149 protein-coding genes and 4 pseudogenes are annotated in these 176995 nt (G+C 65.3%); 47 read left to right on the forward strand and 106 right to left on the reverse strand.

Annotation, left to right across the window (positions count from 1 at the left end; genetic code table 11):
* Positions 1-1190, forward strand: a 1190-nt coding sequence (locus ARC78_RS13140) for a hypothetical protein (RefSeq protein WP_206742680.1), incomplete at its 5' end; no start/stop codon positions are given.
* A gap of 73 nt (positions 1191-1263) precedes the next feature.
* On the opposite strand, the gene ARC78_RS13145 is transcribed toward ARC78_RS13140, so the two are convergent.
* A complete protein-coding gene (locus ARC78_RS13145; RefSeq protein WP_054658349.1) occupies positions 1264-3150 on the reverse strand; it encodes a DUF2075 domain-containing protein in 1887 nt (628 codons plus the stop codon).
* Between the two features lie 26 nt (positions 3151-3176).
* Entirely contained in the window at positions 3177-3527 is a 351-nt protein-coding gene (locus ARC78_RS13150) for a nucleotide pyrophosphohydrolase (RefSeq protein WP_054658351.1), read from the reverse strand.
* A gap of 291 nt (positions 3528-3818) precedes the next feature.
* On the opposite strand from ARC78_RS13150, the gene ARC78_RS13155 reads away from it, so the two are divergent.
* Positions 3819-5690, forward strand: a complete 1872-nt coding sequence (locus ARC78_RS13155; protein ID WP_054658353.1) for a DEAD/DEAH box helicase — start codon at positions 3819-3821, stop codon at positions 5688-5690.
* A 381-nt stretch (positions 5691-6071) separates the two neighbouring features.
* On the opposite strand, the gene ARC78_RS13160 is transcribed toward ARC78_RS13155, so the two are convergent.
* The gene (locus ARC78_RS13160; protein WP_057506467.1) at positions 6072-6605 is read right to left on the reverse strand and encodes a hypothetical protein; all 534 of its coding nucleotides are present in this window, start codon (positions 6603-6605) and stop codon (positions 6072-6074) included.
* Between the two features lie 346 nt (positions 6606-6951).
* On the opposite strand from ARC78_RS13160, the gene ARC78_RS13165 reads away from it, so the two are divergent.
* The 3 genes from ARC78_RS13165 (at position 6952) to ARC78_RS13175 (ending at position 10143) form a co-directional block, all read left to right on the forward strand.
* Positions 6952-9075, forward strand: a complete 2124-nt coding sequence (locus ARC78_RS13165) for a M13 family metallopeptidase (RefSeq protein WP_054658357.1) — start codon at positions 6952-6954, stop codon at positions 9073-9075.
* Between the two features lie 195 nt (positions 9076-9270).
* On the forward strand, positions 9271-9552 hold the full coding sequence (locus tag ARC78_RS13170; RefSeq protein ID WP_054658359.1) for a DUF3247 family protein: 282 nt from the start codon (positions 9271-9273) through the stop codon (positions 9550-9552).
* 231 nt (positions 9553-9783) lie between these two features.
* Entirely contained in the window at positions 9784-10143 is a 360-nt protein-coding gene (locus tag ARC78_RS13175; protein WP_054658361.1) for a BON domain-containing protein, read from the forward strand.
* 105 nt (positions 10144-10248) lie between these two features.
* Here ARC78_RS13175 and ARC78_RS13180 read toward each other — a convergent pair whose 3' ends face one another.
* A complete protein-coding gene (locus ARC78_RS13180; protein WP_057506468.1) occupies positions 10249-11520 on the reverse strand; it encodes an amino acid permease in 1272 nt (423 codons plus the stop codon).
* A 212-nt stretch (positions 11521-11732) separates the two neighbouring features.
* On the opposite strand from ARC78_RS13180, the gene ARC78_RS13185 reads away from it, so the two are divergent.
* Both ARC78_RS13185 and ARC78_RS13190 read left to right on the forward strand, forming a co-directional pair.
* Positions 11733-13559 carry a DUF885 domain-containing protein gene (locus ARC78_RS13185; RefSeq protein ID WP_057506506.1) on the forward strand — a complete coding sequence of 609 codons (1827 nt, stop codon included), beginning with the start codon at positions 11733-11735 and terminating at the stop codon, positions 13557-13559.
* Positions 13560-13759: 200 nt separating this feature from the next.
* The gene (locus ARC78_RS13190; protein ID WP_057506507.1) at positions 13760-14929 is read left to right on the forward strand and encodes a metallophosphoesterase; all 1170 of its coding nucleotides are present in this window, start codon (positions 13760-13762) and stop codon (positions 14927-14929) included.
* A gap of 20 nt (positions 14930-14949) precedes the next feature.
* Here the strand turns inward: ARC78_RS13190 and ARC78_RS13195 are convergent, their stop codons facing one another.
* From ARC78_RS13195 to ARC78_RS13220, 6 genes are all read right to left on the reverse strand, one after another.
* Entirely contained in the window at positions 14950-15447 is a 498-nt protein-coding gene (locus ARC78_RS13195) for an MgtC/SapB family protein (RefSeq protein WP_054658310.1), read from the reverse strand.
* 230 nt (positions 15448-15677) lie between these two features.
* The gene (gene mtnC, locus ARC78_RS13200; protein WP_054658309.1) at positions 15678-16379 is read right to left on the reverse strand and encodes an acireductone synthase; all 702 of its coding nucleotides are present in this window, start codon (positions 16377-16379) and stop codon (positions 15678-15680) included.
* Positions 16380-16432: 53 nt separating this feature from the next.
* Positions 16433-16987 carry a 1,2-dihydroxy-3-keto-5-methylthiopentene dioxygenase gene (locus ARC78_RS13205; RefSeq protein WP_054658307.1) on the reverse strand — a complete coding sequence of 185 codons (555 nt, stop codon included), beginning with the start codon at positions 16985-16987 and terminating at the stop codon, positions 16433-16435.
* A 74-nt stretch (positions 16988-17061) separates the two neighbouring features.
* Positions 17062-17709: a methylthioribulose 1-phosphate dehydratase gene (locus ARC78_RS13210; RefSeq protein ID WP_054658305.1), complete on the reverse strand. Its 648-nt coding sequence runs from the start codon at positions 17707-17709 to the stop codon at positions 17062-17064.
* 232 nt (positions 17710-17941) lie between these two features.
* Complete coding sequence (locus ARC78_RS13215) at positions 17942-19387, reverse strand: amino acid permease (protein WP_054658303.1); 1446 nt, start codon at positions 19385-19387, stop codon at positions 17942-17944.
* Between the two features lie 78 nt (positions 19388-19465).
* Positions 19466-20935, reverse strand: a complete 1470-nt coding sequence (locus tag ARC78_RS13220; RefSeq protein WP_054658301.1) for an amino acid permease — start codon at positions 20933-20935, stop codon at positions 19466-19468.
* Between the two features lie 187 nt (positions 20936-21122).
* Here ARC78_RS13220 and ARC78_RS13225 point away from each other — a divergent pair, with 187 nt between their 5' ends.
* Complete coding sequence (locus ARC78_RS13225; RefSeq protein ID WP_054658312.1) at positions 21123-21692, forward strand: NUDIX hydrolase; 570 nt, start codon at positions 21123-21125, stop codon at positions 21690-21692.
* Positions 21693-21783: 91 nt separating this feature from the next.
* Here the strand turns inward: ARC78_RS13225 and serA are convergent, their stop codons facing one another.
* Positions 21784-23025, reverse strand: a complete 1242-nt coding sequence (gene serA / locus ARC78_RS13230; protein WP_054658300.1) for a phosphoglycerate dehydrogenase — start codon at positions 23023-23025, stop codon at positions 21784-21786.
* A gap of 205 nt (positions 23026-23230) precedes the next feature.
* On the opposite strand from serA, the gene ARC78_RS13235 reads away from it, so the two are divergent.
* Genes ARC78_RS13235 through ARC78_RS13245 form a run of 3 tightly spaced genes read left to right on the forward strand, consistent with a single transcriptional unit; the run spans position 23231 to position 26809 of the window.
* The gene (locus tag ARC78_RS13235; RefSeq protein ID WP_054658299.1) at positions 23231-24619 is read left to right on the forward strand and encodes an FAD-binding oxidoreductase; all 1389 of its coding nucleotides are present in this window, start codon (positions 23231-23233) and stop codon (positions 24617-24619) included.
* A gap of 49 nt (positions 24620-24668) precedes the next feature.
* Positions 24669-24968 carry a DUF2388 domain-containing protein gene (locus ARC78_RS13240; RefSeq protein WP_054658297.1) on the forward strand — a complete coding sequence of 100 codons (300 nt, stop codon included), beginning with the start codon at positions 24669-24671 and terminating at the stop codon, positions 24966-24968.
* Positions 24968-26809, forward strand: a complete 1842-nt coding sequence (locus tag ARC78_RS13245) for a DUF7844 domain-containing protein (RefSeq protein WP_057506469.1) — start codon at positions 24968-24970, stop codon at positions 26807-26809. Before ARC78_RS13240 ends, ARC78_RS13245 begins: the two co-directional genes overlap by 1 nt.
* A 116-nt stretch (positions 26810-26925) precedes the next feature.
* On the opposite strand, the gene yeiP is transcribed toward ARC78_RS13245, so the two are convergent.
* The 5 genes from yeiP to ARC78_RS13270 form a co-directional block, all read right to left on the reverse strand.
* Complete coding sequence (gene yeiP / locus ARC78_RS13250) at positions 26926-27492, reverse strand: elongation factor P-like protein YeiP (protein WP_054659816.1); 567 nt, start codon at positions 27490-27492, stop codon at positions 26926-26928.
* A 71-nt stretch (positions 27493-27563) separates the two neighbouring features.
* The gene (locus ARC78_RS13255) at positions 27564-28334 is read right to left on the reverse strand and encodes an SDR family NAD(P)-dependent oxidoreductase (protein WP_057506470.1); all 771 of its coding nucleotides are present in this window, start codon (positions 28332-28334) and stop codon (positions 27564-27566) included.
* A 63-nt stretch (positions 28335-28397) separates the two neighbouring features.
* A complete protein-coding gene (locus ARC78_RS13260) occupies positions 28398-30950 on the reverse strand; it encodes a sensor domain-containing protein (protein WP_057506471.1) in 2553 nt (850 codons plus the stop codon).
* Positions 30947-31840 carry a hydroxymethylglutaryl-CoA lyase gene (locus ARC78_RS13265; RefSeq protein WP_057506508.1) on the reverse strand — a complete coding sequence of 298 codons (894 nt, stop codon included), beginning with the start codon at positions 31838-31840 and terminating at the stop codon, positions 30947-30949. The genes ARC78_RS13260 and ARC78_RS13265 overlap by 4 nt, the downstream gene beginning before the upstream one ends.
* 47 nt (positions 31841-31887) lie before the next feature.
* A complete protein-coding gene (locus ARC78_RS13270; RefSeq protein WP_057506509.1) occupies positions 31888-32679 on the reverse strand; it encodes an enoyl-CoA hydratase-related protein in 792 nt (263 codons plus the stop codon).
* 126 nt (positions 32680-32805) lie between these two features.
* Between ARC78_RS13270 and ARC78_RS13275 the strand changes: the two genes are divergently transcribed.
* The 9 genes from ARC78_RS13275 to recJ all read left to right on the forward strand — a co-directional run bounded on the left by ARC78_RS13275 (position 32806) and on the right by recJ (position 43990).
* A complete protein-coding gene (locus ARC78_RS13275; RefSeq protein ID WP_054656730.1) occupies positions 32806-33078 on the forward strand; it encodes a FeoA family protein in 273 nt (90 codons plus the stop codon).
* On the forward strand, positions 33075-34937 hold the full coding sequence (gene feoB / locus ARC78_RS13280; RefSeq protein WP_057506472.1) for a ferrous iron transport protein B: 1863 nt from the start codon (positions 33075-33077) through the stop codon (positions 34935-34937). The genes ARC78_RS13275 and feoB overlap by 4 nt, the downstream gene beginning before the upstream one ends.
* Positions 34938-34939: 2 nt before the next feature.
* Positions 34940-35191 (forward strand): DUF6587 family protein, encoded by a 252-nt coding sequence (locus ARC78_RS13285; RefSeq protein ID WP_054656731.1) that lies wholly within the window; start codon positions 34940-34942, stop codon positions 35189-35191.
* A gap of 243 nt (positions 35192-35434) precedes the next feature.
* Positions 35435-36166, forward strand: coding sequence for a 4-hydroxy-tetrahydrodipicolinate reductase (gene dapB, locus ARC78_RS13290; RefSeq protein WP_057506473.1), 732 nt, complete (start codon positions 35435-35437; stop codon positions 36164-36166).
* A gap of 224 nt (positions 36167-36390) precedes the next feature.
* Positions 36391-37515 carry a glutamine-hydrolyzing carbamoyl-phosphate synthase small subunit gene (gene carA / locus ARC78_RS13295; RefSeq protein ID WP_054656732.1) on the forward strand — a complete coding sequence of 375 codons (1125 nt, stop codon included), beginning with the start codon at positions 36391-36393 and terminating at the stop codon, positions 37513-37515.
* 113 nt (positions 37516-37628) lie between these two features.
* Positions 37629-40871: a carbamoyl-phosphate synthase large subunit gene (carB, locus tag ARC78_RS13300; protein ID WP_057506474.1), complete on the forward strand. Its 3243-nt coding sequence runs from the start codon at positions 37629-37631 to the stop codon at positions 40869-40871.
* The gene (gene greA / locus ARC78_RS13305; protein ID WP_054656733.1) at positions 40868-41344 is read left to right on the forward strand and encodes a transcription elongation factor GreA; all 477 of its coding nucleotides are present in this window, start codon (positions 40868-40870) and stop codon (positions 41342-41344) included. Before carB ends, greA begins: the two co-directional genes overlap by 4 nt.
* Before the next feature lie 2 nt (positions 41345-41346).
* Positions 41347-42270, forward strand: a complete 924-nt coding sequence (locus tag ARC78_RS13310) for a hypothetical protein (protein ID WP_057506475.1) — start codon at positions 41347-41349, stop codon at positions 42268-42270.
* On the forward strand, positions 42263-43990 hold the full coding sequence (gene recJ, locus ARC78_RS13315; protein ID WP_057506476.1) for a single-stranded-DNA-specific exonuclease RecJ: 1728 nt from the start codon (positions 42263-42265) through the stop codon (positions 43988-43990). Before ARC78_RS13310 ends, recJ begins: the two co-directional genes overlap by 8 nt.
* Positions 43991-44063: 73 nt before the next feature.
* On the opposite strand, the gene ARC78_RS13320 is transcribed toward recJ, so the two are convergent.
* Together ARC78_RS13320 and ARC78_RS13325 are read right to left on the reverse strand one after the other, a co-directional pair.
* On the reverse strand, positions 44064-45407 hold the full coding sequence (locus ARC78_RS13320; protein ID WP_145974346.1) for a hypothetical protein: 1344 nt from the start codon (positions 45405-45407) through the stop codon (positions 44064-44066).
* 137 nt (positions 45408-45544) lie between these two features.
* Positions 45545-46726, reverse strand: coding sequence for a hypothetical protein (locus ARC78_RS13325; protein WP_054656735.1), 1182 nt, complete (start codon positions 46724-46726; stop codon positions 45545-45547).
* 164 nt (positions 46727-46890) lie between these two features.
* Here ARC78_RS13325 and prfB point away from each other — a divergent pair.
* The 4 genes from prfB (at position 46891) to ARC78_RS13345 (ending at position 53138) form a co-directional block, all read left to right on the forward strand.
* Positions 46891-48016, forward strand: a protein-coding gene (prfB, locus tag ARC78_RS13330) for a peptide chain release factor 2 (protein ID WP_096144979.1) whose coding sequence is annotated in 2 segments (ribosomal slippage) — positions 46891-46965 and positions 46967-48016 — 1125 coding nt in all. Because the reading frame shifts where the segments join, the coding sequence is not laid out codon by codon here.
* Between the two features lie 98 nt (positions 48017-48114).
* Positions 48115-49635, forward strand: coding sequence for a lysine--tRNA ligase (gene lysS / locus ARC78_RS13335; RefSeq protein ID WP_057506477.1), 1521 nt, complete (start codon positions 48115-48117; stop codon positions 49633-49635).
* Between the two features lie 259 nt (positions 49636-49894).
* A complete protein-coding gene (gene rpfG, locus ARC78_RS13340) occupies positions 49895-50956 on the forward strand; it encodes a cyclic di-GMP phosphodiesterase response regulator RpfG (RefSeq protein WP_425478280.1) in 1062 nt (353 codons plus the stop codon).
* A 1-nt stretch (position 50957) separates the two neighbouring features.
* Entirely contained in the window at positions 50958-53138 is a 2181-nt protein-coding gene (locus ARC78_RS13345; protein WP_054656737.1) for a response regulator, read from the forward strand.
* On the opposite strand, the gene ARC78_RS13350 is transcribed toward ARC78_RS13345, so the two are convergent.
* Both ARC78_RS13350 and rpfB read right to left on the reverse strand, forming a co-directional pair.
* On the reverse strand, positions 53139-54005 hold the full coding sequence (locus ARC78_RS13350; protein ID WP_054656738.1) for a crotonase/enoyl-CoA hydratase family protein: 867 nt from the start codon (positions 54003-54005) through the stop codon (positions 53139-53141).
* Positions 54006-54159: 154 nt separating this feature from the next.
* Positions 54160-55842, reverse strand: a complete 1683-nt coding sequence (rpfB, locus tag ARC78_RS13355; RefSeq protein ID WP_057506478.1) for a fatty acyl-CoA ligase RpfB — start codon at positions 55840-55842, stop codon at positions 54160-54162.
* A gap of 87 nt (positions 55843-55929) precedes the next feature.
* Here rpfB and ARC78_RS13360 point away from each other — a divergent pair, with 87 nt between their 5' ends.
* Complete coding sequence (locus ARC78_RS13360; protein ID WP_241772746.1) at positions 55930-56406, forward strand: Cif family virulence factor; 477 nt, start codon at positions 55930-55932, stop codon at positions 56404-56406.
* Between the two features lie 79 nt (positions 56407-56485).
* On the opposite strand, the gene acnA is transcribed toward ARC78_RS13360, so the two are convergent.
* Positions 56486-59251 carry an aconitate hydratase AcnA gene (gene acnA / locus ARC78_RS13365; protein WP_054656739.1) on the reverse strand — a complete coding sequence of 922 codons (2766 nt, stop codon included), beginning with the start codon at positions 59249-59251 and terminating at the stop codon, positions 56486-56488.
* A gap of 274 nt (positions 59252-59525) precedes the next feature.
* Here acnA and ARC78_RS13370 point away from each other — a divergent pair, with 274 nt between their 5' ends.
* Genes ARC78_RS13370 through acnB form a run of 3 tightly spaced genes read left to right on the forward strand, consistent with a single transcriptional unit; the run spans position 59526 to position 62783 of the window.
* Positions 59526-59759 (forward strand): AbrB/MazE/SpoVT family DNA-binding domain-containing protein, encoded by a 234-nt coding sequence (locus ARC78_RS13370; protein ID WP_054656740.1) that lies wholly within the window; start codon positions 59526-59528, stop codon positions 59757-59759.
* Positions 59756-60154, forward strand: coding sequence for a type II toxin-antitoxin system VapC family toxin (locus tag ARC78_RS13375; RefSeq protein WP_054656741.1), 399 nt, complete (start codon positions 59756-59758; stop codon positions 60152-60154). The genes ARC78_RS13370 and ARC78_RS13375 overlap by 4 nt, the downstream gene beginning before the upstream one ends.
* 37 nt (positions 60155-60191) lie before the next feature.
* Positions 60192-62783 carry a bifunctional aconitate hydratase 2/2-methylisocitrate dehydratase gene (gene acnB, locus ARC78_RS13380; RefSeq protein WP_054656742.1) on the forward strand — a complete coding sequence of 864 codons (2592 nt, stop codon included), beginning with the start codon at positions 60192-60194 and terminating at the stop codon, positions 62781-62783.
* 78 nt (positions 62784-62861) lie between these two features.
* Here acnB and ARC78_RS13385 read toward each other — a convergent pair whose 3' ends face one another.
* The 53 genes and pseudogenes from ARC78_RS13385 to ARC78_RS13645 form a co-directional block, all read right to left on the reverse strand.
* Positions 62862-65087: a sensor domain-containing protein gene (locus tag ARC78_RS13385; protein WP_241772747.1), complete on the reverse strand. Its 2226-nt coding sequence runs from the start codon at positions 65085-65087 to the stop codon at positions 62862-62864.
* Between the two features lie 62 nt (positions 65088-65149).
* On the reverse strand, positions 65150-66211 hold the full coding sequence (locus ARC78_RS13390) for a protein-glutamate methylesterase/protein-glutamine glutaminase (RefSeq protein WP_054656743.1): 1062 nt from the start codon (positions 66209-66211) through the stop codon (positions 65150-65152).
* Positions 66208-66813: a chemoreceptor glutamine deamidase CheD gene (cheD, locus tag ARC78_RS13395; RefSeq protein WP_057506480.1), complete on the reverse strand. Its 606-nt coding sequence runs from the start codon at positions 66811-66813 to the stop codon at positions 66208-66210. The genes ARC78_RS13390 and cheD overlap by 4 nt, the downstream gene beginning before the upstream one ends.
* On the reverse strand, positions 66810-67661 hold the full coding sequence (locus ARC78_RS13400) for a CheR family methyltransferase (RefSeq protein WP_057506481.1): 852 nt from the start codon (positions 67659-67661) through the stop codon (positions 66810-66812). Before ARC78_RS13400 ends, cheD begins: the two co-directional genes overlap by 4 nt.
* A 9-nt stretch (positions 67662-67670) precedes the next feature.
* Positions 67671-69839, reverse strand: coding sequence for a methyl-accepting chemotaxis protein (locus tag ARC78_RS13405; RefSeq protein ID WP_054656744.1), 2169 nt, complete (start codon positions 69837-69839; stop codon positions 67671-67673).
* Between the two features lie 116 nt (positions 69840-69955).
* The gene (locus ARC78_RS13410; protein WP_057506482.1) at positions 69956-72334 is read right to left on the reverse strand and encodes a methyl-accepting chemotaxis protein; all 2379 of its coding nucleotides are present in this window, start codon (positions 72332-72334) and stop codon (positions 69956-69958) included.
* Between the two features lie 90 nt (positions 72335-72424).
* Positions 72425-72811, reverse strand: coding sequence for a hypothetical protein (locus tag ARC78_RS13415; protein ID WP_054656745.1), 387 nt, complete (start codon positions 72809-72811; stop codon positions 72425-72427).
* A 116-nt stretch (positions 72812-72927) separates the two neighbouring features.
* Positions 72928-73419 carry a chemotaxis protein CheW gene (locus ARC78_RS13420; protein ID WP_054656746.1) on the reverse strand — a complete coding sequence of 164 codons (492 nt, stop codon included), beginning with the start codon at positions 73417-73419 and terminating at the stop codon, positions 72928-72930.
* Between the two features lie 89 nt (positions 73420-73508).
* Positions 73509-74282, reverse strand: coding sequence for a flagellar brake protein (locus ARC78_RS13425; protein WP_054656747.1), 774 nt, complete (start codon positions 74280-74282; stop codon positions 73509-73511).
* A 156-nt stretch (positions 74283-74438) separates the two neighbouring features.
* Positions 74439-77009 (reverse strand): methyl-accepting chemotaxis protein, encoded by a 2571-nt coding sequence (locus tag ARC78_RS17045; protein ID WP_145974347.1) that lies wholly within the window; start codon positions 77007-77009, stop codon positions 74439-74441.
* 112 nt (positions 77010-77121) lie between these two features.
* Positions 77122-79374 carry a methyl-accepting chemotaxis protein gene (locus ARC78_RS13435; RefSeq protein ID WP_057506484.1) on the reverse strand — a complete coding sequence of 751 codons (2253 nt, stop codon included), beginning with the start codon at positions 79372-79374 and terminating at the stop codon, positions 77122-77124.
* 255 nt (positions 79375-79629) lie between these two features.
* On the reverse strand, positions 79630-81870 hold the full coding sequence (locus ARC78_RS13440) for a methyl-accepting chemotaxis protein (RefSeq protein ID WP_054656751.1): 2241 nt from the start codon (positions 81868-81870) through the stop codon (positions 79630-79632).
* Between the two features lie 236 nt (positions 81871-82106).
* Complete coding sequence (locus ARC78_RS13445; RefSeq protein WP_057506485.1) at positions 82107-83279, reverse strand: OprO/OprP family phosphate-selective porin; 1173 nt, start codon at positions 83277-83279, stop codon at positions 82107-82109.
* Between the two features lie 91 nt (positions 83280-83370).
* Complete coding sequence (locus ARC78_RS13450) at positions 83371-85338, reverse strand: chemotaxis protein CheA (protein WP_054656752.1); 1968 nt, start codon at positions 85336-85338, stop codon at positions 83371-83373.
* Positions 85339-85372: 34 nt separating this feature from the next.
* Complete coding sequence (locus ARC78_RS13455; RefSeq protein ID WP_054656753.1) at positions 85373-85738, reverse strand: response regulator; 366 nt, start codon at positions 85736-85738, stop codon at positions 85373-85375.
* Positions 85735-86043, reverse strand: a complete 309-nt coding sequence (locus ARC78_RS13460; protein ID WP_054656754.1) for an STAS domain-containing protein — start codon at positions 86041-86043, stop codon at positions 85735-85737. Before ARC78_RS13460 ends, ARC78_RS13455 begins: the two co-directional genes overlap by 4 nt.
* Positions 86044-86145: 102 nt before the next feature.
* Positions 86146-86895: pseudogene (locus ARC78_RS13465) on the reverse strand (chemotaxis protein CheW); the annotation flags it as partial.
* A 47-nt stretch (positions 86896-86942) separates the two neighbouring features.
* Entirely contained in the window at positions 86943-87725 is a 783-nt protein-coding gene (locus tag ARC78_RS13470; protein ID WP_054660952.1) for a ParA family protein, read from the reverse strand.
* Positions 87725-88684 (reverse strand): flagellar motor protein MotD, encoded by a 960-nt coding sequence (gene motD, locus ARC78_RS13475; RefSeq protein ID WP_057506486.1) that lies wholly within the window; start codon positions 88682-88684, stop codon positions 87725-87727. Before motD ends, ARC78_RS13470 begins: the two co-directional genes overlap by 1 nt.
* Before the next feature lie 3 nt (positions 88685-88687).
* Positions 88688-89428 carry a flagellar motor protein gene (locus tag ARC78_RS13480; RefSeq protein WP_057506487.1) on the reverse strand — a complete coding sequence of 247 codons (741 nt, stop codon included), beginning with the start codon at positions 89426-89428 and terminating at the stop codon, positions 88688-88690.
* A gap of 44 nt (positions 89429-89472) precedes the next feature.
* A complete protein-coding gene (locus tag ARC78_RS13485; RefSeq protein ID WP_057506488.1) occupies positions 89473-91317 on the reverse strand; it encodes a chemotaxis protein CheA in 1845 nt (614 codons plus the stop codon).
* Between the two features lie 4 nt (positions 91318-91321).
* Positions 91322-91942 carry a protein phosphatase CheZ gene (locus ARC78_RS13490; RefSeq protein WP_057506489.1) on the reverse strand — a complete coding sequence of 207 codons (621 nt, stop codon included), beginning with the start codon at positions 91940-91942 and terminating at the stop codon, positions 91322-91324.
* The gene (cheY, locus tag ARC78_RS13495; RefSeq protein ID WP_054660041.1) at positions 91942-92334 is read right to left on the reverse strand and encodes a chemotaxis response regulator CheY; all 393 of its coding nucleotides are present in this window, start codon (positions 92332-92334) and stop codon (positions 91942-91944) included. The genes ARC78_RS13490 and cheY overlap by 1 nt, the downstream gene beginning before the upstream one ends.
* Positions 92335-92347: 13 nt before the next feature.
* Positions 92348-93094, reverse strand: coding sequence for an RNA polymerase sigma factor FliA (locus tag ARC78_RS13500; protein WP_054660043.1), 747 nt, complete (start codon positions 93092-93094; stop codon positions 92348-92350).
* On the reverse strand, positions 93091-93975 hold the full coding sequence (locus ARC78_RS13505) for a MinD/ParA family ATP-binding protein (RefSeq protein WP_054660045.1): 885 nt from the start codon (positions 93973-93975) through the stop codon (positions 93091-93093). The genes ARC78_RS13500 and ARC78_RS13505 overlap by 4 nt, the downstream gene beginning before the upstream one ends.
* A complete protein-coding gene (flhF, locus tag ARC78_RS13510) occupies positions 93962-95632 on the reverse strand; it encodes a flagellar biosynthesis GTPase FlhF (RefSeq protein WP_057506490.1) in 1671 nt (556 codons plus the stop codon). The genes ARC78_RS13505 and flhF overlap by 14 nt, the downstream gene beginning before the upstream one ends.
* 150 nt (positions 95633-95782) lie before the next feature.
* On the reverse strand, positions 95783-97885 hold the full coding sequence (gene flhA, locus ARC78_RS13515) for a flagellar biosynthesis protein FlhA (RefSeq protein WP_057506491.1): 2103 nt from the start codon (positions 97883-97885) through the stop codon (positions 95783-95785).
* Complete coding sequence (gene flhB, locus ARC78_RS13520; RefSeq protein ID WP_054659593.1) at positions 97882-99012, reverse strand: flagellar biosynthesis protein FlhB; 1131 nt, start codon at positions 99010-99012, stop codon at positions 97882-97884. Before flhB ends, flhA begins: the two co-directional genes overlap by 4 nt.
* A 62-nt stretch (positions 99013-99074) precedes the next feature.
* Positions 99075-101183, reverse strand: a complete 2109-nt coding sequence (locus ARC78_RS13525) for a putative bifunctional diguanylate cyclase/phosphodiesterase (RefSeq protein ID WP_054659595.1) — start codon at positions 101181-101183, stop codon at positions 99075-99077.
* 165 nt (positions 101184-101348) lie between these two features.
* Positions 101349-102140: a flagellar biosynthetic protein FliR gene (fliR, locus tag ARC78_RS13530; RefSeq protein ID WP_057506492.1), complete on the reverse strand. Its 792-nt coding sequence runs from the start codon at positions 102138-102140 to the stop codon at positions 101349-101351.
* A gap of 8 nt (positions 102141-102148) precedes the next feature.
* Positions 102149-102418, reverse strand: a complete 270-nt coding sequence (locus tag ARC78_RS13535; RefSeq protein WP_054659996.1) for a flagellar biosynthetic protein FliQ — start codon at positions 102416-102418, stop codon at positions 102149-102151.
* Between the two features lie 11 nt (positions 102419-102429).
* Positions 102430-103212, reverse strand: a complete 783-nt coding sequence (gene fliP / locus ARC78_RS13540; RefSeq protein ID WP_054659994.1) for a flagellar type III secretion system pore protein FliP — start codon at positions 103210-103212, stop codon at positions 102430-102432.
* Between the two features lie 3 nt (positions 103213-103215).
* The gene (fliO, locus tag ARC78_RS13545) at positions 103216-103632 is read right to left on the reverse strand and encodes a flagellar biosynthetic protein FliO (protein WP_054659992.1); all 417 of its coding nucleotides are present in this window, start codon (positions 103630-103632) and stop codon (positions 103216-103218) included.
* Complete coding sequence (gene fliN / locus ARC78_RS13550; protein ID WP_057506493.1) at positions 103629-103973, reverse strand: flagellar motor switch protein FliN; 345 nt, start codon at positions 103971-103973, stop codon at positions 103629-103631. Before fliN ends, fliO begins: the two co-directional genes overlap by 4 nt.
* A complete protein-coding gene (gene fliM, locus ARC78_RS13555; RefSeq protein WP_054659989.1) occupies positions 103966-104982 on the reverse strand; it encodes a flagellar motor switch protein FliM in 1017 nt (338 codons plus the stop codon). The genes fliN and fliM overlap by 8 nt, the downstream gene beginning before the upstream one ends.
* 9 nt (positions 104983-104991) lie before the next feature.
* On the reverse strand, positions 104992-105504 hold the full coding sequence (locus ARC78_RS13560; protein WP_054659988.1) for a flagellar basal body-associated FliL family protein: 513 nt from the start codon (positions 105502-105504) through the stop codon (positions 104992-104994).
* Positions 105505-105657: 153 nt separating this feature from the next.
* Complete coding sequence (locus ARC78_RS13565; RefSeq protein WP_057506494.1) at positions 105658-106734, reverse strand: flagellar hook-length control protein FliK; 1077 nt, start codon at positions 106732-106734, stop codon at positions 105658-105660.
* Entirely contained in the window at positions 106731-107183 is a 453-nt protein-coding gene (gene fliJ, locus ARC78_RS13570) for a flagellar export protein FliJ (protein ID WP_054660815.1), read from the reverse strand. Before fliJ ends, ARC78_RS13565 begins: the two co-directional genes overlap by 4 nt.
* Complete coding sequence (gene fliI / locus ARC78_RS13575; RefSeq protein WP_057506495.1) at positions 107180-108559, reverse strand: flagellar protein export ATPase FliI; 1380 nt, start codon at positions 108557-108559, stop codon at positions 107180-107182. Before fliI ends, fliJ begins: the two co-directional genes overlap by 4 nt.
* Positions 108556-109194: a FliH/SctL family protein gene (locus tag ARC78_RS13580; protein WP_172675085.1), complete on the reverse strand. Its 639-nt coding sequence runs from the start codon at positions 109192-109194 to the stop codon at positions 108556-108558. Before ARC78_RS13580 ends, fliI begins: the two co-directional genes overlap by 4 nt.
* A complete protein-coding gene (gene fliG / locus ARC78_RS13585; RefSeq protein WP_057506496.1) occupies positions 109191-110177 on the reverse strand; it encodes a flagellar motor switch protein FliG in 987 nt (328 codons plus the stop codon). Before fliG ends, ARC78_RS13580 begins: the two co-directional genes overlap by 4 nt.
* A 10-nt stretch (positions 110178-110187) precedes the next feature.
* On the reverse strand, positions 110188-111831 hold the full coding sequence (gene fliF / locus ARC78_RS13590; RefSeq protein WP_054659229.1) for a flagellar basal-body MS-ring/collar protein FliF: 1644 nt from the start codon (positions 111829-111831) through the stop codon (positions 110188-110190).
* 12 nt (positions 111832-111843) lie between these two features.
* Complete coding sequence (fliE, locus tag ARC78_RS13595; RefSeq protein WP_054659227.1) at positions 111844-112200, reverse strand: flagellar hook-basal body complex protein FliE; 357 nt, start codon at positions 112198-112200, stop codon at positions 111844-111846.
* 205 nt (positions 112201-112405) lie between these two features.
* On the reverse strand, positions 112406-113878 hold the full coding sequence (locus ARC78_RS13600; RefSeq protein WP_054659225.1) for a sigma-54 dependent transcriptional regulator: 1473 nt from the start codon (positions 113876-113878) through the stop codon (positions 112406-112408).
* On the reverse strand, positions 113871-114254 hold the full coding sequence (locus ARC78_RS13605; RefSeq protein WP_054659223.1) for a response regulator: 384 nt from the start codon (positions 114252-114254) through the stop codon (positions 113871-113873). The genes ARC78_RS13600 and ARC78_RS13605 overlap by 8 nt, the downstream gene beginning before the upstream one ends.
* 15 nt (positions 114255-114269) lie before the next feature.
* Positions 114270-115679 (reverse strand): RNA polymerase factor sigma-54, encoded by a 1410-nt coding sequence (gene rpoN, locus ARC78_RS13610; RefSeq protein ID WP_057506497.1) that lies wholly within the window; start codon positions 115677-115679, stop codon positions 114270-114272.
* 256 nt (positions 115680-115935) lie between these two features.
* Positions 115936-116568, reverse strand: coding sequence for a response regulator (locus ARC78_RS13615; RefSeq protein WP_054657822.1), 633 nt, complete (start codon positions 116566-116568; stop codon positions 115936-115938).
* Between the two features lie 68 nt (positions 116569-116636).
* Positions 116637-117206 (reverse strand): PilZ domain-containing protein, encoded by a 570-nt coding sequence (locus tag ARC78_RS13620; RefSeq protein WP_054657804.1) that lies wholly within the window; start codon positions 117204-117206, stop codon positions 116637-116639.
* Positions 117203-117508, reverse strand: coding sequence for a hypothetical protein (locus ARC78_RS13625; RefSeq protein ID WP_054657806.1), 306 nt, complete (start codon positions 117506-117508; stop codon positions 117203-117205). Before ARC78_RS13625 ends, ARC78_RS13620 begins: the two co-directional genes overlap by 4 nt.
* A 7-nt stretch (positions 117509-117515) precedes the next feature.
* Positions 117516-117935: a flagellar export chaperone FliS gene (gene fliS / locus ARC78_RS13630; protein ID WP_054657808.1), complete on the reverse strand. Its 420-nt coding sequence runs from the start codon at positions 117933-117935 to the stop codon at positions 117516-117518.
* Between the two features lie 141 nt (positions 117936-118076).
* A complete protein-coding gene (fliD, locus tag ARC78_RS13635) occupies positions 118077-119429 on the reverse strand; it encodes a flagellar filament capping protein FliD (protein WP_054657810.1) in 1353 nt (450 codons plus the stop codon).
* Positions 119430-119716: 287 nt separating this feature from the next.
* The gene (locus ARC78_RS13640) at positions 119717-120958 is read right to left on the reverse strand and encodes a flagellin (RefSeq protein WP_054657812.1); all 1242 of its coding nucleotides are present in this window, start codon (positions 120956-120958) and stop codon (positions 119717-119719) included.
* 366 nt (positions 120959-121324) lie between these two features.
* A complete protein-coding gene (locus tag ARC78_RS13645; protein ID WP_241772748.1) occupies positions 121325-122506 on the reverse strand; it encodes a flagellin in 1182 nt (393 codons plus the stop codon).
* Here ARC78_RS13645 and ARC78_RS16990 point away from each other — a divergent pair.
* Positions 122409-122633, forward strand: coding sequence for a hypothetical protein (locus tag ARC78_RS16990; RefSeq protein WP_241772749.1), 225 nt, complete (start codon positions 122409-122411; stop codon positions 122631-122633). The genes ARC78_RS13645 and ARC78_RS16990 overlap by 98 nt on opposite strands.
* Positions 122634-122866: 233 nt before the next feature.
* Here the strand turns inward: ARC78_RS16990 and ARC78_RS13650 are convergent, their stop codons facing one another.
* The 14 genes from ARC78_RS13650 to ARC78_RS13715 all read right to left on the reverse strand — a co-directional run bounded on the left by ARC78_RS13650 (position 122867) and on the right by ARC78_RS13715 (position 137760).
* Positions 122867-124042, reverse strand: a complete 1176-nt coding sequence (locus ARC78_RS13650) for a flagellin (protein WP_054657816.1) — start codon at positions 124040-124042, stop codon at positions 122867-122869.
* A 744-nt stretch (positions 124043-124786) separates the two neighbouring features.
* The gene (locus tag ARC78_RS13655; RefSeq protein ID WP_057506498.1) at positions 124787-125992 is read right to left on the reverse strand and encodes a flagellin; all 1206 of its coding nucleotides are present in this window, start codon (positions 125990-125992) and stop codon (positions 124787-124789) included.
* A gap of 67 nt (positions 125993-126059) precedes the next feature.
* Positions 126060-127262: a flagellar hook-associated protein FlgL gene (flgL, locus tag ARC78_RS13660; protein ID WP_054657818.1), complete on the reverse strand. Its 1203-nt coding sequence runs from the start codon at positions 127260-127262 to the stop codon at positions 126060-126062.
* Complete coding sequence (flgK, locus tag ARC78_RS13665; RefSeq protein ID WP_054657820.1) at positions 127259-129139, reverse strand: flagellar hook-associated protein FlgK; 1881 nt, start codon at positions 129137-129139, stop codon at positions 127259-127261. The genes flgL and flgK overlap by 4 nt, the downstream gene beginning before the upstream one ends.
* An 11-nt stretch (positions 129140-129150) precedes the next feature.
* Complete coding sequence (gene flgJ / locus ARC78_RS13670) at positions 129151-130338, reverse strand: flagellar assembly peptidoglycan hydrolase FlgJ (protein ID WP_057506499.1); 1188 nt, start codon at positions 130336-130338, stop codon at positions 129151-129153.
* Between the two features lies 1 nt (position 130339).
* Positions 130340-131461: a flagellar basal body P-ring protein FlgI gene (locus ARC78_RS13675; protein WP_054656970.1), complete on the reverse strand. Its 1122-nt coding sequence runs from the start codon at positions 131459-131461 to the stop codon at positions 130340-130342.
* Positions 131462-131463: 2 nt separating this feature from the next.
* On the reverse strand, positions 131464-132156 hold the full coding sequence (gene flgH, locus ARC78_RS13680; protein ID WP_054656972.1) for a flagellar basal body L-ring protein FlgH: 693 nt from the start codon (positions 132154-132156) through the stop codon (positions 131464-131466).
* A 19-nt stretch (positions 132157-132175) separates the two neighbouring features.
* On the reverse strand, positions 132176-132961 hold the full coding sequence (flgG, locus tag ARC78_RS13685; protein ID WP_054656975.1) for a flagellar basal-body rod protein FlgG: 786 nt from the start codon (positions 132959-132961) through the stop codon (positions 132176-132178).
* A gap of 224 nt (positions 132962-133185) precedes the next feature.
* Positions 133186-133935: a flagellar basal body rod protein FlgF gene (locus tag ARC78_RS13690; protein WP_054656977.1), complete on the reverse strand. Its 750-nt coding sequence runs from the start codon at positions 133933-133935 to the stop codon at positions 133186-133188.
* Positions 133936-133969: 34 nt separating this feature from the next.
* Positions 133970-135193, reverse strand: a complete 1224-nt coding sequence (flgE, locus tag ARC78_RS13695) for a flagellar hook protein FlgE (RefSeq protein ID WP_057506500.1) — start codon at positions 135191-135193, stop codon at positions 133970-133972.
* Between the two features lie 32 nt (positions 135194-135225).
* Positions 135226-135894, reverse strand: coding sequence for a flagellar hook capping FlgD N-terminal domain-containing protein (locus tag ARC78_RS13700; RefSeq protein WP_054656979.1), 669 nt, complete (start codon positions 135892-135894; stop codon positions 135226-135228).
* A 26-nt stretch (positions 135895-135920) separates the two neighbouring features.
* Positions 135921-136328: a flagellar basal body rod protein FlgC gene (gene flgC, locus ARC78_RS13705; RefSeq protein ID WP_057506501.1), complete on the reverse strand. Its 408-nt coding sequence runs from the start codon at positions 136326-136328 to the stop codon at positions 135921-135923.
* A gap of 11 nt (positions 136329-136339) precedes the next feature.
* On the reverse strand, positions 136340-136738 hold the full coding sequence (gene flgB / locus ARC78_RS13710; protein ID WP_054656981.1) for a flagellar basal body rod protein FlgB: 399 nt from the start codon (positions 136736-136738) through the stop codon (positions 136340-136342).
* Positions 136739-136815: 77 nt separating this feature from the next.
* A complete protein-coding gene (locus ARC78_RS13715) occupies positions 136816-137760 on the reverse strand; it encodes a chemotaxis protein (protein ID WP_054656983.1) in 945 nt (314 codons plus the stop codon).
* Between the two features lie 93 nt (positions 137761-137853).
* Between ARC78_RS13715 and flgA the strand changes: the two genes are divergently transcribed.
* The 4 genes from flgA to ARC78_RS13735 all read left to right on the forward strand — a co-directional run bounded on the left by flgA (position 137854) and on the right by ARC78_RS13735 (position 140514).
* The gene (gene flgA / locus ARC78_RS13720; protein WP_054656985.1) at positions 137854-138498 is read left to right on the forward strand and encodes a flagellar basal body P-ring formation chaperone FlgA; all 645 of its coding nucleotides are present in this window, start codon (positions 137854-137856) and stop codon (positions 138496-138498) included.
* A gap of 64 nt (positions 138499-138562) precedes the next feature.
* Complete coding sequence (flgM, locus tag ARC78_RS13725; RefSeq protein ID WP_054656988.1) at positions 138563-138865, forward strand: flagellar biosynthesis anti-sigma factor FlgM; 303 nt, start codon at positions 138563-138565, stop codon at positions 138863-138865.
* Complete coding sequence (locus ARC78_RS13730) at positions 138862-139200, forward strand: flagella protein (RefSeq protein ID WP_054656990.1); 339 nt, start codon at positions 138862-138864, stop codon at positions 139198-139200. Before flgM ends, ARC78_RS13730 begins: the two co-directional genes overlap by 4 nt.
* Positions 139201-139362: 162 nt before the next feature.
* Positions 139363-140514: an ATP-binding protein gene (locus tag ARC78_RS13735; protein WP_083468360.1), complete on the forward strand. Its 1152-nt coding sequence runs from the start codon at positions 139363-139365 to the stop codon at positions 140512-140514.
* Positions 140515-140523: 9 nt separating this feature from the next.
* Here ARC78_RS13735 and ARC78_RS13740 read toward each other — a convergent pair whose 3' ends face one another.
* Positions 140524-142251, reverse strand: a complete 1728-nt coding sequence (locus ARC78_RS13740) for an EAL domain-containing protein (protein ID WP_054656995.1) — start codon at positions 142249-142251, stop codon at positions 140524-140526.
* A gap of 3 nt (positions 142252-142254) precedes the next feature.
* Positions 142255-144255: a PAS domain-containing sensor histidine kinase gene (locus ARC78_RS13745; RefSeq protein ID WP_057506502.1), complete on the reverse strand. Its 2001-nt coding sequence runs from the start codon at positions 144253-144255 to the stop codon at positions 142255-142257.
* 298 nt (positions 144256-144553) lie between these two features.
* Between ARC78_RS13745 and ARC78_RS13750 the strand changes: the two are divergent.
* A pseudogene (locus ARC78_RS13750) lies at positions 144554-146680 on the forward strand (putative bifunctional diguanylate cyclase/phosphodiesterase); the annotation flags it as partial.
* 496 nt (positions 146681-147176) lie between these two features.
* On the opposite strand, the gene ARC78_RS13755 reads toward ARC78_RS13750, so the two are convergent.
* The 5 genes from ARC78_RS13755 to ARC78_RS13775 all read right to left on the reverse strand — a co-directional run bounded on the left by ARC78_RS13755 (position 147177) and on the right by ARC78_RS13775 (position 151180).
* The gene (locus tag ARC78_RS13755; RefSeq protein WP_054656999.1) at positions 147177-148367 is read right to left on the reverse strand and encodes a methyl-accepting chemotaxis protein; all 1191 of its coding nucleotides are present in this window, start codon (positions 148365-148367) and stop codon (positions 147177-147179) included.
* 130 nt (positions 148368-148497) lie between these two features.
* A complete protein-coding gene (hflD, locus tag ARC78_RS13760) occupies positions 148498-149112 on the reverse strand; it encodes a high frequency lysogenization protein HflD (RefSeq protein ID WP_054657001.1) in 615 nt (204 codons plus the stop codon).
* 9 nt (positions 149113-149121) lie between these two features.
* Positions 149122-150243 carry a tRNA 2-thiouridine(34) synthase MnmA gene (mnmA, locus tag ARC78_RS13765; protein ID WP_054657003.1) on the reverse strand — a complete coding sequence of 374 codons (1122 nt, stop codon included), beginning with the start codon at positions 150241-150243 and terminating at the stop codon, positions 149122-149124.
* Positions 150240-150701 (reverse strand): NUDIX hydrolase, encoded by a 462-nt coding sequence (locus tag ARC78_RS13770; RefSeq protein WP_054657005.1) that lies wholly within the window; start codon positions 150699-150701, stop codon positions 150240-150242. Before ARC78_RS13770 ends, mnmA begins: the two co-directional genes overlap by 4 nt.
* Before the next feature lie 2 nt (positions 150702-150703).
* Positions 150704-151180 carry a hypothetical protein gene (locus tag ARC78_RS13775; protein WP_054657007.1) on the reverse strand — a complete coding sequence of 159 codons (477 nt, stop codon included), beginning with the start codon at positions 151178-151180 and terminating at the stop codon, positions 150704-150706.
* A gap of 93 nt (positions 151181-151273) precedes the next feature.
* Here ARC78_RS13775 and clpS point away from each other — a divergent pair, with 93 nt between their 5' ends.
* Complete coding sequence (clpS, locus tag ARC78_RS13780) at positions 151274-151594, forward strand: ATP-dependent Clp protease adapter ClpS (protein ID WP_054657010.1); 321 nt, start codon at positions 151274-151276, stop codon at positions 151592-151594.
* Between the two features lie 131 nt (positions 151595-151725).
* Here the strand turns inward: clpS and ARC78_RS17135 are convergent.
* Both ARC78_RS17135 and ARC78_RS17050 read right to left on the reverse strand, forming a co-directional pair.
* Positions 151726-152016 (reverse strand): annotated as a pseudogene (locus ARC78_RS17135) (aminoglycoside phosphotransferase family protein); the annotation flags it as partial.
* A 61-nt stretch (positions 152017-152077) separates the two neighbouring features.
* Complete coding sequence (locus ARC78_RS17050) at positions 152078-152434, reverse strand: aminoglycoside phosphotransferase family protein (RefSeq protein ID WP_054657014.1); 357 nt, start codon at positions 152432-152434, stop codon at positions 152078-152080.
* Between the two features lie 117 nt (positions 152435-152551).
* On the opposite strand from ARC78_RS17050, the gene clpA reads away from it, so the two are divergent.
* A complete protein-coding gene (clpA, locus tag ARC78_RS13795; protein WP_054657016.1) occupies positions 152552-154831 on the forward strand; it encodes an ATP-dependent Clp protease ATP-binding subunit ClpA in 2280 nt (759 codons plus the stop codon).
* Positions 154832-154973: 142 nt separating this feature from the next.
* Here the strand turns inward: clpA and infA are convergent, their stop codons facing one another.
* From infA to trxB, 5 genes are all read right to left on the reverse strand, one after another.
* Positions 154974-155192, reverse strand: a complete 219-nt coding sequence (infA, locus tag ARC78_RS13800) for a translation initiation factor IF-1 (protein WP_005409596.1) — start codon at positions 155190-155192, stop codon at positions 154974-154976.
* An 86-nt stretch (positions 155193-155278) separates the two neighbouring features.
* Positions 155279-156028 carry a leucyl/phenylalanyl-tRNA--protein transferase gene (gene aat / locus ARC78_RS13805; RefSeq protein WP_054657018.1) on the reverse strand — a complete coding sequence of 250 codons (750 nt, stop codon included), beginning with the start codon at positions 156026-156028 and terminating at the stop codon, positions 155279-155281.
* Positions 156025-157167 (reverse strand): GNAT family N-acetyltransferase, encoded by a 1143-nt coding sequence (locus ARC78_RS13810; RefSeq protein WP_057506503.1) that lies wholly within the window; start codon positions 157165-157167, stop codon positions 156025-156027. Before ARC78_RS13810 ends, aat begins: the two co-directional genes overlap by 4 nt.
* The gene (locus ARC78_RS13815) at positions 157164-158057 is read right to left on the reverse strand and encodes a metallophosphoesterase (protein WP_054658534.1); all 894 of its coding nucleotides are present in this window, start codon (positions 158055-158057) and stop codon (positions 157164-157166) included. The genes ARC78_RS13810 and ARC78_RS13815 overlap by 4 nt, the downstream gene beginning before the upstream one ends.
* Before the next feature lie 22 nt (positions 158058-158079).
* Positions 158080-159048, reverse strand: a complete 969-nt coding sequence (gene trxB / locus ARC78_RS13820; protein ID WP_054658536.1) for a thioredoxin-disulfide reductase — start codon at positions 159046-159048, stop codon at positions 158080-158082.
* Positions 159049-159335: 287 nt separating this feature from the next.
* Here trxB and ARC78_RS13825 point away from each other — a divergent pair, with 287 nt between their 5' ends.
* From ARC78_RS13825 to ARC78_RS13855, 7 genes are all read left to right on the forward strand, one after another.
* Positions 159336-161696: a DNA translocase FtsK gene (locus tag ARC78_RS13825; RefSeq protein WP_057506504.1), complete on the forward strand. Its 2361-nt coding sequence runs from the start codon at positions 159336-159338 to the stop codon at positions 161694-161696.
* A gap of 92 nt (positions 161697-161788) precedes the next feature.
* A complete protein-coding gene (gene lolA, locus ARC78_RS13830; RefSeq protein ID WP_054658538.1) occupies positions 161789-162427 on the forward strand; it encodes an outer membrane lipoprotein periplasmic chaperone LolA in 639 nt (212 codons plus the stop codon).
* Between the two features lie 112 nt (positions 162428-162539).
* Positions 162540-163835 carry a replication-associated recombination protein A gene (locus tag ARC78_RS13835; protein WP_083468446.1) on the forward strand — a complete coding sequence of 432 codons (1296 nt, stop codon included), beginning with the start codon at positions 162540-162542 and terminating at the stop codon, positions 163833-163835.
* 35 nt (positions 163836-163870) lie between these two features.
* Positions 163871-164257, forward strand: a complete 387-nt coding sequence (gene crcB / locus ARC78_RS13840) for a fluoride efflux transporter CrcB (RefSeq protein ID WP_054658542.1) — start codon at positions 163871-163873, stop codon at positions 164255-164257.
* 89 nt (positions 164258-164346) lie between these two features.
* Positions 164347-165414, forward strand: a complete 1068-nt coding sequence (locus ARC78_RS13845) for a glucokinase (RefSeq protein WP_096144981.1) — start codon at positions 164347-164349, stop codon at positions 165412-165414.
* Complete coding sequence (locus ARC78_RS13850) at positions 165411-166418, forward strand: glycosylasparaginase (RefSeq protein WP_057506505.1); 1008 nt, start codon at positions 165411-165413, stop codon at positions 166416-166418. Before ARC78_RS13845 ends, ARC78_RS13850 begins: the two co-directional genes overlap by 4 nt.
* Positions 166415-167155: a copper homeostasis protein CutC gene (locus ARC78_RS13855; RefSeq protein WP_054659356.1), complete on the forward strand. Its 741-nt coding sequence runs from the start codon at positions 166415-166417 to the stop codon at positions 167153-167155. The genes ARC78_RS13850 and ARC78_RS13855 overlap by 4 nt, the downstream gene beginning before the upstream one ends.
* Positions 167156-168113: 958 nt before the next feature.
* On the opposite strand, the gene ARC78_RS13865 is transcribed toward ARC78_RS13855, so the two are convergent.
* From ARC78_RS13865 to ARC78_RS13875, 3 genes are read right to left on the reverse strand one after another with little or no spacing between them, the layout of a single operon-like run.
* On the reverse strand, positions 168114-171107 hold the full coding sequence (locus ARC78_RS13865; RefSeq protein ID WP_054659359.1) for a Tn3 family transposase: 2994 nt from the start codon (positions 171105-171107) through the stop codon (positions 168114-168116).
* A gap of 23 nt (positions 171108-171130) precedes the next feature.
* On the reverse strand, positions 171131-172402 hold the full coding sequence (locus ARC78_RS13870; protein WP_017355000.1) for a site-specific integrase: 1272 nt from the start codon (positions 172400-172402) through the stop codon (positions 171131-171133).
* A complete protein-coding gene (locus ARC78_RS13875; RefSeq protein WP_014159604.1) occupies positions 172399-172812 on the reverse strand; it encodes a MerR family transcriptional regulator in 414 nt (137 codons plus the stop codon). Before ARC78_RS13875 ends, ARC78_RS13870 begins: the two co-directional genes overlap by 4 nt.
* A gap of 105 nt (positions 172813-172917) precedes the next feature.
* On the opposite strand from ARC78_RS13875, the gene ARC78_RS13880 reads away from it, so the two are divergent.
* The 4 genes and pseudogenes from ARC78_RS13880 to ARC78_RS16410 all read left to right on the forward strand — a co-directional run.
* On the forward strand, positions 172918-173535 hold the full coding sequence (locus ARC78_RS13880; RefSeq protein WP_014159605.1) for a cation efflux transmembrane domain-containing protein: 618 nt from the start codon (positions 172918-172920) through the stop codon (positions 173533-173535).
* A 308-nt stretch (positions 173536-173843) separates the two neighbouring features.
* Positions 173844-174164, forward strand: a complete 321-nt coding sequence (locus tag ARC78_RS16795) for a hypothetical protein (protein ID WP_062167471.1) — start codon at positions 173844-173846, stop codon at positions 174162-174164.
* A gap of 556 nt (positions 174165-174720) precedes the next feature.
* Positions 174721-176436, forward strand: coding sequence for a phosphoethanolamine transferase (locus tag ARC78_RS13885; protein WP_055765228.1), 1716 nt, complete (start codon positions 174721-174723; stop codon positions 176434-176436).
* 71 nt (positions 176437-176507) lie between these two features.
* A pseudogene (locus tag ARC78_RS16410) lies at positions 176508-176801 on the forward strand (diacylglycerol kinase); the annotation flags it as partial.
* A gap of 37 nt (positions 176802-176838) precedes the next feature.
* On the opposite strand, the gene ARC78_RS16415 reads toward ARC78_RS16410, so the two are convergent.
* A partial coding sequence (locus ARC78_RS16415) for an integrase core domain-containing protein (RefSeq protein ID WP_145974349.1) occupies positions 176839-176995 on the reverse strand: 157 nt, incomplete at its 5' end.

Consider the following 176995-nt stretch of genomic DNA (forward strand, 5'->3'; position numbering starts at 1 on the left):
TGGTTAATGGGGGGATTACCAGCCCAACGAAAGACGGTGCGCCGGTATCGGACAGTCGAGTGCGAAAGCGGTTCGTTCGGCAACTAAAAACAGCCGCATTGGCCCTTGAAGTGATGTTCCATTGGGCAAAACAGGAAGGAAATTTGTTGAACGCTTTCCTCGCGGGGGAGCGCTGTTGCATGTGGGCATGGGAGGGGGTACGCACGCGAGAGTTGATGAGCTACAGGGCAGCCATGTCGGCGTATGTTGACATCTGCAATTTGCACAACCAAATTTGCCACGCGTACTTCGTCAAATTGCAGCCATACTGCTTTGTCCGTGATGCGGTATCCAGCTATGCAGCCGAGAGTTCTTTGGTAGCTAACAAGGTGTTCGAACAGATCGGCTTGCTAGCTGAGGTTGGGGTGCTTCAGTTTCAACGTGCGCTAGGGGCTGATGATCCTGCTGCGGTAAACAATGCGGGTGTAGTGGCCGATGCAGTTGTGGCGCTGATCCAGAACAACCCGAGCTCCGGTTCCCCGCGTTTCGATGGGCACGCCATTGAGATTTCGCTAGCTTTGTTTCTGCTGCTCTCGACGGGGAAAGAAGGTGCAGCCAAGGCGTGGCTCTCGGAAATTGGCCACAGGTTGGTCTACAGTTTTCGTCGGTCCAAGGGATTCCCGATCGCGTCGGATTCGCTGGATGACCTCGTCGAATTCGACGCCGGACAATTGGACGAGGCCAAGGTGCAGAAGCTCCGTCACCTGAGCACACTCGTTCCGACCGTCCTGTACTGGTGTGCAATTTTTGGGCACAAGGAGCTGTACCACCTACTGCAATCCCTCCAGTCTGATGTGTTCGAAGACGTCTGCTTACAGTTGTGGTATCCGGATGAGGAGACGGATGCTTCTCTATACCGTGGGCCGGCGCAACGCGAATCCGGTACCACCGAAGCTCCCATCGTCTTCCCAGCTACCATCACAGAATTGGTACAGGCGAATCGGGACTTACTGGCGCAGAATACGGTGCCTGATCTTTCGTTCGCGTCTGCGGTCCGTCACGGATTTTTTGGTTTGGTGCTGATGGCATGCCGGCACTTTCGAACGCCGTTTCCTCCGCAGTTCTGGACGGCTTTCCTACTGCGTGGCCAAGATGCCGGAGCGACCGCAGAGCAGGCCGCTTCGGAGGAGAAGAGGGTCGGATCTGGATGACATTGCGACGAACTATTTCCCCTATTTTAAGTGGTGCTCCGAAGCGCGCGCTTGACCGAAAGCCGTCATTTCGCTACAGCACGACCGGTGCCAGTGGTTTGATGGCCTTTGATAGGTGCGCCTGCAGTTCCGGATCGGTGCAGTACACATAGCATCCCTTCATTCCTCTGGTCATCAGGGTGCGATAGGTGTTGCGGATGATCCGGTCCAGCCGCTTCCGAGTTTCTTCTCTGTCGCTCTGCACCATTTTTTTGTAGCCGCGAATCGAACGGTCCTGCTTCGAGCGGCCTGACGGGTCGGTTTGCACGGTGTGGTTCTGGAAAACCATGTCCGGGCCGATGATGACCCCGACATAATCCAGCTCGAGACCCTGGCAGGTGTGGATGCATCCCACCTCGTCGATGGACTCCGGGGCGATCAGCCAGAGGCTGCCGTCCTTGTCCAGATTCCACTGCCGCTGGTAGCCGAATTCCGGAATAACGATGTCGTAGGCCTCGGGCTTCTTCTTGCTCTCCCAGTCCCAGCAGTAGCCGGCAACGACGCGCGACCGGTTGTTGTGCCGGTTCTTCTCGGCGATCAGGGCATGCAGCTCGGTGGGGGAGTCGATGACCCGGAAATCGAAGTCGCCATGATCCAGCGAGGTGTTCGCGGTCTCGCGGATGCCCAAGGTGTTGTCGATCCATGCCAGATAGCCATCCGATCCGCTGCAGCGGAATTGCGATGCCAGTTCCAGCTCGGTGACGGAGGCGCCAAGCTCGTTGGCCCAGTGGCGGATTTCGTCGGAGTGGCCGATATCGGCCAAGGTGACCATCTGGTCATCATCGACAAACAGGATCGTGCATTTGGCGCTTTGTATCAGCTCCTTGACTTGGTTCTCGCCGAGGTTGCCGTACAGCCCGGAGTGCCGGTTCAGGCGATGCGCTTCGTCGACAACCAGTGCGTCGAAGGTGTCCGGGGCTGTCTCGATGAAGCCGCCGGAGCCGCTGAAGAGATTGCCGATCTCCACCTGCTTGAAGTTCCCGCGCAGCCTTTCCTTGTAGACCGCGCGGGGGGCTGCGTTCTTGGAGACGTATTTGGCAAGCAGGCCGAGTCTGGTCAGTTCCACGAGAAGGTTGATGGCAACCACTGATTTGCCGGTGCCGGGGCCGCCTTTGACGAGGACAACCTGTTTGGCGTCGGACGAAGCGGTACGGGCTGCCGCCAGTGCGGTTTCATAGACAAGCTTCTGCTCGTCGATGAGGATGAACTCGCGGCTGCCACGAAGCATTTTGACGAGACTGTCGGCCAGCATCTTGGAAGGGCGGATGCGCCCGTTCTCGATGCGGTAGAGAAGCTCGGCATTGTCGCCACGTTTGACATGCTGCTTGATGAAGCTCCGCAGCCTTTCCCGCTCCGTGTTTCCTTTCAGGAAGATCGGCGCCTTCTCGATGTAGGGAGCGTAATGGGGATGGGTGATGATGCCGTCATCGGTGTAGTTGTGCAGGTAGGCACAGGCCTTCAGGGAAACATCTCCCTCATGCACGGCCTCATTGAAGCCTTCAAGAAGCGCGGCGTAGGACCATGCCTGGTAGCAGGGGTGGGGGCCTTCGCTCTCTCGCGGGCCGCCGCGCTGGGCGACAACGATTCCGTCTTTGACCGAAAGCTTGGACGACGACCACTGCTTCAGCTCCACGATGATGAGGTGGGGTGTGCCGTCGGCCGTGCTTCCGGAGATAAGGAAGTCGATACGTTTGGAGGTCTGGGGGATGCCGAATTCGACGCCGATGCCTGTGTCGTCGGGAATTCCGTCATCCCGAAGGACCGAGGCCATCTCTTGCAGGGAGGAACGCCAGGCTCTGAGCTCAGCGTCGGGCGCATAGCGGCCGGTCTTGTCCAGATAGGTGCGGGCGATCTGGTACTCGATGCCGCGGTTTTCGATGTCCTTGATGAAACCGGATTTGTTGGCTTGATAAACGATCAACGCGCCTCCCCCTAAGGTCTGGTTGATTACAGCTTGTTGTACTTGTCGCTTTTTCCCCGTGCTGCGTCAGCTGGATACTTCAGCGCATTGAGTTCCAATTTTTTCCATGCTGCCTGGACCGGATCGATGCCCAGTTTGTCGGACAGCTGCAGCAGATAAAGAAGTACATCGGCCACTTCTTCGGTGACTTGACCGAGTTGGGCGCCGGAGAGATTCCTGCTCTGTTCTTCTGTCAGCCACTGGAAGGGCTCCAGTAGTTCGGCCGCTTCGACAGAGAGTGCGGCGGCCAGATTCTTGGGAGAGTGGAACTGTCCCCAGTCGCGGGCCTGCGCAAATTCGCGAAGTGCCTGCTGCAATGACTGTATCTCGGTATTCATAGGTAATGCCTGACGTTGTGCTGCCATCTTAAACCAGTAGTGATGAGACACCTGCCGGTGGTTGGGGATTTCAAGCGGGAGGCAGCGATATTTCGATGGCCCCGGAAGAACACAGTTTGATTTTCAGGGCTGATCCCCTCCAAACGCTGCAACCGCCACCGCAGCCACCGCCACCTTGCGGGCCCGGGGTTTCGCCGGTTCGGCGTCCGCCCATCAGATCCATGCCTGCGAGGATGAGCTGACCGGTCGGTAATTGCGTATAACTGGCGGCGCGTCCTTGGAAGGAACCTTATGGCCCGTCTATTTCCCCAGTTTTCCGCATGCCGGTTTGATACGCCGGGCGAGCGCCGCCTGGCCGAGCGCCTGCAGCGCAAGCTGGAAGACGACTATCTGGTGTGGTGCAACGTGCCGGTGGGGCCGAAGGCGGTCTATCCGGATTTCATCGTGCTACATCCCAGTCGGGGCCTGCTGGTGCTGGAGGTCAAGGATTGGCGGGTGGAAACGGTACAGGCCATGGATCGCACGCAGGCGCAGATCCATGTCGGCGGCGGCATCAAGAAAGTGGTGAATCCGCAGCTGCAGGCGCGGCAGTATGTGCTCAGCGTAACCAGCTTGCTGGAAAAAGACCCCGCCTTGAAGCAGGCCGCCAACACGCCTTATGCCGGCAGGCTCTGCATGCCATACGGCTGGGGTGCAGTGCTTACCCGCATCACGCGCAAGCAGTTCAACGAGGCCGGCTGGGGCGAGGTGCTGGACCCGCAGCGGGTCATCTGTTCGGATGAAATGACCGAGAGCGTGGAGGCGGAGGATTTCCAGCAGCGGCTTTGGGACATGTTCACCCAGGTGTTCCACTGCCAGTTGAGCCTGCCGCAGATTGACCGGGTACGCGGGCATCTGTTTCCCGAGCTGCGTGTCAATCACATGCCGGGTCAGTTCGGCCTGTTTTCCCCCGAGCAGGATGTGTTGCCTGATCTGATGAAGGTGATGGACCTGCAGCAGGAGCAGTTGGCCCGTTCGCTGGGAGAAGGCCACCGGGTGATCCATGGGGTGGCGGGCAGCGGCAAGACCATGATTCTGGCCTATCGCAGTCTGCATATCGCGCAGGCGGTACCCAAGCCTGTGCTGATACTCTGCTTCAACCGTTCACTGGCCGCGCGATTGCGGCAGATCATCAACGAGCGGGGTGGTGGGGGGCGGGTGGTGGTGCATCACTTCCATGGCTGGTGCGGGGAGATGCTCACCAGCTACCACCTGTCCAAGCCGGCTTATGGGATGGATTTCGACACGCGCAACGAGCAGATGGTGTCCACGCTTATAAATGGAGTGGAGCAGGGGCGTGTGCCACGTTCGCAGTACGCGGCGATTCTGATCGATGAGGGGCACGACTTTGAGCCGGACTGGTTCCAGCTGGTGGTGCAGATGCTCGATCCGGCATCCGATTCGTTGCTGGTGCTGTATGACGATGCGCAGTCGATCTATCGCCCGGGGCCGAAACGGCGTGCTTTCAGTTTTTCCAGTGTCGGTATCCGGGCGCAGGGGCGCACCACCATCCTTCGCCTGAATTACCGCAACACCGCGCAGGTGCTGGCAGTGGCGCGGGCCTTCGCACAGGAGCTGCTCAATGCGCGGGATGCCGATGAGGATGGTGTGCCGCAGGTGTTGCCGGAAAGTGCAGGGCGCCATGGACCATATCCGGAGTTGCGCCAATGCGCTCACACTGGTGAGGAAATGCGTGAGCTGGTGTTGGCGTTGCAGCAGGCGGCCGAAGAAAGGAAAAGCTGGTCGGACATGGCGGTGATCTACCGCACCAATTATCAGGCCAAGGCGTTGGAGCAGATTCTGCAACGGGCCGCGATTCCCTTCACCTCGGCGCTCAGTACCCAAGGGCGCGATGCGCTGTTTGCCAGCGGCGACACGGTGAAGCTGGTGAGCATGCATTCCAGCAAAGGCCTTGAGTTTCCGCTGGTGCTGATTCCTGGCCTCGGCCAGTTGCCATTGCATAACGCCGAGCCGGCGGAAGAGGCGCGGCTGCTGTATGTGGCGATGACCCGTGCACTGGAGCGGCTGATTTTGCTCAGTGATCGCCCTTCCGATTTCAGCCAGCGGCTGGCGACGGCGATCACCCATGCACGCGGTGCGCTTGAGGGGGCGCTGGTTGGATAACGTGTACCGGCTTGCCTTCTGATCGAAGGTCCAAGCACGCGCTGCAACCGCTACCGTCGCCGCATGGCCTCCTACACATGGGAAGGTGGGCAGAGCCGGCCATGCTTGCCCGCACGCAAGGGGCCGGGGGAATCGGCTCCGCCATTATTTCCAGGAAAGTTCTGTTGAAAAAGACGCTGTGGACCACTGTCGCCGGATGTGTTGGTTGAAGACGTGGTGCAGGTAGAGAACACCTGGAAGGAGCGGCTGCAGACGCGCGCGCCCAATGGTTTGAACGACAATTAGATCGCCGCAACGCAAAGCCCCGCATGACAGGGCTCTGGGTTTTTTAATCCGGTTGCATTGAGGCTGGGGCCGTCGAGAACGGGCCGGCACTTTGCCTCAGTCGTGGGTGAGCGGCTGCATGCCTTCGTGATCGAAGGTTGCCTGGTAGGTGTTGATCGCGGCCACCAGTTCCGGCATGCCTTCGGCCGAGGCGGGGTTTTCGCGCAGGTGCGCGCCGGCAGTGAGCATCCGGGTGATCAGCACATGCAGGGCGGCATCGGGCTCGGGGGCCAGTTTGCAGTGGGCGAACATGTACTGGACGTTGCTGTCGATCACATCGGCGAGGGCGGCGGCGTCGGCGGCCTGCAGCCGCGCGTCATGGAAAGCGGGCAGGTTCTTCAGTACCTCGGCATGGATGCGGCCCATGGCGGTACGCAGCGGCTCGTCGGTTTGCCAGCGCTGGCCTTCGGCCAGTACCGGGGCGGGGGCGGATGCGGCGGCATGGGCGTGGCTGGAGCTGGCGGGCGCTGCGGTGCTTGCTTCAGCGGCGGTGTCGGCGGCCGGGGCGTGATCATTGCCGGCGGTACAGGCGGTCACGGCAAGGGCCAGCGCAAGGGCGGTGGCGGGGACATGGAGGGAGCGCATCTTCATGGTCGTGGCATCGGTTCAGGCGTACCCCAACCGTAGCAAGCAGGCATCGCCCGCGAGGTGACATGTATCAAGGTGGAGCGGGGGGCTACCGTTCTTGTGACAGTGGGAAGGTTGCGACTGATGGTCCAAGGCCACCCGGTGCCGCTGCATAGGGGAGTTGGGCCGGGCGGTCGCGACTGATGGCCCGAGGCCACCCGGCGTCGCTCCTGCAGGGAGCGTGGGGCGTGGTTTGTGTCGCTGCAGCATGGCCTCCGGCACATGGGCTTGTGGGCAAAGCTGGCTATGCTTGCCTGCACGCGAGGGGCCGGGGGAATCGGCTCCGCCACCCTTTACCAGGAGAGTTCTGTTGAAAAAGACGCTGTTGACCACCGCCACCTTGCTGGCCCTGGGGATTGCCGGTTCGGCGTCCGCCGGCCAGGACCACGCCTGCGTGGATGACGCATGCACGGTGCAAACCCTGTTTGCCGCCACCGAGGCCGGCAGTGCCACCGCAGGCGCCAGCATCGCCGCGCCGCGCATGGGCAACTGGGGCATCGACACGGCCGGCATGGACACCAGTGCCAAGCCGGGCGATGACTATTTCGCCTACGTCAACGGCAACTGGGCCAAGAACACCCCGATCCCGTCGGACAAGTCCAGCTTTGGCGCGTTCCTGGCGCTGCGCGACCTGTCCGAGGCGCGCGTGCACCAGCTGCTGGAAGGCTATGCGCTGGGCAACCCGGCCACCGATGGCGACAGCGCCAAGATCGCCGCGCTGTACCGTGGCTTCCTGGACGAGGCCGCCGCCGAAAAGGCCGGCGCTGAACCGCTGAAGCCGATGCTGGCCGAGATCCGCGCGGCCAAGGACAAGTCGGCCATCGCCGCGCTGATGGGTCGCAGCAATGCCGGTTTCGGCGCCACGCTGTTCGGCCTTGGCGTCTCCGACGACCAGCGCGACCCGGAGCATTACACGCTGTATATGGGCCAGTCCGGCCTGGGCCTGGGCGACCGCCAGATGTATCTGGACGAGAAGTTCGCCCCGCAGCGCGCGCGCTATGTGGCCTATATCGAGCAGCTGCTGACCCTGGCCGGCTGGGACAAGCCGGCTGACGCGGCGGCGAAGATCATGGCGATGGAAACCGAGGTGGCCAAGGGCCACTGGACCCGCGCCGAGAGCCGTGACCGCGACAAGACCTACAACCGGCTGACCCGCGCCGAGCTGGCCGCGCAGGCGCCGCAGGTGGACTGGAACGTGCTGTTCGACGCTGCCGGTGTTGGCCAAGCCGAGAGCGTGGTGCTGCGCCAGAACACCGCCATTCCGGCGCTGGCCAAGGTGTTTGCCGCCACCGACCTGGACACGCTCAAGGCGTGGCTGGCGTTCCACACCACCGATGACGCGGCCGGTCTGCTGTCGAAGAACTTCGTCGATGCCGAGTACGAGTTCCGCGCCAAGTTCCTGTCCGGCCAGCCGGAGCCCAAGCCGCGCTGGAAGAACGCGGTCAGCTACAGCGAAGGCATCATGGGCGAGGCCATCGGCCGCGATTTCGTCAAGCTGTACTTCCCGGCCGATGCCAAGGCCAAGATGGACGCGCTGGTTTCCAACGTGAAGCTGGCGATGGGCGCGCGCCTGGACACGCTGGCCTGGATGAGCCCGGCCACCAAGGCCGAGGCCCACGCCAAGCTCAAGGGCTTCGGCCTGAAGATCGGCCACCCGGAACAGTGGCGCGACTACAGCGCGCTGGAAGTGCGCAACGGCGACATCGTCGGCAACGCGCTGCGCGCCCGTGCCTTCGAGTGGGATTACCGCCGCGCCCGCCTGGGCCAGAAGGTCGACAAGAACGAGTGGGGCATGACCCCGCAGACGGTCAATGCGTACTACAACTCGGTCAAGAACGAGATCGTGTTTCCGGCCGCGATCCTGCAGCCGCCGTTCTTCGATCCGTCCGCCGACCCGGCGGTGAACTACGGTGGCATCGGCGGCGTGATCGGCCACGAGATCATCCACGGTTTCGACGACCAGGGCCGCAAGTCCGACGGGGCCGGCGTGCTGCGTGACTGGTGGACCGCCGAAGACGCGGCCAAGTTCGAGGCGCAGGCCGCCAAGCTGGGCGCGCAGTACGAGGCGTTCGAGTTCCCGCAGCTGCCGGGCATGAAGATCAACGCCCGCGTGGCGATGGGCGAGAACATCGGCGATCTGGGTGGCCTGACCATCGCGCTGGAAGCCTACCGCCGCTCGCTGGACGGCAAGCCGGCGCCGGTGATTGACGGCTTCACTGGCGAGCAGCGCTTCTTCATGGGCTGGGCGCAGGTATGGCGCACGCTGTGGCGCGACGACGCACTGCGCCAGCAGCTGGTCAACGGCACGCATTCGCCGGGCCACATCCGCGCTTTCGCCCCGCTGCGCAACATCGATGCGTGGTACGACGCGTTCAACGTGAAGGCCGGCGACAAGCAGTACATCGCCCCGGAAGACCGCGTGCGCATCTGGTAATCGACAGGTGTGAGTGTTGCAACAGCAAGGGCCCTTCGGGGCCCTTGCTGTTGGTGGCCCCTCTTTAAACGACCATCGCGAAGGCGCGTAGCCCGGCGTCTTCACCCCGGTTTTCCCGCGCGCAGGCCAGTGTGGGCCTCCCATTAACACACGGAGCATCGGTGCGGCCCCGGCCGCCAGGATGAAAGAATCACTATGAGCAAGATTGCACCCCGGGTACATACCGACCAGGCCACCATCGAGCGCCTGAAGGATCTGCAGGCCGCGCTGGATGCTGAGCTGGTGGTGGAGCTGCACCTGCGCGGGGGCGCGACACTGACCGGGACGGTGGTCGAGCGCCCGTCGATACTGCAGTTCCTGGATGAAGGCGGCAATGAAGGCACCAACGGCGTGCTGCCGCTGGATACCGGCGGAAAAAGCGTGCAGCGGGTCTGGCTGGACGAGGTGGAGCATTTCCAGCGGCTGGGGACGTGCTGATCGCCCCGCGGGTTCTTCCCATGGCGTGCCGGTGGATGCCTGCTGTCGGGCCCGGTTGCACGGCGATGGCGGAACGGCAGCTGCAGCGGAGCGGGACCGGTCCCTTTGCTGAATCCGCATACATCAATGTCAGGCGGACATGAGCGCTACGGCTTCGGCAAAGGCATGGCATTAACCCCGGCGGTGCGAGGCTGCACCCGGAGCGTTCCTGCTCCATCCGAGGAAAATCCAATGAACCGGGCGAAAACGAGTCGATGGCTGTTGTTGGCGCTGTTGCCGCTGGGCGTCAGCACCGCCTTTGCCGGCGAGGACAAGAATCCGCCGACGGAACATGACAAGACCCACGCGGAATCGCATCAGCCGGGCAGTGATACCTGGATCACCACCAAGGTGAAGGCCGACCTGTTGGCGACGGAAAACGTGCCGGGGTTGGAGATCACGGTCGAAACGGTCAATGGCACGGTGATGCTCAGCGGCACGGTGAACCACCAGAGCGAGAAGGATCGCGCCATTGCGGTGGCACGCGGCATCAAGGGCGTCAAACAGGTCGATGCCGACAAGCTGCGCGTAGTGGCCAAACCGGAACGCTAGCAGGCACGGAACATCCAATGACAGCAGCGGCCGCGATGCCGCTGTTGCCAGCGTCACCCGAAACGGCACTGCATGGGCGGTGCCGTTTTCTGTTGCGGATCGGGCTCAGCCCTTGCGGCGCAGCCAGAAGTAGATCGGCAGGCCGGCGATGACCAGCACGCCGCCCCAGGCCAGCGCTTCGCTGCCGACGCCGACGATGGCGTAGCCGCTGAAGGCCAGTGCGCCGGCGGCGGCGATCCGCGAGCCGGTGCCGGTACCGCGCCACAGCCAGGCGGCCGAGCCGGCCAGGTAGGGCAGCAGGGTGGCGGCGGTGGACAGCAGCACCGAGAACTTGAACAGGTCCACCAGCGAGCGGTTGTAGTTGCAGATCACCAGCACGGTGGCCAGCAGGCAGCTGATGATGACGCCGAAGGCCGGTGCGCCGCGGCGGTTCTCGCGGGCGAAGGCGCGCGGCAGCACGCCGTCGCGGGCGGCGGCCATCGGCAGCTGGGCCGAGAGCAGGGTCCAGCCGTTGAGCGCACCGACGCAGGAGATGGCCATTACCACGGCCAGCAACATGCCGGCGGTCGGGCCCCACAGCGCGGCGGCGGCATCGGCCATCGGCGCGCCGGAGTGGGCCAGCACATCGGCCGGCAGCAGGCCGATCACGGTGGTGCAGGCCAGCACGGTGGCGATACCGGCGATGGCGGTGCCGGCCACGGTGGCGCGGGCCACGGTGCGCGGGGCGTCATCGACCGAGTCGGCCGGCACGGTGGCCGCTTCCAGGCCGATCATCGCCCACAGGGTCAGGGCGACGGTGGCGCCGGCCACGGCGCCCAGCGACTGCCCGCTGGGGTTGAAAGGCACGTAATGGCCGGTGTCGACAAACCACAGCGCCACCAGCCCGAACAGCAGCAGCGGCACCACTTTCAGCACGGTGGTCAGTAGCTGCAGGCGGCCGGCCTCGCGCACGCCCAGCAGGTTGACCCCAGCGCACAGCCACAGCGCGACCAGCCCGCAGGCCGCCGCCCGTACCGGGGTGGCGGTCAGGGCGGGGAAGATGGCGCCGACGCTGCCGGCGAAGGCCACGGCGATGGCGGCGATGGCGCACCACATCGAGATCCAGTAGCTCCAGGCCACCATGAAGCCGGGCAGCTCGCCGAAGGCGTTGCGGGCGAACACGTAGGGGCCGCCGGTCTGCGGCCAGCGTTTGGCCAGCCGGGCGAAGGTGACGGCCAGCAGCAGCGCGCCGCACAGGGTGATGGCCCAGCCGATCAGGGTGGCGGCGCCATACGGGGCCAGGGTGGCGGGCAGCAGGAAGGTGCCCGAGCCGATCATGCTGCCGACCACCAGCGCGGTGGCGGACCAGAAGCCCAGGGGGCGGCGAGAGTTAGTCATAGGAATACGGCAACGGCATGGGCCACTCCGGCGCAGCCAGGGGCGGCGGACGGGCGGGAGAAGAAGGAGCGGCGGCCGCCAGGGCCGGAACGCGGAGGGGGCGAATTATGACGGTTCAGCGCCCGGGCCGCGACGGGCCGGCCCGGCGTGACCTTTGGCCCTTTCCTGGGGAGCGTTCTGGATCGACGCTGGCCACCTCGTCCACCGTATGGATACCCCCGATGAACTTCCGCCCTCTGGCGTATGCCGTCTCACTGTCGCTGGCCACCGCGCTGACGGCGTGCTCGCCGTCTTCGCCGCCGGCCGCGGGCGATGCCACCACCCAGGCGCCGCAGGCCGACAAGGCCGCGCAGCTGAACCAGCTGTATGCCGACTACTGGGAAGGCGTGCTCAAACTGAACCCGCTGCAGGCCACGTTCCAGGGCGACAACCGCTACAACGACCAGCTGCCGAACTTCGCCTCGGCCGAGTTCCGCCAGCAGAGCCATGATTTCAGCACCGAGTGGCTGGGCAAGGTGGAGAAGCTCGGCGATGCCGGGCTGTCCGGGCAGGACCTGCTCAGCTACCGGATCTTCGTCGAGGAGCAGAAGCAGTCGCTGGAAGGGGAGAAGTTCCCGACCTGGATGATGCCGGTCAACCAGATGGGCTCGACCGTGAGCTATGCGGTGATGCTGGGTTCGGGCCAGGTGGCGCAGCCGTTCAAGACGGTGAAGGACTACGACAACTGGCTGGCGCGTGCCGGCCGCATCCCGCTGGTGCTGGAGACCGAAATCGGCAACATGCGCGAGGGCATGAAGGCCGGCGTGGTGCAGCCGCGCGTGCTGATGGAAAAGGTGGTGCCGCAATTCGACGAGATCCTCACCGCCAAGCCCGAGGACAGCCAGTTCTGGGGGCCGATCAAGGCCATGCCGGCCGATTTCCCCCAGGCCGACAAGGACCGCCTGACCGCGGCCTACCGCACGCTGATCGCCGATCAGCTGATGCCGGCGATCAAAAAGCAGCGTGACTTCATCGCCAACGAGTACCTGCCGGCCACCCGCGACACCGTGGGCCTGGATGCACTGCCCGAGGGCAAGGCGTGGTACGCCTTCAACGCCAAGGAGAGCACCACCACCGCGCAGACGCCGGAGCAGATCCACGCCATCGGCCTGTCCGAAGTGGCGCGCATCCATGCCGAGATCAACCAGGTGATGGCGCAGGTGGGCTTCAAGGGCTCGCTGCAGGACTTCTTCAAGTTCATGCAGAACGACAAGCAGTTCGAGTTCAAGTCCGAGCAGGCGCTGCTGGAGCACTACCGCGGGCTGGAAGCCAAGGTCAACGCCAACGTCGGCAAGCTGTTCTCGCTCACGCCCAAGGCCGGCTTCGAGATCCGTCCGGTGGAGGCGTTCCGTGCCAAGTCGGCGGCCGGTGGGTCGTACATGACGCCGAGCGAGGACGGTACCCGTCCGGGCATTTTCTACGTCAACACCTATGATCTGCCCACGCGCAAGACCTGGGACGCCGAAGACCTGTTCCTGCACGAGGCCATTCCCGGCCACCACTTCCAGCTGGCGTTGCAGCAGGAACTGAAGGACGTGCCGGCGTTCCGCCGCTTCGGCGGTGAGACCGCCTTCATCGAGGGCTGGGGCCTGTATGCCGAAAGCCTGGGCAAGGATCTGGGTGTGTATACCGATCCGTACAGCTACTTCGGCCGCCTGCAGGGCGAGCTGTGGCGCGCGGTGCGGCTGGTGGTCGATACCGGCCTGCATTCGAAGAACTGGAGCCGCCAGCAGGTGCTGGACTACATGTTCGCCAACTCCTCGGTGAGCGAGCCGGACGCAATTGCCGAAGCCGAGCGTTATATCGCCTGGCCGGGCCAGGCGCTGGCCTACAAGACCGGCGAGCTGAAGATCCAAGAGCTGCGCAAACGTGCCGAGCAGAAGCTGGGCGACAAGTTCGACATCCGCCAGTTCCATGCTGAAGTGCTGAAGGACGGCTCGGTGCCGCTGGATGTGCTGGACGAGAAGATCAATACGTGGATTGCTGAAAAGTCCAAGTAATCTGCGGTGGAGTGACCTGGCAAGGGCATCGCCAAGGCGGTGCCCTTGCCGTTTGTGGCGCACCGGCACGCGCGGCGACGGAGTGTTCCAGTCACGCCGGCGCCGATGGCATCGCGCCATGGCACAGTGCTGCGCTGTTTCCCCTTCCCCTGTGAGGGTGCGTACCGGTCGTTGCCGGATGCGTGCCCCTGTTACCGATGATGACCCTGATTGTTTCCCTGATCCTGCCGTTGATGGCGCTGTGGCTGTGGTGGCCCGTGCACTTCCTGTCCCAGCGCCAGCGGCGCTGGCATATCGGCCCCAGCCTAGCCCTGGCGCTGCTGGGGCTGGCGTTTGCCACGCTGTGGCGGCTGGATGTGTTCGCCTACGCGGTGGAGGCATGGATCCAGCTGGTGTTCGGCTGGGTGCTGGTGATGTTCATCCTGCTGCTGGTGTTCCTGCTGCTGCGCGAGGCCGGCTGGCTGCTGACGCGGCTGTTCCCACGCCAGGCTGCGCTGGCCACGCTGTGGCATGGGCGTGGGCTGAACCAGGGCGCGGCGGCGGTGATCGTGCTGCTGGCGACACTGGGCATCGGCAATGGATTGAAGCCGCCGGCGGTGCAGGAGCGCGAACTGGTGGTGCCGAACCTGCCGGTGGAGATGGACGGGCTGCGGGTGGCGGTGCTGGCCGATCTGCATATCAGCCCGGTCAAGCGCGGCTGGCGCACCGAGCGCATCGTGGCGGCGACGCTGGCGGTCAAGCCCGACCTGATCGTGCTGCCCGGTGACATGGTCGATGGCGAAGTGGAGGACACCGCGCCATTTGTCACCGCGCTGGCCGATCTGCAGGCGCCCTATGGCGTGTGGCTGGCGCCGGGCAACCACGAGTACTACCACGGCTATGCGCGCTGGATGGCGCACTTCCGGCAGATGGGCCTGGGCGTGCTGGAGAACCAGACCGCGACGCTGGACATCCATGGCCGGACGCTGGCGCTGTCGGGCGTGGGGGATCTGGCCGCGCTGCGGGCCTCGCCCTACATGCACGGCGGATTGGCGCCGGATCTGCCGGCGGTGGTGGCCGCGGCCCGTGGCAGTGATGTGCACGTGCTGTTGGCCCACCAGCCCAAGCAGGCGCGCGCCGCGGCGGCAACCGGCGCGGTGGATCTGCAGATCTCCGGACATACCCACGGCGGCCACATGCCCGGCTTCGATCGCTGGGTCGTGGCACCGTTCAACCACGGCTACGTGCGTGGCGAGTACCGGGTGCAGGACATGACCCTGTTCGTCAGCAGCGGCGCGGGGCAGTGGGACGGTTTCAGTGCGCGGCTGGGCGTGCCGTCGCGGATCGAGGTGCTGGTGCTGCGGCGCGCGGCGCAGGCCCGCGCGCACTGAGCCGAGCGCTGGGACTGCCGTCAGCTGTCGCTGGTGTTGTCCGGGTCCATGCTGTCGGGCATCAGTTTCGGAATCGTGCTGACCACCGCCAGCGCCGCCACGGTGGTGGCCACGGCCACCATCTGCATGCCCATGCCGGCGGCCATGCCGATGGCGGCGGTCATCCAGATGCCGGCGGCGGTGGTCAGGCCCTGTACGCGTTCTTCCTTGTCCAGCTTGAGGATGGCGCCGGCGCCAAGAAAGCCGATGCCCGAGACAATGCCCTGCATCACCCGGGTGACATCGCCGGTGGAAGCGCCGGCCTGCAGCGGCGCCAGCACAAACAGCGCCGAACCCAGGCTGACCAGGATATGGGTCTTCAGCCCGGCCGCACGGCCCTTGCTTTCGCGCTCCAGCCCCAGCGCGCCACCGAGCACGATGGCGGTGAGCAGGCGCGAGACGATGACCGTCAACGTGCCCAGGTCCGGAATGGCGAATTCGGCGCCCAGTGCCTGGCCGATCTGTGAAGCGATACCCATCTGCGTGTTCCTGCCGGAAGTGCCGGCCGCGATGGTGCCATGGTCGCCGCGAAGAGGGTTTCATCACAGCGCCGGCGTGGCGCCGGCCGGGGCTGGCGTTGCCAACGAATCGAAGCGGTGCGGGCCAGTGCCGGTTGGCGGGCCGTCTTGTGCGGCAAAACTCGGCGGTTCTGTTGACGGGAAAAGGAAACGGCCCCGAAGGGGCCGTTTTCCGTCGTATCACTGCCGGTTCAGAGCGTGATCTGCTGGAAATTCTCGACCCGGGTGTGGCCGTGGGTGGCGTCGCCGGTGCGCGGCATCGGGTAGTCGGACAGGCGGTCCAGCAGCACGGTCTGCAGACCGGCCTCGCGGGCGGCATCCAGTTCCTCGACGATATCCGACAGGAACAGGATGTCCTTCGGTTCAATGCCGATCGCCTCGGCGATACGGGCATAGCTGGCGGTTTCGCGCTTGCCGCCGATCTCGGTGTCGAAATTGCCGGAGAACAGGCCGTTGAGGTCGCCGGCATCGGAGAAGCCGAAGAACAGTTTCTGCGCCGGCACCGAGCCGGAGGAATAGACGTACAGCGGCAGCCCGGCAGCCTGCCAGCCGCGCAGCACCGCGGCCACTTCCGGATACAGGTGGGCGGTGTAGTCGCCGTTGCGGTAGCCGACCTCCCAGATCATGCCCTGCAGCGCCTTGAGCGCGGTGTGCTTGCGGTCCTGGTCGATCCAGCCCTGCAGGGTTTCAGCGATGACCTCGTCCTGGCAGGCGCCGGCTGCGATTTCGGTGGCCACCGCGTCGAGCCAGCGACGCACATCCGGCTGCTGGCCGTGTTCGCGGACGAAGCCGGGCAGGGCGGCGCGGGCGTAGGGGAACAGCACTTCCTTGACGAAGGAGATGCTCGAGGTGGTGCCCTCGATGTCGGTGAGGATGGCGCGTGGCTGGGACATGCGGAAAGTCTTCAAGGCAGGGGCGGCGGCCACGCAGCGGTGACCGCGCGGGATCAGGCGGCGCTGGCTTCGTAACGCGGGAAGCGCTGGGCGATGTCGGTGCCGGTGAAATGGCCGACCCAGCCGTCCGGCTCGGTGAAGAAGCGGATCGCGGCGAAGCTGGGCTCCTCGCCCATATCGAACCAGTGGGTGACGCCGTCTGGAACCGAGATCAGATCGTCCTTGACACACTCCACCTCGTAGACCTTGTCACCCACGTGCAGGGTGAACAGGCCCGAGCCGGCGACGAAGAAACGCACTTCGTCTTCCTTGTGGTAGTGCTCGTCAAGGAACTTGGCGCGGATCTCGGCGCGGTTGGGGTTGTCCGGTGCGATCGAGGCCACGTCCACGCTCTTGAAGCCGTGCGCGGCGACCAGACGGTCGATGTCCTCGCGGTAGGCGGCGAACACTTCCTCCTGGCTGGCGCCCGGGGTGACCGGGTGTTTGGCCTGCCAGCGTTCGAAGGTGACACCGATCTTCTCCAGTTCGGCGGCGATGACCGCGCCGTCGCGGCTGTCCAGCAGCGGGGTGTCCGGGGTGGTGTCGTTGAAAATGCGCAGTCGGCTCATGGCGATGGACTCGACGGGGGGAGGGGGAGCGTAGCAGGCACGTGCCGGTGCGGCGGCGTGCCGTGCGGAAGAGATCAGGCGTTGCCGCGCAGTTTGCGCAGCTCCAGTTCGCAGTGCAGCAGGAACTCGAAGGCTTCCAGATGGCGGCGTGCCTCGGCCATATCGCGGCCCCACGCATACAGTCCGTGGCCGTCGATCAGGTAGCCCCACATCGGCCCCTTGTCGAGTTCGGCTTCCACCTGCGCGGCCAGCACGTCCATGTCCTGGGTGTTGGGAAACACCTTCAGGTCGACGGTGGTTTCGTGGGTGGAGTTGCCGTGCAGGGCCTTGAGCAGCTCGTACCCGTCCAGGCGGATATGGCCTTGAGGGGCGAACAGGCGCGAGGCGATGGTCTGCACCGGCGAGTGGGTATGCAGCACGCAGCCCACGTCCGCGAAACGGGCGTAGAGCTGGGTGTGCAGCAGGGTTTCGGCCGAGGGCCGCAGCGGCCGGCCGACGGCCTTGCCGGCGAAGTCCACGACCATGATGTCGCTCTCGATCAGGCGGCCCTTGTCCTTGCCGGACACGGTGATGGCCGCGTGCTGGTCATCGAGCCGGTGCGAGAAGTTGCTGCTGGTGGCGGGCGTCCAGCCGGCCTGGGCCAGTTCGCGGACGTTGTCGATCAGCAGCTGGGCCAGTTCACTCAGCCGCTGGGTGTCGTAGGGGGCGGAAGGCGCGTTCATGGCCGGCATTCTAGCAACTGCCGGAGCAATCCATTCCTTTATCCGGATGGAACGTATGGGTTTGCCCGGCGCGGGTGCGCAGGCTCAGGCAAGCGGCTGTGCGTCATGCAGGAACGGCAGGCCAGCCATTCTCGCGGCAACGCCGCCGGAGGGGGCGCGCATGGATGGGCGCCATGAAAAAGCCCGGGCGCTGGCGCACCCGGGCGGTATCCATGGCACGGCAGTGACCGGATCAGCCGCCCTTGCCGGTGTTCTCGGCGTGGAGCTTGCTGTGACGGATGCCGTAGAGGAAATAGATGAGGAAACCGGCGGCGGTCCACACGCCCATCAGCATCCAGTTGTGGGCGGTCATGGCGGTGAGCAGGGCGATGCAGCTGATCACGCCCAGGCTGCATACCAGCCATGCCATCGGGATACGGAATGGGCGCGGCAGGTCCGGCTGGGTGCGGCGCAGCACCAGCACGCCGGCGCAGACCGCGGCGAAGGCGATCAGTGTGCCCATCGAGGTCAGCTCGCCGAGGATGTCCAGCGGGAACAGCGCCGCCAGCAGCGCGATGCCGATACCGGTGATGACGGTGTTGATGTGCGGGGTGCGGTACTTGGGGTGGATCCGGGTGAACACCGGCGGCAGCAGGCCGTCGCGGCCCATGATCATGAAGATGCGCGGCTGGCCGATCACCATCACCAACACCACCGAGGCCAAACCGATCAGCGCGCCGACCTCGACGATGATGCGCAGCCAGCTCAGCTGCGGATGCGCGGCCACCGCGGTCACCACCGGCTCAGCGGTGCCCAGCAGCGTGTACGGCACCAGTCCGGTCATCACCGCGGCCATGGCGATGTACAGCACGGTGCACACCACCAGCGACAGCAGCATGCCGATAGGCATGTCGCGCTGCGGCCGGTGCGATTCCTGCGCGGCCACCGAGACGGCCTCGAAGCCGATGTAGGCGAAGAACACCATCGCCGCGCCACGCAGCACGCCCTCGAAACCGTACTTGCCCGGGCCCTCGTTGGCGGGAATGAACGGGGTCCAGTTGGAGGTGTCCACGTATTTCCAGCCGGCGAAGATCACCAGCAGGATCAGGCCGGTCTTGAGGATGACCATGCCCATGTTCATGGCCGAGGATTTGCGGATGCCGACGTAGCACAGCCAGGTCAGCAACAGCACCAGCACGGCGGCCGGGAGGTTGGCGATGGCACCGGTGGGCTTGAGCTGCGCGTCCAGCGGGGCGTTGACCAGCGCGGCCGGCAGGTGGATGTCGAAATGGCTGAGAAAGCTGAGGAAATAGCCGGTCCAGCTGACGGCCACCGCCGAGGCGGAGACGCCGTATTCCAGTACCAGCATCCAGCCGATGAACCAGGCCGACAGCTCGCCGAAAGTCGCGTAGGTATAGGTGTAGGCGCTGCCGGAGACCGGCACCATCGAGGCGAACTCGGCGTAGGCCAGGGCGCAGAACGCGCAGCAGATGGCCGCCAGCAGGAAGGACAGCATGATCGCCGGGCCGGCATGGTTGGCCGCGGCGGTACCGGTGATGACGAAAATGCCGCCGCCGATCACCGCGCCGATGCCCAGTGCGGTCAGACCCCACGGGCCCAGGGTGCGGCGCAGGCTCAGGCCTTCGGCCTCCTTGTGTGCGGCGTGCGGATGCTTGGTGGCCCACAGTTGCTTGAACATGGTTCGGGTCTTCGCTGGTCGGTGCGCGGTGGCCGCGCAAGAAAGCCGGCGCACAGCGCGCCGGTCGTCAGTGGGAAATCAGGCGCGCTTGTTGAGCTTGCTGTGGCGCATGCCGTAGCCCAGGTAGATGGCCACGCCCAGCACGTTCCACAGCACGAACACCAGCCAGTGCGCGGCGAAGGCCATGGCGAACAGGCCCAAGCAGATCAGCGCGCCGGCCGGGGCGATGAACCACACCGCCGGCACGCGGAACGAGCGCGGCATATCCGGTTTGGTCCGGCGCAGCACCAGAATGCCGATGCACACTGTGGCGAACGCCAGCAGGGTGCCCATCGCCACCAGTTCGCCGAGCACGCTCAGCGGCACCAGTCCGGCCAGGGCGGCGGCGATGACGCCGACGATCACCGTGCTCAGGTGCGGGGTGCGGTACTTCGCATGGACCTTGCCGAAGATCGACGGCAGCAGGCCGTCGCGGGAGATGGTGTAGGCCACGCGGGTCTGGCCCATCATCATCACCAGGATCACCGAGGACAGGCCGGCGATGGCGCCGATCTCGACCCAGGTCTTGAGCCAGGTCAGCTTGGCGTAGGTTTCCAGCGCGGTGACCACCGGCTTGTCGGTGCCCAGCTGGGTGTATGGCAACAGGCCGGTCAGCACCGCGCAGACGATGATGTAGATCACCGTGCACACCGCCAGCGAGCCGAGCAGGCCGATCGGCATGTTGCGCTGCGGATCACGGGTTTCGCCTGCGGCGGTGGAGACCGCGTCGAAGCCGATGTAGGCGAAGAACACGATCGAGGCGGCGCGGAACACGCCGGTCCAGCCGAACTCGCCGAAGGTGCCGGTGTTTTCCGGAATGAACGGGGTCCAGTTGGCCGGGTCCACGTACATCGCGCCGAAGCCGACGAACAGGCAGATCACGGTGACCTTGATCGCCACGATGATCGCGTTGACGAAGGTGGACTGGGTGACACCCACGTACAGCAGGCCGGCGATCGCCGCCACGATCAGCACCGCCGGCAGGTTGAACAGTTTGCCGGAGGCGATGAACTGGCCGTCTTCCCAGACCACGGGCGCGGCGGTCAGTGCATCGGGGAAAGGCAGGTTCAAGGTGGTGGTGAGGAAGCTGATCATGTACGCCGACCAGCCCACCGCCACCGAGGCCGAGGCGAACAGGTACTCCAGCACCAGGCACCAGCCGATGAACCAGGCCATGCCTTCGCCCAGGGTGGCGTAGGAATAGGCGCTGCCGGAGACCGGGATCATCGCGGCGAACTCGGCGTAGCACAGGCCAGCGAAGGCGCAGGCCAGCCCGGCCAGCACGAAGGACAGCATGATTGCCGGACCGGCATGGTTGGCCGCGGCCTGGCCGGTGACGACAAAGATGCCGGCGCCGATCACCGCGCCCATGCCCAGCAGGATCAGGTGCCGGGCGGTGAGGGTGCGCTTGAGTGTGGCTTCGCCTTGCAGGCTGCCTTCGACCGGTTCCCCGGCATCGACATGTGCGGCCGGTTCGACCGGCTTGACCCTCAACAGTGTTTTCAGCATTCCGCGTAATTCCCGAGCGATGTGTTGGCCCGAACACCACAGGTGACGGGGCCGTTGTGTTGTGTCTCAAACTGAATGACAGGCAACCGCACTACCTTGCCAAACGCCGCCAGACTCGACAAGCGCAGGTGCAACATGGATGGCGATAATGACCGCCGGAGTGAAACGTCTGGATGTGCTTGCAGTCATGCATGAGCAGGATCAACGGTTGCGGGGGGCGTTGGAGGACTATGCGCGGCGCTGGCCGGAGCAGACGGCCCTCGCGCGGAAATTTGTGGCCCTGCTCGACGCCGGTGGAGTGGACCCGTTCACCCGCCAGCGTCTGGCCGGTCACTTCACCGGCAGCGCGTGGCTGGTCAGTGGCGATGGCCGGCGCGTGCTGTTGACCCATCACCGCAAGCTGCGGCGCTGGCTGCAACCGGGCGGTCATGCCGAGGGCGACCATGACCTGGCGGCGGTGGCGCTGCGCGAGGCGCAGGAGGAGTCGGGGGTGGCCGGGCTGGTGTTGGCCTCGGTGGAAATCCATGACCTGGACCGGCACTGGATTCCCGCGCGCGGCGAGGTGCCGGGGCATTGGCATTACGACGTGCGCTATGTGGTGATGGCGGGTGGTTCGGAGGAATTCCTGGTCAGTGACGAGTCGCTGGCGCTGGCCTGGCGCCCGGTGGCCGAGATCGCCGAAGCGGATGACGAATCGATACGGCGCATGGCGCAGCGGTGGCTGGCGCGGATGCGGGGAGCGTCTTCCGACGGGTGATCCTGGAGCTGTCCGGGCCTCTGGCGCCGTCGTTATGGCGGCCGGAATGTGCGCGGCGGCGGTTGCCGCCACCGCGGGTCCGGTCGTCGGTTCAATAGAGGATGCGGGTGCGCAGCGTGCCCGGGATCGCGGCCAGGTCCTCGCGGATCGCCGCAGCCTGTTCCTCGGTCGCGCTGATGTCGATCACCACGTAGCCGACCTTGGGGTCGGTACGCAGGAACTGGCCGTCGATGTTGAGGTTGTGGCGCGAAAAGATCTCGTTGATCTTGGACAGCACCCCGGGCACGTTGCGGTGGATGTGCAGCAGGCGCAGGCTCTGCTCGTGCTCGGGCAGGGTCACTTCCGGGAAGTTGACCGCCGACAGGGTGGAGCCGTTGTCGCTGTAGCGCACCAGCTTGGCGGCCACCTCGATGCCGATGTTGTCCTGTGCCTCGAGCGTAGAGCCGCCCACATGCGGGGTCAGGATCACATTGTCGTGCGCGGTCAGCGGCGATTCGAACAGGTCGCCATTGCCCTTGGGTTCGACCGGGAACACGTCCACCGCAGCGCCGCCCAGATGGCCCGAGCGCAGCGCGGCGTCCAGCGCGTCGATATCGACCACGGTGCCGCGGGCGGCGTTGATCAGGTGCGCACCGGGCTTCATCCTGGCCAGCTGCGCGGCGCCGATCATCCACTGCGTGGAGGCGTTCTCCGGCACGTGCAGGGTGACCACGTCGGCACGGGCCAGCAGGTCGTCCAGACCGGCGGCCGGATGTGCGTTGCCCAGCGACAGCTTGCTTTCGATGTCGTGGAAGATGACGTGCATGCCCAGCGCCTCGGCCAGCACGCCGACCTGGGTGCCGATGTGGCCGTAGCCGATGATGCCCAGGGTCTTGCCGCGCACCTCGTGGCTGCCGGTGGCCGACTTGGACCAGCCACCGCGGTGGCATTGGGCATTCTTCTGCGGGATGCCACGGGTGAGCATGATCGCTTCGGCGATGACCAGCTCGGCCACCGAACGGGTGTTGGAGTAGGGCGCGTTGAAGACCGGAATGCCGGCCAGTTCGGCCGCTTCCAGATCCACCTGGTTGGTGCCGATGCAGAAACAGCCCACCGCGATCAGGCGCTTGGCATGGGCCAGCACCTCGGCGCTGAGATGGGTGCGCGAGCGGATGCCGATGATGTGCGCCTCGGCGATACGCGCCTTCAGCTCGTCCTCGGGCAGCGACTTGCTGTGCAGCTCGATCTGCGAATAGCCGGCGGCCTTGAAGGTGTCCACGGCGGTCGGACTGACCCCCTCGAGCAACAAAACGCGGATGTCCTGCTTCGGGAACGAGGTCTTCTTGGGCGACATGTCGGGCACGAGGGCAACGGTGGCTGGGCCGTCACTATGCCAGAACCGCACCGCGTTTGGTGCACTGCGCAAGAAGGCAAGGCATTGAAGCTAAAAGGTTTCATGTGAATGTAATTGTCCGCTTGCGGACGTGGCGCCGGTGCGCTGGACGGCGCCCAGCGGGACTGGCACGCTTGCCGGTCTTCACGTCGCCCCAAACACCGTCATGACCGATCCACGTCTGGAATTCCTGTTGCAGTCCTGTCCCCATCTGCGTCTGAAAACCGGGCCGGGCGATCTGGAGCACTACGGGCGCGACTGGACCCGGCGCTGGACACCGGCGCCGCTGGCCATCGCGCTGCCGGGCAATGTCGAGGAAGTGCAGGCGGTCGTGCGCTGGGCGAACACGCACAAGGTGGCGCTGGTGCCCTCCGGCGGCCGTACCGGCCTTTCCGGCGGCGCGGTGGCGGCCAATGGCGAGCTGGTACTGAGCCTGGAGCGGATGAACAAGGCGCTGGCCTTCGATGCGGTGGACCGCACGCTGACCGTGCAGGCCGGCATGCCGCTGGAGGCCCTGCACAACGCCGCCCGCGAACACGGTCTGATCTATCCGGTGGATTTCGCCGCGCGCGGCTCCTGCTCGATCGGCGGCAATATCGCCACCAACGCCGGCGGCATCCGTGTGATCCGCTATGGCAATACCCGCGAGTGGATCGCCGGGCTGAAGGTGGTGGCCGCCAATGGCGAGCTGCTGGAACTCAACAAGGGCTTGATCAAGAACTCCAGCGGTTACGACTTCCGCCAGCTCATGATCGGCTCGGAAGGCACGCTGGGAATCGTGGTCGAGGCGACGGTGAAGCTCACCGATCCGCCGCCGGCGACCAACGTGATGCTGCTGGCACTGCCCTCGTTCGAGGTGCTGATGCAGGTGTTTTCCGCATTCCGCGAGCGGCTGCAGCTGGAGGCGTTCGAGTTCTTCACCGATCTGGCGGTCAAGCACGTCACCGCGCATGGCGCGCAGTATCCGTTCCAGGAGATCCACCCGCATTACGTGGTCACCGAGTACGCCTCGGCCGACGAGGCCGGTGAGGCCGCCGCGCTGGCCGCGTTCGAGCACTGCATGGAGCAGGGCTGGGTGCTGGACGGTGTGATCAGCGCCAGCGAGGCCCAGGCCCAGCAGTTGTGGCGGCTGCGCGAGGGCATCACCGAGGCGGTGGCGCGCTACAAGCCGTACAAAAACGACGTGTCGGTACGGATTTCGGCCATGCCGGCGTTCCTGGCCGAGACCCAGGCGCTGATCAGCGGCGCCTACCCGCACTTCGAGGTGGTGTGGTTCGGCCATATCGGCGACGGCAACCTGCATATCAACGTGCTCAAGCCCGATGACACCTCCGATGCCGAGTTCCTGGCGCAGTGCGAGCAGGTGACCAAACTGCTGGCGCAGGTATTGCATTGCTATGACGGCAGCATCTCGGCCGAACATGGGATCGGTCTGGTCAAGAAGGCGTATCTGTCCAGCACCCGCGACGCCGCCGAGATCGCGCTGATGCGCGCGGTGAAGCGTGCGTTCGATCCCAATGGCCTGATGAATCCGGGCAAGGTGTTCGACCTGTAAGCCGTCTGCGGCTACGCTTGCCGCCTTTCCACCCCACGTTGACCTGCCGATGATCCGCCCGATCCTGTTCTGCGCCTTGTTCACCCTGCCGATGTCGGTGTTCGCTTCCAGTTTTGCCGGCACTTCGGCGGGCTCGGCGACCGGTGCCTCCTCTAACTCTTCGGGCAGCAGCTCCGGCGATGACAAGGTGGTGCTGGATGCCCGCGAAGACGCGGCCGGTTTTGTCGGCAGCGGCGGGGTGATCCGGGGCGCCTATCTGGAAGCGGCACTGTTGCACCTGCGCGAGCGTGATGCGGCCGCCCGCGAGGCCAGCGACATGGCGCTGGCGCGGAAAATCCTGGCGCTGTGATGGCCCGCTGCCGGCTGCCGCCTGCGCGGTGGCTGGCGCTATTGCTGCTGCTCGGCAGCGTCTTCCCGGTCGGGGCGGCGTTGCGGGTTGAAGTTGCGGATACCGGTCTGACACCCGCACAGCGGCAGCTCACCCAGCGATTGCTGGAGGATGTGCTGGGCCGTCTTCCGCACCCATTCAAGCAGCGTTTCGACCTGCCGCTGCAGCTGCGCTGGCGCGACGACTTGCCGGCGCAGGTGCATGGCCGGGCCCGTGGCCATGAGCTGGGGCTGCAGCGCGCACTGCTCGAGCGTATCGACACTGCCGAGACTGCCGATCCGCACGCGTGGCGTGCGGCACAGGCGGCCCTGATCCACGAGCTGGCCCACGCCCTGGACCGTTTGCCTGCAGGGCGCTGGTCGGCACAGCCGCGGTTTCTGGACCTGGCCGGCTGGCAGCGCAAGCCGCTGAAGATGGGCCGAGGCCGCAACGCGTTCGCGCTGCGCAGCCCGGACGCCTATGAGCGGCACAGTCCCGCGGAGTTCTTCGCGGTCAACCTGGAACATGTGCTGCTGGATCCGGATTACGCCTGCCGGCGCCCGGCATTGCAGGCGTGGTACGCCGCCGCGCTCGGGTTGGAGCCGGTCACGGACGGCGCCTGTGCAGGCAGCCTGCCGTTCGTGCGCGCCGGCGAGGAGGAAGGCACCGGTACGCTGCTGGAGCTGGACCCGCAGCGCGTCTATGAGGTGGACTACCTGCTGGCCGAAGGCAACGACGTGCTGATGAGCCGCTGGGGCCACAGCATGCTGCGGCTGGTGGTCTGCGCGCCGGGGCGCCCGCGCGGTCCGGCCTGCCGCATGGATCTGCAGTACCACCTGGTGCTGTCCTTCCGTGCTTTTGTCGGTGATGTGCAGATTTCCAGCTGGCGCGGATTGACCGGTTCCTATCCCTCACGGCTGTTCGTGCTGCCGCTGAACCGGGTGGTGGACGAGTACACCCGGGTGGAGCTGCGCAGCCTGTCCTCCACGCCGTTGCAGCTGCAGCGCGATGAAGTGGCCGCGTTGTTGCGGCAGGCCGCGCGGCTGCACTGGAGCTATGACGGGCGCTACTACTTCATCAGCAACAATTGTGCGGTGGAAACCTGGAAGTTGTTGCACGAGGGCGTTCCGCGCTTTGCTGCCACTCCGCTGTCTTCGATCACCCCGACAGGCCTGCTGAAGAAACTGCGCCGGGCCGGGGCAGCCGTGCCTGCGCCGGCGGGGGATCGCGCCGAAGCGGTTCGCCGCGGTTATTACTTCGAGTCGGCCGCGCCGCACTATGCGCTGGTGTTTGCGCGGCTGCAGGCAAACACCCCGCTTCCGGTGACCAGCGTCGAGGCGTGGCTGGCGCTGCCGGCCCTGCAGCGGCGACGCTGGATCGACACGGCTCCCGGTTCCGATGGCGAGCATGTGGCTGCGCTACTGATGCTGGAACAGGCGGCGTGGCGCCGCAACGAACTGCGCGCGCGCGACCGGCTCAAGCGCGTGCTGCTGTCGGCGCGGGCCGACTCGAGCGCGACGCCGCGTTTCCGCCAGCTGATGGAGCAGGCCGGAGTGCTGCTGGCGCCGGGCACGCTGCCGGTGGCGGGTTACGGGTTGCCCCAGGCACGGGAACTGGCCCCACTGCGGGAGCAGGTCGAGCAGCGGGTTGCGGTAGCCGCCGCGGAGGCCGCCGCGCTGCGACAGGCCTTGCAGGAGCTGTTGCCGGCGACCGAGCGCGCCGAGAACGAGACGACACGGGCCACGCTGGAGGTGCTGCATCAGCGCCTGCGCGTGCTGTACGGGGACGCTGCGTCATCGGAGAGGGGCGGGGAGCCGCGCTGATACGGAAGATGGTTGTGATGTGTCCGGCCGGCAACGCGGGGCTGTGCTTGCGTTCGGGCTGTGACGGTACGGACGGACAGGCGCCGGGCGCCTGTCCGTCACCTGGCACGCCGCGGTCAGTCGGCGCGGCCGCCGAACTCGCCGGTGGTGGTGTTCACCAGGATGCGTTCGCCGTTGGTGATGTACTCCGGCACCATGATCTCGATGCCGGTATTGAGCTTGGCCGGCTTGGGGCGCTTGGTGGCGGTGCCGCCCTTCAGTTCCGGCGGGGTCTCGACCACTTCCAGGGTGACGTGCTGCGGCAGCTGGATTGCCACCGGCTGCTCGTCGATCACCTGCACGTAGATGCCGGTCAGACCTTCGGTGATGTAGCCGGCGTCGTCGCCGATCACGTCCGCGTCCAGCGTGTACGGGGTGTAGTCCTCGTCATCCATGAACACGAAGGCATCGCCATCCATGTAGGAGAAGGTGGACTGGCGCCGCAGCAGTTCCACTTCCGGCAGGTTGTCATCGGCGTCGAAGCTGGCATCGAGCTTGTTGCCGCCCGGCACGCTGTACATGATGAACCGGAAGCGGACGTTGCCGCCGCGGCCCTGCGGCGAGCTGCGCTCGATGTCGCGGATCTGATAGACGCCGTTGTTGTACTCGACGACGTTGCCTTTCTTGATGTCGTTGGCTTTCATGCTTGGAAAGTCGGTTGGGGTTGCGGAAGGGGGAAACGCAAGCGGGCGCCGTGTGGGCGCCCGCGGATGGATCATTTCGGTGCCAGACGCACGGCACCGTCAAGGCGGATGGTCTCACCGTTGAGGTAGGGATTGCCAATGATGTGGCCGACCAGGCCGGCGAAATCTTCCGGCTGGCCCAGGCGCGACGGGAACGGGATGGAGGCGGCCAGCGACTCCTGCACATTGGCCGGCATGCCATCGACCATCGGCGTCCAGAACACGCCCGGTGCGATGGTCATCACGCGGATGCCGAAGCGCGACAGTTCGCGGGCCATCGGCAGGGTCATGCCGACCACGCCGCCCTTGGAGGCGGAGTAGGCAGCCTGGCCGATCTGGCCTTCATAGGCGGCGACCGAGGCGGTATTGATGATCACCCCGCGCTCGCCGGCGGCGTTGGCCTCGTTGTGCTGCATCAGCTCGGCGGCGGCCTTGGCGACGTTGAAGCTGCCAACCAGGTTGACCATCACCGTTGTCTGGAAGTTGGCCAGCGGCATGGCGGCCTCTCGGCCCAGCACGCGGCCGGCACCGAGGATGCCGGCGCAGTTCATCACCACGTTCAGTCCGCCGAGGAACGCTTTGGCGGCACCCAGGTTGGCGGCCACACCGGCCTCGTCGGTGACATTGGTGGTGAAGTAGCGGGCATTGTCGGCGCCCAGCTCGGCGACGGCGGCAGCGCCTTTCTCGTCGTTGAGGTCGAACAGGGCGACCTTGCCGCCGTGGGCGACGAGGAAGCGGGCCACACCCAGGCCGAGGCCGGAGACACCACCGGTGATGACGGCACGAACGGAGGACAGCTGCATTGGAACGATCCTGCGGAAAAGAGCGCCGATTCTAGCCGATGGCCGACCGTGCGCCGAAACCGGTCAGCGCAGCCGGCGGGCGAATTCACGCGGTGACAGGCCGGGGGCGAACAGGAAGCCCTGGCCGATCGGCACCCCCAGTTCGAGCAGGAACTGGCGCTGGGCTTCGGATTCCACCCCTTCGGCGACCAGGCCCAGGCCGAGGCTGCGGGCGATGCCGCAGACCGCCTCGCACACCGCGACATCCGAGCGGTTGCCGGGCACGCCATTGATGAACAGCTGGCTGAGCTTGAGGCCGTGGATGGGCAGATGGCGCAGGTAGTTCAGCGCGCTGTAGCCCTCGCCGAAATCGTCGATGGTCAGCATCACGCCCATCTCGCGCAGCTCGGCGAAGGTATGCAGCGTGGCCGGTGCGTCCTCGATCAGCACGCGTTCGGTGAATTCCAGCTCCAGCGCCGCACCGGGCAGCCGGTATTCGTCCAGTATCTCGCGCAGGCGGCGGGCCAGGTTGTCGCCATTGAACTGGCGGTAGGAGACATTGATGGCGATGCGGACCAGCCCGAGCCCCTCGTCCATCCATTCGCGCACCTGCCGGCAGGCTTCGCGCAGCACCCAGTCGCCGATGCGCACGATGTCACCGGTGGTTTCGGCGTGGCTGATGAAGATGTCCGGGCGCAGCTCGCCCAGTTGACGGTTGCGCCAGCGGATCAGCGCCTCGGCACCGACGATGCGGCCGCCACGCAGATCCACCTGCGGCTGGTACACCAGCCGGAACTCGTTGCGCTCCAGTGCGCGGCGCAGGCGGCGCTCGATCTGCAGGCGGTCACGCTGCTCGCGCGCCAGTTCCGGCGTGAACACCTGCCAGCCGTTGCGGCTGCGGCGCTTGCATTCGTACATGGCCCGGTCGGCGTTCTGGATCAGTTCCTGCGGGCTTTGCCCATCTTCCGGTGCGCGGGCGATGCCGATGCTGGTGGTGACCGCGAATTCGTCCTTGCCCAGCCGGAACAGCGGGGCGAAGGCATCGGTGATGGCCTGCGCCAGCAGTTGCGGATGCTCGGGCACCTCGCGGGCATCGCAGATCACCACGAATTCATCGCCGCCGAAACGCGCCAGCAATCCTTCGGTGCCGATGGCGTTGGCAATGCGGCGGGTCGCTTCGATCAGCAGTTCATCGCCGGCGTTGTGGCCGAGCACGTCGTTGACCGTCTTGAAGCGGTCCAGGTCGATGTACAGCACCGCGACCTGGGCGTGGGAAGGGTTGCCCAGCCGCGCCTTCAGGTCGGCCAGGGCCGCGTCGCGATTCATGATGCCGGTCAACGGATCGGTGCGGGCCTGGGTCTTGAGGGTTTCCTCGGCGTGTTTGCGCTCGGTGATGTCCTGCAGCGTGCCGGCGATGCGGCTGGAGGCCATGTCGCCGGCTTCGATCTCGCCGATCATGCGGATCCACACACTGTGGCCGTCGCCGCGCAGTCCCTGCAGATCCAGTTCGAAGCCGCGCTTGCGCTCGACCTCCCGGTCAAGGGTCTGTTGCAGGCGCAGCCGGTCATCGCTGCCCAGGCACTGCAGCAGCTGCTCCAGTGTGGCCGGCGGCGGCGTGTGGCCGAGAATGCGCTGCGCCTCGCCGGTCAGGTACAGCCGCTGCTGGCCGCGATCCCACTCCCAGCCGCCGATATGCGCCAGCGCCTGGGCGCGATCGAACAGCACATGGTCGCGTTTGAGCTCGGTGACGTCGCTGAACATCGAGAACACGTGGTCGGGCAGGTCGCGCCCGCAGGAAAATACCGGCACCGTGGTGATCGAGATCCAGATCATGCGCCCGCGCGGGCGGTGGTACAGGCCGACGATGGTGCTGGGGATCGTGTGACCATCGCGGAACGCGCGTGACACCGGCCATTGCTCCGTGCGCAGCCGGCGGCCGTGCTCGTCAACAGTGATCCACTCTTCGCCTTCCATCGGAATCTGCGTCGGCGGTTCGGCGCCGAGTCCGAGGATGCGATGGGCCGCCGGATTGGCCGAGATCACCTGGAAGTGCTGATCGAACAGCATCACGCCTTTGTCGATGGATTCGAGCAGCAGCCGGTAGCGCGATTCGGCCTGCCAGCGGCGGCTCAGGTCGCGGGCTACGGCCACGATGCAGGGCTGGCCATCGTTCTGGAACGACGCCGAATGCACCTCCACCGGGAAACGGCTGCCATCGCCGCGCATGTTGGTGACTTCGATCACATAGGTCTGGCCGCGGTTGAGGGTGTCCCAGACCGGTTGCAGGTGATCCTCGGGCAGATCCGGATTCAGCAGTTCGATCGGTTGGCCGACGATCTCCTGGCGGCTGCGGCCGTAGGCCTGGACGCCGGCGGCGTTGACGTCCAGCACCGTGCCGCTGGCGCTGAGGATGCTGACCGGGTCCGGGAACGCATCGAACAGCGCCCGGTAGCGCTGCTGCGCAGACTGGCACTGGGCGGTGGCCTGCAGCAGGGCATCGCGCGCCGCCTCCAGTACCGGCTTCAGTCCGGCCGCCAGCGGCTGGCACAGGGCGTGCTCCAGATCGGCCAGCGCATCGGCAGGGGCGGCGGGATGACCGCCGTCCTCGGGTGCGACGCGCTGGCCGGAGCTGCTCATGTGGCCGCCAATGCTTTTCCTGTCTTGCTGCCTGTATCCCGGCCCAGCCGTTCGCTGAGCCAGCGTCCCGTGGCGGCCAATGCCGGCAGGTCCACGCCGGTCACCATCCCCATTCCGTGCAACATATACACCACATCCTCGCTGGCGACATTGCCGCTGGCGCCCCTGGCGTAGGGACAGCCGCCGGTGCCGGCCACCGCCGCGTCGACCACACGCACGCCTTCTTCCAGGCAGCTGGCGATATTGGCCAGTGCCTGACCGTAGGTGTCGTGGAAGTGCACGGCCAGCGCGGCCATCGGTACCGCAGCGGCGACGGCGCGCAGCATCGCCGCTGCCTTGCGCGGGGTGCCCGCGCCGATGGTGTCGCCCAGCGAGACCTCGTAACAGCCCATCGCGTGCAACTGGCGGGCGACACGGACCACTTCGGCTACTGGTACTTCGCCCTGGTAGGGGCAGCCCAGCACGGTGGAGACGTAGCCGCGGACCTTGATCCCATCGGCTTGGGCCCGGGTCAGGATCGGCGCGAAGCGGCGCATGGACTCGTCGATGCCGGCATTGGTGTTCTTCAGGTTGAACTGCTCGGAGGCGGCGGTGAACACCGCCACTTCTTCCACGCCGACCGCCAGGGCGCGTTCGTAGCCCTGTTCATTGGGGACCAGCACCGGATAGCTGACCCCGGGGCGACGCTGGATACCGGTGAACACGTCGGCCGCGTCAGCCAGCTGCGGCACCCACTTGGGGCTGACAAAGCTGGTGGCCTCGATGCTGCGCAGGCCGGTGGCCGACAGGCGGTTGATCAACTCGATCTTGTCGGCGGTGGCGATGAGCTGTTTTTCGTTCTGCAGGCCATCGCGCGGGCCGACTTCGACAATGCGGACGAAATCGTTCACGCGCACCCCGCGACGGTAGCGGGCAGGGAGATGCTGGAAAGCATGGTTCAGTCCTTCTGCGCCCAACGCGGCGCGCGTTTCTCGAGAAATGCCGATAGCCCTTCGCGACCCTCGTCGGAGGCGCGCAGGGCGGCGATCAGGCCGGCATTGGCGCGATCGAGTGCATCGCGGTCACCGCCGGCCGCGCAGACCTCGCGCACCAGTGACTTTGCCGACGCCGCGGCTGCCGGGCCGGCCTTGCGGAGCAGGTCCAGCTGCGCCTGCACGGCGGCATCAAGCCCGGCAGCGGGGACGACCTGGTGCACCAGGCCGATATCGCGGGCGGTGGTGGCATCAAAATGCTCGCCGGTGGCGAACCAGCGCCGCGCCTGGCGGGGGCCGATGGCGGCGATCACATACGGAGAAATGACGGCCGGCAGCAGTCCGAGACGGCTTTCAGTCAGGCCGAAGCGGACACCGTCCACGGCAATGGCGATATCGCAGCAGGCCACAAGGCCAACGCCGCCACCGAAGCTTGCGCCATGGACGCGGGCGATGGTGGGCTTGGGTAGCTCGTCGAGGGTGCGCATCAGGCGCGCCAGCGCCAGCGAGTCGGTCCGGTTTTCCTCCTGGCTGGCGCTGGCCATGGCGCGCATCCATTGCAGGTCGGCGCCGGCGGAAAACGACGCGCCGCTGCCGGTCAGCACCACCGCGCGCACCTCCGGATCGGCGCCGACGCGCTCCAGCGCGGCGGTCAGGGTGGCGATCAGCCCGGCATCGAAGGCGTTGTGCAGTTCCGGGCGGTTCAGGCACAACGTCGCCACGCCGCGCTCATGCTGCACGAGCAGGGTATCGCTCATCGGGAAATCCATAGCTGACAGGTAATCCTGCGAATCATAGCGGTGTGCCGGCGGGACGCCATGACGCGCCGCGGCGATGCTAGAATTGATAACCATTCTTATCAACTCATTCATAGGCGCCCTTCAGTGACGTTGTCAGATTTGCCACTGCATGCCTCCGCGCAAGTGGAAAGCGTGCATGACCTGCATGCCAATGATGCGATTGCCCGCCGCCTGCGCGAACTGGGCTTCGTCAATGGAGAAGAAGTCCGCATGGTCGCCCGCGGCCCGGTGGGTGGCGAGCCGCTGCTGATCCAGGTGGGTTTCACCCGTTTCGCGCTGCGCCGTTCGGAGGCAAGCCGGGTCCAGCTCAGCGGCGTCGATGCGGCCTCGCAGACCTCTGAAGAGGTGCGCGCATGAGTTCCTCGGCAGCGGTGGCACGGCTGGCGCTGGTCGGCAACCCGAACAGCGGCAAGACCGCACTGTTCAACCAGCTCACCGGCAGTCGGCAGAAGGTGGCCAACTACACCGGTGTGACCGTGGAGCGCAAGGAAGGCCGCATGCGCGGGCCGTCCGGACGTGAATACGCGGTGCTGGATCTGCCCGGCGCCTACAGCCTGCAACCGGCCAGCCTGGACGAGGCGATCACCCGGGACCTGTGTCGGGGGTTCTATCCGGGTGAGGCCGCGCCGGATGCGCTGGTATGCGTGATCGATGCGACCAATCTGCGCCTGCACCTGCGTTTTGCGCTGGAAGTGCGCGAGCTGGGCAAGCCGATGATCGTGGCGCTGAACATGGTCGATGCGGCGCGTCGACGTGGTATCGGAATCGATGTGCCGGCGCTGGAAAAGGCGCTGGGCGTGCCCGTGGTGGAGACCGTGGCGGTCAAGCACAACGGCGCGCGCGCGCTGGTGGAGCGGATCGATACGCTGGTGCCGCAGCTGGCCTCGTTGCCGCCGCCACCTACGGAAGCCGGTATGGATTACCACGCGCAGGTGCGTTCCATCCTGGCTGCGGCGGTCAGCATGCCTGCGCGCACCGCCAAGGTGGACGACACCCTGGATCGCTGGCTGCTGCACCCGGTGTACGGGTTGTTGACCCTGGCCGTGGTGATGTTCCTGATCTTCCAGGCGGTCTATGCGTGGGCCGCGCCGCTGATGGACGGGATCGAGGCGTTTTTCGGCTGGCTCGGTCCTCTGGTGGCCGCTTCGCTGCCAGAGGGGCCGCTGAGCAGCCTGCTGGTGGATGGCATCATCGCCGGTGTCGGTGGTGTGGTGGTGTTCCTGCCGCAGATCCTGATCCTGTTCGCTTTCATCCTGGCGCTGGAGGAATCCGGCTATCTGCCGCGCGCGGCCTTCCTGTTGGACCGCATGATGGCGGCGGCCGGGCTGTCGGGGCGTTCGTTCATCCCGTTGCTGTCCAGCTTCGCCTGTGCGGTACCGGGCATCATGTCCACCCGCTCGATCCAGGATCCGCGTGACCGCCTGGCGACGATTCTGGTCGCGCCGCTGATGACCTGCTCGGCACGGCTGCCGGTGTACGCGCTGCTGATTGGTGCCTTCATCCCGGAAAAGACCGTGGGTGGCATCTTCAACCAGCAGGGGCTGGTGCTTTTCGCGCTGTATGTTGCCGGCATCCTCAGTGCGCTGGCGATGTCGTGGACGATGAAGAAGTTCCGCCGCGACAAGGGGGAACACCCGCTGCTGCTGGAACTGCCGTCCTACCGCGTGCCGCATCCGCGCGATCTGCTGGTCGGGCTGTACGAGCGCGGGATGATCTTCCTCAAGCGCGTCGGCGGCATCATCCTGGCGCTGACCATCCTGCTGTGGTTCCTGCTGTCGTTCCCGGGTGCGCCCGAGAACGCCACGATGCCGGCCATCGATTACAGCTTCGCCGGTCAGCTCGGCCACGCGATGGCGGTGATCTTCGCGCCACTGGGGTTCAACTGGCAGATCTGCATCGCGCTGATTCCGGGCATGGGCGCCCGTGAAGTGGCGGTGTCCTCGCTGGCGACCATCTATGCGCTTTCCGCCGCGGACGATGACGCGGCGATCCAGGCGCTGACCCCGGTGATCAGCGATGGCTGGACCCTGGCTACCGGCCTGTCGCTGATGGTGTGGTTCATCTACGCGCCGATGTGCATTTCGACCCTGGCCACCATCAAGCGCGAGACCAATTCCTGGAAGCAGATGGCCTTCGCCACGGTGTACCTGTTTGCAGCCGCCTATCTGGCGGCGCTGGTGACCTACCAGGTGGCCAAGGCGCTCGGGGCCGGCTGAGCATGGACACCGGCCTGCTGTTGCAATACCTGGTCATCGCGCTGGCGGTGCTGGTCAGCGCGTGGGTGGTGCTGAAGAAGCAGTTTCCGGGGCTGCTGCGCCAGCTGCGTGGCGCACTGGCGCTGTGGCTGGTCAAACGGCACTCGCTCCGGTTGCAGGCCTGGGGCCGGCAATTGGCACCACCGCCCTCCAGTACGTCAGGTGCCTGCGGCGGTTGCGACGGTTGCGGTCCAGGAGAGCCCAAGCAGCATTGAAAAGAAACGCCGGGCCAGCCCGGCGTTTCTTTTGCCCCATCCGTGCCCGGCCAGACCATCCTCCCTCCCGGACTGACGTGGAGGAAGGTCCGTTATCCGTGAGCGGGCGGGGCGCGGTGGTGGTTGGCGTCTGCGAGCAGGGTGCTGGGCACGCACAGTGCGGCGCTGGTGCACGCCGGGATGAATCACTGATGCACCGGTGGTGCTTGTCGGATCCGGCGCCAAGGCGTTAGTTTTCCTGCCATGAACAACACTCCGACTCGTTTGCTGATCCATGGTGCCTCCGGGCGGATGGGTCAGGCCCTGCTGCGTCTTGCGGCAGAAGATTCCCTGTTGCAGGTGGTGGCGGCCGTGGTGCGCAAGCCGCCGGCGCAACGGGTAGTGGACGGCATTCCGCATTTTGCGGCCAGTGAGCTGGCCGGGGTGCCCGCGTTCGATGTGGCCATAGATTTCAGCCTGCCGGAGGGCTTTGATCCGGTTCTGGCGTTGTGTGCGGAGCGCGGCGCAGGCTTCGTATCCGGCACCACCGGCATCAGTGAGCGGCAGCAGGCCGCGCTGACCGCTGCTGCCACCCGCATTCCGCTGGTCTGGGCGACCAATTTCAGTCTGGGCGTGGCGGTGTTGGCCGAGCTGGTCGAGCGTGCGGCATTGGCATTGCCGGGATGGGATTGCGACATCGTCGAGTCCCATCATGTACACAAGAAGGATGCGCCGTCCGGTACCGCGCTGACCCTGGGGGAGGCGGCACAGCATGGGGGCGCCGATCCGCGCTATGCCAGCCTGCGCGCCGGCGACATCATCGGCGAGCATTTCGTCCAGTTCACCGGGCTGGGCGAGCGGGTGGAGCTGGTGCATCGGGCAACCAATCGCGACATTTTTGCCCGGGGCGCGCTTCATGTGGCCGGGCAGCTGGTCCGGCGTGCGCCGGGGCAGTACCGGGTACGGGATCTGGTGGCGCCGCCGGCAAACGCCTGAATGGGGCGAGCGGCACGGGCGCCAGCGGTCCAGGGTCAATCAAACATGACACGGCACCGGCGGGAGACTGGTGCTTGGGGCCCCTTGCCTTTACAATTCCCGCTCGCCGAAACACGTCAGCCGGACCGGTTCCAGACCGCCGTCCGCGCTTTTTTGCAACCGGTTTTTGCCGTGGACGCAGGCGTGGCTTCGGAGTCCCCCTCGGTAGCCAAAGTGAGATTCCCGTGACCCAAGCCGCAATTCTCGTGCTCGAAGACGGCACCGTATTCGAGGGCGAATCCGTAGGCGCGCCCGGCCTGTCCGTGGGTGAGGTGGTGTTCAATACCGCCATGACCGGTTATCAGGAAATGCTGACCGATCCGTCCTATGCACGGCAGATGGTCACCCTGACATATCCGCATATCGGCAACACCGGCATGAACGACCAGGACGACGAGGCCAGCAAGGTCTGGGCCGCCGGTCTGATCGTGCGCGATGTGCCACGTCGTCCGAGCAGCTGGCGCAGCCAGGTGTCGCTGCAGGACTGGCTGCTCCAGCGCGGTGTGGTCGCCATCGCCGGGATTGATACCCGCAAGCTGACCCGCATCCTGCGTGAGCGGGGAGCACAGAATGGCGCGCTGATGGCCGGTGATATCGATGTGGAGAAGGCGCTGGAAGCCGCCCGCAAGTTCCCGGGCCTGAAGGGAATGGATCTGGCCAAGGTGGTGTCCACCGACACGCCGTACAGCTGGAGCGAAGGTCAGCTGGATCTGGACCGCAATGAATTCCAGCGCGTGGCACCGAAGTTCAAGGTGGTGGCATACGACTTCGGCGTGAAGGCCAACATCCTGCGCATGCTGGCCGAGCGTGGCTGCGAGCTCACCGTGGTGCCGGCGCAGACGCCTGCGGCCGACGTGCTGGCGATGGAGCCGGACGGCGTTTTCCTGTCCAACGGCCCGGGTGACCCCGAACCGTGCGATTACGCCATCGCGGCGATCAAGGAGTTCGTGGCCAGGAAGGTTCCGACGTTCGGCATCTGCCTGGGCCACCAGCTGCTGGGTCTGGCCTGTGGTGCCAAGACCATGAAGATGGGCCACGGCCACCACGGCGCGAACCATCCGGTGCAGGATCTGGACAGCGGCAGGGTGATGATCACCTCGCAGAACCACGGCTTTGCCATCGATGAGAGCGTGCTGCCGGCCAATGTCCGTGTCACCCACCGCTCGCTGTTCGACCAGACCATCCAGGGCATCGCATTGACCGATGCGCCGGCGTTCTCCTTCCAGGGCCACCCGGAAGCCTCGCCAGGTCCGCAGGACGTCGCCCCGCTGTTCGACCGTTTCATCACCCTGATGGGTGAGGCCAAGTAATCGCATTGCCGGACCGGTCCGCCGTTCCGGCAATGCCGTAACGGCAGACGCGGCAATCCAGCGCACACGTTCACTCACTGCGGTCACACGCAGCCCCCAATTCGAGTACTGAAATGCCAAAGCGCACCGACCTAAAAACCATCCTGATCATCGGCGCCGGCCCGATCGTCATCGGCCAGGCCTGCGAGTTCGACTACTCCGGCGCGCAGGCGTGCAAGGCGCTGCGCGACGAGGGCTACCGCGTGGTGCTGGTCAACTCGAACCCGGCCACGATCATGACCGACCCGGAGATGGCTGACGCCGTCTACATCGAGCCGATCAACTGGCAGACCGTCGAGAAGATCATCGAGAAGGAGCGCCCCGATGCGCTGCTGCCGACCATGGGCGGACAGACCGCGCTGAACTGCGCGCTGGATTTGGCCGACCACGGCGTGCTGGAGAAGTACAACGTCGAGCTGATCGGCGCCAAGCGCGAAGCCATCCGCATGGCCGAGGACCGCGAACTGTTCCGCGTGGCGATGGGCGAGATCGGACTGGAATGCCCGAAGGCCGCGGTCGCCCACACGCTGGAGGAGGCGCTGGAGATCCAGGCCACGGTCGGCTATCCGACCATCATCCGCCCGTCCTTCACCCTGGGCGGCAGCGGTGGCGGTATCGCCTACAACCGCGAAGAGCTGATCGAGATCGTCGGCCGGGGTCTGGAGCTGTCGCCGACCAGTGAAGTGCTGGTGGAAGAGTCGGTGCTGGGCTGGAAGGAATTCGAGATGGAGGTGGTGCGCGACACCGCCGACAACTGCATCATCGTCTGCTCGATCGAGAACCTCGATCCGATGGGCGTGCACACCGGTGACTCGATCACCGTGGCCCCGGCACAGACCCTGACCGACAAGGAATACCAGCGCCTGCGCGATGCCTCCATCGCGGTGCTGCGCAAGATCGGCGTGGATACCGGCGGCTCCAACGTGCAGTTCGGCATCAGCCCGACTACCGGCCGCGTGGTGGTGATCGAGATGAACCCGCGCGTGTCGCGCTCCTCGGCACTGGCTTCCAAGGCCACCGGCTTCCCGATCGCCAAGGTCGCGGCCAAGCTGGCGGTGGGTTACACCCTGGATGAATTGAAGAACGAGATCACCGGCGGCCTGACCCCGGCCTCGTTCGAGCCATCCATCGACTATGTCGTCACCAAGATTCCGCGTTTTGCGTTTGAAAAGTTCCCGGCCGCCGACGCGCGCCTGACCACCCAGATGAAGTCGGTGGGCGAGGTGATGGCGATGGGCCGCACCTTCAAGGAATCGCTGCAGAAGGCCCTGCGCGGCCTGGAAACCGGCAAGATCGGCCTGGACCCGACCGGCCTGGATCTGGGCAACGCAGAGGACATCACCACGCTCAAGCGTGAGCTCAAGGCTCCGGGCCCGGAACGCCTGTTCTTTGTCGGCGACGCGTTCCGTGCCGGCTTCAGCGTCGAAGAAGTGTTCGCGTTGTCCTATATCGATCCCTGGTTCCTGGACCAGATCGAGGAGATCATCGCCGACGAAAAGCAGGTGCATGCCGAAGGTATCGATGCGCTCGACGCTGCGCGTCTGCGCAAGCTCAAGCGCGCCGGTTTCTCCGATGCGCGTCTGGCCGAGCTGACCGGTACCAACGAGGCGGCGATCCGTGCGCTGCGCCGTGCCCACAAGGTGCGCCCGGTGTACAAGCGCGTGGACTCCTGTGCGGCCGAGTTCGCCACCAGCACCGCGTACCTGTATTCGACCTATGAGGACGAGTGCGAAGCGGCGCCGAGCAACCGCGACAAGATCATGATCCTGGGCGGTGGTCCGAACCGTATCGGCCAGGGCATCGAGTTCGACTACTGCTGCGTGCATGCCGCACTCGCCCTGCGCGAGGACGGTTATGAAACCATCATGGTCAACTGCAACCCGGAAACCGTCTCCACCGACTACGACACCTCCGACCGTCTGTACTTCGAGCCGCTGACGCTGGAAGACGTGCTGGAAATCGTCGAGCTGGAACAGCCCAAGGGCGTGATCGTGCAGTACGGCGGGCAGACCCCGCTGAAGCTGGCGCGTGCGCTGGAAGCCAATGGCGTGCCGGTGATCGGCACCTCGCCGGATTCCATCGATCTGGCCGAAGACCGTGAGCGCTTCCAGCAGCTGGTCGACAAGCTGGGGCTGAAGCAGCCGCCGAACCGCATTGCCCGCAATGCAGAAGATGCGCTGGTGCTGGCGCGCGAGATCGGCTATCCGCTGGTGGTGCGTCCCAGCTACGTGCTGGGCGGCCGGGCGATGGAAATCGTCTATGGCGAATCGGACCTGGCGCGCTATGTCCGCGACGCGGTGAAGGTCTCCAATGACTCGCCCGTGTTGCTGGACCACTTCCTTGATGCGGCGGTGGAAGCCGATGTGGACATCATCTGCGACAGGGGCGGCAACGTCCTGATCGGCGGCGTGATGGAGCACATCGAAGAAGCGGGCGTGCACTCCGGTGACTCGTCCTGCTCGCTGCCGCCGTACTCGCTGTCGGCGCAAACCCAGGCCGAACTGCGTCGCCAGGTCACCGAGCTGGCCAAGGCGCTGAAGGTCGTGGGCCTGATGAACACCCAGTTTGCGATCCAGACCGACGCCGACGGCAACGATGTGATCTACCTGCTGGAGGTCAATCCGCGTGCCTCGCGCACCGTGCCATTCGTGTCCAAGGCCACCGGCATGCCGCTGGCCAAGATCGCCGCCCGCTGCATGGCCGGCAAGACGCTGGTCGAGCAGGGCGCGATCAAGGAAATCGTGCCGGACTACTATTCGGTCAAGGAAGCCATTTTCCCGTTTGCCAAGTTCCAGGGCGTGGATCCGATCCTCGGGCCGGAAATGCGCTCGACCGGTGAAGTCATGGGTGTCGGCCGCAGCTTCAGCGCCGCCTTCGCGCGTGCGCAGGAAGCGGGCAGCATCAAGACCCCGCCGGTCGGCAAGGTGTTCATCTCGGTACGGGATGCCGACAAGCCGCGCGTGATGCCGGCGGTGCAGGGCCTGGTCGAGCGTGGCTACACGCTGGTCGCCACCCGCGGTACCGCGGCATGGCTGCAGCAGCAGGGCTATACCTGCGAGGTGGTCAACAAGGTGGTGGAAGGCCGTCCGCACATCGTGGACAGCATCAAGAACGGCGAGATCGTCTATATCGTCAACACCACCGAAGGCCGCGCGGCGATCACCGACTCGTTCTCGATCCGTCGCGAGGCGCTGCAGCATCGTGTCACGTATTCGACGACGGTTGCCGGTGCCAAGGCGCTGGTGCAATCACTGGAATTCCGCGGTACCGGCCCGGTGTGGTCGCTGCAGGAACTGCACAAGGAGTTGGAAGCATGAGAGCCCCGATCACCCTGAAAGGCGCGCAGCGTCTTCGCGATGAGCTCGATCATCTCAAGTCGGAGAAGCGCCCCAAGGTCATCGCCGCCATTGCCGAAGCCCGTGAGCACGGCGACCTGAAGGAGAATGCCGAGTATCACGCCGCGCGCGAGGAACAGAGCTTCATCGAAGGCCGCATCAAGCTGCTGGAAGGTGAGCTGTCGCACGCCGAAGTCATCGACATCACCAAGCTCAATGCGGGCTCCAAGGTGGTGTTCGGGGCGACGGTGACGCTGGCTGACGTGGAAACCGACGAGGAGAAGCGTTACCAGATCGTGGGCGACCTGGAGGCGGACATCAAACGGGGTCTGATCGCCATTTCCTCGCCGGTGGCGCGGGCAATGATCGGCAAGAACGAAGGCGATTCGATCGTCATCGACGCGCCGGCAGGTCAGCGCGAGTACGAAATCGTCAACGTCGAATACCTCGACTGACGATGGCCAAAGCCACGTTGCTGCTGCCTGCGCGCAGCCGTTTCCCGGCCGGTACGCTGCCGGCACAGGTGGCTGCGGCATTGGGCCGTGCCGAGCGTTCGCCCGGCGCGGCCGGTGAGCTGGCACAACTGCGCCGGCATTTCAGTGCAATCCCGGTGGAGTGGTCGGCAGCGGCGCTGACCCGGGAGGTCGATGCGGGCGATGCTGCCGGTGGTTTCTGGTTGCGCGCCGATCCGGCCAATGTCGTGCCGGATATGCACGGCGCGCGGATGATGGCGGTGGCCGAGACGCTGCGACTGGAACAAGGCGACGTGGATGCTTTGCTGCCCGCGCTGCAGCCGTTGTTTGCCGGATTCGGTTTCCAGCTGGATGCGCCGTCGGCGTCACGCTGGTATCTGCGTCTGCCCGAGGACACGCCATTGCCCGCATTCGCCGCCCCCGAGGCGGTGCTGGGGGATGATCTGTTCGCGCACCTGCCCGACGGCGATCTTGGCCGGCGCTGGCGTGCCTTGCTGACCGAAGCGCAGGTGGTGCTGCACCAGCATCCGTGGAATGAAGCGCGGATCGCGCAGGGCAAACGGGCGGTCAACTCGCTGTGGTTCTGGGGCCCGGGGCGATTGCCCGATTCGGTGCGTACGTCGCACGCGCAGGTGCGCAGTCGCGACGCGTTGTTGCAGGGGCTGGCCAAGGCCGCCGGGGTGCGGCTTGGCGGCGAGCAGGCGGTGGATGCCTTGGTGGATCTGCGCCAGCTGCGCTCCCTGGAGCAGCTGGTCCGTGATGCGATCACTCCCTTGCTGGATGCGATGAAGCGCGGTGAGCTGGGCGAGCTGCTGCTGGACTTTGAGGATGGCGTCCGCTATCGCCTGACACGAGGACAGCGCTGGCACTTCTGGAAGAGGCCGGTCGCGACGCTGGCCGATGAGTGATGTGTTGAAGATCGTCCGGCGTGATCCGGCCCAGGCCGGGCACTGGGGTGACGGCACTCTGCCGCTGTTGCAGCGGCTCTATTCCGCGCGTGGCGCACTGTCTGCCGAGCAGGCGCAGCCGCGTCTGGCCCAGCTGCACGCGCCGGACCTGCTGGGCGGCATGCACAAGGCGGTCGAGTTGCTGGCTGCCGCCATCAGTGGCGACAGGCGCATTCTGGTTGTCGGCGATTTTGATTGTGACGGCGCGACTGCCTGTGCGGTCGGTGTGCGCGGGTTGCGCATGCTCGGTGCGCGCGACGTGGTGCACGCCGTGCCCAATCGCATGCTGCACGGTTACGGGTTGTCGCCATCGCTGGTTGAGGAGCTCGTCGCGCTCAAGCCAGATCTGCTGGTGACCGTCGATCACGGTATCGCCTGTCATGCGGGTGTCCGTGCGGCCAAGGCGCTGGGCTGGCAGGTGCTGGTCACTGACCACCATCTGCCGGGCGAGCAGCTGCCGCCTGCCGATGCCATCGTCGATCCGAACGTGGACGGTGATGCATTCCCGAGCAAGGCATTGGCGGGGGTGGGCGTGATTTTCTATGTGTTGATGGCGCTGCGGCGGCATCTGCGCGAGGCCGGTGCGTTCAAGGCCCAGCCCGAACCGGATCTGTTGACCTTGCTGGATCTGGTCGCGGTGGGTACCGTCGCGGACCTGGTGGTGCTCGATGACAACAATCGTGCCCTGGTTGCCGCTGGCCTGCGTCGCCTGCGCGCCGGCAAGGGAAGTGTCGGCCTGCGTGCACTGATCGACGCCAGTGGCCGGGATCCGCGGCGGCTGACCGCCAGCGACATCGGCTACGCCCTGGGGCCGCGCCTGAATGCGGCCGGCCGTCTGGAAGACATGGCACTTGGCATCGAGCTGTTGCTCACCGAAGACCCGGCGCAGGCGCGACAGATCGCCGCGATGCTGGAAGAGATCAATGCCGAGCGGCGCGCGGTGCAGCAGTTGATGACCGACGATGCCGAGCGTGCAGTGTCCAGGGCCCTGCTCGCGGACGATGGTCAGCGGCCGGTTGCGGCGTGCCTGTTCGATGCCGAGTGGCATCCGGGCGTGGTGGGGCTGGTCGCCTCGAAGATGAAAGACCGGCTGCACCGGCCGGTGATCGCTTTTGCGCCGGCCGAACCGGGGAGCGATGCCCTGCGGGGATCGGCGCGCTCGATCAGCGGCTTCCATATCCGCGATGCGCTGGCAGCGATCAATGCCCGTCATCCCGGCTTGATGGACAAGTTTGGCGGCCACGCCATGGCGGCAGGATTGAGTTTGCCGCTGGCCCATCTGGAGCCCTTCAAGCGCGCCTTCGCGCAGCAGGTGCAAACCACGCTGGACCCGGCCTTGCTGCAACAGCAGCTGCTCAGTGATGGCGAGCTGTCAACCGCGGAGCTGGATTTCGCCCATGCCGAAGCGCTGCGACTGGCGGGTCCCTGGGGGCAGGGCTTTCCTGAGCCCTTGTTTGATGGTGTGTTCGAGGTGCTGGAGTGGCGCGTGCTGAAGGAGCGCCATCTGAAGCTGGTACTGCGCCAGCCGGGTAGCCCGGTACGTCTGAACGCGATCCAGTTCGGCGGTTGGGCCGGCAATGCGCCAAGCCAGCATCTGCATGTCGCCTATCGCCTGGCAAGTGATGACTACCGTGGGGGTCAGGCCATCCAGTTGATGGTCGAGCACGCCCAGCCGGCATGAGTGCCGTGCGTCCCGGCAGGAGCGGAAAAGAAGCCGGCATTGCGCCGGCTTCTGTGTGAACCGCCCGGCCGCGTTACTTGCGCCGTACCAGCAGCCGGTATCCGCCGCTGGCGCGGGAGTCGAAGCTGTGGGCCAGCAGTACATAGCGGCCAGCATCCAGCTCGATCTCCAGTGACGGATCAAGACTGGTGTCGCTGTCATCCTGCTGCGCGACCTCCTCGCCGTCGCGCATCAGGGTGATCAGGCCATCCAGGCCTGAAGTGCCGGTCATGCTGATCACGTACGTGCCCTTGCGCGGAATTTCCAGTGTGTACAGGTCGCGGTTGCCCGGACGCAGCTGCCCCTGGGTTTCGCGGCCGATCGCCAGCTGGGGACGGATCGGACCGTCCGGTGCCGGCGCGGTGGAAGAGGCAAGCTGGAAAATGCCGCCGCGACCGTTCACCGAGCGCACCGAGACGGTGTACTCGCCCGGATCCAGCACCTGCGACAGGCGCGAGTTCACGCCGCCGCCGCCGTCATCGTCGCTCAGGGTGATGTCGCCCCCCTGCACGGTCAGCACGGTGTCCAGCTCGCGGCTGCTGGCATCGAATTGCACGCGGCGGCGATCGGCAAGGTTGAAAGTGAAGCTGCGGGTTTCGTCGGCACTGACGAAACCGCTGGCCATGCCGTCGACCGGCAACGCCGAGCCGTCGGCGAATACCAGCCCTTCGGGGAAGTCGGCCCGTTCCACACCCAGATAGAGCGCGCCGGAGGCCTGCGAGAAGCCGCTGGCGGTCACCGTGTAGCGGCCCGGCTGCAGGGGGGCCACCAGGCGGGAGTTGAGCTGGTTGCCGCCGTCGTCATCTTCCAGGTTGACGCCATTGCCACTCAGTTCCATGCGGCTGTCGAACTCGCTGGATTCCAGGTCCAGGGTGTACAGCCCGGCCTGGTCGACTTCCAGGGTGTAGGTCTTGCTGCCGTTCTCCAGCCAGTCGGTGATGCGACGGCCGGCGGTCAACGGCTTGCCGTCATAGGCTACGATCGGTTTGGCCGATAGCTGGAAGGGACCGAACGCGCGCGAGTCGGCGCCACTGACGGCCACCAGATAGGGGCCGGCCTTGTCGGCGCGCACGCTCAGCGCTGCATTGCCGCGGTCGTCGGATTCGGAGCGCGCCACCAGCACATCACGGTGGAACACCGACAGTGCACCGTTGAGAGCGCCCTGCAGCTTCAGCGAAACCGCTTGGCCGGCGCCCAGCTGCAGCGAAAACAGCTGGCTGCGGGTGCCATCGCTGTAGTTGATCGGACTGGTGGAAGTGATCTCGCCAGACACATCGCCCTTGCTGGCGAGCGGACGGGCGGAGGGGGCCGCGTGGACGGGGGAGCTCATGGCGGTGGCAATGGCCAGAGACAGCAATCCTGCTGCAAATCGCTTCACTTGGACTTCCTTATGGAGAACGTTGGGGAAACGGCGGTGTTCCAGCGGCATCGCCCAGGAGCCCTGGCGGCGCCGGAAATTTTTGACGTGGGGCGGCGACCACCAGCCGGCAGCAGCGCCGGCGGGTCATTGAATCCTCAGTCCACTTCTACTGCGGCAGCAGCATCAGCGGCGGCTGCTGCAGCCTCGGTGGCGGCATCCTTGCGGTTGCTGTTGGCCGGAGTGGTCACATCAGACCCCAAGTCGGTGGTTTCCAGTTCGAAAACACCTTGCTGGTTGCCGAAGCCGGTGACCGCGACGGTGTAGCGACCCGGGCCCAGCGGCAGCGACAGACGGGCATTGGTGCCGTTGCCGCCGTCGTCGTCCTCGGCGTCCACGCCCGGGCCGGTGACATGCAGTACCGAGTCGAAGCCATCGGCGATCGCATCGAACTGGATGTGCCTGGCGCTGTCCAGATTCAGAATGAAGGTGCGGCGGCCGCGCGAATCCATCATCGACTGCGCGGTCTGGCCGACAGTCAGCGCGGTGCCGTCACGTGTGATCAGGCCCTGGTCGGTGGCCGTCATCGCCACGCCGAGCTTGAACGAGCCGGTGCTTCCGTTCAGCGAGGAGGCGGCGATGGTGTAGTCGCCCGGCTCCAGATAGGCGCGGATGCGGGCATTGAGCTGGCCGCCGTTGTCGTCATCCTCCACTTCCACATTGCGGCCGTTCAGACGCAGATAGGAGTCGAACGCGCTGGACTCCATGGTGACGGTGTACAGCCCGGCCTTGGCAACCGTGAGTTTGTATTCCTGCTTGTCGGTGCCGACCAGCCAGTCGGTGATGCGGCTGTCGGCGCCCAGCGGTTTGCCGTCATAGGGCACGACCGTGGCGGTCTTGAGCTTGAACGGACCGAAGCTGCTGGAACTGGCACTGTTGACGGCGATCAGATAGGTGCCGTCCTTGGGCGCGCGGAAGGCCAGGCCGACCGCGCCGGCGGAGTCGTCACCTTCACCTTCGTAGCTGGCGGAGGCGCTGGCGATCATGTTCTGCCCGTCGAACACCGCCAGCTGGCCATTGAGTGCGCCGCCCAGTTCCAGCGCTACCGCCTCACCGTTTTTCAGGGTCATCCTGTAGCCCTGGTGCCGGCTGCCGTCGTTGTAATTCAAACGGCTGGAGGAAGTGATTTCACCGGAGGTCGCATCGCCTACCGCCAGGGTGGGGGCGCTGTCGGCAGCGGCGCCGATACCGAGTTTTTGACATGCGGCCAGAGCCAGCGTCAGGGCGATGGCGGCAAAAATACGGGTGGGGCGGGTTTTCAAGCTGGAGTCCTTGATCATGCAGGCGGTGTCCGTTTCCCGCCGTTGGCGGGTCCATTCATGAATTCTAACGGCACCGCGTGCCGGATCCACGCACCGCGTGAAACGGCGGGCGTGTCCGGCGCTGGCGAGGCCCCGCCGATGGTAGAATTCCCGCCTTGTCTGCCTGTTTGATAGACCGACCCATGATCGAACTGAATCCCATCCGCCAGCGAATCACCGATCTGACCGATCGCGTGGTCTCGCTCAGGGGGTATCTTTGACTACGACGTCAAGAAAGAGCGTCTTGAAGAAGTAACCCGCGAACTGGAAAACCCCGACATCTGGAACAATCCCGAGTACGCCCAGACCCTGGGCCGGGAGCGTTCGATGCTGGACAAGACCGTCAGCGGCATCGCCGCGGTGCTCGATGGCATGACCGATGCCACCGAGTTGCTGGAGCTTGCGGAAAGCGAGCAGGACGAGGACACCGCGCTGTCGGTGGTCGCTGACCTGGACAAGCATCAGGCCCACATCGAGAAGCTGGAGTTCCAGCGCATGTTCTCCGGGCAGATGGACAGCTGCAACGCGTTCGTCGACATCCAGGCGGGCGCGGGCGGTACCGAAGCCCAGGACTGGGCGGAAATCATGCTGCGCATGTACCTGCGCTGGTGCGAGTCGCGCGGTTGGAAGACCGAGCTGATGGAAGTGTCCGGCGGCGACGTGGCTGGCATCAAATCGGCCACGTTCCGGGTCGAAGGCGAGTTCGCCTACGGCTGGTTGAAGACCGAGATCGGCGTGCACCGGCTGGTGCGCAAGTCGCCGTTCGATTCGGACAACCGCCGGCACACCAGTTTCACCTCGGTGTTCGTGTCGCCCGAAGTCGATGACAACATCGAAATCGACATCAACCCCGCCGATCTGCGTACCGACGTGTATCGCTCTTCCGGCGCGGGTGGCCAGCACGTCAACAAGACCGAGTCGGCGGTGCGTATCACCCACATCCCGACCAATACGGTGGTCGCCTGCCAGACCGGTCGCAGCCAGCACCAGAACCGCGACACCGCGATGAAGATGCTGGCCGCCAAGCTCTATGAGCTGGAAGTGCAGAAGCGCAACAGCGAGCGTGACGCACTGGAAGCGACCAAGTCCGACATTGGCTGGGGCAGCCAGATCCGCAATTACGTGCTCGACCAGAGCCGTATCAAGGATCTGCGTACCGGTATCGAGCGGACCGACACCCAGAAGGTGCTGGATGGCGACCTGGATGAGTTCATCGAGGCCAGTCTGAAGTCCGGCCTGGAAGCGGGCGCCAAACGCAACGACGCGTAATCCGGAGTGGCCCGGCATGGGCCCTCCATCGCTGTACAGTGCGGCGACACCCTCTGGTCGTCGCACTTTGTTCTCTCCCCCAAGTGAATACCAAAGCCATGAACGAACAGACTCCGGTAACGCCGCAGCCTCCCGTCGACGAGAACAGCCTCATCGCCGAGCGTCGCGCGAAACTCAAGGCGCTGCGCGGGCAGGGCATCGCGTACCCGAATGATTTCCGCCGCGAGGATTTCGCCGGCGCGCTGCAGGCCGAGTTTGCCGACGCCGAGACCTGGACCTCCGAGGCGCTGGAAGCCTCCGGTCGCACGGTGAAGATGGCCGGTCGCCTGATGGCCAAGCGGGTGATGGGCAAGGCCAGCTTTGCCCAGATCCAGGACGAGAGCGGCCGCATCCAGTTGTTCCTGCAGTCCACCGCGCTGGGCGATGCCTACGCCGCCTTCAAGGGCTGGGACGTGGGCGACATCATTGCCGTGGAAGGTGGCCTGACCCGTACCAAGACCGGCGAGTTGTCGGTCAAGGCCAATAGCATCCGCCTGCTGACAAAATCGCTGCGTCCGTTGCCGGACAAGTGGCATGGCCTGGCCGACGTGGAGCAGCGCTACCGTCAGCGCTACGTGGACCTGATCGTGACCCCGGAGTCGCGCGAGGTCTTCATCAAGCGCTCCAAGATCATCCGTGCGATGCGTGCCTGGCTGGACAGCCGCGACTTCCTGGAAGTCGAGACGCCGATGATGCATTACATCCCCGGCGGCGCCACGGCCAAGCCGTTCACCACCCATCACAACGCGCTGGATCTGGACCTGTACCTGCGTGTGGCGCCGGAGCTGTACCTGAAGCGGCTGGTCGTTGGTGGCCTGGAGCGCGTGTACGAAATCAACCGCAACTTCCGCAACGAAGGCGTCAGCACCCGCCACAACCCGGAATTCACCATGATGGAGCTGTACGAGGCCTACGCCACGTACAACGAAGTGATGGACTTGACCGAAGGGGTGATCCGCGATGTCGCTCAGCAGGTGCTGGGCACCACCATCGTGGAGTGGGACGGAGCGAGCATCGATCTGGGCGCGCCGTTCCGTCGTTGGCGCATGGATGAGGCAGTGCGTCACCACAATCCGGAAATCAGCCTGGCCGATTGCACCGACCATGCGGCACTGCTGCGTCATTGCGAACGCCTCAAGCTCAAGGTCAAGCCGTCATATGGCTGGGGTCGGCTGTTGCTGGAGATCTTCGAGGCGACCGTCGAGCACACCCTGGTCCAACCCACCTTCATCACCGATCATCCGATCGAAGTCTCGCCGCTGGCCCGCGCCAGCGACACCCGCCCCGGCTATACCGACCGCTTCGAGTTGTTCATCAATGGCAAGGAGCTGGCCAACGGCTTCTCCGAATTGAACGATCCCGAGGACCAGGCGGCGCGTTTCCAGGCGCAGGTGGAGGCGAAGGAGGGGGGTGACGACGAGGCCATGCATTACGACTCGGACTATATCCGTGCGCTGGAGTACGGCATGGCGCCGACCGGCGGCCTGGGGATCGGTATCGACCGACTGGTGATGCTGCTGACCGGCCGCAGCTCCATCCGCGACGTGTTGCTGTTCCCCTACATGCGCCCGGAAAACTGAGGCATTCCGCGGCAGGCATGGCGCCTGTCCATGGATATGGTCTAGTGTGACGGCCAGCGATAGCCGCTGGCCGTGCCGCTGGTGCGTATCTGTGATGTGGCATGTTGCACAGTGCGCGGGCCCGGTCGAATATGTTGCAGCGATCAGGCCGCACAGGGGCAGCGCGAAAATGGCGTGTGACATGCAGCAGGTAGCCCGCGATGCTTGCGAGGCTGCTCAACTTCCAGATCACAGCAGTTTCACCGGACACTACAACCACATGGGCTTGGATATCGTCATCGTCGATGACCAGACGTCTGCGCGGACCATGCTTCGGCATGTGATTGAGGACATCGCATCCGAACTGCGGGTGCATGATTTTGCAGACCCGCTCAAAGCGCTGGCCTGGTGTGACACCCATGAGGCCGACCTGTTGCTGCTGGACTACCGCATGCCGGAGCTGGATGGCCTGGAGTTCGCCCGGCGCTTGCGGCGGCTCCCGCACAATCGCGATATACCCATCGTTTTGATTACGGTGGTGGGTGATGAGCCGCTGCGCCAGGCGGCGCTGGAGGCCGGGGTTATCGATTTTCTGGTCAAGCCGATCCGCCCCCGTGAACTGAGGGCGCGTTGCCACAACCTCCTGCAGCTGCGCCAGCAAGGGCAGAGCGTGAAGCAGCGGGCGCTGTCGCTGGAGCAGCGGTTGCTGGCCAGCATGAACGAGGTCGAAGAGCGCGAGCGCGAAACCCTGTCGCGGCTGGCTCGGGCCATCGAATATCGCGATGCCGGTACCAGCGCCTATCTGGAGCGGATGTCGCATGTTGCCGGGCTGATCGCCGAGCAGCTCGGGCTGCCGCCCGAAGAAGCACGCGCCATCGAGATGGCGGCGCCGTTGCATGACATGGGCAAGATCGCCATTCCCGATGCCATCCTGCTCAAGGCCGGCAAGTTGGACGAGGCCGAAATGGCGGTCATGCGACGTCATCCCCGCATCGGCTACGAGCTGCTCAGTGGCAGCAACAGCCGCTTCATCCAGCTGGGAGCCACGATCGCGCTGCGTCACCACGAGCGTTTTGATGGCAGCGGCTATCCTGATGGCCTGGTCGGTGAGGCGATTCCTCTGGAAGCGCGGATCGTGGCGGTGGCCGACGTGTTCGATGCACTGATCTCGCCGCGGCCATACAAGGAGGCGTGGACGATGGATGCAACTCTTGCGTATCTGTACGCCCAGCGTGGGCGTCTGTTCTGCCCGCGCTGTGTCGATGCGTTGCTGCGTGCGCGCGAAGAGCTGGAACAGGTCTGCGCGCAGTATTCGTCCGCGTTCCCGAGACCGGAAGCCTGAGATGCGTGCGGTGTTCGCCGGGCTGAAGCGGCGGCTTTCGCAGCGCACCGATAGCGAGCACGCACAGGCGTTCGTGCGGATCGTGCTGATCGCGCTGATCCTGGCTTATGTGCTGTTGTCATCCCCTAGCTGGGGCTTGCCAGCCGGGCAGCTGCGGCTGGTGGTGACATTGATCCTGATCGCCCAGGGCCTGTCGCTGGTGCTGATGGGCTGGTTGCTGTGGCGTCCGGCGCGTTCGGATCTGCGCCGCATTCTCGGCATGGTCGATGACTATGCGCTGATGTCCATCGCGATGAGTGCGATCGGCGAACCGATGGCCCCCATCTATGTCGTGGTGATGTGGGTCACTGTTGGCAACGGTATGCGCTATGGCAACCGCTATCTGTGGCTTGCAGTGGCCATGGCGACACTCAGTTTCGGGGTGACGCTCACGCTGAGCGACTACTGGCAGCGCAATCTGGGTCTGGGCGTTGGTCTGCTGGTGGGATTGGCGGCAATTCCGCTGTATTTCGCCAGTCTGTTGAAGCAGCTGACCGAGGCGATGGCGGAGGCACGCCGCGCCAGTGATGCCAAAAGCCGGTTCCTGGCCAATATGAGCCATGAGTTCCGCACGCCGCTCAATGGCCTGTCGGGCATGACCGAACTGCTGGCCACCACGCGGCTGGATGATGAGCAGCGCGAGTGTCTGAACACGATCCAGGCATCGGCCAGCAGCCTGCTGGCGCTGGTGGAGGAGGTGCTGGATATCTCGGCGATCGAGGCCGGCAAGCTGCGCGTGGACGCGCGCGATTTCTCTTTGGCCGAGCTGATCCAGTCCATCGGCCTGATTCTCCAGCCTCAAGCGCGTGCCAAGCAGCTGGACTACCGGGTGTTCGTGGAAACCGGCGTACCCGATGGCCTGCACGGCGACGCTGCGCACCTGCGCCAGATCCTGCTCAATCTTGCTGGCAATGCGGTGAAGTTCACCGACAGCGGCAGGGTTGAAATCCGGGTGTCGATGCGGGCGGCAGCGGGCGATCATGCACTGCGGATCCGTTTCGATGTTCTGGATACGGGTATTGGCGTGGCCCCGTCATTGCGCCCGCGCCTGTTCGAGCCGTTCGAGCAGGCGGACGTGTCCCTGGCCCGGCGCTATGAAGGGACCGGGCTGGGAACGGCCATCGCCAAGGGGTTGACGCAGACGTTGGGAGGTGAGATCGGCTACCAGGACAACCCGGGCGGCGGCAGCTGCTTCTGGGTGGAAGTGCCGCTTGTCCCGGCGCAGGCCGGGGACGTCGCGCGTGCGCCGGTCGCGTTGGATAGCCCGGAGGCCATCGCCGAGGCGTTCCCCAATGTCATCTCGTTTTCCGACCCGTTCCGGCGCCATCGGGCACGGGTTCCCAGCCTGCAGGTGCTGGTGGCCGATGACCACGAGGCCAACCGGATGGTGCTGCAGCGCATGCTGCAGAAAGCCGGTCATCGCGTGCAGTGCGTCAACGGTGCCGAGGCGGTCCTTGATCTGCTCGCCGAGTGTGAGTTCGATGTGGTGATTGTCGATCTGCACATGCCCGGCATGAGTGGTCTGGACATGCTCAGGCAGCTGCGTGTGATGCAGGCCGGTGGTGGACCGCGCACCCCGGTCGTGATCCTCAGTGCCGATGTGACCCCGGATGCGATCCAGCGCTGTACGCAGGCTGGTGCGCACACGTTCATGGCCAAGCCGGTGGTAGCGGCCAAACTGCTGGAAACCCTGGCAATCATCGCAGGTGAAGGTGACGCGCGCAGCCCGGCGACCCGCACCGTCATCGAAGCGCCGGTGACCGGCGATGACGTGTTGAACCCGGATGTGCTGGATGAGCTGGCGACGCTGGGCCTGGGCGAAGGCTTCGAGCGCGAGTTCATACGCCAGTGCATGACCGATCTTGTCACCTGCAGCGACGCGGTGGGGGCAGCCAGCGAGCAAGGTGACTGGGAGCGTATGCGCGAGCAGGCCCATGCGGTGAAGGGCGTGGCCGGCAATCTGGGTCTGACCCGGGTGGCAGCGCTGGGCGGCGAGCTGATGGCGATGGCCGACTGGCAGTTGCGCAGTGAAGGCGCACAGTGCCTGCCCCGTCTCCAGGCGGCGCTGCTGGAGGGGCGGCAGGCATTGGATGCGCGCGCGGCACGGCGCACGCACCCCCAGGGTGATGAAACCGCAGGCTGATCAGCGTGCGGTCTGCCCGCTGCGGCGGGTCTGTGCCTTGACCAGGCGGTCCATGGTGCGCAGCGACTTCTCGTCCAGTGCCAGCGCGGCCTCGACCCAGACCTTGGTGATGTCCAGCAATTCCTGGTAGCTGACCGCGTGGGAAATGCCGCGCACGGCATTCATTGCCAGACAGGAATGGGGGATGCGCTGCTGCTGGCGGATCAGGTCGTTGACCGCTTGCTCGCCTTGTCCGCGCGGTACCAGGATGTCGACCACGCCCATGGCGTGCATCTCTTCGGCCGTATAGACGCGGCCTTCCAGAATGATGCGCTCGGCCAGTTGCGGCGATACCCGGCGGCTGAGGAAGTTGTAGGCGCCCATGCCCGGGAACAGCCCGAACAGCACTTCCGGCAGGCCCATGCCGACACCTTCCTCGGCCACGATGGTGTGGCACGACAGGGCCATCTCCAGCCCGCCACCGAGCGCGTCACCCTGCAGCAGGGCGATGGTGCGGAAGTCGCCATTGAGGCCACGGTCGAAACGGTGGACGCCATCGATGCAGCTGCGGGCGTAGCGCAGCAGGCCCTCGGCATCACGGGCCCGGATCAAGGCTGAGAACACATCCAGATCGCCGCCGAGGTTGAAGGCATCGGCATCGGAAGCAAGTACCAGGTGCTGCAGCCGGCGCGGCTCCCCCGGCTGCTTGGCGCTGATGCTGTCCAGGAAGGCGTGCATGTCCGTCATCAGGGGCTTGCGGAAACACGGGCGTACGCCCGGTGCGGCATCGGCGTGCATGTGCAGCCAATGCACGCTGCGGGTGGCATCGCTGCGGGTGCGGACGGTGGCGTAGGAGGGGGTTGCAGGCAGCAGTTCGATCAGGCTCATGGCTTGGTCCTTTGCAAAGGCCCGCTGAAGGGGACGTGGGCGGCGGGCGAAACGCTGGCACGTGGCGATGCTACACGGGCTTTGACAACCGTAAATGCGAAGGGCCCCTCCGTTTCCGGAGAGGCCCTGTCCTGTTCGCTCGATTTCGCCTGGTTCAGGTGCTCGCTGGCGCATCCCGCAATTCGCGGCGCAGGATCTTGCCGACGTTGGTCTTGGGCAGCTCCTTGCGGAACTCGACGATGCGCGGATGCTTGTAGCCGGTCAGGTTGGCGCGGGCGAATTCCTTGACCTGTTCCTCGGTCAGGTTCGGATCCTTCTTGACGATGACCACTTTCACCGCTTCGCCGGACTTCTCGTTGGGCACGCCGACTGCAGCAACCTCCAGCACCCCGGGCATCATGGCGATCACGTCCTCGATCTCGTTCGGATACACGTTGAAGCCGGAGACCAGGATCATGTCCTTCTTGCGATCGACGATATAGAAGAAGCCCTTCTCGTCCATGCGAGCCATGTCACCGGTATGCAGCCAGCCATCGGCATCGATGGCCTGGTCGGTTTCATCCTGGCGATGCCAGTAGCCCTTCATCACCTGCGGGCCGCGAATGCACAGTTCGCCCACTTCGCCGACCTGAACCTGCTGGCCGTCGTCGTTCTTCACGCAGGCGTCGGTGGAGGGGATCGGCAGGCCGATCGAGCCGTTGTATTCCTTCAGATCCAGCGGGTTGATACAGGCGGCCGGCGAGGTCTCGGTCAGGCCGTAGGCCTCGATCAGCGTCACCCCGGTGGTCTTCTTCCAGCGTTCAGCGACCGAACGCTGCACGGCCATGCCGCCGCCGAGCGTGACCTTGAGGCCGGAGAAGTCGACCTCGTCAAACCCGGGGGTGTTGAGCAGGCCGTTGAACAGCGTGTTGACGCCGGTGATGGCGGTGAAGCGGTTGTTCTTGAGCTCTTTGACGAAGCCCTTCATGTCGCGCGGGTTGGTGATCAGGTAGTTCAGCGCGCCGATCTTCATGAAAACCAGGCCGTTCGCCGTCAATGCGAAGATATGGTAGAGGGGCAGCGCGGTGATGATCACTTCCTTGCCCGGCTCCACGCCGGAGCCGCTGATCCATGCCGAGGCCTGCTGCATGTTCGCCACCAGATTGCGGTGGGTGAGCATGGCGCCCTTGGCCACGCCCGTGGTGCCGCCGGTGTACTGCAGGAATGCGATGTCGTCGTGGTCGATGTCCACGGCCGGCAGCCGGTGGCGTTTGCCCAGCGCCAGCGCCTCCTTGAAGCGGATCGCGCCGTGCAGGCGGTAATCCGGGACCATCTTTTTCACGTACTTCAGCACGAAGTTGACTATCGCGCCCTTCGGGAAGCCGAGCAGGTCGCCCAGCCCGGTGGTGATCACCTGCTTGACCGGTGTATCGGCGATCACCTGCTGCACGGTGTCGCCAAAATTGTCCACCACCACCAGCGCCACCACACCGGCGTCGACCAGCTGGTGCTTCAGTTCGCGCGGGGTGTAGAGCGGATTGACGTTCACCACGGTAAGACCGGCGCGCAGGATGCCGAAAGTGGCAATCGGATACTGCAGGCAGTTGGGCATCATCACCGCGACGCGATCACCTTTCTTGAGCTGCAGCTCGCCCAGCAGATAGGCCGCGAACTGGCTGACCAGCGCATCGGTTTCGCCGTAGGTCAGCGTCTTGCCGAAGTTGGAGTAGGCAGGGCGATCACGGAACTTGGCCACAGACGTATCGAATACTGCCGCAACGGAGCGGAACTCGTTGACGTCGATCTCGGCCGGTACACCAGCCGGGTAACTTTGCAGCCAGGGACGTTCCTGATTCATCTTCCCCTCCAGGAAATGGATGTGGTCTAGTTGGACATCGACCGGCCGTCAGCGACACGGGCCGTTGTCGGCAGCATACCGTCCAGAATGGAAAAGGCGAAGGGAGATATGGCCCGAACGGCCCCGAATTACCTGCTTTGTGTCTTGATTTTGCTTTTACTGGCCGCCTGCAAGGCGGCGCCTCCCGAGCAGCGGCTGCGCCAGACGGTTGCCGCAATGCAGGAAGCGGTGGAGCGGGGGGCGCCTGGGGACTTCATGGCGTCCGTTTCGGCCGACTTCGTCGGCAACGAGGGTCTGGACCGCGCAGGGCTGGAGCGGCTGCTCAAGGCACAGCTGCTGCTGAACCACCGGGTGACGGTGCAGACCGGCCCGGTCACGGTGGCGATGGGCGACGACATGCGCACTGCCACGGTGCGTTTCACGGTGCTGATGGTCGGTGGCAGCGGGCGGTTCCTGCCCGAGCGCGGCGAAATGCAGGAGGTGGTCAGCGGCTGGCGCGATGAGGATGGCCGCTGGCAGGTGTATAGCGCTTCGTGGAAGAGGGCAGGTGAGCCGGAGCTTTAAGCCGGGCCGCACCGTGTCGCCCCAGGCCTCATCAGCGCCTGGGCAGGAAGCGCCCGGTCAAGGGCGCTTCCTGCCAAGATCAGGCCGCTTTCTTCGCGGCCAGCTGGCGTAGCACGTATTGCAGCAGACCGCCGTTGCGGAAGTACTCCACCTCCTTGGGCGTCAACAGCAGCACGTTGGCAGTGAACGTGCTGGTACTGCCGTCGGCCCTGGTCGCGGTGACCGTCGCGGTCTTGGCCTTGCCGTCGTCCAGCCCGGTCACATCGAACACCTCCGAGCCATCCAGGCCCAGACTCTGTGCGTTCTGGCCGTCACGGAACTGCAGCGGCAGCACGCCCATGCCGACCAGGTTGGAGCGGTGGATGCGCTCGAAGCTCTCGGCGATCACCGCCTTGACACCCAGCAGGTTGGTGCCCTTGGCCGCCCAGTCGCGCGAGGAGCCGGTGCCGTATTCCTTGCCGGCCAGCACCACCAGCGGCACGCCATCGGCTTTGTACTTCATCGCCGCATCGTAGATCGCCAGTTTCTCGCCGCTCTGGCTGCCCGGGGCGTAATACAGGGTGTTGCCGCCTTCCTCGCCGCCAAACATCAGGTTCTTGATGCGGATGTTGGCGAAGGTGCCGCGGACCATCACATCGTCGTTGCCGCGGCGGCTGCCGTAGCTGTTGAAGTCCACCGGCTGCACGCCGCGCGACTGCAGGAAGCGGCCGGCTGGCGAGTCCTTCTTGATGTTGCCGGCCGGGGAGATGTGGTCGGTGGTGATCGAATCGCCGAACAGGCCCAGCACGCGCGCGCCGTGGATGTCGGCGATGTTGCCGACCTGCATGGTCATGCCATCGAAGTAGGGCGGGTTCTTGATATAGGTGGAGTCCGAATTCCACTGATAGGCCTGGCCTTCCGGCGAGGCGATCTGCGCCCAGCGGCTGTCGCCCTTGAACACGTCGGCGTAGTTCTGCTTGAACATCTCCGGGCCGACGGTGGCGGCGATGGTGTCGCCGATTTCCTTGTTGCTGGGCCAGATGTCGCGCAGGTACACGTCCTTGCCGTCGCTGCCCTTGCCCAGTGGCTGGGTGGTCAGGTCGATGTTGACCGTGCCGGCGATGGCATAGGCGACCACCAGCGGCGGCGAGGCCAGATAGTTGGCCTTCACTTCCGGATGCACGCGGCCTTCAAAGTTGCGGTTGCCCGACAGCACCGAGGCCACCACCAGCTCGTTCTGGCCGATGCCCACGGATACCGCTTCGGGCAGTGGGCCGGAGTTGCCGATGCAGGTGGTGCAGCCATAGCCGACCACGTAGAAGCCGAGTTTCTCCAGATCGGCCAGAACGCCCGCCTTTTCAAGATAGTCGGTGACCACCCGTGAGCCGGGTCCGAGCGAGGTCTTCACCCATGGCTTGGCCTTCAGGCCCAGGCGCGCGGCATTGCGGGCCAGCAGCCCGGCACCGAGCATCACCGCCGGATTGGAGGTGTTGGTGCACGAGGTGATCGCGGCGATCACCACCGAGCCGTCGCACAGCTCGGCGTCCTCATCGTTGATGCGGATCTTCGAGATGGGTTTGGCAGCCAGGTGGGTGGCCTGCGGCTGGGCGCCGCCTTCCTCCTTGAAGTCTTCCACCGCGCAACCGACCCTGGGTTTGCGGTGGGCGATCAGGCCCTTGAGCGCTTCGGCGAAATTGCTGTGCACGTCCTCCAGCAGTACGCGATCCTGCGGACGCTTGGGCCCGGCCAGCGATGGCTTCACCTCGGCCATGTCCAGTTCCAAGGTGGCGCTGTACTGCGCAGGCGCGCTGCCGGCGTCATGCCACAGCCCCTGCGCTTTGGCGTAGGTCTCCACCAGGGCGATCTGTGCCTCGCTGCGGCCGGACAGGCGCAGGTAATTCAACGATTCGGCATCGATCGGGAAAATGCCGCAGGTGGCGCCGTACTCCGGCGCCATGTTGGCGATGGTGGCGCGATCGGCCAGCGGCAGGTGCTGCAGGCCGTCGCCGTAGAACTCGACGAACTTGCCGACCACGCCAAACTTGCGCAGCATCTGGGTAACGGTCAGCACCAGGTCGGTGGCGGTGGCGCCTTCGGGCAGTTTGCCGGTCAGTTTGAAGCCCACCACCTGCGGGATCAGCATCGACGAGGGCTGGCCGAGCATCGCCGCCTCGGCTTCGATGCCGCCCACGCCCCAGCCCAGCACGCCGATGCCGTTGATCATGGTGGTGTGCGAATCGGTGCCGAACACGGTGTCCGGGAATGCCCAGCGGGTGCCGTCGATCTCGCGCTCCATCACCACGCGGGCCAGGTTCTCCAGATTCACCTGGTGGACGATGCCGGTGTTGGGGGGCACCACCTTGAAGTTCTCGAAGGCCTTCTGACCCCAGCGCAGGAAGCTGTAGCGCTCGCGGTTGCGCTCGAATTCGATCTTGCCGTTGAGGTCCAGCGCATCCGGACGGCCGAACACGTCCACCTGCACCGAATGGTCGATGACCAGCTCGGAGGGGATCAGCGGGTTGATCTGCTCGGCGTTGCCGCCCAGCCGGGTCACCGCATCGCGCATGGCGGCAAGGTCGACCACGCATGGCACGCCGGTGAAGTCCTGCAGCACCACACGCGCTGGCATGAAGGCGATTTCGGTGTCCGGTTCCGCCGTCGGCTTCCATGTCGCCACCGCTTCGATGTGCTCCGGCCCTACGGTCTGGCCGCCGTCCTCGTGCCTGAGCAGGTTCTCCAGCAGGATCTTCATCGAATAGGGCAGGTGGGAGATGTCGAACTTCCGGCCGAGCGTGGGCAGGCTGCAGTAGGTGTAACGCTGACCGCCAACCTCCAGCTCGCTGCGGGTGGAGAATGAGTCGTTCATAGGGCTTGCTCCTTGTTGCATGCAGATGGCTTGCCGCGGCAGGGCCGCGCGGGCGTTCCGGGCCGGCGCCCGGTGATGTGAATGCGTACCCGAGTATGGCCGAAGCCGGATTGGGTGGGCGCTGCCAGCCGCCGCAGTCTAGGCAGGGCCATGTTGCGGCCATGTAACGGCGCCCAGCGCGACATCCGGCCGCAACGGACCGGGACGGTAGCGGGTCGATTGGGGTATGCCGGTCAAGGTATGTATAATTCATGCATACTTTGCTGGAGGTCCCATGGAAGCCACCGTAGCTGAACGCGGGCAGATCACCCTGCCCAAGGCGGTACGCGATGCACTGGGCCTGACCAAGGGCACCCAGTTGAAGGTCGAGCTGGACGGCAGCCGCATCATCCTGCGCAAAAGCGTGGACGACGCCATTTCCCGCGCGCGTGGCAAGTTCGCGCTGGACGGATTTGAATCGGCCGAGCAGGCGGTGCGCACCGTCCGCGACGAGACGGACGGCGCATGATCGCCGTCGACTCCCCGGTCCTGATCGAACTGCTCAGCGACGGCCCGCGTGCCGACGCGGTGGAGGCCTGCCTGCGGCAGGCGCTGGTCGGTGGCCGGGTGGTCATCTGCGGGACAACCCTCGCCGAGATCTGCGCCTCGTTGCGTGGCGGTGCCGAGGTGCAGGAAGCGCTGGAGGAAATGGGCGTCCATTTCAACGCGCTGGAAGCCAAATCCGCGCTGCGCGCCGGCGAGATGCACCGCCGCCACCGGCAGCGCAGCGGCGATACCCGCCGCATCGACGATTTCATGGTCGGTGCCCATGCCCTGTTGCAGTGCGACGGGCTGATCACCTGGAACGACACGTTTTACCGCGATTACTTCAAGGGCTTGAAGCTGATCGTGCCGCAAGCCTGATCCCATCCATTCTCAAACCGTACCCCCGGGAGTTGTCATGTTGGAAGCCTACCGCCACCACGTAGCCGAGCGCGCCGCGCTTGGCATCCCGCCGCTGCCGCTGACCGCACAGCAGACGGCCGACGTCATCGAGCTGCTGAAGAACCCGCCCGCCGGCGAGGCCGAGTTCCTGCTGGACCTGATCACCCACCGCGTGCCGGCCGGCGTCGATGATGCCGCCAAGGTCAAGGCCTCGTACCTGGCCGCCGTTGCCTTCGGCACCGAGACCAATGCGCTGATCAGCCGTGCGCGCGCCACCGAACTGCTGGGCACCATGCTTGGCGGTTACAACGTCGCGCCGCTGATCCAGCTGCTGGACGATGCCGAAGTCGGCGCCATTGCCGCCAATGCGCTCAAGCACACCCTGCTGGTGTTCGATGCGTTCCATGACGTGCAGGAAAAGGCAAAGACCGGCAACGCCAACGCCCAGTCCGTGCTGCAGAGCTGGGCCGATGCCGAGTGGTTCACTTCCAAGCCGGAAGTGCCGCAGAGCCTGACCATCACCGTGTTCAAGGTGCCGGGCGAAACCAACACCGACGACCTGTCGCCGGCACCGGACGCCACCACCCGCCCGGACATTCCGCTGCACGCGCTGGCGATGCTGAAGAACAAGCGTCCCGACGCGCCGTTCGTGCCCGAGGAAGACGGCAAGCGCGGCCCGATCCAGGAAATCCTGTCGCTGAAGGAAAAGGGCAACCTGGTCGCCTACGTCGGCGACGTGGTCGGCACCGGTTCCAGCCGCAAGTCCGCCACCAACTCGGTGCTGTGGTTCACCGGTGAAGACATCCCCTTCATCCCGAACAAGCGCTTCGGCGGCGTGTGCCTGGGTTCGAAGATCGCCCCGATCTTCTACAACACCATGGAAGACGCCGGCGCGCTGCCGATCGAGCTGGACGTGTCGCAGATGAACCACGGTGATGTGGTCGAGCTGCGTCCGTACGACGGCAAGGCGCTGAAGAACGGCGAAGTCATCGCCGAGTTCCAGGTCAAGAGCGACGTGCTGTTTGACGAAGTGCGCGCCGGTGGCCGTATTCCGCTGATCATCGGCCGCGGCCTGACCGCCAAGGCGCGTGAAGCGCTGGGCCTGCCGGTCACCGACCTGTTCCGCCAGCCGACCGCACCGGTCGATACCGGCAAGGGCTTCAGCCTGGCGCAGAAGATGGTCGGCCGCGCCTGCGGTCTACCGGAAGGCCAGGGCGTGCGTCCGGGTGCCTACTGCGAACCGAAGATGACCACCGTCGGCTCGCAGGACACCACCGGCCCGATGACCCGTGACGAACTGAAGGACCTGGCCTGCCTGGGCTTCTCGGCCGATCTGGTGATGCAGTCGTTCTGCCACACCGCCGCCTATCCGAAGCCGGTGGACGTGAAGACCCACCACACCCTGCCGGAGTTCATCTCCACCCGTGGCGGCGTCTCGCTGCGTCCGGGCGACGGCATCATCCACTCGTGGTTGAACCGCATGCTGCTGCCCGACACCGTCGGCACCGGTGGCGACTCGCACACCCGTTTCCCGATCGGCATCTCGTTCCCGGCCGGTTCCGGCCTGGTCGCGTTCGCCGCCGCCACCGGTGTGATGCCGCTGGATATGCCCGAGTCGGTGCTGGTCCGCTTCAAGGGCAAGATGCAGCCGGGCGTGACCCTGCGTGATCTGGTCCACGCCATCCCGCTGTACGCGATCAAGCAGGGCCTGCTGACCGTTGCCAAGCAGGGCAAGAAGAACATCTTCTCCGGCCGCATCCTGGAAATCGAAGGCCTGTCGGACCTGAAGATCGAGCAGGCGTTCGAGCTGGCTGACGCCTCGGCCGAGCGTTCGGCCGCCGGTTGCGCGGTCAAGCTGGACAAGGCTCCGATCATCGAATACCTGACCAGCAACATCACCCTGCTGAAGTGGATGATTGCCGAAGGCTATGCCGATGCCCGCACCCTGGCGCGCCGCATCGAGAAGATGGAAGCCTGGCTGGCCGACCCGCAGCTGCTGGAAGCCGATGCCGATGCCGAGTACGCCGCGGTCATCGAGATCGACCTGGCCGAAATCGTCGAGCCGATCGTCTGCTGCCCGAACGATCCGGACGATGCCAAGACCCTGTCGGACGTGGCCGGCGCGCAGATCGACGAAGTGTTCATCGGTTCGTGCATGACCAACATCGGCCACTTCCGTGCCGCGGCCAAGCTGCTGGAAGGCAAGCGCGACATCCCGACCCGTCTGTGGATCGCTCCGCCGACCAAGATGGATGCCGCCGAACTGACCAAGGAAGGCCACTACGGCACCTTCGGCGCCGCCGGTGCCCGCATGGAAATGCCGGGCTGCTCGCTGTGCATGGGCAACCAGGCGCAGATCCGTGAAGGCTCCACGGCGATGTCGACCTCGACCCGCAACTTCCCGAACCGCCTGGGTCGCAACACCAACGTGTACCTGGGTTCGGCCGAGCTGGCCGCGATCTGCTCGCGTCTGGGTCGCATCCCGACCCGTGAGGAGTACATGGAAGCGGCCGGTGTGCTGGCCGGTGCCGGCGATTCGATCTACCGCTACATGAACTTCGACCAGATCCAGGAATACCAGGATGTGGCCGACACCGTCACCTCCTGACACTGACGGTTGAGCAACAGAAGAAAGCCCGGCGATCGCCGGGCTTCCTTTGTTGTGGCTGCGCCGAAAGAGGCGGTATCAGGCCGCTGGCAGGGCGCCTCGGTGGTGTTCCAGCCACGACTCCAGTGCCGGTGCCGGCAGGGCGGGTGAGAACAGGAAGCCCTGCAGCAGGTCGCAACCGTGCGCGGCCAGGAACTGGCGCTGGCACTCGGTTTCTACCCCTTCGGCGACCACCAGTTTGTTCAGGTTCTCGCCGATGCGCAGGATCGACACGATCAGCGAGCGGGCGGTTTCACTGTGTTCGATGTCCTGCACGAAGCTGCGATCGAGCTTGAGCTCGCTGATTGGCAGGCGGTGCAGGTGGCTGAGGCTGGAATAGCCGGTACCGAAATCGTCCAGCGACAGGCAGAAACCCAATGCGTGCAGCGCATCCAGGTTGCGCAGGACGCGCGCATGCGCCGAGAGCATCACGCTTTCGGTCATTTCCAGCACCAGGTCGCCCGCCCCCAGGTGGTATTCCTGCAGCAGCCCGCGCAGCTGGTCCGGCAGCGTGGCGTTGTCGAAATTGCTCGCCGACAGGTTCACCGAGATCCGTGGAACCGGTACGCCACGTTGCCGCCAGTGGCCCAGGTCATCGCAGGCCTGTCGCAGCACCCACAGGCTGAGCTCGTCCATCAGCCCGCATTCCTCGGCCATCGGAATGAACCGGGCCGGCGAGACACTGCCCATATGCGGATGTTCCCAGCGCAGCAGGGCTTCCACGCCGGAGAGCTGCTGGGTACGGCTGCACAGTTGCGGCTGGTAATGCAGCGTGAGCTGGTCACCGCGCAGGGCCTCGCGCAGGGCGGCCTCCATCACCACCCGTTCCTGTGCGACGCGGTTCATGTCCAGGCTGAAGAAACGGAAGCCCGAGCCGCCCTCGTCCTTGGCGCGATACATCGCCAGATCGGCGTGGCGGAGCAGGGTGTCGATGTCGCGACCATCCACCGGATACATCGCTACGCCGATGCTGGCACTGGCGTTGACGGTGATCTGGCCCACGTTCAGTGGCGCGGCGATGGCGCCGAGCAGGCGCTCGCAGATGGCCGCGGTCTGCACCGCACTGCAGCCGGGTACCAGGAGCAGAAATTCATCACCGACCTGCCGGCCGAACAGGGCGGAGGTGCCGACGACGCCGGCCATGCGCTGGGCCACGTCCCGCAGCAGACCATCGCCGGCGGAATGGCCCTGGCTTTCGTTGATGCGCTTGAACCGGTCCAGACCGATGAACAGCGCTGCGACCTGTTGCCCGTTCTGTTCGCAACTGGCGAGCAATTGCTCGGCGCGGGCGGTGAACATCATCCGGTTGGGCAGGCCGGTCAGCGCATCGTAGAACGCCAGCTGGTGTACCCGCGCGCGGGTGTGTTCGCGTTCGAGCGCGAGCGCGCACAGATGCAGGCTCAGTTCGACCAGCGCGCGGTGCCAGGGAGCAGGCTCGCGCGCTTCAAGGTAGTGGAAAGCCAGCGTGCCCAGCACCTGCCCGCTGCTGGAACGGATCGGGTTGGCCCAACAGGCGCGCAAACCGGAGGACAGCAGTTCGCCGGCATGCGCGGCGCACAGGGGATCGGTGGCGATATCGGCGACGATGAGCGGACGGTTGCGCCACGCTGCGACACCGCAGATGCCGCCGCCGACGCCGACCGGTTGCCCATTGAGATAGTCGACCAGCGCCGTGGGGAGGCTGGGTGCGGCGATGATCCGCAACATGTGGTTTGCATCGATCTGGCTGACCGAGGCACGCAGATCGGGTGCCACACGTTCTATCTCGCGGCAGATCAGGCTCATCGTCTCGGCCAGCGAGACTTCGCGCACCAGCGCATCGAGCACTTTGTTCTGCAGCACTTCGTGGGTCTTGGCCGCGGTGATGTCGGTCAGGACATTGATGAAGCAATCGACCGTTCCATCGGCAGCCGGTACCGGTGTGGCGACCACCGACACCCACAGCGGGCTGCCATCACGGCGATAGCCCAGCACATCGGCACGATGCGGCTTTCCGGCAAGGTGATGTGCCCCCAGCTGGCGGATCGTCTCCGCATCGGTGTGTGTGCCCAACAGCAGATGCTGCGGTTGGCGGCCGCAAGCCTCTTCGCGGGTATAGCCGAACATGCGGAAGAAACCGTCGTTGCTGTACTGGATGACGGCATTGCGGTCACACAGCAGGATCGCATTGGCGCTGTGGTCCAGCGCCAGTGCCAGCTGGCGTGCATCCACGGTGGGCGTGGATGGAGCGTTTGAAGCAGGCGTCACTTCCCGCATTGCTGCCATGCGTTCTTCCGTAGGTTGAGTGGAGCTGCTGCGTTGCCGGCCATGGCGTAGGGTGGGGACTGTCAGGACTGGGAAAGCGTGACCAGCCGGCTGGCGATCTGCTCCAGCGGCAGCATCTCCTCCGCTGCGCCCAGACGTACCGCGCTGCCGGGCATCCCCCAGACAACGCTGGTGGCCTCATCCTGCACAAGTGTGGGTGCGCCGGCCTGTTTCAGCTCCAGCAGCCCCCGCGCGCCATCGTCGCCCATCCCCGTAAGAATCGCGCCGATGGCATTGGCACCTGCGGCCAGCGCGACGGAGCGGAACAGGACATCGACTGCCGGTTTATGCCGGTTGACCGGAGCGGAATCATCGATCCGGCAGCGCCAGCGCGCACCGTCGCGGATGATGCGCAGATGCCGTCCGCCCGGTGGAAGATAGGCGTGGCCCGGCAGGATGGCTTCGCCGTCGGTCGCTTCGCGCACCGACATGGCCGAATGCCGGTCCAGGCGTTCGGCGAAGGCCCTGCTGAAACTGGCGGGAATATGCTGTGTTATCACTATCGCCGGTGCGTCGGCAGGCATGCCTTCAAGCACCACCCGCAGCGCTTCGGTTCCACCGGCCGAGGCGCCGATTGCGATCAGCCGGTCGGTGGTGCGAAAACGGGTGGGCGCCGGGACAGTGCTTTGTGCGGACAGGCGACGGTTTCCGGGGTGCGCACCGATTGCCCGCACGCGCGAACGCGCCGCCGCTCTTACCTTTTCGCACAGCTCGTCCGCGTAGCTTTCCAGTCCGCGCGCGACGTCGAGTTTGGGCTTGGCGATGAAATCCACGGCACCCAGCGCCAGCGCCTGCAGGGTGGTGTCGGCACCACGCTCGGTCAGCGAGGAAACCATCACCACCGGCAGCGGATGCAGCCGCATCAGGTTTTCCAGAAATGCCAGTCCATCCATGCGCGGCATTTCCACATCCAGGGTCAACACGTCCGGATTCAGGCGCTTGATCTTCTCGCGGGCGAGCAGCGGGTCGGCGGCGGTGCCGACCACTTCAATGCCAGGATCGCGTGCGAGGATTTCCGACAGGAGCTGGCGCACCAGCGCCGAGTCGTCGACGATCAACACGCGGCAGGGAGGCTGCAGCGTCATTCGAACAACTCCACGCCACCACTGACCGGCGTGCGCGAGAGCTGCGCGCGGACGGCCGATTCGGTTGCGGCAACGGCGGCGGCATCATCATGGGCATGTGGCAGACGTTGCACCACCACCCGGCCGGTGATGGGAAAGAACCAGATCTTGCGCGGATGGATGCCGCACAGATCCTCGGCGATGACCGGAATCTTCTCGGCCAGCAGGTACTGGCGGACGAACTCGGCATTGCGGGTGCCCACCGGGTTGCTGGTGAATCCCTTGAGCACGTTGGCGCCGCCGAAGACCTTGGCTTCCAGCCGCTTGCGGTTGGCGCCGCGCTTGAGCAGATCGTTGATCAGCAGTTCCATCGCATAGCTGCCGTAGCGCGCAGGAGCTCCGTCGCTTACGGTGCCGTCGGGCAGCAGGAAGTGGTTCATGCCGCCAATACCGAGAATGGGATCGCGGATGCAGGCGGCCACGCACGAACCCAGCGTCGTCGTCAGTGCGGTGTCGTCATCGACCACCAGGTATTGGGTAGGCAGCAGTTTGGCGGCAATCGTCTGGAAACGACTGTCGCGGTAGCGCATCACGCCGTCGTCGTGGCGGGTGCTGGACTTCATGCACGGGTTCCTTTCGCGCGCCGGTACAGGGTGCGACCGCACGGCTGGATCAGATCCGCGGCGTGCAGGTAGTTCTCCGAGTGGCCGGTGTACAGCAATCCATCTTCGGCAAGATGCGGCACCAGTCGCGACAGGATCGCCCGCTGCGTCGGCTTGTCGAAATAGATCATCACGTTGCGACAGAACAGCGCCTCGAACGGTCCGCCCACGTCATAGCGCGGGGTCAGCAGATTCAGGGGGCGGAAATCGATCAGTGCGCGCAGCGCCGGCACCACCCGGCATTTGCCTTCATGGGGACCGGTGCCCCGCTGGAAGTAGCGCTTCTTCACTGCAGGCTCCAGCGCGGCGATACGCTCGATCGGATACACGCCCTGCGCGGCGGTCGCCAGCACCTGCGTGTCCACATCCGTTGCGAGGATGCGCACCGGCGGCGTCAGGCTGCCGAACGCCTCGCAGGCGGTGATGGCGATCGAATAGGGTTCCTCACCGGTGGACGCCGCACAGGACCAGATATTCAAGGGTGCGTGAGCGGCGCGTTCGCGCAGCTCGTCGTGCAAACGCTCGAAGTGATGCGGTTCGCGGAAGAACGAGGTGAGGTTGGTGGTCAGTGCGTTGGTGAACGCCTGCCACTCGTCGCCACCGTCCTGTTCGAGCTTGTCCAGATAGTCCTTGAAGTCCCGCAGGCCCAATACGCGCAGACGGCGGGACAGGCGGCCGTACACCATGTCGCGCTTTGCCGGTGCCAGCGCGATGCCGGCCCGCTGGTGGATCAGTTCGCACACGCGACGGAAATCCCGGTCGTCGAACTCGAAATCCCGGCCGGCGCTGGGGGAGTGAAGTGTCGTCATGATCCGGCGTCAGCTGGCCAGTGCGAGGGTGTGGGTGGCGTTCATCCGCGCGGATGGGCCGGCCTCTGCCGTCAAGCGGAATGCGGACACCGCCTCGTCCAGCAGCAGCGCCTGTTCCTCCATCGAGCGCGCGGCGGCGGTGGCTTCCTCCACCAGGGCGGCGTTCTGCTGGGTGGTTTCATCCATCTGCACCACGGTCTGGTTGACCTGCTCGATACCGGCGGACTGTTCCTGCGAGGCGGCGGAGATCTCGGCCATGATGTCGGTCACGCGCTGCACGCTGCTGACAATCTCGCCCATGGTGGCGCCGGCCTGGTGCACCAGCGTCGAGCCTTCGGACACCTTCTCGACGGAATCATCGATCAGCCCCTTGATCTCCTTGGCGGCACCGGCCGAGCGTTGTGCCAGGGTGCGCACTTCACTGGCGACCACGGCGAAACCGCGGCCCTGCTCGCCGGCCCGCGCCGCCTCCACCGCGGCGTTGAGCGCCAGGATGTTGGTCTGGAAGGCGATGCCGTCGATCACCGAGATGATGTCGGCGATGCGCCTGGAGGAGGTCTCGATCCCGCTCATCGTGGTCACCACCTGATGAACCACCTGGCCCCCCTGCGAGGCGACCGACGCGGCGCCGATGGCGAGCTGGTTGGCCTGGCGGGCGTGCTCGGCGTTCTGGCGCACCGTGGAGGTCAGTTCCTCCATCGAAGCGGCGGTTTCTTCCAGATTGGCGGCCTGCTGCTCGGTGCGCTGCGACAGGTCCTGGTTGCCGGTGGCGATCTCCGAGGCGGCCAGGTTGATGCTGGACGCGGCGTTCTGGATGCGGCCGACAATGCCTGCGAGCTGGTCGACGGTGGCATTGGCATCGTCACGTATCCGGGCGAACACGCCATTGAACTTGCCGTCCATGCGTACGGTCAGGTCGCCCTGGGCGATGGCGCGCAGCAGATCCGATATCCGGGTCAGATTGTGGTCGCTGACCTGCATCATGGCGTTGAGGCTTTCCACCATTTCGCGGAAGTCATGTTCGAAGCGGCTTTCGTCGCCACGCTGGCTGAAGTCGCCGGCGGCGGCCGCGCTACCCAGGCGCTTGATCTCGCCATTGATGGCGGCCAGGTTCTGCTTGATCGTCGCCATGGTTTCGGTGATGACACGCTTCTGGCCCGGCAGCAGCGGCATGTCCGGACTCAGGTCGCCAATGGCGTAGCGCTGGGCGATGGCGATGACCTGCATGTTCACGTCGATATGGCTTGCGACCAGCGTGTTGGTCTCGGCGACCATCACCCCGTAGCTGCCCGGGAAGGCACTGGCGTCGATGCGGTGGCCGATGGCGCCGGCATCGTGCTGGCGGGCCATTTCATTCTGGGCATCGATCACCGCGCGCAACTGGTCCTGCATGCGCCGCATGCTGTCTAGCAGCTGGCCAGTCTCATCGCGGGTGGCTGCGGCAATGGTGTTGTCCATGCGGCCCTGGGCGATGGCGTTGGCAACAGCGGTGGCGTTGCGCAGGGGCAGCACGATACGGTTGCCGATGATCCAGCTCAGCGCCACGACCAGCAGCACCAGAAAACCACCCGCCACGGTCATGATCGCGGTGAACCTCAGTGCCTGCGACTGCACATCGTCCATGTACACACCGCTGGAAACGATCCAGTTCCACGGCTTGTACATGCCGGCGTAGGCGAGTTTTTCCACCGGCTCTTCGTGACCGGGTTTGGCCCATGTGTAGCCGACATAGCCACCGCCGCGTTTGGCCGCCTCCACCTGTTCGAAGTAGACGGCCACCCCGTCCTCGCTGCGGAAGTCCTTCATCGGCTTGCCGAGCAGATCCTTGCGGAAAGGATGCATCAGGACCGTGTAATCGGTGGAATAGATGTTGAAGTAGTTGACGTCGCCATCCGAGCGCATGGCCTGCACTGCGGCGATGGCCTGCTCCTGCGCGTCGGCCAGTGGCACGCTGCCGTTCTCGGCGAGCTGGGCATAGTGGTCCAGCACGCCGTAGCTCAGCTCCACCTGCGTGCGCAGCGTGTCCTTGCGTGTTTCATACAGGTCCACGTACTGCATGCGTGCGGCGATCACCGACAGGGCAATGACGCCCAGTACGATCAGTACGGTGAGCAGGTTCAGCTTGCCGCGTACGGAGATGTTGCTGATGTAACTCGACCAGAGACGATAGATATTCATTGACAGGAGGTTGTGGGCAGCAGGGCGTAAGCGGGATACCTGTGTATCGGCGCTGTCAAGGAAAAGTTGAGCGTCATCAAAGCAAAACCCCGGCGTTTGCCGGGGTTTTGGGTGGATCAGAACTCCTGCCAGTCCGAGTCGGCCAGTTCGGCCACTGCGGTTCTGGGGCTGGCGCTGCGGCGCCGTGGCGTGGGTTCCGGGGCAGGGGCCGGCTTGCGCGGCACAGGTTGGGCAGCGGCGATGGTGGACGGCGCGCGGGTCTCCAGCTGGCTTTCCTCCAGCTGGAACACCGACACCACGTCGGCCAGGTGGCCGGCCTGTTCTTCCATCGAGCGTGCCGCAGCGGTGGCTTCTTCCACCAGCGCAGCGTTCTGCTGGGTGGTTTCATCCATCTGCACGACGGTCTGGTTGACCTGCTCGATGCCGGCCGACTGCTCCTGCGAAGCGGCGGAGATCTCGGCCATGATATCGGTCACGCGCTGTACCGAGGCCACGATCTCGCCCATGGTGGAGCCGGCCTTGCGCACCAGAGCCGAACCATCGGAAACCTTGCTTACCGATTCGTCGATCAGCGTCTTGATTTCCTTGGCCGCAGCGGCCGAACGCTGTGCCAGCGTACGCACTTCCGACGCCACGACCGCAAAGCCGCGACCCTGCTCACCGGCACGTGCAGCTTCCACCGCCGCGTTCAGGGCCAGGATATTGGTCTGGAACGCGATGCCGTCGATGACCGAGAGGATCTCGGCGATCTTCTTCGAGGACTGCTCGATCTGGCTCATGGTGGTCACCACCTGGCCGACCACCTCACCGCCTTGCGAGGCGACCGATGCCGCACCGATGGCCAACTGGTTGGCCTGACGGGCCGACTCGGCGTTCTGGCGTACCGTGGAGGTCAGTTCCTCCATCGAGGCGGCGGTTTCTTCCAGATTGGCGGCCTGCTGCTCGGTACGCTGGGACAGGTCGTTGTTGCCGCTGGCAATCTCGGTGGCCGCCGAGTTGATCGAGGCCGACGACTGCTTGATGCGGCTGACGATACCTGACAGCTGCTCGGTGGTGGCATTGGCGTCGTCACGCATGGTGGCGAACACACCCTGGAAATCGCCATGCATGCGAACAGTCAGATCGCCTTGCGACAGGCCCGACAACAAGCTGGAAATCTGCTCCAGGCTGCTGGCGTTGGCATCGAGCAGGCTGTTCAACTGGCTGGCCAGCTGCAGGAAGAAGCCGTCCTTGTCGGTGGTGCCGATACGGCCACTCAGGTCGCCGGCGGCCGCCGCTTCGATCACGCTGGCCACTTCCTTTTCCACCATGGCTTCGGTGGTGCGGTCACGCCACTCCACGACATGACCCACGGCGACGCCATCATTGTCGCGGATGACCGAGACGGTCTGGGCGAAATGGGCATTGCCGAAAGTGAGGTCGCGTTTGATGACACCGGTCTTGTCGAGTGTGCCCAGGACATTGCTGCTGATTTCACCGCCGGGTTCCAGCTCGGTGACGAGCTTGCCCATCAGCGGCGTGGCGGTGTTGTAGTGCGGCAACGCATGGGAAAGGTCTTCCACATAGCGGTCCATGGTTTCCTGCACCGCACGGTTGGCATAGACGATTTCCAGCTTCGGGTTGGTCAGATAGACGCCGGTCGAGGAATAGTCCAGCGCGGTGCGGATGCGCAGGTTCTCATTGGCGATGATCTGATCACGTTCGATCCGTTCGCGCAGGTCGCGTTGCATGCGCTGCATGGCACGCAGCAGGTCGCCGACTTCGTCTGCGCGCCGGGTATCGATAATGCCGTCGAGTTTGCCGTTGGCGATTTCATCGGCGGCGTTCACCGCACTGCGCATCGAGCCGACCAGCGAGCGGGCGAACAGCCACGCCAGCAGCAGGCCGGCACCGATGCCGATCACGACGGTGGCCATGGTCATCGCCGTCGAGGACGTATAGGTGGCGGCGGCTTGCTCACTGGCTGCCTGGGCACTGGCATTCGAGTCGTTTGACAGTGCTCCCAGCGAGGCGGTGGTTTTACGGTGCAGGAGACGCGTATCGCTGACGAAGGTGTCGACGGCATCGTCCGGCAGATCCAGATCCAGCAATTCGGTCACCGAGTCGTAGGACGCTTTGGTGGCGTTCCAGTCGGTGACAAAGGTGTCGAACAGCTTGCGCCGTTCCGGCGTGTCGATCTGTTTGGAATAGCTGGCGATGGTTTCGTCGATCTGTCCGCGCAGCTCGGTGGCGCGGGTTTTTGCATCGGCTTTCACATCGTCACTGGCGCGGACTAGGCCCTGATAGAAAGCGTTGCGGTACTCGCCGACCTTGCTGGACAACTCACCGATGGTGCGCAGGCCAGTCATGCGCCTTTCAACCAGATCGGTGGTGACGTTGTCCAGTGAATTAAGGCCGCGATAGGCGACGATGCCCTGGACCAGCATCAAGAGCAGGACGATGCCGAAGGTGAGCATCAGCTTCGGCATCAATTTGAGGGATTGGATCCACTGCATGAGTGTGAGATCTCCGGTGACAAACGCTGCCGAGGTGGCAGAAAGGCGATGCCGCCAGCCATCGGCATGATGGCTGGCGGGATATGCGGTTTACTTGATGTTTGCCAGCTTCAAGCCCGATGGTGCGGTGACCTCGATCTCGGCGCGTGAGGCGTCGCGCTGGATCTTGCCGATCACGCAGACGGTCTTGCCTTCCAGCGATTCCAGCGGGAAACCAAATTTCCCGCGGTTGGCACCGGCGATGCGGGCGGAGAAGGTGTGGCGCGGGAACGCGCCGCCCATGTGCAGGAACGTCGGCTGGCCTTCGGAACCTTCCGCGTAGCGGGCTTTTTCCACTTTTCCGCAGACCATGCCGTCCTTGCCGGCAAAGCGCGCGGCGTTTTCCGGCGGAATCATCTCCGCGGTGTCGGCGGCGGCATTGAACGAGGCGGTGGCCAGAACAGCAGCCGTGAGCAGCGGGGTCAGATGCTTGTACATCGGTATCTCCGGGATGGCGTGTTGGGGTTCCGCGGGGAGGCGGACATGATGTCGCTATCGGCCGCGAGAGCCGGTGCTTGAGGGATGTGCTTGGAAATGCGATGCAATTCGCAGTTTCAGGCGGACGCTTCTTCCAGGGCGGTGGTCTGGCCGAGGTCGGTGATGTCCAGCAGGGTCTCGATATCCAGCAGGATCAGCATCTTGTCGTCGTGCGTACCGATGCCGGAAATGACCCGTGTGTCGACGGCAGCGCCGAACTCGGGGGTCGGGCGGATCTGGTCGCCGGTCAGCGGAATCACGTCCGAGACGCTGTCCACCACGATGCCGACCACCCGGTCTTCGACGTTGAGCACTATCATCACGGTGAAGGCGTCGTAGCGGGCCTCGTCCAGGCGCAGTTTCAGGCGCAGGTCGATCACCGGGACGATGGTGCCGCGCAGATTGATCACGCCTTTGATGTAGTGGGGGGCATCGGGCACGCGCGTGACCGAATCGTAGCCGCGGATTTCCTGCACTTTCAGGATATCCACGCCGTAGTGCTCGTTGCCGAGAGTGAAGCTGAGGTATTCACCGCCAGTGCTGGCGGCGAGCGTGCGGGTGTCGTTCATGGCGGTTCCTGGTCTTGGCGTCGAGCCGGTGCGGAGCTGGGTACAGCTCCGGTATCGGCGTTTGCCGCCAGGACTTTAGGTCCCGCGCCTCAGAAGTCGCCGTTCAGGCGGGCCTTGCGCTCGCGGTCCACGCGGAAGATGTAGCGCTGGATCATCGCGTCGGCGCCGCGCGGCAGGTCATCAAAGCGCAGTCCGACGCGCAGCTGCTCGCTGCCGTTGGGCTGTTTCTGCAGCCGCTGGTTGCATACGATCAGTGTGACGGGAATGGGCGGCGTGTCGGGCAGCCGGAGTTCGCAGCCGCGATAGCGCTGCTGCAGTTGCAGTGGCACGGTGTCCGCGGGGAACAGCAGGGCGATGCCACCGGCGCTGATATCGACCACCCGCCAGGCGCGTGGTTCCTCATCGCCGGTGATGGGCAGGGTGCAGTGCGGGGAATCGCCAATTGGCGTTTCCAGCCGATAGAAGTCGCGGCGCTGCAGGTGGTGGATCTCGTCCGGTACCTCGACGCGGAACGCGGTCCGGCCGTGCTCCTCGATGCGTTCCAGCTGTGGCAGACGGAAGCGCACGGTGACCTTGTCCACCAGGGCGAAGCACAGCAGGTAGCCCGCATTGGCGGCATCGCGGTTGACTGCCGCCAGCGGGCTGCCGTCGAGCAGCAGGGTGTCGCCGTCCAGCTCCAGCACGGCTGTCGGGAATCCGTTCTCGCGCCCCTCCGGGTGGGCCGTCACCGTGGCGCGCTGGTCGATCAGGGCCTGCAGCAGGAGCTGGATCTGGCGCGGATTGCGGACAATGTATTTGTCGTCGGCATAGAGATTGCCGTCGAAGGAGGGAGTGCTGGCGGTGGTCTGTACAAGCTCGGACATGATCGGGAAGCAAGTAGGCCAAGGGCTGCAGGAGACGCTATCTATAGCGCCAAACTGTGATATCGGCCACTTTTCCCATTGCTTTAGCCCGGTCCGTAACGCGTCCCGGGCCGATCTGCGGCCGTGGAGGTGCCGGGGCACCTCCACGACGGTGCATCAGAACTCGCTCCAGTCCTGGCCGCTTGTGATCGCAGAACGAGGCGCTGATGGGGCTTTCGCGCGCAGCACCGGCCGTGCGCGTGCCGCATCGCTCGGTATTTTGCTCGCAACCTTGGCGACCTTTGCCACGGGAGCTGGCACGGTCGTTGACAGCTGGAACAGCGCAACGGCCTTGCTGAGTGCGTTGGCCTGATCTTCCATCGCGCGGGCGGCGGCGGTGGCTTCTTCCACCAGCGCGGCGTTCTGCTGGGTGGTCTCGTCCATCTGTACCACGGTCTGGTTGACCTGCTCGATGCCGGCCGACTGCTCCTGCGAGGCGGACGAGATCTCGGCCATGATGTCGGTCACACGCTGAACGCTGCCGACGATCTCGTCCATGGTGGCGCCGGCCTGGCGCACCAGTGCGGAGCCTTCGGACACCTTTTCCACGGAGTCGTCGATCAGGCTTTTGATCTCCTTGGCCGCTGCGGCCGAGCGCTGGGCCAAACCACGTACTTCTGAGGCCACCACGGCAAAGCCGCGACCCTGTTCGCCCGCGCGAGCGGCTTCGACCGCGGCGTTCAGTGCCAGGATATTGGTCTGGAAGGCGATGCCGTCGATCACCGAGATGATGTCGGCGATCCTCTTCGACGACTGTTCGATCGCCGTCATGGTGGTGACTACCTGGGTAACCACCTTGCCTCCTTGCGAGGCGACACCATGGGCGCCGATGGCCAACTGGTTGGCCTGACGTGCGTGTTCGGCATTCTGGCGGACGGTGGAGGTCAGCTCCTCCATCGAGGCGGCGGTTTCTTCCAGATTGGCGGCCTGCTGCTCGGTGCGCTGCGACAGATCCTGGTTGCCGCTAGCGATTTCATGGGCGGCAAGATTGATGCCCGATGCTGCGCCCTGGATATCGCCGATGATCGTGGTCAGCTGCGCGATGGTGGTGTTGGCATCGTCACGGATCTGCGCGAACACGCCATGGAAGTCGCCGTGCATGCGCTGGGTCAGATCGCCGCTGGACAACGCTGTCAGTACCCTCGAGACCTGGCCGATGCTGCCGTTGAAGGTTTCCAGCAAGCCATTGAGCTGATCTGAAAGCTGCAGCAGGAACCCTTCCTTGCCTTCCAGTCCGATGCGTTTTGACAGGTCGCCGCGCGCGGCGGCTTCCACGATGTGGCTGACTTCCCGTTCGACCCGAACCTCCTCGGTCCGGTCGGCCCACTCCACGACAAAGCCGAGCAGGGTGCCTTCGGCGTCGCGGACCGGGTTGATGATCTGTCGCAGCACGTGGTCGCCGAGCGAGATCTGTCCACGGTGGGTGCCACGCAGCTCACCCAGTACGTGCCGTTGATGTGCTGGCTTCTTGTGGAAGCTGTCGATATTGGCGCCGATGAGTGTTGTGGTGTTGAATGCAGGCAGGTCGCGGCGGATATCGTGTTCGGCCTTTTCCAGCATCTGGAACAGTGACCGGTTGGCATAGAGGATGTTGAGGTCCGCATCGGAGATCATGATGTTGGTGGTGACATCATCCAGTGCGGTACGGATGCGCAGGTTCTCGGTGGCCAACGCCTGGTCGCGCTCATTGCGCGAGCGCAGCTGCACAACCATGTGGCCGATGTCGGCATGGATCCGCCCAATCTCGTCACACGCTTCAGGCAGGGGACGCACTGAAAGATCGCCTTCGGCAACTGCGCGAACGGCCCTGGATGCGGCGGACAGCGGACCAAGTATCGAGCGGGCGATATACAGGCACGGCAGCAGGGCGGAAAGCATGACCAGCGTGCAGGCAATAATCAGCGCACGGGTGAAGCTCCAGGCGCGGGCTTCAATATCATCGGTGTATTCACCGCTGCCGATGATCCAGCCCCAGCGTTTGTGCAGGCCGACATAGGAGATTTTCTGCACGGCGGCATCGGTGCCGGGCTTGGGCCAGGTGTAATCGAGGAAGCCACCGCCGCTGACGCGGCCCAGACGGGCCATCTCAACGAAGATCTTTTTGCCATCGGCACTTGTCGAGTTGCTGAGGTCTGTGCCGTTCAGTGCCTTCTGGTGGGGGTGCATCAGCATGGTGGGATGCAGGTCATTGACCCAGACGTAATCGCTGCCGTTGGCGCTGCGCAGCGATTCAAGTGCGGACAGGGCCAGGTGCTGCGCTTGGTCTTCACTCAGCTCGCCTGCTTCGGCGCGGTCAGCGTAACGGTTTGCCAACGCCAGCGCCGCTTCCACCCGGGTATGCAGTGTGTTGCGCTCGTTCTGGATCAGCTCGGAGTGGTTGCGCTGTGCGGTGACAACGCACAGCGTGACGATGCCGACAGCCAGTACCGCGAGCATCAGCATGAACTTCTTTTTCAAAGGTAGATTGCGGAACGCACGGAGCAACAGACTTGACTTCATGGCGGATGCACTTGAGTCGAAAGAAGGGGCGGCGGGGAACGTTGGTTCCTCGCGGAACGCTCCCCAGCGCCCTGATATCGGCAGGGCGCCGGGTTTCTGCAGTGATATCCACCGTGCTGGCGTTCTGCGCGCGGTTCTCAGCCACTTTCTTACGCGAGGTTCCTGTCCTGGCTGATCCGGTTGGAGCAAGGCTGGCTGCTGCGGGGTCAGTTCCTTGTTGGTTTCCCGATATCGGTTGCAACGAGGACCATCACGCTCAGCAAAGACCCAAGCCCCCCGTCTGGCGGGGCTACGGTGTCGTTCAGAACTCCTGCCAGTTGCCGGCGTCGATCATTGCCTGCTCTGCGCGCACGGTTTTGCGAAGTGCTGGCTTGATCGGAGCTCTGGTTGTCGCGCGGGATGCTTTTGCCGTCAGCTTGCTACCTGCTGGTGCTATTCCATTCGTGGCATGACGGCTGTCGAGCCGGAACAGCGCGACCGTCTGGCTCAGGGCGCTGGCCTGTTCTTCCATCGCGCGGGCGGCGGCGGTGGCTTCTTCCACCAGCGCGGCGTTCTGCTGGGTGCTTTCATCCATCTGCATCACGGTCTGGCTGACCTGCTCGATGCCGGCCGACTGCTCCTGCGAGGCGGCGGAGATCTCGGCCATGATGTCGGTCACGCGTTGTACGCTGCCGACGATTTCACCCATCGTGGTGCCGGCCTGGTGCACCAGTGCGGAGCCTTCGGACACTTTCTCCACCGAGTCATCGATCAGGGTCTTGATCTCCTTGGCGGCCGCGGCCGAACGCTGTGCCAAGGTGCGCACTTCCGAGGCGACCACGGCGAAACCGCGGCCCTGTTCGCCAGCACGCGCCGCTTCCACCGCGGCGTTGAGCGCCAGGATGTTGGTCTGGAAAGCGATGCCGTCGATCACCGTGATGATGTCGGCGATCTTCTTCGACGACTGCTCGATCGCGGTCATGGTGGTGACCATCTGCAGGGCGACTTCACCCCCCTGGGACGCGATGGTATGCGCGCCGATCGCCAGCTGGTTGGCCTGACGGGCATGCTCGGCGTTCTGGCGGACGGTGGAGGTCAGTTCCTCCATCGAGGCGGCGGTTTCCTCCAGATTGGCGGCCTGCTGCTCGGTACGCTGCGACAGGTCCTGGTTGCCGGTGGCGATCTCGCTGGCGGCGAGGTTGATGCTGCCTGCGGCTCCCTGGATACGGCTGACGATATCGGTCAGTTTTTCCACTGTGATATTGGCGTCGTCGCGCATCTGCGCGAATACCCCTTGGAAATCCCCCTGCATGCGCTGGGTCAGGTCGCCTTCGGCAATGGCCTGCAGCAGCACCGACAGGGAGTGCAGGTTGGCATCGGAGCGGGCCATCAGCTGGTTCAGGTCCGACACCATGTCGCGGAAGCCGAACTGGAAGCGCGATTCGTCGCCGCGTGCGGAGAAATCGCCGCGCACCGCCGCCTGGCTCAAGGTGCCGATCTCGTTGCTGATGGCCAGCAGGTTGGCCTTGACCGTATCCATGGTCTGGGTGAGCACCGCCTTCTCGCCGGGCAAGCGCAGGAAGTTTTCGCTCAGGTCGCCAATGGCATAGCGCCCCATCAGCGCGCTGACCGCGTTGGCCGCATCGATATGACTGCCGACCAGGGCGTTGAGTTCGGCCACCATCAGCCCGTAGTCGCCGGGGAAACGGTTGTGGTCGATGCGGAAGCTGATCTGGCCCTCGTCGTGAAGTGTGGCCATCTCGCGCTGGGCGGTGATGACCGCGCGCAACTGGTTCTGCATCTCGTCCATGCTCTGCAGCAGCTGGCCGGATTCATCGCGGGCCTCAATCAGGATCCGGTTGTCGAGCTGGCCGCGGGCGATGGCGTGTGCGACCTGGCTGGCATTGCGCAGTGGACTGACGATGGAGCGGGCGATTGCCCAACCCAGCAGTACGGCCAGCAGTACCAGTGCCGTCATCACGACCAGCGTGACAATCACGGTGTTGCGATAGATGGCGCTGGTCTCATCGATCTGCTGGTTGAGATGCTTGATGTTGTAGTCCGACAGCTCCTTGACCGCACCGAACAGGGCGTAGCGCGCCGGATTCGACTCTGTGGTCGAGATCAGTTCCGCCGCATCATGGTCGCGCTCATCCAAGGCCGCAGCCAGACGTTCATGGGCAGCGAAATAGGCTACCCGTGCGGCGATGACGCGGTCGTAGATCGCACGCTCGTTGGTACTGGATTCGCTGGGAATCGCGTCATAGGCCTTCTCGGCGTTCTCGATGACGCTGCGGGCGCTGGCCAGTTGCGCGATGAAACGGTCGGCCTCCTGCGGATCGTTCCTGCGGGCGATGCGGGCCAGCTCGAAGGTGCGGAACTCGCCCAGCGAGGCGCGCATTTCGCCCAGATGTTCCACCGCCGGCATCCAGTTGTCGCGGATCGCCTCCAGCTGCGTGTTCAGTGCGGACAGGCGCATCAAAGACAACACGCCCAGGGCGATGGTCATCAGCGTCGTTACGGTGAATGCCACTGCCAGCTTTCGGGCAATGGGAAGGTCAAGGAACCACTTCATGGGAATCGGGTGCTCGTATCGGAACAGGGGAGGGGGCCGAGGCTGCTGGGGAGGCGGCTTCGTCGTTGCCTGGACTGATAGCGACTTGGGACGGTGTCGCTTGAGTAAAAGACGCTTTTGGATGGTCCGAAATGTCTATGCAAAATAATCACTTGCGTGAATGCGCGGCGACATGAGGGGCCTGTTTCTGAAGTAAAAAGCCCCCGCCCGAAGGGGCGAGGGCTGCAAGCGCGACGAACACGGCTGCGGCGGGTTTCAGAATTCCTGCCAGCTGTCCTCGTTGCTGGAGGGAAGCGGGAGTGGACGTGTATTGGCGGTCATCGCGCGCGGCTGCCGTGCCGGTTTCAGTGCGGGAATCGCCGGGGCACGGTGCACGTGTGCCATCGCCGCGGGGGCAGCGGTGGCATCCAAACGGAATACCGCCACAGCAGCGGCCAGCAACCGGGCCTGTTCCTCCATCGCGCGCGCGGCGGCGGTGGCTTCCTCCACCAGCGCGGCGTTCTGCTGGGTGGTTTCGTCCATCTGCATCACCGTCTGGTTGACCTGCTCGATGCCTGCGCTTTGCTCCTGCGAGGCGGCGGAAATCTCGGCCATGATGTCGGTCACGCGCTGCACCGAAGAGACGATCTCGCCCATGGTGGTGCCGGCCTGGCGGACGAGCTTGCTGCCGCCGGTCACATTCTGCACAGATGCATCGATCAGCTCCTTGATCTCCTTGGCAGCCGCGGCCGAACGCTGGGCCAGGGTACGCACTTCACTGGCGACCACGGCGAAACCGCGGCCCTGTTCGCCGGCGCGCGCCGCTTCCACCGCCGCGTTGAGCGCCAGGATGTTGGTCTGGAAGGCGATGCCATCGATCACCGAGATGATGTCGGCGATCTTCTTCGATGAACCCTCGATGGCATCCATCGTGGCCACCACCTGGCCGACCACTTCACCGCCCTGTGAGGCGACGGTGTGCGCGCCGATGGCCAGCTGGTTGGCCTGGCGGGCCGATTCGGCGTTCTGGCGCACGGTGGAGGTCAACTCCTCCATCGAGGCGGCGGTTTCCTCCAGGTTGGCGGCCTGTTGCTCGGTCCGCTGCGACAGGTCCTGGTTGCCGGTGGCGATCTCGCCGGCGGCCTGGTTGATGCTCGATGCCGCGTGCTGGATGCGGCCGACAATGCCGGTCAACTGCGAGACCGTGGCATTGGCGTCGTCGCGCATGGTGGCGAACACACCATGGAATTGGCCGTGCATCCGCGCGCTCAGGTCGCCACTGGCGATGGCCTGCAGCAGTCGGGAGACTTCCAGCAGGTTGTCATCGGTGGTTTCCATCAGGCTGTTCAGGCCGGCCACCATGTCACGGAAATCGTGCTGGTAGGCGTCCAGATCGCCGCGCTGTTTGAAGTCGCCGACGGCCGCGGCCGAGGCCAGGCGCTTGATCTCGCTGTTGATGGCGGCCAGGTTCTGCTTGATCGTCGCCATGGTGTCGGTGATGACACGCTTCTCGCCTGGCAACACCGGCATATCCGGCGTCAGGTCGCCGATGGCATAGCGCTGGACGATCCCGATGGCCTGCATTTTCACGTTGATATGGTTGGTGACCAGATTGTTGGTCTCGGCCACCATCACCCTGTAGTCGCCAGGGAAGGCATCGGCGTCGATGCGGTAGCTGATGCTGCCGCCATCGTGCTGGCGTGACATTTCAACCTGTGCATCGATCACCGCCCGCAGCTGGGCCTGCATGCGCTGCATCGCGCTGAGCAGCTTGCCCACTTCGTCCTGCCGCGAGCTGTCGATGCTTCCTTCGAGTTTGCCGGCGGCCACATCGTTGGCGACGCGGACGGCATCACCCAGGGGCCGTACGATGGCACGCACAATCAGCATGCCCAACCCGGCTGACAACAGTGCCAGTGCAATGATCGACAGCACGATGGCCATGCTGCTACGGCTGTGGCTGCGGTTGGCGTTGGCGATCTGGCTGTCGAGGGTGGCGACGCTGTACTCGTTCAAGGCCTTCAAGGCATCGAACAGTACCCGGCGTTTGGGGCGGGACTGCTCGTCGGAGACCGCCTGCGCGCTGACCGGATCACCGCTGGCCAGGGCCTGTTCGATCAGGCGGTGCGCGGCGAAATAGTCTTCCAGCGCGGAAGCGACCTTGGCGTACAGGGCTTTTTCCTGGCTGTCGCTGTGGAGCGCTTCATAGCGGGTCTTGAGTTTGGCGACAGCATCTTCGATCTCGGACATGCGGCGGTCGTAGTCGGCGACCGCCTCGGGCTCGTTCAGACGGGTGAGCTGGGCGATCTCGAAGGTGCGGTACTCGCCCAGCTGGGAGCGGATTTCGCCCATGTATTGCACCGACGGCATGTCGCGGTTGCTGACGGCTTGCAGCTGGTTGTTGGCGGCATCCAGTCGCAACAGGGCAAAACCGCCCAGCACAATGGTGGTCAGTGTTGTCAGCGTGAATGCGATCGCAAGTTTCCGTGCGATCGTGAGGTTGCGAAAGAACTCCATTACAGACTCTCCGAATCGACTACAGGTAGGGCATGCCCGCCAGAAGCGCCAGATCGGGCACAACGGGGGAGAGAAAAGGTGTTCGAAAGCGCGTTCTTTGCCCGGTGGCAGCCGGGCTGATACGGGTAGCGGCGCGCGCGGAATTTCCTGAAGTGCGGCCGCGAAAGGGCGTTGCGAAGGCGCCGGCTGCCGCCCAGGACCGCGCGGTGGCGCGGCGGTCAGGGTTTTTGCGGTGGTCAGAAATGCAGCTGTGCGCGCAGGCTCAGCAGATGCGGGTCGACGTGGGACCCAGCCCGCCGGGCGTCGGCACGGACGTAGTTGCCCTGGAACTTCAGGTTCGGCCCCAGGTACCAGTTGGCACCCAGCGTCCAGCTTCTGGCGCGACCGCCGGCGATGCCGGCGTCGTCCAGATCAAGGTGATCGCGGCGCAGCAGCAGTTCGACTGCGCCATGGCGATGGCCCGGTTTGGGGTTGCCGACATTGCCGGCGGAGTACGGACGGGATTCGCCGGTCACCAGCCAGCTGGCGCTGGCATAGCCGCCATACCCGCGGTAGTCCGGAAGGCCGCTGCCGCGCCGGGCCGTCTGTTGCTGGTATTCGCCCTGCAGCGACCACGGCCCGTTGATCCACAGCGCTTCAATCCCCCGACGCTGCAATTGCTGGATGTCCCGCAGGGTGCCCGAGTCGACCAGCCGGTCGGTGGTCAGCGCTGAACCGGCACGCGCCCGCCAACGGGCGGTGGGTGCGCGGTACTGGTCGCGTCCGTCGACTTCGCCTTCCGGGGATTCCTTCGAGGCGGACACGCCCAGGTGGAGAACGTTTCCCGATGCCTTCCAGGGTGTCCATGCCAACCGCGCCGCAGCGGTGTCGCCCCGGTTGTTGCCCTGCAGATCGGAGCCGAAGTAGTACCCGGCGTTGAGGATGTACAGAGGCTGCTCGTATGCCCAGTCCACACCGGTGCGGCGGCTTTCATAGAACGCCTGGGTCGGCAGCGAGGCTTCGATGTAGCTGCCGGCACGTGATGCGGTCGCCCCCTCGAATCCCACTGCCATCTTGCTCTGGCCCAGACGCAGTTTGCCCAGGTCCCGACCGAACAGTGCCTTGGTCTCCAGGCGCAGCGCCACATCCAGCCAGGTCTTTGACTGGAAGTCGTAGCCGACAGTGACGTCATAGCGGCCGGCGCGCTTGTAGCCGATGCCGAACTCCTTTCGGCGCCAACCGGTGTCGTCATGCAGCACGGCACCGGCATGTCCGCTTCCCGAGAAATCGGCGGCGTCGTAGGCGACGTTGCCGGTCAGCGTCAGCTCGTCGCCGCTGGCGGTTTTCAGCCGGGGGGGCCATGTCTGGGTCTGGGCCGCGGCGGGCAGGGTCACGCACAACAGCAGGCAGGGCAGGGCGATACGTTTCATGCGGATCCACGGCAGGGAAAATGCACAAGAAGAAGCGCCATGACCGGAAGATCATGGCGCTGCGGATGGAACGGGGATGATCAGCCGTGGCTCAGGCGGCTTGCTGCATGCGCAGCGAGCGGACCAGTCCGCCGATATCGACAATCAACGCCACGCGTCCATCGCCGAGGATGGTGGCGCCGGAGACGCCGGCGATGCGGCGATAGTTGTTCTCGATGTTCTTGACCACCACCTGTTGCTGGCCGACCAGTTCATCCACTTCCAGTGCGATCTTCTGGCCATCGCCCTCGACCACGACCACCAGCGGATCGGCATTGGTCCGGCCGCTGTAGCCATAGTGCTCACTCAGCGACAGGATTGGCAGGTACTCGCCCCGCACGCGCAGCACACGGCCTTCGCCGGCCATGGTGCGGATGTCATCGGCCTGGGGCTGCAGCGCTTCGAGCACGTAGGCCAGTGGCAGGATCAGGGTTTCACCGGCCACCGACACGGTCATGCCGTCGAGGATGGCCAGGGTCAGCGGCAGCCGGATCAGCACACGGGTGCCGGCGCCGGTATTGCTTTCCAGCTGCACTTCGCCGCCCAGCGCCTGGATATTGCGGCGGACCACGTCCATGCCCACACCGCGTCCGGACAGCTCGGTCACCGCATCGGCGGTGGAGAAGCCGGGCTGGAAGATCAGATCCCAGACCTGCGGATCGGTCGGGTTGTCGGGCACGTTGAGGCCGCGCTCGTAGGCTTTTTCCAGAATCTTGGCGCGGTTCAGGCCGCGGCCGTCGTCGCTGACTTCGATCACGATATGGCCGCCCTGATGCGAGGCCGCCAGGGTGATCGTGCCGGTCTCGTCCTTGCCGGCGGCGCGACGCACGTCGGGCATTTCCAGACCATGGTCGATCGAGTTGCGCACCAGATGGACCAGCGGATCGGCGATCTTCTCGATCAGCCCCTTGTCCAGTTCGGTGCCTTCGCCGATCGTGCGCAGGCGGACCTGCTTGCCCAGTCGCGAGGACAGGTCACGGACCAGTCGCGGGAAGCGGCGGAACACGGCGTCCACCGGCAGCATACGCACGCTGATGACGGCTTCCTGCAGGTCGCGGGTGTTGCGTTCGAGCAGGTCCAGCCCGGCGAACAGCTGTTCGGCGTGGACCGGATCCAGGCCGCCGGACACCTGCTTGAGCATGGCCTGGGTGATGACCAGCTCGCCGACCAGGTTGATCAGCGCATCGACCTTGTCCACGCTGACACGGATCGAGCTTTCGGCTTCGTGGCTGTTGCCGCTGGGGGTGGCCGCGGCGGCCGGTGAACGCGCCGGCTCGGCGACAGCACCGTTCTCGGCAGCCGGCATCGCCAGACTCGGCGGTGCGGCCGGACGGATATCCAGCTCGCAGTCGTCCACCACCCAGGCGAAGGTGTCTTCGATCTTGCTGCGTGGCACCTTGCCGATCAGGCCCAGATCCCAGGCCAGGTAGGCTTCCAGCGGATCGAGCTGGTTGAAGCCGGGCAGGCGCTCCACGCGCGCGGCCACCTGCAACGAGCCCAGGGTCTCCAGTTCGCGGATGATGCGCAGCGGGTCGTTGCCGCTCATGAACAGTGACGGCGCCGGGGTGAAGCCGATCTGCCAGCCGTCCGGGGTTTCGTCTTCGGTTTTGGCGGCGGCCACCGGGGCGGCCTGGCCGGAAAGCACGGCCTGCAGACGGGCAGTCACGGCCTGCACGGCCTGCGGATCGGCCGGCTGGCCATGCTCCACTTCCCGCAGCAGCGCGCGCAGCACATCCACCGAGGTCAACATCGCATCGATGGCGGCCGGTTCCAGTGCCCGCTTGCCGGCACGCAGCTCGTCCAGCAGCGTTTCCAGCACATGGGTCAGATTGGCCATGGCGTCGAAGCCGAACGTCCCGGCGCCCCCTTTGATCGAGTGGGCGGCGCGGAACACCGAGTTGATGATCTCCGGATCCAGTTGCCCGCCTTCCAGCGCCAGCAGGCCAGCTTCCATTGCGTCCAGTCCTTCGCGGCTTTCTTCGAAGAAAGTGGCGTGGAAACGTTGCAGGTCCATGCTCATCAGCGGGTTCCGTGGTGGGGGGCGGGGAGGGCGATCAGCCCAGGACTTTCTGGACGGTGGCGACGAGCTGTTCGGGGTTGAACGGCTTCACCAGCCAGCCGGTAGCGCCGGCGGCCTTGCCTTCGGACTTCTTGTCGGCCGCCGATTCGGTGGTAAGCATCAGCATCGGGGTGAACTTGTAGTCGGCCAGCTGGCGCAACTCGCGGATCAGCGAGATGCCGTCCATGTTGGGCATGTTCACGTCGGTCACCACCGCGTTGAAGCGCTGGCCTTTGGCGCGGCCCAGGGCCACGGCGCCGTCTTCGGCCTCCTCGACGGAATAGCCGGCCGAAGTGAGGGCGAAAGAGACCATCTGGCGCATCGACGCCGAATCGTCCACCACCAAGATACGTGCGCTCATGCGGCGTTCTCCACAGATTTCAGTTGATCAGAGGTTGCTTCCAGCCCGAAGGTCTGGAGGACGCCGAGCAGTCGCGCGGCGTCGAGGAAGGTGTTGGTGCCGTTGTCGAAGACGGTGCTGTGGCCTGCCTGGCGGCGGGCGATCACAAAGGCGCACAGCACCTGCACGGCCGCGGTGTGGATGCGGCCGACCTGGCTGGCATCCACGCGCAGCTCGCCGGTCTGTTCCAGATAGGGGGCAAGCTGTTGTTTCAAATCGCTGCTGGTCTCGATGCCGAGATCCTGTGCCAGTGCCACTGTGCTCATCATTGCTCCGGACGAACGTTACTAGGGCAATTAGCGGCCGCTTCTGGCGCATCTTTAGCGCTGTCGCCGCGCCGGATGGCCGGCAGGGCAGCGGCGCCGGGGTCAGTGCAGCAGCTGCGCGGCATCCAGCAGGATCATCGGTTGCCGGCCAAGGCGGGCCACGCCACGGAACAGCGCGTTGGAAATCTGGCAGATGCGCGCGGTATCGGGTGGCTCGATCTGGGAGTCGGTCAGGTTGGCCACGTCCTCCACCGCCGACACGCGCAGTCCCAAGGTGTCGCCGTTCTCTTCCAGCACCACGATGCGGGTCTGGCTGTCCTCGATGATCGGTGCAAAGCCCAGGTGCAGGCCCAGATCAATCACCGGAACCACCTGGCCGCGCAGGTTCATGATGCCCAGCATCGAGGGCGCGGTGCCGCGCAGACCGAGCAGCGGCACCGGCAGGACCACTTCCTGGACCTTGAGCAGTTCCAGCGCATAGGTCTGGCCGCCGCAGCGCAACCGCAGCCAGCGCGAGGTGCGCTCGCTGGCACGGCGCTGGCGTGGCTGGTAGGCCTCGCGGGCCTGCGCCTGCAAGGTGGCCCAGGCATTGCCAGTCCCCGGGGCGGGCGGCATCGCCGCCGCCATGCGCGGCGGGGGGGCTGTCGCAGGCGCGGGAGCGGCGACGGCCGGCGCGACGGTGACCGGCGCCGCATCGACGATGGGAGCTGGCTCGGATTCGGACGCCGTTGTCGGCCCTGCCGCTGCGGGTTCTGGCAGCGGTTCGGGTTCCGGTTCGGGCTTGGGCTCGGGTACAGCCGGCAGCGCCATGGCGATGGCCTCGACCGCTGCCGCAGGCGCGGCCGGTACTACGGTCTGCAGCAGTTCGCCCAGATAGTCATCCAGCACGTCGGTGTTGCTCATGCCGCGTGCTCCAGCAGGCTGGCATCGGCGCCGCGCAGCCATTCCAGCGCCCGCCGGTAGGCCAGCAGCGCACGACCGGGATAGGCGTCGCCGATCGCCGGTACCGTCAGCGCGTTCGGGTTGGAGATGCTGGTGTCCACCGGGATCGCCTCTTCCCAGACGCGCGCGCCGTGCCGGTCCTGCATCTGCTTGAGGGTTTCGTTGCCGGTGCGGGTGCGGCGGTCGAACAAGGTCGGCAGGATCGAGATCGGCAGCGGACGCTGGCGCGAGCGCTCGACCATCTCGCCCGTGCGGACCATGCCGTCGAGCCCGTGCAGCGCCAGCGGCTCGGCCTGGGTGGGAATGATCAGACGATCGGCGGCGGCCAGCGCGTTGATCATCAGCAGGCCCAGCGTGGGCGCGCAGTCCAGCAGGATGTAGTCGTGCTGCCCGCCATGGCGGGTGAACGCCTGTTGCAGGGCGAGCCCCAGCCCGGGCTGGTTGGCGCTGCGGCGCTCCAGCGTGGCCAGTGCCGCCTGGGCGCACAGGTAATCCAGGCCGGGAATGCGGCTGGCATGGCTGAGCGCGCCGATATCGGCCGGCGGCGTGGCGAACAGCTCCAGTACGCCGGTCGGTGCCGGTTCGAGCGGGACGCCGAACGCCCGGGTCAGCGAGGAGTGCGGATCCAGGTCGATCAGCAGGACCTTGTGGCCCAGCGCGGCCAGGCCGCGACCCAGCGCCAGCGTGGTTGTGGTTTTGCCAACGCCACCTTTCTGGTTGGCAACGGCCCAGATACGCATCAATGCACTCCTTCAATAGCATCCGTCAGGACCGGGCTGGCGGCCCGGGCTGGCGGGGGGGCGCCGTCGCCGGCGCTGGCCGGCGCAGGGGCGTCGGCAGCCGCGGTGGTGATGCCGTCGGACAGCGCGTCCACGCTGGCGGCGGAATCGGCCAGGATGATCACCATCACCCGGCGGTTGCGGTTGCGGCCTTCGGCCAGCGTGTTGCTGTCGCGCGGGCGGAATTCGCCGTAGCCCACCATCGCCAGCCGGTCCGGCTGCACCCCGTGATCGGCGAACAGGTGCACCACGCTGGCCGCGCGCGCGGCCGACAGCTCCCAGTTGGACGGGAACTGCGCGGTGGCGATCGGCAGGTTGTCGGTATGGCCCTCCACGCGCACGCCATTGGGCGCGGCCTGCAGCACTTCGGCCAGTTTGGCCAGGGTTTGGCGGGCGTCGCGGTCCAGTGCCGCCGAGCCGGTGCCGAACAGGATGTCGCTGTTGATCTCGACCTCGATCCACAGCTCGGTGCGGCGCACGGTGATCACACCTTGTTTGACCAGCGGAGCCAGGGCTTCGCTGAGCTGGTCGGCGATCTGATTGAGCTGGCGCTCGGCCCGTTGCAGCTGCGCGTGGTCGCGCATCGATACGGGCATGCGCATCTGCGAGGCCATCGCCGGCAAGCGGGTAGGGTCATTCATCGCGCCGCCGGTCATGCTTGGGGCGCGGATCACCGAGGGGCTGTCAAAACCGCCCCCCTGCAGCTGCTGGTTGCCCACCTGCACCTGGCTGACGGTACGCGGCGCGCCGCCGAAGGCGGTGGTCAAGGCATCGGCCATCACCCGGTATTTGCCCTCGTTGACCGAGGAAATGGCGTACATCACCACGAAAAAGGCGAGCAGCAGCGTCATCAGGTCGGCATACGGGATCGCCCATGCCTCGTGGTTGCCGTGTTCTTCGTGTGGTTTGCGACGGGCCATGGCTCAGTTCACGAAGCCGGCCAGGCTGGTTTCGATATTGCGCGGGTTCTCGCCCTGGGCAATGGCGATCAGCCCTTCGATGATCATCTCGTGCTCGCGGCTGTTGTGGGCGATCACGCCCTTGAGCTTGGCGGCCACGGGCAGGAACAGCAGGTTGGCCGAGGCGATGCCGTAGATGGTGGCGGTGAACGCCGCGGCGATGCCGTGGCCAAGCTTGCTCGGATCGGCCAGGTTCTTCATCACCGCGATCAGGCCCAGCACCGCACCGATGATGCCCAGGGTCGGGGCGTAGATGCCCATGCCCTCGAACACCTTGGTCGCGGCCAGGTCACGGTGTTCCTGGCTGCCCAGTTCGATCTCCATGATGTGGCGGATGGTTTCCGGCTCCACGCCATCGACCACCAGTTGCAGGCCTTTGCGTACGAACGGGTCGTCCTGCAGCTCCACCTGCGGTTCCAGTCCGAGCAGACCCTGGCGGCGGGCGATGTTGCTCCAGTCCACGATCTGCTGGATCAATGCCTGACGGTCACTTTCCGGCGGCCGCACCACCCAGCGCACGATCTTGAAGGCGTGCTTGAAGACGGCCGGCGAGGTGTGCAGCAGGATCGCCGCCGCCGTGCCGACGATGACGATCACAAACGCCGCCGGCGACCACAGCGACGACAGCCCGGCACCTTTCAGGATGCTGCCGCCGACCAGCGAGGCCAGCGCGAGAAAAAGTCCGATGATGCTGAGTCTGTCCATTTGAAAGGTATCGGCCTTGAGTGGGGCTACTTGAACGGGAAGCGTCAGTCCTGCGGGTTGCGCAGGCCATCGACGTCGAGGATCAGTGCCATGCGGCCATCACCGATCAGGGTCGCGCCGGCGTAGCCCGGCAGACCGCGCAGCGCCTTGGGCAGGGGTTTGATCACCACTTCTTCGCGGCCCCGCACCTGATCCACCACCAGGCCGAAGCGCGCTTCGCCGACCTGCAGCACGACAATGGTCAGCAGCTGCGAGGCCGCCGGGGTCACGTCCAGCCAGCGGCGCAGGTCCACCAGCGCCAGCGTGTGCGACTTGCGGTCCAGTACCGCGCGGCCGTCGAACCAGCCCAGCGCGGTGGCCGGGGCGTGCAGCACTTCCATCACGCGCGCCAGCGGCAGCGCGTAGACATCCTGACCGGCCTGCACCAGCAGCGTCGGCAGGATTGCCAGGGTCAACGGCACACGGATCAGGAAGCGGCTGCCGCGACCGAGTTCGGACTGGATCTGGATCTGGCCGCTGAGTTCGCGGATGCGCGACTGCACCACGTCCATGCCCACGCCGCGACCGGAGATATCGGTGACCTGCTGTTTGGTCGAAAAGCCGGGCAGGAACACCAGGTGCAGGCATTCCTCGCTGCTCAGGCGGGCGGCGGCTTCCGGATCGATCAGGCCCTTCTCGCGGGCCTTGGCGCGCAGGCGCTCGGGATCGATGCCGGCCCCGTCATCCTGGATCTCGATGGAGACGTAGTCGCCTTCCTGCTGCGCGGTCAGGCGGACCTGGCCCACGCGCGGTTTGCCCTGCGCTTCACGTAAGTCGGGCGCTTCCACGCCGTGGTCTATGGCGTTGCGCACCAGGTGCACCAGCGGATCGGCCAAGGCTTCGACCAGATTGCGGTCCAGCTCGGTGTCGGCGCCGATCAGCTCCAGGTCCACTTCCTTGTTCAACGAGCGGGCCACGTCACGGGCGACCTTGGGGAAGCGCGAGAACACCTTGCCGACCGGCTGCATGCGCGTGCGCATGACTGCCGATTGCAGGCGCGCGGTGGCGATATCCAGGGTGGACACGGCACGATCCAGTTCTTCGTCCTTCAATCGCGTACGCAGGGTCTTGAGACGGTTGCGGGCCAGTACCAGCTCACCGATCAGGTTGACGATGGCATCCAGCCGCTTGGTGTCCACGCGTACCGTCTGCTCGGCTTCGGTCGCCTTGCCTGTGGCTTTGGGTGGCGGTGCCGGCCGGGAGGCCGGGGCAGGAGGCGTTGCCGTTGCGGCGGGCGCTGGCGGCGCAGCGGCAGCAGGTTGCGCGCCGGGGGCGGCGCCTCCATGCAGCTGGTCGAGCAACGCTTCAAACTCATCTTCGCTGATCAGGTCATCGCCCGCTTTGGCTGCGGGGGCCGCGCCGGGCGCGGTGGGGCCGTGCAGGGCGTCCAGCAGCGCTTCGAACTCGTCCTCGCTGATCAGGTCGCTGTCGGCGGCGGCCGGCGCGGTCTTCACCGGCGCAGCGACGGGCGCCGCGCCGATGTCGAACTGGGCGATCAGGCTGGCCGGGGCATGGGCCGGGTCGGTGCCGGCGGAGACCGCATCGAGCATCGACTGCAGCCAGTCCAGCGATTGCTGGGCGGCATCGAAATGATGGGCCAGCAATTGGGCCTTGCCGGACCGGGCCATGCCCAGGGTTTCTTCTGCCGCATGGCACAGCTCGACCATCGGCGTGATCGACAGGAAGCCGGCGCCGCCCTTGAGCGTGTGGAAACCGCGGAACACCACATTGAGCTGGTCGGCATCCTGCGGGGCCTGTTCCAGCGCCACCAGTTGCTCGCCGAGGCGATCGAGGATTTCCTGCGCTTCAAGGATGAAGTCGGCGGCGATGTCGTCGGCAAAAGCACTCATGTGTTTACAGCCCCAGATCCGAGAGCAGGTCGTCAGCGTCATGCTGGGAGACGGCGTGGCGGTCCAGGCCGCTGACCGCCGGGCCAGCCAGCCCGGCATTGCGCGCGTCTTCCTCCGGTGGCGGCAGCCCCAGCGCACCGAAGCCTTCGTGCACGCGGCGGACGATGCCGACCACGCGACGGATGATCTGCCCGGTCAGGTCCTGGTAGCTCTGGGTCAGCGCCACCTCGGTGAGGTTGTGGCGGATGCGGTCCAGGATCACGTCCTGTCCGGGATTCAGGCCTTCGGCGCGCAGCTGTTCGGTCAGCGTGCGGCATTCCTCGGCCAGGTCCAGCGTGCGATGGGTCGCTTTTTCGGTCATCTCGACCACGTGGTCCAGGCGCGCGCAGGCATCGTCCAGTTCGCCGGCATCGGTGGTGATGCTGGGCAGTTCGCCCAGCGCCTGGCCCAGTTCGCGGGCCAGCCGGCCCAGGCCGGCCATCATCGGCTGGGTGCGCAGCGCGGCCAGCGCGTCGATCTCGCGACGCCAGCCGGCTTCGTCACCGCTCTCCAATGCGGCCAGTGCATCCTGCAGGCGCTGGATCAGGGCGCTCTTGTCGCCCAGGGTTTCGCTGTGACCGGCCATCAGGCGCTCGCCGCCAGACGCTCGAAGATCTTGCCGAGCTTTTCTTCCAGGGTCTGCGCGGTGAACGGCTTGATGATGTAGCCGTTCACGCCGGCCTGGGCCGCTTCGATGATCTGTTCGCGCTTGGCCTCGGCGGTGACCATCAGCACCGGCAGGGTCTTGAGCCTGGCGTCGGCGCGGATCGCCTTGAGCAGCTCGATACCGGTCATTACCGGCATGTTCCAGTCGGTGACAACGAAATCGAACGGCTGGCTCTGCAGCAGCGACAGCGCCGCATGCCCGTCCTCGGCTTCCGCGGTATTGGTGAAGCCCAGGTCGCCGAGCAGGTTCTTGACGATGCGGCGCATGGTCGAGAAGTCATCGACGATCAGGATGCGCATGTTCTTGTTCAAAGGGCTTTCCTCTTCATGGTTCCTCGAGTCCGGCGTCTGCCGCCTCGAATATCTTCAATCGGCCGCGCAGGCGCAGCGTGGCCTGGCCGTGGATCTGGCAGACACGCGATTCGCTGACACCCAGTACCGCGCCGATTTCCTTCAGGTTCAATTCCTGCTCGTAGTAGAGCGAGAGCACCAGCTGTTCGCGCTCGGGCAATTGGGCGATGGCCTTGCCCAGTTCGGCGCCGAACTGGCTGCGTTCGAGCATCTGCTGCGGGGTCGGGCCGCCGCTGGCCGGCGTGTCCAGCTCGCCCTGGTCCTCGATCCGCGATTCCAGGCTCAGCACCTGGCCACGCGAGGCGTCTTCGATCAGCCGCATGTACTCGGGCAGCGGGATGTCCATGGCCTCGGCCACCTCGGTGGCGCTGGCGGCACGGCCGCTGGCCTGCTCCAGCCGGCGGATGGTACCGGCCGCTTCACGGGCACGCCGGTGCACCGAGCGTGGCACCCAGTCGCCGCGCCGGATCTCGTCGATCATCGAGCCGCGGATGCGGATCGAGGCATAGGTCTCGAACGATGCTCCCTGGTCGGCATCGTAGCTGCGCGATGCTTCCAGCAGACCCATCATGCCTGCCTGGATCAGATCGTCGATCTCCACGCTGGCCGGCAGGCGCGCGGCCATGTGATGGGCGATGCGGCGTACCAGGTCCGCGTGCTGGGCGATGCAGTCATTGCTGCTGGCGCGTTGCACTTCACGGTACTGGGCGGCGGGATTCATGCAGGCACCCCGCGCTGGATGATGCGTTCCAGGAAGAACTCGACGCCGCCGCGGGCTTCGGTCGGGGCTTCCCAGCGCGAGGTTCGCAGCGCGATTTCCTGGAGGGCCAGCGCGGCCGGCGAAGACGGATACGCCTTCACCACCGGCTGCTGGCGCTGCACCGACAGGCGCAGCCAGTCGTCCTGCGGCACGCAGCCCAGGTAGTTCAGCGATACATCCGCCAGGAACTTGTCGCACACGCGCACCAGCTTCTCGTACAGCACGCGGCCTTCGTTGGGGTCGCGCACCATGTTGGCCACGACCTGCATGCGGTCCACACCGCGTTCGCGCGAGAGCACCTTGATCAGCGCATAGGCGTCGGTGATCGAGGCCGGTTCGTCGCAGACCACCACCACTGTGTCCTGCGCGGCCTGGCAGAAGGTCAGCACGCTGTCGGTGATGCCGGCGGCGGTGTCGATGATCATCACGTCCAGCTCGCGTTCGAGCTCGGAGAACACGTTGACCAGACCGACATGCTCGGCCGGCTGCAGCTCGGCCATGTGCCGGCGACCGGATGCGGCCGGCACCACCAGCACGCCGTTGGGGCCTTCGATGATCACCTCGTCCAGCGTGCAGCGCCCGGCAACCAGGTCGGCCAGGGTGTGCTTGGGCTGCAGGCCCAGGATCACGTCGATGTTGGCCAGGCCCAGGTCGGCGTCCAGCAGCAGGGTGCGTTTGCCCATGCCGGCCAGGGCGACGGCCATATTGGCCGAGACGTTGGTTTTACCCACGCCGCCCTTGCCGCCGGTGATCGCAATCGTGCGTACCGGACCGGCCGGCTCGCGACGCGTGGCCGAAAGCGGGAAGGTGTTGGTCAGTTGGGCGTACTCACGCGACGGCATTGTTGGACTCCAGGTTGCAGGGCATATCGGCCGCGCGGCGCAAATCTTCAAGGCGAAGTACAAGATTCGCCGCCGAGGCGCGATGCAGGTCCTCCGGCACGTCCTGGCCGTCGGTCACCCAGGTGATCGGCAGGTTGTGGTCCACCGCCACCGACAGCGCCGAACCGAACCGGCCGGTCTCATCGAGCTTGGTCAGCACCAGCCCCTGCGGATTGGCGGCGCCGAAGCGGCGTACCACCTCGTCCATGTCCTGGAAACTGGTATTGGCAGGCAGTACCAGCAAGGTGCGGATCTGGCCGGCGGCGCGCAGCCACTGCAGCTGGGCGGCCAGGGCGCGGTCGCGCTGGCCCAGGCCGGCGGTGTCGATCAGCACCAGCTTGTAGTCGGCCAGGCGCTCCAGCAGCTGGTTGAGATTGGTGCCGCTGTTGGCCTCGTGCACGGCCACGCCGAGCTGGCGGCCGAAGCCGTAGAGCTGCTCGCGGGCGCCGATGCGCTGGGTGTCGGTGGTGACCAAGGCCACGTCGCGGGCGGCGTGGGCTTCGGCAAAACGCGAGGCCAGCTTGGCGATGGTGGTGGTCTTGCCGGCGCCGGTGGGGCCGACCAGGGCGATGACGCCGCCGCTTTCGATCGGGTCGATCGGCGCGATCGGCAGCTTCTTCGAGACCAGCCCCAGCATCAGGCCACGGGCGCGGGCCGGATCGGTCTCCAGCGGAATCTGCATGACCACGTCCCGGGCCAGACCGGCGTCGAAGCCGTATTCGTCCATCAGGTCCAGCGCGCTGGCCCGCACGGTGCTGCCGCGCAGGCGCTCATCGGTGAAGCGGTTCATCTCGCGCTCGATCAGCTGGCGCATGCCGGCCACTTCCTGGCGCAACTCGCGCATCTGCGCATCGTCGTGCGGGGCCGGGCTGGCCACGGCGACCAGCGCCGGGCCGGCCGCCGCCGTGGAGATGGCAGGTGCCGCGGCCGGTTCCGGCAAGGCCGACCGCTGTGGCGGGGTCGCCGGCGTGCTGGCAGCTTCTGCAGCGGGCGCCACTTCAAAGGTGGGCTCCGCCGCGGGTTCCAGCGGTGGATCGATCAGGAAATTGGCGCGGTTGAGCGCTGGCACCGGCGCGGCCTGCAGCGGCTGCGAGGCGGCAACGGCAACCGGCTGCCTGGCGCTGCCCGGCGCGAGGAAGACCGGCACCACCGGTTCGTCATCACACGGCGGCAGCGTGGCGAACGTCTGCGGCGGCAGCACTGTCGCTGCCGGGGCGGGTTCCGGGCGCGGCTGCAGCATCGCGGCGAAACGGCCGCGGGCGGGCAGGTCGGTGGTGCTCTCGATGGAGCGGCCGGTGGCGCCCACGGCCGAGCGGGCCAGCGCGGCCACGGCCGAGGTGGTGGGGATGACGGCCTCCGGCTCCGGCGCCTTGCGGCGGGTCACGGCGGCCATGATCGCTTCGGCGGCACTGCGCGGCTTGGGCGGCGCCGGCGGGGCCGGGCGTGCGGCTTCCAGTGCGCGCTGCACCACGGCTTCGTCGTAGCTGGCGGCCGCCACGATCTCGACACCTTCCTCGATCCGCCGGTTGGACAGGATCACGGCATCCGGGCCGTGCTCCTTGCGCACCAGGTTCATGGCCGTACGCATATCGGCGGCGACGAAACGTTTGATTTTCATGCTGTGGTACCGGGAATTGGAGTGCGGTTGCAAGGAAGGCGAGGGGGCGTTGGCAATGTCATGCATGGCGGGAGGTGCTCCTTCGTCCTTCATTGCTGCGGATAGGGTTCAGATGTCTGTTTTCCGTCGCGGGTGCCGGTTTCCAGTGCCTCAACTGATCGTGCCGACCAGTTTCAGGCGCTTGTCTTCCGGCACTTCGCTGTAGGCCAGCACCGACAGCGAGGGCACGCTGTGGCGGACCATCCGGGCGAGTGCGGCACGGACCGGGCCTGGTACCAGCACCACCGCCGGCTCGTTGCGCGCCTCCTGCTTGCCCACACATTCGGCAAGACTTTGATGGAGGCGTTCGGCGAGACCCGGTTCCAGTGCGGCACCATTGCCTTGCGTGGATTCCTGCAAGACCCGTTCCAATTGCGGGTTGAGGGTGAACACCGGCAGCTCGGCCGACATTCCGGCGATCTCCTGCACGATGAAACGGCCCAGCGCGTTGCGCACGGCGGCGGTAAGGATGGCCGGGTCCTGGGTCTGCGGGGCGTTCTCCACCAGGGCCTCGGCGATCTTGCGCAGCTGCCGTACCGGGATGCGCTCGGTGAGCAGGTTCTGCAGCACGCGGGCGACCACGGAAATCGGCAGCGCCTTGGGGGTGAGATCTTCCACCAGCTTGGGCGCGCTCTTGGCCAGCGTGGCCAGCAGCTGCTGCACTTCCTCGTGGCCGAGCAGCTCGGGCGCGTGTTCGCGGATCAGGTGCGACAGGTGCGTGGCGACCACGGTGGCCGGGTCGACCACGGTGTAGCCCATCGACTCGGCATGGGCGCGCTGGTGTGGCTGGATCCAGGTCGCGTCCAGGCCGAACGCCGGGTCCTTGCCGGGAATACCGTCCAGCTGGCCCAGTGCGCTGCCCGGATCCAGCGCCAGTTCGCGGTCGGGATGGATCTCGGCGCTGGCCACCGGCACGCCGTGGATCAGCAGCCGGTAGCCGGTCGCCGGCAGCTCCAGGTTGTCGCGGATATGCACCGAGGGAATCAGGAAGCCGACATCCTGGGTGAGCTTGCGGCGTACGCCCTTGATGCGCGCCATCAACTCGCCGCCCTGGGCCTTGTCCACCAGCGGAATCAACCGGTAGCCGACTTCCAGACCCAGCGGATCGATCGGGCGCAGTTCGTCCCAGGTCAGCTCGGCGGTAGGGGCCGGCTGCGGCGGGGACAGGCCCGGGATGTCGCCGGGCACGGTGGCCGGATCGGCGCCGCTGGCGGCCGCGGCGCCGTCACGTTTCCAGAACTTCCAGGCCAGGAAGCCGAGAATCGCCGCCAGCGTCAGGAAGGCGACGTTGGGCATGCCCGGCACCAGGCCGACCAGGCCGATGATGCCGGCGGCGATGGCCAGGGCACGGTACTGGCCGAACACCTGGCCCATCATCGCCTGGCTCATGTCCTGCTTGCGCGAGGCGCGGGTGACCAGCAGTGCGACCGCGCTGGACACCAGCAGCGCCGGCAGCTGCGCGACCAGGCCGTCACCGATGGACAGCAGGGTGTAGGTGGCGGCCGCGTCGCCGAACGGCATGCCGTGCTGCAGCACGCCAACGGCCAGGCCGCCGAGCAGATTGATGAACAGGATCAGGATGCCGGCGATCGCATCGCCGCGGATGAACTTGTTGGCGCCATCCATCGCACCGTAGAAATCGGCTTCCTCGCGGACTTCCTCGCGACGGATCTTGGCTTCCTCGCGCGTCAGCAAACCGGCGTTGAGGTCGGCATCGATGGCCATCTGCTTGCCGGGCATGGCATCGAGGGTGAAGCGTGCGGCCACTTCGGACACGCGTCCGGCGCCCTTGGTGATGACCACGAAGTTGATGATGGTCAGGATCGCGAACACCACGATGCCGACGGCATAGTTGCCGCCGATCACGAATTCGCCGAACGAGGCGATCACCTTGCCGGCCGCCTCGTGGCCGTTCTGGCCATTGAGCAGGATCACCCGGGTGGAGGCCACGTTCAGTGCCAGCCGCAGCATCGTGGTGATCAGCAGCACGATCGGGAAGATGGTGAAATCCAGCGGCCGCTGCACATAGACCACCGCCAGCAGCACCATCAGCGAAATGGCGATGTTGAAGGTGAACAGTGCATCCAGCACCGGCGCGGCCAGTGGCATCACCACCATCGCCAGCAGTGCCAGCACGATCAATGGCGTTCCCAGCCCGTTGCGCATCATCTCCAGCGCCCGGCGCACCCCAAACGGCATCGATTGCACGCTCATGGCGTGCCTGCCTTGCCGAATTCATCCACCTCGAACGGCGGTTGCGCGGGCATGGGTCCGGTGCGCCACTGGCGCAGCTGGTAGACGTAGGACAGGACCTGGGCAACAGCCGAATACAGTCTCACGGGAATTTCCTTGCCGAGTTGCCCTTCTCTATACAAGGCGCGTGCCAAAGGCGGAGCGGAGACGATGGCGACCTTGTTGCCGTCGGCCACCTGGCGAATGCGCAGGGCCAGCTCATCGACACCGCGGGCCACCACCGTCGGCGCGTTCATGCGGCCACCTTCGTACTTCAGTGCCACCGCGTAGTGGGTCGGGTTGACCACGACGACGTCGGCGCTGGGCACCGCTTCCATCATCCGCCGCTGCGACAGCTGCATCTGCATCTGGCGGATGCGGCCCTTGATCTCGGGGCTGCCTTCGCTTTCCTTGAGCTCGCGCTTGAGCTCCTCGCGGGTCATCTTCAGCTTCCGCAGCCAGTTCCACTTCTGGTACGGCGCGTCGATGGCCGCCAGCAGGCACATCGCCCCGGCGGTGGCCAGCAGCAGCTGCAAGGTGAAGCCGAACCCGCTGCTGGCCGCGCTCTCCAGCGGCATGCGCAGCAGCCCGCGCAAGCGGTCCATGCCATGCCACATGCACAGCCCGGCGGCGGTGCCGACGAATACGATCCGCAACAGGGACTTGGCCAGTTCGGCCAGGGCTTCCGGGCCGTACTGCCGCTTGAGCCCGTTCATCGGATTGAGCCGGTTGAAATCCGGCATCAGCGCCTTCTGCGAGACGCGCAGGCCCCCCATCACCACCGGGGCCACAAAGCTGGCCAGCACGCACACCAGGATCAGCGGTGAAATGGCCACCATCAACTTCAACAGGAGCCAGCCGGCGTGCCCGAACAGCGCGTCAGGGTTGCGGAACAGCGCCGCCTCCGGGGTCAGGGCACCACGCAACCAGCTGCGGGTGCCACTGCCGATGGTGCCGGCCATCGCGTAGATGGCCAGCACGCCCGCGCTGAACACCGCGGCGGTGGCCAGCTCGCGCGAACGCGGGATATTGCCCTGTTCGCGGGCGTCGCGCAGGCGTTTTTCGGTGGGAAGTTCGGTCTTTTCGCCGGACTGGTCGTTCTCGGACATCACGCGGCACGGAAGGGGAGCTTACTGTCTCCGTGCAAGAAGCGTTCCGCTGGCCGCGGCGCTCAGGGTTCGCTGTGGTCCACCGCCGGAAGCGCCACGCCGCCATGCAGCCGCATGAAGCTTTCGGCACTGACCGGCTGGCCGAGCTGGTTGCCTTGCAGGTAGTCGCAGCCCAGACGCTCGATATAGGTACGCTGGCCCTGCGTTTCTATGCCCTCGGCGACGACGTCCATGTTCAGCGCATGGCCCAGCGCGATGATGGCCGAGATGATCACCACATCCTCGTCGCTCTCCTCCACCGCCAGGATGAAGGCCCGGTCGATCTTCAACTCGGTGGCGGGCAGGCGCTTGAGCTGCAGCAGGCTGGAGTAGCCGGTACCGAAGTCGTCGATGGAAATGCCGATACCCAGCGCCGCCAGCGCGCGCAACGAGGTGGAGGTGGTGTCGGCATCGTGCATCACCACGCTTTCGCTGATTTCAAGGATCAGGCGCGAGGGGTGCAGTCCGTTGTGCTCCAGGATCTGGCGGACCTGGCCAAGCAGCTGGCCCGAACCGAGCTGGCGGCTGGACAGGTTGACCGATATCCGCCAGTCCTGGTGACCGGCATCCTGCCAGCTGCGCATCTGCCGGCAGGCCTCGTTCAACACCCACTGGCCCAGCGGCTCCATCAGGTCGTGCTGCTCGGCCAGCCGGATCACCCGTTCGCACGGGATCAGGCCATGTTCGGGATGGCGCCAGCGCAGCAGCGCTTCGGCCCCGCCGACACGGCCGCTGTTGGCATGGATGCGAGGCTGGTAATGCAGCAGCAGTTGCGGCGTGCCGATGGCCGAGCGCAGGTCCGCGAGCAGGCGGATATCCTGCTCGACGCTGCCCTTCATCCACTCGGCATAGACCGCGTGGATGTTGCGCCCGGCCTGCTGCGCGTGGCGCATCGCGATCTCCGACAGCGATACCAGCGACTGGCCGGCCTCGGTGTCGGCGCTGAGAAGGGCCACGCCGATACTGCAGGTCACGCGCATGTCGCGGCCGCCCACGCGCAGGGTGTTGATCGCGGTGATGACGCGCTCGGCCAGTCGTCTGGCCGCCGGCTCGTCCTCGATCGGCGTGGCGATCACGAACTGGTCGCCCCCGAGCCGGGCGACCAGATCCCCGGCGCACATCAGCTGCCTGAGGCGTTCGGACACGCCTACCAGGACGGTGTCTCCGACATGATGGCCGAAGGCGCCGTTGATCTGGCGCAACTCGTCCAGATCCAGCGAGAGCACGGCCAGGCTGTGGCCGGCGTCGCGGGCGCTGGCGATCTGCTGGTCGATCCGTTCAAGCGCCCGCTGGCGGTTGGGCAGGCCGGTCAGCGGGTCGTGCAGGTTGGCGTGGAACAGCTCCTTGCGCGCGTCGTCCAGCGAGGCGGCCAGCATCGAGTTGCGCAGGTGCAGCAGCCGGCTCCGGGTACGTTGTTCCAGCAGCGAGACCAGCAGCGTCACGCCGATCACCGCGACCGATACCACCACCACGAAGGCGGCCAGCCATTCGGTTGGCAGCCCGCCCGTACCGGCCGCGGCGCAGACACTGCCCTCGGCAAAATGCGCCGCGGCCATGCCGGTGTAGTGCATGCCGACGATCGCCAGCCCCAGCACGATAGCGGCGGCCAGACGCGCCGGCAGCGGGTGGTCGCTGGCGCGCAGGCGGAAGGCGATGAACAACGCGCTCCAGGAGGCGGCAACGGCGATCACGATGGACAGCGCGAACCAGAAACGGTCGTACTCGATCTGCGGATGCATGCGCAGGGCGGTCATGCCGAGGTAATGCATGCAGGCGATGCCTATTCCCATCAGCAGCGCGCCCAGCGCCAGCCGCAGATGCGGCAGGGTCGGGCGCGAGACCAGCCACAGCGCGAACAGCGCGCTGGCGATGGCCACCAGCAGCGATTGCAGCGTCAGCCACAGGTCATAGCCCACCGGGATTGGCAGGCGGAAGGCGAGCATGCCGATGAAGTGCATCGACCAGATACCCGCACCCATCGCGCCGCTGCCGGCCAGCAGCCACAGCGCGGCGCTGCGGCGGGAATCGGCGACGGACACGCGGGCGGCCATGTCCAGCGCCGTGTATGACGCCAGAATGGCGACCAGAACTGAAAGCACGACGAACAACGGGTTATAGCTGCCGACGAGCATCAGGACCCCTCCGGAGATGGCGCACCGCACCGTCCCGGTGCGAGGTGGCAGGCAGCTCCGCTGTCACGGCAGTACCCGCGCGGCTCCCAGACTACCTACACCATGGGGGGGGGAAGCAAGAGGCGGGCGTATCGGCGCGGCAAAAAGGGCCTCGGCCGGTCCGGATCAGCCGGTGACCTGGCGGGCGGTATCGAAGGCGGTGTCGAGCAGGCGTTGCACCGGCGGTCCCATTTCACCGGCCAGCAGCGCCAGCAGCAGCATGCCCAGCAGCAGGGATACCGGCAGGCCCAACTGGATCGGGTTCAACGCCGGGGCCGCGCGGGCCAGCACGCCGAAGGCCAGATTGACCGCCAGCATGGCCACCGTCAGCGGCAACGCCAGCGTCAGTGCGCCACGGAAGATCTGCAATGCGAGGGTGGGCGCCAGCGCCGCCATGGCGTGCGGATCGGGCAGGGCGGTGCCGATGGGCAGGGCCTTGTAGCTGTCCATCAACAGGGAAATCAGCGCCAGGTGGCCATTGGCGGTGAAGAACAGCAGGCCGAACAGCAGGTAGAACCATTGCCCGATCACGCCGGAGCTGCCGCCGCGCATCGGATCGTTCATCTGCGCAAACGCCAGCCCGGTGCCCTGCGCGACCATTTCGCCGGCCATCGCGCCGGCTTCGAAGATCAGCCGCAGCAGGAAGCCGATCGACACCCCGACCGCCAGCTCGCGGGCGATGGTCAGCACGGTGGCGGCGTCGAAGCCGTTCCACACCGGCACCGGCGGCAGGATCGGGGCCAGCGCCACCGACAGGGCGACCGCCAGCATCGCCCGTACCCGTGCCGGCACCGCGCGGGTGCCGACCATCGGCATCGCCATCAGCATGGCGCCCACGCGCAGCATCATCCACAGCACGTTGCCGATCAGGGCGAATGCCTGCTGCCCGTCGATGGCCATCTGGGTTGCGCTGTCCACGTGGCGGCCTATCCGATCAGATGGGGAATGCGCTGGAACAGCAAAGTGGTGAATTCCACCAGATGGCCGATCAGCAGGCTGCCCAGCGCAAACAGCGCCACGGTCAGGCCGGCGGCCTTGGCGACGAAGGCGATGGTGGGTTCATTGAGCTGGGTCGCCGCCTGGATCACACCGACCACCACACCGATCACCAGCACGGTGAGCAGCAACGGGCCGGCGACCCAGAGCGTGGCGACAAGGCCACCGCGCAGTTCGGTGAGGGCAAGTTCAGGGCTCAAGACATCGCTCCTCAGACGGCGTTGAAGCTGGCGGCAAGAGTGCCGACCACCAGTACCCAGCCATCCACCAGTACGAACAGCAGGATCTTGAAGGGGGCGGAAATGATCATCGGCGAAAGCATCATCATGCCCATCGACATCAGCACGCTGGCCACGACCAGATCGATGATCAGGAACGGAATGAAGATCAGGAAGCCGATCTCGAAGGCGGTTTTCAACTCGCTGGTGACAAAGGAGGCCACCAGCACCGGGAACGGGATCGCATCCGGGCTGGCGTAGGTACCGTGACCGGCCAGGCCGGCGAAGGTCATCAGGTCGGTATCGCGGACCTGCGCCAGCATGAAGGCCCGCAGCGGCTGGGTGGTCAGGGTCCACGCGGTCTGGAAGTCGATCTGACCGTCCAGATAGGGCGCCATGCCGGTGGACCAGGACTTCTCCCAGACCGGCATCATCACCATCGCGGTCAGGAACAGCGCCAGCCCCAGCAGGATCTGGTTGGAGGGCGTCTGCCCGGTGCCCAGCGCCTGGCGCAGCAGGCCCAGCACGATGATGATGCGGGTGAAGGCGGTCAGCACCAGCAGCATTGATGGCAGCAGGGTGATGGCTGTCATCAGCAGCAGGGTCTGCAGCGGCAGGCTGACCGGCTGGCTGCCGATCTTGCCGACGTTCACATCCGGCAGCATCGGCATCTGCGGGGCGGCCGGGGTGGCCAGGGCCAGCACCGGAAAGGCGACCAGCGCCAGCAGCAACAGCCACTGCCAGCAGGAAAGGCGGGAAAGACGATGACCCGACATGATTCAGGGTTCCTTGCGCAGCTTCTGGGCAAGCAGCTGGGCGAAATTCGGTAGTTGTTTGAAATTGGGCAGCGCCGGGGGCGGCGTCTGCGGCAATGGTCCGGATAGCTGGTGCAGGGTGCTGATACCGCCGGCGGTCACGCCCAGCAGCAGCTGCTGGCCGTTGACGTCCACCACCACCACGCGCTCCTTGGCGCCCACGTTGAGGCTGGCCACCACCTTCAGGCCTTCGGCCGGACGGAAACCGCCACCGGGCAGGCGCTTGAGCAGCCAGCCCAGGCCGACGATCAGCGCCAGCACCATCAGCAGCGCCAGCACCGCACCGAACATGCCCGGAGCGGTGCTCGCATGCTGGCCGACCGTCGCCGGCTGGCCTTGGGCCATGGCGGCCGGTGCGGCAGTGGCAAGCAGTGCGATCAACGCAGTCTCCGGATGCGCTCGCTGGGGCTGACCACGTCGGTCAGGCGCACGCCGAAGCGGTCGTTGATCACCACCACTTCGCCATGGGCGATCAGGGTGCCGTTGACCAGGACGTCCAGCGATTCACCGGCGCCGCGCTCCAGCTCCACCACCGAGCCCTGGTTGAGCTGCAGCAGGTTGCGGATCGGCACGCGCGCGCGTCCCACTTCCAGTGACAGGGTCACCGGCACATCCAGGATCACATCCAGATCCAGATCGGTGGTGGCGACGCCATCTGCCCGCAGATCGGCGAACTGGGCCGGGGTAGCCTGCGGGGTTGCGGGGGTTTCGATGTCAGTCATGGGATTTTTCCTGGATCGCCGGCAGCGTTTTGCGGGTGCCCGGCGGTTGGGTTGCAGTGATCTTGATGGCGTTGCGTTCGTTGGCCACACCGAACTCGCCGGTGAAGACAGGGATGCCTTCCACACACAGCGGGACTTCCTGGGGCAGGTCGATGGGCAGGATGTCGCCGATCTTCAGCTGGGTGAGTTCGCGCAGGCTCATGCGGCGCTTGGCCAGCACGCTGGAAAGCTCGACTTCGGCCGAATTGAGCTGCTCGCGCAGCATCACCGCCCAGCTTTCGTCGCGGTCGTTGCGGTCGCTCTGGATGCCCGCATCAAGCAGCTCGCGGATCGGCTCCAGCATCGAGTACGGCAAGGTGATGTGGATGTCGCCACCGCCGCTCTCCAGCTCGACGTGGAAACGGCACACCACCACGTATTCGCGCGGACTGACGATGTTGGCGAAGTGGGGGTTGATCTCGGAGTTGATGTACTCGAAGTCGGTGTTCATCACCGGGCCCCAGGCTTCCTTGAGGTCGGCGAAGGCTTGCTTGAGCATCAGCTGGATCACCCGCATCTCGGTGGCGGTGAACTCGCGGCCCTCGATACGGGTGTGGTAACGCCCGTCACCACCGAAGAAGTTGTCCACCACCGCGAACACGAGGGTCGGTTCAAACACGATCAGGCCGGTGCCACGCAGTGGCTTGAAGCGGACCAGGTTGAGGTTGGTGGGCACATACAGCGAGTGCAGGTAGTCGCCGAACTTGATCAGCTCGATGCCGCGCACCGAGATTTCGGCCGAACGCCGGATCAGGTTGAACAGGCCGATACGCCACAGGCGCACGAAGCGTTCGTTGACCATTTCCAGGGTGGGCATGCGCCCGCGGATGATCCGGTCCTGGCTGGCGAAGTCGTAGGTGCGGGCTTCGCCGGGCGCCGGTTCCGGCTCATCGGTCTCCACTTTGCCCGAATCCACGCCATGCAGCAGCGCGTCGATCTCGTCCTGTGACAGCAGGTCATTGATGCTCATCGCAGCGCCTTACTGGGTCACGAAGCTGGTGAACAGCAGGTCATCGGCGCTTTTCTTGCCGGTTTCAGCGGTCATCAGTTTCTGTACTTCGGCCAGCGCCGACGCCTGCAGTTTCTCCTTGCCGGGACGGTCGGCGATCTGCTCCGGGCTGACCTGGGAAAACAGCATCAGCAATTTGGCGCGGATCGCCGGGGCGTGGGTTTCCAGCGCCTGCAGCGCGATCGGGTCGCGGGTCATCAGCTGGACTTCGACCTGCAGGTAGCGCGGGCCATCGATCGGACTGTTCATGTTGACCACGAACGCCGGGTCCAGGGCGTAGTACTGGGCCGGCGCCGGCTTGGCCGGTGCCGTGGATTTGGCGGGGCCCCCCTCCTTGGCCTGGGTGAAGTACCACACCGCGCCACCGGCAGCGCCAGCGGCCAGCAGCGCGATCAGGGCGGTGACCAGTACCGTGCGCTTGGGCTTGCCCGGGGCGTCCTTGGTGTCGGCGGATTTGCGGGATTTGTCGGCAGCTACGGCCACGATGTGCTCCTCAGGAATGCTCTCCAGTCAGATGCAAGTCATGTGCCGAACCGCGGGTGTGACGGGGAAAAGTGGGCGGCGTTGCCGCGCGTCAATGACGGGCGCCGGCGCCTTGCGTGGCGCCAGCGCGGAGGCGGCCGGAATGCGCAGCGCTCAGGCGTAGGCGTCAAGCAGCCCGCGCAGCCGCAGCGAATGGCCGCTCATGGCCGGCAAGGCGTCGTCGCTGGCGCCGTCGCGCACATCACCGCTGCCGCCGGCGTCCGGGCCCGCCGCATCGCGTTCCGGCGCACTCTGTTGCTGGCCGACATCGGCCTGGGCCAGCTGCAGCCCCTGTTCGCCCAGCATGTCGCGCAACCTTGGCAGGCTGCTCTCCAGCGCCTGGCGCACGTCGGCGTTGGCGCTGCTGAAGCTGGCATGCAGACGGTCGCCATCAAGCTGCAGCTTCACCTCGATCGGCCCCATTTCGTGCGGAGTGACGCGGATATGGGCATGGCCGATCTTCTGGTCGGCCAGCCAACCGATGCGGGCCCCGAAGGCGTCTTCAAACTCCGGACTGTTCACATCCGGGGTGACGCTTGTGGCGAGGACCACGGGTGCGGCCGTTGTGCGTGCTTCCGCGGTCGCCATGCTCTGCAGCATCTGCTGGAATGCCACTGGCGTGGGCGTTTCCTGCCGCTCTTCCACCTGCATGGGCGGGGCATTGGCCGGCAATGCGATCTGTCCGGGCACGGTGTCGATGACGGCTTCGCTGGCGGGGGGGGGGGCCGCAGGCGCGATGGCCGGCAGTGCCTGCCCGGGCAGCGGTCCGGTGGCGGGAGCGGCCATGGCGGTCGCGGCAGGCGTCGCGGCCGCTGCCGGCGCAGCGGATGCCGCTGGCGGCGGTACCGGTTCCAGCGGCACCGGGATCAGGCCGGACAGCCCCAGTGGTGGCCAGGGGGCGTCCTGGCTGTCATCAGGCGCCGCCGGTGCCGGTTTTTCGACATTGGTATTGCCTGACGCGTCTTCTTCCTGGATTTCGTCCTCGGATTCGGTGCTGGTGCCGGAATCCTGACGCGCTGCAGGGGTGTCGGCGGCGCAGGCGTTGTCGGCACCGGCCGGCGCGGGCGCGGCCGTCAGCAGTGCGTCGAAACCGGTCGCCTGTTTGCTGTCCGCGCGGCTGCCGGAGAGGGCGCCGGTCGTGTCCCTGGTGGGAGACGAGGCCGGTGCGCTGCTGATCGACAGCATGCTCATGCCGGTTCTCCGTCGTCGGTACGCTTTGCCAGGCGCGCGCGGCGTGCCCCCAGATCGTCCATCTCGCGCTGGTCGCGACGTTCGGCGACCTGCTTTTCCTGCGCCCGGTAGCTGGCGGCCAGCTGTTCGAGCACCTGCTTGTCGCGCGAGGCCAGCAGCAGGCGTGCGCGTTCGGCATCGACATGCTCGCGGTTGCTGTCCACGGTCTTGCTCTGTGTCTGTACCGCGTTGTCCAGCCGGTCCAGGAACGCGCGCCGGTTCATCAGTTGCGAGGCACTGGTCGCGGCCATCTGCGCATTGGCATATTCATCGGCGTACTGGCGCAGTTCGGACAGGCGCGACTGGTGCATTTCCAGGGTTTTCTGGCGCTCGGCCAGTGCCTTGGCCACTTCATCTTCGCGGTCCTGCGCATGGCGCAGCAGCGGGTCGAGACGACGGGACGGACTCATGCGGATTTCTCGCTATCTACCAACTGTTGCAATGCATCCAGGCTGTGGCCCAGATCGGCGGCGTTGTGCACGTCCTGGCCGAGGAATTCCATGATCTCCGGCCAGCGTGCCAGCGCCTCGTCGGTGACCGGATCGTTGCCGCGCTGGTAGGCACCGATGGCGATCAGGTCGCGGTTGGCCGAATAGGCCGCCACCAGCCGTTTGAGCTTGCGGATGCGCGCCCGCCAAGTGTCATCGGCGATGTCCTGGACCACACGGCTGATCGAGGATTCGACATCGATGGCCGGATAAAGGCCGCTGTCGGCGACCCGCCGCGAAAGCAGGATGTGGCCGTCAAGGATGGCGCGGGCGGCATCGGCGATCGGATCCTGCGGATCGTCGCCTTCGGTCAGCACGGTGTAGAACGCGGTGATCGAACCGCGGCCTTTGGCGCCATTGCCGGCGCGTTCGACCAGCGCCGGCAGCTTGGCAAATACCGACGGCGGATAGCCGCGGGTGGTCGGCGGCTCGCCCACGGAAAGGCCGATCTCGCGCTGGGCCTGGGCGAAGCGGGTCAGCGAATCCATCAGCAGCAATACATTCAAACCCTGGTCACGGAACCATTCGGCAATCGCGGTGGCACGGTAGGCGCCGTGCAGGCGCGCCAGCGGTGGCCGGTCGGCCGGGCTGGCCACCACCACCGCGCGGCGCAGACCCTCCTCGCCGAGGGTGGATTCGACGAAATCGCGTACTTCGCGACCACGCTCACCGATCAGGCCGACCACGATGACATCGGCCGCGGTGTAGCGGGTCATCATGCCCAGCAGGGTGGATTTGCCCACGCCCGAGCCGGCGAACAGGCCCACGCGCTGGCCGCGGCCGATCGGCAGCAGCGCGTTGATCGCACGCACGCCCACGTCCAGCGGCTGGGTGATGGGCTCGCGCGCCAGCGGGTTGATCGACACGCCGGCCATGCCGACGGTACCTTCGGCGCGGATCGGGCCCTTGCCGTCCAGCGGAATGCCGTCCGAATCGATGACGCGACCGAGCAGGCCTTCGCCGACTTCCACGCCGCCGCGGCGGAACGAGGGCACGACCCTGGCATTGGGCAGCAGGCCATGCAACTCGGCGCTGGGCATCAGATAAGTGCGGTCACCGGAGAACCCCACCACTTCGGCATCGACCCAGCCACCGTCGATGATTTCCACTTTGCAGCTGGCGCCCATTGGCGCTTCGCAGCCGACCGCTTCGAGGGTGAGGCCGACGGCGCGGCGCAGGACCCCTTCGCGGATCAGGCCACGGCCGTTTCCGGCCTCCGGCGCGATGCCTTCCAGGCGTGCGGCCAGGCGCAGATTGCGCGCGGCGGCCCACTCGGGCGGGGAGGGCGCGGCGCTCATTGGCCGGCTCCGGCGCGGCGCATGACGGTACCCAGTACCGAGCGCAGACGCGCATCGAGGGTGCCATCGATACGGACCGCTTCGGCATGCACGCGCAGATCGCCACGGCTCAGGCCCAGGTCCGGCACGAGCCGTTGCCCCTCCGGCAGCGACAGCAGCGGTGCCAGCGCGGCGATATCGTCCGGATGCAGGCGCACCTCGACATCGCGGTGGTTGCTGCCGACGGTGCTCAAGGCTTCGTGCACCAGCGCCGAAAGCAGTGATGGATCGGTTTCATATGCGCGGCCGACCAGGTTGCCGGCGATGCGGACCGAAAGGTCGCCCAGTGCGCCGACCACTTCATCCTCCAGACGCGACAGCGGCCGGGTGAAGTTGTCGAGGATGCCTTCGATCTGCGCGATCAGCCGGCGCACCTCGGCCTGGCCTTGTGCGTAGCCTTCGGCGTGACCTTCCTCGCGGCCGTCGCGACGCGCCGCATCCTGGATCGCCTCGATCTCCTCCAGTGTCGGCAGGTGCAGCGCCGGCGGCGCCGGCTCCTCGGGCAGCGGCTGCTCCGGAAACTCCTCGGACACGGTTTCGATGACGGCCGGAGCGGCCATCAGGTCCGGTGCATGCCAGCGGACGGCCGGACTCACAGCATCGCCTCGGCGCTGCCGCCCAGGGTGACCGTGCCCTCATCGGCCATGCGTTTGACGATAGCCAGGATCTCGCGTTGCGCCGTCTCCACATCCGACAGACGCACCGGACCGCGGGCCTCCATGTCTTCGAGCAGGATCTCGGCGGCACGCTGGGACATGTTGCGGGTGATCTTGTCGCGCACCTTGATGTCGGCGCCACGCAGGGCCAGACCCAGGCGCTCGCCGCTGACTTCGCGCAGTACCAGCTGCATTTCACGGTCGTCCAGGTCCACCAGATCGTCGAACACGAACATCAGGTCCTGGATGCGGCCGCCGAGCGGGGCATCGATGCGGCCGATCTCGGTGAGGATGACCTGGTCCTGGCCACCGTCCATGAAGTTCAGGATGTTGGCTGCGCACTGCACGCCGCCGATGTTGGAGGACTTCAGGTTCTGGTTGCCGGCGAACTGGCGCTCCATGATCTCGTTCAACTCGTTCAGCGCGTTCGGCGGGATGCCATCGAGCGTGGCGATACGCAGCAGCACGTCGACCCGGGTGCGTTCGGGCAGCAGCTTGAGCGCCTCGGCGGCCTGGTCGGTTTCCAGGTGCGCCATGACGATGGCGATGATCTGCGGATGCTCGTTGCGTACCAGGTCGGCCACCGCGCGCGGATCCATCCACTTGAGCGCGTCCAGACCGGTGGTGTTGCGACCCAGCAGGATGCGGTCGATCAGGTTGCCGGCCTTCTCGGTACCCAGCGCCTGCACCAGCATGTTGCGGATGTAGTCGTCCGAGCCGACCGACAGCGAGGTCTTGTTGCCCAGCGCGGCGCCGAACTCGTCCATCACCTGCTGCACCTGCTCGCGGGTGACATCGTTGAGCGTGGCCATGGCGATGCCGATCTTCTGCACCTCCTTGGGCTCCATGTGCTTGAGCACCTCGGCGGCATCCTGCTCGCCCAGTGAGAGCAGCAGCACGGCGGCGCGTTGCACGCCGGTCATCGGAATAACGTCAGTCATTGGCAACCCAACCCTTCACCACCTGCGCCACGCGCTTGGAATCGGCCTGTACCGCTTCGCGCGCCATCCGCAGGCGTTCTTCGTAGGCATCCACCGGCAATGCCAGCGGCGAGGGGGCATCCAGCTGCACACGGTCGGCAGCCAGTGCCGGCATCTCGGAATCGTCGTCCAGGATCTGCACATCGGCGCTGAGCGGATCGTCCTCGGCACCCGGCAAGGCCTTGGGCGGGCTGGACATCTGTCGCATGGCCGGGCGCAGCACACCAAACAGCAGGGCCAGCACCACGATCGCCCCCAGCACCAGACGCAGTGCATCGCGGACCTGCGGTTTCTCCCACCACTTCGGCGTTTCGACCGGCACCGGTTCACGCACGAACGGAGCGTTCATGACCGACACGGTATCGCCGCGCTCGGCGTTGAAACCGACCGCCTGCTTGACCAGCGCTTCCACGCGGGTGAGTTCGGCGGCGCTGAGCGGCTGATCGCTGAGCTTGCCGTTGGCACCGGCGCGCGGCACGTGATCGACCAGCACCGCCACCGACACGCGGTTGACGCGACCGGCCGGCTGGCGGGTGTGCTGCAGGGTGCGGTCCAGCTCGTAATTGCGGGTCGCGCTCTTGCTGCTTTCCGTAGCCGTGGCCGCGGTCGCCGCCGGGGCATCCGGACCGGGCGGGGTGTTGCTGGCGGCGCCGGGAATCCCCTGCGGGCCAGCACCGGCATTGGTGTTTTCGCTGATCTGCTCGCTGCGGACCTTCTGCGGCTCGGCGTTGTACAGCTCACGGGCCTCTTCGATGACCGAAAAATCCATGTCCACGCTAACCTCCGGATTCACCCGGCCGGCTCCGGTCATCGGCTCGAGCAGTTCGCGGATGCGCTGGTTGAACGAGGTTTCCAGGCGGCGCACCTGGTCGAACTGGGCGGCATTGAGCGCCGCGTCGCTGTTGGGGTCGGCGATGGTGAGCATGCGCCCGCTCTGGTCGACCACGGTCACCCGCTCCGGAGCAAGGTCCGGAATGCTGGAGGCCACCATGTGCACGATCGCATCGACCTGGTTGCGTTCCAGTTGCTGGCCGCCGCGCAGCTCCAGTACCACCGAGGCGCTGGCCACGTCACGCTGGCGGGTGAACGTGCTGGGCTTGGGAATGGCCAGATGCACGCGCGCATCGCGTACCGGACGCAGGGCGGTGATGGTACGCACCAGCTCGGTTTCCAGCGCATGCTGGTAACGGGCGTTCTCCACGAACTGGCTGACACCAAAGCCGGGATCGCGCTCCATCAGCTCAAAGCCCAGCCGGCCGCTTTCCGTCAGACCGGAACCGGCCAGCTTCAACCGCGCGTCATGCACGTTTTTTTCCGGCACGCTGATGGCGCCGGTGGCGGCATTGAGCTCGAACGGAATCTGCGCAGCGCGCAGCAGGTCGGTGGCCTCTGCCGTCGCCTTCTGGTCCAGCCCGGTGTACAGCGGCATCATCTGCGGCTTCTGCGCCCAGAAGAACACAAACAGGCCCGCCGCCACGGCGATGGCGATCATTGCCATCAAGCCCAGCCGTCGGGTGATCTGCAGACTCTGCAGGCGGTCGAACCATGCGCCGGCTTTTTCCGGATTGAGAGCGTCTCTGGAGAGCGCGAGTGCCATGCGGATCTATCCTTACAGCGGCATGTTCATCACGTCCTGGTAAGCCTGGACGAGACGGTTGCGGACTTCCACGGTGGCGCGGAAGGCGATCTGGGACTGTTGCGAAGCGACCATCACCTGGGCCAGGTCGGCACCGGGCTCACCGCGCTCGAAGGCGGCGGCCAGGGCGCCGGATTTCTGCTGGGCATCATTCACGCCCTTGATCGCGCCTTGCAGGGTTTGGCTGAAGGAGGGCGCATTGATTGCATTGCCTTCGCCCAGTCCCTGGATGGCATTGCTGCGGGCGATGTCCCCGGTCGGTGCGGCTTGGCTGACCTGGGTCTGCAGGGTGCGGATCTGGGAAAGAACAGAGGTGATCGAGTGGGACATCAGGCGGGATTCCGGAACGGGGTTGCTGCCTGTTCAACTGCAAGTCGCGTGCCTAAATTCGCGGCCCGGGGAATGGCTGCGGTGACGGGATGGGCCGTGCCGGGTGACGATTTCCCGTCGTCCGGTTTCTGGCGCTGCGCCAGGCCGGCGCTGGCCACAAAAAAACAAAGCGCCCCGGAGGGCGCTGTGTTCTGTGGTGACGGGATCAACCAGGAGTCGCTTCGTTGGACTCGCGCTCGATGCCGTACTTGCGCAGCTTCTCCACCAGCGTGGTGCGGCGCAGACCCAGCAGCTGCGCGGCATGGGCGACGACACCGCTGGTGCGTTCCAGTGCCTCGTTGATCAGCGACAGTTCGATGGTGGCCATATGATCGCGCAGATCGATGCCAGTGTCGGGAAGGTGGGTTGCGGCGGGAATGCCGGCACCTGTTGCAGCCTCTGCCGCCGGTGTGGCTTCGGCTTGTGCGCCCAGTCCGATCAGCGGCCGCTCCTCGTCCAGCGCGGCCGCTGGTGCTGGCGGATGATCGCCACGGTAGCGGGCAGGCAGGTCCTGCACCCGCACCAGGCCACCGGGATGCAGCACCGCCAGCCGTTCAACCAGATTGGTCAGCTCGCGCACATTGCCCGGCCACGGGTGGCGGGCCAGGGCTTCCAGCGCTTCGACGGTGAAGCGGACTTCGCCGCGACCGGTGCGTGCCAGCTGGCCTGCGATGGTCTCCACCAGCGCCGGGATATCGGCGGTGCGTTCGCGCAGCGCCGGCACATCGATCGGGAACACGTTGAGGCGGTAGAACAGGTCCTCGCGGAACTTGCCGTCGGTGATGCGCGACTCCAGGTCGCGATGGGTCGCGGCGATCACACGCACGTTGCAGCGGATGGTCTGGTTGCCGCCGACGCGCTCGAAGCTGCGCTCCTGCAGCACGCGCAGCAGCTTGACCTGCATCGGCAAACTCATGTCGCCGATCTCATCCAGTAGCAATGTGCCGCCCTCGGCCATCTCGAAGCGGCCCTTGCGCGCGCTCAGGGCGCCGGTGAAGGCACCTTTCTCGTGGCCGAACAGTTCGCTTTCCAGCAGGTCCGGCGGAATCGCGCCACAGTTGATCGCCACGAACGGGCCATCCCGGCGCGGCGAGCGCTGGTGGATGGCGCGCGAGACCACTTCCTTGCCGGTGCCTGACTCGCCCAGCACCAGCACCGTGGTGTCGAACGCGGCAACCTGGTCGATCAGCTGGCGCAGTTCCACCACTGCCGGACTGCTGCCGGTGGGGCCGCTTTCCTGCGCGGCGCCTTGTTGATGCTCGGTATCGAGCCGCTTGAGGCTGGCGCGGCGCAACAGCGCTTCCATCTGTGCGTGGCGCAGCGGCTGCTCCAGCGGCCACACATTGGCCTCATGCAGGCCGTAGTGGCGGGCGAAGGCCAGCGGATCACCCTCGGCCAGCAGTACCGGGGGCGGCATCGAGGTCTGCGCCAGCCAGGCGAAGAATGGCGCGGCCCGGGTGCTGTCTTCCAGATGCCCGACCACGATCGCCATCCAGTCGTTTGCACGGTGGCGACGGGTGTCGATGTCGTCGGCCTCGGTCACCCAGCGCGGGGTGAAGTCCATGAACTCCAGCAGCGCCACGGTACGTTCGGCACGGACGCCGTCACCATCAATGACGAGGATGCGTGACTCACTCATTGCTGTCTTCCTGCCTGAGGCTTTCCAGGATCGGCATGACCTCCTGGATGTAGGAAAGCTTGCTGACGAAATTGTCGGCGCCCGCACGCAGGGCGTGCTCGCGGTGTTCGACATCGTCGAAATGGCTGGCAATGACGATGTACGGGGCATCGTCCTGGGTCTTGATCAGCCGGGTGGCCTGCAGGCCGCCCATTTCCGGCATCGCCAGATCCATCAGTACCACCTGCGGGCGCAGTGCCTCGGAGCGCTCGATCGCCTCCAGCCCGTTGGCGGCACTGCCGATGATCTGCACCCATTCCACTTTGCGGAAATGGCGCATCGCGGCGTTGATGAAGCCTTCATGGTCATCGACCAGCAGCACGGTGAGCTTGTTCATGGAGTTCCTTGGTTCTCAGCCCGCGCGGGCCAGTTGGGGCTTGGCGTTCTGCCGGCGACGTTCGCGGGCCGGAGCGATATCAAGCTGCTCGCGGTATTTTGCGACGGTTCGCCGCGCGATGTTCACCCCCTGGCGCGCCAGCAGCAGGGCGATGGCCTCATCGGCCAATGGCCGAGCGGGCGGTTCGGCGTCGATCAGGCGTTTGACCATGGCCTTGACCGCTTGGCCGGAGATGCTGGCGCCCTCCAGTCGCACCGCGAAGAAGTGCTTCAGTTCGAAGGTGCCGCGCGGGGTCTGCAGGTATTTTCCGGAGGTGATGCGCGAGACGGTGGACTCGTGCATGCCGATGGCGTCGGCCACTTCCTTCAGGGTCAACGGCGCCATGGCTTCTTCGCCGCGCATCAGGAAGGCGGCCTGGCGCTCGACCACCACCCGCGCGGTACGCAGCAGGGTGTCATAGCGCATGGACAGTCCGCGGGTCAGCCAGCGTGCCTCCTGCAGCTTTTCACGCATCGGCTGTGCAGCTTCGCCGGCACTGTCGATGACCGCCTGTTCGTAGGCCGGGTTGATGGCCAGGCGCGGTGCGGTGCCGTGGTTAAGCGCCACGCGCCACTGGGCGTCGGCGTGCCAGACCACCACGTCGGGAATGATCCGGGTGTCTTCCTGCGGCATCAGGCTGTCGCCGGGACGCGGCTGCAGCGACAACACCAGCCGGAATGCCTCCAGCACATCCTCCAGCTCGGCATCCAGCTCACGGGCGATCGCGGCGTAGTCGTGCGAGGCCAGCCGCGCCAGGTCGCCGGCCAGCAGGCGGGTGGCCAGATGGCGGGCCGGCACGCAGCCGGGCAGGGTGGACAGCTGCACCTGCAGGCTTTCGCGCAGGTCCACCGCGGCCATGCCGCACGGGTCCCCGGTCAGCAGGCGTTGGCGGATGGATTCCACATGGGCGCCGTCACGGTCGAAGCGGGCGCTGGCCAGCAGGGTCAGCGAGGCGAGCGGCGCATCCAGATAGCCGGCGTCATCGCAGTGTTCGAGCCAGAACGCGGCGATTTCCAGATCGCCTTCATCCAGATCCAGCGCAAGCTGGCGCAGCAGGCGGACATGGGGGTCGCTGGATTCGCCGGCGGCGATGCGTGCGGTACGGTCGTCCTCACCCTCGTTCCAGCCACCGCCGGCGACATCCCACATCGAGCTCTCGGGCAGTTCATCGAAAGCGGCAGCTTCGACCTGTGCATCGGCAGCAGGCGGCAGGTCATCGGCCGTCGCGTGCTCTTCCACCATCTCCAGCAGCGGATTGTTCTCCAGAGCCAGACGCACTTCCTGTTCCAGCTGCATGCCATTGAGCTGCAGCAGACGGATGGATTGCAGCAGCGCCGGGGTGAGGTGGAGCTGTTGCCCGAGCTGGGCGGAAAGCGTGGTCTTCATGGGGCGACACCAACACGTGAAAAATACGTTATGGAACGCATCTTGCGTGGGCGGTGTCAGGGTTTGAATCGGTGCAAACCTGATGCCGGTAGTCGAATCACCGACGCCATGTCGGGGATTACCTTACGCCGGGACGTAATCCTGACGCGCCGGAAAGCCGCAACCCCTTGTATTGCAGTGTTCTGGGGGGCGCGGGGGAGGGCGGGTGACGGAATTCCGGAACTGTGACGTCAGGCCACAACCGCGCCCGCCGGTTTTACGCCAGCTCCTGCTGATGGCGCGCGGCGAACAGCAGCAGGTCATTGGCACGGCGGCAGCCCAGCGCTTCCATCATCCGCGCCCGGTGGGTTTCCACGGTTTTGACGCTGATACCCAGGTCGGCGGCGATCTCTTTGGTGCTCTGACCGTTGCCAAGCTGGCGCAGGATCTGGCGTTGCCGCGGCGAGAGCGCCGCAACGCCGGTCGGACGCTCCCGGCTGAGCATCGGTGCCAGCATCTTTGCCGAGATCTGTGGGCTGAGGAACAGCTGCCCGGAATAGGCCGCCCGCAGCGCCAGCTCCAGTTCCTGCGGGGCGGCATCCTTGACAATGAAGCCGACCGCGCCGCGGTCAAGTGCATCACGCACATGCGCGGTGTCATCGTGCATGGACATCATCACGATGCGCGCGTCGGGAACCCTCGATCGGATGTCCGACAGCGCTTCCAGGCCGCTGCGACCGGGCATCGACAGATCCATCAACACCAGTTCGGGTTGATGGAATACCGCCATTTCCACTGCCTCATCGGCGCTGCTGGCTTCAGCGATCACCTGGATGCCGGCAAAGCTCTGCAGCAGCCGGCACAGACCGGCGCGCACCAGGGTGTGGTCATCGACGATAAGAACGCGCACTGGGGCAGGCATCGGCAGTGGGTAGGCGGTCACATTAGCCGAGTGGCTGCCGCAGCGCCAACCGGCGGTCAGCGCACGCGCCGGATGCCGGCGATCTGACGCCGATGCAGGCGGAACAGGTGGCGTTCCACGGCCGCGGTCAACGCGTCGCTGGTCGGGTGCAGGCGCAGCCACAGGTGATGGATGCCATCGGTTTGCTGTTCCGCAACCAGTTGCACCGGCAGCTCGATATGGTCGGGCAGCCAGTCGGCCGGCTGCAGCCGGATCACTCCGGCGCTCCCGGGGGCCGCGCCGCTGCCGTGTGGCGACGCCAGTCGCAGGCCCAGCCGGGACCACTTCAGATTGCAGGTCGGCAGGGGCGCCGTGGATTGCTGCAACAGGCGTCCCAGCAACACCAGGGCCAGATCCAGGCGCGCTTCCAGGCGCTGCAGCTGGGCACTGCCCTCAAAACGCTCCTCGCCGTCATCGGCACCCCGCGAGTCCTCCACCAGTGCGACGCTGCGCAACAGCATTTCCGCGTTGCCCGGGCGGCGTACCTGGACGCCGGCCTCGAATTCGGCCGGCACCGCAAGATCGCAGCTGAGCGTGTCGGCAAACAGCTCGGTTTCAGCGGCGGACGGCGAGGCGGGGGCGTTCATGCCAGCGATTCTGCCTGATGATAGGCCTGCACGGCGCGTACCGACTGGTGGCCGGCACGCAGCTGGGCTGCAGCGGCATCACGGCGGTCAGTCATATCGGCGGTCAACGACTGCTGCATTTCCAGCAGTGAGCGCAATGCACCGGCCTGCGCCTCGCCACCGTTGGCGGCGATGTACTCGCGTACCTGCAGATCGTGATGGGCGACGATGCGCTGCGCCAGCTCGTGGTCTTCTTCGCCCAGCGCGATGCGCAGGGATTCCAGGCTGCTGTAAAGCGCCTCCAGCCCGGCGTCGTTGGTCATGGTGGACTCAGGCATGGGAAGCGGCCGGACGCTGGCGCTGGGCGAGGGGGATCGCGTTCCAGGCCGATTCGATTTCGCCCAGCAGGCGCAGGGTTTCGTGCAACGCGGAGGGATCGTTGTGCAGATTGGCTTCGGTCAGGCGCTGGGCGATGTAGTCATACAGCGCGGACAGGTTGCCGGCCATTTCTCCGCCGGCTTCGTGGTCCAAGGTGCCGTTGAGGTGGCCGACGATGGCGCAGGCTTCGCCAATGGCTTTGCCCTTGCGGGCCTGGTCGCCCTGCAGCAGGCAGGCCTCGGCCTGTCGGATGCGTTCACAGGCGCCGCTCAGCAGCAGCGCCACCAGTTTGTGCGGATCGGCGTCCGAGACGCTGCTCGTCACTCCCACCTTGCGATATTGCTCTGCGAACTGGCGGCTGGAACCGTACATGGGTCGGAATCTCCTTTATGCCCGCCCCGCGCTCATGGATGGGCGACGGGGGGCGCCAACAGGCGCCGGGGCGATGCGATGCGGGGTGTCGCTCTTTCTATCGGCCCGGTTGGCCCGGGCTTGAGGGCGGTGCGGGGATGTCTACTTGGACTTGGGCGCCAGTGCGGCCAGCTGTTGGCTCAGGTAATCGCTGGTGCTCTGCATTTTCGCCACCATCGTGTCCATCGCGGTGAACTGCCTGGTGTAGCGGTCGGAAACCTTCTCCATGCGTGCATCCAGGTTGTCCAGGTCGCTCTCCAGCTTCTTGATCTGCTTGTTCAAGCCTTCGGTGCGCAGGCTCAGGGAGCCGTGGGTGGCATCGAGCTGGCTCTTCAGTACGGTCTTCAAACTGCTGGCCAGGCTTCCTTTCTCGCCCAGCAATGTATCGGCGGCCGTGGGGTTGGCGGCCATCGCCTTGTCGAATTCGCCGGCATCCAGGCTCAGCGTGCCTTCCTTGGAAATGCTGATGCCCAGGGCCTTGAGCTGCGTGACATTGCCGCCGACCAGGTTGCGCATCTGCTGCTGCAGGCCACGCACCATCGCATCGCCGGTCAGGGCCGAGGCGGTGTTGCTGGTGGCGTTGTAGCTGCTGCTCGACTTGAGTACGCCCATAGTCGCGTTGTAGGCGGCCACAAACCCCTGCAGGTTTGCTTTCAGCGGCGCGTTGTCCTGGCTGACCGTGAGTGTCTTGGTCACGCCGACGTCAGCCTTGCTCAGGCTCAGCGTCACGCCGGGGATGATGTCGGTGATGCTATTGCTGCTGGAGGTGCGCTCGAAGCCGTCGACGCGGACCAGTGCATCGGTGGCCGCCTGCGGTTGCTTCAACCCGTTGCTCATGTTGCCGGGGTTGCCATCCCAGGTCAGCGCTGAAAGTCCGCCATTGCCACCGGTGGTGGACAGTTTCAGTGCGCCCGCGGTGCCCGGATCGGTCGCGTTCAGCACCAGATGCTGGCCACCGTCGGCGGTGATGACGCTTGCACTGACACCCTTGCCGCCGGCGGCCTTGTTGATGGCCGCGGCGATATCGGACAGGGTGCTGCCTTCGGCGATCTCCACATTCAGCGCGCTCTCGCCCCAGGCGATGGAAAGCGTTCCGTCACCGACGGCCGCGTCCTTGGCGAACGCGCCTGAGGTCAGCTTTTGCGCCTGGGCCAGGCTGGCCACCTCGATGCTGTAGCTGCCTGCGACCGCGCCAGTCCCGATGCTGGCGGAGAATCCCGCGCCTTCGGCCACGCTCGACTTGAAGGCCGGGCTGGTGGCGCTCTTGCCAAATGCTTCCAGCGCGGTTTGCAGGTTGCTCAGCCCGCTTTTGATATTGCCCAGCGCCGACAACTTGGCGGTGGCGGCCGTGCCGGCACTGTTGATGCGGTTGGCGGTCGGTGCACGCTCGGCGGCGACCAGCTGCGCGACGATGGTGGGGATGTCGAGGCCGGAGCCGATTGTATTCAGAGCCATGGTTTTCCTTGCGGGCCAGATGGCCGTCGTGGTGGCCAGGCAGGCCTGTGAGGTCTATCGGCCAGTGGCCGGCAGACTTGAGGGCACTGCCGGCATGACGGCGTGACGAGTCCCCAGCACTCGTGCAAATTCTGTGCCGCACCCGCAGATGCGGACGACGGAGCTGCGGCGGCAGGATGGTCGCCGCCGTGTGCCGGTGCTATGCCGTCTGACGTTTTCACCGATAAAGAAAAGGCCCCTCCGGAGAGGGGCCTTGGGTGTTGCCTGAAACGTGGTATCTGGCGGGATCAGCCCAGCAGGCTCAGTACGTTCTGGGTGGAGCTGTTGGCCTGGGCCAGCATGGCGGTACCGGCCTGCTGCAGGATCTGTGTGCGGGTCAGCTCCGCAGTTTCCTTGGCGTAGTCGGTGTCGCGGATACGGCTGCGCGAGGCCGACAGATTTTCCGAGGTGGCGTTGAGGTTGGCGATGGTCGAGGTGAAGCGGTTCTGGATCGCACCCATGTCGGCGCGCGAGGCGTTCACCGCATTCAGCGCCTTGTCGACGATCTGCAGCGCTTGCTGCGAACCGGCGAAGCTGGTGATGTCCAAATCCTTGGCGTACTTGGCGTCTGCTGCGGTAATGGCGCCTGTGACAACACTTGCACCGGCCGCAACGTTCGTCGGGATGCCAGTGACGGTCATCGAGTCGCCCACCTTGCCTTCTTTCCAGGAGGACAAGGCGAGGTTGCCAGTGGCATCAACCTTGGCATTGACGCCGCTTTCGCCGCTCTTTGCGTTGATTGCTGCTGCCAGTGCGTTCCCGATAGCAATTTTGCCAGCAGCTTGCGCGTCAGCTTGTGCGGTGCCACCGGTAAATACGCCAGAAGCGGGAACTTCAATAGCATCCAATTTGATGCCGTTGATCTCGATAGCTCCGGCGGCAACTGAGACGGCGTCATAGGTGAAGTCGGTAACTGGCGTGCCAGCCGTGGTAGCCGGTGTTGCCAAGGTAATGGAACCCGAAGCGAACATCGCGCCACCCAGCGCATCCTTACTGGCATTGATGATGGTGTTGATGCCGATGGTCTGGCCGGCATCGGCGCCGATCTGGAACAGCGCGCCGGAGAATGAGCCATCCAGCAGGGCGGTGCCGTTGAAGTTGGTCTGGCGCGAGACGCGGTCGATTTCCGAGACCAGCTGGGTAACTTCGGCCTGCAGGGCCTTGCGGTCGGAATCGGAGTTGGTGGCGTTGGCCGACTGCACGGCCAGTTCACGCACGCGCTGCAGGTTGTTGCCGATTTCGACCATCGCGCCTTCAGCGGTCTGGGCGAGCGAGATGCCGTCGTTGGCGTTGCGCACGGCCACGTCCAGACCACGGATCTGGGTGGTGAAGCGCTCGGAGATGGCCAGGCCGGCGGCATCGTCCTTGGCGCTGTTGATGCGCATGCCCGAGGACAGGCGCTGGATGCTGGTGGCCAGGCTGTTGCCGCTGGTGGTCAGGTTGCGCTGTGCGTTCAGCGACATCACGTTGGTATTGATTACTTGCGCCATGGTGGCAATTCCTCTTTGGTGTCTGATCCGGCACAGCTGCCAGGCCGGTGTTGTGCAGTGTGGCAAGGCCGGAAGGCATTGCCGCTGCTGTAATCAATAACGGCACTTGACGCGCAGGCTTTAGTGCTGGTGCAACGGAAATACGGTTTTCCGCTTGCGGCCGACATTCGCCCGGGCAACGGAATGCGCCCGGGATGTTTGACGTGGGCAGCGGTTGTGGTCCACATCGCCCCGGATGCAGAGCGCCTGTGTGCAGGGTGTCTACGGGTGCGATGACGGGCTTGCGATCCGCATATCGCGTCAAAACAGAAAGGCCCCTCCGGAGAGGGGCCTTGGGTGTTGCCTGAAACGTGGTGTCTGCCGGGATCAGCCCAGCAGGCTCAGCACGTTCTGTGTGGAGCTGTTGGCCTGGGCCAGCATGGCGGTACCGGCCTGCTGCAGGATCTGCGTGCGGGTCAGTTCGGCCGTTTCCTTGGCGTAGTCGGTATCGCGGATACGGCTGCGCGAGGCCGACAGGTTTTCCGAGGTGGTGTTCAGGTTGGCGATGGTGGAGGTGAAACGGTTCTGGATTGCACCCATGTCAGCGCGCGAGGAGTTCACCGCGGTCAGGGCTTCATCAACGATGGAGAGAGCTTGCTGTGCGCCGGCGATACTGGACACATCGAGGTCCTTGGCGAATTTCGAAGCATTGACAGTAACAGTTGGAGTGGTTGGGGCGCCGGTTACAGCGGCAGCAGCGGTATCGGCATCTTTCCAAGTGCCTGCATCGATCTTGACTTTGCCTGCACTATCATCCTTGATCGAGACAAAGTTGACCTTGGTTTTGTCCGTCTTATCGACCTCGGCGTAAACGCCGGTCTGATCCATTTTTTCGTTTGCGGCGGCAGCGATTGCCTTCGCTAGGTCAGCTTTTGTTGCAGCGTCGTCAGCACCGGCAGCAACTGAGATATTACTCAGCGTAACTTCCTTGCCATCCGTGCCGGTGATTTTGAACCCAGTGATATCGACACCCTTGGTAGCGGTGTTGACCGCAGTGATGTCTGCCGAACTGAACTGACGACCTCCAAGAGAGTCCTTGCTTGCATTGACGATGGTGTTGATGCCGATGGTCTGGCCCGCGTCGGCGCCGATCTGGAACAGGGCGCCGGAGAACGAACCATCGAGAAGGGCGGTGCCGTTGAAGTTGGTCTGGCGCGAGACGCGGTCGATTTCCGAGACCAGCTGCTTGACTTCCGCATCGATTGCCTTGCGATCCGAATCGGAGTTGGTGGCGTTGGCCGACTGCACGGCCAGTTCACGCACGCGCTGCAGGTTGTTGCCGATTTCGACCATCGCGCCTTCAGCGGTCTGCGCCAGCGAGATGCCGTCGTTGGCGTTGCGCACAGCCACGTCAAGACCGCGGATCTGGGTGGTGAAGCGCTCGGAGATGGCCAGGCCGGCGGCATCGTCCTTGGCGCTGTTGATGCGCATGCCCGAGGACAGGCGCTGGATGCTGGTGGCCAGGCTGTTGCCGCTGGTGGTCAGGTTGCGCTGTGCGTTCAGCGACATCACGTTGGTATTGATTACTTGTGCCATGGTGGCGATTCCTTTTTGGCGTCTGATCCGGCACAGCTGGACGGCCGGTGTTGTGCAGTGTGGTAAAGCCGGAGGGCATTTCCGCTGCTGTAATCAATAACGGCATTTGACGGGCGGGCTTTAGTGCAGGACCGATGAAATTGCGGATTCTTGGCTGCGCTCATACAAGGAATGTCCCGGGCCTCTGTCGGCACTACAGGTTTCTGGATCCGCTGCGGCTATCCAGGTTGTAAAAGCGGGGGGACTGGCATTGACCTGCTGCCGGGCACGTATCAAGAAGGCCCCTCCGGAGAGGGGCCTTGGGTGTTGCCTGAAACGTGGTGTCTGGCGGAATCAGCCCAGCAGGCTCAGCACGTTCTGGGTGGAGCTGTTGGCCTGGGCCAGCATGGCGGTACCGGCCTGCTGCAGGATCTGCGTGCGGGTCAGCTCGGCCGTCTCCTTGGCGTAGTCGGTATCGCGGATACGGCTGCGCGAGGCCGACAGGTTTTCCGAGGTGGCGTTGAGGTTGGCGATGGTCGAGGTGAAGCGGTTCTGGATCGCACCCATATCGGCGCGCGAAGAATTCACTGCGGTCAGTGCTTCATCAACTACCGACAGGGCGCGCTGGGCACCGGCAACGCTGGAGATATTCACAGCGCCAACGGTATCGCTGACGGCAGCGTCGACCTTGATCGCCGAGATGCCGGTAAAGGCGGGGGCCAGAGTGGCGTCTGTGGTGGTGCCTGCGCTGAACTCAAATGCTTTTCCTGCTTTCAGCGAGGTCAGCGTCATCACGCCAGCATCGTCAACGGAAGCATAGACGCCCGTCTGATCCATCTTGTCATTCAGTGCATTGACCGTCTTTTTGGCCATGTCGATAGCTGATTCGCCAGCTTTGAACGTGATATCGCCGATGTCGATACTGTTGAGTTTCAGGCCGGTGACCTTGCCATCCGCAGTAGCAGCGGCGCCGTAGATCGCTGCAGCGCTCTTCTGTTCGGCTGCGTAATTGGCCTTGCCCAATGCGGCGGTGCTGGCATTTACGATGGTGTTGATGCCGATGGTCTGGCCAGCATCGGCGCCAATCTGGAACAGGGCGCCGGAGAAACTGCCGTCCAGCAGGCTGGTGCCGTTGAAGTTGGTCTGGCGCGAGACGCGGTCGATTTCCGAGACCAGCTGGATGACTTCGGCCTGCAGGGCCTTGCGGTCGGAGTCGGAGTTGGTGGCGTTGGCCGACTGCACGGCCAGTTCACGCACGCGCTGTAGGTTGTTGCCGATCTCGACCATCGCGCCTTCGGCGGTCTGGGCCAGCGAGATGCCGTCGTTGGCGTTGCGCACGGCCACGTCCAGACCACGGATCTGGGTGGTGAAGCGCTCGGAGATGGCCAGGCCGGCGGCGTCGTCCTTGGCGCTGTTGATGCGCATGCCCGAGGACAGGCGCTGGATGCTGGTGGCCAGGCTGTTGCCGCTGGTGGTCAGGTTGCGCTGTGCGTTCAGCGACATCACGTTGGTGTTGATTACTTGGGCCATGGCGGCGATTCCTCTTTGGTGTCTGATCCGGCACAGCAGTACGGCCGGTAGTGTGCAGTGCGGTAAAACCGGAAGGTGTTGCCGCTGCTGGAATCAATAACGGCGCTTGACGCGCAGGCTTTAGCCGGATCGTAAGAAATGTCAGCACGCTGGGCAGGCATCCGCGCGACAGCCAGACGTGGCGTTGAAGTCGCCGGGCATACATCGCCGCCAGTGGGTTCGATTTCAGAACAATCGAGCAAAAATCGCTCGACGCCGGACGAAAATCGGGCGTGCGCGACCAAAAAATGGTCGGTGTCGACCAGAAATCGCTCGTGAGCGAGCAAAAACGGTCGTCGTCGACCGCCAAACGGTCGCGGGCGGGCAAAAACGGGCACTGCGGGCCGATCAGCGGCCGGGGACAGTCCTCCGTCTGACTGCCCGGGCGGGAAGATCCCGCGCCCAGAGAGGGAGCGGGCAGTTCCCTATCCGGGACCGCTTCTGAACCGAGCATCGGTGCGGCGCAGCCAGTTGGCGAAGGAGCGCCGGGGTCCGGCCCGGCAGTGGGGTCGATGGCGAGGCGCGATACCGATCGCAAGCCCAGCGGCGGTTGGGTTCCGGCAGCCTGGGGGTGGAGCCGCGGTTGGTGGCGTGGACTACTTGCGCCGCCAGCCGGGTGCCCGAAGGGGCGTGGCAGTGCTGTATCGGAAACGGAAAGGGCCCCTGCAAGAGGGGCCCTGGGTATTGTCGATGTAGCGTCAGTTCTTACTGCTGCAGCAGGCTCAGCACGTTCTGGGTGGAGGTGTTGGCCTGGGCCAGCATGGCGGTGCCGGCCTGCTGCAGGATCTGCGTGCGGGTCAGCTCCGCGGTTTCCTTGGCGTAGTCGGTGTCGCGGATACGGCTGCGCGAGGCCGACAGGTTTTCCGAGGTGGTCTGCAGGTTGGCGATGGTGGAGGTGAAGCGGTTCTGGATCGCACCCATCTCGGCGCGGGCCGAGCTGACCGCGGTCAGGGCTGTGTCGATCACGTCGATGGCGCGCTGCGCGCCGACGAAGTCGTTGACGTCCAGATCCTTGGCGGCAGTGGCGGTGGCGGACAGAACGCCGCCGCCGCCCGGGGCGGCATCTTCCACCAGGCCGTATTCGGCCAAGGTATTGGTGCCACCGGTGACGGTGAACGTCTGCCCGCCCTTGAGCGACGACAGGGTCAGCACGCCGTCTTTATCAGCCTCGGCGTAGATGCCGGTCTGGTCGAGCTTGGCGTTGATCGCCTGGGCGATGGCGTTGCCCATCTCCTTGGCGGTCGCACCCATGGCGTAATCGACATCACCGATGGTGACCGGAGTGGCATTGCCATCATTGGTCACGGTGATGGTCAGTCCGGTCAGGGTGCCGGCGGCAGCCGCCGGCGAAAGCGTGCTGGCCGCATCACCGACGTAGTTGTCAGCGAAGAAGCTGGTGCCCAGTGCGTCGGCGTTGGCATCGACCAGGGCGTTGATGCCGATGGTCTGGCCGGCGTCGGCGCCCACCTGGAACAGCGCACCGGCGAAGGTGCCGTCCAGCAGGGTGGTGCCGTTGAAGTTGGTCTGGCGGGCGACGCGGTCGATTTCGGCCACCAGCTGCTTGACCTCGGCATCCAGCGCCTTGCGGTCGGAGCTGGAGTTGGTGGCGTTGGACGACTGCACGGCCAGCTCGCGGATGCGCTGCAGGTTGCTGCCGATCTCGACCATCGCGCCTTCGGCGGTCTGCGCCAGCGAGATGCCGTCGTTGGCGTTGCGCACGGCCACATCCAGGCCGCGGATCTGCGTGGTGAAGCGCTCGGAGATCGCCAGACCCGCCGCATCGTCCTTGGCACTGTTGATGCGCAGGCCCGAGGACAGGCGCTGGATCGAGGTGGCCAGCGACGCGCCGCTGGTGTTCAAGTTGCGCTGTGCGTTCAGCGACATGATGTTGGTGTTGATGACTTGGGACATGGCGTTTCTCCGTTGTGGTCGTGCGCTTGCGTCGTGTGAGGTAGCGGGTGCTGGGCGGGTAGAGGAATCAGCGGATCATGTTGAACAGCGACATCGACTGCATCTGGGTGAAGATGGTCTGGGCCGCCTGTAGTGCCGCGCCTTCGAGCTTGTATTGCCCGATGGCTTCGGCGTAATCGAGGTCGCGCAACTGCGACAGCGAGGTTTGCAACGTCACCGAATTGGCCTCGCGCAGGGCGGCGGCGTCATCGATGGATTTGAGCTGGGCGCCACCGGCGGCGCGGGCGTCGATCAGTGCCTCGGCGGCGCGGGACACATCTCGGATGCTGGCCTGCAGCGCGTTCTGCTGCGCGGTGCGCCCGGCCAGCGTGGAGGTGTCCATTTCCAGGGTCTGCACCAGTTTGTCCAGCGTGCTGAACACATCGCGGGTGCCGGCCGGCCCGGCGTTGAACGCGTCGCCAGCCACCGGGGTGCCTTCAATGCGCACCCGTAGCCCTTCGAAAACGATGTCTTCGCCGCTGGCATAGTTGCCGGTGCCGACGACGGTATTGCTGGCATCGACCACCTCGTAGGTATCGGCGGCGGTGAAACGCAGGGTGTAGCTGGAGCCATCCCAGCTGCCCGAGCCGTCACGGCTGACGTCGGTCAGCACCGCCTGCCCGGCGTTGCCGGCCACCGCGCCGCCGTCCACCGTGCCGTCGCCGGTGCGGATGCGCAGGAAGATCTCGCTGCCCGGCAGGGTGTCCTTGATGAACGTGCCCGGCGCCACTTCCACCATGCGCTGGTTCTGGTCGCCGTTGTAGATCACGCTGCCATTGCTCAGGGTGAACGGCGCGGCGCCGTCGGCGGCACCGCCGAACAGGTAGCGGCCACTGCCGTCGCTGCTGTTGGACAGCGCCAGCATCTGCTCCTTGATCGACTTGAGCTCGTTGGCGACGGCTTTGCGGTCATCCACCGACAGCGCCGCGTTGTTGGCCTGGATCGAAAGGTCTGACACGCGCTGCAGCAGCTCGCCAGCCTGGGCCAGGGCGTTTTCCTGCAGCCCCAGGCGGTTCTGCGCGCTGCCGGCATTGGCACCGAGCTGCTTGAGCTCGGCCAGGATCCGGTCCATGCCGACGGCGGCACCGGAGGCGACCGGGTCGTCCTTGGCGGTGACGATCTTCTTGCCCGTGGCCAGCTGCTGTTCCAGATGCGAGAGCTTGCTCTGCTTGGACATCATCAGGAACACCGACTGGTCATACATCATGCTGCTGGAGATACGGTTGTTCATCGGCGCACCGCGGAAAGGATGGTCTGGAACATGGTGTCGGCGGTGGAGATCAGCTGCGAAGCGGCCTGGTAGGCCTGCTGCAGCCGGAGCATGTCCGCCGCTTCCTCATCGAGGTTCACGCCGGAGATCGCGTCGCGGCTGGCTTGCGCGTTCTGGTTGATCACCTGCTGCGCCTGCAGCGAGTACTCGGCTGCGCGGGCGGCCGAGCCGATCTGCGTGGTCAGCCCGCCGAGCGCACCGTTGAGGGTGATCGTGCCGCCATTGAAGGCCTTGGCGTCTTCCACGCCGGCCAGACGCGCGGCGTTGCCGTTGTCGCTGGAACCCGGCGCGGTCTTGCCGATGGTGAAGGTGTCACCGGCGGCCGGCTTGCCGTCGAGCACGAGACTCCAGCCATTGGCGCTGATGGTCTGGCCCGGCGTGTACGGGAACGGGCCGGCGCCATCGATGGTGTACTGGTTGGCATCGAGGAATTCGATGCTGGCCGGGTTGAGCAGGGCCGGGTTGGCGACATCGAGGATGTCCAGCTTGCCGAGCACGCCGGTGCCGCTGTTGGCCAGGTCCGAGGCCGCTTTCACCGGGTCGGCGGCCGCGATACGCGAAGGATCGGTGATCGCCACCGACAGGCCGTTGGTGGCTGTGGCCGTGGGCTGCAGTAGGAAGCGGTCGTTGGCCGCCGGGGTGCCGCCGACCACGAACTCCACACCGTTGACCACGAACGGATCGGCTGCGGTGCCGGCGCCGGTCATCGGCACACTGACGCCGGTATCGGCGCGCGAGGCCTGCCAGCCCGTGCCGTCGAAGCGCAGCATCAGGTTCTGGCCGTCCAGAGCGGTGGTGTCGCCATAGCTGCCGGTCAGCGTGGCGCTGCCGGTGTTGCCGCTGTGGTTGGTGATTTTGGGCGGGGCCAGGTTGAAGAAGTCCGTGCCCATGTCGCCATACAGATCCATGCCTTCGCGGTGGCTCTGGTTGAACGACAGGGCCATGCCCACCGCGATGCGGCCCAGCTCGCCTTGGGCCGGTGCCAGCACGCTGTCACGGAATTCCAGCAGGCCGCCCAGCTGGCCGCCCAGTGACTTGTTGCCCAGGTTCACCGTCATGCCCTGGGTCTTGATCGCCAGCTGCAGGCGCTCGGGCTGTAGCGGATCGGTCACCGTGGTGACCTTCGAGGCGGTGGTGCCCACCACCAGCGCATGACCGCCGGCGGAGAACACGTTCATGATGCCGCCGTCCTGGATCACCGCGGTGCCGCCGGTGTAGCCGATCAGCTGCGAGATCAGCTGGTCACGGCGATCGAGCAGGTCCGGTGCGGCCGCCGCGGCGTTGCCGCCGATGGTGCCGTTGATCTGCGCGATCTCCGCCGCCAGCCGGTTGACTTCCTCGGCGCCGGCGATCAGGCCGTTGTTGACCTCGTTGCCCAGCGTGTCCAGATTGGCGCTGAGCTGCTTGAAGCGCGTCACCAGGGTGGAGGCGCTTTCGAGCAGGCTGCGGCGGTCGGTGGTGCCCGAGGCGTTGGCCGACAGTCCGCTGACCGAATCGAAGAAGTTCGACCACACCCCGGCGACGTTGGTGGCCGAATCGGAGAACAGTGCGTCCACCCGGTCGGCCATAGACGAGAGCTGCTTCAGCCGCGCCAGTTCACCGCTGCTGTCGAGCAGCCGCGAGATCGCCAGCTGGTCGGCGACGCGGCGGATATCGGTGATTTTCGTGCCGTTGCCCACGTCGCCATAGCCGACGTTGGAGGGATCGCGCGTGGCGAAATCCACCTTCTGCCGGCTGTAGCCGTCGGTCTTGATATTGGCCACGTTGTGGCTGACGGTAGCCAGCGCCCGCTGGAAGGCGATAAGCGCACTGGTACCGGTGGAAAGAACATTGGACATGGACGTCTATCTCAACGACGGGTGATGCCGGACAACCCGGCGTTGCTGGCAAAGGTCCGGCCCATGCGGGCGCCGGCATCGCCGATGGCGGCGACGGCACGTTCGATGGTCGGGCCGTTGGCGATGGCGGTGATCTTTGCGGCGTAGGCCGGATCGGTGGCGTACCCACCCCGTTGCAAGCCCTGTGCAAAACCGTGCACATCGCTGCCGGCGCCCAGTGCGGCCTGGTAGCGCGGGTTGCTCTTCAGCAGGCGCACGTAGTCGCCAAAGCTCTCGGCCATCGAGCCGTAGGCGCGGAAACTGGCCACTTCGGTGCGGCGTTGGCCGTTGACATACTCGTGGGTACCGGTGGTGGCACGCTCGCCGCTCCAGCCGGTGGCCTTGATGCCGAACAGGTTGTGGCTGCTGCTGCCGTTGTCGCGTGCGATGTGGCGCTTGCCCCAGCCGGTTTCCAGCGCGGCCTGGGCGACCAGCGCGCGCGGGTCCACGCCCAGTTCTCGAGCGGCGCGTTGGGCGTGCGGCCAGATGCTGGCGACGAAGCCTTCCGGCGTGTGCGTGCCCAGCGAGCGCGCGGCCAGATCGGCACTGGCGCTGTCCACGGCATCGCCACGGGTGGCGGCGGTGACCTTGCTCCAGCGGTCGTTGCCCGTCGACCAGTCGGGTGCGGCGAGGGCATCGTTCTGGGTATAGGGATCGCTGCTGCCGAGCGAGGCGTGCAGGGCACGGGTATCGCGACCGGCGATCAGATCCAGCGTCTGTGCCTGTGGCGTCAGGTCGGCCGACGGCCCGGTGACGCCGGGCGCGGCCAGCGGATCGTCCTGCAGTGGAGCGGTGTTCTGCAACGGCAGTCCAGCGGCGGCCGGAGCGGCCAGCTGGTAGGCCCGTGCTGCGGCAGCCGGGGTGACGCTGGTGTCCAGCGCCGGCTTGTTGGCGGCCTCGCCACCGAGTTGACGGGCGATCACCGCCGACAGGCCCAGACCACGGCCGCGCGTCATCTGCTCGGCGATGCGCTGGTCGTACATCTCGCGGAACATCTGGTTCTCGCCCGGGAACAGCGAGTCGCCGAAGCTGGCCGCCCGCATGCTCTTGATCAGCATCTGGGCGAACTGGCCTTCCAGCTGCCGTGCGACTTTGTCGATCTTGGCCGGGTCATGGGCGAGCGCCGGATTGAGCTCCAGCGGCGAGGCGTTGATACGCATGTCAGATCACCTCGAGCTCGGCGCTCAGCGCACCGGCCTGCTTGAGGGCTTCCAGGATGGCGATCAGATCGCCCGGTGCCGCGCCCACTTCGTTGACCGCGCGCACGATCTCATCGAGCGTGGCGCCACCGTCGAAACGGAACATGCGGCTGCCCTCGTTGCTGGCGGTGATGGTCGACTGCGGCACGGCCACGGTCTGGCCGCCGCCGAAGGCGTTGGGCTGGCTGATCTGCGCCGATTCGCTGACGGTCACCGTCAAGGAGCCGTGCGCGATCGCCGCCGGGCTGACCCGGACCTGGGAGCCGATCACCACCGTGCCGGTGCGTGAATTGACCACGATGCGCGCCGGAGCGCTGCCCGGTGACAGCTCGACATTCTCGATCCGCGCCAGCATGCCGATCCGTGCGCCGGCATCGGTGGGGGCCTGCACCGCCACGGTGACACCGTCCACCGCGCGTGCCGCGCCTTCGCCGAAGGTCGCGTTCAAGGCGTTGACCATCCGCGAAACGGTGGTGAAATCGTTCTGGTGCAGGTTCAAGGTGATCTCACCGCTGGCCCCGAACACATCGGGCACCGCGCGTTCGACGGTGGCGCCGTTGGGAATGCGACCGACGCTGGGAATATTCACCGACATGCGCGAGCCATCCTTGCCCTGCGCACCGAAGCCGCCGACCACCAGATTGCCCTGGGCGATGGCGTAGACCTGGCCATCGGCGCCTTTGAGCGGCGCCATCAGCAGCGAGCCGCCGCGCAGTGACACCGCGTTGCCGATCGAGGAGACGGTGATGTCGATGGTCTGGCCGGGCTTGGAGAACGGCGGCAGTTCGGCGTGGATCGCCACGGCGGCCACGTTCTTCAGCTGCGGGTTGACGTTGGCCGGGACGTTGACGCCCAGCTCGCCGAGCAGGTTCTTCAGGCTCTGCACGGTAAACGGCGCCTGGCTGGTGCGGTCACCGCTGCCATCCAGACCGACCACCAGGCCGTAGCCGACCAGCGCATTGCCGCGCACCCCGCCGACCTGGGCCAGGTCTTTGATGCGTTCGGCCTGGGCGGGCAGGGCAACGCCCAGTACCAGCAGGCACAGCGCGGCGCGGCGAAGAAGGGGAGAGAGATTCATGGCCATGCTCAGAACGGCGCCAGCGCCGAGTTGAAGAAGCGTCCCAGCCAGCCGATCGCATTGGACTGCGCCACGGCGCCGCGACCGCCGTAGACGATGCGCGCATCGGCCACCCGGCTGGAGGAGATGGTGTTGTCCGGGGTGATATCCGCCGGGCGCACCACGCCCTGGATCTGCACCAGCTCATCGCCCTGGTTGAGTCGCAGGTTCTTCTGCCCCTGCACGACCAGGTTGCCGTTGGGCAGGCGCTGGATCACGGTGACGGTGACATTGCCCTGCAGACGGTTGCTCTGCGCGCTGTTGCCCTTGCCACCGAAGTCGCGCTCGGCCGCGGCCGAGGCCCCGAGGATGTCCTTGCCGCCCAGCGTGACCGGCGCGCCGAACAGGGTCGGCGTGCCGATATCCACGTTGGACTGCTTGCTGATCGCGGTGCTGGCGGTGGTGGTGGCGGTGGTGTTCTCGATCAGGGTGATGGTGAGCAGGTCGCCGACATCACGCGCCCGGCGATCACCGTAGAGATTCAGTCCCGGGCCGGCGGCATAGATCGCGCCGGCGGTGGGTTCGGCCGACGGCGCGATGACCGGCTGGATCGGCGCCATCGGTGCGTACGGGCGCACGTCGCCGGCCAGCGTGCAGCCACCCAGCAGGGTGGTGGCGACGAGGGCGACGGAAAGATGACGCGTCAAGGCGATGCGGTTCATGGCGGGATTCATGGGCGGCTCAGACGTTGTTGTTGAGGTAGCCGAGCATCGAGTCGGTGGTGGATATCGCCTTGGCATTCATCTCGTAGGCGCGCTGGGTCTCGATCATCGACACCAGCTCCTCGACCACGTTGACGTTGCTGCCTTCCAGCGCGCCTTGGACCACGCTGCCCAGGCCATTGAGACCGGGCGTGCCGTTCTGCGCGGGGCCGGAGGCGGTGGTTTCCAGGTACAGGTTCTCGCCCTTGGACTGCAGGCCGGCCGGATTGATGAAGTCGGTCAGGGTCAGCGAACCGATCTCGACCGAAGCCGCTTCGCCGGCCATCTGCACACTGATGGTGCCGTCGCTGCCGATGGTCATCGACTGCGCGCCTTCAGGAATCTGGATGCCCGGCTGCACGGCATAGCCGCTGTTGGTGACCAGCTCGCCCTGGGCGTTGACCTGGAAGCTGCCATCGCGGGTATAGGCCGAGGTGCCATCGGGCATCATCACTTCGAAGAAGCCGCGGCCATTGACCATCACATCCATCGCGCGGCCGGTCTGCTGCTGGCTGCCCTGTTCGAAGTGCTTGGAGGTGGACACCACGCGCACGCCGGTACCCAACTGCAGGCCGGTCGGCAGCTGCGTCTGTGCCGAGGAAGCGCCGCCGGGCTGACGCACCTGCTGGTACAGCAGGTCCTCGAAGCTGGCGCGGTCGCGCTTGAATCCGGTGGTATTGGTGTTGGCCAGATTGTTCGAGACAACGGACATGCGCGTCTGCTGCGCGTCCAGGCCGGTCTTGGCGACCCACAATGCCTGATTCATGGTGCGATTCCTCTGCTGGTTCTGTTGGCCGGGTTGGCCCTTGCCCAGAGTCAATGCATGGCGCGTGCCAGAAACGGTGCCGGAATGCCGGCGTAGGCCTTCCCGCGGTGCCCGACGGCGGTATGCACACTGCCGGGCACGCCCGGTGACGGGCCTCGGCGAAATAAAAATCCGCGGGCCACCGGGGCCCGCGGATTTCGGATTCACGGCAGGGGAGCGGGCGCTCAGCCGTTCAGGCGCAGCAGGCTGTTGGCACTGCGTGCGTTCTCGTCACCGTGCTTGATCACCTTGACCTGCATTTCGAACTGGCGCTGCAACTGGATCATCTGCACCAGCGCTCCGGCCGCATCGACGTTGCTGGCTTCGAGCATGCCGCTGTCCACCGCTTTTCCCGTGGCGGCGGTGAAGGGCTGCTGCGGGTCGGTATTGCGCATCAGCCCGTCCAGCCCGCGCGTCAGCCGGTCGTCGGCGGCGTTGACCACCCGCAGCCGGCCGATCATCGCCATCGTCTGCGGGCCTTCACCCTGCGGAATGATCGACAGCGTGCCGTCATTGCCGATTTCGATGGCCTGGTAGGGCGGTATCGCCAGCGGATTGCCGTTGTCATCGAGCACGGCATTGCCTTCGGCGGTGACCAGCTGGCCGTTGGGCGTCAGCGACAGTGCGCCGGCGCGGGTATAGGCCTCGCTGCCATCGCCGGCCTGCACCGCCAGCCAGTTGCCCGGCTGCAGTGACAGATCCAGCGCGTTGCCGGTGACCTGCTGGGCGCCAACGCGGCGGTTGAAGCCGGCGTCGACATGCAGCGCATCGATCCGCGATGGATGCCCGGGCCCCTGGATGCGGAAGGCCTCGGTGTTGGCCAGCGCCTCCTTGAAGCCGGGGGTGTCGGCATTGGCCAGGTTGTGGGACACCGTGCCCTGCGCCTGCAGTGAAGCGCGGGCGCCGGTCATGGCAACGTAGAGTGCCTTGTCCATCAGTGGAGTTCCGTCTGCGGGTCAGGGTTGGGCATCAACGGATGTTGATCATGGCCTGGGTGATCTGGTCCTGGGTGGAAAGCATCTGCGAGTTGGCCTGGAAGTTGCGCTGCGCGGTGATCATGTTGACCAGCTGCTCGGTCAGATCGACCGTGGAGGCTTCCAGCGAGCCGGCCTGGATCTGGCCGAAGTCCGAGCTGTCCGGGGCACCGGTGCGCGGCGTGCCCGAGGTGTAGGTCTCGGTCCACAGATTGTTGCCGTCGCTCTTCAGGCCCTGCGGATTGTTGAAGTTGGTCAGAGCCACCTGGCCCAGGCCGACGTCCACACCGTTGGAGTAGCGTGCATAGACCACGCCCTCTTCGGAAATGCTCACCTCGTTGAGCTTGCCGGAGGCATAGCCGTCCTGGGCGGTGTTGCGCAGCGAGAACTTCTCGCCGTACTGGGTGGAGCCGGTGATATCCAGCGACATGTTCAACGAACCGGCGCCGGTGCTGGGGATGAACGGATCCATGACGATCTTGCCGTCGGCGGGCGTGGTCAGCAGGCCGCTATCGGAGAATCCCAGCGTGGTCGGCGCGCCGGCAGCCACCCCGTCAACGTAGTTGTAGACCTGCCATTCGTTCGGATTGGCGGTTTTGACGAAGTACGAGGTCTGGGTATGGCTCACGCCCAGCGAGTCGTACACGGTGACGCCGCCGCTGGACTGGCTGTAGCTGTTGGAATCGGCCGGATCGAACGGGGTCACCGTTGGCGGCGTGGCATTGGCCGGCAGGGTGAAGGCCAGTTCCACGTTGCTGGTCGGGCGCGGCGGGCTGTCGGTGGCCAGCAGGCGCAGGTCGGTCAGCTGCCCGGCCTCGAAGCCGGTACCGGCGGCGTTGGGAGCGAACACCTGCAGGCGGGCGCCCTGCGGGTTCACCACGTAGCCGCTGGCATCGGTCTGGAAATTGCCGGCGCGCGAGTACACGCGGTTGCCGTTCATCGACAGGGTGAAGAAGCCTTCGCCGGCGACCGCCAGATCCAGGCTGCGGCCGGTGGTGTCGATGTTGCCCTGCGAGAACTGCTGGGCGACGTTGGTCAAGCGTGCGCCCGAGCCCACTGCCGTGGACGACAGGCCGTAGCTGGTGGAATTGAACAGGTCAGCGAACTCGGCGCGCGATTCCTTGAAGCCGGTGGTGTTGACGTTGGCGATGTTGTTCGCCGTCACGTTCAGGTTGGCGTTGGCGGCATTGATACCGGACAGCGAGATGTTGAAGCTCATCGGAATTTTCCTTCTGAAGTCGTTGGGCCGGCTCAGCTGACGCGGAGCACGTAATCGAGCGGGGCGGTGCCCAGTCCCTTGAGGTTGAGGTACAGCCCGTCGGAGCCGACGGTGACGCTCTCCACCTCGGCCTGCACATAAGTGCTCAGCTTGGATTGCACGCCGCTGCTGTCGGTGTGGTTGGCGACGATGCTGTAGCTGCCCGGCGGCATGCGCTTGCCGTCGGCATCCAGTCCGTCCCACTGGAAAGACACCTCGCCCGCGGCATTGGCCGGCACAGTGAGCTGGTTCACCTTCACGCCGTTGGCGTCGGTGATATCCACGGTGACGGTACCGGGGCCCGGCGCGGCGACCGTGCCGCTGACCATGCCTTCGGTTTCCAGTGCCAGCTGGGTGGAGGGCACCAGCACCTCGTGACCGACCAGCGCCGCACCCTTCAGGATCTGGTCGCTGGACAGCTGCTGCTGGAAGCCGTTGACCGAGGTGTTGAGGTCGTTGATGCCCTGCACGGTGGACAGCTGCGCCATCTGCGCGACCATCTGGCTGTTGTCCATCGGCTTGAGGGGGTCCTGATGCTGCAGCTGGGTGGTCATCAGGCGCATGAAGTCGGCCTGGTCCAGTGCATCATTCTTTTTCTTGGCCTGCGGGGTGTTGGCGGTGAGGCCAAGGGCGCCGTACAGGTCGGTGTTGACGGTACTCATGGGTAATGTGTCCTGGAGGCGGCGCGTCAGCGGCCCATGGTCAAGGTGGCCAATGCCAGTTCCTTGGCGGTGTTGAGCATTTCCACGCCGGCCTGGTAATTGCGCGAGGTCGAAATGAGGTTGACCATCTGCGCCACCGGATCGATATCCGGCGCGTAGACATAGCCTTCGCCATCGGCCAGCGGGTGGTTGGGCTCGTAGCGCTTGATCGGCGCGGCCTGGCTTTGTGTCACTTCCTTGACCTGCACGCCGGTGAGGTTGCGGTCCTCACGGCTGGTCACGGCCTGGAAGATCGGCTCCAGCGGCTTGTAGACCGCTTCGGGCGAGCCGGCGACCGAGTCGGCGTTGGACAGGTTCGAGGCGATGGTGCTCATGCGCACCGACTGCGCCTGCAGCGCGGAGCCGGCGATATCGAAAATCGGCAGGTTGCTCATGGCGATACTCCTTATTGACCGGTGATCGCAGTGAGCATGGAGCGCACCTTGGATTCCACGAAGCTCAGCGAGGCGCGGTATTCCAGCGCGGCGCGGCCATACGCGGCGCGTTCGGCATCCGGGTCCACGGTGTTGCCGTCAAGACTGGGCTGATTGGCTTCGCGCAGGATCTGGAATGGATTCAGGCCGTCGCCACCGATCCGGTAATGCTGCTCGGCGGTGGTGGTCAGCAGGCCGTTGCCGGTACCGCCCTGGGCGTGGCGCAGGGCGGCATCAAAATCGAGATCGCGGGCCTTGTAGCCCGGCGTGTCGGCATTGGCCAGATTGCCGGCGATCAGTTTCATGCGCTGCTCGCGCAACGGCATGGCCTGGGCGTGAACCCCCAGGTAGTTGGAAATCAGGTTGGGCATGACAAGCCTCCCGCGGACGATGTGCGGGAAGCTGCAAGTGGTGTGCCAGACGGGGCGCGATGGCGTCTGGGGCGGCCTCAGGCCGCGGCGGCCACCTGGCGCAGGCGGTGCAGGACGAAGTCGGCCAGTTCGTGCGGGCTGTACTTGGCCACGAAGGCGTTGGCGCCGACCCGTTCGACCATGGCGTTGTTGAACACGCCCGACAGGGAGGTGTGCAGCAGCACGTAGAGCCCGGCCAGGCCCGGGTGGCGGCGGATTTCCGTCGTCAGGGTGTAGCCGTCCATGGCGGGCATCTCGATGTCGGAGATCACCATGGCGTAGCGTTCGGCCGGGTTCTCGCCGCCGGCATGGATCTGCAGCAGGTGGTCCAGCGCCTGCTTGCCATCGGAGAGCAGGGTGGCGGTGACGCCGAGCTGGTCGAGCACATTGCGGATCTGCTGGCGAGCCACCCGCGAGTCGTCGACCACCAGCACCTGCATCGGCGGCGCGCCGGCGGGCAGGGCCATGGACGGGTCCAGTACCGCCTCGTCCCGGATCTGGGCGATATCGGCCAGCACGCTTTCCACGTCGATGACTTGGATCAGCTCGCCCTGGAAGCGGGTGACCGCGGTCAGGTAGCTGGATTCGGCGCCCAGCTCGGGCGGCGGCTGGATGTCCTCCACCGCGATATTGACGATCCGTTCGACCCCGCTGACCAGAAAGCCCTGCACCGAGCGGTTGAATTCGGTGACCACCAGATAGCCCGGCGAGGTGTCGGCCTCGGGTTCACGCTCGGGATGGCCGATGGCCAGTCCCAGATCCAGCACCGGTACCGAGCGGCCACGCACGTCGGCGACACCCGCAAACTGGGCCGGCAGCCCGGGGACCTGGAACAGCGCCGGGCGCCGCAACACTTCCTGGACCTTGAATACGTTCACGCCAAAAAGCTGACGGCCGCCAAGGCGGAACAGCAACAGCGCGAGCCGGTTGTGGCCGGCCAGGCGCGTGCGTTGGTCGATGCGATTGAGCAGATCATGTGACATGCAAGCGGTATCGGCGCCTGCGTGGAGGACTTGAGAGGGGGTTTTGGCACGCCGCTTGCAGCGATGTGGGCACTATCTGTTGCCGGAGGTTGCATGCGTCTGTCTGTCTTGCTGGGCCTGGTCCTGGCCATGCCGGTGGTGGCGGCCGATTTCCAGCCGGTGACCTCGATCAGGACGGCGGCCCTGTCCACGCTGGACCCGACCACCGAGGGCGAGGCGATCGTCGATGCCGGGCTGCGCCTGCCGGCGTGCCCGCAGAGCCTGCAGGCACGGGCCACCGGTACCAGCACCGTGGAGGTGAGCTGTCCGCAGGCCGGCGGCTGGCGCCTGTTCGTCCCGGTAAAGATCCGGCGCGAGCAGGATGTGCTGGTGCTCGGGCGTGGGGTGGCCGCTGGAGAAACCCTGTCGGCAGCCGATATCACCACTGTGCGCCGCGACATCGCGCGGATCGCCGGCGCGGTGATCTCCGATCCGCAGCTGGCGGTGGGACGGGTGGCGCGGCGCACGCTGGCTGCCGGCAGCCTGCTCTCGGCCAGTGATCTGGTCGCGCAGCGGCTGGTCCGTCGTGGCGACAGTGTGGCGCTGGTTTCCCGCCGGGGCGGCATCGAAGTGCGGATGGCCGGACGGGCGCTGGGCGATGCCGGCGAACAGGAGCGGGTGTCGGTGGAGAACCTGTCGTCACGCAAAATAGTACAAGGTGTGGTGGGCCCCGGCGGCGACGTTGTGGTTTCGCGATAAATTTCCTAAAGAAGACCGGCCCGACGCCGTTAACGTATTCGAACCGAATCAGGATCATCGTCACATGAGCCAGAAAATCGACGGCGGTATTGCAGCAAGCGCCCAGCTGCGCCCAGTCACCGTCCTTGCCAAAGCCGCCCCGGCCGGCGACACCGCCGCGCGCCCGGTTGAAGCGGTCGACAGCCTGCGCCTGACCGGCGAGGCCACAAATCTGCAGGCCATGCAGCGCGAACTGTCGACCGCCCCGGCGATCGACAGCGGCCGCGTACAGGCCGTGCGTGAGGCATTGGAAAACGGCAGCTACCGGATCAATCCCGAGGCCATTGCCCAGCGCATGCTGGACATGGACCAGCAGCTGCGCGGATGAAGCTGGCAATGGGCAATCCGCTGCAGCAGCTGAGCGACGCGCTCGATGGCGAGCGCCAGGCGCTGGTTGACCACGATGTGCCGGCACTGATCGCCGCTACCGGTCGCAAACTCGAAGCCCTGCGGGTGCTGGAAGCCCAGCCGCCGCTGGAACATGCCGCGCTGCTGCAGGAACTGGCGGAGCGCAACCGGGCCAATGGGGCCCTGCTGGCCCGGCGCCGGCGTGAGGTCAACTGGGCCCTGCGCCAGCTCGGCCGCAGTGAAACCGCCTCGGCCTACGATGCGAAGGGGCAGTCCCAGCTGCTGCACACCCGCAAGCCGCTGGCGGTGGCCTGAGGCCTGTCCGCGCCCGTTCAGCGGGCGCGCCTGAACCGGTACCGGGCAAACGTATATATTGATCAGCCGTTTCCCCTGATCCTGCGGCCCGTGTCCACTCCCGATTTCGCTTCGCTGTTCCCGTTGCCCTCCGCCGATGTGCTGCGCGCCTTGGGCGAACGCATGCGTGAAGGCCTGCTCCTGTTCGACGGCAAGGGCAATACCTCGCTGGTCAACCGTGCCGCGCGCCAGATGCTGGACGCCGAGCAGAGCCCGGTCCTGGCGCTTGGCGCGAAACTCGCGCGTTTCCTGCCGCCGGCCGCCATGCCGCAGGCCAAGGAGAGCGGCAGCTGGAGTGGCAGTCTGCCGCTTGGCGAGCGGGTGGTGATCCTCCAGCTCTACCATCAGCCGGGCGAAGGGCGCGACGTCTACCTGGCGCTGTTCCGCAATCTCGAAGGGCAGGAAGACTACGAGCGGGAGCTGCAGCAGCGCCACGCCGAGTTGCGCCAGGCCTACCTGCGACTGAACGGGACCCAGGAAAAGCTCCTGCAGTCGGAAAAGATGGCGTCCATCGGCCAGCTGGCCGCCGGTGTCGCCCACGAGATCAATAATCCCATCGGCTATGTCCACTCCAACCTGGGCAGCCTGCAGGAATACCTGCGCAGCCTGTTCACGGTCATCGAGGCCTATGAGCGCGCCCTGCGCGCCCCGGACCCGAAGGCTTCGATCCCGGAGATCGACGATATCCGCAGCCGGCTGGATATCGATTTCATCAGTCGCGACCTGCCGCAGCTGATGGCCGAATCACGCGAGGGCATCGAGCGGGTGACCCGCATCGTGCGTGACCTGAAGGACTTCTCCTATTCCGGGCGTGACGAGTCCTGGAAGCTGGCCGACCTGCACGCCGGGCTCGAATCGACGATCAACATCATCTGGAACGAACTCAAGTACAAGGTCACGCTCGAGCGCCAATACGGCGAGTTGCCGATGGTGGAATGCCTGCCCTCGGAGTTGAACCAGGTCTACATGAACATGCTGCTCAATGCCGGACATGCGGTGGCCGAACGCGGCCATATCGTGGTCAGTAGCGGCGTGAGCGGTGATGAGGTGTGGGTGGAGTTCAAGGACAACGGTGCCGGTATTTCCCCCGAGCTGCGCCAGCGCATTTTCGATCCGTTCTTCACTACCAAGCCGGTCGGCAGTGGCACCGGGCTGGGGCTGTCGATTTCCTACGGCATCATCAACAAGCATCACGGCCGCATCGACCTGGACAGCACCGTCGGTGAAGGTTCGCGCTTCCGCATCATCCTGCCGATCCGTCAGCCCAAGGGCTGACGGCGGCACTCACAGCGGGACGCCGCCGCGTTTTTCATCGTGGGTACGGAACGCCTGGCGGATGTGCTCGCGCAGCTCGTCGTCATCCCACGGTTTGGTCAGGAAACGGTAGATCGCGCCACGGTTGATCGCATCGGTCACGGTGGCCAGATCGGTGTAGCCGGAGAGCACCAGGCGGATGGTGTCCGGGTAGAGCATCTTCACCCGGCCCAGGAACTCGGTGCCGCTCATGTCGGACATGCGCTGGTCGGACAGGATCACCTGCACATCGTTGATCGCCAGCAGGTCGAAGGCATCACGCACGTTGCCGGCGGCCAGGATGCGGTAACCGTCGCGGCGGAACAGGCGCACCAGTGAGCGCAGGACGTTCTCCTCGTCATCCAGCAACAGCAGGGTGCGATCCGGGCGTGTTTCGGCAAAGGCTTCCGGGCGCAGGTAGCGCCGGCGCAAAGTCATGCCGGCGGCATCGGCCGACATCGGCTCGCCAAACAGGTAGCCCTGGAACACGTCGCAGTCGTTGCGCCGCAGGAAGCCCAGCTGCGCCTGTGATTCGACGCCATTGGCGATCACGGTCATGCCCAGCTGGTGGCCCATCGCGATGATCGCGCGACTGATCGCCGCTTCGCGATTGGCCGCCGGCGCGCTCTTGATGAAGCTGCGGTCGATCTTCAGCTTGTCGACCGGGTAGCGGACCAGCGCGCTGAGGCTGGAGTCGCCGGTACCGAAGTTGTCCAGGCTCAGGCTGATGCCTTCGTTGCGCAGGTTGGCCAGCGTCTCATGGACGAAGTTCACATTGTTGGTCAGCGCGCTTTCGTTGATTTCCAGGGTCAGCATGCGCGGCGGCACGCCGGTCGTCTGCAGCATTCCCATGACTTCGGCGAAAAAGTTGGGGCGCAACAGTTGCAGGGTGGAGACGTTGATCGCCACGCTGAAATCGTCGAATCCCTGGTCGCGCCAGACCCGTGCCTGGCGCAGCGCGACCTCCAGCACCCACGAGCCGATCTGGACGATGATGCCCAGACGCTCGGCGGTGCGCATGAAACGTTCGGGGACGAGCATTCCCAGCGTCGGCGATTGCCAGCGCAGCAGTGCCTCCATGCCGACCACATGGCCATCGCGGGCACTGACCAGCGGCTGGTAGCGCAGGCGCAATTCGCCGTTGTCGATCGCATCGACCAGTTGCCTTGAGATGATGCTTTCGCTGTGCGCGCTGCTGGGCTTGTGCAGCACGTACAGATGCACCGAGTTGCCACCTTCGCGACCGGCCTGATGCAGTGCGTCCTCGGCCAGGTCCAGCAGTCTGCTGGGCCGTGTGGCGTGCTCCGGGCATAGGCTAACGCCGATCTTCGCGGTCAGAAACAGCGTGTAAGGCAGCACCGACAGCGGCAGCTCCATCTGCTGGCGCAGCGATTCGGCCATCTCCTCGGGAAGCGGTTCACCCGGCAGGCGCGGAATTGCGATCAGGAACTCGTCGCTGCCATGGCGCCACAGCCGGCCTCGCCCCTGCAGATGCGTGCGCAGGCGCTCGGCGATCAATTCCAGCGCCTGGTCGCCGACTTCCGCACTCATGTTCTCGTTTACCGAGGCGAAATGATCGATATCCAGGTGCATCACCACCAGCGGTGTGCCACCGCTGGTGGCCTCGTTGACCAGCGCGGCGAACTCCGGATTGCCTGCGCCAAGCCGGGCGGTCTGCGTTTCCGTAAAAGGCGGCGTGGAGAGGGGGGAAGGCCACATGGTTCAGAGTCCAGCTGCCGCTTCGAGCGGTTGCGATGCGCGGATGGGGAGGTACAGGTCGATGCACGTGCCTTCGCCCGGTGCGGTGATGATCTCCACCTTGCCGCCGGCGCTCTGCGCGCGCTCGCGCATCACGATCAGGCCCAGGCCGCGCGGACCGTCGGGATCGAAACCCTCACCATCATCGATGACCCGCAGATGCAGCTGGCCGTTTTCGGCCTCGTTCAATCGCAGCTGGACCTGGCTTGCCTGCGCGTGACGCAAGGCATTGGTCAGGCTCTCCTGCGCGATGCGGAAGCAGGCCTGCTCGATCGCATTGTCCGGGCGCTGGGACAGTTCGCCGATCTCCATCTGCAGCTCCACCGGCGAGGCCCGGAAAAGCTGCCCTGCCTGCCAGCGCACCGCGGCCTGCAGGCCCAGCGCGTCAAGTTGCGGGGGGCGAAGCAGCATCGACAGGTTGCGCAGCCGGGTGACGGTGCTGTCGACCAGCTCGATGATCTGACCGATATCTTCATTGCGGCGCGTGGCATCCAGCTCGTGCATCGCGGCATGCGCGGCGAGTTTGATCGCGGTGATGGACTGGCCGATATCGTCGTGCAGGTCGCGCGAAATAGCCCTGCGCTCGTCTTCCTGCACCGAAAACAGGCGTCCGGCCAGCGCCTGAAGTTCCCGGTTGCTGGTTTCCAGCGCGGCGCGGTGGGACTCCAGTTCGGTGAGGTCGCGGATGACCAGCAGTCGGCAGTCGCGTCCGCCGTAGCGTACGTCTCCCACTGACAAGGCCGCCAGGAAGTGGCTGCCATCCTGGCGCTGCATGCTGGGAATCAGCGGCGGCAGGCGGTCAAGATACCGGCGCGGCAGATTCAGATAGTCGCGTACCCGGGCAAGATCATCGCCGGTGACAAGCGACTGCAGCGGGGTGCCGAGCATCTGCTCGGCGGCGTAGCCGAACTGCGCGGCGCCGAGCGGGTTGATGTACAGCACCTGGTCCTCGGAAAGGATCACGACGCCGTCAGGAAGGACGCGCACCAGCTCGCGGAACTGCTCCTCGCGCTCCTTCAGCAGCTGGCGCGAATGCTCGCGCTCGCTGACATCCTGCAAGGTTCCATGGATCACGCCCGGCGCCGCCCCGGTTTGAACCGGGGCCAGACGCGCGCGCAGGTGGATGGTCAGCAAGCGTCCATCCATCGCCCGCACACGCAACAGCAGGTCCAGCTGGGCCGCGCTGCCTTTGACGATGGCGTCAATGCTCTGCAACAGCTCGCTTGCGTCGTTTTCACCGATCCGGAACGCATCGCCGATCGGTTGCCATGTCGGTGAGGGGCCCGGACGCCGCGCCAGCAGCAGGCACGCTTCATCCGACAGGCGGATCTGTGCCTTGACCGGATCGATCTCCAGTGCGCCGATACGTGCGATGGATTGGACCTCGCGCATCCGGTTCAGGGCGGTATCGAGTTGCCGCCGGGTGGCGACTTCGGCACTGCGATCAATCATGTTGACCAGCCGCGCCGCGCGTCCGTCGAGGGCGAGGCGGCTTCCCCACAGTTCCGCCGGATGAATGCTGCCGTCGCGTCGCTGCAGGTCGGTCGACAGGTGCTGCTCACTGTCAGGCCGGGCGACAATTTGGGCCATATGGCGACGCAGCAGTTCTTCCGAACCTGGCGGAATCAGCTGCCCGATCGTCATCCCGCCGAGCTCCTGGCGGCTCCAGCCCAGCAGCGCTTCGGCCGCGGGATTGGCATCACGGATCGTCCAGGTGGCCAAGTCATAGACCAGCATCGCGCCGGCGTTGCATTCGAAACGCTGCCGGTACTCCGTCAATTCATGTGCCAGCCGCTCCTGCTCGTACGCCAGCTGCGCCTGGCAGCGCTGCCACCTGCGGGTCAGCACCAGCGCGCAGGCGAAAAGGAGGGTGACGCAGATCACAGTTGTGATGGCTGCCGCGGGTATGGACAACGCGACCGTCAGCCAGGGAGCAACGCAACCGGCCAGCCCGATCAGCAGCAAGAGGGCGACACCTGGATAAAAATTCGTCGTCAACTTCTTCAACAGCAAGCCAGCGTAAGACGGCGAAGGCGGAAGCGGGGGCTGGCCTGTCTCCATTGTTCCTGATGGGTCGGGGACGGAAAGTCGGTCTCCATCTTACCTGCTTGCCAAAAGTGGACGCGACGGGCTGCTCAATTTTCCGGCGTGCCGGCCGTTATTCGATTAATTCCAACAAAGAGTGGAGCGGTACGGCGTGGATCAGGGTGCGATTTTCAGTCTGTTGAAGCACCACCTGGGCACGGCCGCCGACTTGCCGCATGTCGACAGGGTTGCAGTGGGCATGACCGGCGCCTGCGGCAGCAGCCAGCGCCAACGGGCGCTTGAGACGGAGCTGGAGATCCAGCGGGCCCAGCTGAAACAGGCCCAGCGGGCCGCCGGGATGGGCGGCTGGGTCTGGGAAAACGAGGCTGGCGGCTGCATGCGCTGGTCTGATGCGTTCTATGCCGTCACCACGCTGCAGGCGGATTCGTTGCCGGCAGATCGCCGCTGGATGCGGGTGCTGGGCCGGGGAGGACGCAGGCAGGTGCTCTCCGCCTGGCGCCGGGTTCAGCGGGAGGGCAACGAATACACCTTCGATATGAGTCACCGTGCTGGCGATGGCCTCACCTTGCAGTTGCGTGTCTGGATGCAGCCGCATCTGGATCCAAATGGCAGCCTCCAGCGGGTGATCGGCCAGATCCACAATGTCTCCGCACAGCGGCAGACCGATGCGCTGATCCGCTGGCGGACCGAGCTGCTCAATCGCGTCTCCGCACTGGGCCGGATCGGCGCCTGCGAGATCGAGGTGGGCAGCCGCAGCATGCTGTGGACCGAGGAGTGCTACCGCATCCACGGCTTGCGCAAGGAGCAGATCAGCCTGGATCAGGCGCTGTCCCTGTATACGCAGGATTCGCAGGACAGCTTCTGTGCGGCCCTGGATCGCATTGCTGCGGGTGGTCTTCCCGAGCAGTTGGAACTGTGTTTCTACCGGCATTCGGGCCAGCGGGTGTGGGTGCAGGTGCTTGTCGAACTGGATCAGCGCGAAGGCTTGCCCGAGCGGTTTGTGGTGTTGTTCCGCGACATCACCCGCGAGCGAGAGGCCAATGAGCGCATCGAGCTTCTGGCGCACTACGACCTGCTGACCGGACTCCCCAACAGGATGCTGCTGCGCGAGCAGGCGATCGAGGCGATGGAGGAGGCGCGTAAGCGCGGCGCGACGCTGGCGATGCTGTTCATCGACCTGGATGGCTTCAAGGCCATCAACGACACTTTCGGTCACGCCACCGGCGACAGCTTGCTCAAGGCGGCAGCCGCACGCTTCCACCAGAACCTCAGCAATGCGGATCTGTTCGCGCGCTTCAGTGGCGATGAGTTCATCGTGATCCTGCGCAATCTCAGTCAGCCCGAGGATGCCGGACTGGTCGCCCGCAAGCTGATCGCTTCGCTTGCCGAGCCGCTGTATCGCGGCGACAGCGCGCTGAAGGTCGGCGCGAGCGTCGGCATCGCGCTGATGGACGAAACGCGTCAGGATTTCGACACCCTGTTGCGCGCAGCCGATGCGGCGATGTACGCCGCCAAGAGCGCCGGACGCAACACCTACCAGTACTACAGCCAGGATGCGCTGGCGCGTACCCAGCGCCGCCTTGAGGTCGAGCACGCACTGCACGGTGCGGTGGATCGCGAGGAGTTCTCGCTGGTCTACCAGCCGCTGGTACACGCCGATTCCTCGCAGCCTCCGTCAATCGAGGCGCTGGTGCGCTGGGAGCATCCCCGGATCGGGGTCTGCGGACCGGCCGAGTTCATTCCGATCGCCGAGAAATGCGGTGAAATCAACCAGATCGGCGAATGGGTGCTGGACGAAGCCTGCCGACAGGCCGCTGTCTGGCGACAGGCCGGGCTGGCGTTTGAGCGTATCGCCGTGAATATTTCCGCGGTGCAGCTGCGTGAGCGGGGCTTCGCCGAGCGTGTGATCCAGACCTGTCGCCGCCACAACTGGCCGCCGCATCAACTTGAGCTGGAGCTCACCGAGTCGGCGCTGATCCGCGACACGGATGCGCTGCGCCAATGCTTCGAGATATTCGAAACCAATGGCGTACCGCTGGCGGTGGATGACTTCGGTACCGGTTTCTCGAATCTGCACTACCTCAACCGGTTTCCCGTGCAGCGTCTGAAAATCGACCGCAGTTTCGTGCAGGAAATGCTGCACGATGCCGGGACGGCCGAAGTCACCCAGGCAATCGTGCAGCTGGGCCACGCGCTGGGCATGCAGGTGGTCGCCGAAGGCGTGGAGACGGTACAGGAAGAGTTGATGCTGCGTGCCCAGGGCTGCGATGAGATGCAGGGCTACCTGTTCTCGCGGCCGCTGCCGCCGCGCCAGATGGCGCAATGGCTCAAGGCCAGGGTGTAGGGCGCTCACGCGGCGCAGGGGCGGGCCGGGCAGGCCGGCGAATCCTCCGGATCAAACAGTTCCAGCACAAGGGCGCACCTGATGCGCCCTTGTGCTGTTTGCGTGTCTCCGGGCCCTCTGGCCTGCAAGCAGCGCGACCGGTTTGAACCGGGCGCGAGTGTTGGGTCGCCGCCAGACCCTGTCCCTACGCGCCACGTCAGCGCGGGGATGTACCGGGACCGTGCAGACGCCGGCGATCTATCCGCTTCGCCGGGGTATGACCGGGCGCATCGTCATGAAGATGAAAGGCACCCGATACGCCGTCGCTTCCGCTGACTACCCGCCCGCAGTGGCGCCACCTTCGACCATGCCTGCGCAACTCGATCTGCTCCGGCGCGGCGGCTGTCCGCTGCCTTTATGCGTTGCCGTAGCAGCCGGTTGCAGTCCAAGGCATATGCCTGATTGCAAAAAGAAAAGCCCCGGACATGCCGGGGCTTTTCCATCAACCAAGGGGATGTCAGAACAGTTCGACCGTTCCTGCGCCCATGCTCTGCTGGCTCACCGGCTTGTGCGGCGGGCGCTCCCATTCGTTGCGCATCTCGCGCAGGCGGCTGCCGGTGCGCTGCAGGGCGGTTACCAGCTCATCGTCGAAGACCCCGCCGTTCCGGTGCAGCAGCTCCTGCAGGGCCAGGGCTTCGCGGTTGATGGCACCTAGGCGGTCCAGATGCGTGTGGGCGCCGCCCAAGGCCTGGGTGGCGATGTCCTCGAACTGCAGGGCGCGCACGGCTTCGGCAACACTGCTGTCGATGGCACGGCCGCAGTCGGAGATCTCGCGCATACCATCGCCCAGCGATGCATTGATGGCGGCCACGTTCTCCAGCATCGCCGCGGCCTCATGGCGCGCTTCGCGGGAGCGGTCCATGTCGCGCGAGGCCATGTGCGAGACGGTCTCGCGCACCTTGGCGATGGCGTCCTTGGAGCTGTGGGCCAGCTTGCGGATCTGCTCGTTGAAGGTGGTGGAGCGCTCGGACAGGTTGCGCACCTCGTCAGCGACCACCGCAAAGCCGCGGCCGGCCTCGCCGGCACGTGCCGCCTCGATCGCCGCGTTCAGCGCCAGCAGGTTGGTCTGGTCGGCGATGGATTTGACGTCTTCCAGCAGCGCGAAGATGCCATCCAGGTGCTGTGCCATCTGGTCGATGTGCTGCACGGTGTTGCTGCTCTGGCCGCTGACCTGTTCCAGCGCCTCAACCAGCTGTTCCATCTGCTGGCTGGCATGCTGGGCGAAGCGGGCCACGTCGACGCCGCCGCCACCTTCATCGCCGGCGCGGTCGACCACACGGGCCAGGGCCTGGCTCTGCTGCCGGGACTTGCGGCTCATCGAATCGAAACTGCCACCGAGCCCGGCGACCGCCTGACGGATCAGTTCGCGGGCACGTTCGATCTCGCTGCGTGAGCCATCGATCTCGTTGCTGACGAAGCTGCGCAGTTCATTGAGCAGCTGGTCCTGTTCCTTCAGCACCTTGGCATGTTCGGGGGAGCGCTGGGCCTGTGCGTGCACAGTCCAGTACGCAAACACCAGCCAGCTCAGCACCATTGTGGTCAGGATCGCCCACACGGCTGCTGACGGCCACGCCAGGGCGGCAGCAAGCGGGAGCAGGAAGGTCAAGGCCAGCGGGGCGGCCAGGCGGATTGCAATACGTGAATACATGGACGTTCTCGGGAGAGTCACGAATGCAGTATCGGCCGCAGGCCGGGGGGCTTTAGGCCTGCGACGGACTCCCGGAACGTTTTGTGATGGCCGTAGGCGGTGGCGTGGTGCGGCGCATACGGCGCACGTCTCAGCGCAGGCGGCGTTCGATCGCCTCGACCATGGTCTTGCGCGAAATCAGGAAGTCCCAGTAGTTGCCTCCCAGTTGCCGCCACAGTACCGCCGAGCGCACGGCGGCCAGCAGCAGCGCGCGGATTTCCGAGACCACGGGGGCCTGGTTGAGATAGTGCGGATTGCCCTGGACCATGATCTTGGGCTTGAGCTGGCTGATCGTGTCCTTGTACAGCTCGCCCATGGCCAAGAGCACGTCGGGGTGGTTGCTTTCGCCGAGCTCCTGCGCCCGCGCCGCGGCCCGGCGCACCCCCGCCTGCACCTTGTCCACGGTCGAGGCCTCACGTACGAAGCGGCGCTCCAGCTGCATCACCGACAACGCCAGGCGCGGCAACAATTCGTCCTTGCCCTGGTTGCGGAAATAGTCGCGCAACAGGCGCAGGCCAGGCTCCACGTGCCTGGCGCTGCCATACACCGCAGCAGGTTCGGGCGCATCGAGCCGCATGACACTGTCCATCGCCGTGCGTACGATGGCCGCTTCGGAATGGCCGGTTTCGGCGATACGGCGGACCTGCTGCAGGGCCTGGGCAATGCCGGCCAGCGCCAGTACGCGGTCGTCAAACGAAAAACTCATGGTTACCTCTCAAGGGGAAGGTGGCGCGCCCAGACGGCGCTCCAGCGGTGCATTGGTGGCGGCGATCACCGCCCCGCCCAGACATTCCATGCCGTCATAGAGCACCAGTGACTGTCCGGGGGTCACCGCCCGTTGCGGGCCTGCGAAATGCACATCCAGCGTACCGTCGTCACGCACCCGCACGGTACACGGCTCGTCCGGCTGCCGATAGCGGGTCTGTGCGCTGCATTCGAATTCCGTCGCCGGAGGCGCCCCTGAAATCCAGTGCATCGGTTCGCTGCGCAGCCAGTTCGACTGCAGATAGGCACTGTCGTGCCCCTGGTCGACGTACAGGATGTTGCGTGCCACGTCCTTGCCGACCACGAACCAGGGGGCCGCCGGCCGGCCGCGCACGCCGCCGATATTCAGCCCTTCGCGCTGGCCAAGGGTGAAATAGAAAACGCCGGGATGGGTGGCGATGACCTGGTCGTCGGGATCGCGGATCTCGCCGCGCCGCGCGGGCAGATACTGGCCCAGGAACTCGCGGAAATCGCGTTCACCGATGAAGCAGATGCCCGTGGAGTCCTTTTTGGCATGGGTCTGCAATCCGGCATCGCGGGCGATGCGACGCAGCTGGCTCTTTTCCAGATGGCCGATCGGGAACAGGGTGGCCGCCAGTTGTTCCTGCCCCAGCTGGTGCAGGAAGTAGCTTTGATCCTTGCCGCGGTCGGCGCCGCGCAGCAGGCGCCAGCGCCCACGGTGCTGGTCCACCTGTGCGTAATGGCCGGTGGCGATCCGCTCGGCGCCCAGGTCGCGGGCCGCCTCCAGGAAGTGCTTGAACTTCACCTCCCGGTTGCACAGTACGTCCGGGTTGGGCGTCCGACCGGCCGCGTATTCGGCCAGGAAGTGCTCGAACACCCCTTCCCAGTATTCGCTGGAGAAGTCGCGGAAATGGAACGGGATACCCAGCCGTCCGCAGACGGCGACCGCATCGCGTCGATCGTCTTCAGCCCGGCAGTGGCCGCTGCCGTCGTCGGCCCAGTTCTGCATGAACAGCCCCGCGACCGGAAGCCCCTGCTGTACCAGCATCAGCGCCGCGACCGAGGAATCCACGCCGCCGGAGACGCCTACGACAATATCCGGTGTGCTCATGGGATCTGCCTCAGCAGCGACAGGGGGTGGCGTTGCCCGGCCAGCCAGTCGGCGACCGTGCGCCAGACCAGCGGGCTGCGCAGCCGTTCCATCTCGGCCTGGATGGCTTCCGGCGGCAGCCACAAGGCCTGGATGATTCCGGCATCCAGCGCCTGTGCGGCGTGATGGTGGAGCGGTTTGGCGGCAAAGGCGAAGCGCAGGAAGGGCGTGCCGTCATCGGCCTGCCACTGGTAGGTACCGATGAAGGCGGTCAGCCGCACGTCCCAGCCGGTTTCTTCGCGGGTTTCGCGCACCGCCGCGTCCAGCAGGCTTTCGCCCGGTTCCAAGTGGCCGGCCGGCTGGTTCAGCAGCCTGCGACCCTGTTTTACCTCTTCCACCAGCAGCAGTTGCCCTGCGCGGGAGACCACGGTGGCCACGGTGACATGTGGCGCCCATCGCTGGGACTGCAATGCGTTCACGCTCAGTACTCGTCCTTGGACGTCAGTTCCAGTTCAATTGCATCGGCGCTCTTGCAGGCCGCATCGATGGCGTCGCTGAGCACTTCGGCCGAGGCGTCGGCATCGATCTTGACGACGAACATGGCCATGTCCCCCTGCTTGACCCAGGCGCCGAGCTTGGATTCGTTGGAGTCTTCCAGCAGGCGGTTGCCGATCAGCGCCGGGAACTGTGGTCCTGGCGACTTGTAGCCCGGCGACCAGATTTCACGGATGTGGTGGCTGCCATAGGTTTCCACCGAGGAGCGCACGAACACCAGCTGACTGCGGTCGTTTTCCATGTCGAATACCAGTTTGTAATCGCCGTCTTCGTCGATTTCATACTTGTATTCCAGCCCGTCGAGCAGGCGGCCCACGGCGCGGTCCGGCCCGGCGGCGAACGCCGCGCCGCAAGTGCCGGTCAAGATGCCAGCCAGTGCGGCGGCCAATACGATCTGCTTCATGCTTCCCCTGCAGGAATGTGGATGACCTGCAAATTGTGCGGGGGCAGGGGGGGCGCCGTCCAATCGGGAAGGGTGAAAAGCTATAATCTGGCGATGTCCCAGAAGACCCAACACGAGAGCGAGCACGGCGTACTGGTTGCGCCGGGAAAGCCGCAGATCGCCCCGCCGCCGCAGTATCAGGTGATGCTGCTCAATGACGACTACACCCCGATGGACTTCGTGGTGGTGGTGTTGCAGAACTTTTTCTCGATGAGCCTGGACCAGGCCACCCAGGTGATGCTGCATGTCCATACCCGCGGCCGCGGCATCTGCGGGGTGTACACCCGCGAAGTAGCCGAAACCAAGGTCGCCCAGGTCAACGAGTTCTCCCGTATGAACCAGCATCCGCTGCTGTGCACGATGGAGCAGGCCTGAGGCTGCTCAGCCGGCTTCGCGGGCCAGGGCCAGCTTGGCGGTGGAAAGACTGATGTAGAGGCGTCCTGGCAATCTTCGATGAGCCAGCAGGCAGACAGGACCGCGTAGACCGCAATCCACTGCAGCAATCGCTGTTGCGCGATGCCGGGGTGGTGGCTGACCTGGATCAGCCGTGCGTTGGAATTCCGCTCATTGGAATTCCGCTCATAGGTGGAAAATCGCCGCCCTGCGACACACAGATCCGGGTTCAGGAACAGCGGGGCGTAGTCGAAGCCGGGCTCCCCGAGCAGGCCCTTGGGGGCAATCGCCAGCCAGCCGCGGGCCCCGCCATCCAGGACATTGTCATGATGAAGGTCGCCCTGAAGTGCGATCGGGTTCCCCGGTTGCGCAAGAAGCTGGGCGGCACGGGCAAGCACTGCCACAGCAACCCGTGCTGCGATACGTGAGGATGCCGCAGGGCGCCGAACCAGTGCCGCAGTGGAGTCAGTGCCGGCGGTGTGCTTCTACGGCGATGCGGCTGTGCGACTTTGCGGCGACATCGCACAAGATCACCGTGGCGTCCCGATCTGCGCCCTCCACCGGAAGATCGCGCAGCGGCTTCCCGGGAACGATGTGTTCCAGCAGCATCGTCGCGCCGTCACTGGCCAGCGGGCGTATCGCGCCATCCCCATTCCAGAGCCGAGGGCGGCCGCGGCCGGCGGTAATGCTGCAGGAGAGCGGCTGTTTCAGCATGGCGGGCGTGCCTGTTTGCGTCAGTACCGGCAGCAGGCCCGCGACGCGCATGACAATGGGCGCGCCAACGGAGCGCAGCTGCCAGCGTTGCAGATGTTGGCTGCCCATCAGTCATTCCAGCAGAGGGGTTTCATGCTAACGCCGCTTAAACACGGCCATCCGGTAGGGTGATGAAAATTCCGCTGTCAGGCCGCATATTGTCTCCAACCGGATTCGGAGTTCCCAATGTTCAGTAAAGACCTCGAGCAGACGATTGGTCAGTGCTACAAGCGCGCTCGCGAGGCTCGTCACGAATTCATGACGGTCGAGCACCTGCTGCTCGCCTTGTTGGAAAATCCGTCGGCCCAAGCCGTGCTGAAGGCATGCGGAGCGGATCTGGACCGCCTGCACCAGGAGTTGGAGCAGGCGGTGGAAACCTCCGTGTCGCGGCTGGCCGATGACGATGGGCGTGACACCCAGCCGACCCTGGGTTTCCAGCGGGTGTTGCAGCGTGCGGTCTACCACGTGCAGTCCTCCGGCAAGAAGGAGGTCACCGGCGCCAATGTGCTGGTGGCGATCTTCGGTGAGAAGGATTCGCACGCGGTCTACTATCTCAACCAGCAGGACGTCACCCGGCTGGATATCGTCAACTACCTGTCCCATGGCGTTGCAAAAATGGGTGAGGAGGACGATTCCTCCTCTTCGATCGAGGGCGAGGGACGGAGCGAGGGGGCCGACCCCGAATCCAAGGGCGATGCGCTGACCGACTATGCCAGCAACCTCAATGAGCTGGCCCGTGCCGGGCGGATCGATCCGCTGGTCGGGCGGCGCGACGAGATCGAGCGGACCATCCAGGTGCTGTGCCGTCGCCGCAAGAACAATCCGCTGTATGTCGGAGAGGCCGGCGTGGGCAAGACCGCCATCGCCGAGGGATTGGCTAAGCGCATCGTCGATGGCGAGGTGCCGGAGGTGCTGGCCAATGCGGTGATCTACTCGCTTGACCTTGGCGCGCTGGTGGCCGGCACCAAGTATCGCGGTGACTTCGAGAAACGGCTCAAGGGCGTGATCAGCGCGTTGAAGAAGATTCCCGACGCGGTGCTGTTCATCGATGAGATCCACACGATCATCGGCGCCGGGTCGGCCTCGGGCGGCACCATGGACGCCTCCAATCTGATCAAGCCGGCACTGGCCTCGGGCGAGTTGCGGTGCATCGGCTCGACCACGTTCCAGGAATACCGCGGCATCTTCGAGAAGGACCGTGCGCTGGCGCGGCGTTTCCAGAAGATCGACATCGTCGAACCGACCGTGGGCGAGGCGTATGAAATCCTCAAGGGGCTGCGTCCCAAATACGAGGCGCACCACAGCGTGACCTATGCCGATGATGCGCTGCAGGCCGCGGTGGATCTTTCGGTCAAGCACATCGGCGACCGTCTGTTGCCCGACAAAGCCATCGACGTCATCGACGAGGCGGGTGCGCGGCAGCGGTTGCTGCCGGAAGATCAGCGTAAACAGCGTATCGATACCGAGGAGATCGAGGCGATCATCGCCAAGATGGCACGCATTCCGGCCAAGCAGGTCACCGCCACCGACAAGGATGTGCTCAAGCACCTTGAGCGCAATCTGAAGATGGTGATCTTCGGCCAGGATCCGGCCATCGACAGCCTCGCCTCGGCGATCAAACTGTCGCGCTCCGGGCTGGGCAATCCGGACAAGCCGATCGGCAACTTCCTGTTTGCCGGCCCGACCGGCGTGGGCAAGACCGAAGTCACCCGTCAGCTGGCGTTGCAGCTGGGGATCGAGCTGGTGCGCTTTGACATGTCCGAGTACATGGAGCCGCACTCGGTCAGCCGCCTGATCGGCGCGCCTCCGGGTTACGTCGGCTTCGACCAGGGCGGGCTGCTCACGGAGAAAATCGTGAAGACCCCGCATTGCGTCCTGCTGCTGGATGAAGTGGAAAAAGCCCACCCGGACATCTTCAACATCCTGCTGCAGGTCATGGATCGCGGCATTCTTACCGACACCAATGGCCGTGAAGCCAACTTCAAGAACGTGATCCTGGTGATGACCACCAATGCCGGTGCGGCACAGGCCGCCCGCCGCTCGATCGGTTTCACCAAGCAGGATCACGCGACCGATGCGATGGAGGTGATCCGCAAGAGCTTCACCCCGGAGTTCCGCAATCGCCTGGATGCGGTGGTGCAGTTCCAGCCGCTGGGCTTCGAACACATCCTGCGGGTGGTGGACAAGTTCCTGATCGAGCTGGAGATGCTGTTGCAGGACAAGCATGTGTCGCTGTCGGCGACCCCGGCGGCCCGCGACTGGCTGGCGCAACACGGATTCGATCCGGAAATGGGGGCGCGTCCGATGAACCGGGTGATCCAGGACAGGATCAAGCGTCCGTTGGCGGACGAGCTGCTGTTCGGCAAGCTGGTTGGCGGCGGCAAGGTCAGCATCGACGTTCGCGACGGCGAGCTGGTGGTGCAAACCGAGGCCGAACCCGAACATCTGCTGCCGGCCACGGTGTAACGCCCGGCGCCTCTTTTCGGGTTTGAACAGCGGCGGCTACGGCCGCCGCTGTTGTATCCGGAGCGCTGTGGGCAAGCGGCGAAAAGCAACGCAAAAAGCCAGCGCAAGGCTGGCTTTTCAGGCATACGCCCGGCCTGCCGCCTTACTTCATGCGGTAGGTGATACGGCCCTTGGTCAGGTCGTATGGCGTCATCTCGACCTTGACGCGATCGCCGGTCAGGATGCGGATGTAGTTCTTGCGCATGCGGCCGGAGATGTGGGCAATGATCTCATGCCCATTTTCCAGGCGAACGCGGAAAGTGGTGTTGGGCAACGTCTCGCTGACGGTGCCTTCGAACTCAATGGAGTCGTCTTTCGACATGTAGTCCTGTGCGGTTCTGCGGACGGCCTTTGCGGGCCTAAGGGCGGGCATTTTACGCCGTCGCGCCGAATCATGCAAAGTTTGCGTTAAGGGGCGGCAGGGCGGGCCAGCGTCGAGGCCGGAATGTCGCCGAAATATGGCGCCCACGAGCCGATCTTGCCCGGTTCATGCGCCAGACGGCGCACGTGCTGGAGGAACTCTGCCCGCCCCAGATGCGTCGCCCCCATCCTTACCAGGTGGGGGTTTTCCACCTGGGCGTCGATCAGCGGCCAGCCCCAGCGGGCCAGCGTCGCCGCCAGCGCTGCCAATGCCACCTTCGATCCGCCGCTGCGTGCACTGAACATGCTTTCACCGAAGAACATGCGGCCAATGGCCACGCCATAGATGCCGCCGACCAACTTCTCGGCCTCGTACACCTCGACCGAATGCGCATGGCCCAGGTGGTGCAGCGCGACATAGGCGTGATGCATGTCCGGGGTGATCCACGTGCCATCCTGGCCGGGGCGAGGCGCCTGCGCGCAGGCAAGCATCACCTCCGGGAAGGCGGTATCCGCCCGGATCTGCCATGGCGACGCGCGCAGGCTGCGACGGAAACGCGAGGACAGGTGGAGCTGCTTGGTATGGAACACCATGCGGGGGGCGGGTGACCACCACAACAGCGGCTGGCCATGGGAAAACCAGGGGAAGATTCCGCCGGCATAGGCATTGAGCAGGCGCACGGGGGACAGGTCGCCGCCGACAGCAAGCAGGCCGTCGGGTTCGCGCAGCGCCAGTTCGGCGGGCGGGAACGGTGAGTCGCTCGCCTCGCCCAGCAGGTAGGGGTGGTGGCGGCTCATCCGGCATCTTCCGTGGATCTGAAGGGGCCGTGGTGCCGCAGTGCCTCTGCATAGCGGGTCACGTCCTCATGCTCCCGCAGGCACCAGTCGCGCAGCGCCTCGCGGAACCGGGGGTGGGCGATCCAGTGTCGGCTGTGCACTTCGGTCGGCAGGAAGCCACGCGCCAGTTTGTGCTCGCCCTGGGCGCCCGGTTCGAAGTGCTGCAAGCCTTCGCGCAGGCAGTACTCGATGCCCTGGTAGTAGCAGGTCTCGAAGTGCAGGCCGGGCAGCGGGGCGCCACCCCAGTAGCGGCCGTACAGGGTCTGCCCGCCGCGCAGGCACAGGGCGCCGGCAACCGGCGCGCCGTCGCGGATGGCCAGGAACAGCACCAGCTGGCGCGGCAGGTGCTCGGCCAGGTGGTGCAGGAACGGCAACGTCAGCGCCGGCGCGTTGCCGTATTCGGCAAAGGTCTGCAGGTAGAAGCGGTGCATCGCCTGCAGCTCGGCGGCGCTGGCTTCATCGCCGTGGCGGACCACGAAGGTGATTCCCGCCCGCGCCACCTTGTTGCGTTCCTGGCGGATGTTCTTGCGGTGCTTGTGATCCATCGCCGCCAGGAAGTCGTCAAATCCGTGCCAGCCGGGCTGGCGTCGCCACTGGAACTGCACATCGCGCCGTGCCAGCCAGTCCTGGTCAAACAGTGACATCTCTGCAGGCAGGTGGAAGTTGATATGTGCCGAGGAAAGTTGCGCCTTCGTGACATGGTCGACCACGCCCTGAAGCAGGACGCGGCGGTCATCGTCATTGCGTGCGAGCAGGCGCGGTCCGGTGACGGGCGAGTAGGGCACGCCGCCCAGCCACTTGGGGAAGTAGTCCAGCCCGCTGCGTGCGTAGGCATTGGCCCACGCGTGGTCGAATACGAATTCACCATGCGAGTTGTACTTCAGGTAGCCGGGAGCGGCGCCGACCAGGTCTCCGTCGCGCCACAGCGTCAGGTGCTGCGGCTGCCAGCCCCATTCCGGGCGCAGGCAGCCATGTTGCTCCAGTCCCGCGAGAAAGGCGTGGCTGACGAAAGGATTACTGCCGTCATGCAGGCTGTTCCATTGCTCGGCCGGGATGTCGGCCAGCGAGAGCAGGGCGTGCAGCTCGAGGGAGGTGTTCATGGCCGCAGCTGCAATACATCAATCGTTGGCGGATTGAACAGGCGCAGCGGCAGGCCGATCTCGCCGACGCCACGCGTGGTGAAGACGCGCACCGTGCCATGGCCGGTCTGCATCACCTGCTCGCCACGATCAAAGCCGTGGGCGCTGGGGATGACGTTGCGATACAGCCATGGAATGCGGATCTGGCCGCCATGGGTATGCCCGGCCAGCACCAGCGTCGCATCCCCTGGGCGCAACTGCATGGCGCTGTCCGGGTTGTGGGCGATCAGGATCGTGCGGTCGCGGTGCGGGCCAGGCTGACGAAGGAAGCGGGGATCATCCTTGCCGGCCCACTGGTCGCCGAGCCCGGCCCAATGCACGCCGCGCACATCGGTGATGACGCGGCCTTCGATGATGCGCATGCCGTGTGCCAGCAGTGCTTCACGCAAGGGTTTGTCGAGATCCCGGCCCGGCGGCTGCTGGTCGTGGTTGCCCAGCACCACATACGTGGGCGCCCGCAGTTGCGCCAACGGGGCAAACAGTCCGTGCAACTGTTCAGGACGCGATTCGTAGGTCAGGTCGCCGGCGATGACCACCGCGTCGACATCCAGCGTATTCACGCGCTGGACCACCCGCTGCAGGAAAGCCCGGTCCTTGTAGACCCCGAGGTGGATGTCGCTGAGCAGGGCAACCCGCGTATCCGCACCGGTGCCGCGCAGCTCGGTGTGGTCGACCAGAATCAGCTGCGGCTCGATGAACCGCGCCCAGGTGAATGCGCCGCAGCCCAGCAGCAGGGCCACCAGCACGGCGCGCTGGCCGCCGCCGCGCCAACGCCACAGCAGCCAGACGATGGCCGGGAACACCAGCCAGCTGCCGTGGAACAGCAGCTGTTTGAGCATCACCTTGTCCATGCCGGGCTGCCGGGAACGGGCCTCAGGCGTCCTGCGCGTCCAGGAAGCGCTCTGCATCCAGCGCGGCCATGCAGCCGAAGCCGGCCGAGGTGATCGCTTGGCGGTAGTGCTGGTCGGCCACGTCGCCCGCGGCAAAGACGCCTTCCACCGAGGTCATGGTGGCGTTGCCGCCCAGGCCCGAGCGGATTTCCAGATAGCCGTTGTTCATCGCCAGCTGGCCGTCGAACAGGCTGGTGTTGGGGTGATGGCCGATGGCGACGAAGAAGCCGTGGGCGTCAATGTCGCGGGTGCTGCCGTCGAGCGTGGACTTCACGCGGACGCCGGTCACGCCCATCTCGTTGCCCAGCACCTCGTCCACCTGGTGGTGCCAGACGGTCTCGATCTTGCCGGCGGCGACCTTGGCGAACAGCTTGTCCTGCATGATCTTTTCCGCCTTCAGCGTGTCGCGGCGGTGGACCAGGTAGACCTTGCGGGCGATGTTGGACAGGTACAGCGCCTCTTCCACGGCAGTGTTGCCGCCGCCGACCACGACCACGTCCTGGTCCTTGTAGAAGAACCCGTCACAGGTGGCGCAGGCCGACACGCCGCGACCCTTGAAGGTCTCTTCCGACGGAATGCCCAGGTACTTGGCGGTGGCGCCGGTAGCGATGATCAGCGCGTCGCAGGTGTACTGGGCGCTGTCGCCGGTCAGGGTGAATGGCCGCTGGGACAGGTCGGCGGTATGGATATGGTCGAACACCACTTCGGTGTCGAAACGCTCTGCATGAGCCTGCATGCGCGCCATCAGGTCCGGACCCATCAGCCCGTGCGCGTCGCCTGGCCAGTTGTCCACTTCGGTGGTGGTCATCAGCTGGCCGCCCTGCTGCAGGCCGGTGACGACCAGCGGCTTGAGATTGGCGCGGGCAGCATAGACGGCTGCGGTCCAGCCGGCGGGGCCGGAGCCCAGAATCAACAGGCGGGTGTGCTTGGTCGGGAGGCTGGAAGTGCTCATGTATACTCGCGAAAGTCAGGATTGGCGGCATGATCGGGGAGTTCCGCGACCATCCGGGCAAGCCATAGAGTGGCGGTCGGACCGGGGTGAATCAAGGCGCGTGAATGGAACTGGGCGGCCCGTCAGAAGGCGTTTCCAGGTTCGGCAGCGTACCGCCGCGTGTATCCGGCGGCTCTATGGTATTGGCGGCTCCGGGGCAAGACGGTGGGTGACGAAAGCGGATGAAACCCGGCGGTCAGTCGTTTAATATCAATCACTAACCGTGCATTTTTAAGGTCTGGTCAAAGGTGGCGAAACAGGTCCCGGAACGTGACAAGAGCTCCAGCGCGGGCGCCAGTGCGCGCAAGTCGACGGCTGCGGCGCCAGACAATCCGCGCCGGCAGAAGTTGTGGCGTGATCTGGCGCTGATCGCCATCGCGCCGGCCCTGCTGTATCTGCTGGCCAGTCTGTTCACCTACTCCCCCAGTGATCCGGGCTGGTCGCAATCCGGTTCGGTCGTCGCGCCGGTGCACAACATGGGCGGCAAGGTCGGCGCGTGGATCGCCGATGTCATGCGCCAGCTGTTCGGCTACGTGGCCTATCTGCTGCCACTGATGCTGGCTGCGGTGGCGTGGATCGCGATGTTCGGGCTCAAGCGCGAGGAACGCGTCCAGGACGACCTGGGGCCGGCGCTGCGGCTGGTCGGCATTGTCGGTTTTCTGATCGGTGCCACCGGCTTTCTGTATCTGCGGCTGCCGCCGGGGGATGTCGCCCGTGCCGGCGGCGGCTTGGGCGTGCTGGTCGGCAAGTCGCTGCAGAGCGGCTTCGGGCCGGTGGGCAGCAACCTGTTCCTGCTGGTGTTGCTGCTGACCTCGATCACCCTGGCCACCGGGCTGTCCTGGTTTGCGGTGATGGAGAAGATCGGCACGTGGGTGCTGGCGCTGGGTCCGCTGCTCAACAAGAAGAAGGAGCAGGCCAGCGAATGGCAGCAGACCCGTGCCCTGCGCGAAGAGCGCGAGGAAATCCGCAAGGTCGACGCCGAGGTCCGCGCCAAGCGCGAACCGGTGAAGATCGAACCGCGTCCGGCGCCGGTGATCGAGAAAAGCGACCGCGCCAAGCGTGAGACGCAGATTCCGATGTTCCAGGGCGTCAACGGCGATGGCTCCGACCTGCCGCCACTGGCCTTGCTGGATGATCCCAAGCCGCAGGCCAAGGGCTATTCCGAGGAGACACTGGAAACCCTGTCGCGGCAGATCGAGTTCAAGCTCAAGGACTTCCGTATCGATGCGGTGGTGGTCGGCGCCTATCCGGGGCCGGTGATCACCCGCTTCGAGATCGAACCGGCACCGGGCGTGAAGGTCAGCCAGATCAGTTCGCTGGACAAGGACATCGCCCGCGGCCTGTCGGTCAAATCGGTGCGTGTGGTCGACGTGATCCCGGGCAAGTCGGTGATCGGCTTGGAAATTCCCAACGTCAGCCGCGAGATGATCTTCCTGTCCGAGCTGCTGCGCTCCAAGGAATACGACAAATCCGCCAGCGTGCTGACCCTGGCGCTGGGCAAGGACATCGCCGGCCGGCCGACGGTGGCCGACCTGGCACGCATGCCGCACCTGTTGGTGGCCGGTACAACCGGCTCGGGCAAGTCGGTGGCGGTCAACGCGATGGTGTTGAGCCTGCTGTACAAGGCCAGCCCGAAAGACCTGCGCATGCTGATGATCGACCCGAAGATGCTGGAGCTCAGCGTCTACCAGGGCATTCCGCACCTGCTGGCGCCGGTGGTCACCGATATGAAGGAGGCCGGCAACGGCCTGCGCTGGTGCGTTGCCGAGATGGAGCGCCGCTACAAGCTGATGAGTGCTGTCGGCGTGCGCAATCTGGCCGGCTTCAACAAGAAGGTGAAGGACGCCATCGACGCCGGCCAGCCGCTGATGGACCCGCTGTTCAAACCGAACCCGGAAATGGGCGAGGCGCCGCGTCCACTGGAACCGCTGCCGTTCATCGTCATCTTCATCGACGAATTCGCCGACATGATGATGATCGTCGGCAAGAAGGTCGAAGAGCTGATCGCGCGGCTGGCGCAGAAGGCGCGTGCGGCCGGCATCCATCTGATCCTGGCCACGCAGCGGCCGTCGGTGGACGTGATCACCGGCCTGATCAAGGCCAATATCCCGACCCGTATCGCTTTCCAGGTCAGCTCCAAGATCGATTCGCGCACCATCCTGGACCAGTCCGGCGCCGAGGCGCTGCTGGGCAACGGCGACATGCTGTATCTGCCGCCCGGTACCGCGCTGCCGGATCGCGTGCACGGTGCCTTCGTCTCCGACGAGGAGGTGCATCGCGTGGTCGAGCATCTGAAGGCCAGCGGCCCGACCGACTACATTTCCGGCGTGCTGGATGAGGTGCAGATGATGGGCGACGGTACCGTGGTCGGCGCCACCGGTCTGCCGGAGAGCAGTGGCGGCGGTGACGAGTCCGACCCCTTGTACGACGAGGCGCTGCGCATCGTGACCGAAACCCGCCGTGCATCGATCTCCGGTGTACAGCGCCGGTTGAAGATCGGCTACAACCGCGCCGCGCGCCTGATCGAGGCGATGGAAGCGGCCGGGGTGGTGAGCTCGCCCGAGCACAACGGTGATCGCACCGTGTTGGCACCGCCGCCGCCGAAGTGATGAGAAGGGCGGTGTTCAGTTCCCGATTGCCGCCCATTCAGTTCCCAAGAGGCAGACTCTGCCTCACCCACACCTTCCCGACTGCCGCTGCCATGACTGCATTCCTGCGCCACTCCGTTCTCGCCGTTGCCGTGGCCTGCGCTGGCCTCGCGGCAGATGCCCATGCCGGTGCCCGTGACGACCTGAAGTCCTTCACCAGCGGTCTGCGTGGCCTGGATGGGCAGTTCTCGCAGCAGGTGTTCGACTCGCGCGGCAAACTGAAGGAATCCTCCAGTGGCCGCGTGGCGCTGTCGGCGCCGCGGCTGTTCCGCTGGGAATACACCCGCCCGCATCCGCAGCTGATCGTCGCTGACGGCGCAAAAGTGTGGGTGTATGAGCCTGACCTGGAACAGGCCACGGTGCGCGAGCAGGGCTCCGAGGAGCAGAGCAGTCCGCTCACCGCCCTGATCAACCCGGCATTGCTGGAGCGCCAGTACGATGTCAGCGAGGAGGCCGCGGCGCGTGATGGAATGCAGTGGCTGTCGCTGACCCCCAAGCGCGAGACCGATGCCAGCTTCCAGTACGCGGCGCTGGGTTTTGCCCAGGGTGGACTTTCGCGAATGGAGGTGGTCGATGCCGTGGGCCAGCGCACCGTCATTGATTTCAGTGGCTGGAAGAAGAACCCGGGCTTTGCCGCCGGCACCTTCCGCTTTGTGCCCGCCAAGGGCGTGGACGTCGTTGGCGAGCGTTGATCCGCCGGCAGGGACGAGTGAGCCACGCTGCTAGAATGCGGGCGTGGCCAGATCCCGAAATATCTTCATTGATGATACGCCCGCCGACCTGCTGAGTGCCGATCGCGACGGCATGCGTCCGCTCGCCGAACGCATGCGTCCGCGCACCCTGGACGAGATGGTTGGGCAGAAGCGGCTGCTGGCTCCCAGCACGGCGTTGCGCCGCGCGGTTGAATCCGGGCATGTGCACTCGATGATCCTGTGGGGCCCACCGGGCTGCGGCAAGACCACGCTGGCGCTGCTGCTGGCCCAATACGCCGATGCCGAGTTCAAAGCGATTTCCGCCGTGCTCTCCGGCTTGCCGGAGGTGCGCCAGGTGCTGGCCGAGGCGGCGCAGCGCTTTGCCGAAGGACGTCGCACGGTGCTGTTCGTCGATGAGGTGCACCGCTTCAACAAGGCCCAGCAGGACGCCTTCCTGCCGCATATCGAGCGCGGCACGATCATCTTTGTTGGCGCCACCACCGAGAATCCGTCCTTCGAGCTGAATTCGGCGCTGCTGTCGCGCTGCCGGGTCCATGTGCTCGAATCGGTTTCGCCGGAGGATGTGGTTGAAGCATTGCAGCGGGCCTTGCACGATTCCGCGCGCGGATTGGGAGAGCAGGGCATCCGCGTCTCTCCGGACTCCCTGCTGGAGATCGCCCGCGCCGCCGATGGCGACGTGCGCCGCGCCCTTACCCTGCTGGAGATCGCCGCCGAGCTGGCGACGGGCGAGGGCGGGGAAATCACGCCCGAGACCCTGCTGCAGGTCCTGGCCGATCGCACCCGCCGTTTCGACAAGGGCGGCGAACAGTTCTACGACCAGATATCGGCGTTGCACAAATCGGTGCGCAGCTCCAACCCGGATGGCGCGATCTACTGGCTGGCACGGATGATCGACGGCGGCTGCGATCCGTCCTATCTGCTGCGGCGGCTGACCATCATGGCGGTGGAAGACGTCGGGCTGGCCGATCCACGGGCACTGGAGATGGCGATCAATGTCTGGAATGCCTATGACAGGATCGGTGCCCCGGAGGGCAATATCGCGCTGTCCAATCTGGTGGTCTATCTGGCCAGCACCGCCAAATCCAACGCGGCCTACATGGCGCTGAAGGCCGCCCGGGCCGACGTCGCCGAGCTGGGCACCCAGCCGGTGCCGCTGCACCTGCGCAATGCCCCGACCCGGTTGATGAAGACGCTGGGATACGGCCAGGGTTACCAGTACGACCACGATGTGGAGGGCGGCATCGCGCTGGACCAGACCGCGTTCCCGGATGGAATGGGCGAGCGCGTATATTACCAGCCGGTCGAGCGCGGCCTTGAAATCAAGCTCAAGGAGAAGCTGGACCGGTTGCGTGCGGCGCGCGAAAAGGCGCTGGCGGCGCGCAAATGACAGCGGGCAGTTCCCTTCTGGGCGGAGACTGAGTGATGTGGCTTTCGTTCCTGGCCATCGGAGTGGGCGCAACCATCGGCGCCTGGCTGCGGTTTGCTCTTAGCATCTGGCTGAACCCGGTGCATGGCACGGTTCCGCTGGGAACGCTGGCAGCCAATCTGCTGGGCGGCTATGCAGTCGGACTGGCCCTGGCATTTTTCATCAGCCACCCCGAGCTTCCACCGCAATGGCGGCTTTTTGTGGTGACTGGCCTGCTGGGCGGCCTGACCACGTTCTCCAGCTTCTCTGCCGAGGTCGTGGATCTGCTGCAGCGCCAGCAGCTGGGCTGGGGCCTGCTGACGATCGCGCTGCACCTGGGGGGCTCGCTGTCGATGACCGCGTTGGGCTGGTGGTCCTGGCGGCTGGCGCGTTCCTTGGCATGAGACGGGTTTCCTAACGGGGGGCCTTGCCGCATCATTCGCGCTCCACGACACAGGCGTCAAAGAAACATGCAGCACAGGCAGAAGCAGGGATGAGCGATCCAGTGGCGGACAATGCCGGTACCCGTTTCGATGAATGCGGCAATTTGACGACTTCGACCGCGATCATCGGGGCAGACGTCGGCGGCACCTATGCGCGGCTGGGCTGGGCGACGCTGCGGCCGGGCGAACCCATCCAGGTGAACGGGTTCCGCAAATACACCTGCGCCGAGCATCCCAGCCTGGCCGCGATCCTGCGCGATTATGTCCACTGGCTGCACACGGAGAATCTGGCGCCGGCGATCCAGTCTGCGGTGGTCGCCATTGCTGGCGTGCTCGATGGCGATGACCTGCTCAACACGAACCTGGCCTGGCCGGTGTCGCTGTCGCGGACCCGTCATGACGCGGGGCTGGAGCAGCTGGCGCTGATCAACGACTTTGTCGCCGTGGCCCAGGCGCTGCCGTATGCCGATGCCGCCGCCATGCAGCGGATCTATGGGGAGGGTGCGCTGGAAATGCGCCTGCCGGCCCTGGTGCTGGGGCCGGGAACGGGACTGGGAGTGGCGCTGCGGCTGGCTGATGGCGTGCTTTCCAGCGAGGCGGGGCACGCGGCTCTTTCCGCCGGCACCCCCTTGGAGCAGGACGTGTTGCGACTGCTCTCGCAACAGCATGCGCACGTCGACAACGAACGGATATTGTCCGGGCCGGGGCTGGTGGCGTTGTACACCTGCCTGTGCGAGCTGCGCGCGGTACCGGCCCAATGGCAGACACCGGCGCAGATCATCCAGGCGGCGCGGGCCGAAACCGATACCCTCGCGCTGGAAAGCACGCAGATGTTCGCCGCGTGGCTGGGCAGCCTGGCCGGTGATCTGGCGCTGACATTCGGCGCACGATCGGTCTATCTGACGGGGGGCATTACCGGGCACTTGGCTGCCGAACTGCATGATGATGGCTTCCAGCAACGGTTCCTGTCCAAGGGCGGGCTCTCGCCGGCACTGCGGCAGGTCCCGGTGTGGCGTATCGAACACGGCGAACTGGGGGTGCTGGGTGCCTTGGCATGGCATGCCGAAAACGCCCTCCCCGCAGCTGCTCGCCGGTCAGCCACGGAGCACGGTGAATGAGGACACGTCGGCAATTCTTGCAGACCTCCGCGCTGCTGGGCGCCCTTGGTGGCGCCGCGCCGAGGTTGCTGGCCTCACCGGTGGACGCGCGCGGCGCGCGCGTGGTGTCCACCTGGGACTTCGGCGTGGGTGCCAATCAGGCCGCCTGGAAAGTGCTTGCCGCGGGCGGCAGCGCGCTGGATGCGGTGGAAGCCGGGGCGCGCTGGGCCGAGAGTGACTTGTGCAATCCGACGGTGGGCCGGTGCGGCAATCCCGATCGCGACGGGGTCTTGTCGCTGGATGCGAGCATCATGGCCGGCGACGGCCGTTGCGGTTCGGTGGCGGCATTGACCGACATCCTGCATCCGATCTCGGTAGCACGGCGGGTGATGGAAAAGACCCCGCACGTGATGCTGGTGGGCGAGGGGGCCCAGCAGTTCGCCGTGCAGCAGGGATTCGAACGGCAGAAGCTGCTGACGCCGGAAGCCGAGAAAGCGTGGCGCGACTGGCTCAAGACCGAGAACTACGCGCCGCAGATCAATGCCGAGCGGCGAGGGCGTCCCGGCGACAAAGACAACCACGACACGATCGGCATGCTGGCCATCGATGAAAGCGGCCAGATGGCCGGGGCCTGCACCACCAGCGGCATGGCGTGGAAAATGCACGGCCGGGTGGGGGACAGTCCGATCATTGGCGCCGGTCTGTATGTCGACAACGACGTCGGCGCGGCGACCGCTTCGGGCGTAGGCGAGGAAATGATCCGCAATGCGGCTTCGTTTCTGGTGGTCGAACTCATGCGCCAGGGGCATTCGCCCGCCGAAGCCTGCCAGGAGGCGATCCAGCGGGTGGTGCGCAAACGCCCGGAAGCCAGCCGCACGCTGCAGGTCTGCTTCCTGGCGATGAATCGCAGTGGGGAGATTGGCGCGTATGCATTGCACCGTGGCTTCGTTTACGCGATCTGTGACAGCAAAAAGCAGGACGCGCTGCTGGATTCGCCTTCGGTCTACACGAGCACGCAGGTGTGAGCACCCGCTACCTGCTTGAAATCGCCTGCAATTCGGCCACGTCGGCCGTGGCCGCGCAGGAAGGTGGCGCTGACCGGGTCGAGCTGTTCGAGAACCTCGAACATGGGGGAACCACGCCATCGATGGGCACCATCGCGGTTGCGCGTGACCGGCTGCGGATTCCGCTGTTTGTGCTGATCCGTCCGCGGCCGGGCGATTTCCTTTACAGCGAGCTTGAGGCGGAGATCATGCTGCGCGATATCGAACAGTGCCGGCAACGGGGCTGTGATGGCGTGGTCATTGGCGCACTGACGGCGGATGCTGAAATCGACATGGCGCTCTGTCGCCAGATGGTTGCCGCCGCCGGCCCGTTGGGCATTACGTTCCATCGTGCCTTTGATGCCACCGGTGATTTGTCGAACGCGCTGGATCAGGTCATCGCCCTGGGCGCGCACCGGATACTCAGCTCGGGCGGCTGCACCAGCGCCGTCGACGGCAGCCCGGTGCTGGCATCGCTGGTGGCAAAGGCCGGATCCGACATCACGTTGATGGCTGGTGCCGGTTTGAACGCCGGCAACATCGGGGATGTGGCCCGACGCTCAGGCTGTCGCGAGTTGCACGCCTCAGCCAAATCCGTTCGACATTCGATGATGCGACACCAGAACCCCGCATTGATCGGCCTGGAAAACGACTGGGTTCAATCCGATGCAGGCACGATTGCCGAGCTGCGGCGCGCACTGGATCGGGCCTCGATCTGATTGACATAATATACATTATGCGAAATGGCTAATTAGCCGTCTCCGATGGGTCTGCCGCTGGATCCAGTCTCACCTACCATGCCGGCTGTTCAGCGCACTCTTGTGGGTACTGACTCTGTAGATCTAGGGTACAAAGCGCGCCCTCCAATGGGTACCGCGGGGGTGATCCGCACTTAAGTGGGTACCGCAAGCATTGAATCAGCCAAGTTCGTTCTCCCACTCCCGCCACAGTGCGGTATCCGGAATCATGGCTTCAGCCTGCTGCAGGAGATGGCGGCGAAGATCCTCGGAGACCGCTTGGTCTTCCAGCTTCATAAGGTCGCCATATGACCTGCCGATGCGGGAATACACTCATCGACACGCCGGCCGTTATTGAGGGTGCCGTGGCGCAGCAGCCTTTCTCGACACCTACCTCGCATGGGCAGCCCGTGAGCGCGACTGTGTCAGGCTTGCACCACCTGCGAGCTGCTCGGCGCCAGCGCCCTCACTCGCCGCTGTTGTAATCCTCCCTCGTCCGCTGGCGGCCATGGGCGGCAGCCGCTGGGTCGTTCCACACGCACTTATGGAGCAATACCGGCCACCCTGCACCTGGCGCACTTCAGACGCTGGCAGATCTAGAAACGCTACGACGCGACCGACCCGGTTTCTCAAGCTCTCGCCCGACCATGCCAGAGCTTGCGCGCAGGTGGCGGCGGAGCTGGCACTCAAACTTCCGCCCGAGACGCTCTCGGACGGGGCGATGTCTCTTTCCCTGGCTGGCGCCGGGATCGAGGCGCCCACATCCTTCGAGCCGGCCCGGCGTCCGTTCTCCGCGGAGGTGTCTACCATGGTGCCCTGGCGGACCAGTGCCGGGGACTTCCTGAGGGTCGGCAGGGAATCGTTACGTACAGGGCCAAAAACCACCTAAGCGATTGAAACGCAATGATAATTGCCTTGTCCCGATAGCGCATCTCCCCGTCTATGGGGCCTGTTCAAGGACTTTCGCTGTATAGCTCAGCGGCGCCACTTCCCTATCAAGGTCGAGATGGTAGTCGCCGAAGCGGTTGATGTGGCTGGTCCGAAACGGCGACAGTCCGGCCAGGATCTCGGGCGTCAGTTCAACTCCCTCCTTCCGCATCTCAGCCAAGGTCCGGCTCATGCCTTCTACGTTGTGGAGGATGATCATGTTAGCGACCAGCTGGCTGTACTTGATGATCTTGCGCTGCTCGTGTTGGACGTTCTCAGCAATGATCCCCTGGCTGCCAAAGAACACCCATTTTACGAAGCCGTTGTACTCCTCGCTCTTGTTGGTCGCAGCATGGATCGTTTTCCGAATCTCGTTGTCATCGATGTAGCGCAGCAAGAACAGCGTTCGGACGGCCTTGCCAAGTTCCCGGAAGGCGAAGTACAGCTTGTTCTTCCGGCTGTAGGTGCCCAGCCGGCGCAGGATCGAGGACGCGGTGATCTTCCCCAATCGGATCGAGATCACTACCCGCAGCATGTCGTGGAGATGGGTGGCGATCAGTTGCCAGTCGATGCTGTCTCCGAACAGTGCCTGGATGTTCTTATAGGTCCTGCCAGGTTCAGGCCGGAAGAATGTGAGATCCTTGATGTTTCGTATCCTGGGCATCAGCTGGATGCCCAGCATGTGGGCCAAACCGAAGACCGGATAGCTTTGGGCCTGCGTGTCGCCATGGACGATCTCGGGCTGGATGTCGGACGTGTTGGCCAGCAGGCCATCGAGGATGTAGATGCCCTCGTGCACGCCACAGGGAATGAAGTGGCTGAACAGCGCCACGTATTTGTCGGACACATGGTAGTAGCCGATGCCGCCGTAGCCGCCGTAGCGGATGTGGTACTCCGACAGCAGGTTGTCCTCGTACACGCTCCACTTGGTGCCATCTGCTGACGCGCTCTTGCCGCTGCCCCAATAGCCCGGCAGGTCAAATTTGTTGTAGGTATTGATGACCTCCACGATGGCCTTCTCAAGGACATCTTCGGTCACGTATTTGAGGTTGAGCCAAGCGACCTGGCGACGGCTGAAGCCCTTGATCGACCGCGCCGTCTGCGTCGGACCCAAGTTGCAGCCATAGCAAAACAGCGTGGTGATCACCCGTCGAGGGAGATCTTCAACCTGGCTCTCGGTGCCGGCGATCGGACGGAAGAATCGGTGCAGATCCAGCCATTGGCTGGCGTCGATCAGGACATCGACGATGCTGGACTCCGGGAGCCGTTCGGCGATGAGGCGGTCCACGGTGGCAATGGCGCTTGAGACCTCGGCGCGTTGCCCCTTCCGCAGTACCAGGCGTCCTTCCAGAATGTCCGCATGAACATTCTCGGGGAAACGCTCGTCAACTTCGTCGGCCAAGTCGGTCAGTTGTGCGCGCAACCCGGCCACGAAAGTCGCAGCGTCGGTGGGCAAGCCTGACACCTGGCCATAGGCTTCCAGTTCCTGGGCCAAGGTGGCTTCATCGACCAGCTGCTCGCGGTAGTCGTCAAATCGTTCGCTGCTCGGGATGAAGAGATCTCCCGACTTCAGTTCGTCCTTGACCTGCACCAGCACGGCCAGCTCGAAGTACTTACGGTGCATCCAGCCGGCGCCTGCCGCGCTGGCCCGCTTGCCAAACACGTGCTGACGCCAGAGCTTGGACATCCAATCGAAGTCCTTTTCCGGGTCCAGGCCGAGGGATGCGACCTCGATCAGCTCACGGCGTTGGTTGCGCAGCGACAGCACCGCTGCAATCAACGGCTCCATGCCGGCATCGTGGCTGGTTGCCCGCAAGTTCATCAGCTCCAGCCCATTGAACAGCAGCGGCCTGACCGCGCCGTAGGGTTGCAGCATGAAAGGCAGATAGTTCTTTCCTGCGTATGCCATATGTTCTTCGCATTCGGCCAACAAGGTCGACACTTCCGCTTCCAGACTGTTATCGATGGCATCCACGCGCTGACTATCGCTGCCGTCGAGCTGATAGGCCTGCAGGATTTCCTTGAGCTGGCCGATCAGGAAGTCGGCCCGCTTGGCATGTTCGAGCTGGTAGGCCAGCAGCTTTTGCTGGGCCGTGTTCTCCAGCCCGCGCACCTGCTTGATGAACAGCTCGGCTGCGTCATCCAGCGTCTTGGCATGCTGGGCGCGAATGAAGATGGTGGCCAACGCATAGCGCTTGTCCGGAGCCAGTTCGGCTAACTCGCTGGCGTCATAGGCGCGAGCCATTGCACGGAATTGCTTGAGCTTGGGCACCGGCACATCGATGGGAGGCAGCTGCTCGGCCAACTGCTGCAGCATGCGGATGTGCTGCAGATAGAACCGGACCTCCTTGTTGGTCGGTCGGCCAGGCTCGCGCTTGAGCGATTGCCAGCCAGTAAATCTGGAGCCTTCCGGTGCGCGCAGCAATTCGTCAATGAGCGTGCGCGTGGCAGGCGTCAGCGCGTGACTGATGCTGCGGTAGTAGCCCAGATTGACCCGCTCACGTGCGCTGATGGCGGCCAGCTCCAGGGTGCGGAAGCCTGGCAGTTCGTAGCGGTGGTGCACCAGCTCTTCGAGCAGGACGTTCACGATGTCCGGGATGGTGTGCTTGGTCTGGGCTGCTCCGGTGGCCACCGTGTCCAGCCAGGCCAAGCCTGATTTGTCCAGGGGATGTACCCCGATGAACTGCCGAAGCTGCGGCATATGGCGGCGCTGGCTACCGGAAGCGTCGTAACGTTCGAGCTGGTCGGTGTCCAATACGCGCCCGAGTCGGGCGGCCTTGGCGATGTGCTTCCGGATCCGCTCGGGCACTTCGGCTAACACCGTGAAGTAACCCAGGCGCTGGAAGAGCTTGAGATGAATCAGTACCGCCAGCTGCGGTCCCGGCTGGGTGGTCAGCTGCTTGGCGAATGCAATCTCAGCGGCGGTGGGGGTATAGATCTCCTCCAGTTCCTTGGCGGTGGGATCAGGCTTCAGTCGCGGGTAGGCGGTCTCGTGAAGGGTAGCCATTGGATCCGGAGGTTATGAGGGGATCAATCCCAGTGCCGGCCGTCGTCTGTATTGAGAGACGCTTCCAGGAAACACTGGTGCGTATCGGCCATGCGGTGCATGTCATCGAGCAACGTGGCCAGGATTTCATCCAGATCCCGGTCGGGATCGGTGGGAACAGTCAACTGGTACTCGCTGCTGGCAGTGTTCAGGCGCACAGCCTGGAACGGGGCCAAGCAGATCTCTTCGATCCGGCCTCGGGCCTTGGCCGCGCCGCGGCCCGTGCGGGCAAACGGGGTCAGCACCATGCGCAGGCGCAGCTGCAAGGCCGGTTTGCCCTCGGGCGCCGGCAGTGCCATCGCCGGTACCGGCGCGGTTGGACTGGGCAGGCTTGCTTCAATGCGGTCACGGGCAAAGGGGTCACGCCCGTCCAGATAGCGCATGGCCGACTGCACATCGCGCCAGCCCACGTACTCCATCAGCGCCTTCATGTCCCAGCCTTGGTCGTTGGCCCAGCTGGCAAAGCCGCGGCGCAACGAATGGCTGCTGTGGAGCCCCGCATCGGCAAAGCCGGCACTGGTCAGCAACTCGCGTAGCAGGCGCACCAAGCTGTTGGGATGCAGGCCCTCGGCGCTCACCTGGCCCCATTGGTTAACCGCCCGAAACACCGGCCCTTCGTGCAGGTCGGCCGCCTGCAGCCACACCTGGGTCGCCTCCACCGGGCACAACCGCGACAACGCCGGCACCTTGTAGGTGACGCCGGCGGCCTGGCGGTCGCCCTTGCTGCGCGGCAGGAAACAGGTCATCCCCTGTCCCGGCACCAGCGTGAGATGGGCCACGTCCAGACGCAGCAGTTCATCGCCACGGAAGCCCCGCCAGAATCCGAGCAGCACCAACGCTCGGTCGCGTTGATGGCGCAGCGCCGCCGCTCCGTCGCCCCGGGCATGCGCCGCCGCGATCGCGGCAGCCAACCAGTCATCGAGCTCGACCAGCCGCCGAATCTGCAGCGGCGCGGCTTGCTTGACCTGGCCCGGGTGCAGGGTCTGGATGCCTTTGAGCACCTTGCGCACCAGCGGCGACCGGGTCGGGTCGACAAAGCCGTGGTCGCGGTGCCAAGAGGCAATGGCGGCCAGCCGGTGGCGAAGCGTGCTGGCGGCTAGGGTCTGCGCATACGCGGCCAGGTACCGCGCCACGCTGTCCGGTGTCGCTGGGAGGTGGCCTTGCCATTCAACCTCGAAGTGCCGCAGCGCCGACGCATAGCTGCGCACCGTGTTCTGGCGCGTGGCTGCATCGAGGTAGCGGTCCAGTTCGGTCACTGGCGCGTGGCCTCCACAGCGACCGGCTGCCGCAGGGTCGACAGGATGGTGCATTCAGCCCGCTGCCCACCGTGGCAACTGGCAATCACCCGTTCCAACTCGGTGGCCATGCGCTCCAGGTCGGCCATGCGCGCCCGCACGTCGGTCAGATGGCTGCGTGCCAGCCGGTCCACGTCCCCGCACGAAAGCTCCTCATCGCCGGCCAGCTGCAGCAGGCTGCGGACCTCCTCCAGGCTGAAGCCTAGGTCCCGGCCGCGCGCAATGAAGCGCAGCCGCTCGATGTCGGCCGGGCCATAGACCCGGTAGCCATTGCCCGAGCGCCCCGGGCGCGGCAACAGGCCGATCCGCTCGTAATAGCGGATCGTCTCCAGGTGGCATCCACTGGCGTCGGCAGCCTCACTGATTTTCATTCGTAGTACGCTTGACTCCGTAGTAGCTACGGACTTTACACTCACCTGCTGTGTCATGCCAGCGACCCGCCCGGGCCCGGCTTCCCTGCGACTGGAGATGTTCCGATGAGTGATTGCGGCTGCCACCACGAGGCCAAGAATGCGCAGGAGCGGCGCGTCCTCTGGATCGCCCTAGCGTTGAACGCGGCGATGGCCGTGATCGGCGGCATCGCCGGCTGGATTGCCCATTCCACTGGCCTGCTGGCCGACGCTCTGGACATGCTGTCCGATGCCACCGCCTATGCCATTGGCCTGGTCGCTATCGGGCGCACGGCGCGCTTCAAGGCCAATGCCGCTTGGGTCAGCGGCAGCGTGCTGCTTGTGCTGGGTGTGGGCGTGTTGGTTGAGGTGGGCCGCCGGGTGATGTACGGCGCCGAGCCGGTCAGCGGCTGGATGATTGGCACCGCCCTGCTGTCGCTGGCGGTCAATATGGCGGTGCTGCGCATGCTGGCACCGCTAAAGTCCGGCGAAGTGCATCTGCGAGCGACGTGGCTGTTCACGCGGGCCGATGTGGTCGCCAATGTTGGGGTGATCCTGGCCGGTCTGTTGGTGTGGTGGCTGGCCAGCCCGTACCCGGATTTCGTGATCGGCGCCCTGATCGGCCTGTATGTGATCAAGGAAGCCTTCGAGATTTTAGGTGATGCCCGCCGGGCAGGTGCCGACGCGCGCAAGACGGCTGCATGACCAGGCTTGGCCGACTGAGCTCGGACTCTGGCGGCTGCGCTTGAACCCGGCACTGTCACGTGGCGCAGCTGGCCCCCGACCTAATCCGTCGCAGCTCAATCTGCGTGACCGTGCGGAAGCTCAGGCAAAACGTTAACTTTCTGTTCTTCGGATGCCGGATTCCGTCAATTTCCCGCGCCAGCTTTTGCCTGGCCACCTGACTCGCAGAGGCCACTCGAGCCCGCGAGATTGATGAATAAGCGTCAGCTTGCTGATGAGCGGGACCCAAGGTATCTTTCCGGCCTCAAATGTATCAGTCCTAGCCACACGTGCCTTCCATTGTCATCCATGCCAAGCGCTACGCTCTGGCACTGCTGCTCGCAGTGATGATCATCGTGCCTGTCGTTGATGCTTCGGTCTGCTTCTCTGAGGAGCAGTCACACCAGGAAGTGGCAGGGCCAGGCGATGGCCACCCCGATAAGGCGCATGCCGCTTGTGGTCACGGTCACTGCCACCACAGCAGCACTTTTGTGGCGTCCAACGGTTTCACCAGTGCCGAAGCCGCAAGAAATGAAGGCGGGCACACGTTCTACGAACAGCCCATGACGTCCCACATCCCGGACACGCTGATTAGACCTCCCAGGCTTTGATCGCATAACAGGCGCAACGCGCCTGTCAGTCCTTCTGCGATCACCTTTGTGTAGGTCTTTCCATGAACACATCTTGTTGCTGGGCGCTCCGTGCGCTCGGCCGACGCGTGGCTGCACGTGCAGTCGCCGGCCAGTACTGCGCCGCCTTGAAGAAGGCGACCTGAATGCCCTTCTCAACATCTACCAATCTCCGAACTGCACGCGATCGAGCGGCACTACTGATGGCAACCTCCGTGCTTGCCATCGGCGCATCTCTTGGTGTGCGCGATTTTGGGCCTGTCGACGAACCGAGATTTGCCTTGGTTGCCACCCAAATGGTGGCAACCGGAAGCTCGCTGTTCCCGCGTCGGGGAGCGGAGCTGCACCCAGACAAGCGTCTCTTCATGTGGATCTCGGCTGCACTGCTGTCACTGACCCAAAACCTGCGGACCGCGGTCCTGGCCCCTTCGCTGGTGTCAGGCGTTGCATATGTGTGGATGGCTTTCCATCTAGGAACGCGCAATGGCGGCCGTGTGCGCTAGGGGCGCGCGCGGTGGTCAATAAAAAGGAATCACCAATGCATTACGTGAAAACAGAATTCAACCGAGGCAGTTCGCGCGGGGGCCTAGGCTCAGATCCACTGGGCCGTCTTGGCAAGCCCATCTGCGGCCCGCAGCTGGGCGTCAACACGTTGATTATCATCGTGGCGATGTACTTCACGTTCTTTCTCAACAGCGCGTTCTTCGCAGAAGTAATTGCGAAGAGTGGTGCGGACGGAGCAGCTCGTGCGCTACTTGTTATCTCTACGGGAGCGATCCTCACTGCCTTGAATGTGCTCATTCTCGGATTGCTATGCGTTCGATGGACGGTGAAGCCGGTTCTTGCATTGCTTCTCGTCGTGTCCGCTACTGCTGCCTACTATTCAGACAATTACAGCGTCTACTTCGACGCCAGCATGGTACGAAATGTGCTGAAGACCGACGGCGCTGAAGCCGGAGAGTTGCTGACCTGGGGCTTCTTTCTTGCGGTACTAATTAAAGGCGTCGTGCCAGCTATCGCGGTATGCATGGTAAGGCTCCAACGTTCTTCCAATGTGACGCGGGCGATACTTGCAAGAGTGCTTCTACTTGGCATGGCGGTTGTTGTAATCGTTGGCGCGGCAATTGCGTCATTCGACGACCTCTCATCACTCATACGCAATCACAAGCAAGTCAGATACCTTGCAAACCCTGGAAACTACATCGCTTCCATTGCGAAGGTTGTGCGAGAAGACACCCGTGCGGAGCGCGGTCCGATCCAAGTGGTTGGCCCCGATGCCATGATGACGCCTCATCCGCCAGGCGCGAAGCCCCACTTCTTGGTCATCGTTGTAGGTGAGACGGTTCGTGCGCAGAACTGGGGTTTGAATGGATACGGCAGACAGACAACGCCACAGTTGGCAGCGTTGGACGTCGTCAATTTCTCAGACGTGACCGCCTGCGGGTCAAACACCGAAGTGTCGGTGCCCTGTATGTTCTCTGCGTACGGGAGGCGAGACTACGATCGAGACAAGATCAAAGGTTCGGAGTCGCTTCTGCATGTTTTGGAGCGTGCCGGGGTCAGGACCCTATGGCGTGACAACCAGACTGGATGCAAGGGCGTCTGCTCTGATCTGGCATTTGAATCCTATCGCGTGCCGGTCAAGGATGTTCTGTGCGACGACCAAGCATGCCGTGACGAGATTATGCTGCAAGGTCTGCATGACTCGATCGAGGACAACCCTGGTGATGTCGTTGTCGTTCTACATCAGCTGGGGAACCACGGACCCAGCTACTTCAAGCGATACCCGGAAGATCTGACGAAATTTACTCCCGACTGCCGAAACGCAGACTTGGGCAAGTGCACACGCGGTGAAATCGTCAATGCGTATGACAACGCGGTCCTTGCGACAGATGACTTCCTTGCAAAGACAATTCGCATGCTTGAACAGGACAAGAGTCACGATACCGGGCTGATCTATGTCTCCGACCACGGCGAGTCATTAGGGGAGGCGAACGTCTATCTTCACGGGCTCCCCTACGCTATCGCCCCTGATACTCAGATCAAGGTGCCGATGGTGATGTGGATGTCTGATGGTATGAAGAGCAGCAACAACCTGGACCTTCAATGTGTCCGGGACCGATCAAAGCAGCCGTCCAGCCACGACAACCTCTTCCATTCTGTGCTTGGCCTGATGCAGGTTAGGACGACGGTGCTAGACGAGAGCCTAAATCTGTTCTCAGGCTGTACCAGCAACGCCGGTCACAGCCTATAGCCGACCACGGCGAGTATCGCTGTTGGAAGACCCGTGAGCGTCTCTTGGGCCCAAAAGAAGGAAACATCGAAGTGGCAGATATGTACGGTCATCGTCCGCGGAGCATTGCGCGCGTCTTTGAGGCGCTTCGCTGGTCTCTCCAGGGACTGAGATCAGCTTGGCTGCATGAATCGTCGTTTCGGTTGGAAGTTGTTATGGCCGCGGTGGCATTACCTACAGCTATCTTTTTCGGCAACTCAGGGGTAGAGCGAGTGCTTCTCATGGGGAGCGTACTGTTCGTTTTGGCATTCGAGCTGCTGAACTCCGCTATCGAGGCAGTGATCGAACGGTATGGCCCAGAAATCCATGAGCTGGCTGGTCGTGCGGTAATCCCCCCATTAACCAGAGTTCTGAGAAGTAGAGCTATGCGGCCATGGCCAACCGCTGCTTGGGGGTGATGCCGCCCAAGGCCATGTTTGGGCGTTCATGGTTGTACATCCACATCCATTGGGTGGCGCACAGCCTGACCTCATCAAGGTCTGTCCAATGGTACTGCGAGAGCCATTCGTAGCGCACCGTT

This window comes from Stenotrophomonas pictorum JCM 9942 (genome assembly GCF_001431585.1).
In the GTDB taxonomy this organism is placed as follows: domain Bacteria; phylum Pseudomonadota; class Gammaproteobacteria; order Xanthomonadales; family Xanthomonadaceae; genus Stenotrophomonas; species Stenotrophomonas pictorum.

Bases quoted from the DNA above. Each gene is read 5' to 3' on its own strand.
- flgC (WP_057506501.1), bottom strand. From the start codon at position 136,328: ATGAGCAACCTGCCGATTTTCGATATCGCCGGCTCCGCGCTGCAGGCG.
- lysS (WP_057506477.1), top strand. From the start codon at position 48,115: ATGAACGAACAGACTCCGGTAACGCCGCAGCCTCCCGTCGACGAGAAC.
- ARC78_RS13425 (WP_054656747.1), bottom strand. From the start codon at position 74,282: ATGTCCGAGCTTGTACAGACCACCGCCAGCACTCCCTCCTTCGACGGC.
- ARC78_RS13655 (WP_057506498.1), bottom strand. From the start codon at position 125,992: ATGTCCCAAGTCATCAACACCAACATCATGTCGCTGAACGCACAGCGC.
- ARC78_RS13180 (WP_057506468.1), bottom strand. From the start codon at position 11,520: ATGACTAACTCTCGCCGCCCCCTGGGCTTCTGGTCCGCCACCGCGCTG.
- ARC78_RS13175 (WP_054658361.1), top strand. From the start codon at position 9,784: ATGAACCGGGCGAAAACGAGTCGATGGCTGTTGTTGGCGCTGTTGCCG.
- ARC78_RS13205 (WP_054658307.1), bottom strand. From the start codon at position 16,987: ATGAGCCGACTGCGCATTTTCAACGACACCACCCCGGACACCCCGCTG.
- ARC78_RS13730 (WP_054656990.1), top strand. From the start codon at position 138,862: ATGAAGCTGGCAATGGGCAATCCGCTGCAGCAGCTGAGCGACGCGCTC.
- ARC78_RS13235 (WP_054658299.1), top strand. From the start codon at position 23,231: ATGACCGATCCACGTCTGGAATTCCTGTTGCAGTCCTGTCCCCATCTG.
- ARC78_RS13735 (WP_083468360.1), top strand. From the start codon at position 139,363: ATGCGTGAAGGCCTGCTCCTGTTCGACGGCAAGGGCAATACCTCGCTG.
- flgE (WP_057506500.1), bottom strand. From the start codon at position 135,193: ATGAGCTTCAACATCTCGCTGTCCGGTATCAATGCCGCCAACGCCAAC.
- flgG (WP_054656975.1), bottom strand. From the start codon at position 132,961: ATGAATCAGGCATTGTGGGTCGCCAAGACCGGCCTGGACGCGCAGCAG.
- hflD (WP_054657001.1), bottom strand. From the start codon at position 149,112: ATGAGTTTTTCGTTTGACGACCGCGTACTGGCGCTGGCCGGCATTGCC.
- ARC78_RS13675 (WP_054656970.1), bottom strand. From the start codon at position 131,461: ATGGCCATGAATCTCTCTCCCCTTCTTCGCCGCGCCGCGCTGTGCCTG.
- ARC78_RS13215 (WP_054658303.1), bottom strand. From the start codon at position 19,387: ATGTTCAAGCAACTGTGGGCCACCAAGCATCCGCACGCCGCACACAAG.
- ARC78_RS13260 (WP_057506471.1), bottom strand. From the start codon at position 30,950: ATGAGCAGCTCCGGCCAGCGCGTCGCACCCGAGGACGGCGGTCATCCC.
- carB (WP_057506474.1), top strand. From the start codon at position 37,629: ATGCCAAAGCGCACCGACCTAAAAACCATCCTGATCATCGGCGCCGGC.
- fliP (WP_054659994.1), bottom strand. From the start codon at position 103,212: ATGTCGGGTCATCGTCTTTCCCGCCTTTCCTGCTGGCAGTGGCTGTTG.
- ARC78_RS13815 (WP_054658534.1), bottom strand. From the start codon at position 158,057: ATGGACAAGGTGATGCTCAAACAGCTGCTGTTCCACGGCAGCTGGCTG.
- ARC78_RS13490 (WP_057506489.1), bottom strand. From the start codon at position 91,942: ATGGCCGGTCACAGCGAAACCCTGGGCGACAAGAGCGCCCTGATCCAG.
- ARC78_RS13225 (WP_054658312.1), top strand. From the start codon at position 21,123: ATGCATGAGCAGGATCAACGGTTGCGGGGGGCGTTGGAGGACTATGCG.
- ARC78_RS13410 (WP_057506482.1), bottom strand. From the start codon at position 72,334: ATGCAGTGGATCCAATCCCTCAAATTGATGCCGAAGCTGATGCTCACC.
- ARC78_RS13270 (WP_057506509.1), bottom strand. From the start codon at position 32,679: ATGAGCGATACCCTGCTCGTGCAGCATGAGCGCGGCGTGGCGACGTTG.
- ARC78_RS13775 (WP_054657007.1), bottom strand. From the start codon at position 151,180: ATGAAGCAGATCGTATTGGCCGCCGCACTGGCTGGCATCTTGACCGGC.
- ARC78_RS13420 (WP_054656746.1), bottom strand. From the start codon at position 73,419: ATGAACGACACCCGCACGCTCGCCGCCAGCACTGGCGGTGAATACCTC.
- ARC78_RS13450 (WP_054656752.1), bottom strand. From the start codon at position 85,338: ATGAGCATGGACCTGCAACGTTTCCACGCCACTTTCTTCGAAGAAAGC.
- fliG (WP_057506496.1), bottom strand. From the start codon at position 110,177: ATGACCGGCGTGCAACGCGCCGCCGTGCTGCTGCTCTCACTGGGCGAG.
- ARC78_RS13880 (WP_014159605.1), top strand. From the start codon at position 172,918: ATGAGTGATTGCGGCTGCCACCACGAGGCCAAGAATGCGCAGGAGCGG.
- ARC78_RS13700 (WP_054656979.1), bottom strand. From the start codon at position 135,894: ATGAGTACCGTCAACACCGACCTGTACGGCGCCCTTGGCCTCACCGCC.
- ARC78_RS13195 (WP_054658310.1), bottom strand. From the start codon at position 15,447: ATGGGTATCGCTTCACAGATCGGCCAGGCACTGGGCGCCGAATTCGCC.
- ARC78_RS13255 (WP_057506470.1), bottom strand. From the start codon at position 28,334: ATGCAGCTGTCCTCCGTTCGTGCCGTCATCACCGGTGGTGTCTCCGGC.
- ARC78_RS13690 (WP_054656977.1), bottom strand. From the start codon at position 133,935: ATGGACAAGGCACTCTACGTTGCCATGACCGGCGCCCGCGCTTCACTG.
- ARC78_RS13220 (WP_054658301.1), bottom strand. From the start codon at position 20,935: ATGCTGAAAACACTGTTGAGGGTCAAGCCGGTCGAACCGGCCGCACAT.
- ARC78_RS13835 (WP_083468446.1), top strand. From the start codon at position 162,540: ATGCGTCCGCTCGCCGAACGCATGCGTCCGCGCACCCTGGACGAGATG.
- ARC78_RS13360 (WP_241772746.1), top strand. From the start codon at position 55,930: ATGGAAAAGGCGAAGGGAGATATGGCCCGAACGGCCCCGAATTACCTG.
- ARC78_RS13310 (WP_057506475.1), top strand. From the start codon at position 41,347: ATGGCCAAAGCCACGTTGCTGCTGCCTGCGCGCAGCCGTTTCCCGGCC.
- ARC78_RS13850 (WP_057506505.1), top strand. From the start codon at position 165,411: ATGAGGACACGTCGGCAATTCTTGCAGACCTCCGCGCTGCTGGGCGCC.
- acnA (WP_054656739.1), bottom strand. From the start codon at position 59,251: ATGAACGACTCATTCTCCACCCGCAGCGAGCTGGAGGTTGGCGGTCAG.
- fliI (WP_057506495.1), bottom strand. From the start codon at position 108,559: ATGAGCGCCGCGCCCTCCCCGCCCGAGTGGGCCGCCGCGCGCAATCTG.
- ARC78_RS13460 (WP_054656754.1), bottom strand. From the start codon at position 86,043: ATGAGCACAGTGGCACTGGCACAGGATCTCGGCATCGAGACCAGCAGC.
- ARC78_RS13470 (WP_054660952.1), bottom strand. From the start codon at position 87,725: ATGCGTATCTGGGCCGTTGCCAACCAGAAAGGTGGCGTTGGCAAAACC.
- ARC78_RS13485 (WP_057506488.1), bottom strand. From the start codon at position 91,317: ATGAGTGCTTTTGCCGACGACATCGCCGCCGACTTCATCCTTGAAGCG.
- flhA (WP_057506491.1), bottom strand. From the start codon at position 97,885: ATGAGCGTGCAATCGATGCCGTTTGGGGTGCGCCGGGCGCTGGAGATG.
- flgM (WP_054656988.1), top strand. From the start codon at position 138,563: ATGAGCCAGAAAATCGACGGCGGTATTGCAGCAAGCGCCCAGCTGCGC.
- ARC78_RS13240 (WP_054658297.1), top strand. From the start codon at position 24,669: ATGATCCGCCCGATCCTGTTCTGCGCCTTGTTCACCCTGCCGATGTCG.
- flgJ (WP_057506499.1), bottom strand. From the start codon at position 130,338: ATGCGTATCAACGCCTCGCCGCTGGAGCTCAATCCGGCGCTCGCCCAT.
- flgL (WP_054657818.1), bottom strand. From the start codon at position 127,262: ATGAACAACCGTATCTCCAGCAGCATGATGTATGACCAGTCGGTGTTC.
- ARC78_RS13500 (WP_054660043.1), bottom strand. From the start codon at position 93,094: ATGAATCCCGCCGCCCAGTACCGTGAAGTGCAACGCGCCAGCAGCAAT.
- ARC78_RS13715 (WP_054656983.1), bottom strand. From the start codon at position 137,760: ATGTCACATGATCTGCTCAATCGCATCGACCAACGCACGCGCCTGGCC.
- feoB (WP_057506472.1), top strand. From the start codon at position 33,075: ATGAGTTCCTCGGCAGCGGTGGCACGGCTGGCGCTGGTCGGCAACCCG.
- ARC78_RS13370 (WP_054656740.1), top strand. From the start codon at position 59,526: ATGGAAGCCACCGTAGCTGAACGCGGGCAGATCACCCTGCCCAAGGCG.
- ARC78_RS13210 (WP_054658305.1), bottom strand. From the start codon at position 17,709: ATGAACGCGCCTTCCGCCCCCTACGACACCCAGCGGCTGAGTGAACTG.
- ARC78_RS13740 (WP_054656995.1), bottom strand. From the start codon at position 142,251: ATGTGGCCTTCCCCCCTCTCCACGCCGCCTTTTACGGAAACGCAGACC.
- fliJ (WP_054660815.1), bottom strand. From the start codon at position 107,183: ATGAGTCCGTCCCGTCGTCTCGACCCGCTGCTGCGCCATGCGCAGGAC.
- ARC78_RS13755 (WP_054656999.1), bottom strand. From the start codon at position 148,367: ATGTATTCACGTATTGCAATCCGCCTGGCCGCCCCGCTGGCCTTGACC.
- fliF (WP_054659229.1), bottom strand. From the start codon at position 111,831: ATGGCACTCGCGCTCTCCAGAGACGCTCTCAATCCGGAAAAAGCCGGC.
- ARC78_RS13435 (WP_057506484.1), bottom strand. From the start codon at position 79,374: ATGAAGTGGTTCCTTGACCTTCCCATTGCCCGAAAGCTGGCAGTGGCA.
- rpfG (WP_425478280.1), top strand. From the start codon at position 49,895: ATGGGCTTGGATATCGTCATCGTCGATGACCAGACGTCTGCGCGGACC.
- ARC78_RS13875 (WP_014159604.1), bottom strand. From the start codon at position 172,812: ATGAAAATCAGTGAGGCTGCCGACGCCAGTGGATGCCACCTGGAGACG.
- ARC78_RS13350 (WP_054656738.1), bottom strand. From the start codon at position 54,005: ATGAGCCTGATCGAACTGCTGCCTGCAACCCCCTCCTACGCCACCGTC.
- ARC78_RS13525 (WP_054659595.1), bottom strand. From the start codon at position 101,183: ATGCTCGTCGGCAGCTATAACCCGTTGTTCGTCGTGCTTTCAGTTCTG.
- flhB (WP_054659593.1), bottom strand. From the start codon at position 99,012: ATGTCCGAGAACGACCAGTCCGGCGAAAAGACCGAACTTCCCACCGAA.
- ARC78_RS13455 (WP_054656753.1), bottom strand. From the start codon at position 85,738: ATGAGCGCACGTATCTTGGTGGTGGACGATTCGGCGTCGATGCGCCAG.
- ARC78_RS13415 (WP_054656745.1), bottom strand. From the start codon at position 72,811: ATGTACAAGCATCTGACCCCGCTGCTCACGGCTGCTGTTCTGGCCACC.
- ARC78_RS13245 (WP_057506469.1), top strand. From the start codon at position 24,968: ATGGCCCGCTGCCGGCTGCCGCCTGCGCGGTGGCTGGCGCTATTGCTG.
- ARC78_RS13845 (WP_096144981.1), top strand. From the start codon at position 164,347: ATGAGCGATCCAGTGGCGGACAATGCCGGTACCCGTTTCGATGAATGC.
- ARC78_RS13160 (WP_057506467.1), bottom strand. From the start codon at position 6,605: ATGAAGATGCGCTCCCTCCATGTCCCCGCCACCGCCCTTGCGCTGGCC.
- ARC78_RS13440 (WP_054656751.1), bottom strand. From the start codon at position 81,870: ATGGAGTTCTTTCGCAACCTCACGATCGCACGGAAACTTGCGATCGCA.
- ARC78_RS13285 (WP_054656731.1), top strand. From the start codon at position 34,940: ATGGACACCGGCCTGCTGTTGCAATACCTGGTCATCGCGCTGGCGGTG.
- ARC78_RS13645 (WP_241772748.1), bottom strand. From the start codon at position 122,506: ATGTCGCTGAACGCACAGCGCAACCTGACCACCAGCGGCAACAGCCTG.
- greA (WP_054656733.1), top strand. From the start codon at position 40,868: ATGAGAGCCCCGATCACCCTGAAAGGCGCGCAGCGTCTTCGCGATGAG.
- ARC78_RS13385 (WP_241772747.1), bottom strand. From the start codon at position 65,087: ATGGCAGCAATGCGGGAAGTGACGCCTGCTTCAAACGCTCCATCCACG.
- rpfB (WP_057506478.1), bottom strand. From the start codon at position 55,842: ATGAATCAGGAACGTCCCTGGCTGCAAAGTTACCCGGCTGGTGTACCG.
- ARC78_RS13155 (WP_054658353.1), top strand. From the start codon at position 3,819: ATGGCCCGTCTATTTCCCCAGTTTTCCGCATGCCGGTTTGATACGCCG.
- flgK (WP_054657820.1), bottom strand. From the start codon at position 129,139: ATGTCCAATGTTCTTTCCACCGGTACCAGTGCGCTTATCGCCTTCCAG.
- crcB (WP_054658542.1), top strand. From the start codon at position 163,871: ATGTGGCTTTCGTTCCTGGCCATCGGAGTGGGCGCAACCATCGGCGCC.
- ARC78_RS13565 (WP_057506494.1), bottom strand. From the start codon at position 106,734: ATGAGCATGCTGTCGATCAGCAGCGCACCGGCCTCGTCTCCCACCAGG.
- ARC78_RS13150 (WP_054658351.1), bottom strand. From the start codon at position 3,527: ATGAATACCGAGATACAGTCATTGCAGCAGGCACTTCGCGAATTTGCG.
- recJ (WP_057506476.1), top strand. From the start codon at position 42,263: ATGAGTGATGTGTTGAAGATCGTCCGGCGTGATCCGGCCCAGGCCGGG.
- dapB (WP_057506473.1), top strand. From the start codon at position 35,435: ATGAACAACACTCCGACTCGTTTGCTGATCCATGGTGCCTCCGGGCGG.
- ARC78_RS13405 (WP_054656744.1), bottom strand. From the start codon at position 69,839: ATGAATATCTATCGTCTCTGGTCGAGTTACATCAGCAACATCTCCGTA.
- trxB (WP_054658536.1), bottom strand. From the start codon at position 159,048: ATGAGCACTTCCAGCCTCCCGACCAAGCACACCCGCCTGTTGATTCTG.
- ARC78_RS13390 (WP_054656743.1), bottom strand. From the start codon at position 66,211: ATGACGCTGCAGCCTCCCTGCCGCGTGTTGATCGTCGACGACTCGGCG.
- ARC78_RS13445 (WP_057506485.1), bottom strand. From the start codon at position 83,279: ATGAAACGTATCGCCCTGCCCTGCCTGCTGTTGTGCGTGACCCTGCCC.
- fliE (WP_054659227.1), bottom strand. From the start codon at position 112,200: ATGTCCCACTCGATCACCTCTGTTCTTTCCCAGATCCGCACCCTGCAG.
- ARC78_RS13650 (WP_054657816.1), bottom strand. From the start codon at position 124,042: ATGGCCCAAGTAATCAACACCAACGTGATGTCGCTGAACGCACAGCGC.
- ARC78_RS13885 (WP_055765228.1), top strand. From the start codon at position 174,721: ATGCATTACGTGAAAACAGAATTCAACCGAGGCAGTTCGCGCGGGGGC.
- ARC78_RS13325 (WP_054656735.1), bottom strand. From the start codon at position 46,726: ATGATCAAGGACTCCAGCTTGAAAACCCGCCCCACCCGTATTTTTGCC.
- clpS (WP_054657010.1), top strand. From the start codon at position 151,274: ATGTCCCAGAAGACCCAACACGAGAGCGAGCACGGCGTACTGGTTGCG.
- ARC78_RS13505 (WP_054660045.1), bottom strand. From the start codon at position 93,975: ATGCCGTCGCGTGAGTACGCCCAACTGACCAACACCTTCCCGCTTTCG.
- ARC78_RS13625 (WP_054657806.1), bottom strand. From the start codon at position 117,508: ATGACCAACGACGCCGGGCTGGAGGCGCTTTACAGCAGCCTGGAATCC.
- ARC78_RS13620 (WP_054657804.1), bottom strand. From the start codon at position 117,206: ATGAACGCCCCCGCCTCGCCGTCCGCCGCTGAAACCGAGCTGTTTGCC.
- clpA (WP_054657016.1), top strand. From the start codon at position 152,552: ATGTTCAGTAAAGACCTCGAGCAGACGATTGGTCAGTGCTACAAGCGC.
- ARC78_RS13400 (WP_057506481.1), bottom strand. From the start codon at position 67,661: ATGACGACACTTCACTCCCCCAGCGCCGGCCGGGATTTCGAGTTCGAC.
- cheD (WP_057506480.1), bottom strand. From the start codon at position 66,813: ATGAAGTCCAGCACCCGCCACGACGACGGCGTGATGCGCTACCGCGAC.
- ARC78_RS13605 (WP_054659223.1), bottom strand. From the start codon at position 114,254: ATGAACAAGCTCACCGTGCTGCTGGTCGATGACCATGAAGGCTTCATC.
- flgA (WP_054656985.1), top strand. From the start codon at position 137,854: ATGCGTCTGTCTGTCTTGCTGGGCCTGGTCCTGGCCATGCCGGTGGTG.
- ARC78_RS13600 (WP_054659225.1), bottom strand. From the start codon at position 113,878: ATGAGTGAGTCACGCATCCTCGTCATTGATGGTGACGGCGTCCGTGCC.
- fliS (WP_054657808.1), bottom strand. From the start codon at position 117,935: ATGTACGGTTCCAGCCGCCAGTTCGCAGAGCAATATCGCAAGGTGGGA.
- lolA (WP_054658538.1), top strand. From the start codon at position 161,789: ATGACTGCATTCCTGCGCCACTCCGTTCTCGCCGTTGCCGTGGCCTGC.
- aat (WP_054657018.1), bottom strand. From the start codon at position 156,028: ATGAGCCGCCACCACCCCTACCTGCTGGGCGAGGCGAGCGACTCACCG.
- ARC78_RS17050 (WP_054657014.1), bottom strand. From the start codon at position 152,434: ATGGGCAGCCAACATCTGCAACGCTGGCAGCTGCGCTCCGTTGGCGCG.
- ARC78_RS13810 (WP_057506503.1), bottom strand. From the start codon at position 157,167: ATGAACACCTCCCTCGAGCTGCACGCCCTGCTCTCGCTGGCCGACATC.
- ARC78_RS13480 (WP_057506487.1), bottom strand. From the start codon at position 89,428: ATGGACAGACTCAGCATCATCGGACTTTTTCTCGCGCTGGCCTCGCTG.
- flgB (WP_054656981.1), bottom strand. From the start codon at position 136,738: ATGCCCAACCTGATTTCCAACTACCTGGGGGTTCACGCCCAGGCCATG.
- mnmA (WP_054657003.1), bottom strand. From the start codon at position 150,243: ATGAGCACACCGGATATTGTCGTAGGCGTCTCCGGCGGCGTGGATTCC.
- mtnC (WP_054658309.1), bottom strand. From the start codon at position 16,379: ATGTCCCAGCCACGCGCCATCCTCACCGACATCGAGGGCACCACCTCG.
- fliD (WP_054657810.1), bottom strand. From the start codon at position 119,429: ATGGCTCTGAATACAATCGGCTCCGGCCTCGACATCCCCACCATCGTC.
- fliN (WP_057506493.1), bottom strand. From the start codon at position 103,973: ATGACTGACATCGAAACCCCCGCAACCCCGCAGGCTACCCCGGCCCAG.
- ARC78_RS13190 (WP_057506507.1), top strand. From the start codon at position 13,760: ATGACCCTGATTGTTTCCCTGATCCTGCCGTTGATGGCGCTGTGGCTG.
- rpoN (WP_057506497.1), bottom strand. From the start codon at position 115,679: ATGAAGACCACGCTTTCCGCCCAGCTCGGGCAACAGCTCCACCTCACC.
- ARC78_RS13865 (WP_054659359.1), bottom strand. From the start codon at position 171,107: ATGGCTACCCTTCACGAGACCGCCTACCCGCGACTGAAGCCTGATCCC.
- ARC78_RS13345 (WP_054656737.1), top strand. From the start codon at position 50,958: ATGCGTGCGGTGTTCGCCGGGCTGAAGCGGCGGCTTTCGCAGCGCACC.
- ARC78_RS13170 (WP_054658359.1), top strand. From the start codon at position 9,271: ATGAGCAAGATTGCACCCCGGGTACATACCGACCAGGCCACCATCGAG.
- serA (WP_054658300.1), bottom strand. From the start codon at position 23,025: ATGTCGCCCAAGAAGACCTCGTTCCCGAAGCAGGACATCCGCGTTTTG.
- fliM (WP_054659989.1), bottom strand. From the start codon at position 104,982: ATGAGCATCAATGACCTGCTGTCACAGGACGAGATCGACGCGCTGCTG.
- yeiP (WP_054659816.1), bottom strand. From the start codon at position 27,492: ATGAAAGCCAACGACATCAAGAAAGGCAACGTCGTCGAGTACAACAAC.
- motD (WP_057506486.1), bottom strand. From the start codon at position 88,684: ATGGCCCGTCGCAAACCACACGAAGAACACGGCAACCACGAGGCATGG.
- flgH (WP_054656972.1), bottom strand. From the start codon at position 132,156: ATGAACCGCATCGCCTTGACGCGTCATCTTTCCGTCGCCCTCGTCGCC.
- flhF (WP_057506490.1), bottom strand. From the start codon at position 95,632: ATGAAAATCAAACGTTTCGTCGCCGCCGATATGCGTACGGCCATGAAC.
- ARC78_RS13640 (WP_054657812.1), bottom strand. From the start codon at position 120,958: ATGGCGCAAGTAATCAATACCAACGTGATGTCGCTGAACGCACAGCGC.
- infA (WP_005409596.1), bottom strand. From the start codon at position 155,192: ATGTCGAAAGACGACTCCATTGAGTTCGAAGGCACCGTCAGCGAGACG.
- acnB (WP_054656742.1), top strand. From the start codon at position 60,192: ATGTTGGAAGCCTACCGCCACCACGTAGCCGAGCGCGCCGCGCTTGGC.
- ARC78_RS13375 (WP_054656741.1), top strand. From the start codon at position 59,756: ATGATCGCCGTCGACTCCCCGGTCCTGATCGAACTGCTCAGCGACGGC.